The 229,987-nt window shown below is 47.4% G+C and carries 217 protein-coding genes, 1 tRNA gene, 1 other RNA gene and 1 pseudogene (2 of these 220 only partly in view); 136 read left to right on the forward strand and 84 right to left on the reverse strand.

Going from position 1 to position 229,987, the window contains the following annotated elements; all coding sequences use genetic code 11:
* The 6 genes in view from ACN0RF_RS05970 to ACN0RF_RS05995 are tightly spaced (at most 60 nt apart) and all read right to left on the reverse strand, a layout consistent with a single transcriptional unit that may run on beyond the window.
* Positions 1 to 226, reverse strand: the 5' end (the start) of a protein-coding gene (locus ACN0RF_RS05970; protein ID WP_417438365.1) for a hypothetical protein. The gene continues 734 nt to the left of window position 1, outside the view; only the first 226 of its 960 coding nucleotides appear in the window; the start codon lies at positions 224 to 226; the stop codon falls past the left edge of the window.
* A 21-nt stretch (positions 227 to 247) separates the two neighbouring features.
* A complete protein-coding gene (locus ACN0RF_RS05975; RefSeq protein WP_011235447.1) occupies positions 248 to 538 on the reverse strand; it encodes a hypothetical protein in 291 nt (96 codons plus the stop codon).
* 37 nt (positions 539 to 575) lie between these two features.
* Complete coding sequence (ruvX, locus tag ACN0RF_RS05980; protein WP_417438366.1) at positions 576 to 1,010, reverse strand: Holliday junction resolvase RuvX; 435 nt, start codon at positions 1,008 to 1,010, stop codon at positions 576 to 578.
* Entirely contained in the window at positions 1,007 to 1,564 is a 558-nt protein-coding gene (locus ACN0RF_RS05985) for a YqgE/AlgH family protein (protein WP_011235445.1), read from the reverse strand. Before ACN0RF_RS05985 ends, ruvX begins: the two co-directional genes overlap by 4 nt.
* Positions 1,565 to 1,624: 60 nt before the next feature.
* Positions 1,625 to 2,569: a glutathione synthase gene (gene gshB, locus ACN0RF_RS05990; RefSeq protein WP_011235444.1), complete on the reverse strand. Its 945-nt coding sequence runs from the start codon at positions 2,567 to 2,569 to the stop codon at positions 1,625 to 1,627.
* A gap of 10 nt (positions 2,570 to 2,579) precedes the next feature.
* Positions 2,580 to 3,311, reverse strand: a complete 732-nt coding sequence (locus ACN0RF_RS05995; RefSeq protein WP_414018617.1) for a 16S rRNA (uracil(1498)-N(3))-methyltransferase — start codon at positions 3,309 to 3,311, stop codon at positions 2,580 to 2,582.
* Positions 3,312 to 3,426: 115 nt separating this feature from the next.
* Between ACN0RF_RS05995 and metK the strand changes: the two genes are divergently transcribed.
* From metK to tgt, 11 genes are all read left to right on the forward strand, one after another.
* Entirely contained in the window at positions 3,427 to 4,572 is a 1,146-nt protein-coding gene (metK, locus tag ACN0RF_RS06000; RefSeq protein ID WP_153849744.1) for a methionine adenosyltransferase, read from the forward strand.
* Between the two features lie 91 nt (positions 4,573 to 4,663).
* Positions 4,664 to 6,664 carry a transketolase gene (tkt, locus tag ACN0RF_RS06005; RefSeq protein ID WP_417438367.1) on the forward strand — a complete coding sequence of 667 codons (2,001 nt, stop codon included), beginning with the start codon at positions 4,664 to 4,666 and terminating at the stop codon, positions 6,662 to 6,664.
* Positions 6,665 to 7,690 (forward strand): erythrose-4-phosphate dehydrogenase, encoded by a 1,026-nt coding sequence (epd, locus tag ACN0RF_RS06010; protein WP_417438368.1) that lies wholly within the window; start codon positions 6,665 to 6,667, stop codon positions 7,688 to 7,690.
* Positions 7,691 to 7,708: 18 nt separating this feature from the next.
* Complete coding sequence (locus tag ACN0RF_RS06015) at positions 7,709 to 8,890, forward strand: phosphoglycerate kinase (protein ID WP_417438369.1); 1,182 nt, start codon at positions 7,709 to 7,711, stop codon at positions 8,888 to 8,890.
* Positions 8,891 to 8,920: 30 nt separating this feature from the next.
* On the forward strand, positions 8,921 to 9,985 hold the full coding sequence (fba, locus tag ACN0RF_RS06020; protein WP_034822116.1) for a class II fructose-bisphosphate aldolase: 1,065 nt from the start codon (positions 8,921 to 8,923) through the stop codon (positions 9,983 to 9,985).
* Between the two features lie 37 nt (positions 9,986 to 10,022).
* Positions 10,023 to 10,808 carry a DUF481 domain-containing protein gene (locus ACN0RF_RS06025; RefSeq protein ID WP_016341399.1) on the forward strand — a complete coding sequence of 262 codons (786 nt, stop codon included), beginning with the start codon at positions 10,023 to 10,025 and terminating at the stop codon, positions 10,806 to 10,808.
* A 118-nt stretch (positions 10,809 to 10,926) separates the two neighbouring features.
* Positions 10,927 to 12,849 (forward strand): methyl-accepting chemotaxis protein, encoded by a 1,923-nt coding sequence (locus ACN0RF_RS06030; protein ID WP_114981662.1) that lies wholly within the window; start codon positions 10,927 to 10,929, stop codon positions 12,847 to 12,849.
* A 91-nt stretch (positions 12,850 to 12,940) separates the two neighbouring features.
* Positions 12,941 to 13,621 (forward strand): TIGR00153 family protein, encoded by a 681-nt coding sequence (locus ACN0RF_RS06035; RefSeq protein ID WP_114981663.1) that lies wholly within the window; start codon positions 12,941 to 12,943, stop codon positions 13,619 to 13,621.
* A gap of 14 nt (positions 13,622 to 13,635) precedes the next feature.
* Positions 13,636 to 14,907, forward strand: a complete 1,272-nt coding sequence (locus tag ACN0RF_RS06040) for an inorganic phosphate transporter (protein WP_417438370.1) — start codon at positions 13,636 to 13,638, stop codon at positions 14,905 to 14,907.
* 94 nt (positions 14,908 to 15,001) lie between these two features.
* The gene (queA, locus tag ACN0RF_RS06045; protein ID WP_417438371.1) at positions 15,002 to 16,057 is read left to right on the forward strand and encodes a tRNA preQ1(34) S-adenosylmethionine ribosyltransferase-isomerase QueA; all 1,056 of its coding nucleotides are present in this window, start codon (positions 15,002 to 15,004) and stop codon (positions 16,055 to 16,057) included.
* Between the two features lie 31 nt (positions 16,058 to 16,088).
* Positions 16,089 to 17,204, forward strand: coding sequence for a tRNA guanosine(34) transglycosylase Tgt (gene tgt, locus ACN0RF_RS06050; protein ID WP_016341397.1), 1,116 nt, complete (start codon positions 16,089 to 16,091; stop codon positions 17,202 to 17,204).
* Here the strand turns inward: tgt and ACN0RF_RS06055 are convergent.
* The gene (locus tag ACN0RF_RS06055) at positions 17,180 to 18,508 is read right to left on the reverse strand and encodes a serine/threonine protein kinase (RefSeq protein WP_417438562.1); all 1,329 of its coding nucleotides are present in this window, start codon (positions 18,506 to 18,508) and stop codon (positions 17,180 to 17,182) included. The genes tgt and ACN0RF_RS06055 overlap by 25 nt on opposite strands.
* A gap of 210 nt (positions 18,509 to 18,718) precedes the next feature.
* Between ACN0RF_RS06055 and ACN0RF_RS06060 the strand changes: the two genes are divergently transcribed.
* From ACN0RF_RS06060 to ACN0RF_RS06090, 7 genes are all read left to right on the forward strand, one after another.
* Positions 18,719 to 19,477, forward strand: coding sequence for a glycosyltransferase (locus tag ACN0RF_RS06060; RefSeq protein WP_417438372.1), 759 nt, complete (start codon positions 18,719 to 18,721; stop codon positions 19,475 to 19,477).
* Between the two features lie 56 nt (positions 19,478 to 19,533).
* Positions 19,534 to 19,749 carry a 30S ribosomal protein S21 gene (rpsU, locus tag ACN0RF_RS06065; RefSeq protein ID WP_011235429.1) on the forward strand — a complete coding sequence of 72 codons (216 nt, stop codon included), beginning with the start codon at positions 19,534 to 19,536 and terminating at the stop codon, positions 19,747 to 19,749.
* 139 nt (positions 19,750 to 19,888) lie between these two features.
* The gene (gene dnaG, locus ACN0RF_RS06070) at positions 19,889 to 21,634 is read left to right on the forward strand and encodes a DNA primase (RefSeq protein ID WP_417438373.1); all 1,746 of its coding nucleotides are present in this window, start codon (positions 19,889 to 19,891) and stop codon (positions 21,632 to 21,634) included.
* Positions 21,635 to 21,736: 102 nt separating this feature from the next.
* Positions 21,737 to 23,566 carry an RNA polymerase sigma factor RpoD gene (gene rpoD / locus ACN0RF_RS06075; protein ID WP_417438374.1) on the forward strand — a complete coding sequence of 610 codons (1,830 nt, stop codon included), beginning with the start codon at positions 21,737 to 21,739 and terminating at the stop codon, positions 23,564 to 23,566.
* A 25-nt stretch (positions 23,567 to 23,591) separates the two neighbouring features.
* Positions 23,592 to 24,368 (forward strand): amidohydrolase family protein, encoded by a 777-nt coding sequence (locus ACN0RF_RS06080; protein WP_342487858.1) that lies wholly within the window; start codon positions 23,592 to 23,594, stop codon positions 24,366 to 24,368.
* Positions 24,369 to 24,386: 18 nt separating this feature from the next.
* A complete protein-coding gene (locus tag ACN0RF_RS06085; RefSeq protein WP_417438375.1) occupies positions 24,387 to 25,805 on the forward strand; it encodes a sensor histidine kinase in 1,419 nt (472 codons plus the stop codon).
* Between the two features lie 45 nt (positions 25,806 to 25,850).
* Positions 25,851 to 25,926: transfer RNA gene (locus ACN0RF_RS06090), tRNA-Ile, on the forward strand.
* 99 nt (positions 25,927 to 26,025) lie between these two features.
* On the opposite strand, the gene ACN0RF_RS06095 is transcribed toward ACN0RF_RS06090, so the two are convergent.
* Positions 26,026 to 26,967 carry an NYN domain-containing protein gene (locus tag ACN0RF_RS06095; protein ID WP_417438376.1) on the reverse strand — a complete coding sequence of 314 codons (942 nt, stop codon included), beginning with the start codon at positions 26,965 to 26,967 and terminating at the stop codon, positions 26,026 to 26,028.
* Positions 26,968 to 27,216: 249 nt separating this feature from the next.
* Positions 27,217 to 27,834 (reverse strand): DMT family transporter, encoded by a 618-nt coding sequence (locus ACN0RF_RS06100; RefSeq protein ID WP_417438377.1) that lies wholly within the window; start codon positions 27,832 to 27,834, stop codon positions 27,217 to 27,219.
* A gap of 21 nt (positions 27,835 to 27,855) precedes the next feature.
* Here ACN0RF_RS06100 and ACN0RF_RS06105 point away from each other — a divergent pair, with 21 nt between their 5' ends.
* The 9 genes from ACN0RF_RS06105 to corA all read left to right on the forward strand — a co-directional run bounded on the left by ACN0RF_RS06105 (position 27,856) and on the right by corA (position 37,682).
* Positions 27,856 to 28,293: a LysR substrate-binding domain-containing protein gene (locus tag ACN0RF_RS06105; protein WP_417438563.1), complete on the forward strand. Its 438-nt coding sequence runs from the start codon at positions 27,856 to 27,858 to the stop codon at positions 28,291 to 28,293.
* Positions 28,294 to 28,419: 126 nt separating this feature from the next.
* Positions 28,420 to 28,959 (forward strand): hypothetical protein, encoded by a 540-nt coding sequence (locus ACN0RF_RS06110; protein WP_417438378.1) that lies wholly within the window; start codon positions 28,420 to 28,422, stop codon positions 28,957 to 28,959.
* A gap of 20 nt (positions 28,960 to 28,979) precedes the next feature.
* Positions 28,980 to 30,263, forward strand: a complete 1,284-nt coding sequence (locus tag ACN0RF_RS06115; protein ID WP_417438379.1) for a hypothetical protein — start codon at positions 28,980 to 28,982, stop codon at positions 30,261 to 30,263.
* 21 nt (positions 30,264 to 30,284) lie between these two features.
* Positions 30,285 to 31,718, forward strand: a complete 1,434-nt coding sequence (locus ACN0RF_RS06120; RefSeq protein ID WP_417438380.1) for a tetratricopeptide repeat protein — start codon at positions 30,285 to 30,287, stop codon at positions 31,716 to 31,718.
* Between the two features lie 41 nt (positions 31,719 to 31,759).
* Entirely contained in the window at positions 31,760 to 33,742 is a 1,983-nt protein-coding gene (locus ACN0RF_RS06125) for an SUMF1/EgtB/PvdO family nonheme iron enzyme (RefSeq protein ID WP_417438381.1), read from the forward strand.
* 137 nt (positions 33,743 to 33,879) lie between these two features.
* A complete protein-coding gene (locus ACN0RF_RS06130; RefSeq protein ID WP_011235411.1) occupies positions 33,880 to 34,650 on the forward strand; it encodes a MotA/TolQ/ExbB proton channel family protein in 771 nt (256 codons plus the stop codon).
* A 13-nt stretch (positions 34,651 to 34,663) separates the two neighbouring features.
* Entirely contained in the window at positions 34,664 to 35,722 is a 1,059-nt protein-coding gene (locus ACN0RF_RS06135) for a VWA domain-containing protein (protein ID WP_417438382.1), read from the forward strand.
* Entirely contained in the window at positions 35,722 to 36,672 is a 951-nt protein-coding gene (locus tag ACN0RF_RS06140) for a VWA domain-containing protein (protein WP_417438383.1), read from the forward strand. The genes ACN0RF_RS06135 and ACN0RF_RS06140 overlap by 1 nt, the downstream gene beginning before the upstream one ends.
* 56 nt (positions 36,673 to 36,728) lie before the next feature.
* Positions 36,729 to 37,682: a magnesium/cobalt transporter CorA gene (gene corA, locus ACN0RF_RS06145; RefSeq protein WP_417438384.1), complete on the forward strand. Its 954-nt coding sequence runs from the start codon at positions 36,729 to 36,731 to the stop codon at positions 37,680 to 37,682.
* Between the two features lie 68 nt (positions 37,683 to 37,750).
* On the opposite strand, the gene ACN0RF_RS06150 is transcribed toward corA, so the two are convergent.
* The 3 genes from ACN0RF_RS06150 to ACN0RF_RS06160 form a co-directional block, all read right to left on the reverse strand.
* Complete coding sequence (locus ACN0RF_RS06150; protein WP_417438385.1) at positions 37,751 to 38,443, reverse strand: methyl-accepting chemotaxis protein; 693 nt, start codon at positions 38,441 to 38,443, stop codon at positions 37,751 to 37,753.
* Positions 38,444 to 38,596: 153 nt separating this feature from the next.
* Complete coding sequence (locus tag ACN0RF_RS06155) at positions 38,597 to 39,370, reverse strand: MCP four helix bundle domain-containing protein (RefSeq protein ID WP_417438386.1); 774 nt, start codon at positions 39,368 to 39,370, stop codon at positions 38,597 to 38,599.
* 351 nt (positions 39,371 to 39,721) lie between these two features.
* On the reverse strand, positions 39,722 to 41,896 hold the full coding sequence (locus ACN0RF_RS06160; protein WP_417438387.1) for an OsmC domain/YcaO domain-containing protein: 2,175 nt from the start codon (positions 41,894 to 41,896) through the stop codon (positions 39,722 to 39,724).
* Between the two features lie 200 nt (positions 41,897 to 42,096).
* On the opposite strand from ACN0RF_RS06160, the gene ACN0RF_RS06165 reads away from it, so the two are divergent.
* Positions 42,097 to 43,506: a YdgA family protein gene (locus ACN0RF_RS06165; protein WP_417438388.1), complete on the forward strand. Its 1,410-nt coding sequence runs from the start codon at positions 42,097 to 42,099 to the stop codon at positions 43,504 to 43,506.
* A 70-nt stretch (positions 43,507 to 43,576) separates the two neighbouring features.
* On the opposite strand, the gene kynU is transcribed toward ACN0RF_RS06165, so the two are convergent.
* A complete protein-coding gene (gene kynU, locus ACN0RF_RS06170; protein WP_417438389.1) occupies positions 43,577 to 44,824 on the reverse strand; it encodes a kynureninase in 1,248 nt (415 codons plus the stop codon).
* Complete coding sequence (locus ACN0RF_RS06175) at positions 44,821 to 45,660, reverse strand: alpha/beta hydrolase family protein (RefSeq protein ID WP_417438390.1); 840 nt, start codon at positions 45,658 to 45,660, stop codon at positions 44,821 to 44,823. The genes kynU and ACN0RF_RS06175 overlap by 4 nt, the downstream gene beginning before the upstream one ends.
* 189 nt (positions 45,661 to 45,849) lie before the next feature.
* Between ACN0RF_RS06175 and ACN0RF_RS06180 the strand changes: the two genes are divergently transcribed.
* Positions 45,850 to 48,207 carry a TonB-dependent receptor gene (locus tag ACN0RF_RS06180; protein WP_417438391.1) on the forward strand — a complete coding sequence of 786 codons (2,358 nt, stop codon included), beginning with the start codon at positions 45,850 to 45,852 and terminating at the stop codon, positions 48,205 to 48,207.
* Between the two features lie 66 nt (positions 48,208 to 48,273).
* On the opposite strand, the gene ACN0RF_RS06185 is transcribed toward ACN0RF_RS06180, so the two are convergent.
* The 3 genes from ACN0RF_RS06185 to ACN0RF_RS06195 all read right to left on the reverse strand — a co-directional run bounded on the left by ACN0RF_RS06185 (position 48,274) and on the right by ACN0RF_RS06195 (position 51,815).
* The gene (locus tag ACN0RF_RS06185; protein WP_417438392.1) at positions 48,274 to 49,968 is read right to left on the reverse strand and encodes an alkaline phosphatase D family protein; all 1,695 of its coding nucleotides are present in this window, start codon (positions 49,966 to 49,968) and stop codon (positions 48,274 to 48,276) included.
* A gap of 90 nt (positions 49,969 to 50,058) precedes the next feature.
* Positions 50,059 to 51,330 (reverse strand): mechanosensitive ion channel family protein, encoded by a 1,272-nt coding sequence (locus ACN0RF_RS06190; protein ID WP_417438393.1) that lies wholly within the window; start codon positions 51,328 to 51,330, stop codon positions 50,059 to 50,061.
* Complete coding sequence (locus ACN0RF_RS06195; RefSeq protein ID WP_417438394.1) at positions 51,327 to 51,815, reverse strand: DUF962 domain-containing protein; 489 nt, start codon at positions 51,813 to 51,815, stop codon at positions 51,327 to 51,329. Before ACN0RF_RS06195 ends, ACN0RF_RS06190 begins: the two co-directional genes overlap by 4 nt.
* 168 nt (positions 51,816 to 51,983) lie before the next feature.
* Here ACN0RF_RS06195 and ACN0RF_RS06200 point away from each other — a divergent pair, with 168 nt between their 5' ends.
* The 3 genes from ACN0RF_RS06200 (at position 51,984) to ACN0RF_RS06210 (ending at position 56,269) form a co-directional block, all read left to right on the forward strand.
* Positions 51,984 to 53,903, forward strand: a complete 1,920-nt coding sequence (locus tag ACN0RF_RS06200; protein ID WP_417438395.1) for a hypothetical protein — start codon at positions 51,984 to 51,986, stop codon at positions 53,901 to 53,903.
* 145 nt (positions 53,904 to 54,048) lie between these two features.
* Positions 54,049 to 55,602: a methyl-accepting chemotaxis protein gene (locus ACN0RF_RS06205; RefSeq protein WP_417438396.1), complete on the forward strand. Its 1,554-nt coding sequence runs from the start codon at positions 54,049 to 54,051 to the stop codon at positions 55,600 to 55,602.
* Positions 55,603 to 55,687: 85 nt separating this feature from the next.
* A complete protein-coding gene (locus tag ACN0RF_RS06210; protein WP_417438397.1) occupies positions 55,688 to 56,269 on the forward strand; it encodes a gamma-glutamylcyclotransferase in 582 nt (193 codons plus the stop codon).
* On the opposite strand, the gene ACN0RF_RS06215 is transcribed toward ACN0RF_RS06210, so the two are convergent.
* Together ACN0RF_RS06215 and ACN0RF_RS06220 are read right to left on the reverse strand one after the other, a co-directional pair.
* Positions 56,250 to 58,511 carry an EAL domain-containing protein gene (locus ACN0RF_RS06215; RefSeq protein ID WP_417438398.1) on the reverse strand — a complete coding sequence of 754 codons (2,262 nt, stop codon included), beginning with the start codon at positions 58,509 to 58,511 and terminating at the stop codon, positions 56,250 to 56,252. The genes ACN0RF_RS06210 and ACN0RF_RS06215 overlap by 20 nt on opposite strands.
* On the reverse strand, positions 58,511 to 60,136 hold the full coding sequence (locus ACN0RF_RS06220; protein ID WP_417438399.1) for an EAL domain-containing protein: 1,626 nt from the start codon (positions 60,134 to 60,136) through the stop codon (positions 58,511 to 58,513). Before ACN0RF_RS06220 ends, ACN0RF_RS06215 begins: the two co-directional genes overlap by 1 nt.
* Positions 60,137 to 60,316: 180 nt before the next feature.
* On the opposite strand from ACN0RF_RS06220, the gene ACN0RF_RS06225 reads away from it, so the two are divergent.
* The gene (locus ACN0RF_RS06225; RefSeq protein WP_034822212.1) at positions 60,317 to 61,351 is read left to right on the forward strand and encodes an AI-2E family transporter; all 1,035 of its coding nucleotides are present in this window, start codon (positions 60,317 to 60,319) and stop codon (positions 61,349 to 61,351) included.
* 21 nt (positions 61,352 to 61,372) lie between these two features.
* On the opposite strand, the gene cfa is transcribed toward ACN0RF_RS06225, so the two are convergent.
* From cfa to ACN0RF_RS06240, 3 genes are all read right to left on the reverse strand, one after another.
* The gene (cfa, locus tag ACN0RF_RS06230; RefSeq protein WP_034822214.1) at positions 61,373 to 62,488 is read right to left on the reverse strand and encodes a cyclopropane fatty acyl phospholipid synthase; all 1,116 of its coding nucleotides are present in this window, start codon (positions 62,486 to 62,488) and stop codon (positions 61,373 to 61,375) included.
* Positions 62,489 to 62,563: 75 nt separating this feature from the next.
* Positions 62,564 to 63,745 carry an ammonium transporter gene (locus tag ACN0RF_RS06235; RefSeq protein WP_417438400.1) on the reverse strand — a complete coding sequence of 394 codons (1,182 nt, stop codon included), beginning with the start codon at positions 63,743 to 63,745 and terminating at the stop codon, positions 62,564 to 62,566.
* 10 nt (positions 63,746 to 63,755) lie between these two features.
* Positions 63,756 to 64,094 (reverse strand): P-II family nitrogen regulator, encoded by a 339-nt coding sequence (locus tag ACN0RF_RS06240; protein WP_417438401.1) that lies wholly within the window; start codon positions 64,092 to 64,094, stop codon positions 63,756 to 63,758.
* A 221-nt stretch (positions 64,095 to 64,315) separates the two neighbouring features.
* Between ACN0RF_RS06240 and ACN0RF_RS06245 the strand changes: the two genes are divergently transcribed.
* Both ACN0RF_RS06245 and glpQ read left to right on the forward strand, forming a co-directional pair.
* Positions 64,316 to 65,368: a cysteine synthase A gene (locus ACN0RF_RS06245; protein ID WP_417438402.1), complete on the forward strand. Its 1,053-nt coding sequence runs from the start codon at positions 64,316 to 64,318 to the stop codon at positions 65,366 to 65,368.
* The gene (glpQ, locus tag ACN0RF_RS06250) at positions 65,361 to 66,380 is read left to right on the forward strand and encodes a glycerophosphodiester phosphodiesterase (protein WP_417438403.1); all 1,020 of its coding nucleotides are present in this window, start codon (positions 65,361 to 65,363) and stop codon (positions 66,378 to 66,380) included. The genes ACN0RF_RS06245 and glpQ overlap by 8 nt, the downstream gene beginning before the upstream one ends.
* Here the strand turns inward: glpQ and ACN0RF_RS06255 are convergent.
* Positions 66,355 to 66,822 (reverse strand): GNAT family N-acetyltransferase, encoded by a 468-nt coding sequence (locus tag ACN0RF_RS06255; RefSeq protein WP_417438404.1) that lies wholly within the window; start codon positions 66,820 to 66,822, stop codon positions 66,355 to 66,357. The genes glpQ and ACN0RF_RS06255 overlap by 26 nt on opposite strands.
* Positions 66,812 to 68,272 (reverse strand): RimK family protein, encoded by a 1,461-nt coding sequence (locus tag ACN0RF_RS06260; protein ID WP_417438405.1) that lies wholly within the window; start codon positions 68,270 to 68,272, stop codon positions 66,812 to 66,814. Before ACN0RF_RS06260 ends, ACN0RF_RS06255 begins: the two co-directional genes overlap by 11 nt.
* Positions 68,273 to 68,415: 143 nt before the next feature.
* On the opposite strand from ACN0RF_RS06260, the gene ACN0RF_RS06265 reads away from it, so the two are divergent.
* Together ACN0RF_RS06265 and ACN0RF_RS06270 are read left to right on the forward strand one after the other, a co-directional pair.
* On the forward strand, positions 68,416 to 68,922 hold the full coding sequence (locus ACN0RF_RS06265; RefSeq protein WP_417438406.1) for a DUF2062 domain-containing protein: 507 nt from the start codon (positions 68,416 to 68,418) through the stop codon (positions 68,920 to 68,922).
* A 2-nt stretch (positions 68,923 to 68,924) separates the two neighbouring features.
* A complete protein-coding gene (locus ACN0RF_RS06270) occupies positions 68,925 to 70,673 on the forward strand; it encodes a TIGR03545 family protein (protein ID WP_417438407.1) in 1,749 nt (582 codons plus the stop codon).
* Positions 70,674 to 70,682: 9 nt separating this feature from the next.
* On the opposite strand, the gene ACN0RF_RS06275 is transcribed toward ACN0RF_RS06270, so the two are convergent.
* Both ACN0RF_RS06275 and ACN0RF_RS06280 read right to left on the reverse strand, forming a co-directional pair.
* On the reverse strand, positions 70,683 to 71,975 hold the full coding sequence (locus tag ACN0RF_RS06275) for a GntP family permease (RefSeq protein ID WP_417438408.1): 1,293 nt from the start codon (positions 71,973 to 71,975) through the stop codon (positions 70,683 to 70,685).
* Positions 71,976 to 72,018: 43 nt separating this feature from the next.
* The gene (locus ACN0RF_RS06280; protein ID WP_417438409.1) at positions 72,019 to 72,633 is read right to left on the reverse strand and encodes a trimeric intracellular cation channel family protein; all 615 of its coding nucleotides are present in this window, start codon (positions 72,631 to 72,633) and stop codon (positions 72,019 to 72,021) included.
* 144 nt (positions 72,634 to 72,777) lie between these two features.
* On the opposite strand from ACN0RF_RS06280, the gene ACN0RF_RS06285 reads away from it, so the two are divergent.
* The 12 genes from ACN0RF_RS06285 to ACN0RF_RS06340 all read left to right on the forward strand — a co-directional run bounded on the left by ACN0RF_RS06285 (position 72,778) and on the right by ACN0RF_RS06340 (position 83,004).
* Complete coding sequence (locus ACN0RF_RS06285) at positions 72,778 to 74,289, forward strand: sigma 54-interacting transcriptional regulator (RefSeq protein WP_417438410.1); 1,512 nt, start codon at positions 72,778 to 72,780, stop codon at positions 74,287 to 74,289.
* A 138-nt stretch (positions 74,290 to 74,427) separates the two neighbouring features.
* Entirely contained in the window at positions 74,428 to 74,763 is a 336-nt protein-coding gene (yajC, locus tag ACN0RF_RS06290; RefSeq protein ID WP_034822229.1) for a preprotein translocase subunit YajC, read from the forward strand.
* Between the two features lie 28 nt (positions 74,764 to 74,791).
* On the forward strand, positions 74,792 to 76,636 hold the full coding sequence (secD, locus tag ACN0RF_RS06295) for a protein translocase subunit SecD (RefSeq protein ID WP_417438411.1): 1,845 nt from the start codon (positions 74,792 to 74,794) through the stop codon (positions 76,634 to 76,636).
* Positions 76,637 to 76,644: 8 nt separating this feature from the next.
* A complete protein-coding gene (secF, locus tag ACN0RF_RS06300) occupies positions 76,645 to 77,592 on the forward strand; it encodes a protein translocase subunit SecF (RefSeq protein ID WP_417438412.1) in 948 nt (315 codons plus the stop codon).
* A gap of 33 nt (positions 77,593 to 77,625) precedes the next feature.
* Positions 77,626 to 78,402 (forward strand): peroxide stress protein YaaA, encoded by a 777-nt coding sequence (yaaA, locus tag ACN0RF_RS06305; RefSeq protein WP_417438413.1) that lies wholly within the window; start codon positions 77,626 to 77,628, stop codon positions 78,400 to 78,402.
* An 11-nt stretch (positions 78,403 to 78,413) separates the two neighbouring features.
* Positions 78,414 to 79,298, forward strand: a complete 885-nt coding sequence (locus ACN0RF_RS06310; RefSeq protein ID WP_417438414.1) for a DUF3014 domain-containing protein — start codon at positions 78,414 to 78,416, stop codon at positions 79,296 to 79,298.
* 4 nt (positions 79,299 to 79,302) lie between these two features.
* Positions 79,303 to 79,905 (forward strand): lysophospholipid acyltransferase family protein, encoded by a 603-nt coding sequence (locus tag ACN0RF_RS06315; protein ID WP_417438415.1) that lies wholly within the window; start codon positions 79,303 to 79,305, stop codon positions 79,903 to 79,905.
* 2 nt (positions 79,906 to 79,907) lie between these two features.
* Complete coding sequence (locus ACN0RF_RS06320; RefSeq protein WP_417438416.1) at positions 79,908 to 80,549, forward strand: GNAT family N-acetyltransferase; 642 nt, start codon at positions 79,908 to 79,910, stop codon at positions 80,547 to 80,549.
* 55 nt (positions 80,550 to 80,604) lie between these two features.
* Positions 80,605 to 81,069: a 6,7-dimethyl-8-ribityllumazine synthase gene (ribE, locus tag ACN0RF_RS06325; RefSeq protein WP_011235370.1), complete on the forward strand. Its 465-nt coding sequence runs from the start codon at positions 80,605 to 80,607 to the stop codon at positions 81,067 to 81,069.
* Between the two features lie 10 nt (positions 81,070 to 81,079).
* Positions 81,080 to 81,499 (forward strand): transcription antitermination factor NusB, encoded by a 420-nt coding sequence (gene nusB, locus ACN0RF_RS06330; RefSeq protein WP_011235369.1) that lies wholly within the window; start codon positions 81,080 to 81,082, stop codon positions 81,497 to 81,499.
* Between the two features lie 3 nt (positions 81,500 to 81,502).
* The gene (thiL, locus tag ACN0RF_RS06335; protein WP_417438417.1) at positions 81,503 to 82,498 is read left to right on the forward strand and encodes a thiamine-phosphate kinase; all 996 of its coding nucleotides are present in this window, start codon (positions 81,503 to 81,505) and stop codon (positions 82,496 to 82,498) included.
* 23 nt (positions 82,499 to 82,521) lie between these two features.
* On the forward strand, positions 82,522 to 83,004 hold the full coding sequence (locus ACN0RF_RS06340; RefSeq protein WP_417438418.1) for a phosphatidylglycerophosphatase A: 483 nt from the start codon (positions 82,522 to 82,524) through the stop codon (positions 83,002 to 83,004).
* Positions 83,005 to 83,027: 23 nt separating this feature from the next.
* On the opposite strand, the gene dxs is transcribed toward ACN0RF_RS06340, so the two are convergent.
* From dxs to ACN0RF_RS06355, 3 genes are read right to left on the reverse strand one after another with little or no spacing between them, the layout of a single operon-like run.
* Positions 83,028 to 84,884: a 1-deoxy-D-xylulose-5-phosphate synthase gene (gene dxs / locus ACN0RF_RS06345; RefSeq protein ID WP_417438419.1), complete on the reverse strand. Its 1,857-nt coding sequence runs from the start codon at positions 84,882 to 84,884 to the stop codon at positions 83,028 to 83,030.
* Between the two features lie 4 nt (positions 84,885 to 84,888).
* Positions 84,889 to 85,776, reverse strand: a complete 888-nt coding sequence (locus tag ACN0RF_RS06350; RefSeq protein WP_110014129.1) for a polyprenyl synthetase family protein — start codon at positions 85,774 to 85,776, stop codon at positions 84,889 to 84,891.
* A complete protein-coding gene (locus ACN0RF_RS06355; protein WP_011235364.1) occupies positions 85,773 to 86,009 on the reverse strand; it encodes an exodeoxyribonuclease VII small subunit in 237 nt (78 codons plus the stop codon). Before ACN0RF_RS06355 ends, ACN0RF_RS06350 begins: the two co-directional genes overlap by 4 nt.
* A 202-nt stretch (positions 86,010 to 86,211) precedes the next feature.
* On the opposite strand from ACN0RF_RS06355, the gene pomA reads away from it, so the two are divergent.
* The 4 genes from pomA to ACN0RF_RS06375 all read left to right on the forward strand — a co-directional run bounded on the left by pomA (position 86,212) and on the right by ACN0RF_RS06375 (position 89,789).
* A complete protein-coding gene (gene pomA / locus ACN0RF_RS06360; RefSeq protein WP_417438420.1) occupies positions 86,212 to 86,979 on the forward strand; it encodes a flagellar motor protein PomA in 768 nt (255 codons plus the stop codon).
* A gap of 2 nt (positions 86,980 to 86,981) precedes the next feature.
* Positions 86,982 to 87,920, forward strand: a complete 939-nt coding sequence (locus ACN0RF_RS06365; protein WP_273025208.1) for a flagellar motor protein MotB — start codon at positions 86,982 to 86,984, stop codon at positions 87,918 to 87,920.
* Positions 87,921 to 87,986: 66 nt separating this feature from the next.
* The gene (gene thiI / locus ACN0RF_RS06370) at positions 87,987 to 89,438 is read left to right on the forward strand and encodes a tRNA uracil 4-sulfurtransferase ThiI (RefSeq protein ID WP_417438421.1); all 1,452 of its coding nucleotides are present in this window, start codon (positions 87,987 to 87,989) and stop codon (positions 89,436 to 89,438) included.
* 18 nt (positions 89,439 to 89,456) lie between these two features.
* Positions 89,457 to 89,789: a VanZ family protein gene (locus ACN0RF_RS06375; RefSeq protein WP_417438422.1), complete on the forward strand. Its 333-nt coding sequence runs from the start codon at positions 89,457 to 89,459 to the stop codon at positions 89,787 to 89,789.
* On the opposite strand, the gene srmB is transcribed toward ACN0RF_RS06375, so the two are convergent.
* The 8 genes from srmB to ACN0RF_RS06415 all read right to left on the reverse strand — a co-directional run bounded on the left by srmB (position 89,786) and on the right by ACN0RF_RS06415 (position 100,029).
* Positions 89,786 to 91,015 (reverse strand): ATP-dependent RNA helicase SrmB, encoded by a 1,230-nt coding sequence (gene srmB, locus ACN0RF_RS06380; protein WP_417438423.1) that lies wholly within the window; start codon positions 91,013 to 91,015, stop codon positions 89,786 to 89,788. The genes ACN0RF_RS06375 and srmB overlap by 4 nt on opposite strands.
* Before the next feature lie 34 nt (positions 91,016 to 91,049).
* Positions 91,050 to 91,898 (reverse strand): universal stress protein, encoded by an 849-nt coding sequence (locus ACN0RF_RS06385; protein ID WP_417438425.1) that lies wholly within the window; start codon positions 91,896 to 91,898, stop codon positions 91,050 to 91,052.
* Positions 91,899 to 91,915: 17 nt separating this feature from the next.
* On the reverse strand, positions 91,916 to 93,406 hold the full coding sequence (locus ACN0RF_RS06390; protein ID WP_417438426.1) for a SulP family inorganic anion transporter: 1,491 nt from the start codon (positions 93,404 to 93,406) through the stop codon (positions 91,916 to 91,918).
* A gap of 280 nt (positions 93,407 to 93,686) precedes the next feature.
* On the reverse strand, positions 93,687 to 94,898 hold the full coding sequence (gene arsJ, locus ACN0RF_RS06395; protein WP_417438427.1) for an organoarsenical effux MFS transporter ArsJ: 1,212 nt from the start codon (positions 94,896 to 94,898) through the stop codon (positions 93,687 to 93,689).
* Positions 94,898 to 95,893: an ArsJ-associated glyceraldehyde-3-phosphate dehydrogenase gene (locus ACN0RF_RS06400; RefSeq protein WP_417438428.1), complete on the reverse strand. Its 996-nt coding sequence runs from the start codon at positions 95,891 to 95,893 to the stop codon at positions 94,898 to 94,900. The genes arsJ and ACN0RF_RS06400 overlap by 1 nt, the downstream gene beginning before the upstream one ends.
* A 246-nt stretch (positions 95,894 to 96,139) precedes the next feature.
* Positions 96,140 to 97,168, reverse strand: coding sequence for an ACR3 family arsenite efflux transporter (gene arsB, locus ACN0RF_RS06405; RefSeq protein WP_417438429.1), 1,029 nt, complete (start codon positions 97,166 to 97,168; stop codon positions 96,140 to 96,142).
* Complete coding sequence (locus ACN0RF_RS06410; RefSeq protein ID WP_417438430.1) at positions 97,155 to 97,886, reverse strand: metalloregulator ArsR/SmtB family transcription factor; 732 nt, start codon at positions 97,884 to 97,886, stop codon at positions 97,155 to 97,157. Before ACN0RF_RS06410 ends, arsB begins: the two co-directional genes overlap by 14 nt.
* Before the next feature lie 478 nt (positions 97,887 to 98,364).
* Positions 98,365 to 100,029 carry a dipeptidyl-peptidase 3 family protein gene (locus ACN0RF_RS06415; protein WP_417438431.1) on the reverse strand — a complete coding sequence of 555 codons (1,665 nt, stop codon included), beginning with the start codon at positions 100,027 to 100,029 and terminating at the stop codon, positions 98,365 to 98,367.
* Positions 100,030 to 100,126: 97 nt separating this feature from the next.
* Here ACN0RF_RS06415 and ACN0RF_RS06420 point away from each other — a divergent pair, with 97 nt between their 5' ends.
* Positions 100,127 to 100,975, forward strand: a complete 849-nt coding sequence (locus ACN0RF_RS06420) for an HDOD domain-containing protein (RefSeq protein ID WP_417438432.1) — start codon at positions 100,127 to 100,129, stop codon at positions 100,973 to 100,975.
* Here the strand turns inward: ACN0RF_RS06420 and rdgC are convergent.
* Both rdgC and ACN0RF_RS06430 read right to left on the reverse strand, forming a co-directional pair.
* The gene (gene rdgC / locus ACN0RF_RS06425; RefSeq protein ID WP_034822272.1) at positions 100,972 to 101,862 is read right to left on the reverse strand and encodes a recombination-associated protein RdgC; all 891 of its coding nucleotides are present in this window, start codon (positions 101,860 to 101,862) and stop codon (positions 100,972 to 100,974) included. The genes ACN0RF_RS06420 and rdgC overlap by 4 nt on opposite strands.
* Before the next feature lie 73 nt (positions 101,863 to 101,935).
* Complete coding sequence (locus ACN0RF_RS06430; protein WP_417438433.1) at positions 101,936 to 103,669, reverse strand: ATP-binding protein; 1,734 nt, start codon at positions 103,667 to 103,669, stop codon at positions 101,936 to 101,938.
* Positions 103,670 to 103,845: 176 nt separating this feature from the next.
* On the opposite strand from ACN0RF_RS06430, the gene ACN0RF_RS06435 reads away from it, so the two are divergent.
* The 15 genes from ACN0RF_RS06435 to phoU all read left to right on the forward strand — a co-directional run bounded on the left by ACN0RF_RS06435 (position 103,846) and on the right by phoU (position 119,868).
* On the forward strand, positions 103,846 to 104,640 hold the full coding sequence (locus ACN0RF_RS06435; protein WP_417438434.1) for a DUF3450 domain-containing protein: 795 nt from the start codon (positions 103,846 to 103,848) through the stop codon (positions 104,638 to 104,640).
* 12 nt (positions 104,641 to 104,652) lie between these two features.
* On the forward strand, positions 104,653 to 106,032 hold the full coding sequence (locus tag ACN0RF_RS06440) for a MotA/TolQ/ExbB proton channel family protein (protein WP_011235346.1): 1,380 nt from the start codon (positions 104,653 to 104,655) through the stop codon (positions 106,030 to 106,032).
* 2 nt (positions 106,033 to 106,034) lie between these two features.
* Positions 106,035 to 106,565, forward strand: a complete 531-nt coding sequence (locus ACN0RF_RS06445) for a MotA/TolQ/ExbB proton channel family protein (RefSeq protein WP_126782485.1) — start codon at positions 106,035 to 106,037, stop codon at positions 106,563 to 106,565.
* Between the two features lie 21 nt (positions 106,566 to 106,586).
* On the forward strand, positions 106,587 to 106,994 hold the full coding sequence (locus ACN0RF_RS06450; protein WP_253618993.1) for an ExbD/TolR family protein: 408 nt from the start codon (positions 106,587 to 106,589) through the stop codon (positions 106,992 to 106,994).
* Positions 106,995 to 107,603, forward strand: coding sequence for an energy transducer TonB (locus ACN0RF_RS06455; RefSeq protein ID WP_417438435.1), 609 nt, complete (start codon positions 106,995 to 106,997; stop codon positions 107,601 to 107,603). It abuts the gene before it with no gap.
* Positions 107,604 to 107,614: 11 nt separating this feature from the next.
* Complete coding sequence (locus tag ACN0RF_RS06460) at positions 107,615 to 108,871, forward strand: tetratricopeptide repeat protein (protein ID WP_417438436.1); 1,257 nt, start codon at positions 107,615 to 107,617, stop codon at positions 108,869 to 108,871.
* A 133-nt stretch (positions 108,872 to 109,004) separates the two neighbouring features.
* Positions 109,005 to 109,979, forward strand: a complete 975-nt coding sequence (locus ACN0RF_RS06465; RefSeq protein WP_417438437.1) for a porin — start codon at positions 109,005 to 109,007, stop codon at positions 109,977 to 109,979.
* Between the two features lie 88 nt (positions 109,980 to 110,067).
* A complete protein-coding gene (locus ACN0RF_RS06470) occupies positions 110,068 to 110,985 on the forward strand; it encodes an AEC family transporter (RefSeq protein WP_011235340.1) in 918 nt (305 codons plus the stop codon).
* A 94-nt stretch (positions 110,986 to 111,079) separates the two neighbouring features.
* Entirely contained in the window at positions 111,080 to 111,766 is a 687-nt protein-coding gene (gene phoB, locus ACN0RF_RS06475; protein WP_011235339.1) for a phosphate regulon transcriptional regulator PhoB, read from the forward strand.
* A 17-nt stretch (positions 111,767 to 111,783) separates the two neighbouring features.
* Positions 111,784 to 113,079 (forward strand): phosphate regulon sensor histidine kinase PhoR, encoded by a 1,296-nt coding sequence (gene phoR, locus ACN0RF_RS06480; protein ID WP_011235338.1) that lies wholly within the window; start codon positions 111,784 to 111,786, stop codon positions 113,077 to 113,079.
* A gap of 97 nt (positions 113,080 to 113,176) precedes the next feature.
* A complete protein-coding gene (locus tag ACN0RF_RS06485) occupies positions 113,177 to 114,154 on the forward strand; it encodes a PstS family phosphate ABC transporter substrate-binding protein (protein ID WP_011235337.1) in 978 nt (325 codons plus the stop codon).
* Between the two features lie 162 nt (positions 114,155 to 114,316).
* Positions 114,317 to 116,581, forward strand: coding sequence for an ABC transporter permease subunit (locus ACN0RF_RS06490; protein ID WP_417438438.1), 2,265 nt, complete (start codon positions 114,317 to 114,319; stop codon positions 116,579 to 116,581).
* Positions 116,582 to 116,604: 23 nt separating this feature from the next.
* Entirely contained in the window at positions 116,605 to 118,260 is a 1,656-nt protein-coding gene (gene pstA / locus ACN0RF_RS06495; RefSeq protein ID WP_417438439.1) for a phosphate ABC transporter permease PstA, read from the forward strand.
* A 59-nt stretch (positions 118,261 to 118,319) separates the two neighbouring features.
* A complete protein-coding gene (gene pstB, locus ACN0RF_RS06500) occupies positions 118,320 to 119,138 on the forward strand; it encodes a phosphate ABC transporter ATP-binding protein PstB (protein WP_034822279.1) in 819 nt (272 codons plus the stop codon).
* Between the two features lie 10 nt (positions 119,139 to 119,148).
* Positions 119,149 to 119,868, forward strand: a complete 720-nt coding sequence (phoU, locus tag ACN0RF_RS06505) for a phosphate signaling complex protein PhoU (RefSeq protein WP_417438440.1) — start codon at positions 119,149 to 119,151, stop codon at positions 119,866 to 119,868.
* Here phoU and serA read toward each other — a convergent pair.
* The 3 genes from serA to ACN0RF_RS06520 all read right to left on the reverse strand — a co-directional run bounded on the left by serA (position 119,865) and on the right by ACN0RF_RS06520 (position 122,423).
* On the reverse strand, positions 119,865 to 121,091 hold the full coding sequence (gene serA, locus ACN0RF_RS06510) for a phosphoglycerate dehydrogenase (RefSeq protein ID WP_417438441.1): 1,227 nt from the start codon (positions 121,089 to 121,091) through the stop codon (positions 119,865 to 119,867). The two genes, phoU and serA, sit on opposite strands and share 4 nt — an antisense overlap.
* Positions 121,091 to 121,762, reverse strand: coding sequence for a ribose-5-phosphate isomerase RpiA (gene rpiA / locus ACN0RF_RS06515; RefSeq protein ID WP_417438442.1), 672 nt, complete (start codon positions 121,760 to 121,762; stop codon positions 121,091 to 121,093). The genes serA and rpiA overlap by 1 nt, the downstream gene beginning before the upstream one ends.
* A 73-nt stretch (positions 121,763 to 121,835) precedes the next feature.
* A complete protein-coding gene (locus ACN0RF_RS06520; protein WP_417438443.1) occupies positions 121,836 to 122,423 on the reverse strand; it encodes a 5-formyltetrahydrofolate cyclo-ligase in 588 nt (195 codons plus the stop codon).
* A gap of 50 nt (positions 122,424 to 122,473) precedes the next feature.
* Here ACN0RF_RS06520 and ACN0RF_RS06525 point away from each other — a divergent pair, with 50 nt between their 5' ends.
* Complete coding sequence (locus ACN0RF_RS06525) at positions 122,474 to 124,045, forward strand: amidohydrolase family protein (RefSeq protein ID WP_417438444.1); 1,572 nt, start codon at positions 122,474 to 122,476, stop codon at positions 124,043 to 124,045.
* A 3-nt stretch (positions 124,046 to 124,048) separates the two neighbouring features.
* Here ACN0RF_RS06525 and ssrS read toward each other — a convergent pair.
* Positions 124,049 to 124,233, reverse strand: a non-coding RNA gene (gene ssrS / locus ACN0RF_RS06530) — 6S RNA.
* Positions 124,234 to 124,268: 35 nt separating this feature from the next.
* Entirely contained in the window at positions 124,269 to 124,580 is a 312-nt protein-coding gene (gene zapA, locus ACN0RF_RS06535) for a cell division protein ZapA (protein WP_011235328.1), read from the reverse strand.
* A gap of 133 nt (positions 124,581 to 124,713) precedes the next feature.
* On the opposite strand from zapA, the gene ACN0RF_RS06540 reads away from it, so the two are divergent.
* Genes ACN0RF_RS06540 through ACN0RF_RS06555 form a run of 4 tightly spaced genes read left to right on the forward strand, consistent with a single transcriptional unit; the run spans position 124,714 to position 128,953 of the window.
* Positions 124,714 to 125,280: a UPF0149 family protein gene (locus ACN0RF_RS06540; RefSeq protein ID WP_011235327.1), complete on the forward strand. Its 567-nt coding sequence runs from the start codon at positions 124,714 to 124,716 to the stop codon at positions 125,278 to 125,280.
* Between the two features lie 24 nt (positions 125,281 to 125,304).
* Positions 125,305 to 126,627: a Xaa-Pro aminopeptidase gene (gene pepP / locus ACN0RF_RS06545; RefSeq protein ID WP_417438445.1), complete on the forward strand. Its 1,323-nt coding sequence runs from the start codon at positions 125,305 to 125,307 to the stop codon at positions 126,625 to 126,627.
* A complete protein-coding gene (gene ubiH / locus ACN0RF_RS06550; RefSeq protein WP_417438446.1) occupies positions 126,609 to 127,775 on the forward strand; it encodes a 2-octaprenyl-6-methoxyphenyl hydroxylase in 1,167 nt (388 codons plus the stop codon). Before pepP ends, ubiH begins: the two co-directional genes overlap by 19 nt.
* A complete protein-coding gene (locus tag ACN0RF_RS06555; RefSeq protein WP_417438447.1) occupies positions 127,772 to 128,953 on the forward strand; it encodes an FAD-dependent oxidoreductase in 1,182 nt (393 codons plus the stop codon). Before ubiH ends, ACN0RF_RS06555 begins: the two co-directional genes overlap by 4 nt.
* A 304-nt stretch (positions 128,954 to 129,257) precedes the next feature.
* Here the strand turns inward: ACN0RF_RS06555 and ACN0RF_RS06560 are convergent, their stop codons facing one another.
* Complete coding sequence (locus ACN0RF_RS06560; RefSeq protein ID WP_034822298.1) at positions 129,258 to 130,100, reverse strand: LysR family transcriptional regulator; 843 nt, start codon at positions 130,098 to 130,100, stop codon at positions 129,258 to 129,260.
* A 141-nt stretch (positions 130,101 to 130,241) separates the two neighbouring features.
* Between ACN0RF_RS06560 and gcvT the strand changes: the two genes are divergently transcribed.
* From gcvT to gcvP, 3 genes are all read left to right on the forward strand, one after another.
* On the forward strand, positions 130,242 to 131,321 hold the full coding sequence (gene gcvT / locus ACN0RF_RS06565; protein ID WP_417438448.1) for a glycine cleavage system aminomethyltransferase GcvT: 1,080 nt from the start codon (positions 130,242 to 130,244) through the stop codon (positions 131,319 to 131,321).
* 50 nt (positions 131,322 to 131,371) lie between these two features.
* On the forward strand, positions 131,372 to 131,761 hold the full coding sequence (gcvH, locus tag ACN0RF_RS06570; protein ID WP_011235321.1) for a glycine cleavage system protein GcvH: 390 nt from the start codon (positions 131,372 to 131,374) through the stop codon (positions 131,759 to 131,761).
* A gap of 125 nt (positions 131,762 to 131,886) precedes the next feature.
* Complete coding sequence (gene gcvP / locus ACN0RF_RS06575; protein WP_417438449.1) at positions 131,887 to 134,775, forward strand: aminomethyl-transferring glycine dehydrogenase; 2,889 nt, start codon at positions 131,887 to 131,889, stop codon at positions 134,773 to 134,775.
* A gap of 139 nt (positions 134,776 to 134,914) precedes the next feature.
* Here gcvP and drt2 read toward each other — a convergent pair whose 3' ends face one another.
* The 5 genes and pseudogenes from drt2 to ACN0RF_RS06600 form a co-directional block, all read right to left on the reverse strand.
* A complete protein-coding gene (gene drt2 / locus ACN0RF_RS06580) occupies positions 134,915 to 136,198 on the reverse strand; it encodes an antiviral reverse transcriptase Drt2 (RefSeq protein ID WP_417438450.1) in 1,284 nt (427 codons plus the stop codon).
* Between the two features lie 50 nt (positions 136,199 to 136,248).
* Positions 136,249 to 137,401, reverse strand: a pseudogene (locus ACN0RF_RS06585) (IS3 family transposase).
* Positions 137,367 to 137,744, reverse strand: a complete 378-nt coding sequence (locus ACN0RF_RS06590) for a hypothetical protein (protein WP_417438451.1) — start codon at positions 137,742 to 137,744, stop codon at positions 137,367 to 137,369. Before ACN0RF_RS06590 ends, ACN0RF_RS06585 begins: the two are co-directional and overlap by 35 nt.
* Before the next feature lie 504 nt (positions 137,745 to 138,248).
* Positions 138,249 to 140,168, reverse strand: coding sequence for an N-6 DNA methylase (locus ACN0RF_RS06595; protein WP_417438452.1), 1,920 nt, complete (start codon positions 140,166 to 140,168; stop codon positions 138,249 to 138,251).
* Positions 140,161 to 141,966: an AAA family ATPase gene (locus ACN0RF_RS06600; RefSeq protein WP_417438453.1), complete on the reverse strand. Its 1,806-nt coding sequence runs from the start codon at positions 141,964 to 141,966 to the stop codon at positions 140,161 to 140,163. The genes ACN0RF_RS06595 and ACN0RF_RS06600 overlap by 8 nt, the downstream gene beginning before the upstream one ends.
* A gap of 615 nt (positions 141,967 to 142,581) precedes the next feature.
* Here ACN0RF_RS06600 and ACN0RF_RS06605 point away from each other — a divergent pair.
* Together ACN0RF_RS06605 and ACN0RF_RS06610 are read left to right on the forward strand one after the other, a co-directional pair.
* Complete coding sequence (locus tag ACN0RF_RS06605; RefSeq protein WP_417438454.1) at positions 142,582 to 142,902, forward strand: helix-turn-helix domain-containing protein; 321 nt, start codon at positions 142,582 to 142,584, stop codon at positions 142,900 to 142,902.
* Positions 142,899 to 144,224, forward strand: coding sequence for a type II toxin-antitoxin system HipA family toxin (locus ACN0RF_RS06610; protein ID WP_417438455.1), 1,326 nt, complete (start codon positions 142,899 to 142,901; stop codon positions 144,222 to 144,224). The genes ACN0RF_RS06605 and ACN0RF_RS06610 overlap by 4 nt, the downstream gene beginning before the upstream one ends.
* A 7-nt stretch (positions 144,225 to 144,231) precedes the next feature.
* Here the strand turns inward: ACN0RF_RS06610 and ACN0RF_RS06615 are convergent, their stop codons facing one another.
* The 7 genes from ACN0RF_RS06615 to ACN0RF_RS06645 all read right to left on the reverse strand — a co-directional run bounded on the left by ACN0RF_RS06615 (position 144,232) and on the right by ACN0RF_RS06645 (position 147,680).
* The gene (locus ACN0RF_RS06615; protein ID WP_417438456.1) at positions 144,232 to 144,615 is read right to left on the reverse strand and encodes a TM2 domain-containing protein; all 384 of its coding nucleotides are present in this window, start codon (positions 144,613 to 144,615) and stop codon (positions 144,232 to 144,234) included.
* Positions 144,616 to 144,624: 9 nt separating this feature from the next.
* Positions 144,625 to 144,864 (reverse strand): membrane protein insertion efficiency factor YidD, encoded by a 240-nt coding sequence (gene yidD, locus ACN0RF_RS06620; protein ID WP_417438457.1) that lies wholly within the window; start codon positions 144,862 to 144,864, stop codon positions 144,625 to 144,627.
* An 8-nt stretch (positions 144,865 to 144,872) separates the two neighbouring features.
* Positions 144,873 to 145,088: a DUF4177 domain-containing protein gene (locus ACN0RF_RS06625; RefSeq protein WP_011235308.1), complete on the reverse strand. Its 216-nt coding sequence runs from the start codon at positions 145,086 to 145,088 to the stop codon at positions 144,873 to 144,875.
* A gap of 47 nt (positions 145,089 to 145,135) precedes the next feature.
* Positions 145,136 to 145,879 carry a GNAT family N-acetyltransferase gene (locus ACN0RF_RS06630; protein ID WP_417438458.1) on the reverse strand — a complete coding sequence of 248 codons (744 nt, stop codon included), beginning with the start codon at positions 145,877 to 145,879 and terminating at the stop codon, positions 145,136 to 145,138.
* Positions 145,876 to 146,328: a DMT family transporter gene (locus tag ACN0RF_RS06635; RefSeq protein ID WP_417438459.1), complete on the reverse strand. Its 453-nt coding sequence runs from the start codon at positions 146,326 to 146,328 to the stop codon at positions 145,876 to 145,878. Before ACN0RF_RS06635 ends, ACN0RF_RS06630 begins: the two co-directional genes overlap by 4 nt.
* Positions 146,325 to 146,951, reverse strand: a complete 627-nt coding sequence (locus tag ACN0RF_RS06640) for a nitroreductase family protein (RefSeq protein WP_417438460.1) — start codon at positions 146,949 to 146,951, stop codon at positions 146,325 to 146,327. The genes ACN0RF_RS06635 and ACN0RF_RS06640 overlap by 4 nt, the downstream gene beginning before the upstream one ends.
* Before the next feature lie 93 nt (positions 146,952 to 147,044).
* A complete protein-coding gene (locus tag ACN0RF_RS06645; protein ID WP_417438461.1) occupies positions 147,045 to 147,680 on the reverse strand; it encodes a Crp/Fnr family transcriptional regulator in 636 nt (211 codons plus the stop codon).
* Positions 147,681 to 147,874: 194 nt separating this feature from the next.
* Here ACN0RF_RS06645 and ACN0RF_RS06650 point away from each other — a divergent pair, with 194 nt between their 5' ends.
* Both ACN0RF_RS06650 and ACN0RF_RS06655 read left to right on the forward strand, forming a co-directional pair.
* Positions 147,875 to 148,159 carry a helix-turn-helix domain-containing protein gene (locus tag ACN0RF_RS06650; RefSeq protein WP_417438462.1) on the forward strand — a complete coding sequence of 95 codons (285 nt, stop codon included), beginning with the start codon at positions 147,875 to 147,877 and terminating at the stop codon, positions 148,157 to 148,159.
* A 5-nt stretch (positions 148,160 to 148,164) separates the two neighbouring features.
* Positions 148,165 to 149,433 (forward strand): type II toxin-antitoxin system HipA family toxin, encoded by a 1,269-nt coding sequence (locus tag ACN0RF_RS06655; protein WP_417438463.1) that lies wholly within the window; start codon positions 148,165 to 148,167, stop codon positions 149,431 to 149,433.
* A 12-nt stretch (positions 149,434 to 149,445) separates the two neighbouring features.
* Here the strand turns inward: ACN0RF_RS06655 and ACN0RF_RS06660 are convergent, their stop codons facing one another.
* Positions 149,446 to 149,793, reverse strand: coding sequence for a VOC family protein (locus ACN0RF_RS06660; RefSeq protein WP_253618913.1), 348 nt, complete (start codon positions 149,791 to 149,793; stop codon positions 149,446 to 149,448).
* 139 nt (positions 149,794 to 149,932) lie between these two features.
* Here ACN0RF_RS06660 and ACN0RF_RS06665 point away from each other — a divergent pair, with 139 nt between their 5' ends.
* The 8 genes from ACN0RF_RS06665 (at position 149,933) to map (ending at position 153,888) form a co-directional block, all read left to right on the forward strand.
* Positions 149,933 to 150,460: a DUF4269 domain-containing protein gene (locus ACN0RF_RS06665; protein ID WP_417438464.1), complete on the forward strand. Its 528-nt coding sequence runs from the start codon at positions 149,933 to 149,935 to the stop codon at positions 150,458 to 150,460.
* A 111-nt stretch (positions 150,461 to 150,571) separates the two neighbouring features.
* Complete coding sequence (locus ACN0RF_RS06670) at positions 150,572 to 150,943, forward strand: hypothetical protein (protein WP_417438465.1); 372 nt, start codon at positions 150,572 to 150,574, stop codon at positions 150,941 to 150,943.
* The gene (locus ACN0RF_RS06675) at positions 150,940 to 151,293 is read left to right on the forward strand and encodes a hypothetical protein (protein ID WP_417438466.1); all 354 of its coding nucleotides are present in this window, start codon (positions 150,940 to 150,942) and stop codon (positions 151,291 to 151,293) included. The genes ACN0RF_RS06670 and ACN0RF_RS06675 overlap by 4 nt, the downstream gene beginning before the upstream one ends.
* A gap of 215 nt (positions 151,294 to 151,508) precedes the next feature.
* Positions 151,509 to 151,847: a thioredoxin family protein gene (locus ACN0RF_RS06680; protein ID WP_417438467.1), complete on the forward strand. Its 339-nt coding sequence runs from the start codon at positions 151,509 to 151,511 to the stop codon at positions 151,845 to 151,847.
* An 84-nt stretch (positions 151,848 to 151,931) separates the two neighbouring features.
* Positions 151,932 to 152,477 (forward strand): GNAT family N-acetyltransferase, encoded by a 546-nt coding sequence (locus ACN0RF_RS06685; protein ID WP_417438468.1) that lies wholly within the window; start codon positions 151,932 to 151,934, stop codon positions 152,475 to 152,477.
* Positions 152,478 to 152,501: 24 nt separating this feature from the next.
* Positions 152,502 to 152,843 carry a gamma-glutamylcyclotransferase family protein gene (locus tag ACN0RF_RS06690; protein WP_417438469.1) on the forward strand — a complete coding sequence of 114 codons (342 nt, stop codon included), beginning with the start codon at positions 152,502 to 152,504 and terminating at the stop codon, positions 152,841 to 152,843.
* Between the two features lie 72 nt (positions 152,844 to 152,915).
* Positions 152,916 to 153,122, forward strand: coding sequence for a ParD-like family protein (locus tag ACN0RF_RS06695; protein WP_417438470.1), 207 nt, complete (start codon positions 152,916 to 152,918; stop codon positions 153,120 to 153,122).
* Complete coding sequence (map, locus tag ACN0RF_RS06700) at positions 153,115 to 153,888, forward strand: type I methionyl aminopeptidase (protein WP_417438471.1); 774 nt, start codon at positions 153,115 to 153,117, stop codon at positions 153,886 to 153,888. Before ACN0RF_RS06695 ends, map begins: the two co-directional genes overlap by 8 nt.
* A gap of 60 nt (positions 153,889 to 153,948) precedes the next feature.
* On the opposite strand, the gene ACN0RF_RS06705 is transcribed toward map, so the two are convergent.
* On the reverse strand, positions 153,949 to 155,865 hold the full coding sequence (locus tag ACN0RF_RS06705; protein WP_417438472.1) for a serine hydrolase domain-containing protein: 1,917 nt from the start codon (positions 155,863 to 155,865) through the stop codon (positions 153,949 to 153,951).
* 77 nt (positions 155,866 to 155,942) lie between these two features.
* Positions 155,943 to 157,514, reverse strand: a complete 1,572-nt coding sequence (locus ACN0RF_RS06710; RefSeq protein WP_417438473.1) for an amidohydrolase family protein — start codon at positions 157,512 to 157,514, stop codon at positions 155,943 to 155,945.
* A gap of 214 nt (positions 157,515 to 157,728) precedes the next feature.
* Here ACN0RF_RS06710 and ACN0RF_RS06715 point away from each other — a divergent pair, with 214 nt between their 5' ends.
* Positions 157,729 to 158,394 carry a GntR family transcriptional regulator gene (locus ACN0RF_RS06715; RefSeq protein WP_153849647.1) on the forward strand — a complete coding sequence of 222 codons (666 nt, stop codon included), beginning with the start codon at positions 157,729 to 157,731 and terminating at the stop codon, positions 158,392 to 158,394.
* Here the strand turns inward: ACN0RF_RS06715 and ACN0RF_RS06720 are convergent.
* The 3 genes from ACN0RF_RS06720 to ACN0RF_RS06730 are packed head-to-tail and all read right to left on the reverse strand — an operon-like array spanning position 158,383 to position 162,863.
* Complete coding sequence (locus ACN0RF_RS06720) at positions 158,383 to 159,522, reverse strand: hypothetical protein (RefSeq protein ID WP_417438474.1); 1,140 nt, start codon at positions 159,520 to 159,522, stop codon at positions 158,383 to 158,385. The genes ACN0RF_RS06715 and ACN0RF_RS06720 overlap by 12 nt on opposite strands.
* Positions 159,509 to 160,561, reverse strand: coding sequence for a DUF1611 domain-containing protein (locus ACN0RF_RS06725; protein ID WP_417438475.1), 1,053 nt, complete (start codon positions 160,559 to 160,561; stop codon positions 159,509 to 159,511). The genes ACN0RF_RS06720 and ACN0RF_RS06725 overlap by 14 nt, the downstream gene beginning before the upstream one ends.
* A 37-nt stretch (positions 160,562 to 160,598) precedes the next feature.
* On the reverse strand, positions 160,599 to 162,863 hold the full coding sequence (locus tag ACN0RF_RS06730; RefSeq protein ID WP_417438476.1) for a TonB-dependent receptor: 2,265 nt from the start codon (positions 162,861 to 162,863) through the stop codon (positions 160,599 to 160,601).
* A 192-nt stretch (positions 162,864 to 163,055) separates the two neighbouring features.
* Here ACN0RF_RS06730 and ACN0RF_RS06735 point away from each other — a divergent pair, with 192 nt between their 5' ends.
* Both ACN0RF_RS06735 and ACN0RF_RS06740 read left to right on the forward strand, forming a co-directional pair.
* Positions 163,056 to 164,162: a mandelate racemase/muconate lactonizing enzyme family protein gene (locus ACN0RF_RS06735; RefSeq protein WP_417438477.1), complete on the forward strand. Its 1,107-nt coding sequence runs from the start codon at positions 163,056 to 163,058 to the stop codon at positions 164,160 to 164,162.
* 9 nt (positions 164,163 to 164,171) lie between these two features.
* Positions 164,172 to 165,314: a DUF819 domain-containing protein gene (locus ACN0RF_RS06740; protein WP_417438478.1), complete on the forward strand. Its 1,143-nt coding sequence runs from the start codon at positions 164,172 to 164,174 to the stop codon at positions 165,312 to 165,314.
* Positions 165,315 to 165,360: 46 nt separating this feature from the next.
* Here ACN0RF_RS06740 and ACN0RF_RS06745 read toward each other — a convergent pair whose 3' ends face one another.
* The 12 genes from ACN0RF_RS06745 to ACN0RF_RS06800 all read right to left on the reverse strand — a co-directional run bounded on the left by ACN0RF_RS06745 (position 165,361) and on the right by ACN0RF_RS06800 (position 177,748).
* Positions 165,361 to 166,671, reverse strand: coding sequence for a methyl-accepting chemotaxis protein (locus ACN0RF_RS06745; protein WP_417438479.1), 1,311 nt, complete (start codon positions 166,669 to 166,671; stop codon positions 165,361 to 165,363).
* Positions 166,672 to 166,910: 239 nt separating this feature from the next.
* Positions 166,911 to 168,158, reverse strand: coding sequence for a sensor histidine kinase (locus ACN0RF_RS06750; protein ID WP_235598953.1), 1,248 nt, complete (start codon positions 168,156 to 168,158; stop codon positions 166,911 to 166,913).
* 49 nt (positions 168,159 to 168,207) lie between these two features.
* Positions 168,208 to 169,533, reverse strand: coding sequence for a sigma-54-dependent transcriptional regulator (locus ACN0RF_RS06755; RefSeq protein WP_417438480.1), 1,326 nt, complete (start codon positions 169,531 to 169,533; stop codon positions 168,208 to 168,210).
* A gap of 2 nt (positions 169,534 to 169,535) precedes the next feature.
* Entirely contained in the window at positions 169,536 to 170,729 is a 1,194-nt protein-coding gene (locus ACN0RF_RS06760; protein WP_034822342.1) for an ABC transporter permease, read from the reverse strand.
* Positions 170,730 to 170,734: 5 nt separating this feature from the next.
* Positions 170,735 to 172,033, reverse strand: a complete 1,299-nt coding sequence (locus ACN0RF_RS06765; RefSeq protein ID WP_034822344.1) for an ABC transporter permease — start codon at positions 172,031 to 172,033, stop codon at positions 170,735 to 170,737.
* 10 nt (positions 172,034 to 172,043) lie between these two features.
* A complete protein-coding gene (locus ACN0RF_RS06770) occupies positions 172,044 to 172,742 on the reverse strand; it encodes an ABC transporter ATP-binding protein (protein ID WP_011235286.1) in 699 nt (232 codons plus the stop codon).
* A gap of 40 nt (positions 172,743 to 172,782) precedes the next feature.
* The gene (locus tag ACN0RF_RS06775) at positions 172,783 to 174,051 is read right to left on the reverse strand and encodes an efflux RND transporter periplasmic adaptor subunit (RefSeq protein WP_034822346.1); all 1,269 of its coding nucleotides are present in this window, start codon (positions 174,049 to 174,051) and stop codon (positions 172,783 to 172,785) included.
* A gap of 312 nt (positions 174,052 to 174,363) precedes the next feature.
* The gene (locus ACN0RF_RS06780) at positions 174,364 to 174,660 is read right to left on the reverse strand and encodes a HigA family addiction module antitoxin (RefSeq protein WP_011235284.1); all 297 of its coding nucleotides are present in this window, start codon (positions 174,658 to 174,660) and stop codon (positions 174,364 to 174,366) included.
* Positions 174,660 to 174,938: a type II toxin-antitoxin system RelE/ParE family toxin gene (locus ACN0RF_RS06785; protein ID WP_417438481.1), complete on the reverse strand. Its 279-nt coding sequence runs from the start codon at positions 174,936 to 174,938 to the stop codon at positions 174,660 to 174,662. Before ACN0RF_RS06785 ends, ACN0RF_RS06780 begins: the two co-directional genes overlap by 1 nt.
* A gap of 82 nt (positions 174,939 to 175,020) precedes the next feature.
* Positions 175,021 to 175,896: a DNA ligase gene (locus ACN0RF_RS06790; RefSeq protein WP_417438482.1), complete on the reverse strand. Its 876-nt coding sequence runs from the start codon at positions 175,894 to 175,896 to the stop codon at positions 175,021 to 175,023.
* A gap of 128 nt (positions 175,897 to 176,024) precedes the next feature.
* On the reverse strand, positions 176,025 to 177,149 hold the full coding sequence (locus ACN0RF_RS06795; RefSeq protein WP_417438483.1) for a DUF6136 family protein: 1,125 nt from the start codon (positions 177,147 to 177,149) through the stop codon (positions 176,025 to 176,027).
* Positions 177,146 to 177,748 carry an ABC transporter ATP-binding protein gene (locus ACN0RF_RS06800; RefSeq protein WP_417438484.1) on the reverse strand — a complete coding sequence of 201 codons (603 nt, stop codon included), beginning with the start codon at positions 177,746 to 177,748 and terminating at the stop codon, positions 177,146 to 177,148. Before ACN0RF_RS06800 ends, ACN0RF_RS06795 begins: the two co-directional genes overlap by 4 nt.
* Positions 177,749 to 177,932: 184 nt before the next feature.
* On the opposite strand from ACN0RF_RS06800, the gene ACN0RF_RS06805 reads away from it, so the two are divergent.
* Genes ACN0RF_RS06805 through ACN0RF_RS06815 form a run of 3 tightly spaced genes read left to right on the forward strand, consistent with a single transcriptional unit; the run spans position 177,933 to position 179,870 of the window.
* Positions 177,933 to 178,331, forward strand: coding sequence for a thiol-disulfide oxidoreductase DCC family protein (locus tag ACN0RF_RS06805; RefSeq protein WP_417438485.1), 399 nt, complete (start codon positions 177,933 to 177,935; stop codon positions 178,329 to 178,331).
* Positions 178,332 to 178,372: 41 nt separating this feature from the next.
* The gene (locus ACN0RF_RS06810) at positions 178,373 to 179,353 is read left to right on the forward strand and encodes a catalase family peroxidase (RefSeq protein ID WP_417438486.1); all 981 of its coding nucleotides are present in this window, start codon (positions 178,373 to 178,375) and stop codon (positions 179,351 to 179,353) included.
* Entirely contained in the window at positions 179,346 to 179,870 is a 525-nt protein-coding gene (locus ACN0RF_RS06815) for a cytochrome b (RefSeq protein WP_417438487.1), read from the forward strand. The genes ACN0RF_RS06810 and ACN0RF_RS06815 overlap by 8 nt, the downstream gene beginning before the upstream one ends.
* Positions 179,871 to 179,881: 11 nt before the next feature.
* On the opposite strand, the gene ACN0RF_RS06820 is transcribed toward ACN0RF_RS06815, so the two are convergent.
* Complete coding sequence (locus ACN0RF_RS06820) at positions 179,882 to 180,133, reverse strand: TIGR03643 family protein (RefSeq protein ID WP_011235278.1); 252 nt, start codon at positions 180,131 to 180,133, stop codon at positions 179,882 to 179,884.
* 191 nt (positions 180,134 to 180,324) lie between these two features.
* Between ACN0RF_RS06820 and ACN0RF_RS06825 the strand changes: the two genes are divergently transcribed.
* The 5 genes from ACN0RF_RS06825 to ACN0RF_RS06845 all read left to right on the forward strand — a co-directional run bounded on the left by ACN0RF_RS06825 (position 180,325) and on the right by ACN0RF_RS06845 (position 183,319).
* Complete coding sequence (locus ACN0RF_RS06825; protein ID WP_034822360.1) at positions 180,325 to 180,624, forward strand: Rho termination factor N-terminal domain-containing protein; 300 nt, start codon at positions 180,325 to 180,327, stop codon at positions 180,622 to 180,624.
* 123 nt (positions 180,625 to 180,747) lie between these two features.
* The gene (gene rhuM, locus ACN0RF_RS06830) at positions 180,748 to 181,746 is read left to right on the forward strand and encodes a RhuM family protein (protein WP_417438488.1); all 999 of its coding nucleotides are present in this window, start codon (positions 180,748 to 180,750) and stop codon (positions 181,744 to 181,746) included.
* A 75-nt stretch (positions 181,747 to 181,821) separates the two neighbouring features.
* Entirely contained in the window at positions 181,822 to 182,520 is a 699-nt protein-coding gene (locus tag ACN0RF_RS06835; RefSeq protein WP_417438489.1) for a nuclease-related domain-containing protein, read from the forward strand.
* A gap of 7 nt (positions 182,521 to 182,527) precedes the next feature.
* Positions 182,528 to 182,980, forward strand: a complete 453-nt coding sequence (locus ACN0RF_RS06840; RefSeq protein WP_034822364.1) for a hypothetical protein — start codon at positions 182,528 to 182,530, stop codon at positions 182,978 to 182,980.
* A gap of 168 nt (positions 182,981 to 183,148) precedes the next feature.
* Positions 183,149 to 183,319, forward strand: a complete 171-nt coding sequence (locus ACN0RF_RS06845) for a DUF3545 family protein (RefSeq protein ID WP_011235272.1) — start codon at positions 183,149 to 183,151, stop codon at positions 183,317 to 183,319.
* 73 nt (positions 183,320 to 183,392) lie between these two features.
* Here ACN0RF_RS06845 and suhB read toward each other — a convergent pair whose 3' ends face one another.
* Positions 183,393 to 184,169 (reverse strand): inositol-1-monophosphatase, encoded by a 777-nt coding sequence (suhB, locus tag ACN0RF_RS06850; protein WP_011235271.1) that lies wholly within the window; start codon positions 184,167 to 184,169, stop codon positions 183,393 to 183,395.
* Positions 184,170 to 184,277: 108 nt separating this feature from the next.
* On the opposite strand from suhB, the gene trmJ reads away from it, so the two are divergent.
* The 3 genes from trmJ (at position 184,278) to ACN0RF_RS06865 (ending at position 186,734) form a co-directional block, all read left to right on the forward strand.
* Positions 184,278 to 185,000 carry a tRNA (cytosine(32)/uridine(32)-2'-O)-methyltransferase TrmJ gene (gene trmJ, locus ACN0RF_RS06855; protein WP_011235270.1) on the forward strand — a complete coding sequence of 241 codons (723 nt, stop codon included), beginning with the start codon at positions 184,278 to 184,280 and terminating at the stop codon, positions 184,998 to 185,000.
* Between the two features lie 66 nt (positions 185,001 to 185,066).
* Positions 185,067 to 185,546, forward strand: coding sequence for a Fe-S cluster assembly transcriptional regulator IscR (gene iscR, locus ACN0RF_RS06860; RefSeq protein WP_011235269.1), 480 nt, complete (start codon positions 185,067 to 185,069; stop codon positions 185,544 to 185,546).
* A gap of 30 nt (positions 185,547 to 185,576) precedes the next feature.
* Positions 185,577 to 186,734, forward strand: a complete 1,158-nt coding sequence (locus tag ACN0RF_RS06865) for an IscS subfamily cysteine desulfurase (protein ID WP_114982209.1) — start codon at positions 185,577 to 185,579, stop codon at positions 186,732 to 186,734.
* On the opposite strand, the gene msrA is transcribed toward ACN0RF_RS06865, so the two are convergent.
* Positions 186,731 to 187,276, reverse strand: coding sequence for a peptide-methionine (S)-S-oxide reductase MsrA (gene msrA / locus ACN0RF_RS06870; protein WP_287796575.1), 546 nt, complete (start codon positions 187,274 to 187,276; stop codon positions 186,731 to 186,733). The two genes, ACN0RF_RS06865 and msrA, sit on opposite strands and share 4 nt — an antisense overlap.
* Before the next feature lie 166 nt (positions 187,277 to 187,442).
* Here msrA and ndk point away from each other — a divergent pair, with 166 nt between their 5' ends.
* The 9 genes from ndk (at position 187,443) to der (ending at position 196,566) form a co-directional block, all read left to right on the forward strand.
* Positions 187,443 to 187,874 (forward strand): nucleoside-diphosphate kinase, encoded by a 432-nt coding sequence (gene ndk / locus ACN0RF_RS06875; protein WP_011235266.1) that lies wholly within the window; start codon positions 187,443 to 187,445, stop codon positions 187,872 to 187,874.
* A 139-nt stretch (positions 187,875 to 188,013) separates the two neighbouring features.
* A complete protein-coding gene (locus ACN0RF_RS06880; RefSeq protein ID WP_034822370.1) occupies positions 188,014 to 189,150 on the forward strand; it encodes a bifunctional tRNA (adenosine(37)-C2)-methyltransferase TrmG/ribosomal RNA large subunit methyltransferase RlmN in 1,137 nt (378 codons plus the stop codon).
* Positions 189,151 to 189,183: 33 nt separating this feature from the next.
* Entirely contained in the window at positions 189,184 to 189,639 is a 456-nt protein-coding gene (locus ACN0RF_RS06885; protein ID WP_034822372.1) for a tetratricopeptide repeat protein, read from the forward strand.
* Positions 189,640 to 189,659: 20 nt separating this feature from the next.
* Entirely contained in the window at positions 189,660 to 190,784 is a 1,125-nt protein-coding gene (locus ACN0RF_RS06890; RefSeq protein WP_417438490.1) for a RodZ domain-containing protein, read from the forward strand.
* Positions 190,785 to 190,800: 16 nt separating this feature from the next.
* Positions 190,801 to 191,919 carry a flavodoxin-dependent (E)-4-hydroxy-3-methylbut-2-enyl-diphosphate synthase gene (gene ispG, locus ACN0RF_RS06895; RefSeq protein WP_034822376.1) on the forward strand — a complete coding sequence of 373 codons (1,119 nt, stop codon included), beginning with the start codon at positions 190,801 to 190,803 and terminating at the stop codon, positions 191,917 to 191,919.
* 72 nt (positions 191,920 to 191,991) lie between these two features.
* Positions 191,992 to 193,269, forward strand: a complete 1,278-nt coding sequence (hisS, locus tag ACN0RF_RS06900; protein WP_417438491.1) for a histidine--tRNA ligase — start codon at positions 191,992 to 191,994, stop codon at positions 193,267 to 193,269.
* 4 nt (positions 193,270 to 193,273) lie between these two features.
* Entirely contained in the window at positions 193,274 to 193,882 is a 609-nt protein-coding gene (locus ACN0RF_RS06905) for a tetratricopeptide repeat protein (protein WP_034822380.1), read from the forward strand.
* Complete coding sequence (gene bamB, locus ACN0RF_RS06910; protein ID WP_417438492.1) at positions 193,882 to 195,123, forward strand: outer membrane protein assembly factor BamB; 1,242 nt, start codon at positions 193,882 to 193,884, stop codon at positions 195,121 to 195,123. The genes ACN0RF_RS06905 and bamB overlap by 1 nt, the downstream gene beginning before the upstream one ends.
* Positions 195,124 to 195,126: 3 nt before the next feature.
* Positions 195,127 to 196,566, forward strand: coding sequence for a ribosome biogenesis GTPase Der (gene der, locus ACN0RF_RS06915; RefSeq protein ID WP_034822384.1), 1,440 nt, complete (start codon positions 195,127 to 195,129; stop codon positions 196,564 to 196,566).
* A 47-nt stretch (positions 196,567 to 196,613) separates the two neighbouring features.
* Here der and hslO read toward each other — a convergent pair whose 3' ends face one another.
* Positions 196,614 to 197,438, reverse strand: a complete 825-nt coding sequence (hslO, locus tag ACN0RF_RS06920) for an Hsp33 family molecular chaperone HslO (RefSeq protein WP_034822386.1) — start codon at positions 197,436 to 197,438, stop codon at positions 196,614 to 196,616.
* Positions 197,439 to 197,468: 30 nt separating this feature from the next.
* On the reverse strand, positions 197,469 to 197,870 hold the full coding sequence (gene hslR / locus ACN0RF_RS06925; protein WP_011235256.1) for a ribosome-associated heat shock protein Hsp15: 402 nt from the start codon (positions 197,868 to 197,870) through the stop codon (positions 197,469 to 197,471).
* Positions 197,871 to 198,020: 150 nt separating this feature from the next.
* On the opposite strand from hslR, the gene gspC reads away from it, so the two are divergent.
* The 13 genes from gspC (at position 198,021) to ACN0RF_RS06990 (ending at position 210,152) form a co-directional block, all read left to right on the forward strand.
* Complete coding sequence (gene gspC / locus ACN0RF_RS06930) at positions 198,021 to 198,896, forward strand: type II secretion system protein GspC (protein WP_414018683.1); 876 nt, start codon at positions 198,021 to 198,023, stop codon at positions 198,894 to 198,896.
* Between the two features lies 1 nt (position 198,897).
* The gene (gene gspD, locus ACN0RF_RS06935; RefSeq protein WP_417438493.1) at positions 198,898 to 201,036 is read left to right on the forward strand and encodes a type II secretion system secretin GspD; all 2,139 of its coding nucleotides are present in this window, start codon (positions 198,898 to 198,900) and stop codon (positions 201,034 to 201,036) included.
* Positions 201,029 to 202,513 carry a type II secretion system ATPase GspE gene (gspE, locus tag ACN0RF_RS06940; RefSeq protein ID WP_417438494.1) on the forward strand — a complete coding sequence of 495 codons (1,485 nt, stop codon included), beginning with the start codon at positions 201,029 to 201,031 and terminating at the stop codon, positions 202,511 to 202,513. Before gspD ends, gspE begins: the two co-directional genes overlap by 8 nt.
* Positions 202,514 to 202,516: 3 nt before the next feature.
* The gene (gspF, locus tag ACN0RF_RS06945) at positions 202,517 to 203,743 is read left to right on the forward strand and encodes a type II secretion system inner membrane protein GspF (protein WP_034822394.1); all 1,227 of its coding nucleotides are present in this window, start codon (positions 202,517 to 202,519) and stop codon (positions 203,741 to 203,743) included.
* 2 nt (positions 203,744 to 203,745) lie between these two features.
* Positions 203,746 to 204,183, forward strand: coding sequence for a type II secretion system major pseudopilin GspG (gene gspG, locus ACN0RF_RS06950; protein WP_034822395.1), 438 nt, complete (start codon positions 203,746 to 203,748; stop codon positions 204,181 to 204,183).
* The gene (gene gspH / locus ACN0RF_RS06955; protein ID WP_417438495.1) at positions 204,158 to 204,724 is read left to right on the forward strand and encodes a type II secretion system minor pseudopilin GspH; all 567 of its coding nucleotides are present in this window, start codon (positions 204,158 to 204,160) and stop codon (positions 204,722 to 204,724) included. Before gspG ends, gspH begins: the two co-directional genes overlap by 26 nt.
* Before the next feature lie 2 nt (positions 204,725 to 204,726).
* Positions 204,727 to 205,119 carry a type II secretion system minor pseudopilin GspI gene (gene gspI, locus ACN0RF_RS06960; protein ID WP_417438496.1) on the forward strand — a complete coding sequence of 131 codons (393 nt, stop codon included), beginning with the start codon at positions 204,727 to 204,729 and terminating at the stop codon, positions 205,117 to 205,119.
* Positions 205,109 to 205,792: a type II secretion system minor pseudopilin GspJ gene (gene gspJ / locus ACN0RF_RS06965; protein ID WP_417438497.1), complete on the forward strand. Its 684-nt coding sequence runs from the start codon at positions 205,109 to 205,111 to the stop codon at positions 205,790 to 205,792. The genes gspI and gspJ overlap by 11 nt, the downstream gene beginning before the upstream one ends.
* Complete coding sequence (gene gspK, locus ACN0RF_RS06970) at positions 205,782 to 206,768, forward strand: type II secretion system minor pseudopilin GspK (protein WP_417438498.1); 987 nt, start codon at positions 205,782 to 205,784, stop codon at positions 206,766 to 206,768. Before gspJ ends, gspK begins: the two co-directional genes overlap by 11 nt.
* Before the next feature lie 3 nt (positions 206,769 to 206,771).
* Complete coding sequence (gene gspL / locus ACN0RF_RS06975; RefSeq protein ID WP_417438499.1) at positions 206,772 to 207,992, forward strand: type II secretion system protein GspL; 1,221 nt, start codon at positions 206,772 to 206,774, stop codon at positions 207,990 to 207,992.
* The gene (locus tag ACN0RF_RS06980; RefSeq protein WP_417438500.1) at positions 207,989 to 208,507 is read left to right on the forward strand and encodes a type II secretion system protein M; all 519 of its coding nucleotides are present in this window, start codon (positions 207,989 to 207,991) and stop codon (positions 208,505 to 208,507) included. Before gspL ends, ACN0RF_RS06980 begins: the two co-directional genes overlap by 4 nt.
* A complete protein-coding gene (locus ACN0RF_RS06985; RefSeq protein WP_011235244.1) occupies positions 208,504 to 209,250 on the forward strand; it encodes a type II secretion system protein N in 747 nt (248 codons plus the stop codon). The genes ACN0RF_RS06980 and ACN0RF_RS06985 overlap by 4 nt, the downstream gene beginning before the upstream one ends.
* 83 nt (positions 209,251 to 209,333) lie before the next feature.
* Positions 209,334 to 210,152 (forward strand): mechanosensitive ion channel domain-containing protein, encoded by an 819-nt coding sequence (locus ACN0RF_RS06990; protein WP_011235243.1) that lies wholly within the window; start codon positions 209,334 to 209,336, stop codon positions 210,150 to 210,152.
* 54 nt (positions 210,153 to 210,206) lie between these two features.
* Here the strand turns inward: ACN0RF_RS06990 and ACN0RF_RS06995 are convergent, their stop codons facing one another.
* Both ACN0RF_RS06995 and ACN0RF_RS07000 read right to left on the reverse strand, forming a co-directional pair.
* Entirely contained in the window at positions 210,207 to 211,475 is a 1,269-nt protein-coding gene (locus tag ACN0RF_RS06995) for an O-acetylhomoserine aminocarboxypropyltransferase/cysteine synthase family protein (RefSeq protein WP_011235242.1), read from the reverse strand.
* Positions 211,472 to 212,380, reverse strand: a complete 909-nt coding sequence (locus ACN0RF_RS07000) for an alpha/beta fold hydrolase (protein ID WP_417438501.1) — start codon at positions 212,378 to 212,380, stop codon at positions 211,472 to 211,474. Before ACN0RF_RS07000 ends, ACN0RF_RS06995 begins: the two co-directional genes overlap by 4 nt.
* 151 nt (positions 212,381 to 212,531) lie before the next feature.
* Here ACN0RF_RS07000 and xseA point away from each other — a divergent pair, with 151 nt between their 5' ends.
* The 4 genes from xseA to ACN0RF_RS07020 all read left to right on the forward strand — a co-directional run bounded on the left by xseA (position 212,532) and on the right by ACN0RF_RS07020 (position 218,923).
* Positions 212,532 to 213,842 carry an exodeoxyribonuclease VII large subunit gene (gene xseA, locus ACN0RF_RS07005; RefSeq protein ID WP_417438502.1) on the forward strand — a complete coding sequence of 437 codons (1,311 nt, stop codon included), beginning with the start codon at positions 212,532 to 212,534 and terminating at the stop codon, positions 213,840 to 213,842.
* A 75-nt stretch (positions 213,843 to 213,917) separates the two neighbouring features.
* A complete protein-coding gene (locus ACN0RF_RS07010; RefSeq protein WP_417438503.1) occupies positions 213,918 to 215,225 on the forward strand; it encodes an alkaline phosphatase in 1,308 nt (435 codons plus the stop codon).
* A 124-nt stretch (positions 215,226 to 215,349) separates the two neighbouring features.
* Positions 215,350 to 217,437, forward strand: a complete 2,088-nt coding sequence (ppk1, locus tag ACN0RF_RS07015) for a polyphosphate kinase 1 (protein ID WP_417438504.1) — start codon at positions 215,350 to 215,352, stop codon at positions 217,435 to 217,437.
* On the forward strand, positions 217,412 to 218,923 hold the full coding sequence (locus ACN0RF_RS07020) for an exopolyphosphatase (RefSeq protein ID WP_417438505.1): 1,512 nt from the start codon (positions 217,412 to 217,414) through the stop codon (positions 218,921 to 218,923). Before ppk1 ends, ACN0RF_RS07020 begins: the two co-directional genes overlap by 26 nt.
* A gap of 57 nt (positions 218,924 to 218,980) precedes the next feature.
* On the opposite strand, the gene ACN0RF_RS07025 is transcribed toward ACN0RF_RS07020, so the two are convergent.
* Positions 218,981 to 220,180 (reverse strand): DcaP family trimeric outer membrane transporter, encoded by a 1,200-nt coding sequence (locus tag ACN0RF_RS07025; RefSeq protein ID WP_417438506.1) that lies wholly within the window; start codon positions 220,178 to 220,180, stop codon positions 218,981 to 218,983.
* Between the two features lie 185 nt (positions 220,181 to 220,365).
* Between ACN0RF_RS07025 and acs the strand changes: the two genes are divergently transcribed.
* The 7 genes from acs to ACN0RF_RS07060 are packed head-to-tail and all read left to right on the forward strand — an operon-like array spanning position 220,366 to position 229,859.
* Positions 220,366 to 222,306: an acetate--CoA ligase gene (gene acs, locus ACN0RF_RS07030; protein WP_417438507.1), complete on the forward strand. Its 1,941-nt coding sequence runs from the start codon at positions 220,366 to 220,368 to the stop codon at positions 222,304 to 222,306.
* Positions 222,307 to 222,327: 21 nt separating this feature from the next.
* Positions 222,328 to 222,960, forward strand: coding sequence for a response regulator transcription factor (locus ACN0RF_RS07035; RefSeq protein WP_011235234.1), 633 nt, complete (start codon positions 222,328 to 222,330; stop codon positions 222,958 to 222,960).
* Entirely contained in the window at positions 222,957 to 226,430 is a 3,474-nt protein-coding gene (locus ACN0RF_RS07040; RefSeq protein WP_417438508.1) for a PAS-domain containing protein, read from the forward strand. The genes ACN0RF_RS07035 and ACN0RF_RS07040 overlap by 4 nt, the downstream gene beginning before the upstream one ends.
* Positions 226,427 to 227,428: a UDP-N-acetylmuramate dehydrogenase gene (gene murB / locus ACN0RF_RS07045; protein ID WP_417438509.1), complete on the forward strand. Its 1,002-nt coding sequence runs from the start codon at positions 226,427 to 226,429 to the stop codon at positions 227,426 to 227,428. The genes ACN0RF_RS07040 and murB overlap by 4 nt, the downstream gene beginning before the upstream one ends.
* Positions 227,425 to 228,420 (forward strand): bifunctional biotin--[acetyl-CoA-carboxylase] ligase/biotin operon repressor BirA, encoded by a 996-nt coding sequence (gene birA, locus ACN0RF_RS07050; RefSeq protein WP_011235231.1) that lies wholly within the window; start codon positions 227,425 to 227,427, stop codon positions 228,418 to 228,420. Before murB ends, birA begins: the two co-directional genes overlap by 4 nt.
* Complete coding sequence (locus tag ACN0RF_RS07055) at positions 228,407 to 229,195, forward strand: type III pantothenate kinase (protein ID WP_011235230.1); 789 nt, start codon at positions 228,407 to 228,409, stop codon at positions 229,193 to 229,195. The genes birA and ACN0RF_RS07055 overlap by 14 nt, the downstream gene beginning before the upstream one ends.
* A gap of 37 nt (positions 229,196 to 229,232) precedes the next feature.
* A complete protein-coding gene (locus tag ACN0RF_RS07060) occupies positions 229,233 to 229,859 on the forward strand; it encodes a tetratricopeptide repeat protein (RefSeq protein WP_417438510.1) in 627 nt (208 codons plus the stop codon).
* Between the two features lie 34 nt (positions 229,860 to 229,893).
* Here ACN0RF_RS07060 and nspC read toward each other — a convergent pair whose 3' ends face one another.
* A protein-coding gene (nspC, locus tag ACN0RF_RS07065) for a carboxynorspermidine decarboxylase (RefSeq protein ID WP_417438511.1) crosses the window boundary here: on the reverse strand, positions 229,894 to 229,987 show its final stretch. Its footprint extends 1,040 nt past the window's final position; only the last 94 of its 1,134 coding nucleotides appear in the window; its start codon lies off the right edge, out of view; it ends in the stop codon at positions 229,894 to 229,896.

The raw sequence follows: 229,987 nt of genomic DNA on the forward strand, positions 1-229,987 counted from the left end.
GACTGCGTTCCCGGTTAAACCCGCGATAACGCTTCAGCGGCTGTAGGAACTCTTTTTTATCGACCTGGAAACTGAATGACTGTTGGCGATCATTGAAATCACGCCACTGGTAAGAAAAAGCGAGTTGATCGTTTTCGGTTTCGTTAAGCTGGAAGAAGTTTTGGCTGCACGCGGCAGAGGGGATGACAAAGAGTAACCAGACAACAGCACAGAGTTTATGTGTCATTCTGGCTACTCCCGTTAATTTCTAGAACTTCATTTCTGTAATAGGGCTGTCTTCAAATTTAAGGTCAACTTGATACTCGACGCCACCGGCACGAACAAAAAAGTAGGTTTTGTCTTTTTTAAAGACTTCCTGCAGAGTCACAATCCGGAAACCCGGGCGACGCTCAGCCGGCATGTCCGTTAATTCTACAGAGCCGCGCGAAACCAATATGTTTTGGTAACGAGGACCAGTAACTAAAAGTAGTTTTTTATTTTCATCTTTCAGTAAAATGGTGTTACCTGTTACTGAATAGGGTTCTTCATTACCAAACAAGGCCAGCTCCTATCGCTTTAACTTATTACTGACGACACTATAACGAATTATCGCTTTTTGGCAAATAACCGTTCATAAAATCTTCAACAATAATTAATGCAGCCTGACTATCAACCGCACCTTTTTTCAGTTTACGAAAGCCACCTTCAGCAAACAGGCTTTCTCGTGCCGAGGTCGAAGTCAGGCGTTCGTCCTGAAATGCTACCGGTAAACCGAAGCGCCCATGTAAGCGGTTACCAAACTTTTTGGCCTTTTGGGTTAGTGGCTGTTCGGTGCCATTCATATTTAAGGGCAAGCCCACTACCAACTGTTCGGGTTGCCATTCGGCAAACAGCTTTTCAATCAGTTGCCAGTCGGGAATGCCTTCTTTGGCCGTAATGGCTGCTAAAGGCGATGCAGTTGCTGTTATAGTCTGGCCCACCGCAACGCCAATACTTTTGGTGCCAAAATCAAAGCCTATTACTGTGCTCATGCGTGTCCTACATCCGGCCCCAGTTGCCACACGTCAAACCCCAGTTGCTCGGTGGCTTTTTGCCAACGCTCGGAGGGTGGTGTATTGAACAGCAATTCCGGGTCTGCCGGAATTGCCAGCCAGGAATTTTCCCCTAGCTCCTCTTCCAGTTGTCCGGCTTCCCAGCCTGCGTAACCTAACGTCAGAAGAAACTGTGGTGGCGCAGCAGATGATCCAAGAGCTTCCAGAATATCGCGCGAGGTGGTCACCATAATATCGTCACTCATCTTCTGACTGGCGCGCCAATTGTCCTGCGGAGGGTGGATCACAAAGCCACGCTCACGGCCTACAGGCCCGCCCTGATAAACGCTGCCCTGCAAGTGCTGGTTATTTTCCGGGTAAACAATTTCCAGTTTATCCAGCAGCGAGGTTACGCTTAAATCGGCAGGCTGATTAATAACTAAGCCCATAGCGCCTTCTTCATTGTGCTCGCAGATGTAGGTCACGGTCCGTTTAAACATTGGATCGTTCAGCATAGGTGTTGCTATCAATAAATGGTTCTGCAAACTGTTCATCGATTCACCGACTCCTTAACGATAATCTCTACTTACAACATGGGGGCGCATAGTTGAATTTCAATTCAACTTTTCTTCTATTGCCTTAAAGACCAATTCAGCAATATTGATGTCGTAGGCGTTTTCAATTTCGCGCATGCAAGTCGGGCTGGTCACATTAATTTCTGTAATGCGGTCGCCAATAACGTCCAGTCCAACAATAATGAGCCCACGCTTTTTCAGTTCTGGTGCCACTTTACGAGCCAGAGCCCAGTCACTGTCCGATAAAGGCTGGGCGCGGCCGCTGCCACCAGCGGCAAGGTTTCCGCGAGTTTCTCCGGCACTGGGAATACGCGCTAAAGAATAAGGCACAGGCTCACCATCAATAATTAAAATACGTTTGTCGCCGTCTTTAATTTCTGGCAAGTACTTTTGCACCATGGCGTAGCGCTGACCTTTTTCGGTCAGAGTTTCAATAATAACGCCTAAGTTACTACCATCGGCGCCCACTTTAAAAATTGAAGCGCCGCCCATACCGTCCAGCGGCTTTAAAATCACTTCACCGTGTTTTTTATGGAAAGCTTTAATGACATCCGCTCTGGAACTCACTAGCGTGTCGGCAATAGAGTCTGCGAACCACGAAGTAAAAAGCTTTTCGTTACAGTCGCGCAGGCTTTGCGGTTTATTCACCACCAGGCTACCGCGCTGTTCGGCCAGTTCCAGAATTTGTGTGGCGTATAAAAACTCGCTGTCAAAAGGCGGATCTTTACGCATCATAATGACGTCAAAATCCTCCAGCGGGCGGTATTCATTGTCGCTTAAGCTGTAAAAGTCTGTCTTTTGATCTTGAACACGAACTTCCCGCGCAAAGGCCATTGGCTGGCCGTTATCAATGACTAAGTCGCCCATTTCCAGATAAAAACACTGATAACCACGCGCCTGAGCTTCCAGCAATAAACGAAAACTGGTGTCTTTTTCGGTTTTAACGGTGGCGATAGGGTCCATCACCATAGCTAACTTCTTCATGTAAACTCCTTTAGCTTAAGTCGCCAAACTGATACTGCACGGCGGTTAGCGCTGAAAGCGCGGCGGTTTCTGTTCTTAATATTCTTGGTCCTAAACGCATGGGTTTAAACCCCAGCTGTCCGGCGGCACTGACTTCAGTATCAGTGAACCCGCCCTCAGGACCAATCAATAATTGTATTCCCTTCTCGGCCTGCTGAAATGACGACAACGGCTGGGTGGCGGTTGGGTCTAAGGTCAGGCGCAACCCTTCAAAGCTGCTTGCAATAAAATCAGTGAGTTGCTGTGCTGGCTTCACTTGTGGAACCACGCTACGGCCACATTGCTCGCAGGCAGAATGGACAATTTTCTGCCATTGCAGTTGTTTCTTTTCCAGCCTGTCGCCACTTAATTTCACACCACAGCGCTCACTGAACAGCGGGGTAATTTCGGTTACTCCCAGCTCTACCGACTTTTGCAGTACAAAGTCCATGCGGTCGCCGCGTGAAACAACTTGCGCCAAATGAATATTGACCGGTGACTCAGATGCGTTAGCCTGACTGCTGGTTGCAACAAACTGCGCTGACTTTTTTTGAACTGAGGTAATTTTCGCCTCGTAGTTCTGGCCGTCACCGTTAAATAAAACAATGTTATCACCTACGTTCAAACGCAATACTTTGATCAGGTGCTGGAAAGCATCCGGACTCAATTCGATTTCATTTTGTAAGCTTATAGAGGCGGGGTGATAAATCCGCGGTACTCGCATGTCGTCAGCCTTATTCGGACTTTTAGACGTCCAGAAGTAGAAAAAAACAGAGTGATCGGTTACATTATGCAACCAGTATTAAACGATTTCATTAAAATTAAGGAATAGTGGGCATATGTCACGTCACCTGTTTACCTCAGAGTCAGTGTCCGAAGGGCATCCGGACAAAATTGCCGACCAGATATCCGATGCAGTTTTAGATGCAATTTTAGCAAAAGATCCTAAAGCCCGGGTTGCTTGTGAAACCTACGTGAAAACCGGCATGGTACTGGTTGGTGGTGAAATTTCGACAAAGGCCTGGGTTGATGTTGAAGACTTGGCGCGTCAAACCGTAAAAGATATTGGTTACCGACACTCTGATATGGGTTTTGATGGTGCTTCGTGTGCTGTCTTAAATGCCATTGGTAAACAAAGTGGTGATATCAATCAGGGCGTTGACCGTGCTAACCCGGAAGAGCAGGGTGCCGGTGATCAGGGCTTAATGTTTGGTTATGCTTCAAATGAAACCTCCGTTTTAATGCCGGCTCCTATTACTTACGCCCACCGCGTTATGCAGCGTCAGTCGGAAGTCCGCAATAACGGTACACTGGACTGGTTGCGTCCGGACGCGAAAAGTCAGCTGACCTTCGTTTATGAAAACGGTAAGCCTGTTGCTATTGATACGGTCGTGTTCTCTACTCAGCACAGAGAAGACATTACGCAGGAAACGCTGCGCGAAGCGGTGATGGAAGAAATTATCAAGCCTGTATTGCCGGAACAGTGGGTTTCAAAAGACACGCAGTTTCACATTAACCCAACCGGTCGTTTCGTGGTCGGCGGGCCTATGGGTGACTGCGGGCTCACCGGACGTAAGATTATTGTTGATACCTATGGCGGTATGGCGCGTCATGGCGGTGGTGCCTTCTCGGGTAAAGACCCGTCAAAAGTTGACCGCAGTGCCGCTTATGCAGCGCGTTATGTTGCTAAGAACCTGGTCGCTGCTGGTCTGGCTGAACGTTGCGAGCTGCAAATTTCTTACGCCATTGGTGTGGCAGAGCCAACTTCAATTAGCATCGATACCTTCGGTACGTCTAAGCACTCAGAAGAGCAATTAATTGCGCTGGTGCGTCGTCATTTTGACTTGCGCCCATACGGATTAATCAAAATGCTTGACCTGGAACGCCCAATCTATAAACAGACAGCGGCATACGGGCATTTTGGCCGGGATAACCTGCCGTGGGAACAAACTGACAAAGCTGCCGATTTACAGGCTGATATTTAAACAAAATATTGCCTATAAATTTGCTTGTACCCCCTGAAATGTGGAGAATACGCGCATCGCAAGTTGCTCTTCATCTTCCAGGGGGTTTTTCATGTCAGAACGTCAATATCTCGCCAATGCCATCCGTGCGCTTAGTATGGATGCGGTTCAGAAAGCCAAGTCAGGCCACCCCGGAGCGCCCATGGGTATGGCGGATATCGCAGAAGTTCTCTGGCGTGACTATTTAAAACATAACCCTCACAACCCAGGCTGGGCCGACCGCGACCGCTTTGTGTTATCGAACGGACACGGGTCAATGCTAATTTACTCCCTATTGCACCTGTCTGGTTATGATCTGAGTATTGAAGACATTAAACAATTCCGTCAGTTAGACTCAAAAACCCCGGGTCACCCTGAATACGGCTATACCCCTGGTATTGAAACCACTACCGGACCGCTGGGACAAGGACTTGCAAATGCCGTAGGTATGGCGCTGGCTGAGAAAGTACTGGCTGCGCAATTTAACCGCGACAATCATGAAATTGTTGATCACCACACCTACACTTTCCTGGGTGACGGCTGCTTAATGGAAGGCATCTCTCACGAAGCTTGTTCACTGGCAGGCACCTTAGGTTTGGGCAAACTCATCGCTTTTTACGATGACAACGGCATTTCCATTGACGGCGAAGTGGAAGGCTGGTTTACCGACGATACCGCAAAACGTTTTGAGTCTTACGGCTGGCATGTAATTAATAAAGTTGACGGGCACGATTCAGCTGCGATAACCCGTGCGATTGATGAAGCACGTGCGAATGAAGATAAACCGACTCTGATTATCTGCAAAACGGTAATTGGCTATGGAGCACCGAACAAGCAAGGTTCTGAAAGCTGCCACGGCGCGCCGCTGGGTGACGACGAGATTGTTGCTGCGCGTAAACAACTGAACTGGCCGCATCAAGCCTTTGAAGTACCGGCTGACGTATACCAAAAATGGTCGGCGGTAGATAAAGGCGCAGCAGTTGAGTCCTCCTGGAATAAGCGTTGGGTGGCGTACGAGCAGGAATATCCGCAACTGGCAAAAGAACTGAAGCGTCGCTTAAACGGCGAGCTGCCGGAAGGGTTTGAGAATACGGTGCACAACTACGCGAAGCAGTTACAGAGCAGCCCAGAAGCGGTAGCAACTCGTAAAGCCTCACTGAACGTACTGAATGAGTTTGGTCCTAAATTACCTGAGCTGTTAGGTGGCTCTGCCGACCTGGCCGGCTCTAACTTAACCTTATGGAACAACGCAAAAGGCATTACTGCCGATGACGCGAGTGGTAACTATGTGTTCTACGGAGTCCGCGAGTTTGGCATGTCTGCCATAATGAATGGCGTTACTTTACATGGTGGCTTTAAAGCTTACGGTGCTACCTTCCTGATGTTTATGGAATACGCGCGCAACGCTGTGCGTATGTCTGCGCTTATGAAGCAGCCCAGCATTTTTGTTTACACCCACGACTCTATAGGTTTAGGTGAAGATGGACCGACGCACCAGCCGGTCGAGCAACTGGCTAACTTACGTCAAACCCCGAATTTACAGTGCTGGCGTCCGTGTGACCAGGTTGAAACAGCCGTAGCCTGGGGAGCCGCAGTACAAAGCAATAAAACTCCGTCGGCTTTAGTGTTCAGCCGTCAGGGTATGCAGCAGCAAGAGCGCAATGACGACCAGTTAACGAGCATTGCTCGTGGTGGTTATGTGCTGAAAGATTGTGACGGCGAACCGGACGTTATTTTAATTGCGACAGGTTCTGAAGTTGATTTAGCCGTTAATGCCTTTGAGCAATTGACTGATGAGGGGCACAAGGTACGCGTTGTTTCTATGCCGTCGACCAATGTGTTTGATATTCAGGATGCTGAATACAAAGAGTCGGTGTTGCCATCCAGCGTTACTCGCCGCGTTGCCGTTGAAGCCGGTATTGCTGACTTCTGGTACAAATACGTGGGGCTTAACGGTGAAGTCGTTGGCATGACAACCTTTGGTGAATCTGCTCCGGCCGGCGACTTGTATAAACACTTTGGCATTACCACAGAAAACACAGTGGCTGCCGCTAAACGTTTGTTGGGAGCTTAAATGAGCGAACCGGCTCGTATTGCGATTAATGGTTTCGGCCGCATTGGCCGGAGCTTTTTGCGCGCGTTATACGAAAACGGCTATCGCGACAGCGTGCAGGTAGTGCTTATTAACGAGCCTGCGGCGTCGGAAGCGATAGCGCATTTGCTCAAATACGACTCAAGCCATGGTCGTTTTAGTAAAAAGGTAGTGCAGTCGGGCGACGCGATGATTGTAGCCGGTGACCCCATTGCCTTAACTCATCAGACCGAGATTGAAGCCATTGACTGGCGCGCCCATGAGGTCGATTTTGTTGTTGATTGTACCGGTGTATTTGGCAGTCAGGCCGACGGTCAGCTTTATCTTCAGCAAGGTGTAAAACGTGTGTTGTTTTCTCATCCCGGCAAGCCGGACGTCGATTTCACCGCAATTTATGGCGTGAATGAAAAGGAGCTCACCGTTGACCATAAAGTGGTATCGAACGGCTCCTGCACAACAAACTGCATTGTGCCGGTCATTAAAGTACTGGACGATGCGTTTGGGATAGACTCTGGTGCTATTACCACCATTCACTCGGCTATGCACGACCAGCAGGTTATTGATGCATACCATCCGGATTTAAGACGAACCCGCGCCGCCGGACGTTCTATTATTCCGGTGGATACCCGTTTGGCGCGCGGTATCGAACGCATACTGCCGCACTTAGAAGGGCGGTTCGAGGCCATAGCCGTGCGCGTGCCCACGACCAATGTTACCGCTATGGATTTGAGCGTTACGCTGAACAGCGACGCTACTATTGAGCAAATTAATCAGGTTTTACGTGAGCAGAGCGAGCAGCAGCTGGCGGGTATACTGGATTACACCGAAGAGCCTTTAGTCTCAATAGATTTTAACCATGATCCACATTCATCCATTGTTGATGGCACGCAAACCCGCGTTAGTCACAAGCGGCTGGTTAAGCTGCTGTGCTGGTGCGACAACGAGTGGGGTTTTGCGAACCGGTTGCTGGACACAGCAAAAACGATGGCTGAACAAACAGAACATTAAGCTTAGAGAGGATATCGCATGTCTGTCATTGCTATGACTGATTTGGATTTAAGTAACAAACGCGTGCTGATTCGGGAAGATTTAAACGTTCCGGTTAAAAACGGAAAAGTGACATCCGATGCGCGTTTAAAAGCCGCACTGCCCAGCATTCAGCAAGCGTTGAAAGCTGGCGCTAAAGTCATGGTAATGTCTCATCTGGGGCGCCCAACTGAAGGCGAGTACGACGAGCAGTTCTCTATGCAGCCTGTTGTCGATTACCTAAAAGAGGCAATGGACTGCCCTGTCCGCCTGTGTAAAGAGTACCTGGATGGTATTGAACTAAAGGCCGGAGAACTGGTAGTTTTTGAGAATGTCCGCTTTAATGTTGGCGAAAAGAAGAATAATGAAGAGCTGGCTAAAAAATTAGCCAGCTTATGTGATGTCTATGTGATGGATGCTTTTGGCACCGCGCATCGCGCTCAGGCATCTACTCATGGTGTTGCTAAATACGCACCAGTTGCCTGCGCAGGGCCTTTGCTGGCCGGAGAATTAGAAGCTTTAGGCAAGGCGCTGGAAAATCCGAAGCGCCCGCTAGTGGCCATTGTCGGTGGCTCTAAAGTTTCAACGAAACTCACGGTATTAGAGTCCTTGTCCGGTGTTGTTGATCAGTTAATTGTGGGCGGCGGTATTGCGAATACCTTTGTTGCGGCAGCAGGCCATAATGTGGGTAAGTCGCTTTACGAAGTGGACTTAACCGACGAAGCGAACCGTTTAATGGCGCAGGCAAAAGGCAAAGGCGGCGACATTCCATTACCTGTCGACGTGGTAACAGGTAAAGAATTCAGCGCAGAAGCCAAGGCAGAAACCAAAGCCGTTAATGCTGTTGCTGATGACGATATGATTTTTGATATTGGCCCTGACACCGCAGAGCATTTAGCGTCTATGCTGAAAAATGCAGGCACCATAGTCTGGAACGGGCCGGTTGGTGTTTTTGAATTTGAGCAGTTTGGGCATGGTACAAAAACCATAGCCGAAGCTATTGCACAAAGCGATGCGTTTTCAATTGCCGGAGGTGGCGACACTTTAGCAGCAATTGATCAATACGCTATCGCTGATAAGATTAGTTATATCTCGACAGGTGGCGGGGCGTTCCTGGAATTCCTCGAAGGTAAAACATTACCAGCCGTTGCTATTTTACAAGAACGGGCTAAAGACGCCTGAACACAAGTTTTTTAATTAAGGAGTATTTTTATGGCCCTGGTGTCATTACGACAGTTACTAGACCATGCCGCAGAACACGATTACGGCGTACCGGCGTTTAACGTCAACAACTTAGAGCAAATGCGCGCAATTATGCAAGCCGCCGATGCCACTGACAGCCCGGTTATTGTGCAGGCCTCAGCTGGTGCTCGTAAGTACGCCGGTGCACCTTTCCTGCGCCACTTAATTCAGGCTGCGGTTGAAGAATGGCCACACATTCCGGTGGTTGTTCACCAGGATCACGGTACTTCTCCGGCGGTATGCCAGCGCTCCATTCAGCTGGGCTTTAGTTCGGTAATGATGGACGGCTCACTACTGGACGACGGCAAAACGCCGGCAGAGTACGATTACAACGTAAAAGTAACCAGACAGACCGTAGAAATGGCGCACGCTTGTGGTGTTTCTGTTGAAGGCGAATTGGGGTGTCTGGGCTCACTGGAAACCGGTGAAGCTGGTGAAGAAGACGGTGTTGGTGCTGAAGGTAAGTTGTCGCACGAACAACTGCTGACCGACCCTGAAGAAGCGGCGGAATTTGTTAAAGCCACCAACGTTGACGCGCTGGCAATTGCCTGCGGTACGTCACACGGTGCTTACAAGTTTACTCGTCCGCCAACAGGCGATATTTTAGCCATTGACCGCATTAAAGAGATTCATCGTCGCATTCCGGGTACACACTTAGTTATGCATGGCTCATCATCTGTACCGCAGGAATGGCTAAAAATTATTAACGAATTTGGCGGCGAAATTCCGGAAACTTATGGTGTGCCAGTTGAGCAAATTCAGGAAGGTATTAAACACGGCGTGCGCAAAGTGAACATTGATACCGATTTACGCCTGGCTTCAACCGGTGCTATTCGTCGTCATTTGGCGGAGAACCCGTCAAACTTTGATCCGCGCAAATTCTTTACCGCGGCAACCAAAGCGATGGAAGATATTTGTCGCGCGCGCTACGAAGCCTTTGGCTGCGCGGGTATGGCGAGTAAAATAAAGCCAATTAATTTAGAAACAATGTTCCAACGTTACGAAAACGGCGAATTAGACGCCATAGTTAAGTAATTAAGAACTTTATAAAAGATACAGATACGAGGTTAGTGTGCGACTTTCTTTATTATTCGCTAGTTTGTTTTTACCGGTTGCAGCAAGTGCGCAAACGTTTATGTTTGACGATGCTGACGACATTGATACTGAAACCGTAGAAGAGTGGGAAGCCAGTGCCGAATTCGGCCTGCTTTACACCTCAGGTAACACTGAAACAGAAAGTCTTAAAGGCAAGTTTACCGCATCGCGGGACGTGCAGAACTGGCGCCATAAAGGCGTATTCGATTATTACACCTCTGAGCAGAAAGATCAGGATACAGGTGAAATGAACGAAACTGCAGACCGGATATTTATTTCGGCGCAGAGCAACTATAAGTTTGATCCTGACAGTCGCGATTCATTGTTTGTCTTCGGTTCATACGAAGAAGATGAATTCAGTGGCTTTGCTTATCAAGCTACTGTCGCAACGGGTTATGGTGCTCGTTATCGTTACGACGAAGACATTTACGCTGATTACGAAATTGGTCCGGGTTATTCACGCACCAAACCTGTGCAGGTTGAAGGTGAACCACCGGTTGAATCCGATGGCTCAATGATTCTGCGTTTAGCCGGTAGCTTAAACTGGAAAATCAGTGAAAACTCGCGTTTCAGTGCTTTACTGTCGTCTGAAGTTGGTGAAGACAACACGAAGAGCAAAGCCGAACTGTCAGTGTCAGCGAACATTAACAGCGCGTTGGCTATGAAAGTGTCTCTGGGTGCGAATCACAACTCTCATGTTGCTGATGAGAGTATTGAGAAGCTCGATACAGAAACGGCCGTTACACTGGTTTATTCTTTCTAAGAAAACAGCGTTCTATACCTCGAGAAACCTCAGAGCCGCGGCAATTGTCGCGGCTTTTTTCATTAAGCTGTCATAAAAACGTCTTAAGCTGTCCGGGTGATACCAACTGGGCTTATTTATGCGCGTTTCAACCTTTAGTCGTGTTTCGTCGTTTTCTTTGCTGGGCTTATCGTTAGTGTTTTTGTCAGTGCTTATTTGGGCTAATAGTCAATTACAGCACTTTGAACAACAGCAGAATATTTATTCATCGATAAAAGAGAAACTCATGGTTGAAGTGGTAACCGAGCTCAGTGGTTATCTGCAATCGGGGAATGCGCTTTTATTGAATCAAGCCGAGGCCTCGGTCAATGAAGTGAACGCTCAGCTCGATACGCTGAACTTAACCTCCACTTCGGTTATGCAGGAACAGCTGGATAATATCCGTAGCAGAATTTCTGATGACTATCGCGCCATAGGTAAACTCTCCGGCCAGGAGGCTGCTTTGCTGGTTAATGCCGAGCGGTCTTTATTTAACGAATTATCTCGTTTGTTTGACTACGTGCAAAAAGGCAGCAGCAATAACCCTGCAGCTGCCGAAAGTTACCAAAGTATCGGTAGCGACTTAGTATTATTAATTGCCGACCTGGTACATACGCGGGAACGGCTATCGAGCGGTGAAGCTGATGAGCAGGCTCTGAACCAGGTTCTCAATGCGATGCAAAAAGAAATTGGTCGGTTGCAACAGCTACCCGAGCTGGGGATAAAAGAACAGCTTCCCGATCAGTCAATGATGCTTGTACCGAGAGAAGCCAAAGAGCTGGGTCCGAAAATCATTTCAGAAATGAACAGCTTAATTCAGCGTTACCCCAAAGAGTTGTCCTCAACGTTACAGCTTATAGAGTCGCGCCGTGAAGCCTTTGCTTCAATTTCTGATGACATTGCCAACATTCAGTCGCTGGCGGTAAAGGTAGAGCAGAGTCTCTTGAAAGACCAGCAAGCCAGCCTGATGCAGATGAAGCTGAGTCTTGTAGCCTTGGTGGCTGTGCTATTGGTGTTTGCAATACTGAACTTTGTGTTACTTAAACGCATGGTTCTGACTCCTCTGCGAAGCTTACGCGACGCCATGGAAACTTTACTGGTTAAGCAGGAGCTCAATTATTTACCCAACGCCGATCGCGATACCGAGATGGCAGAGATAGCCCGATTCTTTAACGGCATTCTCGAACAGACTCAGCGTAGCGACGAGGAAAAGTCTCAGCAAATGACGGTGGTCAATGAAGCGTTGAAGCGGGTAATACAAGAGTTGCAGCAGATTGTGCAATCCTCTGCCGATACGCAGTCATCCGCTTCGGTCACTATTCACGGTATTACTGAACTGAGCGAGTTGACCGAAGAATTAAACCAGTGCACCAATACCCTGGAAAAGAATGCGCTCGATACCCAGGACTCAATGAAGCAGAGCCGCCAGCATATTCTGAAATTGAGAGACGCCTCAGAGCAAAATGAAAAAGCCATAGAAACGGCCAAGCGCTCGGCAGAAGAGCTGGACCATTCGGTAAAAGAGGTAAAAGACGCGCTGTCTATTATTTCGGGTATTGCCGACCAAACTAATTTATTAGCACTGAATGCGGCTATTGAAGCGGCCAGAGCGGGCGAGCAAGGGCGCGGTTTTGCAGTGGTGGCTGACGAAGTCCGGCAGCTGGCGCAGAAAACACAGTCCTCTCTTGGTGGCATTAACGACTCTCTGAACCAACTGACGGACGCCTCGCTTTCCATTGAAAAAGGCTATCAGGACATTGCCGGGGCAAGTCATTCGCAGCAGCAATTCGTTGAACGTTTGGTGGAAACTGCAAATGAGGTGTCTGCGCAGGCACAGGCTTCAACCGAAGAAGCTAAAACCTCATTCCGGTTGGCGGAACAGCAGACAGACAAAGTTAACGGATTCTCAGTACAGTTACAGCAATTAGTTAACGAAATGAACAACGCGCACCAGTTGTTAAGGCAAGTGGAGGCTGAAGTCGATACTCAGAGAACTGAAATAGAACGGGCGTTCAGCGCATGATGAATTAATGAAATCTTACGGTTCCCTTTACCTTTAGATTTCGCTAACATTCGCGGCAGCTAACATCGGCTGAAAAAAATCGGATAATGTTATGTCAGTGAACTCATTTCTTGGGGTATTTGCAAAGTCCCCTATCAAACCGATGATTGAGCACATGGACGAAGTGCACCGCTGCGCCTATGCGCTTAAAGATTTCTTTAAGGCGGTTTATTCGAAGGATTGGAAGAGCGCAGAAGTGGCTCGTGCAACCATCGTAAAACACGAATCAACCGCGGATGATATGAAACGTAAAATCCGTCTGAACCTCCCAAGTGGCTTATTTATGCCTGTAGAGCGTGCCGACTTGCTCGAGCTTGTTTCTCAGCAGGACAAAATTGCCAATAAAGCCAAAGACATCTCCGGTCTGGTTACGGGGCGTGAATTGGTTATTCCTGAGCCTCTGGTCAAAGATTTTGACGCTTACTTAAGCCGCTGTCTGGACGCGACAGATAAAGCCCGCGAAACCATCGGCGAGTTTGATGACTTGCTGGAAACCGGTTTTAAAGGACGCGAACGAGACCTTGTCGACAACTTCATTATAGAGCTTGATGCCATTGAAGCGGATACCGATCAGCTTCAAATTAAACTACGTCAGGATCTACGCAAAATCGAACTCGATATGAACCCTGTGGATGCGATGTTCTTATACCGTATTCTCGACTGGGTTGGCGACTTAGCCGACCTGGCCGAGCGAGTCGGTGCGCGTTTTGAACTAATGCTAGCACGCGTCTAAGCGGAGTCTGATTTATGGATATTATTTCTAGCTATAGCCTCCTGCTTATCGGGATGGCTGCGGTTTTTGGTTTCTTTATGGCCTGGGGTATTGGCGCAAATGATGTTGCCAATGCTATGGGTACCTCCGTTGGATCCAAGGCGCTGACCATAAAGCAGGCGATTGTTATCGCAATGGTTTTTGAGTTTGCGGGGGCTTACCTGGCGGGTGGTGAGGTTACCTCAACCATTCGGAAGGGGATTATTGACTCGGCTTACTTTGTCAATCAGCCAGAACTGCTTGTGTTCGGTATGATTTCAGCGTTATTAGCTGCCGGGTTCTGGCTCTTAATTGCCTCTTATCTTGGCTGGCCGGTATCAACCACTCACTCCATTATTGGTGCCATTGTTGGTTTCTCTGCTGTCGGCGTTAGCATGGAGTCGGTACAGTGGGCAAAAGTCGGGGGGGTGGTTGGAAGCTGGGTCGTCACTCCGGCCATATCCGGGTTCATTGCTTACCTCATATTTATGAGTGCACAGAAGCTCATTTTTGACCGCTCTAATCCGTTAGCAATGGCCAAGCGTTATGTTCCTTACTATATGGGGTTAGCGGGCTTTGTGTTGTCGCTGGTCACCATCAAAAAAGGTCTTAAGCACGTAGGGCTGAATCTTGGCAGCATTGAAGGTTTCCTGTGGGCATTAGGTATTGCGGTACTGGTGTTTGCTATCGGAAAGTTTGCCATTGGACGTCTTAAATTTAACCCCTCAGACGACAAAGACATGCACTACACCAACGTAGAGAAAGTCTTTGCAGTACTGATGGTGGTCACTGCCTGTGCGATGGCTTTCGCGCATGGCTCAAATGACGTGGCTAACGCTATTGGTCCTCTTGCTGCAGTGGTGAGTGTGGTAACCAGCGGTGGTGATATCGGCAGTACCGCAAAACTCGCCTGGTGGGTATTGCCTCTGGGCGCAGTGGGCATTGTTGCTGGTTTGGCTATGTTGGGTAAGCGTGTCATCGCAACCATAGGTAACGGTATTACTCATTTAACGCCAAGCCGCGGCTTTGCTGCTGAACTTGCCGCCGCTTCCACCGTCGTTCTTGCATCGGGTACCGGGTTACCAATTTCTACTACCCAGACTCTGGTAGGTGCGGTGTTAGGTGTCGGTATGGCGCGAGGCATTGCCGCTCTTAACCTCGGTGTTGTGCGTAACATCGTTATATCCTGGGTAGTTACACTGCCTGCAGGTGCTATTATGTCGATTGCTTTCTTCTACATTTTAAAAGCAATTTTCGGCGTAGCATAAACTTGCGATAAACAGGCAGCCTGCAACAGTGACAGGCTGCCTACTTTCCAGTAAAATCCGCGCTTCACTTGAGTCTCGCAATTGCAGCACGGATATGTCAGATACCAATCATTCTTCTCTAAAAGTCAGTGACTTTTCATTTGAGCTACCCGATGAGCTTATTGCCCGCTATCCGCAGGAGCAACGCAGTGCCAGTAGGCTGCTCTCGGTAAACGCCAGTGAAAATAGCATTGAGCATAAACACTTTAAAAATATTGTGGATGAGATAAACGTCGGTGACTTGTTGGTGTTTAATGACACCCGGGTTATTCCTGCTCGTTTGCTGGGCGAAAAAGTGTCCGGTGGTAAAGTCGAAGTGCTGGTCGAGCGACTTTTGGATGATCATCGAGTATTGGCTCATGTCCGGGCTAACCGCGCGCCCAAAGCTGGCGCTGAATTGCTGCTGGAAGGCCATGTAAAAATTACCATGCTGGCGCGTCACGATGCACTTTTTGAACTGAAGTTCGAACACGATGAAACCGTACTGGAGTTGCTGGAACAGTACGGGCATATGCCATTGCCGCCGTACATTGACCGCCCGGATGAAAGCTCGGATAAAGAGCGTTACCAAACCGTTTATAACCGCGAGCCAGGTGCGGTTGCTGCACCTACCGCTGGCTTGCACTTTGACGATGAAATACTGCAGCAGTTGCGGGACAAAGGCGTTAATTTTGCTTATGTTACTCTGCATGTCGGCGCTGGTACTTTCCAGCCCGTGCGAGTGGAAGACATTAACGACCATGTTATGCATAGTGAGTATGCGAAAGTCAGTGCTGAAACCTGCAATGCTATTCAGCAAACCAAGGCCTCGGGTGGTCGGGTAATTGCCGTTGGCACAACCTCTGTTCGGTCGCTGGAGTCGGCGGCTCAGGCATCAACTAACGAGACTATTGAACCGTTTTTTGATGACACCGATATTTTTATTTATCCGGGTTACGAATTTAAAGTCGTTGATAGCATGATCACTAACTTTCACCTGCCCGAGTCCACGCTCATTATGTTGGTTTCGGCATTTGCCGGTCGTGATTTAATTATGAAAGCTTATAATGAAGCCATTAAAGAGCGCTATCGCTTCTTTAGCTACGGCGACGCCATGCTGTTACAGCGCTAAACTTAATACACTGAAGTGAATACTTATGACAATGAAATTTGAATTAGATAAAACCAGTGGTCGCGCACGTCGTGGGCGCATGGTATTTGAACGTGGAACCGTAGAAACGCCAGCGTTTATGCCGGTAGGTACTCTGGGTACCGTAAAAGGTATGACGCCAGAAGAGGTAAAAGACACCGGCGCACAAATCTGCCTGGGTAATACCTTTCACCTAATGCTGCGTCCGGGTACGCAAATTATCCAGCAGCACGGCGACTTGCATGACTTTATGAACTGGGACAAGCCTATTCTGACGGACTCTGGTGGCTTTCAGGTATTCAGTCTGGGTGAGCTTCGCAAAATTACCGAAGAGGGTGTGACTTTCCGCTCGCCCATTAACGGCGAGAAAATACTGCTGACCCCGGAAAAGTCTATGCAAGTTCAGCGCGAGCTGGGTTCAGACATTGTCATGATATTTGACGAATGCACGCCGTTTCCTGCTACGCAGGCAGAGGCCCGCAGTTCAATGGAGCTTTCGCTGCGCTGGGCTGAACGCTCTAAACAAGAGCACGGTGAGAGCAAGGCTGCGTTGTTCGGTATTATTCAGGGTGGCATGTACGAAGAGCTGCGCGACATTTCTCTGAAAGGTCTGACCGATATCGGGTTCGACGGTTACGCTATTGGTGGCTTGTCGGTTGGCGAACCGAAAGAAGATATGATGCGCATTTTAGAGCACACTGCGCCGCAAATGCCCGAGCAAAAACCTCGCTATTTAATGGGTGTGGGCAAGCCGGAAGACTTAGTTGAAGCCGTGCGCCGCGGTATTGATATGTTCGACTGCGTGATGCCAACCCGTAATGCGCGTAATGGTCACTTATTTATTAGCACCGGTGTGGTAAAAATCCGTAATGCAGTACATCGTACAGATACCTCACCGCTGGATGAAAACTGCGACTGTTACACCTGCAAAAATTATTCGCGGGCGTATTTGCATCATTTGGATCGCACTAATGAAATGCTGGGTTCACGCCTGAACACCATTCACAACCTGCGCTTTTATCAAAAAGTAATGAGTGACATGCGTGACGCACTGGATGCCGGTACTTTTGACGACTATGTCAAAGAGTTTTATCGCCTAAGAGATCAATCCGTCCCGGCGCTGGACTGAGGATTATCGATTTCATCATGTAGTTGCTGGTAGCGATCGACACCAGGCTGGTGCTTGATCGCTGCCTCTGCTGAGCTCAGCACAGAAGCTTTCCAGCGTTCAACTAAATGTGGCTGTTCGTCATTAAGTTCAGCAAGACCTAAGTACATTTCTGCCCTCAAATAATGGGCTGCCGCTTTTTCTTCATAGATATCCGGGTTACCCAGTTCATTAATGGCATTAAGCAGCATAGTCGTGCGCTGTGAGCGGGTAAAAATATCATCTGAACTTAGCACAAAGTGAGCGCGTTCAGAGTGGTACTTCAATAGCTCCGGGCTGCTCGTTACAGCGTCGTCAAAGTGGGTAAGTGCTAACTCAGCCTGTTCAGCTGCCTGTTGAAACTGACCGCCGTTGGCAAGGTGTTGAGAATAGTGAGCAAAGACAAGCGCATGCGCGTATTGGTTCTGTTCAACTGAGTAGCCGTCCAGCAAATGCCGGTTCGTCTGTTCCCGCAAAAAAATGAACAAGACAAAAATAACAACCAAAATGGCAGCACCACCAGCTCCCAGCCAGAAGAAGCGTTTTCTTAACTGATGATGGCGGAGCCAGTCATCCAGCTCCTGCTGAAACTCGCGACAGTGCTGAAACCCTTCGTTTGGTTCGGCTGAAAGTGCTTTTCTTACTATGCGACTAAGTTCAGCAGGAAGCCGGTTGCGGTGCGTTATTGGGTGCTGAAAAAACTGCTCCGGTTTCATGTTGGTCAGTAACGACAAAAGCAACGCGCCCAGTTGATATATATCGCGCTTAATTGTCGCAGGTGAACTGGGTGCTGCAATGCTCAAATCAACCAGAACCGCGGAATTATCAGACTCGTCTTCAGCATTGTTTGCTGAGCGGATCATAATGTTCTGGGCAGTAATGTCGTTGTGTGCGTAACCGGCCTCATGCATACGACAAACCCCGTCAGTAAGAGACTTAACCACTTTGGCGGCGTCATGAACCGACAGGCAGCTGCGCTGTTTGCTTAAAGGTTTGCCTTCAATGTACTCAAGCACCATAAACAATGAAGAGGAAGAAACTTCCGGCTCGCCAACGTCAAACACGCGGCAAAGGGCCGGGTGGTCAACGCTGGATAACAAACGCGCTTCATTTACCAGCCTGTGGCGGCTGACAATAGAGGGCGAACGGGCAAACTTAATTGCAACCGTGCGTTTTAAACGCTGGTCGTAGGCTTTATAGACCAGGCCACTACCACCTTGTCCCAGTAATTTTATTGACTGGTAACGCGCTGGTATTGGATAGGGAAAATTGTTGTCCGGATGCACTTCAGCCAAACTCGTATCCTTACTGCTTAAGCTCAAATCCAGTCTAACGATGACAAACATCAAACAACAGGTTTTGAGGAAGAGCTTACAGTGTATGCATTAAACGACGTCAATTGACATCAAATAAAAATAATTAGTCTGTGGCTTAAAAAACGTTAGATATAAGCTATGATGAGTTTCATAAAAATAATAAAGCAGGGGTTAACACTGATGCGAGAGAACAGCGATGTTTTGGCAAACAGTGGATTCAGGCAATCCGTCGAAGTCCAGATTAAAGATAACGAGAGCTATAAACGCTTAAATATGACGCTGGTGGGTCAGCAGTATCCCGATTATCTTATTCTGGAACTTTCCAGGCAGTATTGCTGGCAAGATATCTTACCAATGCTGTCTGCGGAAAAGAATCTTGCAATAAAAACGGTCTCTCCAAAAGGCGAGCAGGTAACCGGCTTGGTCGACATTCTTCACATTGCCCAATACCCGCAGAAACTCCTGTTTGTCAGTTACCCCAGAAATGCCAGTGTGGAAATTCTGCGGTCGTCGCCAAGGGTTGGCGTAAATTGTGACGCAAGGCTGCAGCTGCAGCTAAAAGATAAGCTGGGTGAGCCTCTTACCGGAAAAATTGTGGATATTTCCAATAAAGGTATCGCATTTAATTACTTTGGCACCTCGCCGGTTAATATCGAGGACAGCAGAGGCTTAGAAGCTGAAGTCAGAGTAAAAACAGACGACGAAACCATTTTGCTTCAGCAACTGATAACCCGAAGTATTCGGTCGGTCGGCCCGCAGTTATGGCAACTTGGCTTGTCGTACAAAGAAAAACCAAATAATTTACAAGATTTAGTCAGTAAGCTTTTCCTGCACTCTACGCCAGTCCGCGAACTGCTTAGCGATAATGACCCTGGATGGGATGCTTCGGATAACACTTTACAAGGCGAATCTGAGTCGGTACAATTCAGCACCAATTGAACCCGTAGTGGTTAATTTTTAACCGAAACAGATAATTTACCCGAGGTGATTTTTTAATGCCAGTCGTTAAAGTGAAAGAAAACGAGCCGTTTGACGTAGCTTTGCGTCGCTTTAAGCGCTCTTGTGAAAAAGCAGGTGTTCTCTCTGAAGTTCGTCGTCGCGAGCACTATGAAAAGCCGACTTCAGAGCGTAAGCGCAAGAAAGCTGCTGCGGTAAAGCGTCACGCGAAAAAACTGTCTCGTGATAACGCTCGTCGTACTCGTCTTTACTAAGACCGTACCTACGACAATTTGAGTGTTCACTTTTCCGTAAAGTGCTGAAAGCCGTGACTATACCGTCGCGGCTTTCGTGTTTCTGCTACTTTTTGTTTTCGCAACTTTCTTGTTTTCGCAACTTCGGTATTGAAACAATATGGCAGGCCTGATCCCCAAGAGCTTTATCCATGATTTGCTCGAACGAGCAGACATTGTTGAAATAGTTGATAGCCGCGTACCGCTGAAAAAGGCCGGTAGAAACCATCAGGCCTGTTGCCCGTTCCATAATGAGAAAACACCGTCGTTTACTGTTAGCCAGGACAAGCAGTTTTACCATTGCTTTGGCTGTGGGGTACACGGTAACGCCATTGATTTTCTAATGGAATTTGACGGTTTAAACTTCCCCGATGCGGTGGAAGAACTGGCCGGCATTATGGGCGTTGAGGTTCCGCGGGAACAACCGGAGAACCCTCAGTTAGCACAAAAGAAACAGCAACAAATGCAGGACGACTCCGGGCTTATGAGTAAAACAGCTCGTTTTTTCCAGCATCAGTTAAAGCACCATGAAAACTCAACGCGGGTTATAGACTACTTAAAAGGTCGGGGCTTAAGCGGCGAAACGGTAAAACGTTTTCAAATTGGTTATGCGCCCGACGCCTGGGACAGTCTGCTAAGTACCTTTGGCAGTTCAGCCCAGCAACGCCAGCAGTTACTGGAATTAAAACTTATTAACCGTAACGAGAAAGGCCGGCATTACGACTTTTTTCGTGATCGGGTCATGTTTCCTATCCATGACCGGCGTGGCCGGGTGGTGGGCTTTGGTGGTCGTATTATTGATGGCGACGGACCCAAGTACTTAAACTCTCCGGAAACCCGCCTGTTCCATAAAGGCAGTGAGTTATACGGTTACTGGCATATGCAACAGGCCGTAAGGAAACCAGAACAGGTTTGTATTGTCGAAGGCTATATGGACGTGGTGGCTTTGTCCGAAGCAGGTATTCACTATGCCGTTGCGTCTTTGGGTACGGCTACTACAAGTGAACAATTACAGCGTTTATTCCGTACTAGTGGAAGAATTGTTTGTTGTTACGACGGTGACCGCGCAGGCCGTGACGCCGCCTGGCGTGCATTAGAAAATGCCTTGCCACTGTTGCGCGATGGCCTGGATATGGCGTTTCTGTTCTTGCCCGAAGGCGAAGACCCAGATTCAGTTGTGCGTGAGCACGGTGCCGAAGCCTTTGAACGTGAATTAAAAAAGGCGACACCATTCACTGAATATTTCTTTGAGCATTTACAGGCCGACATTGACGTTAGTAGCGACGTCGGACGCTCTCAATTACTGAATATTGCGAAACCCTTAATTGAGAAAGTGGCGAGTGAATATTATCGCGACACCTTAATGCAGCGGTTAGCGGAAAAGCTTCGCCGCGAAACGTCGCAACTGGAACGTCAGTTTGAAAAGCCGCAACGTCAGTCGCGACCAAAAGAAAGCGTAAAAATGACACCGTTACGCAAAGCCATTGCTTTGCTACTGCAATACCCGCAACTGGCGCAATCGGTTCCGGTTCGTGAAGAATTACGAGAACTGCAGGTTAGCGGCATTGATTTACTAATAGCTTTGCACAAGCAGTGCGCAGAGCGCCAAATGACCACAGCGCAGGTGTTAGAAGGCTGGCGCGATACCGAGTATTACCAGCCTTTGCAGAAACTCGCGTTATGGCAACATCAGCTTGACGAAGACAACGTTGAGCAAGAATTTAACGATATATTTATTTATCTAATTGACCAATATTTTGAGCAGCGCGCGAACGCACTTTTAAAGAAAGAGCAGGAAGGCGCATTAACGCGAGTTGAGCGTCAGGAATATCAGACGCTGATTCAGTATTTGAGTAAGGCAAGGTAGTACATCTGAGTACGCCTTACGCTAGCTTCAAAATCAGTATTCTGATATACTATTTGGTCATTTTGGATACTCTACATTCACAGTCACAGGTGGAACGTCTGTATGCAGCAGAATCGGCAATCGCAACTTAAGGTCCTTATTGCGAAAGGCAAAGAACAAGGGTTTTTGACATTTGCTGAGGTCAATGACCATTTACCTCAGGAAATTGTTGATTCCGATCAGGTTGAAGACATTATTCGCATGATCAACGACATGGGTATTCGCGTGTTTGAAAGCGCACCCGATGCCGATGATCTGATGATGGCAGAAAGTGCTGCAGATGAAGACGCTGCCGAAGAAGCCGCGCAAGCATTAGCCTCTGTCGATGGCGAAATTGGTCGCACAACTGACCCGGTGCGCATGTACATGCGTGAAATGGGTACCGTTGAGCTACTGACTCGTGAAGGCGAAATTGACATTGCCAAGCGTATTGAAGAAGGCATTAACCAGGTGCAGTGCTCTGTTGCAGAGTACCCTGAAGCCATTAACTTCTTGCTTGAGCAGTGGGACTCCTACGAAGCCGAAGAGCTGCGCTTAACCGACATTATTTCCGGATTCATCGACCCAGACGAAGTAGACGAAGCGCCTGTAGCCGCTACTAACGTTGGTTCTGAACTTCCAACCGAAGAGCTGGAAAAAGATGACGACGATGATGACGAAGACGAGGAAGAAGCGGATACCGGTATTGATCCGGAATTTGCACGCAGCAAGTTTAATGCACTGCGCGAACAATACGAAGCTACACGTCAGGCTATTGCTAAGCATGGCCGTGATGGTGCCGATGCTCGTATTGAAATTGACAAGTTAAGCGACTTATTCAAACAGTTCCGTTTGGTTCCTAAGCAATTTGACCGTCTGGTTAAAGACATGCGTGCCATGATGCAGCGTGTTCGTGTGCAGGAACGTATTATTATGAAGATAAGCGTTGAACAGGGCGAAATGCCTAAACGCAACTTCATGAAAGCTTTTGCTACCCATGAAAACAACATGGCCTGGGTTGATAAAGAAATTGACTCTGGTGCAAGCTACTCCGACGCATTGAAAGAAGTGCGCGGCGAAATTGAACGCTGCGTAAACAAGCTGGTTGATGTCGAACGCGAAACTGGCTTAACCATTGGTAAAGTTAAAGAAATTAACCGTCGCATGTCTATTGGCGAAGCCAAAGCACGCCGTGCGAAAAAAGAAATGGTTGAAGCTAACCTGCGTCTGGTTATCTCTATTGCAAAAAAATACACCAACCGTGGTTTACAGTTCCTGGACTTAATTCAGGAAGGTAACATTGGTTTGATGAAAGCCGTGGACAAATTTGAATACCGCCGTGGTTATAAGTTCTCAACTTATGCAACCTGGTGGATCCGTCAGGCAATTACCCGTTCAATTGCGGATCAGGCACGTACTATTCGTATCCCGGTTCACATGATTGAAACCATCAATAAGCTGAACCGTATTTCTCGCCAAATGTTGCAGGAAATGGGTCGCGAGCCACTGCCGGAAGAACTGGCAGAGCGCATGATGATGCCGGAAGACAAAATTCGCAAAGTACTGAAAATAGCGAAAGAGCCTATTTCAATGGAAACCCCAATTGGTGACGATGAAGATTCGCATCTGGGTGACTTTATTGAAGACAACACGCTGGACTTGCCTATTGACTCAGCAACGTCAGAGAGCCTGCGTAACTCGGTTCGTGACGTGCTTGGCGGCTTAACAGCTCGTGAAGCAAAAGTATTGCGTATGCGCTTTGGTATTGATATGAATACCGACCATACTCTAGAAGAAGTGGGCAAGCAGTTTGACGTAACACGTGAACGAATTCGTCAAATTGAAGCCAAAGCATTAAGAAAGCTTCGCCATCCAAGCCGTTCAGAGCAGCTTAAATCGTTCTTGGATGAGTAAGATATTCTCTGACAAAGGAGGCAGCATGGGTAACAACCGTGACAATTGGCCGAAACGTATTATTGACTCGCATTTGCACATTTATGATGACGAGTTTCCGCTAATTGAAAACCAAGGTCATATCCCTGAGCCTTTTTACATTGATGACTACCGTAACCTGGTACGTGGCATGCCTATTGAAGGTGGAGTCATTGTGTCAGGTTCGTTCCAGGGGTTTGAACAGCGCTACCTGAAAGCCGCGTTGGAAAACCTGGGCAACAACTTTGTGGGTGTTACCCAGTTGCCGGGAACCGTTAGCGATGAAAAAATTCAGCAGTTGAAAGAGCACGGCATTCGCGGTGTGCGCGTTAACTTAAAACGTGGTGTACATCGTGACATTGAAGGTATTGTCGATTTCGGTAAACGCATTTGGGATTTGGCCGGTTGGCACCTGGAAATCTATGTTGACAGCCGCGAGCTGGACGACATGGTTCCTACTCTGCTTAAATTGCCGAAACTCAGTGTCGACCATTTAGGTATGGCGAAGTCTGGCTTGTCTCAGGTTCGTCGCTTAGCCGAAGGTGGCGTAAAAATTAAAGCCAGTGGTTTTGGTCGTACTGAAGTGAATATTGCAGAGGCCATTAAAACCCTGAATGAAACGAACCCAGACGCGTTGATGTTTGGCACCGATTTACCGGGTACACGCAGTAACCGTTCGTTCGAGCCTTCAGACATTACCAATATTGTGAATGCTCTGGATAGCGAAGAGGCAGTTGATAAAGTCTTTTATCAAAATGCCCGCAGTTTTTACAATCTACCTTAAACAAAGAGAGTGAGGTAAGTGCAGTCTCTCTCATCTCACACCAAACATAACCGCTGGTTAGCTATTGCCATAATTGCAGTAGCTGTCGGCGGTTTGTTAGTTGCGTTCTGGTTTTCTGCAGGCGAAACCCTGCAGCGTAATCAAAATGCCATGAGCGGCTCTTGCCAGAATGTGCAGTTAGCGGTAAATAGCCTTTTCCCTGCTTCTGAATCGCCGCAGCAACAAGTAGCCAACCCAGACTTAATGCATCAGGCTCTTAGCGATGCTATAGCCGATACTCAGGGCGTTAAAGGCGGTTTCTGGCACACAGCACAAGGCTTTATGGGCTTTGCATTCCCTACCAGCGGCAGTAGCGCCTCGGAAATTGGCATTAGTAATGAAGATGTTCCTATTGTTCGTTCTGCGGTACAGCGCTCGCTAGAGCAGCAGCGCGAAGTGGTTTCGGTACAGTCGAATGACCGTATAGCGACTGTGGTTGCCGCCTGTCCAGAAACAAACCATTACAACCTGGGCATTTGGCTGAAAAAGGAAGTGCAGCTGGTACCGCCCGAATTCTCTATTATTGTCAGCGTACTCTTTGTTTTGCTGGCTATTATTGGTGGCGTACTGGTGCTGTGTGAGTCGGTGTTTAACCGCAACTGGCACTCTGAACGTGACCGCATTGTGGCGCAGGCCGAAGACAGCTCTCAGGCCGTTACCGTTACCACCGAAATACCGGAAATACAGCCATTGTTGCTGCTGCTGTATCAGGCGCGTCAGAAAATTCAGACCAAAGAACGTGAGCTTAGCCAGCAGATGAACAAAGTGATTATGGCTAACCAGAAAACTCTGGTAGGGCGCATAGCCCGCTCAATGACAGCACTGGCATTAGCTGATCTGGAAGACATGCAGCGCAAACTCTCAAAAATGAGTGAAGACGACATTAAGAGCAAGGTTTCACAGCTAACCGAACTGTTTAACTCATTTGAGAACGTCACCGCAGAAATAGGCAGTGGCAAAGCCGTTTCACTGGACGTAGAAGACTTTCTGCATAATCTGGCCGATTACCACGAAGGCCACGGTAACGAAAAAGATATTACGTTAACTGCTATAGCGGAGAAAGGACTTAAGCTAGAGGCTGACCCGTTACTTATACGCTTTGCTATGGACTATTTAATACGCCATATAATGAGCTTTGTTCCGGTAAATTCCGAAATCATGTTGCAGGCAACCACCGAAGAAAACTTTATAAAAATTGCCGTTAGCGACGAAAGCACGGGTATAGAAGAGAAAAACAAGCATTTGCTCTTCCACGCCGACGAGCTGGCACCAACACAGTATGGCATAGGGCTTAAGGTAGTGCGGGATACGCTGCACAGCCAAGGTGGCGACATCAGTTATGAAAAAGTTGATAAAACTTCACGATTTAACGTGCTGATACCCATGACAAAAGCCTAAAAAGTTCGTATAATTTGCGCCGCTTCACAGCTTCCAATCAAAAATGGCCCCTTAGCTCAGTGGTTAGAGCACCCGACTCATAATCGGTTGGTCCCCAGTTCAAATCTGGGAGGGGCCACCACTTTTAAAGGCTTGCAGTGTTAGTTATTACTAATAAAAATTAGTTGGTGGGTCGATGGTTTAACTACAAGATTAATGTCGATTTAACTAACACTGTCAATTAGAGTCGTGAGCGTTTATAGGCCGCATAGGCTTGAACGTGCTGTAGAATGATTTTTAGCGAATCTTTATTGTCTAGCTGGTCGCAGGGTAAGCCGTTAATATTCTCAAGACCTTCCGATGGATAAAGTGGTTTTTCAAGCCACTTCCAAGCTTTAGCAGGACTTGCTTCTAGGGTTTTATCACTTAAAATTGATATAATTTTTTCAATTTCTTCGGGGTACTTGAACCAGCTAAAAGGCCTTATTGCCGATTTTCTTGCGCCTCGAACGCGGCAAGGCATCTGAGACTGAGCAAGCTCACATTCATCTATAAAATGAATAGTCCAATCGGATAGGGTGCTTAAGCTATTATTGGGTTTACGGTAGTCTTCGTACCGTTTTATAGGAATAACAACACCTATTTGTATTTGACGATGACGGTTTAGTTTGTTGTATTCTCGAATTTTCTTTAGAGCAGGTACAAAGTCTGTGTCGTTCGTTACAAAAACGACTTGTTCTAGCTCTGGTTCCATCATCGCGTCGTAAACAGCTTCAAGCGCAAGGTGAACATCACTTTGTTTTTCTTCCATTTTCCAGATTTTAATGCGTTCAGAAGCGCGTGGCTCTAATTCCCTACCGTCGTTACCGTACTCTACTTTAGGGAATTTTGTTTTATCAATTGAGTAGCTACCTTTGAAGGTTTCCAGACGGTCACCCAAGTGGAGCTTGAGAGCTAAGTGATAAGCACGTTGATCATTAAGAGAATTGGAGTCAGCAGCTGCTCGTTGACTAATTTCAGCTGTGAAAAATTTAACTGCAAGCGGGTCTAACTTCGAATTCGGAGCGCCTGAGCGAGTGAGAAGTTTTTCAGATAACGAGACTGGGTTAAGCCATTTATAGGGAGTCCCCTTTAAACAGCCAAAATACAAATTGTAGCCATCGATATAAACTCTTGTTCTCAAACTTTCCATCCCTGAAATGAAAAAACCGACGCAAAGGTCGGTTTTTTCGCCCAACTCCAGGGGTCTGTATGTCGCCACGCGTGGAAGATGGGTAAGTTGTTGTATAAAGTTATACTATTAGTTGACAATCTGCAAGGTGTTTTACGTAAAATCTTTCTAGCGATCTTCGAATTTAAAAAAATCTGTGAATTGTAGTGGTCAACTAAATGTGGTTACTTAATTAGAAGCACTGTCATGCTAAAACGCATCTCACCCCATCCGCGCAAAACGCTGCTGTCGCCAGTGGGTGATTCGCGGCAGCAGCAATCCGGAGATGACAATAGCCATACCCAGTAGCTGTAAACTGGCCACGTTCTGGCCAAAAGTTACAGCCGTGAGTGCAGCAAAAATGGGCACGAAGTTGAAAAACAAAGAGGCGTTTGCGGCACCAAGCTGTTTAACGCCGGAAATCCACAGTAAATAACCACCCACGGTGCCAAAAACACCAATGAAGAGTAAGTCGGCTAAGACAATTTGGCTTATTGCCAGGCTTTCCTGGACAGGGTGGGCTTCTGCGCTAAACGCCGCTACTACAGAAATAACGCCAAGGCCGGCTAGCATGCCAATAAAGGTGTAGGGGATCATAGGCATCCAGCGGCTAATGCCTTGCGTTAAGTAGGTATACAGGCTCCAGCACAGCATACCTAAGAAGATGATCTGGTCACCGTGGTTGAATTCGAAACTGAGTAAGCGTTTCAGTTCGCCGTTGGTGAGCACAAGCAATACACCCGACAAGCACACCACCAGGCTGAATACGGCTCCGCGGGTCAGCAGCTTACGTTGTAATAAAGAGCCAATTAGCGATGTGGTTAACGGGCTTAGTGCCATAATCACAGCGCAACTCATTGGATTGGCCGACAGTTAACCAATATTCGTTTTGCTATTTGCGGTCCGGCAAATTTGGACGTATCCCATATAAAGGCTCCCGCCGACTTAGCCGGGTTACCCACGGTGCTGTGTTCGCCTATGCTGACCTGGAGTCTGCAGCATATTCACTCGGGTGAAAAGCAGGCTTATACGGCTACCGACAACATACGCTTAAAAGTGGATGACATGAGTTTACTGACTGAAGTAATAGCCGGTGGCATAGGTGTTGGTTTTATTCCCGACTACCACGCGCAACCTCTGCTCGAGTCGGGCAAAATTCAACACATTTTACCGGACTGGAGCAACCAGGCTCGCGGGTGTGAAATGCTCTACCGCGACAGAGACAATATACCTTACCGGGTAAGGCTGTTGATTGACTTCATGTTACAGCGCTTCCAGGGTAATGATGGTGTGTTGTAAATAGCAGCAACCAAACGGCTTCCCCACAAAAATTTTACATTTACAGTTTATTTACATTAAGGAATATAATAACCTTAACTTGTTAAGGATAAGTAATACCCCTCAAGTCATTTTATAGGCCCTACCGTGGATAAAATCAGTTCATCACTCATTAACTTCTTTGCATACGTGCCCGTGTGTTTTCTGGCGGTGTTGTGTTTGAGCAGTGGTGTGGCTGAAGCGCAGGAGAAAAGCTATTCCGATTGCGCCTACATAGAGTTTGACGACGTAGACCCAAGCACTCTCACTCTGCAAGAACGCATTGCGCTTGAAGAGGCTGCGCTGTTTGCCTCATTAGACGACTCGGCAGAATGTATGGAAGAGGCGACCGCGTCGGCTTCCGGCAGCCTTGCTGATGCTGCCAGCGGTAGCGGTTCTGGTGCCGCGGGCGGAGCTTCGGGGTCGGCTGGTAGCTCGGGTGATAGCGAATCAAACTCGAGTGAGCAGCAACAACAATCTACATCTACGGCATCGGAAACTTCGGTGGAGACAAAAGATCATCAGCGTGGCAACAGCGGTGGTGGCAGTTCGGCCGTGTGCGACGCAGTGAAAGAAGGCATGGCTTCTACAACAACAGAAGCTGAGAAAGAGCATTTTAAAGGCTTAATGGCCGAATATGGATGTTAATAATTAACGGAAGAAGAACAATGAATACACTAGCTCAACTAAAAAAACTAAAACGATTTTCAGTCGTTATGACGCTTTCTGCAATGTTTACATTAGCCGGCTGCCAGTCAACCCAAACTAATGTTACCAGCGTTGGCCCAAGCATGAATGGTCCGTCAGACTCTAAAGCCCTGGGTAAAGAGGAGCGTAGCTACAGTTACAACTCTGATATTTATCTTAATGTGGCTATTCCGGTGTTTGACCCGGGCTTGCCGAAAGACAGTTCCGGCAATATTGATGATGAAGCCGTAGTTGAAGAGGACATTTGGCCACAGGTACGCCGTTTAGAGGCCAACCGTTTTGCGGTGAATACCCGCGAAGCGCTCTCTGATACTAAAGCCTTTGGTGCAGTTAATGTCACCCCCGATGCTAACGTCAGTGCCGATGTATACGTACTGGGAAAAATTAATTATTCAGACACTGAAACCGTTGAAATTGGTGTTCGTGTTATGGACGCCAGTAACCAAATTTGGGGTGAAGAAGAGTTTGAGTATCAGGTAGGCGCAGGTTTTTATCGTGACGCGCTCAGAAAGGGTGAGAACCCTTACGGGCCAATTTTTAAAAGCATTGCGGGTTATGTTTATGACTTGCTAATGAAGCAATCGGAAGAAGAGAAGAAAACCATTCAGGCAGTTTCAGATATGCGTTATGCCTCTATGTACAGCCCTGAAGCCTTTGGTGGGTACCTTGGGGAGTCCAGTAGTATCTTCTCGAGTCGTTCAACTATTACCCTGAACGGAGCTCCGGCTGAATCAGACCCTATGTACCAGCGGGTTAATGTAATTAAAGCCAAAGATCAGCAGTTTATCGACTCGCTACAAGACAGCTACGACACCTTTTACGCAACAACCCACGATGCGTACCGCGCTTATCAGGAAGAAACCTTACCGGTTGCTATTGATATCCGCCGTAAGAAAGCAGAGAGAACCCGCGCGCAGGTTGGTGCCGGTATTTTAGCCACCGCGGCTATTTTGTTGGGCAAAAACTCGGGCTCTACCGCTGGTCAGGTGGCCAGTGCTGCAGCAGGTTTAGGAGCGGTTTACAGCTTAAGTGAAGCGATAAAAACCAACCGGGAATTAGGCACTCAACGCGCATTACTTGATGAAATGGGACAAAACCTGGACATAAAAGTAACGCCGCAGGTGGTTGAGCTTAATGACCAGAACATTGAACTAACAGGTACTGCGGGTGAGCAATACGCTCAACTGCGCGAAAAGCTGAAAGAGATTTATGATCTTGAATCAACGCCGTCAACTCAGCTTTAACTCACCCAGGGAAAGGTAACGATGTCGTCTGTTGATCAGCAAATAGCGGAAAATCGCGCTAAAAAGAAGAAAATGATAGTAACCGGCGTAATTGCCTCCGTGTTTGCCTGTTTGCTGATTGGCGTTGTCGTTACTTTGCTCGCTTATTTTCCGGTTGGGGGTGACACGCCAATAGCCGAGGAAAAGCAAGAGAAAAGCGAGCTGCAGACGAGTTCTGCTAATCAGGCAATAGACAGGAAAGCGCTGCAAGCGGCTTTAAATGAGACCAATCAGCGTGTTTCTGATCTTGTTGCTACCCCGCATTTATCGAAGTGGCAGCCCGCCAAAGTTGAAGGTTTTCAGGCCGAGATAGATCAGGCTTTTAATGATTATGGCGCCAGTAATTACAGCCCGGCGCAAACCACTATCGAGCAGCTTAGTACTGATATTACAGACTACCAAAGCGCGTTTGAAAAGGCTTATAAGCAGGCTTATGAGAACGCAACAAAAGCCTTTGCAGCCGACGACATTGATGAAGCCACTCAGCTTAACGCTCAGGCGTTAAACGTAAAAGGCGACTATAGCGATGCGCTGGCGTTGCAGAAACGTATAGACACTTATCATGAAGTAGCTGACTTGTATGAACAGGCCAGAGTGGGCGGTGTAGAAGGCAACATAGAGAAGCAGCGTGCTGCTTATCAACAAATTTTGAAGCTTGATCCGCAGCAGCAGGATGCAAAGGCAGCCTTAGCTAAAGTGAATGAGCAAATTAAACAACAACGTTTTGCCCGGGCCTTGGCAACAGCGGTCGATGCCATTGATAACAAGGACTTTGAGCGCGCGCAGGAGGCATTAGCCAAAGCTTCGGCTATAGACAACAATCGGCCGGAACTGGCAACCCTGCAGGCGCAAATTGACGCCGAGTTAAAAAGTCAGGGCGTGAAGTCGTTAGAAAAGCGCATTCAGGTATTTGCGGGTGCCGACGAATGGCAGACCGTATTGATGCTGGCAGAAAAGGGTCTGGAGGATTATCCGGATAGCCAGATTGTGCAGCAGGCTAAGCAAAGCGCGGGCGAGATATTAGCCGCCAGCAGTGCGCTGGATGTGTATATTGAAAGACCAGGTCGCCTTGCTGACAACAACATTCGCCAAAATGCCGTGAATGCGGTGTCCAAATACAGTGGGCTTACGCAATTGAGCGCCAAGCTGGGTGAAAAAATAAACCAGGTTGAGCAGCTTATTGAAAAGGAAAATCAGCCCATAGATGTGACGATTCGTTCTGACAACCGCACTTATATAAAAGTACTGGGTGTTGGTGTTGTGGGTGAGGTAAGAGAAAAAACCATCCAGTTAAAGCCGGGTAAATATCAAATAGAAGGCCGCCGCGAAGGCTACCGCTCAACCATTGTCGATGTTGTGGTAGAAAAGTCGGGCACGCCAATTGTTATTAACGTTCAGTGTAACGAACGCGTTTAGCATAATTTAGCGTAGAATAATTAAAAAACAGGAGAGACTTCGTGGCGACACTTGACGAAGCCATTGAGAAAGGACGACGTAAACGACGGCTAATGGCTATTGGCTTCTCGGTCAGTATTCTTGCACTGCTGATTATTTACTTTGGCTGGTTGTTCCTAACCAAAGGCTACAGTTTTACCGTAAAACCAGCAGAAGCAGCGCAAACTCAGCGCTTTGCGGTTAATTCCGGTATTGGTTTTTTCATCGACAATAAATATTACGCGGTAGGCTCTGGTGGCCTTGTGGCAGTGTCTGCTGACAAGTACCAAAGCAAAGAAGTGCAGGTAAACGACAACAACCCCTCTACCATTGAAGTTGAGCTGGAGCCTAAACCGGCAAAAGTGACGATAACTACAGAGCCGGGCGCAAATGATATTGTCTGGTCAGTTAATGGTGAGCAGCGAGAAACCGCTTCTACCTTTGAGGGGGAATTTGCTCCCGGAACTTATACGGTGTCGGCCTCGCATCCGGCTTACGAGCCTGCTTCAGTGGCAATTGAGGCGTTAATAGACGGTAAGGTTGAAGAGCAAATTCGACTAACTCCTATTAGTGGCACTATCTCTATTAACTCCAGCCCGGCTGGCGCGTCGGTTACCCTTGACGGTAAAGAGGTTGGGTCAACGCCGGTAACCGTTGCTAAAGTGGGTGGCGACTACCCTGTGGTAGTGAATTACCCGGGGTATGAGCCGGTTACGGACATGGTGTCTTTAACCGTGCGCAACAAAGAGCCGAAACGTAATTACCGTCTTCAACCGGTGCAGGCGACTGTTAATGTTTCGGTGAACCCGAAGGGCGGTGCGTTGCTGGTTAACGGCGCGCCGGCAAAGAATCCAGTTAGCGTTGATGCCAATAAAGAACATGTTATTCGTTACCAAAAGGCCGGCTACATTAAGCAAAGCCGGACAATTAAGCTGGGGCCAGCTGAAAACCAGCAACTGACCTTTAACTTAGACCCGGAGGTGGGTGACGTAGCTTTTACCGCCAACGAACCCAGCGATGTTTACATTAACGGACAAAAACAGGGCGTTACGCCGCTTCGCACTAAGCTACAGGCTTTACCGTCTGAAGTTGAGTTCCGTAAAACCGGTTACCGTACGGTTAAGCAAGAGTTTCAGCCAAGCAGCGAGCGGTTAGTGAACGTAAAAGCCGAGATGCTGCGAGAATTTGATGCCAGAAGAAAAGAAGGCAAGCCGTTGTTTGTCAGTACTTTGGGCATTGAAATGAACCGTCTGTCGCCGAAAAAATTCACTATGGGCTCGCCGGTTAATGAACCAGGCCGCGGGCGTAATGAGCACCAGGTGAAAGTGGATTTCTCACGTGATGTATGGATATCGCGCCATGAAATTACCGAGGCGCAGTTCGCCGCGTTTAAAGGCTCGGGTAGCAAAACTAAAATGCCGGTTACCAATGTGTCCTGGGACGAAGCGGCGTTATTTACCAACTGGCTGAGTGAACAGGAAGGCCTGCAGCCTTTTTATAAAGTTCGTAACAGTAAGGTGGTGGGAACCGATGCGAGCTCGCGTGGTTACCGCTTGCCGACCGAAGCCGAGTGGGAATACATAGCCAAAATTAATCGCAGGGCCGACTCCACTATTTACGTATGGGGCAGTCAAGATCACCTGCGTGACAAGCAGGGCAACTTTGCCGATGAGTCCGCAAAAGGTCAGCAAACTTTCATTTTACGCGGCTACAATGACGGTTTTGCCGGTAAAGCACCGGTAGGCAGTTTTAAAGCAGAGCGTGGCGGTTTTTTTGATTTAGACGGCAACGTCAAAGAGTGGGTACACGACAGTTACACTTTAAATCCGCCCGATCTTGACCGGGTTTACACCGATTACCTGGGAGCGGCTCGCGGTAATGGGAATGTGGTAAAAGGTGCGTCTTATAAAACCGGACGCATGAAGAATATTCGTGCCAGCGTTCGCGACGGTGAAAGCGCTTCGGCAGAGGATATCGGCTTTAGAATAGCCCGGTATCATGAGTGATGAGGAGAAACATCATGAAAAAACGCGTGATTTTGGGCGTCATACTGTTGGCTTTAGCCGGCAGCGCGACGGCTTACTTTGTGTCTTTGGATGCACCACAAGACTTCCCCACTAACATTTAACGCCCGGAATGCATAATGTCTAAAAATAATACGCTTTCAATGAGCCCTAACTTTTTTGTCAGTGGTGGTGTGCTACTGGCCATTTTTACCCTGATACATTTGCTGTATGCAGGACTTATTCGCCCGGCGGCCGAAGTGGCAATGGCAGAGAAAGGGACAGAAGCTTTAACTGCATTTTCGGTTATCTTCAAAGATGTTGAACAGCAGGTGTGTATTTCGCTCATGTTGTTCTGTCTGTTCCTTATGTTGTATAAGCTGTGGCGGTTAATTGACGAGGAAGAAATTTACTCGCGCGACTTACTGGAAAGCTACGACAAGTCCGAAGCGCTGGATGTTGATGCGGCATTAAATGATTTAGAAAGCTCGGCTTATAAAGAAACCCCCGCATACAGCACCTGGATTAACTGTATTCGTCGTTTTAAGAACACCAAAAACGTTCAGCACGCAGCTGACACCATCGAGTCGTCGGTAGACAATATTGCCATTCAGTTAGAAAGCGGCAACAACATGATCCGCTACATTATCTGGGCTATTCCGTCTATTGGCTTCGTGGGTACGGTGCGCGGTATTGGCTCGGCGCTGGCGCAGGCCGACAAGGCACTGGATGGTGACATTGCCGGTATGACTGCATCGCTGGGTGTGGCTTTTAACTCAACGCTGGTGGCGCTGTTTATTTCTTTGATTCTGATGTTGTTTATGCACTTGCTGAACAGCCGTCAGGACAAGATGGTTATCCGCACGCAAGAGTCCTGCGAGAAGCACTTGCTGTCTCATTTACACAGTTAATTGAGCGACTCAGATGCGACGACCACGCCAGGCTGGCGACGGCTTTAACTTATCTTTTCTGGATGTCATGGCATGCGGGCTGGGCGCCGTTATCCTTATTTTTATCCTGATAGATTTTAAAGCTTTTACGCCCGACCCTTCAGAAGAAAAAGAAAAGCTTGAGCAGGAGCTGGCGGCGTCAATGGACGAGCAGCAGCGTCTGAAAAAGTCCATAGACGAAATTAATGACAAAATTGCGCTGGAGTCGGCTAAGCAGGAAGACTCTGAACAAGCGAAAAACGACACCACCCAGGATCAAACCAAAGCTTTGCAGGACTTGTCGACTCAGTTGGCTGTTGTCGCCGACCTGGAAAACCAGTTAGCGGCCTTGTCCAAAGAAGTTGAGAAGTCAGCCAATGTTGAGCTTTCGGGTACGGGTGAGCAAAACTTTATTACCGGCATGAAAGTGGAAGGCGAGCAAATAGGCATTCTGATTGATAAAAGTGCCTCTATGATGGGTGATAACTTAATTGACGTTCTGAGCAAATTGGCTTTGAGCGACGGCGACAAAGTGTCTACTGCTAAATGGATAAGGACGCGCCGGGTTGCTCAGTGGTTGCTGGCAAGGCTTCCGCAAACCTCAAAAGTGAGTGTGGTGACCTTTTCCGATACGGCAAAACGCCTAGGGCAGAGAGATGTCAGTACCGCCTCTGTTAGCGGCTCTATGAATTCTATTGTGAAGGACTTAGGCGCGGTTGTGCCAGAGGGCGGCACTAACCTTCAGCTGGGCATTAGTACGTTATTTGATACGAACCCGAATATTACTGACGTATACATAGTAACGGATGGCCTGCCAACATTGGGAGACGGCCTGCCGCTTTCCTGTCGTAATTTTATTTCGACGAAAAAGTCTATCTCCTCAGACTGCCGTCAGGCGCTGATGGTAAAGACGGTTGATCTTGCGCCTAAAGGTGTTCGCTACAATATTATATTGCTGCCGATAGAGGGTGACCCCTACGCTTCTCCGCTTTACTGGAACTGGTCGCGGGTTAGCGGCGGTACTTTCTTATCACCCGCTCCGGAGTGGCCATAATGAGAAAAATTCAGCGTGCGCCAATAGAGGTGTTTAACCTGGCTTTTCTGGACATTATTTCCTGTGCCTTTGGTGCGGTGATTATGCTGGTGTTGTTAGCGAAAAACGGTACCGAAGACACTGAGCGTGGGCCAGCTAACCTTAGTACCTTAGTTGCAGAAGTATTGCTGGCGCAGCAGTCGGTGGAGGAGCTTCAGGGCGCTTTATCAGACAAACAAGATGAACTGTCTGCCGCCGAGCAAAAGACCGCATCAGTCACTGAGCAGGAGAAGAATTTAGAAAGCTCTATTCCGCGGGCACAGAAAACCCTGCAACAGTTGCAGGATAAAGCCTCGTCGTTAAGGGCTGAAATACGCCAAGCCACGGCAATGCTAAACACGCCGAACAGCACTGACACACCGGATGATGACGTAGGCGGTATCCCAACCGACGCTGAGTACGTGGTGTTTGTTATTGATAATTCCGGCTCCATGTCGGGAGGCCGGGGCTGGAGCCGGGTCATTAGCGTCGTTAACGACATTATAGAAAGTCACCCGAAAATGAAGGGCTTTCAGATTATGGCCGCCGACGGTGACTTTATGTTCAGCAGTAAAGCGGGTGACTGGTTACCGGACAGCAAACGGTTCAGACAAATGGCCATGCAACAAATGCCAAACTTTACCGGCGGCAAAAGTGCGCCTGAGCTGGGTATTCTGAAAGCCATTAACCTTTATAAAAAAACCAAAGGCACAACCAGCTTATACGTTTTTGGTGACGACTACCGCGCCAGTGACTTAGACGCCATAGTTCGGCAAATAACCAGTCAGAATCAGGGATCCGATGGCAAGCCGGTAATGCGTATTCATGGAATAGGCTTTAGCCGCGCGCAAGGCAACGCGGAAACCTTTGCTGCCTTTATGCAGGCTGTTGCTAAACGTAACCGCGGCGCCTTTGTCGGGCTGAACTTTTAAGGTATAGGTGTTGTGGTATTATCTGCCTATCTATTTCATGGTTTTAAGGCAGTGCTATGATCCGTTTATATAATATTCAAAATGGTCGCATTAAAGAAGCGGAAGTTGATGGACAACAAATTGAGTCTTATTTGGGGGACGTTGATTGGCTTGATATACAAGAACCTGATGAGTTTGAACGCAGTTGGTTGAATCAACTTTTGGAAACAGATCTGCCTGAGTCCACAGACGTGGAAGAAATTGAAGCATCAGCGCGTTGTTTTGTGGACAAAGCAGGTATTCATGTTCACTCGCTATTTTTAGTGCAGCAAGAAGGGCGTTACCGAACTGTTTCGGTGGCTTTCATTTTACAGTCAGACCGGCTGGTCACAATTAGGGAAAACGACTTAGCAGATTTTCGTTTATTGCGTATGCGCGCAAGGCGTGGGCAAGTTGAAGTTGAGAGTGCACCGGATTTACTGGTGACATTACTTGAGCAGAAAGTGGAAAATCATGCGGACACCATTGAAGATATCCACCGACAGCTTGAAGATGTCAGCCGTATTGTGCTAGAGCAGGAAGATGCGGAGTTGAATGAGGCAATTGACCGGCTGGCGCGTTTAGAGGACAGCAATGGGAAAATCCGTTTATGTTTAATGGATACGCAGAGAAACTTGTCATTTTTGTTGCGGTATTTACGCAACAATCAGAGTCAGGCGGATAACTTGCGTGAGATTATGCGCGACGTTGAAACTCTGATGAGTCATACCGCGTTTTTGTTTGATAAAATTAACTTTCTGATGGACTCTACTCAGGGGTTTATCAATATTCAGCAAAACCAAATTATTAAGATATTTTCGATTGCCGCCGTTGTATTCTTACCGCCCACATTGGTGGCCAGTATTTATGGTATGAACTTTGAGTACATGCCAGAACTGGATTGGATGTTAGGCTACCCTTGGGCACTTGGGCTAATGGTTGCTTCAGGCATAGCTCCTTATTGGTACTTCAAACGCAAAGGCTGGTTGTAACCGGCCTTTGCGGCTTTAAATTATTACGTTGTATATGAGTAGTCGCCAATCTTTGATGCTGGCATCATTTACACCCTAAAGCGCTGAGTTAAACCGTTAAGGTTTTCAGCCAGCCGCGCCAATTCAACGCTGGCGGCGGAGGTTTCGTTGGCACCGGACGCGTTGTCGCTGGCTATGTCGCTAATATTGACCAGGTTGCGATCAACTTCTTTAGCTACACTCGCCTGCTCTTCAGCTGAGCTGGCTATAGTCACATTCTGATCACTGATGCGGGAAACAGCATCAGTAATTTCCTGCAATGCCTCACCAGCTTCGTTAGCAATATCCACCGACTGTTTGGCCTGCTCATGGCTTTGTTGCATAGCTGAAACCGTCGTGTTGGTCTCGCTTTGTACCGACTGGATCATGGTTTCAATTTCTTTTGTAGCTTGCTGAGTACGGTGTGCCAGAGCTCTTACCTCGTCGGCAACCACGGCAAATCCACGACCCGATTCACCGGCACGTGCCGCCTCAATAGCGGCGTTCAATGCCAGCAAGTTAGTCTGGTCAGCAATGGCGCGAATAACATCTAAAACAGAGCCAATATTCTTTACCTGTCCGGCCAGATTATTTACACCCGTCATAGTGCTGGCCAGCTTGGTTAGTAACGCGTTAACCGTTGCAATGGTTTGTTCAACTTGCCCACGACCCGCAATAGCACGTTCGCTCGCTTTCTCAGAATCGCCGGAGGTAGCTACCGCATTGCGCGCTACATCTTCCACTGCTGCCGTTAACTCGGTTACGGCCGAAACAGCTTGCTCAAGTTCTTCGGTCTGGCGATGAATACCGCGCGTGGACTGCTCGGTAACGGTGCTCAGTTCCTCTGAAGTTGAAGCCAGTTGGTTCGAAGAGTCCTGAATTTCAGTTATGGTCTTCTAAAAAGCTTTCACTGTCGTATTAAAGTGGCGCGACAGGGTACCAATTTCATTGTCGCTTAAATCTTTCAGTTCTATAGTTAGATCGCCCTGCGAAAGCTGACTCATTGCGTCTTGTAATACTGCAATTTGCCGACTCATAGTGCGGGTAATGTAGACGCCAATAACAACAAGCAAAATGATAATAGCTATTGTGATCGCGCTTAGTGTCGTTAGTGAATCGGAGTATACGGTATCGCCGTAGTCACTCGCTTCGTTTGCCTTCTCCGATATTAGCGCGGCCATTTCCAGTAGAACATTCGAATATTCGCTATAGGCCTTAAGGGAGTCACCAATGAGTAACGCCCGGGCCTCCTCATTACGGTTTTGGCGGGATAACTCTATTATCCGTTCATTAATACTCAGGTAATCTTCGTATTTGCGCAGGAACTCATCCGATAAACGTTTTAGATTTTCACTTTCGATTAGAGCGCGGGAGCGTTCAATGTTCTCGCGGGTTTCTTGCATTAAGACGTCCAGTTTCTTCTCAACCTCTCTTTGGTCTGCACTATTTGTGCTGAGAATATGCATAGCTTCCTGAGCGCGAATATCGGCGGTCAGCGTATTAATATGTTCAACGGTGGCGACTGAGGGCAGCCACTGCTGAGAGATTACTGTTGATTGGTCATTGATGTAAGACATTCGGGTAAACGCGAAATACGCAATGACTAATAAACCTAAGCCAACAAAGGCATAGCTCAGGGAAATTAAAAGGCTCAGTTTCAAATTCTTCATACAGGTTCCTAATAAGGAAAAGGCTAAGGTTATTCTTTTCTAAATACAGATTGAAATCCCGCTTAATGTAATCAAATGTAACTAAATGTAAATTCATTTAAGGGTTCGTTTTTTAGGACGATTGTTATATTAAAGGCAAATTCAAATTTCAATGCTTTAAGGAGAGAAGGCTGTTATTCCTTAATGGACGGAACTTCCGAATTGGCGATTAGTTTGTCTAATAAGTAACTGACAGCTTAAGATGCATTTTATGAGGTGAAACGAACGAAAAAATCGAACGGTTTAGCAAGGGCTGGAAAGTTGAGTTCTGCCCTTGCTAAATGAATGTCGTTTTGGCTAACAAGTAGGCGCTTAGTTTGCTCTTGCCGCGTGCAGCTTTTTGTAGCTTTCTATTAAGCGTAAGTGCCTGTCCAGGCCTTCCAACTGCATATTGGTTGGCTCCAGTCCGTAAAAGCGGGTAGTACCGTTAACAGAGCCTATCACCGCTTCAATCGTCCCTTCGCCGTACATGCGGCCTAAGTTGTAGCGATAGTCTTCAAGTTCCAGTTCTTCGTCTAGCGTAATCTCCAGCACGGCCTCAATGGCACGGTAGAACAGTGTGCGTTCAACGGTGTTGTCGTTGAATTGCAGGAACATTTCTACATATTCGAAGGCATCGTCATGGCGTTGCAGCGCAAGATAAATTAAGAGCTTTAACTCAAGAATGGTGAGCTGACCCCAAACCGTGTTTTCATCAAACTCAATGCCAATCAGCGTGATAATGTCCATGTAGTTATCAAGCTGGCTGTCTTCTAAGCGATCAACGAGATCTTCTAACTGCTCATCACTCAATCGGTGTAAATTCAGAATGTCTTCGCGGTATTGCAGAGCAATATTGGTGTTGTCCCAAATAAGGTCTTCCACGGGGTAAACTTCCGAATAGCCCGGCACCAGAATACGGCATACCGGCGCGCCTAAATCTTCATGCACGGCTACGTAAGCTTCTTTGTCCATGTCCTGCAAAATACCAAACAGCGTATCGGCTTCTTCCTGGTTAGAGCCGCTGAAGTCCCATTCAACGAATTCAATGTCGGACTTGGCACTAAAGAAACGCCAGGACACTACGCCTGATGAGTCAATAAAGTGCTCAACAAAGTTATTTGGTTCGGTTACAGCCATAGAGTTGAAAGTAGGGGCTGGCAAGTCGTTCAAACCTTCAAAGCTACGCCCTTGTAATAGCTCGGTTAAGCTGCGCTCCAGCGCCACTTCAAAGCTTGGGTGCGCACCAAAAGAAGCAAAAACACCACCGGTGCGTGGGTTCATTAAAGTAACACAAGCTACCGGGAACTGACCGCCAAGCGAAGCATCTTTAACTAACACTGGGTAGCCTTGCTCTTCTAAGGCTTTTATTCCTTCCAGAATATTCGGGTACCTGATAAGCACCTCTTGCGGCACATCGGGCAGAGCAATTTCTTCTTCAATAATGTGCTTTTTAACGGCGCGCTCAAAAATTTCCGATAAGCACTGAACCTGAGCTTCGGGCAACGTATTACCCGCACTCATGCCGTTACTTAAATACAGGTTTTCAATTAAGTTTGACGGAAAATAAACTGTTTCGCCGTCGGAATGACGCGTGAACGGCAATGAAACGATCCCTCTGTCAGCCCGGCCTGAGTTGGTATCAATTAAGTGTGAACCGCGCAATTCACCTTCAGGGTCATAAAGCTCACGGCAGTATTCGTCCAGAATTTCCGTGGGAAGCTCGTCGTTTGTGCCGGGCTTAAACCACTTTTCGTTGGGGTAGTGCACAAACTCAGCGTTTGCTATTTCTTCACCAAAGTACTGGTCGTTATAGAAGAAATTACAGCTTAAGCGTTCAATAAACTCACCCAGCGCGGAGCATAATGCGCTTTCTTTGGTGGCGCCTTTGCCATTGGTAAAGCACATAGGAGAAGCGGCATCGCGAATGTGCAGCGACCAGACATGCGGGACGATATTACGCCAGGATGAAATTTCGATTTTCATACCCAGATTCGCCAGTATCGCTGTCATGTTGGCTATGGTTTGCTCCAGCGGTAAGTCTTTACCTTCAATATAGGTTCGGCTGTCGCTGTCAGGGCGTATGGTCAGTAACGCCTGAGCGTCTTGAGTGATGCTTTCAACCGCTTCGACGTCAAACTCTAAATCGTTTTCGATAACGCGCTTAACGGCGCAACGCTCGGCTGCACGAATAATGGCTTTGCGGTCTTTCTCCGAAATATCAGCCGGTAACTCAACCTGAATTTTAAACAGCTGCTTATAGCGGTCTTCGGGGTCGACAACGTTGTTTTGTGAAATACGGATATTTTCGGTTGGAATATCGCGTGTGTCGCAATAAAGGCGAATAAAGTGTGCCGCACACATAACGGAAGACGCCAGAAAGTAGTCAAAAGGACCGGGGGCGGAGCCATCGCCTTTGTACCGAATAGGCTGATCCGAAATAACCGTGAAGTCATCGAATTTCGCCTCAAGGCGCATATTGTCGAGAAAGTTTACATTGATTTCCATTTAAGGGGCACCGCGGTTGATAAGTTGACTGCTGTCAGCGAGCAATAGGCGGCATTATCCCATTTTTTTACTTATTGATCATTATCCGCGTGGGTTGCATTAACGCTCCTTTACACTCAAAATTTTGCCGTCGATAAAAAGTTTCTGTATCATTTACAACATTATAATTACAATCCAGCCCTATAAATGAAAGGTATAATATGAATAAGAAAGGACTCCTAGGCGGCGTCGGTATCGTCATTGTTGCTGCCGCTCTAATCGGCCCGAAGTTCGTTGGTCCTCAAGTTGAGGACGCATTAAAACAACATATTGAAGTTATTAATCAGTTGCCCACTTATAACGCCCGTATGGTGTCATTTGATAGTGGCTGGTTCGGTTCAACTGCAACGGTATCGCTGGGAGTAGATTTCGGTTCTATCTACCCGGAAACGTCAACACCTGAAGACCTGTCCTTTGAAGTGGTTATTGATGTTCAGCATGGCCCGGTTCTGACTCAATTTTCTCCTGGTCTGGGTATGGCTTCGTTTGAAGCTCATGCCAAGGACGATGGGTTACGTGAGTATATTGAATGGGAAGAGAACACGCCTTTTTATCACCTGACTGGTTCGGCTGGTTTTTTTGGTGGTGTTAGTTATGACGATGAAATTGTCGCGTTCAGTTCTAAACCGAATGATGAGCAAACGTCACTGACCTTTACTGGCTATGAAGGTGAAGGTTCCATTTCTTCGGATGAGTTCAGTTACGAAGGAAAACTGGAAGGCGCAGAAGGTCTTATTGAGGGCCAGGCTATCAGCATTGGTGAGTTTGAAATAAGCACTGAAGCTAAAGGCAACATGCTGGAAATTGTGAAGGGCGAGCTTTATGAAGGCGAAATGTCTATGAAGCTTGATAAAGTCATTGTAGGCCAGCCGGATGATGTCGCCCTGTTTGAATTGAAAGATCTTGGAATTGAATTCGTTAGTTATTTCAGCGACGACAAAGAAAGCATGAATATTGATATGAACTATTCTGTAGAGTCGCTGAAAGCCGAAGACTTTGACCTTGACGATCTGAAGTTAAAGATGGCTTTTAATAACATCGATTCTGAGTTCTTGCTTGCTTATAACCAAATGATGCAAAAGATTTATGACCAGAACCCCGACGAAATAGAAGTTGCGACGCAAAAGCTGGTAAAGGAAAACCTACCTAAGTTACTGCAGGCAGAGCCTGAGTTCGTTATTAGTGAATTTAGCGGGAAAATGGAGCCGGGCGAATTTAAAGGTGACCTAAGCGCTAAATTGGCGGGTGTAAACCAAATGCCGGACAATATGGAAGACACGCAATTCTGGCTTTCCAGCCTGATTGTTGACTCATCCATTGCTATTGATAAGCCGTTGTTGAAATGGGTCGCTGAACAGCAGATGTTGTCAACAATGCGCATGCAAATGCCTGGTGCCGATGAAGCTGAACTGCAGAAAATGGCTGAACAACAAGCGCCAATGATGATTGATATGTACATACAACAAGGCTTGCTGAAGGAAGAAGATGACGAGTACCGCAGCGAATTCCAGATGGAAAACGGTGAAGGCGTACTAAATGGTCAGAAAATTCCAGTAGCAAAAATGATGTAATTTTTGCTTGGTGATAAAAAGATAGTAATGAAAAGCCTCAGCGAATGTATTCGACTGAGGCTTTTTTGTTTCAGGTTACGGTATTACGGCTTTGCCAGCGCGGGTCGAGATATTCTTTAGCTTCAATAACTTGCTTTAACTGCTCAATAGCCTGCCAGATATCCTCAAAGCTGTTGTAAAGAGGGGTAAACCCAAAGCGGATGTAATTTGGGGCACGAAAGTCAGCTATTACACCTCTTTGAATCAGCGCCTGACATAAGCCATAGGCGTGCTCATAACGATACGACAACTGACTGCCTCGCTGTTCCCGTTGCTGTGGAGAAATAAGCTTTAGGCTGCTATCCAGTGCAGCGCCTTCTAACAATTGGTGAAAAACCTCTGTCAGCTGTAAGGATTTTTCTCTTAACTTTTCCATGTCCACATTTTCGAAAGCTTCCAGTGCCGAGTCGACTGCTGCCATAGCGAGAATGGAAGGGGTGCCGGTCAGCATCTGCTGAATGCCGGCAGCGGGCTCGTAGTCTGGTGTGAAATCAAACGGACGGGCATGTCCGAACCAGCCACTTAAAGGCTGACTCATATTTTGATGATGGCGTTTTGCGGCATAAATAAAGGCTGGCGCACCGGGACCGCCATTTAAATATTTATAAGTGCAGCCAACCGCAAAGTCTGCTTCCCAGTCGTCCAGGTATACAGGCATTGCCCCTGCGCTGTGGGCTAAATCCAGAATAACCAGTGCCCCCTGGCAGTGTGCGCTGGTAATAAGTTGTTTAGCGTTAAGTCGTTTTCCGGTTCTGAAGTTCACTTCGGTTGCCAGAACTACTGCGGTTTTATTGTCAATCTGTTGCTCCAGCTCGCTCTCATCAACCAGTTTTAGCTGACAACGGTGCTCACCCACAAACTGCGAAATTCCCTGCACCATGTATAAGTCAGTCGGGAAGTTGTCTTTGGTTGATAACACAATGTTACGGTCGGAATCCTGACGTTGAGCAATGGCCAATGCCGCTGCCAGCGCTTTAAACAAATTAACCGATATTGAGTCACAGCAAATGGTTTGTTCCGGCTGTGCGCCAATAAGGCGGGCAATTTTCTCGCCGACGCTTTGCGGCAGGTTAATCCAGTTATGTTCGTTCCAACTGCTGATAAGATCCTGCGACCACTGCTGCTGGATAACCTGCTGTAAACGGTCTGCCGTTGCTTTGGTCATTGCGCCCAGCGAGTTGCCATCCAGATAAACCCTATTAACCGGCAGCTTAAATTGTTCACGGTGCCGGGCAAAGGGGTCAATGCTGTCGAGTTCTTGTACGTCAGTAAAGTTCATGGTTTTAGCTCTTTGTTCAGTCGCTGAATAATGGCTTCCCACGCAGTTGAGTTTGGGTGTATTAAGTCAAAATGACCTGCGCCTTCAAGTTGTTCTGTCTTTACGTCGAGATCCGCAGTTTGGCTCATAGGTACAATTTGGTCATCGGTACCCTGCATAAGCCAGGTATTAGCGTGCAGCCTTTGTGCTTTGGGGCTGGCAGCACGGTAATCGTCTTGGCTGGTGTAAGCTGTTTTCATTAAGTTGCTGGCGGCACGGTTGCAACTGCCTTGCGCCTGAGTGTAACTAACCATATCAGTAATAGCGGCCAGACCAATAACAGCGTTTATATTTTCAGTCGAGGGCGTTTCCCGGGTGGTAGCCAGAAGTGCCAGGTGGCCGCCGGCAGAGTGCCCCATAACAGCCACCGGCTGGCCATTGAGCTTTTGCTGTATAAAGTGAATTGCGGTTTTCACGTCATTCAGACTTGCTGGCCATTCTCCGCCTTGCTCTCCCAGACGCCGGTATTCAACAGACCAGATGTTAAAGCCTGCTTTTCTCAATGCACTGCTTGCCGGATTGGTGTGAGTAATATCGTATTCTTTTAACCAGCAACCACCGTGAATAAAAATGACATTAGCGGCCGCGTCGGACTGTTTTGGCGCACTCCAATACTGAATAAACTGAGAGGAATGAGACCCGTAATTGTGGGTGTTATCCGGGCTATCAGAAGGCAGTTCGAGCACTGACTGGAAAGACACTTGTTGCAACGAGTTGTCACCGGCAGAGGCATCAGAAAAAGCCAGGCTGAAAATAACGAGCCCGCACGCAGACAGTTTTGAAGGAAGCTTTAGCAAGTAATACCACCCGTCTTAATGTTTTTAAATATAAAGGATTGGAGACCATACAAGTATTTAGTGGGCGGCTCAACAAAATTGACAGATTAGCAACAAATGCGTCATTTATTCGTCATCGTATCGTCAACTGACCTCAGTACATTAGCCCGGCGTTAACCATTCACTTTTCACATTAAGGTTTTAAGGGTTATGACTACTCATAAGAAAACATTGGCACTACCGTTTCCAACAAATAAAGTATTAAACTCTGTTATTGCAGCACTTTGTGCGTTAAGTGCACCAGCTGCTTTTGCGCAAGAGGACACATCAGGTGAACTTGAGCGAATTGAAGTTACCGCACAAAAGCGTGTGCAGTCTATTAACGATGTGCCTGCCAGTATCAGTGCGTTTGAAGGCAGCCGTCTGGACGAGCTGGGCTTAAATGAACTGGATATGATTTCAGACCTGACGCCGGGGTTGGTGATTCAGGAGCAAAGCCCGAACAACCCTGGCTTTGTTATTCGCGGTATTACCTCAGACAGCGGATCTGCTCAGGCATCTCCCAGGGTGTCAGTTTATTATAACGGAGTGGATGTATCACGCTCACGTGGCTCCTACTTTGAATTGTTCGATATAGAACGTGTAGAAGTGGTTAAAGGCCCGCAGGCAACATTATTCGGTACGGCGGCATCGGTTGGCGCTATCAGTGTTATAACCCGTAAGCCTGAAGCGGGTTTCTCTGCCGAAATTAGCGCTGGTGCGGGAAATGAATCTCAGAAACGGCTGGGTGGTTTCATTAACGGCGGCAGTGACTTAGTGAGTGGACGCCTGGCGTTCAGTTACCGTGAACGTGACGGATTTATTGAGAACATTGCGTCGGGTCAGGACGACATGAACGGCATTGACAGACAAGCCTTACGTGGTTCGCTTCGTTTTCAGCCCAGCGATACGGTAACTGCTGACTTAATTTACAGTTACGAGAAAAACGAAGATACCGGAACCTCATTTAAAAATGGTATTTTCGCACCAACCGGCGGCGACACCAGCCCCTACAGTTTTGTTGAAATGACCGGCAGTCCTTACTCGGCCTCGGTACTAGGTCGCGAAAAACTGGGTCTGGACAGAACCGTCGATGACATGAATTTAACCGTAGACTGGACCATTAGTCCGCGCTTAAGCTTTACCTCGGTGAGTGGCTACCGCAGCTTCGACTCACTGGAGGTGTTTGACGCAGACGGCACTCAGGCCTGGTTCCTGGAGTTTGGTGAAGATGCAGAAGGCGACCAGTTCAGTCAGGAGTTCCGCTTTAACTACGCCGGCGATAATGTCTTAACTCTATGGGGCATTAATTACTTCACAGAAGACGGCAGCCAGCGTGTACCCTTTAGCACCGAAGAATCTATTTTCCTGAACTGCGCCGGGGCTTTACCCAGTGGTTTGCCCTGTATTAATGCCGATGGTTCAGTCAACCAACTGACACCGGTATTAACCGGGGGAGCCTTAGAGGAAATTCCATACGCCGGCGAGTTTACCAACTTTGGCGATAATGAGTCCTGGTCTGCCTTTGTTGACTTCACTTACCAGTTAAACGATAAAACCGAAGTTGCTGCGGGTATTCGTTACGTTTCAGAAGATCGGGAAAGTGGCTTTGCTGCGACCATGCCGAACAGCCAGTTGTTACCTCTGTTAGGTCTGCCAACACAAACCTTGTTGCCGACTGTTTCAACGGATGGAGAAGTGTTCACTGCTAGTAACAGTTCAGACGCATGGTTGCCTCGCTTTAATATTATTTACAAGCTGAATGACGATAACAACTGGTTTGCAACGGTTTCAAAAGGTCGTCGTTCGGAAGTTGTTGATGTGAGCTCGACTCTTGATGCCGACGGTGAAGCCATAGGGGATTTTGGGTTAATTCCGGCGGAAGTTATCTGGAACTACGAAACCGGCCTTAAAGGAAACTTAACGGAAAACCGTGTACGTTATTCTGCGTCAGTATTTTATCAGGACTATTCAGACTTTCAGGTAACGCTGCAGGACGATTCGGGTAACTTTTACACCGCAAACGCTGGCTCTGCGACGAACTTTGGTGTCGAAACTGAAATTAATGCGAATTTAGGCGCAGGCATTGAGCTATTTGGTCACCTCGCCTATCTGGATGCCAAAATTGATGACGACAGCACCAACGGAAGTTTAGCTGGCAATCGTTTCCGTCTTCAGCCTGAATGGACTTCAAGCCTTGGAGTGATATACGAAGCAGCGCTTTCCAGTCAATACGCATTGCGTGGCTCTGTAGTCGGTACCTATCGGTCAGAAGTATTCTTTGAACCAGAAAATGCACCGGTAGCTGGCCTGGATATCAGTCAGGATTCGGTCTCTTTAGTGAATGCGTCGCTGGGTCTTTATAATGACTCTGCCAACTGGAGTCTGGCACTGAAAGCAACCAACTTACTCGACAAAGAATACCTGGTTGATGCCGGGAATACGGGCGGAAGCTTTGGTAACCCAACCTTTATCTCAGGTCCACCGCGTTTGTTTTATTTAGAGTTTACCAAGAAGTTTGGTATGTAAAACTGCGCTAAAACGAGAAAAGGGAACCTGTGTCATGGTTCCCTTTTTCACTTTATGAGCTAGAAACTAACTTCCCGTGTAGCGCGCTCTGTGCTTATTCACTACCCGATAGTCTTTGCTACGAATCGTATCTACGAACACCCATTCCGCTTCTACCGCGTCCTCGGATGCAAAGAGGTTCATATAACCGCGCTGATGCAGGTTGGTATATTTTAAGTCTTCTATAAGGGTAGGCAATGCTTTGGCCAACTGCTCTGCGGTTTTTGTGTCCAGGCTTAAATAAGCTTCCATTCCCGGAGATGATACCGAAGGCGTGGCAAACTCCACCCCAATATGAGCTCCATCTGAACTACGCAGTTCGCTGTGCCACGCGTTGTGAGTGTCACCGGCAATAACCACCAATTGTTTATTGGCTTTTTGCGCGGCTCGGTAGAGCATTTCCCGTTCAATGGGGTAACCGTCCCATGCGTCAAGGTTATAGGGAGTAACCTGAGTGACCATGGCCTGTTGCTGTGCTGTTAGTTCTTCGCCGTTCTGCAGGCGCTTTTTAAGCTCCGCTATTTGTAACAACAGTGGTGTGACTTTACTGCGGTCATCGGCCGCAAATGCAGCGGCGGGGAAGTTCATTTTCCCCATAAGCAATTGTTGCCCCAGAACTTGCCAGCGCGCTGAGCTGTTATTCAGTTTATCAACCAGCCACTGTAACTGCTTCTTGCCCATGATACTGCGGTCGGCAGACATGTCTTGCTGGAATTTTTCGGTGTTGAACTGGCCGCTTTCTGCGTCGCGGTAGTCATCATAATTCAGTTGTTTGTCACGCCCGATAATGCGGGTATCCAGCATGATCAAATCGACTAAGTCACCGAATTTAAAGTCCCGGTAAATAGTGAGGTTGGCTTCGCCCTGTGGTGGACGAATAGGCAGCCATTCATAGTAAGCCTGAACCGCGGCTGCGCGTCTTTCAATAAAGCTGCCTTCATCTTCCTGGTGGTTCTCGGCGCCGTTTTTCCAGGTGTCATTACTAATTTCATGGTCGTCCCAAACGGCAATAAAAGGGGCGTGTGCGTGCAGCGCCTGTAACCCTTCGTCGGTGCGGTAAAGCGCGTAGCGGCGACGATAATCAGTCAGGGTAAAAAGTTCGGTACTATTGTTTTCGGGTAAGCCGCGGCCAATTTCTTGCGAACCTTCGGTGGCGTAACCGCCAGCTCCATATTCGTAAATGTAGTCACCTAAATGAATGACCGCATCAATAGAGTCGTCCTTTGCCGCTTCGGTGTATGGATTAAAGTAACCGGCGGGGTAATTAGAGCAGGAAAAAACCGCAAATTTCAGTGGTCTTAAGCCAGATTCAGGAAGCGTTTGTGTTTTACCGGAGGGGCTTTTGCTGTTCTTACCTAAAAAACGGTAGTAGTAACGCTGGTTTGGCGATAATTGGGTAACGTCGACTTTGACTGTGTAGTCTCTGCTGGCGCTTGTTGTGGCCGTTCCGGAGCGAATGATACTTGAAAAGTTTTCATCGGCGGCCAGTTCCCAGCCCAGCGTTACTTGTTTTTCTGTGCTATTTTCCGGCACGGCGCGAGTCCACAACAAAATGGCGTTTGAAGTTGGATCGCCACTGGCTACGCCATGGTCAAACTTGACGGAACTGCGCTCACTGGCTTTGCCAATACTTGCACAGCCCTGTAATGCGGTTGATACGGTGACTGCTGCGCCCGTTGCTGCAAATAGCTTTAAAAAGTCACGTCGATTAAATTGCTTCACTGTTTTACTCCATGCATTTTCCCAGAGTAAAAGAAATTACTCCGCAAACATGAAGACTTAATGACAGTAAAGTGTTAGTTCAGTCTTAACTTATTCATCATCACTTTTGGGTTTAAGCTCAAGCGTTTGTACCGCTGAGCGAACGTCCTGCCCTGAAGTTTCCTGAAAAACTTGTAAGTCAAATTGTGGCAGTATGGCAAACAAGTGATCAAAAATGTCGGACTGAATACCTTCGTAAATTTCCCACGCGGTATCGTTACTAAAGCAGTAGACTTCAACGGGCAAACCCTGAGGCCCCGGGTTTAACTGACGAACCATTAAGGTCATTCCTTCGTGTATGTCGGGTCTCTGCTTAAGGTATTGTTTTACATAAGCGCGGAAGGTGCCAATATTGGTTACCTGACGTCCGTTTATAGGGTCGAAACCTTTTTTCTCCAACCCGGCGTTCCACTCCGTTATGTCTTTTTCTTTTTGTTCCAGATAATCGGTAAGTAGCGAGAAACGTTTTAGTTTTTTCTTTTGCTCAGCGGACAAAAAGTGAATACTGTTCTGGTCAATATATAACGCTCGTTTTATACGACGTCCACCGCTTTCCTGCATGCCCCGCCAGTTTTTAAACGACTCGGAAATAAGACGTTTGGTAGGGATGTTGGTAATGGTTTTATCCCAGTTTTGTACTCTCACCGTATGTAATGCCACATCAATGACATCGCCGTCAGCGTTTAACTGGGGCATTTCAATCCAGTCGCCAACACGAAGCATGTCATTAGACGAGAGCTGAATACTGGCGACCAGTGACAGAATGGTGTCCTGAAATACCAGCATGGCAACCGCACCCATGGCACCAATTCCTGATAGCAGAATAACCGGAGAGCGGTCCAGCAATGAGGCAATAATGAGAATAGTCGCCACCACATAGACCACTATTTTCGCAATTTGCAGATAACCTTTTATGGGTTTTGTGTGTGCGTCAGGCTGCCGACTGTATATTTCGTTAACGCTGGTCATGGCTGCGCTGAACGAACGCGCCAGAGTCAGTATAAGGTAAGCAATACTGATGTTACGTATGATGGTGGTGGCGGTTTCCGGTAGCTCGGGCACCAAATAAATACCGCCGGACAACACTAACGCAGGAACGACCTGAGCCAGGCGGCTGACAATAACGCGAATGCCTATGCCCGGATCACTGCCTAACTGGGTTTGGGACAGCAGACGAGAAATACCGCGCAGTAAAACGTGTTTGGTCACAAGCTGAGAAAACCAAACCGCTACAACAAGGAAAAAGCAGGCTCCAATTGTGTAGGCCCAGGGTTGGGTTGCCGCCCAGTCATGAAACCACTGCGGGTAATCCAGTTCCATCATAATTTTTGTTCCACCGCTGCTTTTAAGTCCTTTCTAAAGCCCAACATAAATACGACTTCTGCTACGACGAATAAGGGACCAATGGCTAACCCCATAATATCATCTACAAAAGCCGGTTTGCGCCCTTCAAAATAATGACCGACAAACTGAAATACCCAACCGACAACAAACAGACCAATGCTCCAGCTCAGCCATAAACTGGTTGGTAATGCGGCTATGTCGCGTCCTAACGACAGCGACAGCCATAGCAAAATGGTCATGAGCAAACCGAGTTTGATATCCAGGCGGATATAAAAAATAACCGCCGCCAGAACAACTAAGTTGGCGGGGGTAATCAAAAAGTAGTCCAAGGGTAGCGCAGGCCGTGATAATAAACTAATGATGCCGACAACAATCAGTGGAATACCGACAAGATGAGTCATGACATTCTTACGGTTCCGATGATAAGCCGCATACTGTGCCAGGTGATCAACGATGGTTTTCATAGTCTGTGCCGCTTGATAGCAAAATAGAGGCTTAGATTGCTACGCACATGGCTTGATGTCAATGGAGCTCAATGCTTTCAGGCTTTTATTTTTCTATTGCTCAGCAGTTAACTTACCGCTAACCTAAAGCCTTTATTTTTTATAGGCATATAGAGTAGGGGAAGTTCGGTGGCGTTTGATTACGGTTCGATTGATCTTGGATTAAAAAATCCGTTTAAAACAGAGGGCTTGGTAACCAGTATTCGTGGGGTTGTGCAATCGCTGTTTGGTGTGTATTTGCTGGTAGCAGGAGCTGGTTCTGTAAAGCAAGATCCTATTATGGGGTGGGTGCTGGCTATTTTCGGTATTTCGCTTCTGGCGGTCGGTATAAAAGTACTGAGCGGCGGCATTATGGCTATGCTGCGCTACTTTGTTGGTCGTAATCACCCTACGTCACTGGCTCCTAACTTTAGTAAGTCTGAGCGCAGTACCGCGCAGGAAGAGTCGCGTTATGTTGCTTATAACGATCAGGCTCTGGAAGAAATGCTTATGGGCCGTAAAAACAGCACCTTTATAGAGCCCAAAGGCTTACTGGCGCGAATAGCTCACACGGTATTTCCCAAATTACTCTTTATGCCTTACCCCGTTCGTAATATGGCGCAACGCCTGTTAGGCGCCTGGGTACGTACTCTTACGGCGATGGTTGCGTTTGGCTTTGCTGCTTTTGTGTCCCTGGCTGGTTTTGCCGGAGACGCAGGCGTACTGGCTTTCCCGGTCTACACTGTTTTATTGACGCTTTATATCATGCATGTGTGGAAGGCTGCCGGTAAGGCGATATCCCGTGGGGCGGAGCAGACTATTGACTCTATGGGCAGTGGCGATTTGGTCAAGATTATTGCTTTCGCTTTGTTATTGCCTGTTGTGGTAGGGCTGGTGGTTAGCTGGTGGATGGCTTCAACAGACGTAACGGCGGCAACAGTTGAGCAATATTATGCGGCGTTGCCGGACTTTCATGCGGGTTGGTACTTATTTGGTATTTTTGTTGGCGCTTTAGTTTGCACGGCTGTCACTGTGGTGTTGCTGAAAAGACGTTTAGCCCATGCGAATCCGGTTTCTGAAGTCTCTGAATTAAGGGAAAACTGGCAGGAGTCGGTGCACCCTAAAGAGATTTTTATTAATCTGGACAACCTGGTCATGGCGAACCGTCGTTATCGCGAAGTGCCAAACCGGGTGTATCGTGAACTGGATCCTAACTTGCAGGAACACGTTGACGGCAAAGGTGCCTTTAGTGGCGAGATGATTCAGGAAATTCAGCCTCAGGTAAAACCTATGGGACTGGGCGGGTTATTTGATAAGTCGCGTTTGGTCAGTTTGCTGCTAGGTAATAGTCTGTTCATTATTGGCGTGCTGTTCACCTTTTTCTTAGCCTATGCCGCGGTCGATTTGGTGAGGGTTCTCGACAGCATGAACTATCGGCTGGGGGAAGATACTCCTTATAGCGATTTAATGACGCTGGCAGGCGTGTTTATGACTGCCGTTCACTTCTGCCTTATCGGTTATGTGTTGCGTGCTTTTGCGAGCCTGTCGGCGAATATCGCGCACTTGTTTTATGCGGAGATTCAGTTTGAATCCATGCTTATTTACTTTAAGTGCGAAGGAACCTTTACTGAGTCTAAAATCTCAACAGGTACCGGTATTCACGACAGTACTCGCTCAGAGAATACGCTGGTTCGCAGTAGTATTACTCCCTGGGTTATCGTGTCACGTATTGTATCGACGACTTTTGCCGCTACCGGAATGAAAAACCTGGAGCATCCGCGACACATTCTTGAAATGCACAAATCGGATGATGAAATGGCGTCTATTCGCAAGGATGTTATCGACTTCCTGAAAGACCGCGAGTCTATCGCTTCTATTACCAGCAATCGCGATTTGGGCAATGCCTCACAGATACATCAGTTAAATGAGCAGACCCGGGCCATTCCAACGGACCAGGACAGACTGCAGCAATCACAGTCAAAGACTTCTGATGAAGAGGCCGCTGGTTACCTTCGTCAGCAGGAAGAGCTGGGCTCAGACAACGAGACTGAGAGCGACAAAGATCGTTAATTTCCGCTCTTAAATCCGCAGGCGGGTGCTTTGCCCGTCTGCACCTGCTACCAAGGTCGTAGTGCAGCGTCATAAAGTTTCAAGGAAACTGTTCGATAATTATACATGGTACGTTGCGTTTTTTACGCCTTATGGAAGCAGATAAATGTCCACAGTTGATGTGAAACCTCCTTTGTTGGTAACGGCTTTGGCAATAGTTGCCGGTATTCTTGTCCTATCGTTTGTGCCTTGGCTGTGGCTGCAGTTATTTCTGCAAAGCTTATTATTTATTGTCTTAAGCTGGTTTCATGCCCGTTATTTTCGTGCCGCCAGAGTAGCGGATGATGAAGAGTTCGCCGAGGGGGACGGCACGGATCAGTTGGCCGAAAATTCCGGTAAGAATGCAATAGCAACGGCAGAGCTTAGTTTTGCGATAAGTCGTTTTAAAACTGTTTTGGCGGATATTGTCGAGCGCCTGAAAGAGAGTGTGGATAACTCTTCACGCGTTAGCGAACGGGCGAAGGGCATAGAAAGCTTTTCATCGGAAGTGGCTGTTGCGGCAGAGCAAACCAAGCAGATAAGCCACGAAGGCCGCGAGAAAATACAGCAACTCACCCAGAAAATAGCTTTGGTAGTAGCGGACAGCCGCGAAAGTGCTGAAGCAGTCAGAGGTCTGCAGGCTAAAGCCGATGATATTCGTAAAGTGACCCAGGTTATTGACAGTATTGCTGAACAAACCAACTTGCTGGCGCTGAATGCGTCGATAGAGTCGGCGCGTGCCGGTGAACATGGTCGCGGCTTTGCGGTGGTGGCCGATGAAGTCAGAACGCTGGCCGGACGAACTTCGGATGCAACCGTAGAAGTGAGTAATTTGGTTGAAGCGATTCATAATGAAACCACAGTTGCGGTCAATAATATTGAGCAACTGTCAAAGCACATTGAGCAGCAGTCCGAAACAACCGAGGGCATTGTTGAGCAGTTGGCCAGTATTGTAGAGCAAGCTGAGACGGTGGAGCAGCAACTGCAGAAAATTACCGGGTTAATGGGTGAGAACGCAGACGACCTTTCCCGCAACGGCGAGCTTCTGCATTCTGTAAACTCAGACTTATCGGAACAATACCAACAACTGGATGACGTGAGCGGCCAGGCAGAGCAACTGGAGTTGCAGTCGGAGCAATTATTCGCGCATCTGGTTGAAAATGATGCCGACGCTGAACATAGAGTGATTTACCAGGCCGCAACCGACGCAGCTGAACAAATTGGGCAACGTTTAGAAAAGGCTATTGAGCAAGGCGAGCTGACGTCCGCTCAACTGTTTTCCCGAGACTACCAGGCGGTTCCCGGAACCGAACCGGTGAAATACAAGACACCTTACACGGAGCTTTTCGAGAGTATATTACCTGCTATTCAGGAACCAACTCTGAAGCGGCATGAACACATTATTTACGCTATTGCCACTGACCCGAAAGGCTATGTCGCGCGGCACAACGATGCTTTTAATAAGCCGTTAACGGGTGACCCGAAAAAAGATTTGGTCGGCAACCGTTCGCGTCGGCTATTTAATGATAAAACCGGCGCACGTTGCGGAGCCCACACGCAAACGTTATTGTTACAGACCTACAAACGCGATACCGGCGAGGTTATGCACGACCTATCGGTACCCGTGTACGTAAATGGAAAACATTGGGGCGGCTTCCGTATTGGTTATAAGCCGCTGTAGCCTGACATTCATGTCAGGTGAGATATAGTTCCTGACGTAAACGTCAGGCTACAAAGCACCAAGCGAGAATAGGCAACTGAGCAGTATGTCACACGATACCATTGCAATGAATAAAGAGCGGCAGGATTTAAGCGGTCTGGAGGCTGTCTGGTTATTTGGTTATGGTTCACTGATTTATAAAGTCGACTTTCCGTATCTGGAACGGGCACCTGCTTCAATACAAGGTTGGTCACGACGTTTCTGGCAAGGGTCGCACGACCATCGAGGCACACCGGAAGCTCCGGGCAGAGTACTGACTTTAATAGAGACTCCGGGCGAAGAGTGCACTGGAATGGCCTACAAAGTCTCACCCGATGTATTTGAGCATTTAGATCATCGTGAGAAAAACGGCTACTTAAGGTTTACTACGCCTATGAGTTTTCGTGATGGCAGCCAACAAGAAGGCCTGGTCTATATTGCAACAGAAGACAACGAAGCGTTTCTTGGCGAGGCTACGGCCTCGCAAATCGCCTGCCATATAGCACGCTCATCCGGCCCCAGCGGGCCCAATACCGAATACCTGGTCAAGTTACAGTTGGCGCTACAACAACTGGACGTCAATGACCCGCATATTACTCAGGTTTATGAGGCCTTAATGGCAGACAAGGCTAGCCTCCGTCCTGAGTAAATACGGTGTCGGCGGTTTGCGGTAACTGATAGAGCTCACCCTGCCAGTAATGGCAGCCAAACTCGGCCAGTGTATCTAACTGAGTTTGCTTTTCTACGCCTACCGCCTGTACTTCCAGCCCCAGTTCCGAGGTCATTCGAATAACCGCTCGTACCAAGTCGCGCGAGCGCTCGTTAGTATCAAGGTCGCGAATAAATTCTTTTTCTATTTTAATTTTACTCACCGGCATATTTTTCAAATGCAGCATACTGGCAATACCTTTGCCGAATCGGTCAATCACCAGAGTTATACCAAGCTTATGTAACTTCTCAATAATTTCCAGAGTGTGCGGCAGCGGTTCTTGTAGGCTGCTTTCACTTAAATCAAATTCAAGCTTTTCCGCTAGCTCCGGCTCGTGTTTAATTAACTGGCTGACTGTCTGATAAAGCTTCTGTGAAATTTGCTCGGTTGCCAGATTAATACCGATTTTCCCCGGAACCGTGTGCTGCTCCTGCCACAGGTCAACTTGCTCGATAACCTGCTCAACCACCCATACTCCCAAGGTGTCCAACATACCATTGGCATCAAACTGCGGCAGGAACTGGTCGGGCTTTAATGAACCAAGGTCGGGGTGTTCCCAACGTAGCAATGCTTCAACGCCTACTACCTGTTTTTTCATGTTGAGTACGGGTTGATAAACTAATTGCATTTGCTTGGTTTGCAATACGCTGCGGACATCTTCATCTAACTGGATTTCATCGTAAGAGCGGGTTTCCAGCTCTTGTTTAAAGTAAGTGGTGTTCTCGTTATGCTCGTCTTTTGCTGAGTTCATGGCCAGACTGGCTTGATCAAGAAGCCTTTTGGCATCGTGACCATCCAGAGGATAAACACTCGCACCAATGCTGGCGCTTAATTGAATTTGTTGCCCACTAGTATCCAACACGAAAGGGCGTTCATAAGCTTGTCGAATCTGTAAAATAATTCTTTGTATGTCGATATATTCGACCACCTGATTTAAAACGATAGCAAACTCATCGCCCCCAAGGTTATATAACTTAGTACCAAAGGGGGTGACGTCTTTTAATCGTTGAGTGAGTCGTTGCAGTATTTTATCCCCAACGTGATGACCGTACTTATCGTTTACTTTGTGAAAATGGTTAATATTCATGACTAAAACGGCGGCTAAGCGATCACTGGCTAATTCATCCAGTAATTTGGAGAGATCCAATGCCAGAGAATTCGAGTTGGGTAAACCGGTTAAGTCATCGGAAAAAGCGAGTTTCTCTAGCTGCCGCTGTTGCTGCTTCATTCGAGTTATATCACTTAACGTGGCAATATAGGCAGCTTGCTCTGAAAAGCCGGAAACAGCTTCACGAATCGTCAGAATCGCAGAATAACGCTTTTTCTCTGCATTACGTCCAACGATAAGGATACTCTGATTAGTGGGGAAGTGACTTTTGAGATCGTCAATATTGGCTGTTGTAAGCAGTTCTTCTAGTTTTGAACCAAGGCATATTGACTCTTTTAGTCCCGATATCTCTGTGAATGGAGCGTCCACATTAATTACTCTGTGATGTTGGTCGAGCAATGCAATACCCGACAAGACACCGTGTTCTGGTACAGCCGTTGAACTTAAGCGGGAGTTATCAGTATAGTCAGCAGAGATATTCGTCCATGAGCCTTGAAAGCAAAGAGGGCGTTTACCGGTGCGAAGTAACTCGTCTCGAACCCATACATAATAGCCTTGTTTATGACGGAAACGATACTCAAGAACAAACTGTTCTTCCTCAAGACCTCTTAAAGCGGTTGTTTTAGTCATTTGAAGGTCATTCGGGTGAATGTTTCTTAACCACCAACCAGGGACTTTTATCTCATCTGCTGAATAGCCCATAATGCGTTTGCAGTTGGGGCTCACCCAGTCGACGCGAGAGTCCGATTCATATGCACGAATCTCATAATGAACGGTAGGGCTATTACCTAGGTATTTATACAGCAGTTCACGCGACTTCTTTAATCTTAAAACCCAAATGCGAGTATAAAGAATTAGAGAGACGATTGATAAAGCAACAATTCCCCAAGGCCTAGATTGAGCTAAGTTATACTCAACATCGGGTTCTAAAATAATATGGGAAGTGAGGGCATCTATACCAAAATACCAAATAAGAATGGCTAAGGTATAACAAAACACCAGAATCATTTCTGGACGATAAAAGAAAAGCTGATACCATTTTTTCCGTGTGTTTATTTCTAATTTGTCTTTCATTACCTTATCCGTGCCCATGGTATTTCTGATTTTTTCAATGACTTACTCAGAATGGAGCCTTGTAATTCTTCACATCCTATTTGTTTTAATAAAAGGAGTTTTGCTCGATCGTTAATTCCTGTGGCTATGGTTGTTAAGCCGCGCGCCCGCGCCATTTTGACCATTGAAGCCAGCTCCCTTTTTTGATCACTATGAGATGTTGCTTTTTGAACCAGCTCTTCAGATAACTTTACAGCATCGACCGGGAGTACGAAAAGTGATTGTATTGTTGAGCGGCCTTCTCCAAAGTTAGCTGCGATGACATTGCAGCCAACGCTGCGTAACCTTTCCAGATAACGTTTGGCTTTATCGGAAAGTGACATTAGAGCACGCTCACTGACTTCAATATTAATGTTCTGAGCCGGAAACTTTGTCTCTTGAAGTTCGTGTGCCAATATATTGAGTACGACAGGGTCAACGACATCATTAATAGTGATATTAATAGAGATTCGTACAGTTACTTTTTGTTTTTGCCAAATTTTCAAATCTTTAAAGGTTCGTTGAATCATCCAGGATGTGAATTGTTGGGTTAAAGATGCCTCTTCTATCATTGGTTTGAATTCGTTTAAGCTCATGTCTCCCCGTTTGGGGTGTACCCATTTGGCTGAAACCTCCAGTACGGAAAAGTAACCGGAGCTTGTGTTCAGTCTAGGTTGATAATATAGCTGGACACTGTTGTTTTTCATTGCTTCACTAAACTGACGAGAAAACGTGACCTCCTCAATTTGATCGATAGCACCATTTTGCTCCAGAAATGAGAATTGCTGCTTTTTCTGTAAGGCGTTAAAAGCGTGCGACTGGGCTTCATCGAATATTTTTTGATGGTCTTCTTTAAGTTGTTCCTTTTTTACCCGAAGCACACCGGCAGCGCTGTCCATTTGATAAGAAACACCGTCAACTACTATGGGTTTCTCCAAAAAGCTTTCTATTTTTTGTTGCAGCTCTTTGGTGTTTTGTTCTGAGTCAGCGCTTACACCAACTAATTCATCTTTTGATGTTTGTCCAACATGGACTTTATCTCCAAGCAGCTTTTTCAGCTGTATGGCCATTTGCTTTACAAGTTCGTTGGCTTTTTCGGTTCCTACTTGTTGCTGAATTTTTTCCATATTCTGCAAGCGGAAGTTAAAAATATCGATAATGTCATCTGGGGCTCCTTCCTTACTATGACCTATCGTTTTCAACTGTTCTAGTAATGCATAAATGTTAGGCAGGTCTGTGCCCTGATATTTTAATTTCGCACTTTTTTCGGCGCCGTTAAGCTCTTTTACCACTCTTGCGATAATCCCAGCTATTGTCGCTATGAGAGTGTAAGCCAGTAAGCGGAGAATCCAGCCTGCAGCAATTTCGTGGTTACTAATTAGCGAGTCTGAATCTGAAAACGAAAATGGACTTAGTAATACGCCACACATAAGACCCGCCAGAGCGCCTATGCGAGGACCCAGTAATAGACCAGATAACATTAAGGGAAAGTAGAGCAAATGTTCGTAAAGGTTTGGTAGACCGCCTGTGATTTCTATGACCCGGATAATAGCCGCTATAAGAATGGCGAGCACAAAGCCGATAAATACCTGTTTTTCGGCATTCATTTTTGTAAAGCTAATTAAACTTTCTTTGCACCAGTTGGCAAAGCTGTATGGGTCGTCTGATTTAGGCATTTATTCTTATCAGTTGTGATAAATTAGGCAGTTAGCTATCTTGAGATTGTTATCAATCGTAGCTTCTGTCAAGTCTTTAAGTCGAGAATCATTAATATCAAGGAACGAGTTATGCGGGAATCTTTAGAGCGGCGGGCATTTTTACTAACAATGGTGTTAGTCAGTATCGCCTTTGCCTGGGTACTTATACCGTTTTGGGGCGCCATTTTTTGGGCTTGTGTGGTGGCTGTTATTTTTTATCCGCTACAACAAAAACTGAAAAAGAAATTTGGAGACAAACCCAATCGGGCAGCTCTTGTAACTTTGCTAATTGCCTTGGTTATAGTGGTGATTCCGGGACTGGGGATTTCATATTCCTTCGTGCAGGAAGGTGTCAGCTTTTATCAGCGTCTGGACGAAGGCAAAATTAACCCAGGTAAGCTCTTTGATGATGTTCAAAAAGCCTTTCCGATTATTAGTGACTTGCTTTCTCAGTTTGATATTAAAGCCAGCGACGTGCGGGAAAAAATATCTTCGGGCGCAGCCAGCGGCAGTAAATTCTTAGCTGAAGAGGCTTTAGCCTTTGGTCAGAATACTTTTTCTTTTCTTATCAGTCTGGGGTTGATGATTTATCTAACCTTTTTTCTGCTAAGAGACGGGCAGTCTTTAATTAACCTGATGGTAAAAGCCTTGCCTCTGGGCGATGAGCGCGAGCGCCTGCTTTTTAGTAAGTTTGCCGGTGTGACCCGGGCGACAGTGAAAGGAAACATTGTTGTTGCTATAGTTCAGGGGGCACTGGGGGGCATAATTTTCGCCTTGCTGGGTATTCCGGGTGCCCTGCTATGGGGTGTGGTTATGGCCTTCTTGTCGTTAATTCCGGCGGTTGGTGCCAGTTTGGTATGGTTACCGGTATCTATTTATTTGTACGCGACAGGCAGCTGGATAGCCGCCACCATACTCGTTGCCTACGGCGCAATAGTGATTGGCCTGGCCGACAACGTACTGCGCCCAATTCTGGTCGGGCGTGATACTAAGTTACCGGATTATCTGGTGCTGTTTTCTACTTTAGGTGGTATGTCGTTGTTTGGTATTACCGGCTTTGTTTTAGGGCCGCTGATTGCAGCCCTGTTTTTGGTCTTCTGGAATATCTTTATGACAGAATTTTAGCAGCCGGGTTAATACGGCCTCTTAAAGTTGAGGCCGTAAATATCCTCCAACCCTGCCCTTAGGAGATAACACCCATTGCCACAATTGAATGTCGCGGGCACGGAACGCACCTGCGCAGGACAGTAAATAGTATTTCCACATACGGTAAAATTCGTCATCAAACTGTGACTTAATAGACGGCCAGGCTTTATCGAAGTTTTCAAACCAGGCCATTAAGGTTTTATCGTAATCGGCACCAAAGTTGTGCAGGTCTTCGCAGACAAATTTTTCTTCCAGTGCCGTTCCTATTTGTGAAATAGACGGAATTTCGCCATTCGGGAAAATGTACTTGCTGATCCATGGGTCGGCTGCGGTGTCACTGACATTTTTACCAATAGTGTGCAGCAGGAACAGGCCGTCTTCTTTGGTGCAGCGCAGAGCGACATCCATATAGTCGTCGTAGTTTTTCTGACCGACATGCTCAAACATGCCTAAGCTGATAACGCGGTCAAACTGTTCGTCCAGCTCGCGATAGTCCTGTAGCCGGAACTCTACCGGAAGCCCTTCGCAGCGCTCCTTGCCAAGGGCTACCTGCTCTTTAGAGATAGTGACTCCAACACATTCGACACCGTAGTTTTCAGCGGCATACTGCATGAAGCTGCCCCAGCCACAACCAATATCAAGAACGCGCATGCCAGGCTTCAGTCCCAGTTTTTTACAGCACAGTTCAAGTTTATGTCGTTGTGCTTCATCAACGTTTTTGGCTTTTTCCCAGTAACCACAGGTGTAAACCATACGCTCATCAAGCATGGACTGATAAAGGTCATTGCCCATGTCGTAATGATGCTGACCAACCTCCCAGGCTTTGGATTTACTTTGTAAGTTGAATACTCGGCTTTTTAAGGAATGAAAAATAAGGCGGGCGGGGTTAACTTCATCCTGAATGCCAGAGCGCAGTAGCTGGAAGAAAAACTGGTCAAGCGATTCGGCGTCCCACAAACGAGCCATATAGGATTCACCCAAGCCAAGATTACCGCGCGAAAGTGCCTGATCAAATACGGTTTCATCGTGAACCTGCATATCCCAGGCTCTGTCACCGTTAATGCGGATATCTGCTTTCGCTAAAAGCTCTTCAACATACTCTCGTGATGTCGACATATTTGTTCGCCCATTCCGGAAAATGATGGTTAAAAACGTTATCAAGAATGGGCGAAACTGGCAATAAAGAGCCTTTTACCCGTCTTTTTTCGAGGTAAATTCAGGGTAGGCTTCAACCCCGCAATCGACTTGATCTAAGCCGATATACTCCTGCTCTTTAGTGACACGAATACCCAGTATTAGTTTCAGTATAGCCCAGACAATAAGACTACTGAAAAACACCCAGCAGAAAATGGTACCGACACCGGCTAACTGAATGAGAAAGCTGGCACCGTCATCGCTGATTGGAACCACAAGAGTACCGAAAATACCGACCACACCGTGCACCGAAATAGCACCGACCGGATCGTCAATGTGGAGTTTATCCAGCCCAATAATGGACAGCACGACAATAAGCCCCGCAATAAATCCAATAACGCCGGCAAGCCAGGGCTCCGGAGTGACCGGTTGTGCGGTAATAGCAACCAGACCGGCTAAGGCGCCGTTCAAAATCATGGTTAAATCGGCTTTTTTCCACAGCAGCTTCGTAAACAGCAGCGTGGCGATAGTACCAGCTGCGGCCGAGGTGTTCGTGTTGACCATGGCGCGGGCTATGGCATTGGCGTCGTCAACGGTGCTTAGCGCTAACTGTGAACCGCCGTTAAAACCAAACCAGCCAAACCAGAGAATAAAGGTACCCAGCGCGGCCAGTGGCATATTAGAGCCGGGCAACGCGTTGATACTGCCATCACTCAGGTATTTACCGGAGCGCGGGCCCAGTAAAAGAACCGCGGCAAGTGCCGCTGATGCACCGGTTAAATGCACAATGCTGGAGCCGGCAAAGTCGACAAAGCCCCATTCAGTCAGCATTCCACCACCCCAGGTCCATAAGCCCTGTACCGGATAAATGACTGCACTAAGCACGACGCAAAATACGAGAAAGCTCATGAGTTTCATACGTTCGGCAACGGCACCAGAGACTATCGACATAGCAGTGGCAACGAACACCATCTGGAAGAAAAAATTGGCGTCGGCAGCGTAAGCCGAAGTCGATGGGTCTGGGTACATCACTGAGTAACCGATAACCAGATAGGTAATACAGGCAATAGCGTAGAGCGCGATGTTTTTGGTCAGAATTTCGGTGGTGTTTTTGCTTCTGACCAGACCTGCTTCCAGCATGGAAAATCCGGCGGCCATCCACATAACCAGCGCCCCGGATATAAGTAAGTAAAAGGTGTCTACCGCGAAAGTGAGTTGTTGTAAGTTTTGTGCTTCCATGATGGGCTCCTTAAAGGGCGTCTTGGTCGGTTTCGCCAGTGCGTATGCGAACGCATTGCTCCAGCGGCATAACGAATATTTTTCCGTCGCCGATATTGCCGGTATGAGCCGCGGCAATGACTACTTCCAGAGCTCGTTCGACGGTTTCGTCGGGAACCGCCAGTTCAATTTTCATTTTGGGCAGGAAGTCGACTTGATATTCGGCGCCCCGGTACAGTTCGGTATGCCCCTTTTGACGTCCTACTCCCCGGACTTCTGTCACTGTCAGGCCTTTGCAGCCAATTTCAAACAGCGCTTGCTTCACATCCTCCAGCTTGAAGGGCTTGATTAACGCAATGAGCATTTTCATGGTGCTTTCCTTATTAAAATATTGTTAAGCAACCCTTTTACTTCATGAAGCGTGCCAGAATTTAAATAGCTGATATTTATGGATAAATAATAATTTCGTGATTTTTTTGCACAAAAAACGTGCGCTTCTTCTGTGCAATGCACCAAAAGTGCTATTGAACCAAAAGGGTACAGGGGAGATACTATTTACCTACAGTAGCGAATGATTAAAGGTGCAGTGGCATGAGAGTTGGCGCGCGGCAGAGCGATCTTATCGGGCAGACGGATTTACTTCGTATACCGTCGCTGTCTGATTTAACCGGATGCGATATCTTTATTAAATGTGAGTTCCAGAACCCGGGCGGCTCCATTAAGGATCGCGCGGCTAAGCAACTTATTGATGACGCTATGGAACGCGGTGAATTAAAGCCGGGTATGACGGTGGTTGAAGGTACCGCAGGTAATACCGGTATTGGCCTGGCCGTGGTAGCAAAGTCTTACGGCTTGCGTATGTTAGCGGTCATGCCTAATGACCAGACACCGGAAAAAGAGCGCATGATCCGCTTGCATGGTGGTGAGCTGATGGCGGTTGATCCGGTTCCCTTTAAAAATGAAAACCACTTTTACCATACAGCTCGCCGTTTAGCGGAAGAACGCGATGACTGCTGGTGGGCTAACCAGTTTGAAAACACCAGTAACGCCCGCGCGCACTACCTTCACACTGGCCCCGAAATATGGGAGCAAACCGAAGGGAAAATAGATGTTTTAGTGTCTGTGGCCGGAACCGGTGGCACCATTGGCGGTAACTCGCGTTTCTTAAAAGAGCAGAATCCGGATCTGGATGTTTGGGTGGTTGACCCGGATGGTTCCGGTATCTATGAGTTTTTACGCAGTGGCGAGTATGTGTCGAATGGTGGTTCAATGACTGAGGGCATCGGCATTATGCGGCTAGTCGATAATTTCCGCCAGGCACGTATCGATCACGCGGTTAATTTGCCCGATCAAGATTTAGTCACTTTGTCACGTTATATCCGGGATGAAGATGGTATTGTTCTTGGGAGTAGCTCGGCGCTGAACGTTGCTGGCGCATTGGCTGCGGCTTTACGAAAAGGTCCGGGGCACCGCATTGTGACCTTCTCCTGTGACTTGGGTGAGCGTTCGGTGAGTAAGCTGTACAACCCGGAATATTTGCGCGGACGCGGGTTAAATCCCGACCCGGAACCGATTGACGTATTAATGAAGCGTTATCGCGAGCTTGGCGATAAGGTATTAGAGGTTAACTGGAACAATGACTAAACGTATTTTTGGATGTTTGTTTTTACTGGTAGCAGCAACCGCAGTTCAGGCGCAGGACGAGACGCCGGATGCACCGTTCCATGACCTTAAAGTTCCGCAGTTTCTGGATATTGCGCATCGTGGCGCATCCGGCTATTTACCCGAGCACACTCAGGCCAGCACCGTTATGGCTCATGGTCTGGGAGCAGACTATATAGAGCAGGACGTGCAACTGAGCCGCGATGGCGTTCCGGTGGTTCTGCACGATGAAATTCTGGACCATGTAACCAATGTCTCCGAAGTTTTTCCGGAAAAGCACCGACCCGATGGCAAATACTATGTAGTGGATTTTTCGCTGGAAGAGCTTAAACAGTTAACTATGGTCGCCCGGCATAAAGATTATGAGCTGGTTTACCCTAAGCGGTTTTCTCACCCTGACGTTCAGTTTCCGATACAAACACTGGATGAGGAAATTAAACTGATTCAGGAGCTGAACCGCGTTCGGGATATGTCGACAGGCATTTATGTCGAGATAAAATCTCCGCGCTGGTATCAGCAGCAAGGGTACGACGCGACGGCGGCAGTGATGTCCGTCCTGGCTCACAACGGCTACCACGACAAACGGCCAACACCTATTTATCTGCAGTCGTTTGACCCGGAAGTGTTACGTCGCTTAAAGCGCGAATTTAACTGGGACTTTCCGTTAATTCAGCTGGTGGGTGACAATGAGTGGGGAGAGACTGATATTGATTACAGTGCGATGCGCACCGGTGCCGGGCTGGAGTCAGTAAAAAGCTACGCTGAAGGTGTTGGCTTGTGGATAAATCACGTATTAACCGGAGTATCGGAAAGCGGTGAGCCTGAATGGGACAGTGTTTTAAAGTCAGCGGAAGAGAAAGGTCTGGATGTTCATGTTTATACCTTGCGGGCTGACGACCTACCAAAAGGCGTGGAGTCTCATGCGCAATTACGCCAGTGGTTAAAACATGCTGGCGTAGAAGGTGTATTTACTGACTTTCCGGATAAAAAGTAAAACGCATTTTAAAACCGTCGCTGCCGTCATCGTAGTATTCCGGCAGAATATCGATGGTTTCGAAACCACAGCTTTGATACCAGTGAATAGCGGCCTTGTTGTCGCTTTTCACTTCCAGCGACATAGCATTAGCACCACCGCTCTTCGCCTCGCTCAGTATCTTGTTCATTAGCAAATTACCAACGCCTAACCCTCGAAAACTCTGTGCTACGGCTATGGAGTATAAGCGCCATACTTTGCTGTTACGCCGGGTAAAGGCAATGGCGTACCCGGCTAAATCTTTACCTGAACGAGCTACCCAGCAGTAATTGTGGCTGGACTCAATTATCCGCTTAAAACTGCGACGGCTAATACAGCTGTAATTAAAAGTCGCACGTTCTAAAGAGACTAATTGTTCAAGGTCATTCTTGTCTGCCCGCTCAATGCAAAACTTAGTACTCATCCAGGCGTCGTCCAAAATCAGCCATAATTAGCCGGTACAGTTCATAACCTAAGTGTTTGTCTTCCACACCAGACTCAATTGACGGATTGTCATTAATTTCAATAACCACCGGGCCTTGTGGTGTTTGTTTAATATCCACACCGTACAGGCCGTCGCCAATTAAGCGAGTTGCCTGTAATGCCAGACGCACCACATCTTTAGGAGCCTGATGCACGCCTAAAGTGGCAAAAGAACCGCTTTTACCACGCGAAGAAGACTCGCTGTGGTTATAAATTTGCCAATGGTTACGCGCCATAAAGTACTGACACGCATAAATTGGGCGGTTGTTGAGCACGCCAATTCGCCAGTCGTAGTCGGTTCTCATGTACTCTTGTGCCAGCAGTATAGTGGATTGATTAAAAAGCTCCGTTGCCACTTTTTTAAACTGGGTTAAATCTTCTGCTTTTTCCACGCCAATAGAAAATGAACCGTCAGGAATTTTCAGCACAACCGGGTAACCCAGGCGCTCGCCTATTGCTTCGTAGTCAATTTCTGACTGACTTAACAAGAGTTCTGTTTTTGGTGTCGCCACCTTATGTTTATCCAGTAACTCTTTTAAGAACACTTTATTGGCGCATTTAACAATGGAGTCAGGGTGGTCAAGGACCACCATACCATTGGCTTCGGCTTTTTTCGCAAAGTGATAGGTGTAGTGATTAATACGGGTAGTTTCCCGTATGAACAGCGCATCAAACTCCAGCAAACGATTGAAGTCGTTTGCTGTAATAAGCTCAGCTTCAATATCGGCTTCTTTGGCGGCCTTTATAAACAGTGACAATGCTTTTTTGTCACTGGTCGGAATGGCCTCGTCCGGGTTATACAAAATGGCTAAATCAAAACGGTATTCTTTGCGGGTACGCGCTTTGCGCCACACACGTTTACTGAAATGATCCAGGGAGCTACCAAAAAAGCTTTGTTGTTCGTCCGTTAACTGATTCAGTGCACCGGATGTCAGCTTGTTAATATGCCAGCGACCGTTAAATTCCAGCTCAACTTTTAGAATAGGGCACGGATAGCGCTCAAATATTTGGCGTGCAAAAGAAGCGAGCTCAGGCTGTTCGCACAAACCAAAGCAAATCAGTAGCGAGAGCGACGTTTCGTCACGATTCTGCAAATATTTAGTGAGTGATCGGTCGGCGGTATTAATCAGTAACTGATAATGAGAAAAGTTAGTCAGGTCATTAATAGTCGCAACTGACGGCATAACTCTTTGTCCGCGAGCCTCTGCCAGCAGACTAACGTAGTAGCCCGTTGACAGGTAAGATAAGTCGTTACACAAATTTAAGACATGATAACGACTCTGCAAGTGTGCCGATTGTAAGTATTCACTTGCGGTGAGTAAGCTTTGACTTGGGTAATAAGGCTGCCAGTCGGCGGCGTTATCTATGATAAGGTGAACGTCTTGCTGCATGTCGTAAAGTACTCGGAAGCCGTTAAAAATTATGTAAGTTATTTGCTTATTATTTGCGTAATAAATGCAACTGACACTATATTAGAAAGACGACGGATAACAAGCAGATTTGCTGTTTTATCTTTTTCAAAGGAGTCAGGTGAATGCTGACAATTCTGGCAAAGCTGTTAAAAGCTTTGAATTCTGAAACCAGTGCCTGGGCACTGGCGTTAGCTGTAGTATTAGGAATGTTCATGGGGATAACTCCGCTATGGCGAATTCATAACTTAATTATTTTGTTGGCGGCATTAATATTCCGCGTAAACCTCAGTCTATTCATTGTGTCTTTTGGTATTTTCTCGGGTATTGCTTACCTGCTGGATCCCTGGTTTCACAGTGTCGGTTTGAGCTTATTAGAAGCGTCAGGCTGGCAGGGCATTTATGAAGCACTGTATGCAACTGCCTTAGGACGCCTGTCCATGTTTAATCACACCATAACTATGGGCAGCTTTGTTATCGCGTTGATTGCCGCGCCGATTGTAGCTGCGTTGAGTTACTGGATTATTGCCAATTACCGTAAAAGAATTCAGGCTCAAATAATGAAAATGCGGGTGGTGCAGGTTATTCGTGGTAGCCGTTTCTGGCAAATTTATACGGACTTGAGGGGGTGAGTATGAAGCGTAGTATCATTCGCTGGCCGGGATTGGCCGTTTTCGCCGGGTTCGTATTGTTGTTGGTCGCTATTTCCTGGTTATTTCTGGACGCAATTATAAAAGTCACATTAGAGCATACTCTGGGAAGACTGAACGGCGCTGAGGTTAATATTGAGCGAGTTGAGCATAGCTGGGTACCTTTATCTCTGACTTTAGCCGGTATTCAGGTCACCGACCCTAATGCACCGAAGAATAACCGGGTACAGGTTGGAGAGGCCTCGGCAGACATCAGCCCTACAGAAATTGTGCTTGGCCGAACTTTAATTGAACAGCTGACTATGACCGGAGTTCGTGTTAATCAGCCACGGGAAAGTGAGGGTGATGTTTATGTCATGCCGGATCAGGAAGACGTGCAGAATTGGGCCAGTCAGTCCTGGGACAAACTGACCACGTCTTTACCTTCTGTGGACGATATTGTCAGCCAGGTTGATTTGCGTACAGAAACGGTGATTGATGAAGCAAAAGCGGCCTATGAGCAGCAAGAGCAGGAGGTTAAAGCGGCTAGAGAAGCTTTGCCGAGTAAAAACAAGCTAAAAGAATACGAAGAGAAAATTAAGCAGATAACCGAAGGCAAAGTAAAAGGCCTGAGTGATATTGCGGCGAGAAAAGAAGCTTTAGATGAATTAAAAGACTCGATTCGCACAGACAAAGAGGCTGTCAGCAACTTTCGTGATGAAGTGAAGCAGGCGAAAGAGGTGGTGCAACAGCAAATAGCAGATCTTAAGAACGCGCCAGGTAACGATATTGACCGAATTAAGTCGTTTTTCAGTCTGGACGGAAGCGGTTTAGAGAACGTGACCGGCTTATTATTAGGGGAAAAAGCGCGGGAGTGGAGTAAGTACGTACTTCTGGCCTATGAACAGCTGGGGCCTATGCTGGCGCGTTCGGACAACTCTGCAACGGTAGAGCCTGTTCGCGGCGAGGGGCAGAGAATTTCCTTTGCTGATGACAACGCGCCGCCGGAGTTTTTAATTAAAAAGGCGCGCACCGAATTTATGGTCGGCGGTACGGTTATTGATGTCGACTGGCAAAATATTACCCATCAGCATAATTTACTGGGGCAACCGACGACGTATCAGGCTCGTGCCGATAACAGCGACTTGTGGAATGCGTTTAACCTAAATGGTGAACTGTCGCTGACTGACCTGGGCATTGATGCGAAACAGCAATGGCAATTAAAAGGCGCAAAACTGAACAACCTGGGGCTTAGTAACAGCAGCGAACTCAGTGCCAATATTTTATCGTCCATGATGGACAGTGACGGAACCGTGCTAGTTCGTGAGAATAAACTGGACGGCAAAGCCATGGTACGCATGCTGAACCTTGATTTAGAAGCCGAAGGCAGCAGCAAGCTGACCTCTGCGGTTGCAGGCGCATTAAAGCAACTAGAGCGGCTAGATATTACCACCAGCATTGGCGGTGATATTCAACGGCCATCGCTGAGTTTCGAATCCGATTTAGATGATCAGCTAGGCGATGCGTTGGCTCAATCCGCGATGGGCGAGGCCGACGAAAAACTGGCTGAAATAAAAGCGGATTTGACCGCTAAAGTGTCTGAGCAATTAGGTGGTCAGCAAGGCCTGCTGGAAAGCCTTACTCAATGGGACAATGAGTCTGGTGAACAGAGCAAACAACTGGAAGAGCTGTTAAAAGCTAAGGTTGGAGACAGTCTTAAAGATAAACTCAAGAGCCGCCTGGGCGGCTCTTGAGTCTCATTGTTATAGCATGAACAGTCCAATGGCCACGGCCAGCCCCATTAATGGCACCACAACGGTTACTGCGGCAACCGCCCAATAAGCCGCGCTGTGTTTCTCGTTACAAATGGCACGAATGGTTGTGACCACGTAACCGTTGTGAGGTAAAGAGTCGAGCGCACCTGAAGATATCGAAACAATACGGTGCAGTTGTTCCGGGTTCACGCCAGCCGCCATATAGTGCGGGCCGACTTCAGGTAAGGCGATAGCTTGTCCGCCCGAAGCAGAACCGGTTAAACCGGCAATAACACTGACGGCAACCGCGGCGCCCACTAACTCATTACCCGGTAAGCTGGTCATGGCAGTAACGGCGGCATCGAAGGCTGGAGTTATTTTGGCGATACTGCCAAAGCCGACTACCGCCGCAGTATTCCCAATAGCCACTAAAGCCCCTGTAGTGGCTTCATGAATGGCGGTTTGTGGTTTATGAAAGTGCTTAAAGTTTATGACTGCAATAGCAATTACACCGCCCAGCAAAGCAACGATAAGGGCATTTTGTTGCAAGGTATCGTGAAAGGTAAAAGAGAGTCCCAGAACAACTAACAGTGGAATTAAGCCACTAATGGGTGAGGGCAGCTTGCGCTCCAGCAATATCGGGTCGCCTTCACGTGCTTCAAACTTCTCACCATTAGCTATGGCGCGGTTAATTATTTTTCTTAACCACCAGTAGCCAAAGGTTGCCATTAATACGGCGACCACCAGACTGACTTCCCAGGCAGCATAAGGCGAAGTGCCTAGGTATTTAACTGGAATCCAGTTTTGAATTTCCGGTGACCCTGCTGAGGTCATAGTAAAAGTGACAGACCCAAACGCCAATGCGGCCGGAATAAAACGACGAGGTAAGTTGGCATCTTTAAATAAACTGAGCGCCATTGGATAAACTGAAAAAGCGACAACAAATACGCTGACACCGCCGTAGGTTAGAATTGCGCAGGCTAATACCACTGCAAGGACAGCTTGCTTACGACCTAACTTATTGATTATCCAACGCGCGACACTGTCGGCAGCACCCGTGTCTTCCATGAACTTACCAAATAGAGAACCGAGTAAGAACATGAAGAACCAGGCTGCGACAAAGCTGGCAAAGCCATCCATATAGGCACTGACGAAGTTAACATCGCCGGTCAGTAGCGGGACTCCGCTACACAATGCGACTATGACAGCGCACAGAGGGGCGCTGATAAACAAGTTCACCCCTTTTAAAGTGAGTACGATAAGCAACACAAGGCCGCCAATCAGACCAATCATACTTAACATGAGTTACCCCGCGAATTGAAGAAATAAAACATGCTCAACATAACTAATGGTCCTGATGATCCCGGAACACTGTCAGTGACCAGTTAAATTTTATTGCGCCAAGTCGAATGAGCAAAGTTGAGGTCATGCCCGCAGCTAGTGCTATTAAAGGTTGATAGGGTACAAGCACGACATAAACGGTAGCGCCTATAATACAGGTGGTTGCGTACAGTTCGCTTTTCAAAACCATGGGAATATCGCGCGCCAGAACATCACGCAGCATGCCACCAAAACAGGCCGATATGGTGCCCATGATGATAGCGATAAAAGGAGGGAAACCGGCTGATAGTGTTTTCTCCGCGCCCATAGTCGCAAAAAAGGACAGACCAATAGCGTCCGCAACCATTAGTGTGTTCATGGGAATATAGGCTTTAAATCGCAGCCATATAATGGTGAGCAAAGCGGAAATAATTATGGTGTATAGATAAACTGGGTCATGTGTCCAGAAAACCGGTAAACCAAGAATCAGATCGCGCGTTGTACCGCCGCCAATCGCTGTCGCTGAGGCTAAAACGAGTACGCCAAAACCATCCATCTTTTTGCGAAACGCTAATAACGTGCCAGCCACCGCAAAAACCGCGACACCGGCGTGATCTGTCCAGTAAAATATTAATTCCATGAGTCATCAAAAAGTAGCAATGGTATAACTTAGTTTGTCATTAACCTTTATTGATTCCCAGCACAAATTGATTGGCTATTTAGACTTCATAATTTTATGATGGCCTCAATTTAAAAGCTGCTGTTGGGCTAAGGATCAGCGAGAATGAGTGCAACCGAGTACACGACAAAACATGTAGTTGATGATCTCGTTAGTAGCTACCAACGAGTTCCGATGTTAGTGATCGCAGCGCATCCTGATCGGTCCCGGATTGGTGAACGCGCAGCGTTAATGGATTTGTACAGTCAGGGAAGTGATTACCTAAGCAGAGTTAAGCCGGAATTCGCCAAAAATGGTAATGCTGGCAGAGCGTTGCTTGATGAATTTATCAGCCGCTCGCCAATCATTTTTCAGCGCGAGTCAGGTGGTCGTATTAAGCTAAAGGCGCATAGCACAAAAACAACGGTCACCATTGCCGGACGTGGTGTTCAGGACGAATATATTCTGAAAGAGAGTGATCTGGACAACGGTGTGGTTATTGGCTTAAACCACCGCATTGTTTTACTTTTAAAGTTACTGCCACTGCAAGATTCCTCGGTAGATGATAACGATGTGTTATTTGGTATTAGCTCTGATATTCGAGCTATTCGGGACCGCGTTTCCCAATTGGCCGGGATGGACTTGCCGGTTATGATTAGAGGCGCTGCCGGAGTGGGAAAGCAACAGGCGGCCTATGCAATTCATCAGGCCAGCGAACGTCGGGAGCAGCCCTTTATTAGTGTAAACCTGGCTGCCATACACGATGCGGTTGCAGAAGCTGAATTGTTTGGTAGCTATCGTGGCGGTAGCCGGCAACCCGGCTATTTCGAACAGGCCGGTGGCGGTACTATTGTGCTGGAGGATATCGAGGATGCGTCGCCGGGCTTACATCGTTTGCTTTATACCGTTCTGCAAAGCAAATCTGTTGTACCTGTTGGTACAGAGGAAACTCTGCCAATTAATTGCCGTATTGTTCTGACCAGTCATCAGGAATCCAGCAGCTTCGAAGAAAACTCAACTCTGTCCATGCTCATTGAAAAGCTTTCTGCTTATCAGTTGTTTATTCCGCCTTTAACTGAGCGTCGTGAAGATATCGGTTTGTTATTCGATTACTTTGTACGTGAGCAGTGGCGCAAGCTTTACGCTGACCGTTCTCATGACGTGAAAATTCCTGGTGAATTGATGAGTCAACTACTGACCTTCCATTGGCCGGGGAATGTACGGCAGCTACGAAATGTAGCACGTCAGGTCGTTATTGACAGCCGCGAGCAAGAGCAACTGCACCTCGACCCACAACTTTTATCTATGCTAAAGCCGAGTAACTCCGGGCACTGGGAAGATGAAACCAGCGTTCATCGCAAACCCAACAGTATTAGCAGAGACGAGCTACTGGAAACATTGCGCAGTTGCCGGTTTGAGCTGCAGGCAACGGCGAAAACTTTAGGTATCTCCCGAGCCTCTGTGTATCAGCTTATTCAACGCTTTGAAGGGGTTCGTACAGCGCAGGATTTGTCGGAAGAAGAGATTAAAAAGAGTTATGAGCAGAACCGCTCTGATACCGAAAAAATGATGTGGGATTTGCAGGTGTCTCAAATAGGTTTACGCCGCCGGCTAAAAAGTTTGGGATATGATATTTGATAATACTGAGCGGCGTTAAACTTTCTGATAGTATAGCGACCTTAGAAAAACTGAATTGCATTCTGGAGTAACTGTCCCCATATCGTGAGATGGTTATCCGAAATTTAATAATAAATTTAAATTAACTGAGGGAATTTTATGGACTTTTTTATTAGCTCAGCATACGCGCAAGACGCTGGCGGCCAAAGCAGTGGTGGTATGGAACTGATTTTCATGCTGGTCATGTTTGCTTTGATTTTCTATTTCATGATTTACCGTCCGCAGGCGAAACGTGTCAAGCAGCATAAAGAACTGATGGGTGCTTTGAGCAAAGGCGACGAAGTGCTGACTCAAGGTGGTTTGGTCGGCAAAATCACTAAAGTAAGCGAAGACAAAGACTTTCTCGTTATTGCTTTGACTGACGAGCTTGAAGTAACCATTCAGAAAGGTTCTGTGACTTCCGTTCTTCCGAAAGGAACAATGAAGTCTCTCTAATCTCTGACATTAGAAACAGGGGCACGACGTGTTAAATAAATACCCGTTGTGGAAAAACCTGCTGGTTATTTTGGTCGTATTGGTGGCAGCGCTTTATGCGCTGCCAAACATTTACGGCGAAGATCCAGCAGTTCAAATTTCCGCAAACCGAAATGCGACCATCGATACCAGCACCATGGATCGCGTAAAGAGCAGTCTGGAAAACGTTGGCATACAAGCTAAAAGTATAGCTTTAGAAGAAGAGCAGCTTTTAGTTCGACTGAATTCCGATGATGAGCAGTTAAAAGCCCGGGAAAGTATCCTGGAGAGTTTAGGTGATAACTACATAGTCGCTCTGAACCTTGCTCCCGCAACTCCTGAGTGGTTGAAGAGTGTTGGTGCTCAGCCAATGAAACTGGGGCTGGATTTACGTGGCGGTGTACACTTCTTGATGGAAATCGACATGGACGAAGCCGTTCGTAAAATTGTCGATGGTATGAAGGACACGATTCGTGCCGAACTGCGTGAAGAACGTATTCGTTACAGCGCTGTTCGTGTTAATGACACGACGGTTGAAATTGAGCTTCGTAATGAAGAAGCTTATGCAGAAGCTGCCAACTATCTGGATGGTCGTTATCAGGGTTACACCTTATTAGAAGATGACGAAAACCAACTGCTGCAATTGCAAATGAGCGAGCAGAAGCTTGCCGAAACTCAAGATTACGCAGTATCTCAAAATATCACCATTATGCGTAACCGGGTTAACGAGTTAGGTGTTGCCGAGCCGGTTATTCAGCGGCAGGGTTCAAACCGCATTGTGGTGGAATTGCCGGGCGTACAGGACACGGCTCGCGCGAAAGAGATTTTAGGAGCTACAGCAACGCTGGAGTTCCGTATGGTTGATTCCGAGAACGACGTGCGTGACGCACAGAACGGTCGTGTACCTTTTGGCAGCGAGTTAATGCCAATGCGCGACGGCCCGGCTCAATTGCTGAAAGAAGACGTTATTCTGACAGGTGACCATATTGTTAATGCTGGGGTTGGTTATGATGAGTACAACCGCCCGCAGGTTAATATTACTCTGGATGGCGCTGGCGGTAACAAGATGTCTTTATCGACTAAAGACAATGTTGGTCAGCCTATGGCTACCGTCTTTATTGAATATAAAGCCACAGACGAGCGCGACGAAGAAGGTAACTTACAGTTCACTAAGAACGCGGAAGTTATTAACGTTGCAACAATTCAGTCTCGCTTAGGCAGCAATTTCCGTATTACCGGGGTAGGTGCAAACGAAGCTCAGAATTTAGCGTTGTTATTACGCGCCGGTGCACTTATCGCGCCGATTCAAATTGTCGAAGAGCGTACTGTAGGTCCAAGCTTAGGTCAGCAGAACATTGATTCTGGTACTCAGGCAATTTTCTGGGGCTTTGTGTTAGTTCTGGCCTTTATGATGCTTTACTACAAAAAGTTTGGCTTAGTTGCAAACTGCGCCCTGGCAGCAAACCTGGTTCTTATTATCGGTGTTATGTCGATGATTCCGGGAGCCACACTGACCTTGCCGGGTATGGCAGGTATTGTACTGACGGTTGGTATGGCAGTAGATGCCAACGTACTTATTTTTGAGCGCATACGTGAAGAAATAAAAGCGAAACGAAGCCCTCAACAGGCAATTCATCACGGTTACGACAGCGCCTTGTCGACCATTGCCGACGCGAACGTAACAACGCTGATTGCAGCGCTTATCTTGTTCGCTATTGGTAATGGCCCTATTAAAGGCTTTGCTATCACTCTTGCTATTGGAATTATAACGTCCATGTTTACCGCAATAGTTGGAACCCGTGCCATTGTTAACTCAGTTTGGGGCGGCAAAAAGCTGTCTAAACTGTCTATTTAGGGGGAGCCATGCAAGAGATTATTAATACTGATGACCGACTTCCCTTCATGCGCTTCCGCGGAATTATGGGCCTTATCAGTGCATTACTGGTGGTGGCATCAATAGTTTCGTTGTCAGTCAATAAGCTCAACTTCGGGTTGGACTTTACTGGCGGAACCTTGCTCGAAGTTGGGTTTGAAAGCGCAGCCGATTTAAGTCGTGTTCGTAGCGCATTGGATGAAAGTGATTTCGGCGACGCCGTGGTACAAAACTACGGCTCGCAGGAAGAAATACTGATTCGCCTTGAGCCTCGTGAAGGGGTTAAAGCTGAGCAACTGGGTACCACAATACTTGAATCTTTACGTACCGAGTTTGACCAAACCGTTGAAATGCGTCGAATCGAGTTTGTCGGTCCGAATGTTGGTGACGAATTCATCGAGCAAGGCGGGCTGGCTATGCTAACCGCTCTTATTTGTATTTTGCTCTATATTGCAATGCGTTTTGAGTGGCGCTTAGCCGTGGGCGCAGTGTCTGCGTTAGCGCACGACGTCATTTTAACCTTAGGACTATTCTCTGTATTACAGCTAGAGTTCGACTTAACGGTTCTGGCGGCTCTGCTGGCGGTTATTGGTTACTCAATTAACGATACGGTGGTGGTTTGTGACCGTATTCGGGAAACCTTCCGTAAGTTTGCTAAGTTAACGCCAGTTCAAGCCGTTAATCGGGCACTAACCGACACATTAAGTCGGACATTAGTGACCTCGTTGACAACGATACTGGTGTTATTGACCTTGTTCTTCCTGGGTGGGCCATTAATTCATGGTTTTGCTACGGCGTTATTATTTGGTGTGGTTATTGGTACCTATTCATCCATTTATATTGCCAGTACCGTCGCACTGAAATTTGGTGTTAGCCGTGAAGACTTAATGCCGCCGGAAGTGGAAAAAGAAGGTGCGGACCAAGATCCGCTGAACTAGCCTTACGGTATAATTTGAATGGAGTGCATAGACATGTTGGTCGTTGTTTCACCTGCTAAAAACCTGGATTACGAAAGTGACTTGCCGGAACTTAATGTTACTCAGCCACGGTTGCTGGATAACGCCGAAGAACTGGTTGAGGTTTGTCGGCAATTAAGTCCGCAACAACTGGGGTCGTTAATGAAAATTAGCGATAAGTTGGCGGGCTTGAATGCTGCTCGATTTGAGCAGTGGCAACGGCCTTTTAATGAAGACAATGCGCGCCCGGCTATGTATGCATTTAATGGTGATGTCTATACTGGCTTAGATGCTGCCAGTCTGAATTCAGAGGCCATTGATACGGCACAAAAGCATTTGCGGATTTTGTCTGGTCTTTATGGTGTTTTACGTCCCTTAGATTTGATGCAGCCGTACCGACTGGAAATGGGTAGCAAGCTGGATAATCCTAAAGGCAAAAACCTTTATGAATACTGGGGCGATACCATTACCCAGATGCTAAATGATGATTTGGCTGAGCTGGGAAGTTCAACTTTAGTGAACTTAGCTTCTAATGAGTATTTCTCGGCGGTTAAGCCAAAAGCATTAAATGCGGATATTATTACACCCGTTTTTAAAGATGAAAAAAATGGTCAATATAAAATCATCAGTTTTTATGCCAAGAAGGCACGGGGACTAATGGCGCGATTTATCCTGAACCAAAAGCCAAAATCCGTGTCTGATCTAAAAGAATTTGATGCAAACGGCTATAGTTTCAACGAGGCTATGTCCAGCGATAAACAATTGGTTTTTTGTCGTGCTGAGCAAAAATAAAGGAGCGCACAATGAGTGACGACCAGGTTGAAACATCAACGGCAACAGAAGAAGCAAGTCGCAAAACGACTTGGATTGTTGTTACGCTTATTGTGCTGGCGGTTATCGCTGCCATAGTATGGTGGTGGCTGCCGGCTTCTGAAGACAAGAAGCAACAAACAGAAACGGTAGAGGTTGATCAACAACAGTCAACGGAAGTTCAGGTTGAGGGTTATGAACAAGAGTCTGAAGAACCTGAGCCTGAAATTGAGCCAGAACCGATTCCAACCGAACCAGAATCTGAACCGGAACAAGAACCGGCTGAACCTGAGCCCGAACCTATTGCTTTACCGGAGCTAGATAACAGCACACCGACGGTGCTTCAGAATCTTGATTCAACCGACGTTAACATTCGTCCATTAAAAAGCTCTCAGATTATTCGTGACGCAGTTGTGCTGATGGACAATATCAGCAACGGCAGCATTGTTCGCGAGCGGACTATTGTTCAGCGTCCCGACGGTCGCTTTAGTGTGTTGGAGGTTGATGGTGAACTCTATATTGACGAAAGTAGCTATCGCCGATATGACGCTTTAGTCGACTGGTTTGTGAGTCTGGAGCCTGATGCACTGGCTGAAAACTATGAATTATTTAAGCCATTAGTACAGGAAGCTTACGCTGAAATTGGCTATCCGGAATCGGATTTTGATGACACCTTATTGGAAGCCATTAATGTCATGCTTGAAACGCCTGTGCCGGAAGGTCTGGTTCAGGTAGAAGATGACAGCGTTATGTATACTTTCGCTAACGACTCTTATGAATCTTTACCTGCAGCGCAAAAACAATTGCTACGTATGGGGCCTGAAAATATTCAGCGAGTGAAAGAAAAGTTACGCGAAATAAGACAGGTACTACAGTAATTTTATGACCGATAAACAAGTAATTCCGGAATTTGTCAGAGGCGAATTTCCTGTTACCCATAATCGTCTTTTACGTTGGGTGGGCCGTTTGGGCTTACGTGTATTAGGTGGCTGGAAAATTAATGGTGAAATGCCAAACGTAAGAAAAGCGATTCTTCCAGTTGCGCCACATACATCTAACTGGGACTTCCCGGTTGGAGCCTGCGTTATGTTGGCTATGGGTTTAAAGCTGAATTATTTAGCTAAGAGCAGCCTGTTTCGCTTCCCGCTGAAAGGTTTGTTAACCAAGCTGGGCGGACTTCCTATAGACAGAAGTAGCGCGAATGGCGTTGTTGGCAATATGGTAAGAGAGTTTCGCGAAAAAAATGAGCTGATTTTAGTGATAACTCCCGAAGGCACTAGAAAGCGCGTAAAAGAGTGGAAAAAAGGCTTTTTACACATGGCACAGCAAGCTCGTGTTCCTGTTGTTCCCGTTGCTTTTGATTATGCGCGTAAAGCCATTGATATAGGTCCGGCGTTAATGATTGGCGATGAACTGGAAAAAGAGCTCGCCCGGGTTAAATCTTATTTTGAGCACGCTCAGGGTAAGCATGGAGAAGCGTGTTGAGAATGCTTCTTCGCAGTTTTCTGTTCCTGTTAATACTGCCGCTAGTTAATGCGGCAGCAGCGGCAGACTTCTGGCAAAAAGAATGGACTGTTCCTGAATATGCCGAGGGTAACAGCTTAATTATTCGACCCATTGAAAGCTCCGATACTGACCGTTTCTTCCACAGTTATATGACGTCGCAGAAGTGGCTTTATGAGCGTCTGGGCTGGTCCTGGCCGTCAGGAAAAAGCACCCCTCAGCAAAATGAAACTATGGTGAATTACCATCTGAAGCAGGCGAAAGCTCAAACAGCCTTTACGTATTTGGTGATTGATAAGGCAGATAAGTCCATTATTGGCGCTATGTATATGGTACCTGTGGCTGCTAGTAGACAAGAAAAAAATGGCATTCCACGTAACGCGTATAATGCCGAAGTCAGTTGGTGGCTTTTAGAATCGGCCGTTGACGATAATTTGCATAATGATTTTTTTGTGCTTTTACAAGACTGGCTGGAAGCAAGTTGGCCCTGGCGACAAGTGTTGTTTCCGGTATCAGAAAATAACGAAACAGCTTTGCAGCTACTGGAAAGTAGCAGTGCCCGCTCGCTGGGTCGTGATTTAGATGCCCAGGAAAGATATTTCTCCTACTCAATTTCACGCAAATAGCCCCACATTGTGCTATGATCGCGCGCAATTAACGAACGGTTAATAAGGAAAACTCATGCAGGTAATTGAAGGTGGAATAAACGCGGCTGGTAAAAAGTTTGCCATTATCGTTTCTCGCTTTAACCATTTTATGGTTGAAAGCTTATTAGACGGCGCTGTGCAGACATTAAAGCATTATGGTGAAGTGGCGGACGACGACATAACCGTGGTGCGAGTTCCCGGCGCTTATGAAATGCCGGTAACAGCGAAACGTCTGGCCAGTTCTGGTAAATACGACGCAATTATTGCGGTCGGCGCGGTTATTCGCGGTGGTACACCACACTTCGAGTTTGTTGCTGGTGAATGTAATAGCGGTTTAGGCCGGGTTGCGACCGAGTTTGATTTACCTGTCGCATTTGGTGTTATTACCACAGATACGCTGGAACAAGCCATTGAGCGCAGTGGCTCTAAAGCCGGAAATAAAGGCTCGGAAGCCGCATTAAGCGCGCTTGAAATGGTCAATGTACTGAAACAACTCTGAGATACTTCAAATGAAACCCGCAGCAAGAAGAAAGGCCCGCAAGTTGGCCGTGCAAGCAATTTACTCATGGCAGCTATCGCAAAACAGCTTTAGCGATATTGAGGCGCAATTTTTAACGGAAAATGACACCAGCAAAGTGGACGTTGACTACTTTTTAGAGTTAGTGCGTGGTGTTGGCGGGCATTACCGGACACTGGATGAAGCGCTGGAACCGTTTTTAGACCGACCTATTAAAGAACTTGACCCTATTGAATTGGCCGTTTTAAGGCTGGCCGCTTACGAGTTGCGTGAGCGCGTTGATGTACCGTATAAAGTAGCTATTAACGAAGCTATAGAACTGGCTAAATCTTTCGGTGCCGACGAAAGTCATCGCTTTGTCAATGGCGTACTCGATAAAGCAGTAGACACTTTCCGCCCAACCAGGCAGTAACTTATGCCCCGCGATGAATTTTCGCTCATTAATGAATACTTCACTCATCGCTCCGCAAAACGGGGCGATGTTGCTATGGGTATTGGGGATGACGGGGCTGTTGTCCGGCCAATGCCTGAGCATGATCTGGTCATTGTTACTGATACACTGGTAGAAGGTGTGCATTTTGACACGACCACGCCACCACGAGCTATTGGTCATAAAAGTGTTGCCGTGAATTTAAGCGACTTAGCGGCTATGGGCGCTCAGCCATGTTGGATTAATCTGGCTTTGACGCTTCCGCGTATGGATGAAGACTGGCTACAGGAATTTAGTGGTGGTCTGGATGAAATTTGCAGTTATTACGATTGTCAGTTAATTGGCGGTGACACAACCAAAGGTCCGCTGACAATAACCATTACGGCTCACGGACAACTACCCTCGGGTAGCGCGATACCGCGTTCCGGTGCCAAGGCGGGCGACTGGATTTATGTCAGCGGCTCTTTAGGCGACGCGGGTTTAGGCTTGCAGGTTACACAAAATAAAGTCAGTACAACCGGTCGTCACTTGCAGCAGGTAATAGAACGCCTGCATTATCCCACTCCCAGAGTTGCTTTGGGCCAGAGTCTGCGAGGCGTCGCAAGTTCCTGCATTGATGTTTCTGATGGTCTGCTGGCCGATTTAAGACATTTAATGACAGAAGCCGGCACTCAGGCGCAACTGCAGCTGGAAAAGCTGCCACTGTCACTGGCGTTAACCGAAACTCTTAAGGTGGATGACGCACTGGCTTTAGCTTTGACTGCCGGAGACGACTACGAGCTTTGCTTTACCTTGCCTGAGGAACATCGGGGCCGTATGGAAACCTTAACCACGCACCTTAAGACCCGACCGGTATGTATTGGTCGCGTAGCGAATGGTGAGCCCGGTGACATTCAGCTGCGCTATAATGGTGAAGACTGGTTGCTGGCTGAGGGTTATAGCAGCTTTAATCACTTTCCGCAGAACGAAGCTACTAAATAAGACGCTTAAGGAGCCGCAAGCCCATGTCTCATGCGAAACTATCATGGTTTAACCCCGTACACTGGCTTGCGTTGGGTTTTGGCTCAGGTCTCGCCCCTAAAGCTCCTGGTACCTTTGGAACACTTATTGGTATTCCGGTTGTTTTTCTATTAGCTCAACTTAACTGGTGGGAATACCTGCTGGCTCTGGTGGTAATGACGCTGGCCGGTATTTGGATATGTCAGTATACGGCTAAGGCCATGGGTGAGCACGATCACCCTTCAATTGTCTGGGATGAGATAGTTGGCTATGCCGTAGCTATGTTCGCACTGCCTGTAGAGCCTTTTTGGTTGCTGGCGGCCTTTGTGTTGTTTCGCATTTTTGACATCTGGAAACCCGGGCCAATTGGCTGGGCAGATAAAAAACTAAGTGGCGGCAACGGTATTATGATGGATGACGTGCTGGCAGGTATTTTCTCGGCGGTATTACTGCATTTAGGCTGGTGGTTGTCAGGTCTGCTGGGCTAAAGCAAACCTGACCTTGTCATACTTCAGCTTTTCTTAACAAAGTCATTCACCTGCCGCTCAATACCTGCGGCATCCAGACCCAGTTCGGCACGAACTTCACCTTGCGAACCATGTTTAATAAACTCGTCCGGTAAGCCTATTGTTAACACTTGCGGGCTTGCTTTGTGTTGGGCTACGTATTCGCTCACGGCACTGCCTGCGCCACCTGCTATGACGTTTTCTTCTACGGTTACGAGCACTGAATGGGTTGCCATTAACTGGTCCAGACAAACGGTGTCCAGAGGTTTTACGAAACGCATATCGACAACGGTTGCATTAAATTTGGCTGCCGCCGCTTCTACTTCAGGCAGCAGGGTACCAAAATTAAGGAAAGCAATATTCTGCCCTTCAGTAAGGGTTTGAGCTTTCCCTATATCAATAACTTTACCCTGACGCAGCTCCAGACCAACGCCGGCTCCACGGGGGTAACGAACCGCAGCCGGGCCTTTGTACTCGTACCCCGTGGTTAGCATGTCCAGACATTCTTGCTCATTGCTGGGAGCCATTACCACCATATTCGGTATGCAACGAAGGTAACTTAAGTCAAATGCGCCCTGGTGAGTGGGGCCATCGGCACCGACAATACCGGCACGGTCAATGGCAAAGAGCACATCAAGGTTTTGCAAAGCAACATCGTGAATAAGCTGATCATAACCGCGTTGTAAAAAGGTGGAGTAAATGGCGACAACCGGTTTCAGTCCTGAAATAGCCAGGCCCGCTGCGTAAGTTACACTGTGCTGCTCAGCAATAGCTACATCAAAGTACTGTTGTGGAAATTGCTGTGAAAACTTCACCATACCAGAGCCTTCACGCATGGCCGGTGTTATTGCCATGAGTGACTTGTCATTACTAGCGGTATCGCACAGCCACTGCCCAAAAACCTCAGAATAGCTGGGAATGCCCGGTGCTTTTTCAGGCAGGCTGGACTCTGTGGGATCAAATTTAGGCACACCATGGTAACCAATAGGATCTTTTTCTGCAGGTCGGTAACCTTTACCTTTTTGCGTGACAATGTGCAGCAATTGTGGGCCACCTAAACCGCGCATGTTCGATAACGTATCAACCAGCGTATCGACATCATGGCCGTCTATCGGGCCTATATAATTGAACCCCAGCTCTTCGAAAATGGTGCCCGGTGCCATCATGCCCTTCATGTGCTCTTCGGCACGGCTGGCAAAATGGCGAATATGAGGCAGCGGGCTGAGTAGTTTTTTGCTGCCTTCGCGCAGCGAGGTATAAAAGCGACCAGACAATAAGCGGGCGAAATGATGGTTCAGAGCACCAACGTTTTCTGAAATCGACATGTCATTGTCGTTTAGCACAACCAGCATGTCCGGTTTTATATCACCCGCATGATTCATGGCTTCAAAGGCCATACCGGCGGTCATTGCACCGTCACCGATAATAGAGACGACTTTCTGCCGCAGGCTTTGTCTTTGTGCTGCTACCGCCATGCCTAACGCTGCTGATATAGAGGTACTTGAATGCCCGACTGAAAGCACATCGTATTCACTTTCTTCACGCCAGGGGAAAGGGTGAAGCCCGTCTTTTTGACGAATAGAGTGCAACCGTTGTTTACGGCCTGTCAGAATTTTGTGCGGGTAAGCCTGATGGCCAACGTCCCATACCAGCTTGTCCTCTGGTGTGTGATACACATAATGCAGGGCAACTGTCAGCTCTACGGTGCCTAAACCTGACGCCAGGTGGCCGCTGCTTTGGCTTACTGAGGTCAACAAAAACTGTCTGATTTCTGCGCACAGTTCCGGTAATTGCGTCCGTGGTAAACGGCGCAGGTCAGCGGGGGAATTAATTTTATCAAGTAACGGATATTGTTGAGTCATTCAGTTAGTGGTCCCGCTTTAACAGCAAGTCGGAAAATTGTTCAAGTCTGTCTGTATTGTAAGGGATATCGCTTAACGACTGTAGTGCTTTATGGTGTAAGTTTTGCAGGCGTTGCTGAGCACCTTCAATACCGAGCAAACGCACGTAAGTTGATTTTTCAGATGCGGTATCTGATCCCTGAGGTTTGCCCAGAGCTTCAGTATTACCTGTTACGTCGAGGATATCATCCTGTACTTGAAATGCCAGCCCCAGATAATGAGCGAACTGCTCAAACTTTTCCCGCCATTGTTGTGCATTGTCGTTACCGCACAATACCCCCATAGTGGCGGCGGCGGTTATCAACGCGCCGGTTTTACTTAAATGCATTTGTTCTAGTGCGTCTTCAGTGACGATTTTAGCTGTCGCCTGTAAGTCTATTGCCTGACCAGCACACATTCCGCGGGCACCGCTGGCTTTAGCCAGTACCTGAACCAATTGCAACTGCCGTTCACTGGGCAACCGCTCCATACGGTTTTCGGTTAAGACTTCGAAAGCCAGTGTCTGTAGCGCATCTCCGGCTAAAATCGCTGTCGCCTCGTCGTAAGCAATGTGGCAAGTTGGCTGACCACGGCGTAAATCGTCATCATCCATTGCTGGCAAGTCGTCATGAATTAAAGAATAAGCATGTATCAACTCAACAGCGGCAGCGGCTTGCAGAGCGTCATTCTTATTGGCGCCACAAATGTTGGCAACGGTCATCAGCAGATAGGGGCGAATACGTTTTCCGCCCATTAACACTCCGTGCTGCATGGCCTGGCTCAGCCGCGGGTTCAGGGTTAACTGCGCCAGCGTTTGCTGTAGGAAGGTATCGACTTGTTCTCGTGTTGCTGCTGTTAACGAGTTAATCGTCACATCAGTTCTCCATTGCTTTCATCATTTCCAGATTGCTGCTCAGCCAACAAAGTTGTTACTTTTTGTTCAGCTTGTTGCAGTTGTTGCTGGCTGGAGCGTGACAAGGCAATGGCTTGCTCAAATTTTTTCAGCGATTGCTCAAGCGGTAAATCGCCTTGCTCCAGCTCATTAACCAGTTGTTCTAACTGCTCAAGAGCCTGTTCAAAGGATTGCTGTTTCTGTTCGTCTGCCATAGCTGAGTCTGCCTTAATATCTTTGATGAGCCGCATTGCTAATAGAATGAAAGCTAATTATCCGATAAAGAATCCGGAATGTCAGCCGATGATCTCATTATTCCTGTGTAAGATGAACAGATGTCGCTTGTAAGCGCGGCGCGATTGTTTAAGAATGAGCACAGCAGCATAAATGAAAACTCAAATCGGGGAGGAAGGCTGAGTGGATATAGCAACGCTCGTAGGAATTATCGGTGCCGTTGGCTTTGTCATTGTTGCTATGGTTCTGGGTGGGGATATTGGTCTGTTTCTGGATACTCGCTCATTCTTTATCGTATTCGGCGGTTCATTATTTATAACCTTAGCGAACTTTTCTCTGGGCCAGTTTCTGGGCACGGGGAAAGTGGTCGTTAAGGCGTTTTTCTTTAAAATTGAACACCCGCAAGAGCTTATCGACACGGCTGTGGAAATGGCTGACTCGGCGCGTAAAGGTGGCTTTCTGGCGCTTGAAGAAGCGGAAATTCCGAATAAGTTTTTTCGTAAAGGCGTAGACATGCTGGTTGATGGCCACGATGCCGAAGTTGTCCGCCAAACCTTGTCAAAAGACATAAAGATGAGTTTTGCCCGCCACGAAGAGGGTGCCCGGGTATTTAAAATACTGAGCGATGTCGCCCCGGCTATGGGTATGATTGGTACCCTGATTGGTCTGGTTGCGATGCTGTCTAATATGGATGACCCGAAAGCGATAGGACCAGCTATGGCCGTTGCTTTGTTAACAACCCTTTATGGTGCCTTTTTAGCCAACGTTATTGCTATTCCTATTGCGAATAAGTTGTTGTTACGAGCCGAACAGGAAAAGCTGAACCGTCAACTGATACTGGACGCCATTTTAGGTATTCAGGACGGTCAGAACCCTCGTGTCATTGAAGGCATTTTACGTAATTACTTAGCTGAATCTAAGCGTATTGGTAACGAGGATGAGGACGAGTAGTTATGGCCTCAGAGAAAGTCAGAGACGAAGAAGAAGAGGACTGCAACTGTCCGCCCCCGGGATTGCCGATGTGGATGGCAACCTTTGCCGATCTCATGACCTTGCTCATGTGCTTCTTCGTGCTGTTATTGGCTTTCTCCGAAATGGACGTGCTGAAGTTTAAGCAAATAGCCGGTTCAATGAAGTACGCTTTAGGTGTGCAAAATAAAATTGAAGTCAAAGACATTCCTAAAGGTACCAGTGTTATCGCTCAGGAGTTCCGTCCCGGGCGGCCAGAGCCAACGCCCATTGAAACTATCCAGCAGCAGACCGTAGAAATGACGCAGCAGATGCTGGAATTTCAGGAAGGTGAGTCCGACTTTGCCGGTGGTCAGCAAACCGAGCGGGGCGGTCAGGAGTCCGACAGCGCAGACGACCAAAAAGAAGCAGAAGCAGAAAACACTGAGGCTATGACGCAGGTATCTAAGGAGCTTATGCGTCGTATCGAGCGGCAGCTTGAGAATGAGATTAAAGCCGGCACTATTGAGCTTGAGCAGCACGGTCAGCAAATTATTATTCGCATACGTGAACAAGGCTCATTTCCTGAAGGTTCGGCATTTTTACAGCCGCAGTTCCGGCCTATTATTCAGCAGGTTGCCGGGGCACTGAAAGATATTCCGGGTGAGGTCACTATTTCTGGCCACAGTGATAATGAAAAACTGGTATCGGAAATCTACTCATCGGACTGGGATCTTTCCAGTAAGCGAGCGGTTGCGGTTGCAGAAGAGATGCTGAAAGTGGATGACTTTAGCGAAGATCGTCTGGTGGTTATGGGCTACTCGGATACTAAGCCATTGGTGCCGAATAACTCGGAAGAAAACCGCAAGCGAAACCGTCGTGTTGAAATATCGATAATGCAAGGTAAAGCGGCAGAATCTGACCCGGTTGATGTTATCGACTGAGCGCTGGTTTCTGCCGGGCAGGACACGTATAATTGCCCACTTTCCTAAAGACTTGACGATTTTGCTATGAAGTTTGTTGTTCGCCTGCACGCTGAAATTACCATTAAAAGCCGTTCTGTTCGTAAGCGTTACGGTAAAGTACTGACCAATAACCTGCGTAAAATACTGGCTCCGGTTGACGACTCGGTATACGTTAAATGGCTGTGGGATCGCATCGAAGTGTCCGCTGATGGTGACGACTCAAAGGTACGTAGTGAAATCAAAGAAATTTTGCAAAACACCCCTGGTATTTCCTGGTTTGCCGAAGTTATAGAACAGCCCCTAACCGATTTTGATGCGGTTGCCGAGCTGGTTGGTGAGCATTGGTTAAAGCGCTTGCCGGGTAAAAGCTTTGCTATGCGGGTTAAGCGCAAAGGTAATCACGAGTTCAGCTCACAACAGCTAGAACGTTACGTCGGCGGCTATTTGCTGGAACGTGTTCCTGATACTTCTGTAAACCTCTCTAACCCGGACCTGGACATTGCGCTGCAAATTACCAACCAGATTGTGCACCTGGTGGGGGAACGAATTAATGGCTTAGGTGGTTTTCCTATTCCTACTCAGGAAACCGTACTGTCATTGTTAAGTGGTGGTTTCGATTCCGGCGTTGCAACCTATGATTTTATCCGGCGCGGTGCGCGAACTCACTTTTGCTTTTTTAATTTAGGTGGTGACGCCCATGAAGTGGCAGTGCGTCAAATAGCTTATTATTTGTGGAAGCGCTACAGCTCCTCGCACCCCATTAAGTTTATCAGTGTTGATTTTGCCCCTATTGTTGATGACATTCTGACAAACGTGGATAACGGTCAGATGGGCGTGGTGTTAAAACGGCAAATGCTGCGGGCTGCGGATAAAGTTGCTCGTTATGTAAAAGCGCAGGCGTTGGTCACCGGTGAAGCTATGGGGCAGGTATCCAGCCAGACTCTGTCTAACCTGAGGGTAATTGATCAGGCTACATCGGCATTGGTTTTACGTCCGCTAATAACCAAAGACAAGCAGGAAATTGTGGATGAGGCAAAGCGCATCGGCACCGAGCCATTGGCTAAATCCATTCCTGAATATTGTGGCGTTATTTCTAATAAGCCGACAGTGAAAGCCATTCCGGCGGTTATCGAAGCCGAAGAAGCGAAGCTTAACAAAGATTTACTGGATCAGGTGGTACGGGCGTCAAACGTACTGAGCATGCAGGATATAGCGACGCAAACGGACGCAGAGCTGGCGCTGCCGGATACCACAACGGAACTCAGTAGCGACACAACCATCATAGATATTCGAAACGATGAAGAAATTGAAGCAGCACCCTTGTCAGTAGAAGTTGAGGTTATTGAAATTCCATTTTTCAAATTAGCCTCTCAGTTTGCTGAACTGGATCAAAGCCGGGAATACTTGCTGTACTGTGACCAAGGCATTATGAGCCGGATGCAGGCTTTGTTATTGCACGAAAATGGCTATAACAACGTATCGGTTTATAAGCCCTAATTTAGAGAGAAGTAGACTATGCTGGCAAGAGCCCTATTTTTTGTTGTGTTATCAACAGCCACCTTTCTCTTTTTGTGGCAGTTTCCAAGTACCGGAGCTCAGAGCATTCCGCACCTGGATAAGCTGGTTCATTTTGGCATCTTCTTTGTTCTGGCCCTGACCTTTCACAGAGCGTTTGCCTTGTCAGCTAAACTGTCGTTACTAATTCTGGTTTGTTATGGCTTATTAATAGAAATAGCCCAGTCTTATGCGCCCGGGCGTAGCGCTGATGTTTACGATTGGTTGGCCGATGCCAGTGGGGTTGTTGCTTACTTTATTTTGCACCACTTACTAAGCAAGAAGCCGCGTTAACGCGACTTCTTCTTTTTATCCGTTTTCTTCTTCACTTTTTTCTTTGAGCGGGACTTTTCTGTCGACGGAAACTTATATTGAGGCTTTAATCCTTCAATTGTTCGTCTGTCGAGTTTGGCGTCCAGGTAACGCTCGACACGCCCCAGTAATAAAGCATCGTGCGCTTCTACCAGTGATATAGCCGTTCCTTTTTGTCCGCCGCGGGCTGTGCGTCCAATACGGTGCAGATAAACATCGGCCTGCTTAGGTAAGTCGTAGTTAACCACTACGGTAATGTCGTCTACATCCAGCCCTCGCGCTGCAATATCAGTAGCTACTAAGGTAATGTCCTGAGTTTGCTTAAGCTCGTTCATAATGCGCTGACGATCGCTTTGTGGCATATCGCCCCGTAGCGTCACAATTTTACGGCCGGTACCAAACTGGCTGCGCAGAAAGTTAGCAATAAGCTCCACGCGTTCACGTGTTCTGACAAAGACAAACTGTCGTCCAGGATGGGTCTGAAGCACATTCATTAGCAGTTTGCGTTTATGTTCATCGGTATCGGCTAAATGAACCCATTGAAGAATTTTACCGCGCTCACGTTTGGGAGGCTGCACATCAATGTACTCGGGTTCGGTTAATAACTCGCGGGAAAACTTGATAACGCCAGAGCTGTTTAATGTTGCCGAAAGTAACAACGACTGCTGGCGATGACGTGCCTGCAGAGCCATTTCTTTGACCGTTGCTGCAAACCCCATATCCAGCATACGGTCGGCTTCATCAATAATGAGCCACTCAATGCCTTCCAGGTTGTATTGCTCGGCTTCGAGCAAATCCATGAGTCGGCCGGGTGTTGCTACCAGTATGTCGTGAGTCTTTTCTAATACCGACAGTTGCGAACCATAGTTGATGCCGCCGGTGACAACCACAGAGGTTAATCCGGTTTTGCTTTCAAACTGTTTAGCCTGTTCATGAATTTGTTCAGCCAGTTCGCGCGTTGGTGCCAACACCAGTATACGAGCTGGTCCCGGTTGCTGACGCGGGAAATCCAGCAAATGCTGCAGTGCCGGCAGCAGGAAAGCCAAAGTTTTACCTGTTCCTGTTGGTGCGCTAATCAGTAAGTCGCGACCATCAAGGGCGGCAGGAATACTTTGCTGTTGTACTTTTGCTGGTTTGTTCAGTTCGGCATCGCGAAGAACCGCTATTAAGCGGTCATCGAGGTCAAACTCTTCCCAGTCTGGCGTCATGTTATTTTCCTTGAAATCGTCTTGTTTGCTGCAATTAACGTAGCAGCAATAAAGCGGAGTTAGTTGTCTGTAGCAGGCTGGTTGTGGTGCTGCCTACTAAAAACTGACGAATACGCGAGTGACCATAAGCCCCCATGACCAGAAGATCAATATTGTGTTCTGCCTGGTACGCATGAAGTGCAGGCTCAACTTCGCCCGAGCGTATTTCAAACCGCGAGTCATGTCCCAGCTCTCGCAAGTGGTTAGATGCCGCTTCGATGGATGCACGACTGTCGTTTGTATCAGCGCCGACCATAACCAAATGTAACGGAAGGCCTCTGAAAATCGGACTTTCTGCAAGCATGCGAATGCCTTTACGGGAGGAGTCACTGCCGTCGAATGCTAACATCACATTTTTTGGCTCGGTAAATTCCTCAGGTGCGACCAGAATCGGTCTGTGCATGGTTCTTACAACGGTTTCGAGTTGGCTTCCGACACGGTTGGTACGGGTCGTTTCTTCGCCATGAAGACCCATAACAAGCAGTCTCATGGAATCCTCTATTTCTAACAAGGATTCCGCCAGATCGCCGTGTCGCTGGCGTAAATTAACCTGTTCAATACCACTTTGAGCGGCGCGCAATTTTGCGCTTTCCAACATGTGATGGCCTTGCTCTAAGGCCAATTTGCTGCGTTGCTGGTCAAGTTCTGCTAGTTGTTCAAGCAAAGCTTCCCGGCTGCCTAAGCCTATGTTCCCGGTCATATTAGTTTCGGTCGGGTAACGTGCTTCGTCCAGAACATGAAAAAGCGTCAATGGCGTTTGTAAACGTAAGGCCGCCCAACTGGCGTAATCACAAACAGATTGAGTTGACGCAGAACCGTCAATACAAGCAACAACATGTTTCATTATTGAATCCTTTTCCATTAGTGGCCGCCCATCAGTTTATCAACAGCGTCGGGCTTATCATGTACGCCAAAGCGGTCAACGATAGTCGCGCTGGCTTCGTTAAGCCCTATGACGTCTACTTCCGCACCTTCACGGCGGAACTTCACCACAGCACGGTCAAGTGCATCAACGGCGGTGATATCCCAGAAATGGGCCTGACTGAGGTCGATTACAACCTGCTCAACCCCTTCTTTGAAATCAAATGCGCCAAGAAACTTTTCAGATGAGCTGAAAAATACCTGACCAATGACCCGATAAGTGCGTTTTATGCCGTCAGAGTCAATCTCTGACTTAATGTACAGGTAGTGTCCAATTTTGTTAGCAAAGAACATGGCAGCCAACAGCACACCAACCAATACACCATAAGCCAGGTTATGGGTTGCAACAACGACTGCAACTGTCGTAACCATGACAATATTGGTGGACAGCGGATGTTTCTTTAAGTTCTTAATGGAACTCCAGCTAAAGGTACCTATAGAGACCATGATCATTACGGCAACCAACGCCGCCATGGGGATTTGTACCAGCAGTTTATCCAGCACCAGAACCATAATCAGCAGAAAGATACCGGCAACTAATGTAGACAACCGTGTACGACCGCCCGATTTCACGTTAATAATGGATTGGCCAATCATAGCACAACCGGCCATACCACCGAGCAAACCTGACCCTATATTAGCAATGCCCTGACCTTTACATTCGCGGTTTTTGTCGCTGGGGGTATCGGTTAAGTCGTCAACGATAGTCGCTGTCATTAATGACTCCAGAATGCCCACAACCGCAAGTGCCGCCGAGTAAGGGAAGATAATAGCTAAGGTTTCGAAGTTTAACGGAACGTCAGGCCATAGGAAAATAGGCAAGGTGTCCGGCAATTTACCCATATCACCAACGGTGCGAATGTCCATTTCTAAGAAAACCGCAACAACGGTCAAAGTGACAATGCAGATGAGCGGCGACGGCAGTATTCTTCCAATGAAAGGTATGTAAGGGAAGCCGTAAATAATGGCTAGGCCAGCAGCTGTCATTGCGTAGACATGCCAGGTGACGTTTGTCAGCTCCGGCAGCTGCGCCATAAAAATTAAAATAGCCAGAGCGTTCACAAAACCGGTGACCACCGAGCGCGACACAAAGCGCATGAATTCACCCAGCTTGAGATAACCGGCAATAATTTGTAGTACACCGGTTAACAGGGTTGCTGCCAGAAGATATTCAAGCCCATGCTCTTTGACCAGCGTCACCATCAGCAATGCCATGGCGCCGGTTGCGGCAGATATCATCCCCGGACGACCGCCGGTGAAGGCAATAACAACGGCAATACAGAAAGAGGCATACAGGCCCACTTTCGGGTCAACGCCAGCGATAATAGAGAATGCGATAGCTTCAGGAATAAGCGCTAATGCGACCACAATACCTGACAACAAATCACCACGTATATTAGAAAACCAGTTCTGCTGGATAGACTTCAACATAGATAGATAACACCAAATTTTAAACGTAAATATAAAGTGGCCGGAATGGCCAGAAAAGCAGTGAACAGCCTACTGCGCACCTGTGATAGGAAAGTGACGGCTAGGGTGGCGTAATACGCGTCAGCACGTAGGTGGCTCCTTATGGTTTGAGGCTGGTCAAAAAAAGAGCGCGAATTTTAGCATAAAATGTGCCAACTACAAGTGATTTCCACATCGGTGTAGCCTGACATTCATGTCAGGTACGATATCTGACCTGACATGAATGTCAGACTACGACTTATCAGACGCGATGCTGTTCCCGCTCGGGCAAAAAGCTAATTGCAGCCGTGGATAATAGCAATAACAGTGTTGATATCATTAGGCAGGCAACCAGCCCCCATTGCTGATACACCCAACCGGATAAAACGGTACCCAATAGACGTCCGGCTGCGTTGGCCATGTAGTAAAAGCCTACGTCCAAAGACACACCGTCGGCGCGTGAGTAAGAGACAATAAGGTAACTATGTAGCGACGAATTAATGGCAAACAGAATGCCGAACAGTCCTAAGCCAATAATAATGCTCTGGGTAACGGGTAAGTCTTGCCAAAGTGCCAGAGCAAGTCCTAGAGGGCTAATAGTCAGTAGCGCATTCCATATCACGGCCTGAGTTTTCGGTACATCATTGCCCGTTTTGGTGAATTTAGGGGCAACGCTTTGTACAAAACCATAGCCAATAACCCACAAGGCTAAAAAGCTGCCGACCTGCCAGTGGTTCCAGTCCAGCTGGCTGGCTAAGAATACCGGTAAGGCCACCACAAACCAGACATCGCGGGCACCAAAGAGTAAGAAACGAGCCCCCGATAAAATATTGATAGGCCGGCTTTTCGATAAAATGTCCTTAAATTTGGGTTTGAACTTTGCCTTGCCCGACTCTTTTTTCAGGAAAATTAAACTGGCTACCCAGACCAGGCTGAGCATAACAGCCATGGCCAGCACTGCACCCTGGAAGCCAATTAACGTAAGCAACAAGCCACCGAGGAAAAATCCAACGCCTTTTAAGGTGTTTTTTGAGCCAGTGAGTATGGCGACCCACTTATACAGCTGACCCTGTTTGTCGTCCGGCACCAGCAGTTTAATGGTGCTTTTGGCGCTCATTTTATTGAGATCTTTGGCAATACCAGACAGCGCCTGAGCCGCCATCACCCAGACTACGGTTAGCATTGAAGCGGGTACCAGCAGCATGGCGAGTGCCACAATTTGTATGCCAAGCCCAATGTTCATGGTGCGATTGAGCCCCCAACGAGCCCCCAGCCAGCCACCAAATAAGTTAGTGACTATGCCGAAAAACTCGTAGAACAGGAACAACATAGCCACTTCCAACGCACTGTAACCCAACTGGTGGAAATGCAGCACCACCAGCATGCGCAGCGCGCCGTCAGTCAGGGTAAAAGCCCAGTAGTTACCCGTAACAATCAGGTATTGGCGTATCGCCGGTGACAGCTGACTCAGCATTAGCCAACCTTTTCGACCAGTTCAACCGCACGGTTTGCATAACCCCACTCGTTATCGTACCAGGCATAAATTTTCACGTGTGTGCCGTTAATAACCTTGGTCGATAGTGCATCCACAATGCTGGAGCGAGGGTCGGTTTTGTAATCTATCGACACTAACGGACGATCTTCATAGCCAAGAATGCCTTTGAGTTCGCCTTCGGCTGCCTCTTTCATCCAGCCATTAATTTCTTCCACACTGGTGGGTTTTTTCACCTCGAACACGCAGTCGGTTAATGACGCGTTTGCTAAAGGTACACGTACTGCGTGGCCGTCAATTTTGTCCTTCAGCTCCGGGAAGATTTCCACAATGGCGGTTGCTGAACCGGTGGATGTAGGAATTAAGCTCATGCCGCAGGCACGGGCACGACGTAAGTCTTTGTGCGGCGCGTCCAGAATGGTCTGTGTATTGGTCAAATCATGAATGGTGGTAATAGACGCGTGCTTAATACCAATTTTGTCCTGCAGTACTTTGACCACAGGTGCCAGACAGTTGGTGGTGCAGGACGCGGCGGTGAGTATTTGATGTTTTTCAGGATCGTAAAGGTGATCATTAACGCCCAAAACAATGTTCAGAGCACCGGACTCTTTGACCGGAGCTGATACCACCACACGCTTAACGCCCTGTGCCAGGTAGTCGTTGAGCACTTTCACTGTTTTCATCTTGCCGGAGGCTTCCAGAACCACATCACAACTACTCCAGTCGTTGTCAGCAATGGTTTTGTGTTGAGTGAAAGCTATGCGTTCATCACCAATTTGAATGGTATTGTCCTGACCTTCGGCTTCATAACCCCAACGACCATGCACCGAGTCAAAGTTCAGCAAGTGTGCAAAAGTAGCCGCATCAGCGCCGGGATCATTCACCTGAACAATCTCCAGGTCAGGGTTTTCCCATGCCACGCGAAGCGCCAAACGGCCAATACGACCCAAACCGTTAATTCCAACCTTAATCGTCATAAAAGACTCCTTTTGTGTATCTATTACCTGCCTGCTTTTGGGCTCGGGGGGAGTTTGCTGTCGTGTTTCGCTTGAGCATTGCGCCCCCTATGGCGGAGACGCTACAAGCTCATCCATGAGGGCTTGACGAAGGCCATCCTTGGCCTTCGACACTCCACCATAGGGGGCGCAACACTCATAACGCTTACAAGACAACAAACTCCCCCTCCCATATCTAAAGGGTTTTTGCGCTTATCACTCCACGCCTTAACTTGATGCAAACCAGTGTTTGGTTTTATTCGCGAACCAGACTAATGAGAGCATCACCGGTACTTCTACCAGCACGCCAACAACCGTGGCTAGCGCTGCGCCGGACTGCAAACCAAATAGTGAAATAGCTACGGCTACTGCTAACTCGAAAAAGTTTGAGGTACCAATTAAGCAGGCCGGAGCCGCTATGCGGTGAGGCAGCTTAATGAGTAACGCAATAATAAAGGTAATAGCAAAAATGCCGTACGTCTGTACCAATAATGGCGTAGCAATCATTGCGATATCCAGCGGACGGCTGAGCAAAACTTCGGCTTGAAAACCAAATAACAGCACTACAGTCAGAAGCAGGCCCACAATTGACCAGGGTTTCATGTTCTGATCAAAGTTCGCGAGTGCTCTATTACTGTCTGAATTTGAGCGGGTGATGTACTGACGCGTTATAAATCCGGCAATCAACGGGGCAATAACGTAAAGACCAACGCTTAATAGCAGGGTTTGCCAGGGCACAATGATATCGGTAACACCGAGTAACAAGGCCGCAATGGGCGCAAACGCGAAAATCATAATAATATCGTTAACCGACACCTGTACCAGCGTGTAGTTGGCATCGCCTTTGGTCAGCTGGCTCCAGATAAAAACCATGGCAGTACAGGGCGCAACGCCTAATAAAATGACTCCGGCCAGGTATTCATTTGCGGTTTCGGGCTCAATAAAGTCGGCAAATATACCTTTGAAGAATAACCAGCCTACCAGCGCCATGGTAAAAGGTTTCACCAGCCAGTTAATGACAACCGTCAGAATTAAACCTTTGGGCTCTTTCGCTATTTGCGTGATAGCAGCAAAGTTAACCTGCACCATGACGGGGTAAATCATCAGCCAGATAAGTACTGCAATAATTAAATTAACCTGAGCAAACTCAAAAGCTGAAAGCCATTCGAAAGCGCTTGGAAAGAAGCTCCCCAGGGCGGTTCCGGCAATAATAGCTAAGGCTACCCAGGCAGAGAGAAAACGTTCAAACACACCCATTATCGATGTCCTTTATCAGTTGGGGGTTATAGTCGGCGGTGGTGATAATAATTTTACGCATCCAGTCAGGTAGTGCCGGATTCAGCTGGTAGTAAACCCAGCGCTGGTCTTTGCGGTCAATCAGCAACCCATATTCGCGTAGCTGTGCCAGGTGGCGCGAAACCTTAGGCTGAGACATGGCAGTAGCATCAACAAACTCGCACACGCAAAGTTCTTTGTGTTTTGCTAACAGGCTTATCATGGCTAAGCGTAGCGGGTCTGCCATAATCTTGAAGAAGTCTTCCGGTGCATTAAATAAATGCGGCTTGCCCTTATCTTTGCGCAAAATGAGCAAAAACATTTTTATACGCTCACTCAGTTCCTGAGCAGTTTTTTTAAAGGCATTGGGCTTTTTACTGTTTACCGGGTCGGGAAAGTCCCAGGCTATAAAGTGATTTTCTTTGTATTGTAGCTGGCATTCAGAGCGGGCGCGGTCACACAAACTGATAACGTAATCAAATTCGTCAATGCTTAAATCTGAGATGGTCTTTGAACTTAATCCTTCGGTACTAACCCCAAGGGCTTGCAGCGCTTCAATAGCTTTAGGTTCAGGCTGAGTGGGCTCAGTGCCGGCACTGTAAACTTCCAGCTCATCATTACCAAACTGTCGCAAAATGGCTTCGGCCATTAACGAGCGAGCCGAGTTAGCGGTACAGAGAAACAGAACTTTCGTGGTCATGGGTATCACCATATATTCGATATTCCATATATATGTTAGATCGAATATGTAGAAGGTGCAACAGTGATAAGGGGCCGGTTGTCACTTGTTTCGCTTGAGCATTAAACCTCCTGTGGCGGAGACTAAGTAGCCTGACGTTTTACGTCAGGTGAGGTGTTCAACTATCTCACCTGATGCAATAGCATCAGGCTACTACACAGGAGGTTCAACACTCATAACGCTTACAAGTGAGCAACCGGCTCTATCTGCCACTGGTGTTGGGTGGGATGTTGAGCCACGAGTGCGCCCGATGGCTACTGGAGCTACTGTGGAGGTGTGCAGCGCCATGGATGGCGCTGCACAAGCCCTACAGGGATGTATTCACGGGCGTCCTTGTAGCCTGACGTTCTACGTCAGGTGAGATGAGGACTATTTACGCATTTGTGGTAGCTCCAACATCCCACCTGACATAAATGTCAGGCTACGCATGAGGGGCCAGTTAAAGCCCCAGTACCTCTTTGCCCTGGTCAAAGGTGACGTCAACCGGTATGCTGGCGTCGGTTAGTTTGTCCAGGTCGGCTTTTAGTTGTGGGCTGACAACGCCTAGCGTTGCGACTAGTTCAGCTACGCCGTTGTAGTCACCGTCGCCTTGTAGTGTCAGAATTTTTTCCGACAGGCTGTTCATGGCGCCACGCATTTTTTCCATATTAATGGCGTACTGGCCGCTGGCGTTACGCTCAAAGGCACCTGCGTCGGCAAAGTAGTTAAAGCGGATCATGTTGGCTTTGCCGTGTGCGCTTGAGGCACCAAAACGAACGGAGCGGAAAATACTGGCCATAAAAGTGGTGTAGTAGTCTTTCAGTTCGCCTTCGGCTAAAACGCCTTGCTCGAATAACTGAGTCACCATGTACAGACCCAGAATATCGGCTTTACCTTCTTCTAAAGCAGAAGCGTGTTCTTTTAACGCTGAGCGCACGGTACCTTTGTCATTCAGAGTATTTTTAATGCCTAAGCCGTGCGCCACTTCGTGAAACATGGTGTTAGCAAAAAAGGCGTTAAAGGTAATGTCTTCACGTTGCTCTGGAACAATGAGTTGCTCGGCAATTGGCATCAGAATTTTATCGAACTTAGCCTGCATAGCGTTCTTAAGCTGCAGGCGACGTGTGCCTTTTTCTAACTGAACTTCTTCGTCGTTAGGCAGGTTAATGGCAATGGTTTTGCTACCGGCATTTGAATGACCGGCGTAGTACACAACATCGTATGCGTTTAGCTGAGCGTTAGCGCCGGGTTTTTCTGCTTTGTATGCCGACTCAACCGGTAAGCCTTCCTGTAGTTGAGGCAGGTATTGAGCATATTTTTCCAGACGCTGGCTCCAGGCTTTATCTTTTATTAACACATAAGACTCAAACGCGGTTTTGTAACCAAATAAATGGTCTTCGTAATTCTCAATAGGACCGATAACCACATCAATATCGTTACCTGTCATGTCCATCCAGGCCATATCGGAAGGCTGGTATTCATTACTTAAAAAGGCATCGGCGCGCAAACGCAGGTACTCTGAGAAATCTTCGTTTTCTGCTAACTCGGCGGCTTCACGGAGTAAATCGGCAGCTTTAGTTAAAGACTCTTTATAAGCTTCTGAGTAAGCTACTGTTTTCAATTCGCCTTCATCGTCGCGACGCAACAAGGTATATAAGCTGTCTTTGTCCGCAAGCTCGGCGTTTTCAAATTCCGTTTTGGTCATGTCGGCAGGGTAAAAGTTAGCGCCTGCAGGCTTGTCTTCAAAACCGGTTAAGAAGGGCTGGTTATTGTTTAGCCTATCCCACGGACCGTAGTTAATAACAGTAAACTCCCGGGCTTTTTCTTCAACCTGGTTTAAAAGTTGTTGTTTATCACCCGGAAACGCTTGCTGCCAAAACAGGTTGTCCATAATTTTTGACGCGTCTATGAGTAAGCCAACCATTTTTTTCTGCTCGTCTGATAAGTGCGACAGGTCTGTTTTTAGTTGGTAGGGCGTGTAGATATCAAGTCTTTGTTCTGTCCCCTCGACTAACTCGTAGTGACCTTTTTGTTCGCTATCAGGGCTTTGTATTGTGGTTTGAGGCTCGCTGCAACCCATTAAAACCAGCGCAAGTGGTGCTAAGCTAAAAAGTGTTTTTTTCATAATAGGAGGTTTCTAAAAATTGAGTTGTTGTAAAGTTCTGTTAATCTACTTCCAAGCTTTTTCAGAAGCAAGAAAACCATAATAATAAGGAAATAAAATGTCATCGCAAAATGCACTATACATGCTAATTGACGAGCGACTCAGACGTGATGAACTAAAACTTCCCGGCTTACCCGAAACGGCAGAGCAAGTGCGTAATGCAACCATGGATCCAGACTGCAACCTGCACGACCTCAGTCATATTATCCAGCAAGATATCGCGTTGACAGCGCGGCTTATTCGCCTGGCCAACAGTGCCTACCTTGGCGGTAGAAATAAAGCTGAAAGTTTAATGCAGGCGTTAACTCGTATTGGTATGCGGCGCATTCGGACACTGGCATTAGCGATGGCGATGGAGCAGGTATTCAAGCCGGGTAACGACATAGTGCAAATGTTCTCTCAGCAGTTTATTGTCGAAAGCAGAGAAATTGCCGCGGCAGCCGTTGTTATAACCGAGGACTTACAACGCAGAGGCATTGGTCATCGGCTGCATCAGGACGTTGCGCTATTAGCCGGTATGGTGTCGCGTATTGGCATTGCTCCAATTTTGCATATGGCGAATGAGTTTGAAGACAGCTTCGCCAACCCTTCTTTTATTAAAGAGTGTATTAACCAGTTCAGCTCGACTTTAGGCAGTAATATTCTCAGTTATTGGCAGTTTACGCCAAATCTGGTGCAGGTTCCGCTGCACTATTACAACGGCAGAATGAGCTTAAGCGATGCAATTACCGTGAACTATTGTGACATTGTGCATTTGGCTGCTTTGTTAACCGGAAATGTGAAGCCTGGCAAGGACAGTGTGACTCTGGTTGAATATCAAATGCTGGGGGTGATTAAGACCGATGATTTTTGGCAGCAGGACTCTGTGCAGAAATCCTACCGCCAAATGCTGGACTTGCTGTCTTAACCAAAAGCTTTCTTTAAATCGTCAAACAGAAGCCCGACTTCGGCGCTAACCAGAGCAAAGTCGGCGTCGATTTTTTCTTCCGGGCTAGGGTCAACTAAATCGTCTTTGGCGTCGAGCAAACGGTCTGTTGGTTTGACTCGTTTTAACGCCATATCCGATTCAATAATAAATTCTAAATTTTCCTGCCATACCAGACCTAAACGAGTGACTTGCTTGCCACCAGCCAGGTGTGCCTGAATGTCTTCACGGGTTAAGTCTTCCTGCTTGCAGCGAATAATGCCGCCGTCCGCTTGTGGTGAACGCAATTCTGCTTCGTCGCCAAACTCGAATGGATTCGGTAATTCAGCACTCTGTAACCAGGCCGTAAGGTAAGTTTCAACTGCGTCACTTGGGCTTACCGGGCGCACAGGTAACGAGCCGACAGAACCACGCAACAAACCTAAAAAGTCTTCGGCTTTATTGGCTGCTGACTCATCAATAGCAATAATTTGGCGGTCGAGGTCGATGTAACCCCAGCTTTGGCGAAAACGGCTGAACGCCTGTGGCAAAAGCTGGTGAATTAAGTCTTCTTTTAAGTTTTGTTTTTCTTTGCGCGGCACCGAGCGGCCTTCGGCTTCACTGATCTGGCGTACTTTTTCGTCCAGCTGGGCGTTAACAACCGTGCTGGGAAGTACTTTTTCTTCCCGTTTGGCACACAGCAACCAGCAATTACCCAGGCTGTGAGTCAGTACTTCATTGTCTGCGCCAAAAGGCGAAGACCAGCCAAATGAGCTTTGGTCCGAACGCGAACAGGGGTGAAAGCTGTGCTCAGCTAATTGCTCAGAGAAATCATCTGGCAGGGAAAAGGTTTCGCTGAATTGATAAAAACGAAGATTTTTAAACCACATAGGTAAGCTGTTCCTGTCGCAACAAATAAAACAAAAATAAGGGCAGGGATTGTAGCCCGTTAGGGCAGAGCTGTCAGTTTAAAACCTGTACAGAAAATGAAAAGAAATAGTTTAAACCTTTACCGGGTTCACTTTCCGCGCTGATTTCACCAGACAGAGTCTGAGTGACCAGGTTCCTGACAATATGTGTACCCAGGCCGCTGCCACCCTGGTCTCTTTTGGTGGTAAAGAAGGGGTCGAATAACCGCTTAAGCTGAGCTTCGGATAAACCATTACCATTGTCAGAGTAGTGCACCTTAAGGGTTTCACCATCGAGCCGGATGGAAATGGTCATAAGGCCTTCGTCAATGCCGTCAAAGGCATGCCGTAGCGAGTTAAGAATCAGGTTCGTAAAAATTTGCGATAACGCACCCGCCGGGCAGCGTATGAAAATGTCGTCGGCACACTCAAGACGCACCTGGTGGTTGGTCTTTTTAAGGTGAGGCTGCAAGGACTGAACTAAGTCTTCGATATAACTTTTCAGGTTAATATCGCGGATCGCATCCGACGCCTGGTCGACAGCCACTTGTTTAAAGCTACTAATAAGATCAGACGCGCGGTGCAGGTTGCTGTCCAGTAAGTTAAGGCTTTCGCGACCTTCCTCTATAAATTTCTTCAACTGCGTTTGCGTCAGCTCTTTATTAAGCAGCGACTGATCCAGAGTGTCGAGTTTTTCGCGTAAGTAAGAGGACGCTGTAACGCTAATGCCTATGGGCGTATTCACGTCGTGCGTAATACCGGCAACCAGCCCACCCAGCGACGCCATTTTTTCTGATTCAATAAGTTGCTGCTGAGTTTCACGCAAGTTATTCAGCGAAGACTCCAGCCGCTGGTTAGACTGACGTAATGTATTTTCAATGGCGCGGCGCTGACCAACTTCGCGCTCCAGTTTCTCCTGACGCATTTCCAGCTCGTTCTTACGTTGCTCAAGGTCAAGCATAACCTGACTTAAACTGGAGGTTTTGCGCGCTACTTCCTGCTCAAGTATGGCATTTTGCTCGTCCAACTGACGGTTAGCCGCTTTGAGCTTCTTCTGGGTACGGTCCAAATCGGACTGATATTCCTCAATATTATCCAGCAGTTGGTTATAGGCCTGCTCTACCAGCACCAGTTCATTGTTGTGCTGATCCGCTAAGCGAATTCTGGAGCGTTCTAAGTTATCCAGCCGGAAACCTTTAATTTGCTGAGTTAAGTCACTGAGTGGCCTATTCAGCATGCGGTTAAAGGCAATAGTGAAAAGCACAATAAGGAAGATACTTTTAATAATGGCGTTACCGATAATAAAGCCAAGGCTCACTTTAATACGGTCAATGGCAATGTCGCGGGTCGAGAACAGACTGACATCACCCACTTTGGTAGAATGACCGGAAAATTCAAATATAAGTGAATCGTAGTAGCCGAAAATGCCGTTACGTTCAGGCAGCAACGCACCTTCGCTATTATCGTCGGGCAAGTCGCTCATTTCTGTGGTTTCGCCCAGCTGCACCAAAATATTACCGGCATCGTCGCGGATAAGAACACCGGCAATAGCGGGAATACTAATAAGGCCGTCGGCAATGGTATCAATCTGGTTGCTGTTGAACTCCCAAAGCGAACGCGTCAAAGAGCCATTAAATGTGCTTTGCTGGTTCTGCAGCTCGGCAATCAGTACTCGTTTAGTATCAAAATATTCAGCCCCAATTTGTATCGCGGTCACAATTAACGTCAACAAAAAGTAGACGGAAAGCACGCGAGTTAATAAGGAGGATGAAATACTTTTGATTGCCATAGACTGAGGTCAACGAGTTGTACAGATAGGGATAAACTAATTCATTGACTGAAATAACGCAATAAAGCAATCCGGCCAATTAAAAGCACTGACACAAAAATGACATATTACAGTCATTAAGCTGTCACGAAAAGTGACTAAAGTCGCCACAAATTAATTCACAAAGGTCATAACTTATGAAGTTAATTACTTCTGCTGGCGCTTTAGCTGTTGCAGCCTTAGTCGCGGCTCCGGCTTATTCGCAACAGGACACACTGGAACCTGTGGTTGAGCAGGCATCCTCTATTAATGAATCTGCCCGTCAGTCGCAACTGACTATAGACCAGATTTCCGATGATATGCAGGAACGACTGCAACAGTATAAACGCATCATGAAAGAAATTGATGGATTAAAAGTTTATACCGCGCAAGTCGAGCAGCAAATCGATAGCCAGGAAAGTGAAAAAAGCGACATTAATAACTCTATTGATCAGGTCAGTTATGTCGAGCGCCAAATTACCCCGCTAATGTTGCGGATGATTGACTCGCTTGAGTCTTTTGTTGAGTTAGACGTTCCGTTTTTGCAGACCGAGCGAAGTGAACGCTTACAGCAGCTAAATGACCTGATGGAAAGAGCCAACGTTGATGTCTCTGAGAAGTTCCGTCGGGTTATGGAAGCTTATCAAATAGAAGCTGACTACGGTCGCAACATTGAGGCCTATACCGCCGAACATGAAATAGATGGCCAGCAACAAGACGTCACCTTCCTGCGTGTTGGCCGTGTTGCTTTGATTTACAAAACCCGCGACGGTCAGCATTTGGGATTATGGAACCAGCAAACGCGTAGCTGGGAAGAGCTTGATAGTAAGCACTTACCTGAAATTGACGAAGCCATTCGTATTGCCAGACAACAGCTGGCGCCAGATTTACTGATGATGCCGCTGTTCGCGAATAAATCGACCAGTTCTTCTAACAACGGCAGCGGCCAATAAGGAATGATAGCCATGAGATTAAGTAAGCAGATTGCAAAATGGTTCTCAGTAACGCTACTGGCCATCACTTCTTCCGCAGCTTTGGCGGCACCGGTTCCGCAGGAACCCATTAATTTAGATGAGCTTCTGCAGCAGTTGCAGCAGGGCAAGTTCTCGCAGTCAGAGAACAACAAAGAACGTGAACAGCGCTTTCGTGAAAGAGAGCAAGAACAAAAAGCGATGCTGGAAGACGCCATTGCCGAGCGCAATCGTCTGGAGCAGCGCGCGGAGCAACTGGAAACTCAGTTCGAGCAGAATGAAGTTGATTTGGGTAACTTGAGCGATACTTTAACGCAGCGCATGGGTTCACTGAAAGAACTGTTCGGTGTGTTGCAACAGGTGGCTAACGACGCCTCAAGTAACTTTGATAACTCGGTTATTTCTGCTCAGTATCCCGGGCGTGCCGAGAATTTATCGGAACTGGCTGAACGCATGGGTTCCTCGTCTAAGCTGGCCTCTATTGAAGACATAGAAAGCGTCTGGTTTGCCTTGCAACAGGAAATGACGGAATCCGGTAAAGTTGCTGAATTTACCACTCAGGTTACCGCGGCAAACGGCGACAAGTCAGAAAAAGAAGTGGTTCGTGTCGGTGCATTCAACCTGGTTGCAGACGGTAAATATCTGGAACGAGTGGGTGAAACCGGTTCGGTTGCCGAACTGGTACGTCAGCCAGCAGGCCGCTACCTGAGTACCGCAGAAGAGATTCAGCAAACCGACAGCGGCATTGTGACTTTTGGTCTTGACCCCACTGGTGGTTCAATTCTGAGTCTGTTAGTTCAGGCGCCAAGCCTGAGTGAGCGTATTGATCAGGGCGGAACCGTTGGTTACATCATTTTAGCACTGGGTGCTATTGGCCTGCTGTTTGCACTGGAACGCTTTGTTTCGCTGATGCTGCTGGGCAATAAAGTGAAGCGTCAGCTGAAAAAAGATAAGCCGAGCGATGATAACCCGCTGGGCCGAGTGATGTTGCTGAAAGACAAGTATCCGCAGGCTGACACTGAAACCCTGGAATTGAAGCTTAGCGAAGGTATTTTACGCGAAGTGCCTAAAATTACCCGCAACCTGACGTTTATTAAGATTATTTCAGTAGTCGCACCGCTTATGGGTCTGCTGGGAACCGTAACCGGTATGATCAATACCTTCCAGGCTATTACCTTATTTGGTACGGGCGACCCGAAACTAATGGCTGGCGGTATTTCGCAGGCATTGGTAACAACGGTGCTGGGTCTGGTGGTTGCGATTCCTATGACGTTACTGTTCGCGACTTTGCATACGCGTAGCAAAAACCTGATTCATATACTGCAGGAACAAGCATCCGGCATTATCGCGGAGCGGTCTGAGCGAGGAGAGTAACCGTGTTATTCCTCATTGAATTCAGTAATGCAATTAGAGATTTCATCGAGGCCGGCGGACAAGTTCTGCTGGTCATCGGAATCCTCATTTTTACTATGTGGCTGATGATTCTTGAACGCATTTTTTATTATCTCAACGGGCACCGTAAAAATGTGAAAGAAACGCGGCAACGTTGGCAGCAGCGTGAAGACAAGTCGTCCTGGAATGCCGAGCAAATTCGGCAGGCAATGATTTCCCGCGTGAGTCTGGCATTAGGTGGAAACCTACCGGTGATAAAAGCGTTAGTTGCACTGTGCCCACTGCTGGGTCTGATGGGTACCGTAACCGGCATGATCGAAGTGTTTGATGTGATGGCTGTGACCGGAACTGGCAGTGCCCGCTCCATGGCGTCGGGTGTTTCTAAAGCTACCATTCCGACTATGGCGGGTATGGTTGGTGCCTTGTCGGGAGTGTTTGCCGCAACCTGGCTACAACGCACCACACGTCGTGAACGCATGAAGCTGGAAGATAAAATTTTATTGGAACGTCACTAAGGTGATGTCGAGGACAGGATTATGAAGCAGCATTTTGCCAATTTAATTGAAGAAGAAGAAAGTGCTATCGATATGACACCGATGCTGGACGTGGTGTTCATTATGTTGATTTTCTTCATTGTCACGGCTTCTTTCGTGAAAGAAGCGGGTATTGATGTGAACCGCCCTGATGCGGCCACCGCAGTGCAGAAAGACCGCGCCAATATCTTAATCGCAATAAGCGAAAACAACGAAATTTGGATTGATAAACGCCAGGTGGATGTACGGGCAGTGCAGGCTAACATAGAGCGTTTGTACGCGGAAAACCCGCAGGGGTCTGTGGTGATTCAGGCGGATCAGGAATCAAACACCCGGGTGTTAATTAAGGTAATGGATGCAGCCCGCTCGGCGGGGGTTTACGACGTTTCTGTAGCAACGGATGAAGAGTAAATGATGAGATTCCTGGCAGCATTACTGGTTGCAGCTTTTGTCACTATTGGTTTGTTTTACCTGATGCAGTCCTTGATCAGTGGTGGCGAAGGTGCAATGAGCGAACCGCCGCGAGGCAGCGTGCTGGACTTTGTGCGCACGCCTGAGCCTGAAGAAGTGCAGGAAAAGGAGCGCAAACCGGAACGCCCTCCGGAACCCGAGCAGCCACCGGAAGACTTACCTCAGCCGCAGATGAACAATGATATTGCGGAAACTGATGGTGGGGCGGGTTATGACTTCTCAGCCAATATGGACAGCGGTGCGGACATTGGCAGTGGTATGTCGTTGCAAGCAAGCGACGGCGAGTATCTGCCTATAGTGAAAGTTCAGGCTGCGTATCCGCGCCGGGCTTTACAGCGTGGTATAGAAGGTTACGTGGTGGTGGAGTTTACCGTAACAAAACAGGGTTCGGTACGTGACCCGGTTGTGGTTGAAGCCGAGCCGGAAGGAATTTTCGATCAGGCCGCAATGGATGCCGTACTGAAGTTTAAATACAAACCTCGGGTTATTGATGGTGAGGCGGTAGCAGTGGATGGTGTCCGCAATCGCATGACCTTTGAAATGAACTGATTGGGTGACTTATGAAATTTAAATTCATTGCTTTTGCGGCTTGCAGTTTCTGGCTGGCTTTTGCCCACCCGGTGCTGGCACAACAGACTGAACGGGTTCCGGCGTTACGGGAAAAAGTTTACGGACAATTGGCCCGCGCTCAGGAGCAGGCGGATAACGGTAACCTCGCCGAAGGTATTTCGATACTGGGCGAAGTGGCCGAAAAAGCCGATAGCATGAACAGCTACGAGCGCGCCATGATGTGGAACTTCTACGGTTTCATGTATTACGAGCAGGGCAATACCAAAGAGGCTATTAACTACTTTGAAAAGGTTGTAAAAGAGTCGCCTATTCCTGAATCTTTGGAAAAAAGCACGCTGTACAGCCTGGCTCAACTTGCCTTAAGTGATGGCCAGTTCCAGCGCGCAATTAGCTTTTTAGATCAATGGGAAGGCCTTGCGGAAGAAGGTGAGATGGGTAAAGCCTGGGTGTTAAAAGCACAGGCTTATTACCAGGCTGATAAATACCAGGAAGCTTTGTCTCTAATTGATAAAGCCATTGCAGCTGTCGATGCAGAAAACAAAATACCAGATGAAAACTGGTTGATTTTAAAACGTGCATTGCACTACGAGCTGGAGCAGCCAGAGCAGGTTGCCAAAGTCATGGAGCGTTTAGTGACCAGTTACAGCAAGCCGGAGTATTGGGTACAACTGGCTGGTGTTTACGCGCAGTTGGAACAGGACGAGAAACAGCTGGCGGTACTGGAAGCCGCGCATCAACAGGGGTATATCGAAACAGGCAGTGAGTGGAGGCAGTTAGCTCAGGCTTATTACTTTAATGAATTGCCGTACAAAGCGGCAGAAACCATGCAGGAAGCCATGTCTAAAGGCAAAGTTGATGCCTCTGTCGATAACCTGAAATTTGTGGGTCAGTCCTATACTCAGGCTAAAGAGAATGAAAAAGCCATTCGTGCTTATAAGAAAGCCTCGGAAAAAGTTGAGCACGGGAACTTTGCGGCGCAAATAGCTCAACTGTATTTAACTTTGGATAACAATGAAGCCGCTGTGGAATATGCAGAGCAGGCCTTTAGTAAAGGTGATCTGGATAACGAAGGGAATCTGTATTTGGCTGAAGGCATGGCCTTACTGAATTTAAAGCGTTACGACCAGGCTATTGAGTCTTTTGAGCAGGCTGCAGAAATTGAAGGGGCGGAACGCTCGGCAAAACAATGGCTTAAGTACGCGAAAAGCCAGCATGAGCAGCAACAGCAAATGGCAAACTTACAATAAACGAGTATTTATAACCTTATCCCAACAACACTGTCATTTGATTGACTAAAAAACGAAAAAAAACTGTAATAAATTTCCCATTCATTATAATGTGCGCGAAATTTATACAGTTTTATTGTTTTGGGTGAGGATAATGATGAATAAGTACTCGGTTCCGTTATTGATTGCTGCCACCGCAGCCAGCTTTTCGGCTTTCGCTAATAATGATGACAGTTTAACGGTTTATGGCCGGGCAAATGTTTCGTTTCAAAGTAATGACTATGGTTTTGGTTCTGAAACCGAAGTGGTGAGTAACTCCTCGCGTTTTGGTTTTAAAGGTGCCAGCGAACTGGAGTCCGATTTAGAAGTTTTTTATCAAATTGAGTTTGGTGTTGATTTAGCTGACTCAGATGATGACGAAGACGCAGTGACTAACCGTGAACAGGTTGTCGGCTTGCGCGGTAACTTTGGTAAAGTAATGATAGGCCGTTACGATACCTTTCTGAAGGACTCTCAGGGTTCAGTCGATGAGTTTAAAGATTTTGAAGCTGACTTAAAAAGTTTGTTCAAGGGTGAGAATCGCCCGGACAATACTTTGACTTATTATTCTCCTTCTTATCAGGGGTTTAGCTTTGGTGTTACTTACATAGCGTCAGAAGATGACAATGTTGATGACGGCTTTTCGTTCGGTCTGTTGTACGGTGACAGTAAGCTGAAGAAAACCAATTATTATGCTGCGTTAGCTTTTGATCGTGATGTGAATGGTTATGACGTAACCCAATTAACCGGCGCTACTAAGTTTGGCAAAACCCGAGTCGGTGTGGTTTTGCAGCAATTTGAAACTATTAATGGCTCAAATGATTCTGACGGTTACTTAATCAGCGCTGCTCATCCTTATGCAAACTGGGTTTTTAAAGCACAGTATCAGGCAATAGATGATGACACCGATAACGACGCTTCATTATCTGTCGGTGCCGATTACTTCTTCAGTGGCGATACTCGTGTTTATGCCTGGTACACGGGTCGTGAGTGCGACATCAGCTTGTACTCAACCAAGGGTTGCGGCGCAACGCCAGGTATTGAGCAGGACTTTGTTGCAGTCGGCATTCGCCACGACTTTTCCTGGTAAGCGTTTCCTCTGCAGAAAAACACAAAAGTAGCCTGACACTCTTTGTCAGGCTACACTATAGCGGTCACTCTCAACCTATCTGTACGCTATGATCAACCTCGCCGTATTGGGGCTCTATTTACTTATTGGTTTTATCCTCAAGCGTACCGGCAAGTGCCCGGAAAACAGCGCGCAAGTTCTTAATCTCTATGTTATTTACGCTGCCTTACCTGGCGTTATTTTCAGTAAAGTTCCGGCTCTGGAGTTTTCCACTGATCTGCTAATTCCGGTTGTTATTCCCTGGGTTCTCTTAGCCTTTAGTGCTGTTTTCATATGGTTGTTAGGGCGAGCTTTTAAATGGCCCCGGGAAGTGGTTGGCGCGTTACTTATCTGTGTGCCACTGGGCAATACTTCGTTCTTTGGCTTTCCGATGATAGAAGCCTTTTATGGCAGTGACGCTATTGTCTATGGCCTGTTATACGATCAGTTCGGTTCCTTTTTTGGTCTGGCAATTTACTCGACCATTGTTATCGCCCTGTATCGCGAGCAGGACAATAAACCCACAGTGGCCAGTGTTACCCGTCAAATTGTGACATTCCCGCCTTTTATCGCGCTCATTATTGCGTTGTTAACGAAATCTCTGGTTTATCCGGAAGTTTTTCAGCGGCTTATTGACTCGTTGGCGGTGACTTTAGTGCCGGTTATTATGATAGCCGTGGGTTTTCAGTTGAAATTTCGCCTGCCTAAGGGCAGTAAAACACCATTAACGATAGGTTTATTGACGAAACTGGTTCTAATGCCCCTGATTACCGTTGGCTTATTGTATGGTTTCGGTTTTGACAGCACCCTGGTTCAGGTGACTATTTTTGAAAGTGCTATGCCGCCTATGATCACAGCAGGAGCAGTGGCTATTATGGCTGGGCTGGCGCCGCGTTTGTCGGCGGCTATGGTCGGTTACGGTATCTTGTTTGCCTTTGTTTCCTTGCCCATTGTTTACCAATTATTGCAGTTGCTCTCTGCGCATTGATATAAGAAATTTGACAGAGATGTGTTTAGATTCATAAAAGTGTCATATTCTTTAGTAATAATTGAACCATCAGTTCATATTAGGGAAACAATGCATGTCACGTAGAATTCTAATTGTTGAAGATGAAGCGCCTATTCGTGAGATGTTGAGCTTTGTTATGGAACAACACGGTTATCAAGCTGTGGAAGCCAACGACTTTGACGCTGCTGTCGATAAAATTGCCGAACCCTATCCGGATATGGTGTTACTGGACTGGATGCTTCCGGGCGGCTCAGGTCTGCAGCTGGCTAAAAAAATTAAAGGCGATGATTTTACCCGTAATATTCCTATCATCATGCTCACCGCAAGAGGCGAAGAAGAAGATAAAGTTAAAGGCCTGGAAGTGGGCGCTGATGACTATATTACCAAACCTTTTTCCCCAAAAGAGCTTATGGCCCGCATGCGCGCCGTTTTTCGCCGCGTTGCGCCAACCGTGCTCGACGAACCGCTGGAAGTTGAAGGCTTAAAACTTGATCCGGTATCGCACCGTATTTCGGTCGATGACAAAGGCATTGATATGGGCCCGACAGAGTTCAAACTACTGCACTTTTTTATGACACACCCGGAGCGGGTATACAGTCGTGAACAGCTGCTGGACCACGTTTGGGGCACCAACGTGTATGTGGAAGACCGAACTGTTGATGTTCATATTCGCCGTTTGCGTAAAGCCCTGACCGAACATGGTTATGACCGTTTGATTCAAACGGTTCGGGGAGTTGGCTATCGTTTTTCAAGTCGCTAAGCGCAGGCTGATTTAGTATGGACAGGAACTACTCCAACTGGCAGTCACTGACCAGTCTTGCCTTATTCCTGCTGCCGTTTTTATTTATTGGCTGGCTGTTTGACCTGTTCTGGCCGGTAACGGCTCTGGCCCTATTAGGACTGGTTTGCTGGCACTATTACTACCAGCAAAAGCTTATTAAGTGGTTATGGCAAAGCCGTACCTTAATGCCGCCTTCCGCGCCGGGCAGTTGGTCGTATATTTACGACGGTATTTATCGCTCGCAGCGGCGCAGCCAAAAACGTCGTAAGGCTTTAGCGCGCTTATTACGCCGTTTTCGTGAAGCGGCTGAAGCTTTGCCTGACGCTGCTATTGTGTTCCGTGCTGACGGCGCGTTGTTGTGGAGTAACAAGCTGGCGCAGTTCTATTTTGGTTTGCGTTGGCCGGACGATGCCGGACAGCGGTTATCGAACCTGATTCGGCATCCTGAATTCTATGCCTACCTGAACGCCGGTAATTTTGACGAAGAACTGACGATTCCTTCACCCATTCGCGAAAGCCTGGACATTGAAATTCGCATTATGCCTTACAGCGAAGACCAGTTTCTTCTGGTTGCCCGTGACGTCACTCAGGTAAAACGCCTTGAGAACTTACGTCGTGAGTTTGTGGCTAACGTGTCTCATGAACTGAAAACGCCGCTGACAGTATTACAGGGTTATCTGGAAATGATGGATGAGCCGCAGCAGACGCCACCGGCTATGCTGAAAAAAGCGGTCGAGAACATGAATGCGCAAAGCACTCGTATGGCTAATCTGGTAGATCAGTTACTCACCCTGTCGCGCATGGAAACGCCAAGTAATGATGTCTTTGATCACGAAGTGGATATGCCAGCTTTGCTGGAACAGTTAGAGTCTGAAGCGAAGCGTTTAAATGAAGTGAAACAACATAAAATTGAGTTTGACGTTGCGCCCGTGCGAATTTACGGCAAGGAAAACCTGCTGCGCAGTGCGATGCAGAATTTAATAACAAATGCTATTAATTACACACCCGACGGCGGTGAAATAAAAGTCACCTGGAAAACCGTAGCCGGTGGTGTTGAGTTCAGTGTTAAAGATAACGGTAAAGGTATTGCTGCAGAACACTTGCCGCGCCTTACCGAACGTTTCTACCGGGTTGAGGATGATCGCAACAGTGCCAGTGGTGGCACCGGGTTGGGGCTGTCGATAGTGAAGCACGCAATAGAACATCACAACTCGCAACTAGACATTAATAGCTCGCTGGAAAAGGGCAGCCGTTTCTCATTTCGTATACCGAGCGGGCTATTAGTCAGTTAGTCATAAAATTTTCATATTGTCATAAAGTTGTCACATAACCGTCTTAAACTGACCACAATTCGAAAACAGTTCAATAACCCTTAGAGGTGAATACACTATGTTTCAATCAACTTTGAACAAAACATTAACCGGTTTGGTTGTTGCAGGTTCGCTGGCGTTTAGTTCGTTAGCTGCGGCAACTGACGATTTACCAGAATACGAAAAAGTCAGCGGTTTATCAGGCAATTTATCTTCAGTTGGTTCTGATACCTTAGCTAATATGGTGACCTTCTGGAGTGAAGAGTTTAAGCGCAACTATCCAAGTGTGAACATTCAGGTGCAGGCGGCAGGTTCTTCAACCGCGCCTCCGGCTTTAACCGAAGGTACCTCAAACTTTGGTCCTATGAGTCGCGCAATGAAATCAAAAGAAATTGAATCTTTTGAAAAGCGTCACGGTTACAAGCCGACTCCGGTTCGCGTTGCCATTGATGCATTGGCGGTATTCGTACACAAAGATAATCCAATTGAAGGTCTGACAATTCCTGAAGTTGATGCAATATTTTCATCAACTCGTAAATGTGGCCTGAACGAGCAAGTGAACCGCTGGGGCGACCTGGATATGGATGGTGAATGGAGCAACCGCGACTTACAGCTTTATGGCCGTAACTCGGTATCCGGCACTTACGGTTACTTTAAAGAAGTGGCGTTATGTGATGGCGACTTCCGTTCGAACGTGAATGAGCAGCCAGGTTCAGCGTCTGTTGTGCAGTCAGTCTCTACCTCAATTAATGCGATTGGTTATTCCGGTATTGGTTATGTAACGTCAGGCGTTAAAGCGGTACCTATCGCCAAAGCCGAAGGCCAGGAATTTATTGGCGCGACAGCTGAGAATGCGTTGGCAGGTCAGTATCCATTAGCGCGCTTCCTGTACATTTACGTGAACAAGCACCCGACTAAACCTTTGGGCAAAGCGGAAGGTGAATTCCTGCGCATGATTTTGTCAAAAACAGGTCAGGATATCGTCAATAAAGACGGTTATATCGGCTTACCAAAAGCGGTAGTTGAAGCTGAACTGAAGAAGCTTGGTTTAGATTAATTTAACCTTCTAAAGGAATAGCCGGTAGCTTGCTGCCGGCTTTTTTTATAACTATTACGGCATTATTAAGAAATTATGACAGCGGTGTAACAATACTGTCATATTATTCAACTAAACTGTCTGCAGACTTTTAGTAACGCGTATTCAAACTTGAGGTTTCTGATGGCATCACTGTCAGCTCAACAACTAGCCGCTAATCGGGGCCGATTATTTAAAGATCGTGCCGCACGCTATGGTGTCACCTTAGGTGGTATTATGGTTCTGGTAGCGCTGTTGCTTATCTTTTTCTACCTACTTTATGTTGTCCAGCCAATTTTTCGTTCAGTTGATTTAACTGAGCAACAAAGCTTCTCTTTGCCAAACAGTGCCGGTGTTAATGCTGTGGGTATGGAAGAGCAGGCCGAAATTGGTTATCGCCTGATGGACTCCGGCGAGTTTCAGTTTTTTGCTTTACGGGATAAAGCGGCTGCTGAGCGCAAAGCCGGTGACATTATTAGCTGGGAGCAGGTTGCCGATAGCGACAAAATTACCAGTTTTGCCAGTAGCCTTCCGGTAAACAAGCAATATGCCTACGGCTTAAATGACGGTTCTGCGGTTGTTCTGCAACCTAAATTCGGGGTCACTTTTGCGGAAAACCCAGAAACCGGTCTAACCGAACGCACCATTACCCCACGCATTGAAACCCTGAATGATGGCGAGCCACTGGTTGTCGACGAAAATGGTCAGGCATTAGAGAAACTGGCTTACGACACCGACGGCGAAGCAATGCTGTTTGCGGCTGTTCAGGGCGGCAATAACTTATTGATTACTAAGTACGCCGCTGAAGAAAATTTCATGACCGGCGAGGTAACCTTAAAGCCCGTTTTTCATCGCGTCAGCCTTAACGGCAATATTGATGATTTAATTGTTACCCCGGATTTACGTCAGGTTATGGCTCGTCGTGGTAACCGGGTGCATGTTTTTGATGTGGACTTAGCCGGGAATGTAAAAGAGCGCGAACTGATCATTATTGATTCTCGCGAGCAAGGCAATGCAACGGGTATGTATTTGTTGGCCGGCGCCAGCTCGGTGCTTTTAACTCACGACTCCGGGCTTATTTCTCAGTGGTTCCAGGTATCGACCGACGAGGGGCGTGAGTACCAATACATTCGTTCCTTTGATGCAGGCTCTCCGGTTGAAAACATTGAAGTTGAATACTATCGCCGGACCTTTTACACGGTTTCTGAAAACGGCGATTTGGGTATTTTCCACACCACCTCTGAAGCCGATTTATACCGGGGCAAACCATTAGAAGACAAGCTACAGAATGTCATGGTAGATCCGCGGGCAAATTATCTGATTATGCAAAGCGGCGATCGCTTCAGTGTCTTCGATGTTGATAATGAGCATCCTGAGGTAACCTGGAGCGCTATGTGGCAGGAAGTCTGGTACGAAGGTTACCCAGAGCCTGACTACACCTGGCAGTCGACCTCCGGCTCCGATGACTTTGAATCTAAATTCAGTTTGGTGCCTATTTCTTTCGGTACCATAAAAGCTGCCGCCTACGCGATGCTGTTCGCGGTACCCATTGGTTTAGCGGCTGCGGTTTATACCGCCTATTTCATGTCGCCTTCGGTGCGTAAATACGTAAAACCGACGGTAGAAATTATGGAAGCTCTGCCTACCGTTATCCTTGGTTTCTTAGCGGGTCTTTGGCTTGCACCTGTCATAGAGAGGTACCTGCCAGGGCTGATAGCGGTGCTGTTGCTGGTGCCGGCAACCATCATACTAACGGCATTTTTATGGTCAAAGCTACCAACGAATATTCGTAATACGGTAACCGACGGTCGCGCTGCATTGCTGCTTATTCCCGTGGTTCTGCTGGTTGGCTGGTTCTCGTTTGGTCTGAGTCCGTGGGTTGAGGAAGTCCTGTTTGACGGTAATGTGCGTGGCTACTTAACCAATGAACTGGGCATAACCTTTGATCAGCGTAACTCATTGGTTGTTGGTATCGCGATGGGCTTTGCGGTTATTCCAACCATCTTTTCTATTGCCGAAGATGCGGTATTCAGTGTGCCTAAGCATTTATCTAATGGCTCTCTGGCATTGGGCGCTACTCCATGGCAGACATTAACCAAAGTGGTTCTGCTAACCGCCAGCCCGGGAATTTTCTCGGCGGTTATGATGGGTCTGGGACGCGCTGTGGGTGAAACCATGATTGTTCTGATGGCTACCGGTAATACGCCAATTATGGACTGGAACATCTTCGAAGGTATGCGCACCTTATCTGCCAACATTGCGGTCGAGATGCCGGAATCTGAGGTTGGTAGCTCGCACTACCGAATCTTGTTCCTGGCAGCTTTTGTGCTGTTCATATTTACCTTCTTCTTTAACACCATTGCTGAATTTGTCCGTCAACGCTTGCGTGACAAATACAGCTCGATGTAATTCCGGAACAGAGGTTTATAGCAATGAATACATGGTTTAAATCCGGAAAGCCCTGGATCTGGTTAACCGCCGGTTCAGTTAGTATCAGTCTGATAGCCGTTATCGGGCTGGTGCTTATGATTGGCTGGCGCGGGCTGTCTTTTTTCTGGCCTTCAGCTATTCACGAAATGTCTATTGAACAGGCTGACGGTTCAACGCGTACGTTAATTGGCGAAATTTATGAAAGCGAGTCGGTGCCAATTTCACGAGTCAGTGATTCGGGCACTATCATGAACGAGTACGAGGGCGAAGAAGTGACTCGTTACCTAATGAAAATTGGTAACCGCGAGTACGTGCCTCTGGACTTTGCCTGGGTGTTAGGGCCGGCTATTCGCGCTGACGAAACACCAGCTGACCTGGCCGTTATTGAGCGAACCAAAGACGGAAACTTTTATGGTTACCCGGTTGCGCTTGAGCAGGAAGGTGAGCGAGTCGCTGCGCATGGCGACTTCCGCGAAGAACTATTTAAACGAGTGGAGCGGGCGGTAGAGCTTAATGAACAGGCTATGGCGTTGCAGGAAGGGGCTATTGGTGCTGTTAACTATGAGTTGAATCAACTTAACCTTGAGCGCCGTAGTCTGGAGCTAGAAGGTAATGTGACTCAGGAAGCTCTGGACGATATCGAACGTCGTCGCGAAGAACTGCATAACGAGTATCTTGAATATGAAAAAGAGCTGTTTGCACTGCGCGATAAAGCGGGTCGCGATTCACTGATTATGCGCGACATGCGCGGTGAGGAAATAAAAGTACCTATGTATCAGGTGCTGGATGTGAACTTCCCTAACGACATGGGCTTTTTCTCAAAAATAGGGCATTTCTTCCAGCAAATTGGTAAGTTTGTATCTGAACCTCCGCGTGAAGCCAATACCGAGGGCGGTGTATTCCCGGCAATTTTCGGTACCGTTTTTATGGTGCTGTTAATGTCGATTATTGTGACGCCCTTTGGTGTTATTGCGGCTGTTTACTTGCACGAGTACGCGGGTAAAAACGCCGTGACCAAGCTGATTCGTATAGCGGTTATCAACCTCGCGGGTGTGCCATCTATTGTTTATGGTGTGTTTGGTTTAGGTTTCTTTGTTTACATGGTGGGCGGTAGCCTCGACCAGGTATTCTATCCGGAAGCCTTACCCAGCCCGACATTTGGTACACCAGGCGTGCTTTGGTCTGCGGTAACCCTGGCTATTCTGACGCTACCGGTGGTGATTGTATCGACTGAAGAAGGTTTGTCCCGTATTCCACCGTCGTTGCGCGAAGGCAGTTTGTCTTTGGGCGCTACTAAGTGGGAAACCATTTGGCGCATTGTTCTGCCTATGGCGTCACCGGCTATTATGACCGGTTTGATTCTGGCCGTTGCCCGTGCCGCAGGTGAAGTTGCACCATTGATGCTGGTGGGTGTGGTTAAGTCGGCGCCTATGTTGCCGCTGGACGGAAACTTCCCGTACTTCCATCTGGACAGAAAATTTATGCATCTGGGCTTTCATATTTACGACGTAGGCTTCCAGAGCCCGAACGTCGAGGCTGCCCGGCCGCTGGTTTACGCTACGTCTTTCTTGCTGATAACCGTTATTGTCGGTTTGAACTTAACAGCCATTGGCGTACGTAACCACTTACGTGAAAAATACCGCTCACTTGAGCACTAACGTTGAACACGACAGTTGAACACGAAAGTTTTGATGAATTAGCGAAAAGGTCTGAACTTATGATTTCGGTAAATCCGAGTACAAGCAACTTAGAAAAGCTGGACTTACACAACTTGCCAGCAGAACAGACTGCTTTAGATATTAAAAACCTGGATCTTTACTACGGTGAAGATCAGGCGTTGTATGACATTTCTATGCGCATTCCGAATAACCGCGTAACCGCGTTTATCGGGCCATCGGGTTGTGGTAAGTCAACGCTTCTGCGCTGCATTAACCGCATGAACGACTTGGTTGAAATTTGTCGTATTGAAGGTCAGATTGATATGCACGGCCACAATATTTACGACAAGAACGTTGATGTAGCAGCGCTGCGTCGTCGTGTTGGTATGGTGTTTCAGCGCCCGAACCCGTTTCCTAAGTCTATTTATGAGAATGTGGTTTATGGTCTACGCTTACAGGGTGTAAAAGACAAACGGGTGCTGGACGAAGCGGTAGAAACGTCACTGCGTGGCGCAGCCTTATGGGACGAAGTAAAAGACCGCCTAAACGCCAGTGCGTTCAGTTTGTCAGGTGGTCAGCAGCAACGTCTGGTTATTGCGCGTTCTATTGCCATTGAGCCGGAAATTCTGTTGCTGGACGAACCAACGTCAGCTTTGGATCCTATTTCGACTTTGACCATTGAAGAATTGATCACCGATTTGAAAGACAAATATACCGTGGTAATTGTTACGCATAACATGCAGCAGGCCGCGCGCGTTTCAGACCAGACAGCGTTTTTGTATATGGGTAAACTGATTGAGTACGCCGATACTGATACTCTGTTTACGACCCCGTCTGAGAAGCAAACAGAAGATTATATTACCGGTCGTTACGGTTAAGGAGAGTGTCATGGATAAGATGAATATGAACAAGCACATTTCCGGCAAGTTCAACGAGGAACTTGAGGCTGTGCGTAACCGTGTATTGAGCATGGGTGGCCTGGTTGAGAAGCAATTACAGGATTCACTTTTAGCAATTCAAAAAGGCGACGCCGAGCTGGCCGAAAAAGTGCTGAGCAGTGACCACAAAGTCAACAAGCTGGAAGTGCAGATTGACGAAGAGTGTGTGCATATTATTGCTAAGCGTCAGCCCGCTGCCAGTGACCTGCGTCTGGTTATTGCTATTATCAAAACCATTGCTGATTTAGAGCGTATTGGTGATGAGGCCGAGCGCATTGCTAAGGTCGCAAAAGAAAGCTTTAACAACGACCAGCAACAGCTGTTGGTGAGTCTGGAAAACCTTGGGCAGCAAGTATTAAGCATGTTGCATAAAGTTCTGGATGCTTTCGCGCGCATGGATCTTGAATCGGCTTACGACGTGCATCAGCAGGACGAACAGGCTGATCGTCAATATGAAGCGCTGACACGCCAGCTTATGACGTACATGATGGAAGACTCTCGTTCTATTCCAAAAATCATGAATGTTCTATGGTCTGCACGTTCTTTAGAGCGCATTGGTGACCGTTGTCAGAACATTGCCGAGTATATTATCTTCTTTGTGAAAGGCAAAGACGTGCGCCATGTCTCGCCAGAGAGCATGGAACGCACGGTTATGGGTAGAAAAGACTAGAATAAACGCCGGGCACGAATAGTGCCCGGAATGTCTTTCAGTTGCTGCAGTACATCGGCACCGTTATCGCTGTCGATATCCATCACCACGTAGCCAACGTTCTCATCCGTTTGTAAGTACTGACCTACCACGTTAATTTCGTTGTCACTAATAATGCGGTTAATGGCGTTTAGCATACCCGGCTGGTTTTTATGAATATGCAGCAAACGTTGTGCCGTTGCGTGGGTTGGTAAGCTCACTTCAGGGAAATTCACTGCAGACAGGGTAGAGCCGTTATCCGAATAACGCACGAGCTTTCCGGCCACTTCAACGCCAATATTTTCCTGAGCTTCTAAAGTTGAACCGCCAATATGTGGTGTTAACAGACAGTTCTTCAAGCCACGCAGAGGCGACATAAACTCGTCGTTATTACCTTTAGGTTCAACCGGAAACACATCAATTGCCGCCCCCGCCAGGTGCCTTGACGACAGGGCTTCAGCCAGGGCGTCAATGTCCACTACCGTTCCGCGCGACGCGTTAATGAGCAGGCTGCCCGGCTTCATACGTTCAATTTGACGACGGCCTATCATCCATTGCGTTTGTTCGGTTTCCGGTACGTGCAGGGTGACAATATCGGCTTGCGTGAGTAAGTCATCCAAAGTGGGAACCGACTGGGCGTTACCCATAGGCAGTTTGTCTTCAACGTCGTAGTAGCGAATGTGCATGCCCAATTGTTCGGCTAAAACACTCAACTGACTACCAATATGACCATAGCCGACAATGCCCAGTATTTTCCCGCGTGCCTCAAAAGACTGTTTAGCTGATTTTAGCCAGCCACCTTCGTGGGCCACGGCATTTTTTTCAGGAATGCCGCGTAACAACATAATAATTTCGGCTAAAACCAGCTCAGCAACACTGCGGGTATTTGAAAATGGTGCGTTGAAAACAATAACACCGTGCTTTTTCGCTGCTTCTAAATCAACCTGGTTGGTGCCAATACAGAAACAACCCACGGCAATGAGCTTTTCGGCAGCGGCAAATACACGGTCGTTCAGTTGGCTGCGCGAGCGTATACCCAGAATATGGGCGTCTTTAATTTTTTCGCATAGCTCGTCTTCGCTCAGCGAAGTCTGCAGTATTTCCAGATTATGGTAGCCATGATGCCGAAACAGCTGAATGGCGCTTTCATGAACGCCTTCCAGCAGTAAAACTTTGATTTTGTCTTTTGCCAGGGATATCTGCATTAGTCACTTACCTTCAGGGTTTGGACTCCGTCTTCACGAGCAATTAAAGCGATATTAGCGCCGCGCTGGGCAAACAGCCCGTTAGTGACCACGCCGACAATATTATTCAGCTCAGCTTCAAGCTTCATTGGCTCCATAATATCGAAGTTATGCACATCGAGGATCCAGTTGCCGTTGTCGGTAGTAAAACCCTGACGCCACACCGGGTCGCCGCCCAGTTTCACAATTTCACGGGCAACGTAAGAGCGCGCCATAGGAATAACTTCAACCGGTACCGGGAATTGACCCAGGCGACCAACCATTTTGCTTTCATCTGCAACGCAAACAAACTTTTTCGCCACGGCGGCAATAATTTTCTCGCGGGTTAATGCGCCACCGCCGCCTTTAATCATTTGACCGTGCTCAGTAATTTCGTCAGCACCGTCTACGTATATGGGTACCTCTACAACCGAGTTAAGCTCAAACACTTCAATGCCGTGCGACTTTAAGCGCTCGGTTGAGGCTTCAGAGCTAGATACCGCGCCTTCTATGTCATGCTTTCGTTCGGCTAGTGCATCGATAAAAAAGTTTACCGTAGAGCCCGTGCCGACTCCGACCACAGTGCCGTCTTCAATGTATTGCATAGCAGCTTCTGCTGCCGCTTTTTTGAGTGCATCAGCGTTGCCTGACATGAGCGTTTTTCTCCGTTGGTTTTTTATGCGTCAGTATAAGGAATTTGTTGGTTTTTATCGACGTTTCTTTGCTTCAGAAACGCCAGTGTTTCGCCGGTGTTATCACTTCCGGTAATGGAATATCCCAGCTTTCGACGGGAATGCGCTCAACCTGTTGTTCGTTATAGCTTAACCCTATGGGTGATAAGTTGGGTTGATAACCGTTATGCCATTGAGCCAGGGTTCGGTCGTAATAACCGCCACCCATGCCTATACGGTTTCCCTGATTATCAAAACCCACCAATGGCATTAGCAGTATTTGAATGTCCGATAGCGGCACCACGTTTTGTACGTTTAATTCAGGTTCCTGAATACCGTACTTGTTGAGCGCCATTGGGGTATCAGGAGTATAGCGTAAAAACAGCAAATGACCTTTAGCAAAGGGGTGAAGCACCGGTAAAACGGTGTTAAACCCCTGTTGCCACAGTGTTTCAATAACGGGAAAGGTCGGCAGTTCACCGTCAAAACTTTTATATACGGCTACTGTGGTTTGCTCAGGATGCAAGTGGCTTAAACGCTGCTGCAGCCTATTGGCAACCTCGCGCGCCGCCGTTTGTTGCTGCTCGGCGGGTAAATTGCGGCGAATCTGCTGTAACTTGCGTCTAAGGTTCTGTCGGGTCATGCTAGAGTCTGCTTTTAGAAAAACGCTGAAGAATGGTCTGAGGATAACCGATGAAAACAATAAAAACGATAGCTTTAGCCATGGTCGCCATGGCCTTTACGGTTGCAGCCTATGCTGTACAAGCGCCACCTAAAGCCCCGGAACGTGACCGTGGCGAAGGCCCATACGAACGCCTTATTTTACGTGGCGGAACCTTGGTTAACGGCGAAGGCGCGCCGCCCTTTGGGCCGGTAGACATCGTTATTGAGAATGACCGCATTGTCGATATTGTCAGCGTGGGCAACCCCGGCGTGCCAATTAAGCCGGAAGGGCGGCCTAAAGCGGGCGCTAACGACAAAGAACTGGATGTCAGCGGCAAATACATTCTGCCCGGCTTTGTCGATATGCACGCGCACATTGGCGGTTCAGCAAAAGGCATTCCGGCGGAATACGTGCTGAAGCTATGGTTAGGACATGGTATTACTACCATTCGTGAGCCGGGCAGCTTTAACGGTCTGGACTGGGTTCAGTGGCATGAAAAACGCGCTGCGGACAACCGCATTACGTCGCCGCGAATTATTCCCTACGTTGGCTTTGGTCAGGGCTGGGATAAGCCCATTTATAATGGCGAACAGGCACGCGAGTGGGTTCGTTATATTAAAGGCGAGGGAGCAAAAGGTATTAAGTTCTTTGGTGCCTCGCGTAAAGTAATGGAAGCGGCGCTGGACGAAGCCAATAAGCAAGGTTTAGGCACTATGATGCATCACGCGCAATTGAACGTTATGTCAATGAACGCCTTAGATTCAGCGCGCTCGGGCTTAACCTCAATGGAGCATTGGTATGGCTTGCCGGAAGCTTTGTTTGAAGAGCAGCGCGTGCAGGACTACCCGGCAGATTATAACTACAACAACGAACAAAACCGTTTTGAAGAAGCCGGGCGTTTGTGGAAGCAGGCGGCAGAGCCGGGCTCTGAAAAATGGAATGCGGTACGTGACGAACTGATTGAACTGGACTTCACCATCAACCCCACCTTAACCATTTACGAAGCCTCGCGTGACTTAATGCGTGAGCGTCAGGCTATTTGGCACGACGAATATACTCTGCCAAGGTTATGGGACTTTTTTGAACCCAGCCGCTATGCACATGGTTCGTACTGGTTTGACTGGACCACCGACAACGAAATTGCCTGGAAAAAGAACTACCAGAAATGGATGACGTTTTTGAAGGACTTTCATGAAAGCGGTGGCCGTATTACCACCGGCTCGGATTCAGGCTACATCTACAAAATTTACGGCTTTGGTTACATTCGCGAGCTGGAGTTACTGCGCGAAGCGGGTCTAAACGCGTTGGAGGTTATTCATGCTGCCAGCCTGGCTGGTGCCGAAGCACTGAATATGGAAGACGACATTGGTTCAGTGGCCATTGGTAAAAAAGCCGATATGGTCATTGTGAATGAAAACCCGATGGATAACTTTAAAGTGCTGTATGGCACCGGGCACTTCAAACTCGATGATAATAACCAGCCAATGCGTACGGAAGGCATTCAGTACACCATTAAAGACGGTATTATTTTCGATGCTCAGCAACTGTTGCAGGACGTTAAAGCCATTGTTGCTGAGGAAAAGGCGGATCGCGAAAAATAAGGGTGGCTTCCCAAGGTGCCGCTGCTGGCTGTAGCCCTTGAACCCATTGGTTCAAGGCGGGGAGCAAATGGTATCTGCCGTAGGCTTCCCGGTTCAAGCCGGGCTTGCTCATGGCAGGCCAGTGATCCCCTTTTAATACAAGCATCGGCTCAGGGACATAAGCCTGCTGGCAAACACCCCAGGAAACCGCAAAAGGGTTTACATTGTTGCTTTAGCTTAACCGTTAACGATTACGTTGTGAGCGTTGCTCACTCATAGCCTGTTCAATGGTTGCCTGAAGCAACTGAATTTTCTCTTCCAGCTTAGCAGTTTTTGCAGACTGTTCATTTTGATCCTGAATCCATTCATGACACAAATTCAGGGCTGTCATTACTGCTATCTGTTCCACATTGGTCAGTTGGGTCCGTTCCTTGGTTTCTTCAAGCCTTTCATTAAGCGCATCCGCCGCTTGCTGTAACGCACTCTCCTGCCCAATGGGACAAGCGACCTTGTAATTACGTTCCAGCAATTTTATATCCATGGTTTTTGCGGTCATTCAAAGACTCCTTGCAACTGACTCAACAGCGTTGATAACGGCATTATGGCATGAGCTACCGGTGTTTGTCAGCTAGCGATTACGTAAAGCCAGTGTTAGGATTAGGGCAAGATTAACCAAAGGCAGAATGTGAATGTCGACACGTTTTAATTATGACCGTTTAGTTGAGCTTTACGCACAATACGATATGACGCCAAGTGCGTCGGAAGTGCAGGGCATGTTAACCGGGCTAATAGCCACCGGTAGCGACGCCAAAAGCAATGAATTAATGATATTAATGTCAGACCTGGCATACGACGGCCAGGGCTTGCCCGTCGAGCTGGAGAACTTGCTGCAACAGCAGGCCGAAGAAATTGAGCACTCGCTGGGCGACGAAGATTTAGGCTACCGCTTGTTGTTACCTGAAGACACAACGCCGTTGTCTGACCGCTTAAGCGCGCTGGCTGGCTGGGTCAATGCCTTTTTAGTGGGCTATGGTGTGAACCAGGAAAATATGACCAACTTAAGTGGTGACTTAAAAGAAGCCATTGAAGACATGGTCGAGCTGGCAAAAATAGAATTTACCGACGACGGTGATGAGGAAGAAGAACGAGCCTACACCGAAATTGTCGAGTATCTGCGTATTTCAGCCATGATGTGCTACACCGAGTTAGGCCGAAAAGAACAGCCGGCGAACCAGCCGCCTAAAACTTTACATTAATTACTGACGGAGTTGAGGTCGTTGATGAAAGACGTTATTCCGCAGAACGAATTTAACCAGCGCCGGCAGCAGTTATTGGAATTGTTGCCGACTAATTCACTGGCACTGGTTGCCGCCAGCAGTGAAGTTACCCGTAGCAACGATACCGAGTTTCCGTTCCGGCAAAACAGCGACTTTTTCTACTTAACCGGTTTTAATGAACCGGACGCTGTGTTGCTGCTGATCAACGACAGCAACCCACGCAGTGTTTTATTCTGTCAGGACAAAGACCCAAAGCACGAAGTCTGGCATGGTTTGCGTCTGGGTTATGAAAATGCAGTTGAAGCCTTAGCTGTCGACAGCGCAGAAGACCTCGATACCTTGCCCGAGCGCTTACCCGAATTGTTGCAGGGCATTGAATCGATTTTTTACCCTATGGATGAAGATTCAATATTGGCGGAGTTCGTCAGCGAGGCTCGTGACGAAGTGAGTGTTAAAGCCAGACGAAGCGGTAAGCTGGCGCCTCAAAGCTTGTCTGATTTACGGCCTGACCTGGACGCCATGCGTTTAATTAAGTCAGCCGCCGAAATAGCGGTAATGAAAGAAGCCGCACGTATTAGCACGCAGGCGTTTCGCCGCATTATGCGCTTTGTTGAAGACGGTAAGCACGAGTATCAGGTAGCGGCAGAGTTGCATCACGAGTTTGCTATGAACGGCGCTTTGCATCCGGCGTATGGCATTATTAGCGGCGGCGGTGCAAATGCCTGCATTTTGCATTACACCGACAACCGAGACGTTTTGCGCGACGGCGATTTACTGCTGGTGGATGCCGGTGCGGAATATCAGGGCTATGCCGCCGATATTACCCGCACCTTCCCCGTAAATGGCAAGTTTAATGAACCGCAGAGCATACTTTACAATTTAGTGCTGAAAGCTCAGCAAGCCGCTTTTGCTGAAATAAAGCCCGGCAGCAATCTGGTTAAGGCAAGCGAAGCCGCAGCGCGGGTCATTAGCGACGGTCTGACAGAGCTTGGTATTTTAACCGGTGACGCGGAAGAGAACTTCAAAGAACAGCGCTGGAAAACCTATTTTATTCACGGATTAGGCCACTGGCTGGGTCTGGACGTTCACGATGTGGGGCGTTATCGCGACAGCGAAGGCGAGCCGATTTCCTTTAAACCGGGCATGGTGCTGACGGTAGAACCGGGCGTTTATATTCCGGAAGACGCCGAGGTGGATGAACAATGGCGCGGCATTGGCATTCGTATTGAAGATGATCTGGTGGTAACAGAAGATGGCTTTGACAACATGACCGCGGGCGTACCGAAAACCATTGAAGAGATTGAAGAATGGATGAAAAGCCAGTAACTCAGGCTGATGTGGTTATAGCCGGAGGCAGCTTAGTGGGTGCCTTAACCGGTTTAATGCTGGCACAGCAGCGGCCGGACTGGCGTATTGTGGTGTGTGAACCACGTGCAGAAGGGCCTCCCGCCGACAAACGCATTATTGCGCTGGCAGCGGCATCCGCAAAGCGGTTACAAAGCCTTGGCGCGCTCGATGGCATTGACAGTACCCCAATAAAGCACATTCATATTTCTGATCGTGGTTTTGCCGGCGCAGCCGAATTACACGCGGAACATGAAAGAGTCGAGGCGTTGGGGCGAGTGGTTTCCGCTTCAGAGTTGGTGAATAACCTATACCTGAGTTGCCAGAAACAAAAGAATTTAAACTGGCTGTCCGGTGTGCGGCTGGAGTCGCTGAAACAGCAGCAGGATCACGTTGAACTCACTCTGGATAACGCGCAGAAATTACAGGCTAAATTGCTGATTGGCGCCGACGGCCAGAACTCGCTGGTGCGCGAACAGCTAGAATTAAAATCTGATACCTACGACTACGGTCAGTTTGGCTGCATTGCCACCTTAGATATGAAACAGCCCTTAAATGGCTGGGCCTTTGAGCGTTTCACCGAAGCTGGGCCCATTGCTTTGTTGCCCATGCAGAATTCGCAGGCCTCATTGGTGTGGAGCTTTACTGAAAAACAACGTGAAGCCGCCGAACAATGGTCAGATACCGAGTTTTTACACCGTTGTCAGCAGGCCTTTGGCTACCGTGCAGGCTTATTTACCGGGGTATCGAAGCGGGTTTTTTATCCGCTTATTTTACGCCGGGCTAAACGCTCAACCCATCACCGCAGTGTTATTATTGGTAACGCCTCGCATGCCTTACACCCAATTGCCGGGCAGGGGTTTAATCTGGGTTTGCGGGATACCGAAGTGTTGTGTGAGGTACTGGCCACAACCGATGACCCCGGTCATTTCCGCGTTTTACAAGGCTACGAGCAGAACCGCGAACGCGACTATCAGGCCATTATTAAGCTGACCGACGGCCTTGTGCGTGGTTTCTCCAACCATTATTTACCCACCGTTGTGGGTCGCAATAGTGCGCTGATGTTACTGCAGCATTGTTCGCCGCTGAAATCCGCCTTTGCACGCTTAACCATGGGGATGCAACCATGACCATGAAACGCAAAAAGTTAGATGTTGTGATTGTTGGTGGCGGCATGATTGGCCTGAGTCTGGCGATACGTCTGGCTCAGCAGAACCGCCGAGTGATGGTGCTGGAAAGACATTCGCAGCCTGAACTTTCTGACGAGCTGGCTTTACGGGTGAGCGCCTTGAATGATCGCAGTCGCAGCGTATTAAAAGACTGTGGTGCCTGGCCTTTAGTGCATGAACACCGAAGCGGCCCCTACCAGAGCATGCAAGTGTGGGACAAAGACAGCCCGGCGCACATTGAGTTTTCAGCAAAGGAAATTAACGCCGAAGATCTAGGCGCTATTGTTGAAAACAACGTTGTGGAGCATTTTCTGTGGCAATGTGCCGAGCAGGCCGGTGTTGAGATTTTACAGACGCAGGAATGGACAATGGTTCACGCCGGCGATGAGTCTCATCCTGCGGAAATAGAGGTTGGTGAGTGGTTACTGTCAGCTGATCTTATAATTGGTGCCGACGGTGGCCGCTCGAAAGTGCGGCAGTATGCTGAATTACCAATTTCCTTCTGGGACTACGGGCAGCAAGGCATTGTGGCGAACATTCGCACCGAAAAACCGCATAATGGCGTGGCTCGTCAGGTGTTTTTACCCACAGGGCCACTGGCGCTTCTGCCAACACCTGACTCTCATACCGTTTCTATTGTCTGGTCTGCTGATGAAGATCTCGCTAGAAACTTGCTTAATGAGCCCGCTGAGCGCTTTGCAAAACAGGTTGAAACAGAGTCGGGGCGTGTATTAGGCGGCTGCGAGTGTGTTTCTGATATAAAAGCCTTCCCGCTTAGAATGCAGTATGCCCGCCAATGGTATCAGCATCGTATTGTCTTGGCTGGTGACGCGGCACACACCATTCATCCGCTGGCCGGGCAGGGCGCGAACTTAGGTTTTGGTGACGTGAAAGCCTTAACCGAGCAAATTGAGGGTGTGGATTTATCCTCGCTGGCGCAATTGCACCGCTCTTTGAGTGCGTATCAGCGCGAGCGCAAAGCCGACGCTCAGCTAATGATAGCCGCAATGGAAGCGTTCAAACGCGGCTTCGGCACAGCAAACCCAGTTGTTAAAGGCTTACGCGCACTGGCCTTCGCACTGCCAAACAAACTCACCTTTTTGAAACGCAAGCTAGCTGAAGTGGCGCTGGGGAGCTAGGTGGCGGTGGTTGCTACGTACTGGTCCGGGAAACGCCCGTGAATACATCCTTGTAGGGCTTGGGCAGCGCCATCCATGGCGCTGCACATTCCCTGACCAGTACGTACCAACCATAGGCGCCACCTATCCCCGGGCTCAGCTCTCGTAGCCTGACGTTCACGTCAGGTGAGATATCGAACCCATCACCATCACTATCTACCACCACCATCACTTGATGATTTAAGCACCTCACCTGATGCAATAGCATCAGGCTACCCGACATCCGACCGGGCATGTAGCCTGACGTTCACGTCAGGTGAGATGTTCAAATCCTCGCTTTCAGATAATCCGCCAGTTGCGAAGCTGCACTTGAAGCGCCGCCGGCCAGGCGCATAATGACGTTTACAGAGCCCGGTGCTGGTAATTTCTTTCCATTAGCAAGCGCGTCAATTACTGAAACACTATCCGGTACCGTGCTGCGGGCCAGTACGGTTATTCCCAAACTGCTGTGCAGTGCGGCGGTAAGCCCTGAGAAGTCGGTGTTGGTGTAGGTAATTCTGTAGGGTTGGTGTATCCGTTGCAGACTCTGTTCGGCACGGCGGCGGTAAATGCACCCTTCCGGAGCCACAACCAAAGGCAAGCTGGCTTGCTCAACTAATGCGGGGGAGCCCACCCAAACCAACTCTTCGCGCTGAATCAGAACATCGCTTTTATTGGTCTGCTCACGCAGTGCCAGAATAATATCGAATTGCTGCCCTAGTCCGGACAGTAAGTCTTTACTCAACGCTGAAGTCACCTGCAGCGTAACCTGTGGGTAAACCTGAGCAAACTGACCCAATACTTTGGGCAACAGGCTGGACGCGAATTCACTGGTAATACCCAGCCGCACTTTACCGCTAACCTGCTGCGGCTCGAACTGCGCCCAGGCCTGGTCATTCAACGCCAACATTCGCTGGGCGTAATCAAACAGCACGTCACCGTCGGCGGTAAGAGCAAAGCCGCTGCCCTGGCGGGTTAGCAGTTCAACGCCCAGTTGTTGTTCCAGTTTTTTAAGCTGCAAACTGATAGCAGGCTGAGAACGACCCATGCGTTCGCCGGCAAGTGTCATACTGCCCAGCTCTATAACCGCACTAAAACTGCGTAAGGCTTCTAAGGATAAATGTTTCATTGGTTCGCTTTATAAAGTCATTACTGGGTATTTGAAAAATTAATACCATTATAAGCATTATTGATTTTAAGTTTAAACGAATCACGCCTATAATTTGCGCCCATACACACGCACATAAAGTGAACAGAAAAGGAACACGGTATGGGTAGCAGAACGCCACTGTACGAAGCACACGTAAAAGCGGGTGCAAAGATGGTTGATTTTCACGGCTGGGACATGCCGCTGAACTACGGCTCACAAATTGAAGAGCACCATGCTGTACGCCGTGACTGCGGTGTTTTTGATGTGTCGCACATGACCATTGTTGACGTAGAAGGCCCAAAGGCTCAGGCGTTTTTGCGTTACCTGCTGGCTAACGACGTTGCCAAGCTAAAAACCGAAGGCAAAGCACAATACACCAGTATGTTGAATGAAAACGGCGGTGTTATTGACGACCTTATTGTGTACTTCTTCTCAGAAACTGCCTACCGCATGGTCGTTAACTCAGCAACCCGCGACCGCGACCTGGCATGGATTGAAAAAGTCGCTGCCGATTTTGATGTCACCACCAAAGAGCGTGACGACATGGGTATGCTGGCTTTGCAGGGCCCTAAAGCCGCTGACAAAATCCAGGGTGTATTAACCGCAGAGCAGTACGCAGAAATTGACGGCATGAAGCCTTTTGTCGGGAAAGACGTTGGTGATTACTTTATTGCGACCACAGGTTACACCGGCGAAAAGGGCTACGAAATTGTGGTTCCGGCCGAGCAGCTTGAAGTCCTGTGGAATGACTTGCTAAAAGCCGATGTGGCTCCATGTGGACTGGGTGCTCGTGATACACTGCGCTTAGAAGCTGGCATGAACCTGTATGGTCAGGACATGGATGAGAACATCACGCCGCTGGAAGCCAATATGGGCTGGAGCGTAGCGTTTGAACCGGCTGATCGCGACTTTATTGGTCGTAAAGCATTAGAGCAGAAAAAAGCTGAAGGTCACGACAAGTTAGTCGGCCTTGTGATGGAAGAGAAAGGTGTACTGCGTCACGGTCAAAAAGTAACCGTTGAGGGTGGCGAAGGTATCATCACTTCTGGTACATTCTCGCCTACACTTGGTTTCTCAGTTGCAATGGCTCGCGTTCCATCAAGTGTTGGTGATACAGCGGAAGTGGAAATGCGTAAAAAACAAATGCCGGTGAAGGTAGTTAAGCCAGGTTTCGTCAGAAACGGTCAATCTGTTTTATAATCGAACAAGATTCAATACATTCCGGGTACGCCGGTTAGAAGGAAAGTAAAATGAGCAATATTCCAGCAGATTTGAAATACGCATCAACTCACGAGTGGGTTCGTGACGAGGGCGACGGTACCTTTACTGTAGGTATCTCTGAGCACGCGCAGGAACTTCTTGGCGATATGGTGTTTGTTGAGTTACCTGACGTAGGTGACAAAGTGGCAACAGGCGACGACATTGCTGTAGCTGAATCTGTAAAAGCAGCGTCAGACATCTACGCACCAATGACCGGTGAAGTGGTTGCGATTAACGAAGACCTGGAAGATGCCCCTGAAACCGTTAACAACGACCCTTACGGTGACGGCTGGTTATTCCGTATAAAAGCAGATGACAGCAGCGAGCTGGACAACTTGCTGGACGCCAACACTTACGAGGCTTCAATCGACGAAGACTGAGGCCATTGGCGCATAGCACCAATGACACAGAGCGTCCTGAGCCCCGGAATTTAGCCGGGGTTCATTGTTTTTTGTATCCGATAAGTTTTCGATAAATTTCCGATAAATGTACGAGGCTGAGTTAAATGAGCAGTACTACCCTGACGCAATTAGAGCACCACGATGAATTCATTAGCCGCCATATTGGCCCAAGTGCTGATGAGCAAAAAGCCATGCTGGCTGAGCTGGGTGTAGATTCTTTAGAAGCATTAACCAAAGACACTGTGCCTGGTGCGATTCTGCGTGAACCGTTCCTGCAGACAGGGGAGCCGCAAACTGAACGCGAAGCTCTGGCTCGTCTTAAAAACATCGCGAAAAAGAACCAAATTTGTACCTCGTACATTGGTATGGGCTACTACGACACCGTAGTGCCTAACGTTATTTTGCGTAACGTGCTGGAAAACCCGGGTTGGTACACAGCGTACACGCCGTATCAGCCGGAAATTGCTCAGGGTCGTTTAGAAGCACTGCTTAACTTCCAGCAAATGACCATGGACTTAACTGGTTTAGATTTAGCCAGCGCCTCATTGCTGGACGAAGCCACTGCCGCCGCCGAAGCAATGGCTATGGCGAAGCGTGTTTCTAAAAACAAAAAATCCAACGCGTTTTTCATTGCCGACAACGTTTACACGCAAACCATCGACGTAGTGAAAACCCGTGCCGAATACTTTGGTTTCGACATTATTGTCGGACCGGCTCGTGAAGCTTCTGATCACGACGTGTTTGGTGCGTTGTTGCAGTACCCGGACAAGCAAGGCCAGCTGCACAACATTGAACAGTTAATTGGCGAGTTGCAGGAGAAAAAGGCCATTGTTGCCGTTGCTTCTGACTTAATGAGCCTGTTAATGGTGAAGTCACCGGGCGAAATGGGTGCCGACATGGTGTTCGGTAACGCTCAGCGTTTTGGTGTGCCAATGGGCTATGGTGGTCCTCACGCCGCGTTCTTTGCTACCCGTGACAAGTTTAAGCGCTCTTTACCGGGTCGTATTATCGGGGTTTCTAAAGACTCTCGTGGACGCCCTGCATTGCGTATGGCTATGCAGACTCGTGAGCAGCACATACGCCGCGAAAAAGCGAACTCGAACATTTGTACTGCGCAGGTTCTGCTGGCGAACATGGCGTCGTTTTACGCTGTGTATCATGGCCCTGAAGGCTTACGTCGTATTGCCAACCGCATTCACCGTTTAACCGACATTGTCGCCTTAGGTATGCAGGACAAAGGCGTGAAGCTGCTGAACAGCCACTGGTTTGACACCTTAACCTTTGAAATGAAAGAAAACGCCGCTGACGTATTAGCGCGCAGCAAAGCGCTGGGTCTTAACCTACGCGTTGACGGCGAAGGCGTATTTGGTATCAGCCTGGACGAAGCCAAAACGCGTGACGATGTTGAAAACTTATTTGCCGCGCTGTTTGGCGACAACCACGGTTTAGACATCGACGTACTGGACAGCCGTGTTGCCGGTGGTGATGTTGAATCTATTCCAGCTGATTTAGTGCGTACTTCTCAGTATTTACAGCACCCGGTATTTAACGAGTACCACTCAGAAACCGAAATGCTGCGTTACATTAAAAAGTTGGAAAACAAAGATTTAGCCCTTAACCACTCAATGATTTCTCTGGGCTCGTGCACCATGAAGCTGAACGCCACCGCCGAGATGATTCCGGTCACCTGGCCTGAGTTTGGTCAGTTGCATCCGTTCTGCCCGGCAGAGCAGGCGCAAGGCTATTACGAGTTAGTTTCTACTTTGTCTGAGTGGTTAATTGACGTAACCGGTTACGACGCTATGTCTATGCAGCCAAACTCGGGTGCGCAGGGCGAGTACGCTGGTCTGCTGGCTATTCAGAAGTACCATGAAAGCCGCGGCGACGGACACCGCGACATTTGCCTTATTCCAAGCTCTGCTCACGGCACCAACCCAGCTTCAGCTCAGATGATGAACATGAAAGTGGTGGTAGTTGACTGTGACAAGCACGGCAACGTGGATATGGACGACTTAAAAGCCAAAGCCGAAGAAGCTGGCGAGAATCTGTCGTGCATTATGGTGACTTATCCGTCTACCCACGGTGTTTACGAAGAAGGCATTAAAGACATTTGTGACCTGGTTCACAACTACGGTGGTCAGGTTTACATGGACGGCGCCAACATGAACGCACAGGTGGGTGTAACCTCACCGGGTTACATTGGCTCTGACGTATCGCACCTGAACTTGCACAAAACCTTCTGTATTCCGCACGGTGGCGGTGGCCCTGGCATGGGTCCTATTGGTGTGAAGCAGCATTTGGCTGAATTCCTGCCAAACCACTCTATTGTGAATATTGACGGCCCTAAAGCAGGCAACGGCGCAGTTTCTGCTGCACAGTTTGGTAGTGCCAGCATTCTGACCATTTCCTGGATGTACATTGCCATGATGGGCGGACGCGGCCTACGTGAAGCATCAGAAACCGCTATTTTGAACGCCAACTACTTAGCTGAGAAGCTGAGTAAGCACTTCAAAATTCTGTATCGTGGCCGCAACAACCGTGTCGCACACGAGTGCATTATCGACTTGCGTCCAATGAAAGACGCTGCCGGCATTGCCGAAATTGACGTAGCTAAGCGCCTGCAAGACTACGGCTTCCACTCGCCAACCATGAGCTTCCCGGTAGCGGGTACTATTATGGTTGAGCCGACCGAGTCTGAGTCTAAAGCTGAGCTGGACCGCTTTATTGAAGCCTTGGTTAGCATTAAAGCCGAAGCCGAGAAAGTAGCCGCCGGTGAATGGCCAAAAGACAACAACCCGCTGGTAAATGCACCGCATACACTGGCCGATATTACCGATGCAGAATGGGACCGCCCATACGATAGAAAAACGGCAACCTACCCGGTTGAAGCCGTTGGTTACGACAAGTTCTGGCCAACCGTAAACCGCATTGACGACGTATTTGGCGACCGTAACCTGATGTGCTCATGCCCGAGCATTGAAGAGTATCGGTAGCCTGACGTTCATGTGCAGCGTAATTAAGTCTGCGAGTGAAAATAATCAAGTCTGCGACAACAATTAAGTCTGCGACTGAGGCATCTATTAGAAGAAATTAAAAACCCGCTGTTTAGCGGGTTTTTGTAACCGACAGTAATTATTTGGTCATTTCTTTTTGTAGTCTCGACCACATTGGTTTCAGTTGTTTTTTTATAGCACTAGAATTCATTTTCTTTGCGGCTCGATATCCATAGGTTAAGAAGTTGCGCTTACCGAGGTGAGAATAACGCTCGTATAATTTCTTTTTACGTAACTGTTCAGATGGAGGAGAGCCATTTTTTAACAGTTCTGAATTTGTTCTTCTCACAGTTTTTCGAGCAGAACGAACCCCAGCTCTCATTCGGTTTGAGAACTTCGCAAGCGCGGCTGAGCGTATAAGCTTTCTCTCTCCATCGAATGTAAAGCCTAAATATTGCAGGGATTTCTTTCCCTTACACCTTAACTGTCCACCGTAGCGATAAAAGTCTCTTACTTCCGTTTTAGCCGTATTGATTTCAAGTTTTAATTTCTTTATTTCATCTAGGGCGAATCTCTCAACATCCTCTCGTAAAATTGACTTCGTGATGAAAAGCATATCATCGCAATATCTAAAATAGTGCCCGCCTTGACTTTCCAGTGCGGTTTTCATTTTCGAGTCGAAATCCAGCATATAGATATTTGACAGTAGTGCGCTCACAGGTGAGCCTTGGGGGATGCCAAAGTCGTTTTGATTTCGATGTATAAGCCCACCGTTTCTAACTTTTTCTCTGAATTCTTCTGCGGTGCAAGCTCTGTGGCGATTGTGTTTGGGATTGTTGATCGATATACCCAGTTCTCTGAAAAGTATTGTTCGGTCAACATAGGCATATTTAGTGAGTGATTTGTAGACTGCAAAGTGATCGTCTGGGAGTGCTTTTAATCCCAATAAATTAGACCACACTCTCTTCAAAACCTGATGATCCAAATTGTCAAAAAATCCTGTTATATCTAGCCCTACGGCACTACATCGTCCCTTCTTCTTTATGATTTCGAATACGTCGTTAGCAAAATCAATATTGTTTTTACCTAAACTTCTGAAAGCGAGTACGTTTTCATGAAGTCCTCTACGTTGTACTTCTTCTTCGTAGCGTTTTCCGAGTAACCATGAGTAATAGGCATAAATATGCGAATCTAAGTGCGCAGCATATTTAATTTCTCTTGTTTTCCATTTTGGCTCAATCTCGCCAGCAGCGTTCAGTTTTACCTTGAAGGATCTAATGCTGTAATGGATCAGTGGATAAAATGAATGCGTAGATACGCGTTTAGGGCTGTTGACTAGCTTTTGAGCTTTTTTGAAAGATACCGGAGAGTCAAAGTGGAGATAGCCGCGCCTTTTGAACCAAGCATGCTTTTTAAGATGCATACACCCTCCAGCTTAAAGGGTGCAAAACCTGAAGAAGTGTAGGATGGGTTCTACCCCGTTATCACGGACGATTTAAAATAGCACTAAATTGCTGATCTTGTTTTGCCAGTCTACGACGCATTCTTGGATTATGAAACCGCTCAATATAATCAAAGATATCTGAACGAGCTTCATCCCTTGTTCGATAACGGCGGTAATTCACTCTTTCACGCTTCAGTACCCCAAAAAATCCTTCACAGGCGGCGTTGTCGCTGCAGTGACCAACTGCGCTCATGCTGCTGATCAGGTTATTAAATTTGAGAGCACGCTGATAATCACCGCTGGTAAATTGAGCGCCGCGATCCGAATGTAAAATCACCGGTTTACTCCCCGTTCGCTGCCAGACGGCCATTTCCACTGCGCGAACAACCATGTAACGATCCTGCCGATGATGCATGGACCAGCCCACTATCAGTTTGCTGTACAAATCGAGCACAACGCACAGAAACAGTTTACCTTCGGTCGTTTTGACTTCGGTAATATCGGTGACCCATTTACTTTCGGGCTCTGCTGCTGTGAAGTCACGTGCCAGATGATTTTTAAGACCAGCGGGTCTGGCGGCCTGTCGCTTTCGGCCTCGTCCTTTCTTACGAGGCCAACCCTGAACGCCATTGACGGCCATTAAGCGGGCCACACGATTCAGACTCAGCCGTTCACCTTCAATAGACAGATCTTCATGCATACGTGGTGCGCCAATGACACCACCACTGTCCTCGTGGATCTCCTTAATACGCGTCAGGATCCGCTGATTTTCCATGTCCCGGGCACTGGGGGGGCGTGCTGCCCAGGCGTAATATCCGCTGGGTGACACTTTCAGGCATCGACACATTAAGCGTATCGGAAACTTATCGCGGCAACGCTCTATCGCCTGATATCTCAGGACGACTCTTTTGCGAAGAACGTTGCCGCTTCTCGCAAAAAATCCCGTTCCTTTTTAAGCCGGGCATTCTCGCGTTTAAGCCGCGCCATCTCTTCATCGCGGGGATTACCTGAGCCTTTAAAGGCTTCTTTAGAGGATGGCTCGGCTTCACGCCGCCATCGGCTGAGCAAATTGGGGTTAATACCGATTTCTATAGCCACCTGGCGACAACTTACACCGGGCTGTTTTGTCAACGCTACGGCTTCACGTTTAAACTCTGGGCTGTACTTTTTTCGTTTGGTCATGAACACTCCTTATGGGCATATTATGCCTCTTTATGGATGTGTCCGTAAAATCTGGGTAGAACCCGAGCCGAACACCAGAAGTGGCGGTTAGCTTTTCGTAAAACGCTTTACCTAAGTCTTCATTTTCTATGCTCAGCGTGACTTCATCTAAGCACAATTTCGCTTCAGCATCTGTAAGGGCTGGGTTGATGCGCTTGATACTTTGGTCAAATATCGTGGTAAAGATGTTTGTGGCGTCGTCCCATGTAACATCGGGGTCTTTCAGGGATATGTACTTGTAGCCAAGCTGCATGAGATGCAGGATGGTGGGGATCTTGACGCGGGAATCTTCATTAAACTTCATAGTTTACAATATCCTTATAGTACGCAGACCAGATCAATAGAAGTAACCAGACCACCTTATAAATACCTTGATTACAATAACATAAAATCTGGATAGAACCTGGGAAAACGACGATGGTCCAGAGATCGCATGAGAGTTCATTTTCATGGCGTTTCGTAAGCGAGCTGCTGGCTTGTGAGTGCTAAGTCTATTCAGTCGTCGGCTGTTAAATTACGAATCAAGCCACGTACAACTTCACGGCCTTTCTCCGTCTCTAGCAACTCTAAAATACTTAGTGTGCACTCATTCGAGTAGTTTTTCGAAAGTCTGAAAAATGCTTGCTCGTTGCTCTAGTCGCTCGCTTTTAGCAATTCATTTGGCAGAGAAGAGTCAATCGAAATATTAGTGTGTGTTAACTTGATTAAGTGGGCTTACGATTTAAATAAGATGGTTAACTTTGGTAACTTGGTTATTTTTATGAAAAGGTGAGTTTTACCTCACCTTTCTCCTTTTCATTCACAGTTGTTACGAATCGTGTACTAAGGTTGAGTTTTTCAAGGCTTCTTCATTCAGGTCGCTAATTGTTGTGAGTTGCTCACGTAGAAGATACTGAATTTCCTTGGATTTTTTTTCAATATTGTCGAAGTGCTCACACAATTTAACCTGGTCTTCATAGCTTGGAAGTGCGACCTGTAGATCTTTGATTTTGTCGAATGAAATAAAGGGTTGTGCAGCCCCCCTAGCGTACCTGTTTAAGTTCATAGATTTTAGAAGATATCCCAAATATTTAGTATACACGGTGGATTCATCTAAGATTTCCAAGCTTGAGGAATTGTTTGTAAGCCAAAAGTCCTCTTCGACAAAATGAATATTACCGCAGTTAGCCCCTACTCTGCCGAAGACTAGTGTGCCTGCATGTCTGTTTGTTTCATCAAAATATCCAATGGGCCCATTAGCTCCGTATACGGGATAAGGCCCAGATTTTTCTACTTGTTTACCGAGGGCTTTACCCGATCTGGGCTTAACCACTTCTTTTAGTGACAACTTCATAACGGCGTTGGCGTGTTGGACTTTTGGGATACTGTCTAAATAACTATATAATATCGAAGAAATCTCTCTGGCTGTTGTTCTCGCTTTCTCTAAATTTGCATCTATGGAGTTTGACAGATCTGAGTCTTTACTGCTGCGCAAGATGTGCGAAAAGTCGAAATCTTTACGCTCAAGAATCGCGCTTCGGCTGATATATAATGACTGAGCGGTTTCTTTTTTCAGTTCGAAATCTTCAATAAATTCTTCCAGTACGTCGAATGAAACGCGATTTTTTTTTGAGAATCGAATTTCAGGGCTTAGTTCATAATACCAAATATCGTCTCGTCGAGTCGTCTTGTCGAAGAAAATGACGCTTACTTTTACATTTGCATAAGGGGCCAAGACACTACTAGGTAAACTTAATATTGTGTGAAGATTGAATTCGCAAAAAAGCTGTTTCCTTAACTTGACAGACTCTTTAGATGAATTAAAAAGAATGCCATCAGGTATTATTAACGCTGCCCTTCCTCCTCTCGCTAACTTATCCATTGAATGTTTCAAAAACATAGATTCTAGAGTGGAAGGATATCCAAGTTTTTTATATTCAAAGTTCTGTGTGTCACTTGGCTTTCCAATTGGAACACTTGAAACAATAACGTCATAGGTCTCATCTTCGGTCTCTAACAGTGAGTCTTTGAGATAAAGGTTGGATAGATCACCTTTATTTAAAGCTATATTGACTACGCCAAGCAACAAAGCAAATGGTGAGTTGTCGTTTCCTACTAAGCGATTAAACTTAGTATTTTTTTGACTAAGGTCTTTGGATTGCCGTTTGACTGCCTCAATTAATACTGTTCCAGTTCCCAAAGCAGGGTCATAAACAGATTCATTTGATTTTGGACCAATGACTTTGACTATTGCGTTAATCAAAGCTTTCGGAGATAGATAGGCGCCAGAAGATACCGAGTCTTCAGCCATTTTTTGTATCAGAAAATCATATTCCTCAGCCACCGTCTCGTCGTAGATATCGATATTGCCTATTAATTCGATGCTTGCATTGAAAATCTTTTTTGACCTTATTTTCAAAGGAATTGACTGATATATGCTTCTTATTGCTTCTGATGAGATTAAGACGCTTCGATGATTTTCTGACTCAAAACTATCAATTAGGTCTTTTAAAGTTGTGAACTCGGTTTGGAGAGCTTCTTGTCGTTCTCTATAACTTGAGAAAAAATCATAGAAGATATTAGTGTCGAAACTTCTATCGTAGCGCCCTGATATTAAAACTCTCTCGTAAATGTATTTAGTTAACAGAAGAAGAGATAACTGCTCCATCGCTTCCATTGAATTATTTATACCATAATCTTTCCTTATATAGCCAAATACCTTTGTCAGTAAATTTTTATTGCTATTCATTATTATCTCCTACCATGTACTCATAAAGGTGGGCTATATCTTGGCTAATTTCATCTCTAGGAATCTTATCAATATAAGCTCTTGCTTTTGCTGGACAAAAGCCAGTATCTTTCTTGTCTATATACTTTTCGACTAATTTTTTTACAATTGCAGAAGGAAGGCTTGCTAGCTGTGAGTTAAAATTTCCGTTAGTATCAGTGTCTCCCGATTTACCTACGATCAGCTGTGACTGGGGGCCAAGATTAAAACTTTGATTAAGAATGTCTATGTTTTCGTCCATAGCCGTGGCTGATATAAGATAGTGCTTGATTTCTCTCCTTCGCCAAGAAAGCATATGTGATTTAAGCTTACCTCCGTTAAAGTTTCTTTTCCCATTTTTACCTTGAAGTAGCAAAAGACACTCTTCTGTTCCTACACTAGCTATCGGAAGTTCATCTCTGTCGCATACCAAGAATACATTCTTGGTATTGTGGGCGTGCCCCTCAATGTAGCTAGCAAAACTATTTAGGTATCCCAGTTTGCTATATCCAAAAACTTCATCTTTTGAGTGATAACTGGATTCTTTTTTTACTGCAATGAACGTATTCAGTCGATTCTTAATCTCATACTCTTGTTCTTCATTTGTCGCTATTTTCTTGAGTACTAAGAGTTTGAATATTTCCCAGTCATTTTCGTCGTCAATCAATACTATGTTTGGAAATAGCGACAAGGCTTGGAATTTTGTATTATTTATTTTCGATAAATCTCTTAAGCGAGAAGCTATGTAATGGAGCTTTGCTTCAGACTTGATTTCGCCGCGTTCAACTACACGAAGCCTCTCAATACCTGATTTTGTAATAGAGTCAAGCAAGTGAGTTGTGGTGATAACTCTACCAGTAATACTTTCGAAAACGTTCCATAATCGATCTATGTTTCGGTAGTGGAGGTGTGAGTCAGCTTCATCAAACAGAAAAAGCGTGTTTTCGGAATCGAAAAGATCGAGTAGTGAAAAAAGGAATAAGATTTGATATTCACCATCACTCAAATCTTCGAGGTTCAATCTTCCTTCAGCAGATGAAAAGGTTAAGTCAAAACTGTTTGTAACAACAAAGTAATCATTATCAGCGGCTTGTGTGAAAAACATAACCATTGAATCAAAGGATGCTTGTTCATCAGTTTCAAATGATATTACTGATAATTTTTCTTGAGTTAACTCAATCTGTCGTTGTTCTATAGGCAACTCAAAATTGTAATCCTCGTCTCTAAAAAGTAGAGTGTTCAGAAAGTTGTACAGAGTGCGATGATAGGGGCGATTCGTAAAGACATCTAGTTCACCATTGTTTTCATCTTCAACTGCTTGTTGGACAAGTTTGGTATACGCTTTATCTACCTTTACATCAAACGATAGTTTGGTGCTTTCATCTTCATCCAAACCACCTTCAATTACGTAATTGTTTTGTCGAAGAAAAGTTCTAACGAGTCCCTCATTTTTAGTACAGGTTGCAAGAAATATGAGTAGTTTTGACCATGATTTATCGTAGTAAAAGCAGTCTAAATTAAGGGCATTTCTTCTTGACCTTTCTTCTGTTAAATAACCACTAAAATCACGTGAATAACTTTCATTTTGCCCGGACGAAAAGCAAACTATCTTGAGTTCTTCATACCTAGCTTTGCTTAGTTTAGCATCGAAAATTGACTTGAGTATTGTTGATTTTCCAGAACCGTTTGCGCCAATAAAAGTTGCAATTTTATCAAGTTCTAATGTTTGAACTCGCCGGTATAGCGGATTGCTCGGGAGAGAAAGAGTAAGCTGTGGCATTTATTCATATGTCCGTATATTTATTCGTTTTGTACGTAAGTACATTTTGGGCTCATTATTCATTCAAAATCAACTCCACCATTCCATCTAGCTTTAGGTTTTACTGTTTTTCAACCAAGCATCTGATGTGCTGACTCAAGCCGAAGTTGAGGACTGAAAATACGCTTTGGTCTCGTAGTCATCTTGTCACCTAATTGTCTCTTGGTGCATGATATCACCTCTAACTAGGTGGCCAAATTTAGTTTTCCACTACAAGGAGAGCCCCGAGTATTCGTTATAGAGTAATAGTGCTTGCTGTTTCGAAGAAAAAGCGGAGCATCATTTAAATGATGCTGCCACATTAGTCGTAAACAGCAAACACATACCTGAACACTATTGAGTATAAGTGACCAAGGCCGAATGACTATATCTGGCACCTAGCAGACTATCGGTTGATATCCAAATAAAATGTTATCAACCGATGTTTTAAGTTTATTTTACAGCCCTTAAAAAGGCCTTTATTATTAATTATTAGCTTCAAAGTCCATATAGACGCTTTTATATAAAATAATTACGTCCCTTAAATAGTCTGCTACAATCTAAATATCAGTTTAAAGTCTACTTAAGGTTCGTTATATGGATTCTGATCGTGTTTCAGCAATCATTGGTCAGCGAGTCAGGCAGTATCGGTTGAATCAGGATTTAACTCAGGAGGACTTAGCTACCTTAGCTAATGTCTCACTGAATGCGGTTAAATCTGCCGAGGGGGGTAAAAGCACCTTACCGACCTATGTCGCTATTCTTCAGGCTTTGGGTCATATCGACAATTTACTGGCCGCGTTCCCTGACGAGGGTGTTTCTCCTGTGCAACTACTCAAAAGTAGCACCAAACAGAAGAAACGGGCGAGCGGTAAAACGCGTGTGAAACCTGCTGACAATGAGGAGCTGGACTGGTGATTAATACCATTGAAGTTCGCTACAAAGGCGAGCCTGTCGGTGCCTTAAGCTATAACAAGGGCGACACGGCTGCGCGGTTCGAATACTTATCTGAATTTGTCGAAAAAAACATTCCGCTGGCGCCTTTAACCATGCCTGCCGAGAAGGGGCGAATTTACTCCTTTCCAGGGTTAAATTGGGATACGTTCAGAGGCCTGCCGGGCATGCTGGCGGACTCTCTGCCTGACGACTTCGGTAATGCGGTGCTGAACCAATGGGTCGCGCAACAGCCCGATCGCACCGAACCTCTGAGCCCGCTTGAGCGGCTTCAGTATACCGGCGAGCGGGGCATGGGCGCTCTTGAATATCACCCCGCGCGTAAGAATCAAACCAACGCCAAAAACAAAGACATAGAGCTCGAGAGCTTAATGAGGTTAGCGCAGGAAGTGCTCGATGCACGAAAGGGCTTTCGTCAGCGCACGCACTTTGATGACGCGGCAGACAAAGAAATGATGCAGGCCTTATTAGCGGTTGGCACCAGCGCCGGTGGCGCAAGGCCAAAAGCTGTTCTGGCATTTAATAAAGACTTTAGCCAGGTTCGTTCCGGGCAGGGGCTCGTGCCCGAAGGCTTTGAGCATTATCTGCTGAAGTTTGACGGAGTAAAGGAGCGCGACCCGTCTCAGCAAACCTTTGGTGACCCGCTCGGTTACGGTGCCATGGAGTATGTGTATTACTTAATGGCCACGCAAGCCGGCATTCATATGATGCCATGCCACCTGCTGGATGAAGGCAACCGCCGCCATTTTGTAACCAAGCGCTTTGACAGAATAGGCAATGAGAAAAAGCATATTCAAACGCTTACGGCTATTAAGCACGTGAACTATCACGACATTGGCGCGTTTTCTTATGAAGAGCTGTTTCAGGTGGCCCGCCAGCTGCGGTTGCCACGGGCGGATGCTATAGACTTGTTCCGCCGTATGGTATTTAACCACGTAGCAACCAACCACGATGATCACTCTAAGAACTTTGGTTTTATGCTGGAAGACAAGCAATGGCGGTTGAGCCCGGCTTACGATGTTGCCTTTAGCTACAAACCCGGGAACCCATGGGTAGAGCAGCACTGGATGTCCTTAAATGGCAAGCGCAGCGGCCATACCCGAGCCGATTTTTATGCGCTGGCAGATGTTCAGCTACCAAAGGTAGAGCGCAAAGAAATTGATGCCATTATTGATGATGTGATAAACGCGGTGTCTCAGTGGCGGGAGTTAGCCACTGAACATGAGGTGCCCAAAGCGCTTGCCGACTCAATAGAGGGTCATCTCAGGCTGAAAGACTTTGCCTGAGCGGCGTTTAGGCGTTATCTGACTTCACTGTATGAATGAGCTCGCGCATAACGTTATTGTTGTATGCATGGACAATTTGTTGTGACTTAAACAATTGCGGCAGCTCTACAATGACAATGCCTAGCAGAACGATAATTCCGACGATAGGCAAGAAAGGTAAGAAAACCAAGCCAACCAGCATGACACAAAGGTTGATAACACCACGCTGCGTGTTGCCTAAATAGAAATGATGTAAACCGGCCATAATGAACCAGTTCAGTACCGCATAGGTATCGGGGTCTTTAATTTTCTGGCCTTCAAGGCGGTAATATTCTTTTCGCTGTTCAGGCGTTAGCTCGCGTATTTGCTTGCGCAGAGCTTCTTCTTCATCACGTAATTGTTCAGAAGACATAAATTTACCTCATTTAAGAACCTTTTCAGGAACCGGATCGTGCTTTTTGTGAACGCAGTCAGGGTCGTTACAACGCTTCATGCGCGCTACACCAAGCTTTATACCGCGCCAGCTACCGTATTGGCTAATAGCCTGATAAGTATACTGCGAACAAGACGGCTCAAAATTGCATTCGGTATTAAAGAAGTGGCGCGAACCGCCACGACGCTGATACCAGCGAATTGAAGCTAAAATGAGCCGCTTTACCATGGCGGGCTTTATCGACCCAGAGTGACAATGGCCGCTTCACGTGTCCAGAACAGCCAAAAGCGTTTTTGTTCCAGTACCTGAAACACCATTTGCCAACCGTCGGCAGCTTCCTGGTTCAAAGTAGATTCAATTTTCTTTAACGGCAGACCACTAGAGCCTAACAGTAAAGTACCACAGCCACCTTCCGCTATATGAATGACTTTGTATTCCGTAAACTTAGACATGCTTTCTTCCTTGTTTTATTTGAGATTTACGTAATTTACGTAAAAAGTTATATAGCGTCAATTTTTATGAAATTATGAATGGCACCTAACGAGCGGTAACCCAGGGATTGATAAAGAGGCTCTCCCATAGCCGATGCCTGCAGTTGAAGGGTATTGATGCCAGCGCCTAGTGCGTATTGCTCAAGTAACAGCATGGCGTCTCTGGCCAACCCTTTGCCTCGATAGCTGTCCAGTACACCCACCTGATGAATACCCATTTGTTGTTCCTGGATGAAGGTCATGGCGGTACCGGCTACTTGCCCCTGATATTTTATAAAGTACAAGCAGGCGCCGCCAAGTAACAGGTTTCGAACAGACGACGACTCAACCTCATAACCAAAACATGCGCCGGTGGTATTCGCCCATTGTTGAGCATGGTTATGTTCTATTGGCTCTAACGTTAGCTTGGGGGCGGGGTCTGAAAGTGCCGATGCACTCAGAGTTTTTACCATCATTTGCTGACTAAAACTGGGTGTTAACTCCGACGGTAGCAGGAGTAACCCAGTTCCGGCTTTTGGTAACAGCATTTCGGGCATGGATAAGATATGAGAGTCAGAGGCTTTTGCACTTAGCTCTGCCACCAACTGCTCTTTTTCCGCTTCTGAGTAATTGCCCGGTTCGCACCATATTCTGCGCGGCCATTGCTCTAGCTTGTAAAGTGTAGCGCCAGGGTTGGTGGTAAATTCCTGATAAGGCTGCATGCGCCAAAGCTGATGTAAGTTATAAAGGTTTTGCTGTTGTTCGGTTGTCATTGCCGTGCCCCCATATTAATTAAAAATACCCCGGCGATAAGAAAACAAGCGCCAATTAAGCGGTAGCTGTTAAGTGCAATTGCGGTATTCCCTAAAAAGCCAAAGTGATTGATGATCATGGCGCCAATGAGCTGGCCTGCGAGGGCGTAAGCCATGACTTGTCCCACGCCCAATTTCGGTATTAGAAAGTACATGGTGCCGACACCAAAGCAGGTAAAAATGGCGGCAACTAACCAGAAGTACCAGGGCAGGCTAAAAAACGTAATGTTGGTGCGCTCGCTAAAGCCCCACAGAGCCAAAGCAGAGAACAGCGCGCTAATGGTAAAGGCTATGGTCAGCGACAAGAACGTATTGTGCGCCAGTTGCCCCATCATAGCGTTAATACTGGCCTGAATGGATATTGACATGCCCGCCGCAATAGCCAATACCACAAGTATTGTCTGGGTCATAAAACAACCTTAAATTTCGATAGTGGCTGACGGACTTTTTTCTGAAACTGGGTGGTATCTGCCTCGCTGCGATAGCCCACAGGGCAAGCGAATACGGTGCTAAGGCCTAGCTCTTTCAGCGAGAGAGTATTGTCATAGGCGTCATGCTCAATGCCTTCCATTGGGCAGCTGTCTACTTCGAGTTCAGCCGCGGCCAGCAAAAATGTACCCAGACCAATATAGGCCTGACGCGCTGCCCATTCTTTGCGCTTTGCGGCTGACATGGCCTGCAGCTTTTGCGTTAAATAGTTGCGGGTATTCTCCGCTTCTTCGTTGGTGAGCTGGCGCTGCTGGCTTAATTCCGAAATATAAGGGTCAACAATGTCTGCAACCGCCCCTGTTTTTGCCGCAAATATGACCAGCGCTGAGCTGTCCGCGACTTTCTGCTGCCCAAAAGAGTGATTAACCAACTGCTCACGCAGGCCTTTGTCGCGAACAACCAGTGTGCAGTAAGGTTGCAGGCCGTAAGACGAGGCCGTTAAGCGGGTGGCGTTTAAGAGTTTATCGAGAACGGCGTCAGTGATGTCGGCGCCAGAGAAGTCAGCGGTGGCGTAACGCCATTGTTGTAATTTTTCCAAGTACATTTAGAGCTCCTGTTAGCTTCTATTGCTGCAAGTGAGCTCTATTATTCAGAGACCCGGGAAGGGCCGCATTAACATAGTTTAATAAGTGGAAAATTACTTGGGGTTTTGTAACTGCTTGCGTAATCGTGACAGTTGCACCGGTGTTATACCAAGGTGAGAGGCAATGTGGTATTGAGGCACCCGGCTAACAAGATGCGGAAGTTGTTCTACAAAAGTTTGGTAACGCTGGCCAGCTGTTGTTTGACCAAAGGCGTTGTCGCGTTCGTCTTTTTCCAGCAGCCAGTTTTTTTCTAAATAGAGGATGTGATAAAGCATTAAATCAGGGCTTTGCTCCAGCAACTGCCGATAACCACGAAAGTTAATTTGCAGTACGGCTGAGTTTTCTAAGCACTCAACGCTTAATGCCGAAGGCGTGGCCGTTAACAACGAGGTCATGCAGGCTGGGAACTCACCTTCACTAAAGAAACGCTTATTGTACTCCTGACCGTTTTCATCCAAATGAAACACCCGGGTTAAGCCTTTGTGGATAAAGCTAAAGCTGTCGGGATGTTCACCCACAGAATAAATTAAATCACCACGAGCGTATTCGTGATAACTCAGCAGGTTCTGAAACTTCTGCCAACAGCTTTCCGTAATGACATGATAGCTGTCCATGCGGGCACGCAGATGGTTGAGGGCATCCTTTGGTATCTTTGGTGTTATGTCGGCTAGGCTACTCTGAATCGTCATAAGCTATAGTCGTCTGACTTGTCGGTTTTTGGCTTATCGAGTTTAACCTTAACGACCCCATAAATCATAGAAGTCGAGTCCTGGCCAGTTCGATCTTTTTACAATAGTAAAATAACAACCTAAAAGTGGTTTTTATATTGATTTACAATTCAAATGTTGTATATTGACTTAAAGTACAATTTATAAGTTGTTTTATGAAAACGATAGAAGACATTGCAGAACGATTGATTGCAGAGCGAAAAAAGCAGAACTTATCTCAAAAAGATATGCGAATGCTTATTGGTATGTCGCAGCAACAATACCAACGAGTTGAGTCTGGTCAGGATCTTAAAGTTTCGACTTTACTGCGTATCCTGGCTGGCTTAGGGCTTGAATTATCGATTACTGATCCGGATCAGGCAGAGATCAGCCAAATAGTTGAACCGTCCCGCCCGGCTGGTGATTTTTGGTCAAATAAGAATAAGCATTTAGAGGACTAAAAATTATGGCTGACTCTAAAAGAATCGAAAATGTTGAAGGACTACGAATCTCGGTTAACGACCAGGAAGTTGGGGTATTGACGCATTATTCTGGCGGCAAGAATATTTTCGTATTTTCGCCTAATTACATTGCGCTTCCTGAATCTGAGCGCCAGACCACAACCCTGACACAATTAGCCAATAAACAGTTTTTGCAGCAGCCATTAATTAGCACACAGCGATTAACACCTCTTTTGTCGAACTTATTGCCGGAAGGTGCGTTAAGAGAATGGATGGCTCGTTCACTAAAAGTTCATGCAGAGAACGAATTTCCTTTATTGGCTCATATGGGAGGAAACTTACCCGGAGCATTGCGTGCCGAGGCAATAAAAGCCGGTCAGGTGGCCGATTGGGCACTGGATCACCGTCAGCAAGTTGAAGCTGTACAAATTGATGTCGCACAGAGTCAGAATAAGTTCTCTCTGGCTGGCGTACAAATGAAGTTTTCGTCAGTAAGAGGGCAAGACGGGCGCTTTAATATTGGCGAAGATGCTAATAGTGATAGTTGGATAATCAAAACCCCGTCAACGATACACAAGCACGTACCCTATAACGAATATACCGCTATGTTACTGGCGCAAGCGGCAGGCGTTGATACCCCGGAAGTAAAACTGGTTGAACTCTCGCAGTTGGATAATTTACCTGATATCCAATTACCGAATGAAACTCATGCTTATGCAATAAAGCGATTTGATCGAGATGACGGTCGCCGCATACATACCGAAGATTTTGCGCAAGTTTTTCAGGTGTACTCTCATGATAAATATAGAAAGTTTAATTACGAGCAAATTGCTAACTCTCTGTATCAGTATGGCTCGCAGGGGTTAAAAGATGCTCAGGAAATGGCACGGCGGTTGTTAGTTAACATTTTATTGGCCAATGGCGACGCACACCTGAAAAACTGGTCTCTAATTTACTCAGGCGGCGTAAGGCCGCGTTTGTCGCCAGCCTATGACATTGTATCGACGTTACCCTATGTCGATAATGAGCAAGAGTTTGCGCTGAATATGGCAAAGAACAAAAACTGGTATCAGGTAGATATGGCCTCTTTTGAAGCATGGGCAACCCGCATAGGCGTTCCCTGGCAGGCAATAAAAGTCCATCTGGAAGAGGCGATAGAACTAGCGAGATTGCGTTGGCCGAATATGTTGTCAGAGTTGCCTATGGCTGAGGCTCATAAAAAGATAGTGAGAACTCATTGGCAGAATCTACAACAAGATTTTCGTATTCAATAAGTTCATCAACTGTTATTCCGACCATACCGCATATTCATTCCCGCTAGGGCAGGTAAATTGAAAACGCCGACCACCCGGAAAATCAAATATAGGTTTGAGGATTTTACCGCCTGCATCCTCGACGCTTTTCAGGCTTTGCTCAAGGTCTTTGCTGTATAAAACCACCAGCGCACTGCCGCTCGACGTTTGAGCAACTAAGTCTGATTGGTAAAAGCCGCCGTCAATTCCGGCATTTTGAATAGCTGCGTATTCCGGACCATAGTCTACAAACTCCCAGCCAAAAGCTTGTTGGAAAAAGCGCTTGGTTGCTTCAAGGCTCCGCGCCGGAAGTTCAATGTAATTAATTTTAGTTGAGTTCATGGTGTGCCTCGCATAGGGCTTTTTGAGAAACGATTTTACCTTTAGTTCTAGTTTAACCTAACGCTTAATTTTATCAGTATTATTGCTCATTTATTGTTGTATCGGCACAATATAGATAGATGCTATATGAATCCCAAAAATGGCCAAAATGAATAGCAAGATCCTCCGCGCCAACAAAGCGATAGAAGAATCAGGAATTCTGATAAAACTCAACGCATATTCGCCGGAAGTTGTTAGTACGATATTTGTTTCTCTGGATACGAAGGAAAGCGACATCGATATCGTTTGTACGTACCAGGAGCAGGAAGCGTTTATCGAGGCATTTGAGTCGGCATATTCCGGCTATGAAGCATACAGCATGCGCCCACGCAAAGATCACGCTTTAGGTCAGTTTCACTGTAACCAATTTTTAATTGAAGTCTATGCGTCAGAAACGCCAGTGGAGTTGCAGGCTGCATATCGCCACTATCAGGTGATGAAACGCCTTGTAAAAATCGGTGGCAATGAGTTCATCGACAGAATACGGCAGCTTAAAGAGAGCGGTCTCAAAACCGAGCCTGCCATTTGTCGGGTTATGGGAATTTCTGGAGACCCCTACGCTGCAGTTCTTGAACTGGAGAAGTGGTCCGAAAAGGAGCTTAAAGCGCATGTTGCAAATTACATATAAAATTCGCAGGCAAATCAAATTCGTTTCTGCCACAAAAAGTGTGGCCTCCACCGGACTCATTAACGCTCGCAGTGTAGCGGGGCGTTGTAGATCGGGAAATAGAGCTTCGCTATGAATGAGGGTCTATCTTTTTTCCAGTGGATTGACGGCTGGCTTGCTGAGAAGTGGCCCGACAATGTATGTTTTAATCTTTATGAGGGTCAAGAACCTTACAGGTTTCACGTTCAGATGATTGGTTCTGAAAGCTTCGATGAAGAGGGCGAGTGGGTTTGCGAAGATACGAAATCCACAGATGAAAGTGTATTTTATTTTTCAAGTGTGGAAGCCGGAAAAACGTGGCAAGAAGGTTTAAAGTACATTCGCTCGGAACTTGAGAAATACTTATCTGTGGGTTTTTCATCACAGCAGTTAATGAATAAAAACACAGTTGCTATAGGTTTCGTCGATGGTGATCTTGAGTATGTCCATAGGAAGGTTCAATGAATATCCGAATGACTCCAGGTTTTGAAGAAGATACGGTTAGAAGTGTACTCGAAACTGATCCTCCATTTGAGGTTTCATTTACTCATATTCCTTACCCAGAAATGAGTGTTGGGGATTGCACCCGTGAGTTAAAACTTTCTCCTGGAGGTGACTGCTATATAAAGCAAGGGATGCATGGCTCAAACGGAGCATGGAAGCTAGAGAAAAAGGAGGTTGCTATAAATTGGCTTATAGATGCGGCAATTAATAATTTCAAAGTTTTGGGTTCTCATTCAAGGTGCTCATACATTGTTAAAGAGACAGACAAGCGGTCAATTCAACCGAACGCTGACGCGTTAACTTTTCCATAGAAATTGAGAATGTCTATAGACATTGAAAAACAAAAGAAAGATTTGATGAGTTCCTAGAGGAGGCGAATACCTGCGCCTCAGGACTTCTCGAAAAAGCTTAGCTTGCAGAACCCTCATGAAATCCTGATTAATCCAGTTGCTTTTGCGCTCACACGTGCCCGCGCATGCAGCTCTTTATTTGGCATTCTTGTAAATTTTAGTAAGGAGTAAGTTGGATGAAAACCGATGATATTGGCTCTAACTCCGATTACGCAGAAGAAGCATTTACCTTTGAACAAACTGGTGAATTGTCCGGTGACGTTCTCCTTGAGTTTGGCGCGCCCTGGTGTGGACACTGTCAGGCTGCAAGTTCCGCGATAAAGGAAGCAGTGACTGAACGCTCAGGAATGCGCCATATTAAAATATACGACGGCAAGGGCAAACCTCTGGGGCGCGCGTTCAAGGTAAAGCTTTGGCCGACTCTGATACTCTTGCACAATGGCAATGAAGTGGCTCGTTTAGTGAGGCCATTAAGTTCTGACGAGGTTCGTGAATTCATTTCTAAGGTCGATTAGAGTCTGTTAACAAGTGAGGGCACCGGTGAGCCGCTGCGCTTAACGCGTTGCGGAATCCCATGCGTTATAAGGTATTACCTAGTCATGATTAAAACGGAAAGACTGACACTTCGGCAATGGGATGACGATGACTTCCTGCCCTTTTCGCAGATGTGCAGTGATAAGGACGTGATGGAGTTTTTTCCGAAGCTTTTAACGAAGGAAGAAAGTTACAGTGGGGGAAGACGAATTAAGTCTCTCATTGCTGAACGAGGTTGGGGCTTCTGGGCTGTAGAGCTCCCCGGTGAGAGTAAATTTATTGGATTTGTCGGGTTGCATACCCCCAAAGAGAATATGCCGTTCTCACCATGTGTTGAAGTTGGCTGGCGCCTGGCGAAACCATATTGGGGAAAGGGTTACGCAACCGAGGCTGCTAAAGCGTCACTGCACTATGCTTTTACTCACTTGGGTTTAGAAGAGGTGGTCTCTTTTACGACGGCGCACAACATGCGTTCTCAAGCCGTAATGAAAAAAATTGGAATGTCCTATGCCTGTAATTTTAAGCACCCAGACTTAGAACCTTCTCACCCGCTTTGCGATCATGTTTTGTTTAAGATAAACAGAGAGCAGTGGGAGCAATATTCCTTATAATGCAACCCAAATATTGGAGCAACAATGCCACTATTGTTTTCGTATGGAACACTTCAGCAAAAAGAAGTACAGATTGCTAATTTTGGTCGAGAACTGACAGGCAGCAAAGATGTTCTGCAGTGCTACGTTGTCGGCGAAATTACAATTACTAATGAGCGCGTGCTTCGTGAAAGCGGTAAATCAATTCATCCGATTTTACGTTTTACTGGTTCCCGGCAAGACGAAATCGAGGGTACAGTATTTGAGGTTACGGATGAAGAGTTAGCGCAAGCGGATGACTACGAAGTGGTTGACTACGTTCGCATAGCTGCGAAGTTAAAGTCGGGCAAGGAAACGTGGATCTATGCAGCCGCTGAGAAGGCATAATAAACGCTAATATTGCAAGACTCCCATTTTGAATATATGATTTATATACATATCATATATTCTGAGGGTGCTATGGGAATTGTCAAAATTGATGACGAACTGCATGGGGAAATTCGCAAGGCGAGTTCAGTTATGGTTCGCTCTATTAATGCTCAGGCCGAGTATTGGATAAAAATGGGCATGCTTGCCGAGGCGAACCCCAACATGTCTTTTTCGGATATTATGCGCGACCAAATGAAGTTGGCCGACGTCGACATAAGGAAGGCTGTCGGTGGCTAGTGTAACTCTGAAAAGTACTGACGAATTAAATGTTATGCGGGAGTCAGGCCGTCTTCTTGCAATGGTTTTTGACTACCTGGATGGCTTTATTGAAATCGGTATCTCAACTATGGAGATCAACGATCTGGCGGAGAGGTACATCACCGATCAGTTGGACGCTCGTCCAGCGAGTAAAGGTCAGTATGGCTACCAATATGTTCTGAATAGCTCGGTAAACCAGGTTGTGTGCCATGGCGTGCCTTCGACCACCCAAAAGCTAAAATCAGGGGACATCATTAACGTCGATATTACCCTGGAAAAGGATGGATTCATTGCCGACTCCAGTAAAATGTATATGGTTGGCAATGTCAGTCCACTTGCCAAACGCTTGGTTGATAAAACCTATGAGGCAATGTGGCAAGGAATACGGAGTGTAAAGCCTGGAGCGACACTGGGGGATATCGGTCATGCTATTCAAAACTATGCTCAGAAGCATGGCTATTCTGTTGTTCGCGAGTATTGCGGTCACGGTATAGGCCGGGAAATGCATGAAGAGCCACAAGTTTTGCATTATGGGCAGCCCGGGAAGGGGTTAGTCCTGAAAGAAGGAATGGTGTTTACCATAGAGCCGATGATTAATCAGGGTAAAGCCAAGATTAAAGTTAAGAAAGATGGATGGACGGTTGTTACCAGCGACAAGAAATTATCTGCTCAATGGGAACATACAGTGGCCGTTACTTCAGATGGCTACGAAGTGCTGACGCTCAGAGCAGAAGAGCGAGTTTGACACAGAGTTAATGCAAAAAAGCCCTCCGGTGGAGGGCTGTGTAAATCACACTAAGAGCTTTTAGTAGTAGTTCCAGCCCAGGATGTTCCAGTAATAGTAGTACACGGCCATATAAACTCCGGCTACTATGACGACGCCGTAGTAAATGTGGCTTAGCGTAGAGGTCTCACCTGCTTTAATACGCTTAACGTAGGTGTAAATACTAAATAGCGTCAGCAGTACGGCGATAATAGGCAGTACCAGAGCCGCTTTTAGTATGAACGGAATGCCGCTATACAGAGCGTCCTGATAGCCCAGCACTATGCCAACCAACAAGATAACAGCGACTAAATGAGACAGACTCATCCATAGTGCGCTATACACCAGCGAGCGGTTTGCCGAAGGCAGGGTTTTGTAGTGTTTACGCTTGTAAAACCAGCTAATCACAACCTGTAAGAACAGCAACAGAATAAAGGTTGGTAATAGCAGCTTGAATAACCCGGTTTCAAAGGTTGGGGTACGTTCCATGCCCATAAAAGGGAAGCTTTCGAAGTACATGGTGTCAATGCCGTCGCCGCTGCGGGACACAAAGGTTATCTGTTCGTCACCGTCAACCTGACGGAACAAGTTATCGTCCACTTCAACAAACTGGCGCGGATGATAAAGACCCGTGACCATCAGGGTATTCTCTTCAGTTGGAACAACATCAATGGTGCCACCCATAATGCCCAGCGCTTTCTCGATAGAGCTGACGTTACGACGCCAGAACGTATAAGATCCGGCATACTGGTCAGCGCGTTCGGCGAAATCATCCGGCGGCGTGAGTTGTTCATGTGGTTGCGGGAAGTAATGGTCATAAATTTGTTTTACAAAATTATTGCGTGCAGCATTGCTCACCGTCGACATATAAGAGACAAAGATACCGATATTCTGGTCTTTATCTATGGCTAAGTCGGTGTGGAATTGCATAGTATCGCCGCCATGGCCAATAACGCGATGACCGTTATAGTCGCTGATGTAAAAGCCGTGGGCCATGCCGCCAGATAAGCGCTCATCTGCGGTAAATAAGAGCGAATGCATTTGCTCTGCGGTTTCTTGTTCAAGAATCCGGTTGCCGTTGAACTCACCGTTATTCAGGTGAGCGATCATGAATTTGGCCATAGCATCGGCACTTGCGGAAGCACCACCAGCTGGACCAAATGCGTTGATCATTTCAAAGGGTTGCTCAGCAAACTTACCCATCTCACGGGTGTAGCCTTTCACCATGTGCTCGTCCATGCTGTCGGACAAAGGCTCATTGAAGCTCGCGTATTTCATGTTCAGTGGTGCAAAAATATTTTCTTCAACGTACTGGTTAAATGGTATGCCGGATACGTTCTGTACTATCAGGCCAGCCAGCGCTGTTGCGTAGTTGGAGTACGATGATACTTCACCCGGTGGGTTGACGCGGGTTGGGATGTACATTTCCATTGCGTCGGCTAATTCAGGGCCTTTGTCCGGGAAATAGTGAATTAAATAGCCTAAACCACCATCTTCGAAACCCGCGGTGTGTGACAGAATATGGCGCAGGGTAATAGGTTGCTCGTAGGTAGCCGGAATTTCGAAATCCAGATACTGGTTAACGTCGGCATCCAAATCGAGCTGACCTTTTTCATGCAACTGCATGACGGCGGTCCAGGTAAATAATTTAGAGGTAGAACCAATGCGAAACAGTGAGGTTTCTGCATTTACCGGTTCTTGCTCTTCAATATCCGCCAAACCGTAGCCTTTGGAGAAGATAAGTTTGCCATCTTTCACCACGGATACGGTGACAGCCGGAACGTCCTCCAGAATCATTTGGGCTTCAATTGTACCGTCTATATAGGTATCGATGTTCTCTAACTGCTCTTGCGCGCTTGCCTGAGCACTTGTCAGCATACTGAATAACAAGGTAATCAGTAACAAGCTGCATAGTGCGAAAAACTGCGCACCGCTGCTTATTTTTTGATGAACCTGCATAACTTTCTCCTTGGTTGTTCTGTCTTTATTATTTTAATTTTTCTTATTTTTGGGTGTTACTTATCCGTTATTATTTATCAGTTATTACGTACTGCTTTGCCTGGTAAAACATTGGTGTTTAACACACCGTCGTGAATAAGAAATTGGCCGTTTACCAACAGGTACTTCATGCCACGCGATAATTGAGCTGGCTTGGCGTAAGTGGCGGCATCTGCCAGTTCTGTGAGTGAAAACACAGCTAAATCCGCATCGCTGCCGACTTGAATCCGGCCCTTGTGCTTCATGGAGGGCACGTAGTCTTCCAGTAACTGCGCGGGCAGAAGACTGACTTTTGCGATAGCATCGCTTAGTGGTAGCTGTTCTCGCTGCACGGCGTATTGGCTAATGAAACGCGTGAATGTGCCGGCACTGCGAGGGTGTGACCAGGCTGAATTTGGCAGTGGCCAAGTGAGTTCATCAACCGGCTCGCCATCATTCAGCCAGTCACCGCCATCAGAGGCGATGACACCGCCTGGCATGAGTAGTGCGTGATCGATAAAAGCCCGCTCAGCAGGGTTTTCGGTTTCAAGAAAGTGAATAATAATATCGGTGCCTGGTGCTTCTTCCTGTAACTGAGCAAACTCAGCTTCGGAAAGGCGCTTGCCGTCAACGGCAAAATTCTCTGCGCTGATATTGCCAATACGTTCGCGCCAACCTTCTCCACGGAACATTTCCGCACCAATGGAGGTGGCACCAGCACCGTAAGGGTAGGCTTCAGTGGAAAGCTGCACCCCAGCCTCCTGTGCCGTGCTGATCATGTCTGCTATGAGTTGAATATCTTTCAGGCTAATAGAGTTTAAATGGACAATGTGTGCGTGGACACCGGTACTGGCGGCCACGCTAATAATTTCCTGAATGGCTTCAAATGAACTTTCCGGTTCGGCCATTGATAAGTAACGTGCATGGGTAAACGTTGGTGCTCCGCGCTCTGCAGCAAGCTTACTCACTCGATAGTATTCTTTGTGTCCAGAGCCCGGTGCATAGCCAGTCAGAAATCCCACTCCCAGTCCTCCGGCATCTAACCCTTCGCTAACCTGGCGTTCAATTTCACTGAGCTGCTCACGGGTGGCAATTGAATTTTGCCAACCCTTACGGTTCATCATTTCTGAAAACCAGCTAGCCTCACTAGAGGGTTCAACATTCAGTAGGGTAGCAATGCGGGTGCTGAGCCAGTTGACCGAAGCGCCATAGTTAATGGGGCGGCCTTCTTTCGCGCGTATTTGGTAGAATTCGTCCACAGGAAAAGTGCCGGACTCCAGCTCAAGTGCGGTAGTGACACCATCAAAGGCCTGTACCCGACCGGATAGAATGGTTTGCCCGTGGGCATGCATATCAATAAAGCCTGGGCTTATCACTAACCCCTTGGCATTTACCTTCTGTTCGCCAGTGATAGATTCGGCCGTAACTATGGCAATTTTGCTGTCGTTAATGCCTATGTTGCGAATATCGTCCAATCCAGTTTCGGGATCGATGACGCGACCACCTAGTAACACGATATCGTATTCTTCAACTGAAGTGGTTTGAGCTAAAGCTCTCGGAATTCCGAAGCTCAAACTTAAACTTATAATAAACAGTACGTTCAACAAGGAGCGTTTATTGTATTGCCACATTTGTGTGCTTCCTTTATTGCTCTTGTCGATTAATTAACCACATTCATTTCTTTTTGTACAGCTTTATATTTAATTATGGCTGATTTATTTGTTAATCTATTCCGTCAAAATGAAATACTTGCCGTACAGGATTAAATTTAACGACATGCTGTTATACTAGCGGGTAAGTTTTTAATATTAATCTATCTGGTGTTAGCAGAGAGAAGAGGCCGTCATGAAACAAGAAGCTGCGGATCCGTATGGCATGATTATGGATGCCATCGTTACTCAGGCATTGCCGCCCAGCCAAAAAGTGTCAGAAAATATTCTGAGTGAAACTTTTGGTATTAGCCGCGCAATGGCGAGAAACATGATGGAACGTCTGGCTGCGCAACATTTTTTGGTCACGCTATCCCCTCGGATCACTCAAGTAGCACCGCTGACATTGCTCGAAATAAGGCAAAACTTTATGCTGCGACGCATGCTGTTGCCGGAAATTATTGCTGGCGCGTCTAAAGTTGATTTCGATAAAATAACGGCGTTGAATAAAAAAATTTCCAGTCTGCTTCCTTTCAAAGATGACGCGACAGCGCTTGAGCTACTGAAAGTAAACAAAGAGCTTAACCTCACGTTATGCGAGCCTATTGGCTATCCGCTGATGATTGACTGGGTAGGCCAGTTAGAAGACACCGCCATGCGTATTTATTGGCTGTACATAAAGACCAAGCAGGCGTTTCCTTATTCGAGTGACCAACAAAGCACCATTATTGAAGTGATGCGCACCGATGACCGCAAACGCATTCACTCCTGTATTAACGACATGATAGTGCAAACTGAAGAACGAGTGCTGGACGCCGTGTTCCAGAACAAGCAGTTTTACACTCAGGATCTAATTGTTTAGTGGGTTGGCTGTCGGTTGTTCTTGCCTGCGCCTGCTCAGGAGTATTCTGGCCAGGCCAACGGTTAGCAAGGGTAGAATGACTACCGCAATGTAGGCGTAAGAGAGTAAACCATAGCCGCTGGCAATTAGACTGATAATGCCAATTTCGTTGGCTAAAAACGTGGCGATGAATAGAAAGCTCAGTGCTATAACTGATCGTAGCCACTGTGGAAAAGTTTTGTCGTTACTGTGAAAGGTTCCGGCAATGCGTTCGTTAACGGCATGAATGACACCGGTACCCGTTTCAATAAAAGTGCCAAATAACATCACCTGAAACAGCACTAACAGCCAAACCAGATTAAGTGCGGATAACACCTGAATGACAGGGACGGGCGCAGTCAATACGCCCGGATAGTTTGCCAGTAAGGTTAAAAACACAAAAATTCCCGGCACTATGGCGACGACACCAGCCAATAAACCGGCACCGACCGCGTGTTGAGTTTTAGCAAAGCGCGGCACAATAAATAGCACGGCAGCGAGTGCGTTCAGGTTATAGGCTGCGTAACGCACACCATCGACAGCCCAGGCTCCCGATATTGTTGCTGCATTAAAATGACCCATGATTTCGTCATGAAAATTGGTGAATGTACTGGCGAATAGTGCTATGTAAGTAAAAAATAATAGCGCCGACCAACCGACAAAAACACGTTCTATAAGCTTGCTACCGAAAAAGGTGAGTATGCCGACAAACAACATCAGTGTGAGTACGCCAATTACCGCAGGAACGTCCAGTAGCTGGCTGATAATTTCGCCGGCGGCTGAACCGAGTACGGCAAGTACCAATAAGGCTATTAATAAATAAATAACTTCAAATAACCACCAGAAGCGACCAAGCAAAGCCTGAAAGAAGGTTCTGTAGTTGTAGCTTTTGGTAATGCGGGCAAACTCGAAGGCGACGGCTAAAACAGCGCCCCATACCAGACAGGATATCAGCATACCAAAGAAGCCGCCGAGCACGCCGTGAACTAAGAAAAACTCAGTTATTTCGCGTCCTGTACCATAACCGCCACCAACAATAACCGACTGGAATACCAAGCCCGGTACCAGGTAAATACTAAACCCACGAACCCAACGATTATAATTCGGCATGTGCCTGCCTGGTTCTCTGCGGATAAAATTGCATCATCAGCTCTTTAATCAGAGTGTCGCACCCGGTGATTAACGGGTCAACACAGGGTAAGCCTAATTCTTGTTCGAGTGCCTGCAAGTATTCCTCTCGCATATCCTGGTTCAGCGACGAGGTATTGACGCTGACACCAATACAACGGACATTTGGGTTAACAATTCGGGCGCATTGCAAATGCAGATCGATACAGGCTTGCAGCGTCGGTAATTGATAGTCAGGGCAGGTACTAATGGTTTCGCGGGCGACATCGTGACAAACAATGATGGCATCGGGCTGTGAGCCATGTAGTAAGCCGAGACTGACTGCAGAAAATGACGGATTAAAGAGCGAGCCTTGTCCTTCAATAATATCCCAATGGTCGGCGTTATTATCTGGCGAGATGAGCTCTGCTGCGCCGCTGACAAAGTCGCTGACTACGCTGTCCACCGGCAGACCTTCGCCTGCTATCATAATACCGGTCTGGCCGGTGGCTCTGAACGTTGCATCTATTCCCGCCGTGTTCAGTCCTAAACTGAGTTCCAGCGCGGTATATTTTTTCCCAACGGCACAATCGGTTCCGACCGTCAGTAGCCGCATTCCCCGGCGCTTTTTCCCCGTGGCGATAGGAAACTCTCCGGTAACCTGGCGTACATTGATAATTCTTCCGCTACTTTTTTTCTGAGCTTCTGCTAACTCGGGAATATTACTCAGGTTTGTATGTAGTCCGTTGATAATGTCCAAACCCGCCTCCAATGCCTGCACGAAAGTAGGCAACCAGCTTGGTTTGATGCTACCGCCTACCGTTGCAACACCAATGACCAGGCTCTTTGCACCTTTAGCAATAGCCTCGGTGAGCGTTAACTCTGTTAGGCCAAGATCGACCGCACATGAGGCTAGTCTAAGTTGTCCCAAAATGTCATCACCGCACCATTTGGCAAGACCCGCACCTGTCTTTACCAATGTTTTGTCTTCTATGTCGCCCAGGAAAATGACATAGGGCAAATTAATCTTCATAGTACTCATACGCTACCTGCCTTACTTCTTGAAAGTTAACGATTGATTAAAACGAATACGAGACCGATACACCGATGGTGCGGGGCTCCAGAGGAATACCCGTGATATCTACAACGTCGCTTCCGGGAACGGCATTAGCGTTAAAGAAGGTATAAGCCTTTTTATCGAGCAGATTGTTGACGTACAAGGTGAATAGCCAGTTGTTCTTTTCAACGCCGGTGGTCAGGTTGATGGTGGTGAAGTCATCACTGGGTAAATTAACCGAGGGGTTTTCCGGATCACCATTAACAAAGGCTGAGTTCATGCTGTCTTTATAGTTTGCGCTAGCGCTTATCCAGCCATTCATGTTGTAGGGTAGTTGGTAGTCGTAAAAAACGCTGGAATTAAAGGTCCACTTGGGTGTATTTGGCACCGTGGCACCTTTTAAGCCAAACAGCTCGGGTTCATCTTCATTCAACGTACTTTCATTGTAAGCAGCCGCTGCTTTGAAGGCTAAGTTCGGCGTAATTTGATAATCGAAACTGCCTTCCCAACCCTGTACCGTAATGCCGTTACGGGCGTTGCCGTCGGTGCCAATACCAAAAAAGGTGACAATGGTCTGGAAGTTTTTCCAGTCGATGTAATAAAGCGCTGATTCATAGTTAAACTTATTGTCGGCTAACGCACCTTTCACACCAACTTCATAGCTCCATAAATCATCCTGTTCGACAACCGGTTGTGAGAGTATTTCACCAGTAAAAGGGTTTCTGACACTTAAGTTCGACGAAGCTGGCCGATAGCCACTTGCGATGCGTGTATAAAAGGAAGTGTCATCAGTTGGTCTGTATCGCGCAGTTAGCAGGTAAGTTTCAACCGTTTCCTTGGCCGTTTCCAGTTCTTCAACAACACTGCCGCCGCCAAGTAGCGGACCTTCCTGAACAAAAATAAGCGACTGCTCAGTTTTAGATACCCGCAAGCCCGCCGTAATATCAAAATTAGGGGCAAGGTAATAGGTATAGTTACCAAAGGCTGCGAGCTCTTCGTAGTCACTTGGAAACTCGGCGTTGAGTGCCAGAATATCTTGTGGCATGCCGGTTAACCGTTGTGAGTTTTTAGTCGATTCATCTGAATAAAAGAGTCCGACCAACCATTCATAATTGCCTTCGGTGGTCGAAGTTAGCCGAAGTTCATGCACTGACTTATCGGATCCAACATCACGTGTGAGAGGGGCTGAATCGACGCTACCAGCGGGTAACCCTTCTAGTTGTTCAATAATTGGCCCATAAAGTGATACCACATCTTCTGCTGCGGTACCTTCATACTCGGCTTTGCTGCTGGTGAAATCCAGCACGGCTCCTTCCATCTCGTAACTGGCGCTAACTGAGTATAAGGTTTGGGTTAGCTCATCTGAGCCATAGGCGGAGTCAGATAAAAACTCACCATAGGCTTCGTCTTTGTCGATAGAAGCAATGCGCACCGCTGAGCTTAAGTTAAAGGATGACTCCTGTTTCATTGCTTTCAGGCGAATATCAAACTTATCGGTTGGGGTGTAATAAAGGTCGGCAGAGTAACCTTTGTTTTCTGAGTCGTTAGCATTTTCACGAACCAGTGAACCCGTTGCCGGACTCACCTGATCAACGTAGCCTCCGTTGTCCTGAGAAAAGCCTGCTAAGGTAAGGCCTAGTTTGCCTTCAATTAGTGGGAAGCTATAAAAACCGCGATACAGCTGGTTTAGATCGCCTCCTTTGGTTTGGGAATAATCTACGGTGAACTTACCGCGTGAGTCGTACACTTCAGGTTCGTTAGTAATATAACGCACCGCTCCGGCAATAGCGGTTGCACCGAAAAGTGTACCTTGCGGGCCTTTAACGAGTTCAACCCGGGCCACGTCGCCCAGTAAGCCATCGAAGAATAAGCGGCCGCCAGCGGCAAAGCCGGTGCTACTGGTCAGCGGTACGTCATCTAAGTATATGGCGGTCACTGGCGAGTCATTCTGCTGACTGACACCGCGGGCACTAATGGAACCTCGACCTGCCTGACCCGTTGCACTACTGAAACTGAATCCCGGCGCTTCTTCAACTACATCGGATATGGATGTTAAGCCTCGTTGAATAAAGGAGTCCGGGTCGACGGCATAAACTGCTGCGGGGGTATCTTGAATAGTCTGGACACGTCGGGAGGAGGTAACTTCAATGATTTCCAGATTATCTTCTTCAACCGATTGCTTCTCATTTTCTTCTGCTTGCTGAGCCAAAGCACTGACTGAAACGACCGACATACCATAAATTAAAATTCGAATACTACGGGTTAAGTAATTGATTTTGTTGTTCATAGGATACCTACTTTCACCTGTTGTTTATTATGTTCTGGTTACTTTTTGGTGACTTTTTCGTTAATTATTCGTGATCATTACTGCCTTAGTGGTTAAACAATAATCAACAAAAAACACCTTGTACAGCTTTATTTTAAAATTTAACAGCCTTATAGTGCATCAAGAATGTTTTGATTCACTTAAGGAAAAACTATGAAGATCAGCGCGATTAAACTGGCACTATTGAATGTCGAGATGCATCACGCGATTAAAACACCCATAGGTGTGATTGCTGCGGCCCGCAATGTGGTGGTGAAAATTGAAACCGATAGCGGCCTTTATGGATGGGGTGAAACCAGTCCAATGTCAGCGATAACCAGCGATACACAGGAAAGTAGTTACGCGTTGGGGCAAGATCTGGGCCGCCTTTTGGTGGGTAAAGACCCGTTAGGCATAGAAGACAATTTAGCAGTGCTAAGGCGCTACAGTGGCCGGGCGAGCAGTATGATCTGCGCGTTTGATATGGCGATGTATGACTTAGCCGCGAAGCAGGCGGGTATGCCTCTATATCAATTTTTAGGTGGGCAAAGGCGGCCGCTGGAAACAGACCATACCATCGGTCACCAGGATTCGGTGCAAGAAACGGTAGCCATGGCAAAGCAGCTGGTAGGCGAAGGGTTCTCGACTATAAAACTGAAAACCGGCCGAGCTGACTTAATTGATGTGGAGCACGTTGCTGCGGTGCGTGAGGCAGTGGGTGAGACTATTAAGTTGCGCATTGATTGTAACCAAGGCTGGGACTACCCCATGACAATGGCAAACCTGCATCACTTAGAAAAACTGGACATAGAGTATCTTGAACAGCCATTGCCTGCGTGGGATGTGGACGGGTTCGCGCAGTTGCGTGCGAATACACGAATGCCCATTTGCGCTGATGAAAGCGTGTTTAGCCACATTGATGCGTTGCGCTTGATTAAAGCTGATGCGGTGGATTTTCTGAATATTAAGCTGGTGAAATCTGGAGGAGTTAATACCGCACTGAAAATTAACAGTATTGCCGAAGCGGCTGGTGTGCGTTGCATGATTGGGTGTTTTGGTGAGAGCCGCTTAGGGCTTTCAGCAGCGGCTCATGTGGCCTGCGCCCGGCCAAATATTCAATTTATAGATTTGGACTCTGCGCTGCACTTTTGTGCTGACCCGGTTAAAGGCGGACTTGAGTACGTTCCCAACGAGGGCGGTAAAATCATATTACCTGACGGAGTAGGTCATGGTGCTGAGTTTATTGAGTCGGAACTCGACCGCGCAATAACGATAAACTAGGGGTCGCACATGATTGATCCAGAAAATACTATGGCGCTATTGGCTTGCTTGCTACTGCTTGTTTTTATTGGCTACCAGAGCGAGAAAACCAAGCTGGGCAGCACGCTCTCGGCACCCTTAATTATACTGCTGTTGAGTTTTGTGGTAGGGAATTTAGGTATTCTGCCTAATCAGGCACCGTTATACAGCACTATTCAAGCGGTGTTGGTTCCATTAGCTATTCCCATGCTGTTATTTAGCGCCGATCTGCGTCTGGCATTTCGCGAAAGCCGTTTTATGCTTTTTGCCTTTTTATTAGCGGTTGCCTTTACTCTAATTGGTGCGGTGGTTGGTGCTTTTGCGGTTGATATGGGAGCGGCAGAAAGTCAGTTAGTAGGCGTATTCTCCGCCAGTTATATTGGTGGCAGCGCTAATTTTGTGGCAACCGCGGCGGCGGTAAATTTCGCAGATTCATCGCTTTATACTGCAGCACTCACTGCTGATGCGCTTGGGGCTATGGTTTTCCTTACCTTACTGATGGCATTACCTGCGATAAACTTTGTCGCTGCTCGCTTTAAAAGTAGGGAGCGTGCCCGAACTGTTGACGTAAGTAGAGTCGGCGAGCAGGGAGATAATGACAGTCAGCCAGAAAAGATTTCAGAAGTCGGGGTCATTTTTTCTTTACTACTGAGCGCAGTGATTTGCACCATAGGTCTGTTTGTCGCTTCGCTATTCCCATTTTCTGGTATGTTCATTATTGCGATAACGCTGTTGTCACTGATAGTTGCTAACTTTATGCCCGCTATAGTCACCAGAAAAATTCAGTTTGATTACCATTTGGGAACCATTTTTATGTACGTGTTTTTCGCTACCATAGGGTTTGGCGCCGACTTAGGCGCAATGGTAGACGTAGCACTTCCCATGGTGGCTTTTCTGGTAATTCTTGTTCTGGTACATATTATCTTGCTGGTTTGGCTTGGTGCCCGGTTCAAGTTTAGCCTGGCGGAAATGATGATAGCCTCAAGTGCTTGTATTCTCGGCCCGGCCGCTGCTGCGGCACTGGCTGCCAGTAAAGGTTGGCGTCACCTTGTCACCCCAGGAATGCTGGTTGGTGTGTTGGGTTATGCCATCGCCACCTTCATTGGTATAACGATTACTGCGATACTGTCTTGAGTAAACAGGGGAGTAGCTTAAGAAGCGTTCAGGCACCTCATTGCTACTATAAATCATTGGCGAAGCGTTCAACTGCGTTGACCACCTGTTTGGCGCCTTCCCGAATCTCTATAATGACGGCACCCGACTGGTTGGCTAATTCCAGGCCTTGTTCTGCCTCCTCTCGGGTACTGGACATTTGACGCATCACCTCATCAGAGAGAGTCTGGTTTTTCTCGACGACGCTTACAATCTCTTCTGTGGCTTTACTGGTGCGGGCAGCCAGATTCCGAACCTCATCGGCAACCACAGCAAACCCGCGGCCTTGTTCACCGGCTCTGGCGGCCTCTATAGCGGCGTTTAGTGCCAGCAAATTTGTCTGCTCAGCGATGCCACCGATGGTTTGCACTATGGAGTTGATCTGCAGGGACTGTTTACCCAGTGCTTCAATGCTCTCGCTCGTCCCTTGCATTTGTCTGGCTATCTGCTGCATGGTTTCGACCGTCTTCTGAACCACCGCGGAGCCTTTTTGAGCGCTTACATCAGTTTGTTGTGAAACGTCGTAGGCGACGCTTGCACCTTCTCTTACCTGAGCTTCCCGTTCCACCTGGTCGGTGACCACGCTGGCAAATTTCACAACCTTAGATAAGTTGTCCTCGGCGTCATACACCGGATTATAAGTGGCTTCAAGCCATACTTCTTGGCCACGGCTGTCGACGCGCTTGAAGCGGCCTGCTACATACTCTCCGTTGTTTAGCTTTTCCCAGAATGCGGCGTATTCAGACGACTCGCTCTCTTCTGGTGTACAGAATATACGGTGGTGTTTGCCTGCAATTTGTTCGAGCCGATAGCCCATGGCCTCCTGAAACTGCTTGTTTGCAGTAATTACGGTGCCATCAAGATTAAACTGAATAACCGCAGTGGAACGGATCAGCGCATCAATGAATGCTTCACTTTCTTTTTTGCCTTCAACTGTTTTGGTTACATCGCGGCCATATCCCTGTACATGGGATAGTTTGCCGTCCGCGTTCTGTATCGGAAGCCAACTGATACGAAGCCAGGCGAGGGAGTCATCAGCACGCAAGTAGCGGTAGTCATCGCTTATCGGTGCTAGCTTTGCAACGGCCTGATTAAAGTCTCGAAAACAAGCTAGCTTCGGAACGTAAGCTGGCACAATCTCTGACATGGGTCGTCCTAACAGCTGTTCGCGTTGGTAACCTAGAACATCAGCAAAGCTTTGGTTTACGGCAGATATGCATAAATCGGAGTTCAGTGTGATGGACAGCATCCCCCGATCCATCTGGCTAGCCAGTTGGCGGAGCATCGCTAACTCCTTACGCTGATCTTCGAGTTCATTTTTGAGGCGGCGATTAAACATCTGGATATTCCAGTTAACAATAATTCATTTATATCGGCAGGTCTAACCAGCTCTTGAGCATAGGGGGGAAAAAAGCGGGATGGGTCACCTGTTCCCTATAAAAATAAGTATGCTGACAACGATGACAACCAGTACGAGTTTTACAGCACTCTTTATAAAGTAAACGCAGAGGCAGAAAACCGGTTTAGCGATATCGTTGAAATCACTCATTTGAACGATGTGTGCAATAGTCACCGATGTCATGATGGGAGTTTAAGCAAAAGCTTTACCTCAAGCCCTCTCGGTTGATTACGTAAATTAATGCTACCGCCGTGGGCTTCAACAATATCGCGACACAGTGTTAAGCCAATACCTGAGCCTCTGACTTTAGTGCTGTAAAAGGGGATAAGCGCATGTTCAAGTTGCTGTTCGCTCATACCGCCGCCGCCATCTTGTAAAGTAATTTCCAGTTGCTGGCTGTGTTCGATGATTTGAAGGCGGATATGCTCTGGCTGTGAACCGCTTTCATGGGCATTTTTTAGCAAGTTCAACAGTACCTGATGCAGCTGGCCGGGGTCTGCTTGCCAGAGGCGTTTCGGCAAATCGCCAACCAGTTCAAAATCGTATAAGTTCTGCAATTGATTGATTAATCGGGGCCAGTTAACCGTAGTCATTTGTGGTGGTGGCAGTTTGGCAAAGTGGATATAGGCCTGCACAAACTGGTTGATATCGGCGGCGCGAGCACTGATGGTTTCAAACAGGCCTGCCAGTTCCGTCTGCTGTAATTGCTGGGCTCGCTGCTGACCTGAGTAGGCTAATGATGATAAAGGTGCCAACGAATTATTCAACTCGTGACCTATTACCCGTAGTAACTTCTTCCAGGCCGTCAACTCTTCTCGTTGTATCTCGCGAGTTAGGGGTTTAAGTAGATATAACCAGTGCTGGTTTTGATTGAGATTAAATTGATTAACCGATAGATGCCACACACTGTGGTCTGGTAAACGCAGTAAACCTTGTAGCTTTCTCTCTATTGCATCAGCCAGAACTGAAACCTTTGCTGCGGCGTCAGTCAGTTTGCTGCCATTAATTGCGTTGCCTGCGCTCAATAGCTGGCGTGCCGCAGGATTGCTCATAACGACGGTGTCACTGGCATCTGTTAATAGTAAAGCCAGCGGACTATTTTGTAATACCGTATCCAGTAACAATTCTCGCTGGTACAAACTCGCGCGTTCAGCCCGTAACTGGGACGACATGTTTTGTAAGCTCTCGGCAAGGCTACTAAGCTCGCGTATTTTTAATTGATTGGCGCTGGTATTAAAGCTGCCGTCCTGTAGGTTCTGAGCGTGCAGGTTGAGAGCTTGTATTTCTGTCATTAAAGGCCGTAGCATCCATCGCAGCAATCCTGCGAATAACAACCCTGCGACACAAATGGCACCGCTGATGAGCGGCGCATAGCCCCAATAAGCAAACTGAACGACTAACGCCAGTAAGGTTAGTAATATGCACACCAGAATGAGTCGATGACTCGTACCTAATCTAAATTGAGAAGATCTTAATTTAAGGCGTTTCAATACCGTAAAACTCCATGCGTCGATACAGTGCCTGACGGCTTATACCAAGTTGTTTAGCTGCGCGTGAAATGACGCCACCAGCTTGCAGTAAGGCCTGGTCGATAGCGCTTCGGTCAATATCATCCAATGCGCGTTTACCGGCACTTAATGTATCGGGAAGCCCTAAGTCGGCGCTGTTAATAGTGCTGTTGGTACTTAGCAGAAGCGCCCGTTGGCAGGCATTCTGCAGTTCCCGCACGTTGCCCGGCCAGTGGTAGCTTAACAAGAGTTGCTCTGCATCGTGGGAGAGGTTTTTTTCGCCGCCGAGAAAGTAACGTGCCAGTGGCAGAATGTCGTCCGGGCGTTCGGCTAATGCGGGGAGGGCAAGTTGCACCACATTAACCCGATAGTATAAGTCCTGACGAAACTCGCCCTGCGCAATAGCGGTAGTTAAATCGGTATTGGTAGCACTAATTAGGCGGACATCAACGCGGCGAGTGACGCTGGAGCCCAGGCGTTCATATTCACCCGTTTGCAGTACCCGCAGTAGCTTGGCCTGGCCGGATAATGACAAATTACCAATCTCGTCCAGGAATAGACTGCCACCATCGGCGGCTTCAAAACGTCCAATACGAGTTTTGTTCGCACCACTATAGGCACCGGCCTCAGCACCAAAGAGTTCAGCTTCCATTAAGTCGGCAGGCAGAGCCCCCATGTTGACCTTAACAAACGGCTTGTCTTTACGTGGCGAGTTAGCGTGCAGCACGTTGGCAATGCCTTCTTTACCGGCTCCATTGGGGCCGGTTATAAGCACTGCTGCATTAGCCGGAGCGAGCTGCAATGTCATTTGCACTAATTGCTGCATCTTATTGCTGGCGAAGACTAGCCCACAGAGATCTTTGCCGGCAAAAGCCGCCTGTCGCTCTTCGTCTCTACGCGCTTGTTGCTCGCTTAGCTGCTTTAACTTGAGCGCATTGGCCACAGTGAGCAATAAACGCTGATCGTCCCAGGGTTTGGCAATGTAGTCGGTGGCTCCAGCTTTCACCAGCTCGACTACCATATCCAACTGAGTCCAGGCCGTCATCAACACAATAGGCAAGCCAGGATATTGCTGGCGCAATTGGTAGAACAAGGCTTTTCCCTGATCCCCCTGCATTTCACCCACGGAAAAATTCATGTCCTGCAGAATCAAATCGATAGATTGCTCACCTAACACCTGCCACGCCTGTTCAGTCGTTGTTGCGCAGCGCACTTGGTAGCCCTGCAGAGAAAACAGCGTCTGCAGAGCCTGGCAAATGGATGAACTGTCATCAATAACCAATATATTAAGCATTGTTATAAAGCTTTGGTAGCAGTGGCGGGAGACACCCGGGTAGCAATGGTTGCAGGATACCATATGGCCAGGGTGACAGAGAATAACAAAATAGCGCCGGTCAACAACGGCAGCCACCAGTTGAGTGATGGCAAGCTGATAACCTGTGATAAACCATGGTTGAGAAGCAGCGCGCAACCGATGCCAAGCAGTGTACCGATTAAGGTACATAACCAACCTTCACTTAATAGCTCAATAAAAATCAGCCGCTTACTGGCACCCAAAGCGCGCTTGATGCCAATTTCCTGCTGGCGTTTTAATACCTGAAAGTGGGTACTGCTGTAGCTCGAAATCATGGTGACGACTAGCATTAAAGCACTGAGAATAGTGAGCAGAGTAGCCAGGCCATATTCATTGCGATAGAGCTGTTGCTGCTGCTCGGCAAAGCTCCGAATATGGAAAATTTCGATGTTGGGTTCGACCTGCTGTAATACGCTGGTTAATTGTTGGCGAACAGCTGAGGTTTGACCGGGCGATGTTCTTAGCAACAATGTGTACCCCCAGTCTACGCTGAAGGGACGGGTGACCTGAATGCTGTTATACATTACGTTCTCACCATTACGTTGACCATAAAAATCACTTATTACCGCACTTACCGAACCGCGGTTAAGCTGGCGGCCCACAGCTGACTGCTCTGGAAACAGATGTTCAGCGAGACTTTGAGTGAGGACCACGCTGGGGAAACTCTCTTTAGTAAAAAGGCTGGACTGCTGTGGAAGTCTACCCTGCAACACATCGACGCCCAGAACCTTAAAATAGTCGGCTGAGACGAAGTAGATTGGCACACTTGAGGTGTTGCTTCGCTCTTCGTCATCGACATTATAGACGTTGCCATTATTTCCTCCCTGGAGCAGCATGCCCTGATTGCTATAGGCTGCTGCGACAACACCGGGAATATTCCGCAGTGCATTGAGCTGACGTTCCAGCAGATCTTCTAATAGCGGGTACGCCCGAAGTTGCGGTGTGGTAGGTTTTATTTGTACCAACAGGGTCTCTTCCAAATCGAGGCCGGTTGGCTGATTCAGTTGTTGATGCGTTTGCTGTGCCAGCAGCACACTGTTGAGTAAGAGTGCCAGAGTAATAGCCAGCTGTAACAGCAATAAAATGGTAACCACTTTACGGGTCAGCAATACTTTGAAAAGTAGTGGTAATGACATGGTGTTTATTCCTTTAACTGCTGATTCAATGAACCAAACGAGGCACGAATTGACGGGTACAGAGTGACTAGGTAACTACATAAAAACGCAGTCAACATTAGCCCTGCCATTAAGGTCAGATTCCAGTCAGAGAACAGGCTATTGCGGGGTAGTAGCGTATTCATTAATGAAACGCCTGCGTAGCCAATAATTAATGCGCCGGTAATGGAAAGGAATGTCATCAAAAGCACATCAGCAAGCATTTGCAACTGTAACTGGCTACGGCTGGCCCCCAACGCCCGGCGCAGGCTAAATTCATATTGATTACTCAAATAACGGTTGAGCGCTAAATGACTGGCATTAAACAAACATACTACCAGGAACAGCAAAGTGACCAGGGCAAAGGCTTTGATATCGCCGGGGTCGTCCCCAAAGTAGTCGACAATATTACGCATGGGTACAAGCTGATTATTGATCGGAGCCGGGTGGCGACCCGCTGCTTTTTCGTCTTCGGCCAGGCTTTGCATAAACTGTTTGTAAGCTTGCTGTTGTTCTTCAGTATCCAGTTGCACCCAGTATTGCAACTGGTGCAAGGCACCTGTTCGACCTTCCGTGGCTAATTGACGATAGTCTGTATCGTCAAAGGTTTGTGAGTTGGTTTTAGACAGATAATTTAGGTCGTAACCCGTTTCCAGAGGGAGAAAAATGTCTTCGCCAGCACTTAAATGATTACGTCCATTCGCATCATATAGGCGCGGTAACATCTGCCAGTCATCCAGAACCCCGATGACACTGACATTGCGGTCATCCAGCAGTATTGATTCGCCCACCACGTCGGTACGACCGAGTAGTTTTAATGCCATGGCGCGGGTAAGCAAAACTTCATTGTGGGCTTCATCGTCGGCCCACATCGAACCGTGTAATAGCGGCACCTCAAACATTTTGAAGAAGTCACGTTGGGTAATACGTATAGAAACTGGGGTTGGTGGCTGGTCAACGCTTAACCGGGCGTAACCATCGCTGCTATACATAGCCGCCTGAGCGGAAGGTATATCACTTGCTGACAGTTTCTGGACATTACTGTAACTAAGCACTCGGGGAGGGCGACAGTTATTGCAGTCGTTTGGTGTTATCAATGTCATGGGAAAAAACAGCTTGTCGCTTTTGTGCGGCAATGGGTCAGAGTTCAACTGGTAGTAGAAAGTGGCATTAGCGAAAAATACGCCCAGGCCGACACTCAGAATAAAAACGGTTAAGGCGTAAGGTAGTGGTGCTCGCTTAATGCTGAGTAGACTCACTTTAAGGTAATAAATAAACTGTTCCATAATCTTTCCTTTAAGCGCTGTGAGCTGCCAGTGGCTCGTACAGCGTGCTGTCATGCAGTTGGCCATCGACAATTTGAATATTGCGGGCAGCACGGCGAGCCTGATCCGGATCGTGGGTAACCATTAAAATGGTACAGCCTTGCTGATTAATTTTTTCTAACAGTTCCATAACCTGACGAGCCATTAACGAGTCGAGGTTACCGGTGGGCTCATCGGCAAGCAGAATGCGGGGTTGACCGGCAATTGCACGGGCAATGGCGACACGCTGCTGCTGACCACCGGACAACTGAGCAGGCAGATAGTCACGTCGTGCGTGGAGGCCGACGAGCTCTAATGCTTGTTCGATACGCTGTTTGCGTTCCGCTGCTTTTAAGCCGCGATAACGTAAAGGCAGCTCGATGTTGTCGTAGATACTGAAGTCTTTAATTAAGTTAAAACTTTGAAAGATAAAACCAATTTTTTCGTTGCGTAACTGTGACAGCGCTGAGTCCGACAAGCCTTTTACGGATTGCCCATCAAGTAAGTAGTCACCGCTATCAAAGCCCTCAAGGGTGCCTAGAATATTCAACAGCGTTGACTTGCCTGAGCCGGAAGGGCCGGTGAGAGCGACAAATTCGCCCTCGTTGACCTGCAAATTCACCTCGCGCAACGCATGGGTTTCAATGAGTTCAGTGCGGAAGATCTTGCTTAAATTTGTTAGCGTTATCATTGGTTGTTCCTTGTGTTAAGTCATAAAATTTGTCGTGTTATTAATTTAGATTGACCCTGTCCTGGCCTTTAAACTCACTCAGGTTTGAAATCACCCATTGCTCGCCTTCGGTGCCACCCTCAAGTATTTCTACCCACTGCACCGACAGTGCTCCGAGTTGTACCGGTTTACGCACGGCCTGATCATCGATAACCTGGTAGGCTTCTCGACCACCTCCTGAGCTGACAAAATCACCGCGGGCAATCATCAGTACATCTTCCTTATGTTCCAGAACCACGCGGGCGGTCACGCGCTGGCTTTGGCGTAACTGGCTGCTGTCCGACTCGCTAAAGCGCACCCGGGCGGTCACCTGATTATCGCGTACTTCCGGCGCTATGTAGCTGATGGCTCCGCGTAACTGTTGTCTGCCTAATTGCACTTCCACTTGTTGTCCGGGTAGCAAATCGCGGGCGTAGCTTTCGGGAACCGCGAGTTCCGCTTCATACTGGCTTAAATCGATGACGGTCAACAGCGCCTGCCCAGGCAATACGTGACTTTGTTGCTCGACCAGCCAGTTACCCAGCTGACCCGTGACCGGGGCGGTAATATTGAGAGCCTTCACTTTGCGTTGAAGCTCCTTAACTATCAGCTGCTGGCGGTGAATTGACTGGGTACGGGAATTCTGTTCAAAGCTCAGCTTATCGCGAGCCAGTTCGACTTTGCGTTTAGCATGGTCGAACTCAAGCTCGGAGGTTGCCACGTTGTCTTCAGCGATGTTGAAATCCAGTTGTCGGATAACACCGAATTCAATGGCTTGTTGGGCTCGTTGCAGTTCACGCCGCGCAGCTAGTAAATTAACCTGAGCCGTATTCATTACTTGCTCAGTATCTAATTGCTGTTCGCGTGCGGCTAATTCAGCACGCTCGGCTTCGCTTTGCATTCCGGCGAGCACGGCTTCTTGCTGCTGTAAATCATTCTGTAGCGCCGGGCTGGTGATAGTCGCGAGTAAATCGCCCTGTTTTACAGCTTCACCGGGCTGTTTAAACAGCTGCACCTGACCGATTTCTTGGCTGTACAGCGTAGGAGCGTTGGCAGCCACAATTTTACCTTGCACTGAAATGTCGCGTACTAAATCGCCACGTTGTACGGTGGCGAATTGCATCTGGTTACGCGGTAAAGTCAAACTGGCGCTTTGTCCAAACGACTGAAAAACAGCCACTGCCAACACAAGCAGAAGACTGACAGCAGCTACCCTAGGGAGAAATCGGCGTAGCGTGCTTTTCGCTGGACGCTGAATAATATGGTCTTGTTGGCTGGTTCCTTCAATCATGCTTTGTAATCCTGACGATGCAATAAGTGTAAGTCTTACCTCCTCTTTGCATTTTTGGTGCCAGAATTTAACCTTTTGATTTTAAAGGATTTAGTTATTTTTTGAGTTTTTAATCAAGTGTCCGCGGACAGTCACACTGTCCGTTATGATCTCGCGGACAATGGTCTGCTGTTTTGTATTCTTAATCAGCTTGGCTTTTTGCCATGCAAACGCGCTTTAACTTGATCTTTTGTATTGCGCTCATCGAATGTAGGTATTTGAGCGTTTACGCGAGTCAACGCTGGATATAGCAGCGAGCCTGTTAGGCATTTATCATGCGATCGTAAGATCAAGCTTCTGAACCTTATCTAAACTTAAGTTTTTTCCAGCATGCCATAAATCGTATGCATCCTGCATCGCTAGCCAACTCTCCGGGCTTCTGCCCAAAGCTTTCGATAAACGCAACGCCATTTCAGGGCTTATACCACTTTGGCATTTCAAAACTCTGTTTAAAGTGGATGGAGAAACATTTAACTTTGTAGCTAAATACCGGCAACTCAAGCCAAAAGGCTGCATATAAGTTGCTAGAATAAATTCGCCTGGGTGGGCTGGGTTAAACATAATAGACATCAGTGATAATCCTCGTAATTAAGTAGATATACATGACCATCACGAAACTCGAAGGTTAAACGCCAGTTGCCACTAACCGCTATCGACCAAATATTTTTTCGACTACCTTTTAACGGGTGCAGTTTGTATCCCGGAATGTCGAGATCTGAAACTTTCATAGCGGTATTTAATGCCACCAACTGCATGCGTAATCTCGCAGTATGGCTCGCTTGAATTCCGCGAGTACTTCCACTTTCGAAGTAAAGCCTCAGTCCTTTGTGCTTGAAAGTTTTGATCATGAGCTCTTAGTGTAGCGTGTTGCGCAACGTTGTCAATTTGTGGTTTCTTTGTATTTTTTGCATACGCACCGTGTCTAAAAGCTTATTCACCCTCCACACCCTCCCGAATTCGTAAAAAGCTGGCAAAGCGCGGCACGCCATTATTGGTATAACCGTGGTACTTGTAGGTAATGATACTGCCGACAGGCGGAGGGTTGGCACGTTCGGCGTCGGAGAACCCTGTGCCAACAGAAAACTCAATGCCTTGTTGATTGCGCACGCGCAGCGCACCGAGCATGTCGGTATATTTACCTTTGCCGGGTAAATGCGCGATGACCTCGGCCTCATCGTCGAAATAGGGTTTTAATTTTAATAAAGCGTCACTTCTGCCGGACTGATGAAGCGCTGTTGCCAAATGCAACATCAGGCCTTCTGCGCCATCTTCAACCATAGCTTGCAAGTGTTTGCTTAACTCATGATTGGAATGAAACCGTTGCTGCTTAACCGGCTTAATATGCTCAGCATTTATTTGCGCAATTAAGTTTGAATAATTTTTGTATCTCTCCTCGAAAGGCAGTTGTGCGTCAGGCATATCAAACACCATATATTTCACTTGCCGCCAGCGGTTATCTTTTGGTGTTTGGGTTCGTACAATAGAACTTAATTCCTCAAAATTCTGGCGTTTTGTCCACAGCTCACCGTCAAGCCAAACGGCGGGTAGCGGTGCAGTAAACCATTCCGGAGCTGATATCAGGTTGCCTTGTCGGGTCAGTAGTTGCGATCCTGTCCAAATGGCCCGGATACCATCGTATTTTTCACTTACTAAGTAGTTGCTAATGGGGATGGTATTGTCCTGTTCATACACTTTTGCGAGCTGGGTTTGCGTTGAGTTCTGCCATGCGGCTGCAGGCAAGGTACAAAAGGCAGCGATAAAAAATGCCACTAAATAAACAAGATGAATTCTAGAGAGTTTTGGCATCCTTGCCTCTTATTTTGGAGCGAGTTGCAGCGCGTCTGCGCCAGGTGTCATAAAGAGACTAGCACTGCTTACTAAGGTTGGCTGCATGCCAATGTCGCATTATGAGCTAAGCAAAATGGCTATTGTTTTTACAATGCAGCCGAAGACAGAAAAACCAGAAGTGCTGCCACGCATGGGAACAACAGAAACCACTGCGGGCGCAGTAATATGCCAAGCGCTGTGCTGATATAAAACAACAGCCATAATGCCCATTGTTGCTCTGTAAAAATACCCGATAGCAGGATAAGCAACACGCCTGCCAGCGCTTTAACAAACGCATAAATAATGCTTTTACTCAGCTGAATTGACTGCTTCTCCGGCAAGCTGCCTAAATACAATTGATAGTGTTTTCTAAGTGCCTGGGTTCCAAACAAGCTACTTGCCAACAACAGGGCGCTGACAAAACTAACTAAATTAAGAAAGTAAGGCTGCACTTCGAGTGTCATTTGAGAGGTGCTAAGGCGAGTGATCGCTATGAGCAGTAGCAAAGTCACCAGTCTTAACTTCTCTCCGTTGGGGGATGCAATGTCGGCTTGTAAAAGCAGCCGAAACAGTCCTTTCGGCCATTCCCCGAGTGTTATTGTGAAGCTTGGTATAAAACGCTCAATCAGAACTGCGGCGCTCCACAGTAGCAGCCATTCGGGTTTGGTTAATTCCCAGGGCAATGCAAAAGCGATGAAAGGAAAAAGCAGCAAGCTAAACCAGGGAAGTCTGTTGTTAACAGCAACAAAACCGTAATAAGCTGCGAAGAGCACGACACCCGTTAAAGGAATGAGCTCATACCAAAGCTGTCCGTCGCCGGACAGGAGTCTGCCGCTTTGCTGGAACAGCACAATAAGCAGTAAAGCCAGCGGCCCGAGTATAAAAAAGTTTGCTCCATACAGTATTAGCCCCAGGTTACTGAAGGATTTGACGAGCGGTTTGGTCGGCAATGATTTTATATAAAGCTGGTAGTGGGTGGCGCAAATACCGTCCCGCTGAAAACTCATCCAGCTATACAGCAACAATAAATAGCCCCATAGAGTGTTCAGATAAACCGATGCGCTGGTTTCCGGGCTGGCCATAATGCCTATCGACAAAAGAGGAAGCATAATAAGCACCGGCAGGGCGAGAGGGAACAAGGCCACCAGTCCCATGCTAATTTGTCTCAGGCTGTCCAACCACTGCTTCAGAGACTCATGGTAAATTCTGATTCGAAATAACCAGTAACTCACACCGCACCATCAATGATGTTTTCCAGAGCGATGTGCTGCACGTCGGTATTGTCTGAAAATACGGTTTCGTGGCTGGCGACAATAATCTGACCCGGATAACTGTTCAAAACTTTTTCCAGTACCGAGCGGGTTTGATCATCAAGCCCGTTACCGGGTTCATCCAGTAGTAGCAGGTCGGGTTGGTGCATTATGGCGGTAATTAAACTCAGCTTTTTATAGTTACCCAGCGAGAGGTTTGACACTTTGGTCGCCAGATACGGCTCCAGCCCGAACTCGCTGGTCCAGTTGTTATCAGGGTAGTTAAATTGCAGCGCGTGAAATTTGAGTAACTCCTTCACCGTCATAAATGCTGGTAAGGCAACTTTGCTGGCACTTATGCCTATGCTCTTTTTACTGCTTGCGAGAAGAACATTTTGCCTCTGATAGGTAATTTTCCCTTCTCGCGGGGAGATAAGCCCTGCCGCTAATAAAAGCAGAGTGGTTTTGCCAATGCCATTGGGGCCGGTAATGCAAACGCGGGGCGCATCAACAGTTAAGGATAAATTACGGAAAATACACCGATGCCCGTTAAACTGACTGACCTTGTCGAAAACTAACAACTGCTGAGATTCCTTAGCTGATGAATGCTTTATTTTTTTGTTATAGAGACTTAACTTTATACCATTGATGACCTCTTGGGAAAATAAGCCTTAGGCATTTGCAAACCGGTTTTCGCATTACATTATGAGTCAAATACGCAAAAACAGCGTATAAGAAGGTGTAATTCGCAAAACGGTGGTTCTAATGTCAGAACAAAGTTCGAAACTTGTTATCTTCTTCGACGGTGGATGTCCGCTCTGCGTAAAAGAAATGCGCCATTTAAGGAAGCTGGATGAACAAAGAAAGATCCAGTTTGAGAACATTAACGAGCCGGATTTTAACCAGCGCTATCCTGCAGTAGACGTTGTTAAGGCTAACCAGTATTTACACGGGCAGGCTCGCTCTGGTGAAATGATTTATGGTCTGGATGTAACCTATGCGGCCTGGTCGCAGGTGGGTAAAGGCTGGATGATCGCGCCTTTACGCTGGCCTGTCATTCGTTGGTTTGCCGATAAAGCGTACTTATTTTTCGCGCGTTACCGTAACCGCATTTCTAAATTACTAACAGGGAAAGAGCGCTGCTCGCAGTGCTCTATTGACTGATATACTCTCACCAAAGAGATGATGACAAGAGTACTTTCGACATGAAGAAACAATATCTGGTGTTATTGCTGGCGCCAATGATAAGCGTGGCAGCCGATGATCCTCCGAAAGTTAGTGCGCAAGAGTTTGTGAATTTACAGCAGGGAGAAACCGCCCATGAAGGCTTTCGGCGTGCTCACGCAAAAGGTATTTGCCTCAGTGGTGAGTTTCGTTCAAACGGGCAGTTAGCCGGCTATTCAAAAGCGGCACTATTTGAAACGGGCTCCATGCCGTTTATCGGGCGTTTTTCTGTTGCAGGGAATAATCCAACAGCGCCTGACTTAAAAGCACCGGTGCGAAGTTTGGCTCTGAGCTTTGCCATGAGTTCGACCGAGCAATGGCGTATTGCAATGAATACACCGCCCGTTATGGCGGTTAAAGATCCGCATACGTTTTACCAGCAAATTCAGGCGATTCAGGCAGGCCCCAAAGCAATACAGACTTTTTTTGCCGAACACCCTGAGAGCAGTGACTTTTTAAGCTGGAAAGCGCAATACCAACCCAGCGGAAGTTTTGCTGCCGAGACTTATAACAGTATTAACGCGTTTTACTTGATTAACTCTGAAGGCGATGAGCAAGCCGTACGCTGGACTATGCAGCCGACGGTTTCAGTTTCTTCTGACAACTTAGAGGGTGTGGACGCTCTGCATCAAGAAATTACCAACCGGGTAGCGAAAGAAAATATAGTTTTTGACTGGGTTTTTACTTTGGCAAATGAGAAAGATGACGAGAACAATCCAGCAAAAGCATGGCCGGACAGCCGTGAGCAGATTACAGCGGGACAAATTATTATTACCGGGGTAACGCCGCAGTTACAGGGCGAATGCCACGGTATAAATTACGACCCTCTGGTGCTGCCAACCGGTATTGAGGCAACCCGTGACCCCATACTACGGGCTCGTTCCGCAGCTTATGCCGAGTCTTATCGGCGCAGAGCAAAAGAAGCGTTAATGGGCGAGCTGGAGGAACAGGGTAATGAATAACACACAACAGTTTTCCTTGTCGATGCGCTTGTTCCACTGGGCTATGGCGGCTTTGGTTATTTCGATGCTGGCGGCTGGCCTATTGATGGTTCGTTCTTTAGAGCCTTGGCAGTTAAGCATTCTAACCGTGCACAAAGCTTTTGGTGTTGTGGCTGCCGTACTGGTTATTGCCCGTTTAGTGAATCGTTTGTTCCATCAAATTCCGCCACTACCCGGAGACTTATCAAGCGTGCAGAAATTTGTCGCTAAGGCTTCTCACTGGCTGCTTTATTTGCTGTTGTTCGCCATGCCAATTTCAGGGTACTTAATGCAGTACTTTGCCGGGCGGCCAATTGAGGTATTTGGCTGGTTCCGCTTACCGGCCGCGCTTACTGTCGATATTGAGAACTATGCTGTATTCCGGGAGCTGCACGGCTGGCTGGCAATAGCACTTATGGCACTGGTTGCTTTGCACGTTGCTGCAGCCTTGCATCATCACTTTATCCGCAAGGACAAGGTTCTGAAAAGTATGCTTTAGTGCGTTATTGCCTAACGCTGTTTATATTGTGTTGGACAGTAGCCGCGCGACACTTCCGCGGGGCGCAGTTTACGATGTTTAGTATTGCGCCCCGACACACGTTCCCGCCACAAGCGGAAGCTGCCCGGCTTAAGTTGCGAACGCATAAACTTAATAACCTGCTTTTCCTGCAGGCCAAATTGCTCTTCAATAGCTTCAAATGGCGTGCGGTCTTCCCACGCCATTTCTATAACGCGAGATACTTCAGATTCAGTCAGGTTCATAAACAGGGTACTTAATGTCTTTCACTCAATTACGTTCGCCTTTGTGAATCAGATCTTCACGACTACACCGACTCTGTTCTACAAACCGTAAAGATGCTCCGCGTATCTTTATTTTAAGATGTGCTGTACTACACTTAATAATGAATAAGTTGAGAAAACGCACTGACATTTTAACGATTAAGGAGGCTGCTATGCCAGACGTTTGGCGCGACAAAGACGAGCGTATGTATCAGCATATTAAGCAGTCTCAGCTGGATGACGGAAAAAGTGAAGATGAAGCAGAGGAAATTGCCAGTCGCACTGTGAATAAGCAGCGACGCGAAGAGGGGCTTACCGATAACACCACTACTCAGGGGACAGGTAACCCCAATACGCGGCTGGAAGAGCGCACCAAAGATGAGTTATACAATAGGGCGCAACAGCTTGATATTGATAACCGCAGCCAAATGACAAAAGACGAGCTGATTGAGGCTATAAGGCAAAAGCAGTAAGGGATTAAAGCTGACGAATGACTGCTTTGGTGGTTTAATGAAAGCATTGTGGCCGAATGAAGAAATGCTAACTATGCAAGAGTGCTTGGTGAAGACACAAAGCTCAAGGATGAGGAATAAAGCGTGAATGACAAGCAAATTCAAATATTTGAGAGCCAGGATGGGCAGGCACAACTGGAAGTGGCTTTGGATAAGGAAACTGTCTGGCTCTCTCAAGAGCAGATGGCGGAGTTGTTTGGGCGTGAACGCTCCGTTGTTGCAAAGCATATTCGGAATATATTCAAAGACGATGAACTCGACAGAAATTCAGTATGTGCAAATTTTGCACATACTGCTTCTGATGGAAAAACTTACCAAGTAGGTTATTTTAATTTAGATGTCATTATTTCTGTCGGTTACCGGGTAAAATCTCAACGAGGTGTGCAGTTCCGCCAATGGGCAACGAGAGTTCTGAAAGAGCACCTCGTTGAAGGCTACACTCTAAACCAACGCCGGCTCCAAGAGCGCAGCATTGAATTTGAGCAAGCCCTGAATCTACTCAGTCGTACACTGAGCAACCAAGGGTTAGTTTCTGAAGCTGGTGAGGCTGTTGCAGAGGTTATAAGTGAGTACGCTCGTTCCTGGTCGCTATTGCAAGGTTATGACGAGCAAGTTTTAGCTGAGATAGGTACCAGACAAAATGGTATGCAGGCTCTGGATCCGGATAACGCAACCGATGCCATTCAACAGCTTAGAAAAACACTTATAGCTAAAGGCGAAGCCACTGAGTTATTCGGACAGGTTCGTGGCAACGGGCTTTCTTCGGCATTGGCTACAATAGAGCAGGGTTTTGCGGGTGAGTTGTTTTATCCTAACGTAGCAAGCCGTTCTGCCCATCTGTTGTACTTTGTTATCAAGAATCACCCTTTAGCCGACGGCAATAAACGCTCGGGTTCTTTCCTATTTTTGTGGTATCTGCGATTAAATCAGCATTTATTAGCTAAGCCTGTTGAGCGGTTGATTAACGACAACACTCTCGTGGCTCTGGCACTACTGGTAGCTGAGAGCTTACCAAATCAAAAAGAGCTGATGATTCGTTTGATAGAACACTTTATTCTGCTGAAGGAGCCAGCCGATAACTAAGGATTAAAGCTGACGAATGACTGTTTTGATGGTTTAATATCCCCCTCATTTGCAAGGAAAAGCAGTCAAATTGTCATGGCCGACACGCAGTACATAACCAAGAATCGTCTCTCGCAAGAAGTGAATAAATCCCGCGTATGGGTCGCTATTATTGGAGCGCCTATTGCGGGTTTTTTAATGTACAAATTACCAAATCTCTGGTGGATTGTCGGATTAATTTACCTCTTCAGTATTATTGGGGCGGCATCCACTAAACGTTCAGGCGCCAGAGGCGAATTGAAAACACTGAAGCTGCTAAAGAAGCTCCCCGATAGCTATGTGCTGTTTAATCAGGTCGACGTACCCAACCCACGAGCAAAACGAGGCTTTACTGAGCTGGATTTGATTGTTGTGGGCCTTAACGGTGTGTTTGTAGTAGAAGTGAAAAATAACAACTCTAAAGTAACGGGAGATGAGCAATCTTCTAATTGGGTAGCCCATAAAGTAGGTCGCAAAGGTGGCCGGTATACAGCCAAAGTTCGAAATCCAATAAAGCAGTTAAAAAAGCAAGTACATGTATTAGCAGAGCACTTGAAGAAAAACCGCGCATCTACCTGGATAGACGGAGTTGTGTTTTTTTCACACCGCAGCGCACGGGTTAAGCTGTCTTCACCTCCAAGCGTGCCCGTGATTGAACGTAAAGGACTGGTCGAGTATATTTTGAACTATCAGCCCAAGCGGGCACCTTCGAATATTGATACCGTCGTGCAGCAGTTAGTAACGCTTAAAAAGTGACAGATAAATGAATAAATACCATAGCTTCAAAGAGAAACTTAATGAGCACATGCTAAAAATTCCTAAATGGATAAGATTGGCTTTGATCTTTCTTCCCTATTTTCTCTTGTTTTATTTTGAGTTGGGATTTTGGGGACAATTGTATGGGGCTATGCTTGTGTTGTTGGCTTTTTATATTACCCCTGACGCTTTTGGGAATCGGTCGCACAACCGAAGCGAAGTAAAAAATATGATGGCGTTGCTGGGTGTACAGGGTGAGCAATTGCGTGTAGGACTTGAGCAGGTGCCGGCTAAAAAGTTAAAGCGAGTGGCTGTTGGTGAATATGATAAAAACTCAGCTATTTTGAGTTTTCCTTTTAACTACCAAATTAGCCATCATTATGTGTTTCCGATTCAGCAATTTGACTCCGTTCAGAACTTCTTTAAGACGAATTACCCCCAAGTTGAGTTGATCACCTAATTCTTCACACCTTCGCCATCATTTGTTAACAAAAGCGTAACAAAGTTCTTTTAATGTGGCCTGGTGTGTGGTACTTATGAGTTGTGGTTTTTTTGTTAACAAACAGATTAACTGCAGCGCTAATACCATAATTAAAAAAGTTGTATCAAAAAAGCAGAGGGTCATAACATGGATCATTCAGAAGAACTGCAAAAGGTTAATGACAAGTCTGGTAAGGGTCGCGCGGCAAAACGTAAATGGCGTGAAATAGAGCAGCTAAAAGAGAAGTACCGGTTGCGGGAAGAACTCTCTGATATGGATTACTCGCTTGAACTCGATTTAGAAGAAATCGAACTATAAAAAAGAACGCCGTCTGGGTGACCTCAGACGGCGTTTTGCTTTTGGGCTTACTGCTCTTGTTTTTAGAAAGAGCTTAGCGAATTTGTGCCAGCATTTGTTTTAATGCTTTTGGCGCACCTGCTGCTATGTTGCCTGACTGAATGTAGTTGTGGCCACCCTGAAAGTCACTGACTATGCCACCGGCTTCGCGAACCAATAATTCGCCAGCCAACATATCCCATGGCTTAAGACCCATTTCCCAGAAGGCGTCGTGGCGTGCTGCTGCAACGTAAGCTAAGTCCAGTGCTGCTGCGCCTGCACGGCGAACGTCGGCACAGTGCTCAAACAACTTGCTGAACATTTCCAGGTATTCCGGTAAACGGTTTTTCATTTTGAACGGGAAACCCGTTGCTAAAATAGCGCCTTTTAATTCCACTTTAGGTGAAATGCGTAAACGACGACCATTTAGCTGCGCACCGGCGCCGCGGGTAGCGGTGAATAATTCTTCGCGCATAGGATCGTAAACAACGGCCTGTTGAACAGAACCTTTGTGAAGTAACGCTATAGAGATACAAAAATGGGGGATACCGCGCATGTAATTGGTCGTGCCGTCTAGCGGATCAATAACCCACTGGAAGTCGTTTTCTTTTCCAGCCTGAGTACCGCTTTCTTCTGCGATGATGCCGTGATCAGGGTAAGACTTTTTGATGGTGTTGATAATAGCCTGCTCTGCAGCTTTATCCATATCAGTAACCCAGTCGTTCAAACCTTTTGATTCGGCTTCAACAGGACTGCCCTGGTCGAAATTTTTAACTAAAATTTTGCCGGCCGCACGCGCTGCGCGCACCGCAATATTTAACATCGGATGCATACCAATTACCTGTGCTGTAAAAGAACAATTTTCGGTCGCGGATCATACCAGTGTTACGGTATCATGCCAAACTTTTCCATAAGCCGAGAAAAACTCAAGGGAAACGCCATGCTTGATAACATTCGTATTGTTCTGGTGAATACGTCTCATACCGGAAACATTGGCTCTGTCGCCCGTGCCATGAAGACTATGGGGTTGTCTAAACTAACCTTAGTCGACCCTGTGCAGGAGCCTGATAGTCACGCATCGGCGTTAGCTGCGGGCGCAACCGATATTCTGGCGTCGGCGACTATTGTGGACACTCTCCAGGAGGCCATTGCCGACTGTGGTTTGGTTATTGCCACCAGCGCTCGTAACAGAACATTGGATTGGCCGCTGTTAGGCCCGAGGGAATGTGCGGCAAAAGTATTGGAGGAGACCAGTCAGCATCAGGTTGCTCTGGTATTTGGCCGTGAAAACAGTGGATTAACCAACGAAGAGCTACAGCAAAGTCAGTTTCATTTACACATACCAACTAACCCCGATTACAGTTCACTAAACCTGGCTATGGCGGTGCAGACGGTGAGTTATGAGCTACGCATGCAGTGGCTGGAATCGAAACAACGCGCCCCGGAAAACTTACCGGAATACCCGCGTGCTGAAGATTTAGAACGGTTTTATGAGCATCTTGAAAAGACTCTGGGTCAGACTGGGTTCATTGTTCCTCAGCACCCCGGACAAGTTATGACAAAACTGCGTCGTTTATTTAACCGAGCCCGCCCGGAAGAAAATGAAATTAATATTTTACGTGGCATCTTAGCCTCTGTGGACAAATCAACGGGTAATACTTGACTAAAATAGTCGGGAATGTAGAATCTCAATACATTAACGATGAATTAAACAGCAGAGGAAACCACCATGCGCCTGACGTCAAAAGGTCGATACGCAGTAACAGCTATGCTGGACGTTGCGCTTTTTACGGCAAATGGTCCCGTGCCGTTAGCAGATATTTCTGAGCGTCAGGGAATATCTCTGTCGTATTTAGAGCAGTTGTTTTCGCGCTTACGTAAGCACGGGTTGGTGGACAGTGTGCGAGGTCCGGGTGGTGGTTATCGTCTGGGTTGTGCCGCAAATGATATTTCTGTTGGTGCCGTCATTCATGCGGTGGACGAGTCAATTGATGCAACGCGTTGTCAGGGTAAAGCTAACTGTCAGGGCGGCGAACGTTGTCTGACCCACTCTTTGTGGGAAGGGTTAAGCGACAGAATATCCGACTTTCTGGACGGTATTACGCTGGCTGAGTTGATGAAGAAAGAGGACGTGGGTGACGTTCTGAATAGGCAGAATGCGTTGCATAACCACAGTGAAGAAGAGATTAAGTTAAACTCTCACCTATAATATTGCCTTTAAGTTGTCAGGAGCAAGCAAGTGTCTAAGTTACCTCTTTATTTTGATTATGCTGCAACCACGCCGGTCGATCCTGTTGTAGCAGAAAAAATGATGGGGTGTTTAACGCAGGATGGCTTGTTTGGTAACCCCGCATCGCGTTCGCATAAGTACGGCTGGCAGGCAGAAGAAGCTGTCGATATTGCCCGCAATCAGGTTGCTGATCTTATTAACGCTGACGCGCGCGAAATTGTTTTTACCTCAGGTGCGACTGAGTCAGATAACCTCGCCATAAAAGGCGCAGCTCAGTATTACTCAGATAAAGGCAAACACGTTATTACACTTAAAACCGAGCACAAAGCGGTTTTAGATACCTGCGGACAGCTGGAAAAAGAAGGCTTTGAAGTGACGTATCTGGATGTCGGAACTGACGGCTTGCTGGATATGGATTTGTTCCGCTCAGCCTTGCGCGAAGATACGGTGTTAGTGAGCGCAATGCTGGTTAATAACGAAATAGGTGTGCTTCAGGATATAACCGCTATAGGTCACTTGTGCCGTGAAAATGGCACAATATTTCATGTTGACGCCGCTCAGGCGTCCGGCAAAGTGCCAATGGATATGTCGGAATTACCGGTCGATTTACTATCTCTTTCTGCTCATAAAATGTATGGCCCTAAAGGTATTGGGGCGTTGTATGTACGCCGCACTCCGCGAGTTCGTCTGCTTGCGCAAATGCATGGCGGGGGTCATGAGCGTGGCATGCGCTCAGGCACGTTACCAACTCACCAAATTGTCGGTATGGGTGTAGCGGCGGAACTGGCTCTTAACGAGCTGGAACTGGAGCCCGCACGAATTGAAAACTTGCGTCAGCGACTATGGAAAGGGGTTAGCCAGTTAGAAGGTGTAACTTTGAATGGCTCTGACCAGCAACGGGTTCCGCATATTACTAACATCAGTTTTGCCGGAGTTGATGGTGAACTGTTGCTAATGGCGTTAAAAGATCTTGCGCTCTCATCGGGCTCGGCCTGTACGTCGGCCAGTGTTGAACCCTCGTATGTGTTAAGAGCATTAGGCGTTGAACATGAGCTGGCAATGAGTTCATTGCGCTTTAGTATTGGGCGTTACACGTCCGAAGCAGATATCGATAGTGCGGTAGAGCTTATCCACCGCACTATCGGAACCTTAAGAGGCGCTGCTTAGTCCTTTAGCAGGCCAGCAAAGGTTTTACGGAACTTAGCCAGCTTCGGTGAAATTACCGCCTGACAATACGGGTTTTCCGGGTTTCTGGCGTAGTAGTTTTCGTGGTAATCCTCTGCCGGGTAAAAAGTCCCTAACTCAGTCACTTCCGTTACGATAGGAGCTGCAAATGCTGCATCGGCTTCAAGTTCCGCAATAATACTTTCCGCTTCACGTTTTTGCGCGTCGTTATGATAAAAAATTGATGTGCGATATTGAGTACCCACATCGTTACCCTGACGATTCACCTGAGTTGGATCGTGCAAAGTGAAAAAGATTTCTAAGATTTGACGGTAAGAGATTTGCTCCGGGTCGTACTGGAGTTGTGCAACTTCGGCATGTCCTGTTTCGCCACTGCAAACCTGCTCGTAAGTTGGATCGACAGTATGCCCGCCAGTGTAGCCCGATTTAACCGACTGAATGCCTTTTACCTGAAGGAAGGCTGATTCAACACACCAGAAGCAACCTCCGCCCAGGGTGGCTTGTTCATATTCATTGTTCGCCATGTCAGAACTCCTTATCGTCAAATAGACGTCTATATGGCTATATAAGTTCTCTCATCCTAGCTGAGAATGAATGAAAAAACAATCACTGGGTATTCGATTTCTGCGCCGATCTCACGTATAATCCGCGCGACTGATTTATCCCTTAATTTTATTGGAGTTTATAACCATGGCTTTAGAGCGCACTCTATCAATTATCAAGCCTGATGCAGTTGCAAAAAACTTAATCGGCGCTATCTACAACCGTTTTGAATCTGCTGGTCTTCGCATTGTTGGTGCTAAAATGATGCACTTAAGCAAAGAACAGGCTGAAGGTTTCTACGCAGAACACAAAGAACGTCCTTTCTTTGGTGCTTTGGTTGAATTCATGACTTCAGGCCCTATCGTTGTTCAGGTTCTTGAAGGTGAAGACGCTGTACGTAAAAACCGCGACATCATGGGTGCTACGAATCCTGCAGAAGCACTGGCAGGAACTATTCGTGCCGACTATGCTGAAACTATAGACGAAAATGCGGTACATGGTTCAGATGCAACTGAATCTGCTGCACGTGAAATCTCTTACTTCTTCAGCGACGAAGAAGTTTGCCAGCGTACTCGCTAAGACTGTATTTGAATGTAGCCTGATGCTATTGCATCAGGTGAGATCTAAGATGTAGGCAGCCTGACGTTTACGTCAGGATCTCACCTGATATGAATGTCAGGCTACAATACGTCGAAGCACATCAAAAAATCGGAGCTTTATGACCAACGCAATAGATAAAAAAGTGAACTTACTCGACCTGAATCGTGAGGGAATTAAAGAGTTCTTTCGTGAGATGGGTGAGAAACCATTTCGTGCTGAACAAGTAATGAAGTGGCTGTATCACTTTTGTGTCGATGACTTTGATGAGATGACGAATCTTAATAAAGCATTGCGTGAAAAGCTCAAGCAAGTCGCTGAAATACGCGCGCCTGAAGTTCGCGAACAACAGCAGTCATCGGACGGTACGATTAAGTTCGCTATGACCTTGTTTGACGGTCAGGACGTGGAGACAGTCTGGATACCCGAAGGGGATCGCGCTACGTTGTGCGTGTCATCTCAGGTTGGTTGTGCCTTAGAGTGTACGTTCTGCTCAACCGGGGCCCAGGGCTTTAACCGTAACCTCAGTGTGGCGGAAATCATCGGCCAGGTATGGCGGGTGAACCAGCTGTTAGGGGCTTATGGAAAAACCGGAATTAAACCCGTAACGAACGTTGTCATGATGGGCATGGGTGAACCCTTGCTTAATTTAAACAATGTTGTTCCGGCAATGGAGTTAATGTTAGATGACCTGGGTTTCGGTTTATCTAAACGCCGCGTTACTTTAAGTACTTCAGGTGTTGTTCCTGCGTTGGAAAAATTGCGTGAACGCATTGATGTAATGCTGGCTATTTCGCTGCATGCACCAGACGATGAACTCCGTAACGAAATTGTACCTATTAATAAAAAGTACAATATAGAAGAATTTCTGACATCAAGCCGTCGTTATGTTGAGCAGTCAAAAGCTCAGCGTAAAGTAACGGTAGAGTATGTCATGCTGGACCATGTGAACGACTCAACCGATCAGGCACATGCGCTGGCGAAAACCTTAAAAGATACCCCGAGTAAAATTAATCTTATTCCATTTAACCCTTTCCCGGGCTCGGACTACGGGCGCTCTAGCAATTCGCGAATTGACCGTTTTGCCAAAGTGCTTATGGAGTACGGTTTGACGGTAATGGTACGGAAAACTCGTGGGGATGATATCGATGCAGCTTGCGGACAATTAGTGGGCGATGTCATCGATCGTACAAAACGTATACTGAAACGTCAGCAGAAACAGCGTGGTGGAGAGGCAATAGCTGTAAAGACCACGTAAATTTACAGAGTCGCAGGCACAAGGAGTGTGATAATGCGAGCCGCTTTATTATTGATAGCCGTAGCGCTATATGGTTGTACCGCTAACCCTGAACAGTCGGTATCTGTGGGTAATGATGTACGGTTGCAGCTTGGACTTGCTTATTTGGCGCAAGGGAAATTGAAGCTTGCGTATCCGCATTTGCAAACCGCATTGACGAACAATCCCCGGTCTCTGGATGCCAATCTTGCCTTAGGGCAATGGTATTTAGCGACAAATGACGTTGATTCAGCTTTGTCACTTTACCAACAGACATTATCATGGCAACCTATGAGCGGTGCATTGTACAATAACTATGCGGTTGCGCTGTGTGTGGCTGGTGACTGGAAAAAAGCACTCAGGTATTTTGATAAAGTGACATTAGATCCAGCGTATCCACATCATGCCAGAGCAGAGGCCAATAGGGCCGAATGTCTGGCTCGGGTAAGTCACGACGCAGCTCAACCATAACAGGGAAACCCCTTACAATCATGACTGCTGAAAACGAATCAACACAAGATAACAAAAAGCCAGAATCGGAAGCGGCACAAGAACCCAAGCAAAAGCCGAGCAAAGGTCCTGGTGAAATTCTGAGAGAAGCCCGTGAAGCTAAAGGTTTAGAGCAACGCGAGGTTGCAGACCAGTTGCGTTTGCGAAAGCAGATTATTGAATTGCTGGAAGCCGATGATTATTCAACTTTTTCGACGGCAACCTTTATTAAAGGCTATTTACGCTCCTATGCCAAATTACTTGATTTAGACGATACCGAGCTGTTTGAGGCTTATAAAGCCAGAGGCTATAAAGAAGTTGAAAGCAGCCAGATGCAGAGCTTCTCAAGACGTAAAAAGCACGAGGAAAGTGACAACCGCTTAATGTTAATTACTTATGTAGTTATCATTATTGTCGTTGCCTTGGTTATTTGGTGGTGGCAAGAGCCGGATCTTGGTTTTAGTGAAGGCGAAACTGGCACACAGGAAAGTTCAGAAATTTCTCCGGTAAATACTGATGATGAAGCTGATAACGTCGGTGATATTGAAATTTCAAACCAGCCGAAGGAGCCACAAATTGAGCCGAATGAAGATGAAGCCGTATTAGAGTCGGAAGTTGAAACCGATGATACGAATGTTGCGGTCGAGTCTGTACAAGAACCCGTTAGTGAAAACGGCGCGAATGATAACGAGAACAACGACGAGAATACCAGCGAGAATATCAGCCAGAATAACGACGAATCGCAAGCCGATAATTCTGAGTCTGCGGCTAATGATACCCAAGAGTTACCAACTGAAACTGCTGAGCCGACAGATAACGAAGTTGAAACTCCGACTGAGTCCGCGCCTGTTGAGCCGTCGTCGCAATCAGAAACTGTTTCAGCCAGTCTGGTGTTAGAGTTTAATGAAGAATGCTGGGTTAAAATTGATGATGCTTCCGGTGAAACTCAGGCGGTTGGTGTAAAAGCTGCAGGCTACCGTATGCCAGTTCCTGGCGAAGCGCCTTTTTCAGTAACACTGTGTAAACCTGAAGCTGTTAATGTCAGCTTTAACGGTGAAGCCTTCAGCATGGACCAGTTCCGGACTGGTCGTGTCGCGCGCTTCACCGTACCGTCAGAAGAGCAGTAGAGGTCAATTTAAGGTTATGATGCACGAAAATCCAATTAAACGCCGTCCTTCACGCCGATTGTATGTAGGCAATGTGCCTATTGGTGATGGCGCACCGATTGCTGTGCAGTCCATGACAAATACCGAAACAACCGATGTTGATGCGACCGTTGCGCAAATAGAAGCGCTGGCTCAGGCTGGTGCTGATATTGTTCGTGTGTCTGTACCAACAATGGAAGCTGCCGAAGCTTTTAAGCAAATAAAGCTACGCAGTCCTGTCCCCTTGGTTACTGACATTCACTTTGATTACCGCATTGCGCTTAAAGTTGCCGAATATGGTGCTGACTGTTTACGTATCAACCCGGGCAATATAGGCCACGAAGACAGAATAAAAGCTGTAGTAGATGCAGCACGTGAGCGTAACATTCCAATTCGTATTGGGGTTAATGGCGGTTCGTTAGAAAAAGATCTACAAGAAAAATATGGGGAACCCACAGCCGAGGCGTTAGTCGAGTCTGCAATGCGGCATGTCAATATTCTCTACAAGCTGGACTTCTACGACTTTAAAGTCAGTGTTAAAGCGTCAGACGTTTTTCTAGCGGTTGAATCCTATCGTTTATTGGCGAAAGAAATTGATCAACCACTGCACTTAGGTATTACCGAAGCTGGCGGTAAGCGTAGCGGTGCGGTTAAGTCCTCAGTTGGTTTAGGCATGTTGCTGGCAGAGGGTATTGGTGACACGCTGCGAGTTTCGCTCGCTGCCGACCCTGTTGAAGAAATTAAAGTTGGCTTTGATATATTAAAGTCGCTGCGTATTCGTGCGCGGGGCATTAATTTTATTGCCTGCCCAAGTTGTTCCAGACAAGAGTTCGATGTTATCAACACCGTTAATGCCTTAGAGGAACGTCTGGAAGATATTACTATTCCCATGGATGTTTCAATTATAGGCTGTGTGGTTAATGGTCCGGGCGAGGCTCTGGTATCGCATGTAGGTCTTGCTGGCGCAAAAAACAAAAGTGGCCTGTACATTGGCGGAGCACGTCAAAAACTCCGGCTGGATAACCAAAATTTAGTGGATGAGCTGGAAGCTCAAATTCGCGAACAGGTTAAGTTCATAGAAGCTAATAAAATTGACGTAAAAGAAATTAACGGTTGATTTTACCCGCATCGACAAAGTCCCTATAATACCCGCTTATTTTCTGTATCGATAACCAGACGAGAAGGTTCCGTGGCGAATACAATCCAAGCAATTCGTGGCATGAATGATTTGTTGCCAGAGCAGAGTCCGGCCTGGCAGCAGGTTGAAGCAGTAATACGACGTGTTGCTGCAAGCTACGGATATAGCGAAATCCGTATGCCAGTGCTGGAAAGCACACAACTGTTTAAACGCTCTATTGGTGAAGTTACCGATATTGTCGAAAAAGAAATGTATACCTTTGATGACCGCAATGGCGAAAGTGTGACCTTGCGCCCTGAAGGGACAGCGAGCTGCGTGCGTGCGGGTAATCAGCACGGTTTGTTGTACAACCAAATTCAGCGTTTGTGGTACATGGGGCCTATGTTCCGTTACGAACGTCCGCAAAAAGGTCGTTATCGTCAGTTTCATCAGTTTGGTATTGAAACCTTTGGTTTAGAAAGCGCCGATGCCGACGCGGAAGTCATTCTGCTTTCGGCTAGATTATGGCGCGAGTTTGGTATTGCTGATCAGGTCGAGCTGCAACTGAACTCTCTGGGGTCTAATGAAGCTCGGGCGAATTATCGCGATGCGTTAAAAGCTTATTTGTCTGACTATGCAAGCGAGCTGGATGAAGACAGTAAACGCCGGCTTGAAAGCAATCCGTTGCGTATTCTGGACAGTAAAGACGAAAATACTCAGAAGATTCTGGAAGGTGCGCCAAGCCTGTCTGAATACTGGGACGCAGAATCGAAAGAGCATTTTGAACAACTAACCGCTCGTCTGGAAGCGGCCGGTATTTCATACACTTTAAACGAACGCCTGGTTCGTGGTCTGGATTATTACAACCGTACCGTGTTTGAATGGGTTACCACGGCTCTGGGCGCTCAGGGAACGGTTTGTGCCGGTGGTCGTTATGATGGACTGGTTGAACAATTAGGCGGTAAGGCTACGCCTGCAGTCGGTTTTGCAATGGGTATGGAACGCCTGGTGCTGTTGCTACAGGAACAAGGCAAGCTGACCCCAAGACGAGTAGTCGATGCTTACTTGATGCCGTTAGGCGAAGAAGCGGAACTAAATGCCCCGCGAATTGCCGAACAGCTGAGAAATGAGTTGCCGGAACTGCGTCTGGTAAGCCACTGTGGCGGTGGTTCTATGAAAAAACAAATGAAAAAAGCGGATAAGTCGGGTGCTCAAGTGGCACTCATTATCGGTGCAGATGAAATCGCACAGCAGCAGGTAACGGTAAAACCATTACGCACTGCTGAAGAACAACAAACTCTGGGCTGGCAGGCACTTATTGAGTATCTGCAGCCAATGACGAGAGGGTAGTCAGGTGGATGAAGAACAGCAAGTAGAACGTTTAAAAGAGTTCTGGAAAGAGCACGGTAAAGGTATTGTTGCCGGTGTAGTCATTGGCTTTGGTTTGTTTTACGGCTGGCGTTACTATGACCAGCATACGCTGGAAACGCAGCAGCGTGCTTCGTCAAACTATCAGCAGTTAACGGCCGAGCTCTCTGAAGGTAGCGAAAACGCGATGCTGGAAGCGCAAGAGTTTGTTAGTGAAAACCCTGACAATGTTTATGCACAGTTGGTGGCTTTGCAGTTGGCTCAACATGCGGTCGAACGAGCTGACTTAGCAACAGCTGTTACTGCGTTACAGTCGGTAGTCGACAGCGCCGAAGATGAAAACATGTCAGCTTTAGCCAGTATCCGGTTAGCCCGGGTATTAATTGCTCAGGAACAGCTTGATACCGCTTTAAGTTTAGTTAAGAAACCTCTGCCAGAAGCTTATGCGGGCTTTGCTGCAGAGCTTGAAGGCGACATTCTGGCCGAGCAGGGGAATACCGAAGAAGCTCGTGCCGCATACGAACGCGCATTGCAGGCGGGTGAGTCATTGACTCCGGCACTGCAAATGAAACTCAACAGCCTGGTTAAGTCATAATGCAATTGATTAAACGCTTTACCAAAGGCAGTTTGTTATTGACTGCTGCAGTTCTTGTTAGTGGTTGCTCTATTTTTGGTGACGATGATGAAGAGCCCAAGTTCGCGGTACTTCAGCCAATTTCTGAGCAACTACAACCAAAAGTTATATGGGATGCTTCTGTCGGAAGCGGTATTGGTGAGCACTTTTCCCGACTGAACCCTGTGGTTGAGTATGGCAAGGTCTTTGCTGCTGACCGCAATGGCCTGGTCAGTGCTTTTGACAAAACCTCAGGTGAACGCCTGTGGCGAATCGACCTGCGTCAGCGCATTACATTTGATGAAGCAACCGATGAAGGTTGGTTCAGTGGTTTATTTGCAAGCCCGTTCCCAGCGCGCATATCGGGCGGCTTAGTTGCTCGCTATGACCGTATCTTTTTGGGTACTGAAAATGGTGACGTCGTTGCTCTGGATGCTGAAACTGGTGATGTCGTCTGGCATACCGAAGTGAACAACGAAGTCATGTCAGATCCTGCTGTCGGTGAGGGACGTGTGGTTGTGCATACCGGTGGCGGAAAAGTCATTAGCCTGGACGCTGAAACCGGTGAAGAGCAATGGGAATACGAATATCAGACCCCCATGCTGACGGTGCGTGGGGCATCGGCTCCGGCAATTATCAGTGGCGGTATTGTAGTTGGCGACAGCAACGGTTCCGGTATGGTGCTAATTGCTGACAGCGGACAACAAGCCTGGAGTCAGCCTATCGGTAAGCCCAGCGGAAGTACCGAGCTGGAGCGTTTAGCCGACGTTGACGCAAAACCGGCTACTCAGGGAACAACGTTATACATGGTCGCTTTTAACGGCGAACTCGTAGCGCTTGAACTCATGAGCGGTGAAGTGCGCTGGAAGCGTGACTACAAAGCCTTTGAAAATATGCTGGTGACGAGCGGTCGGATTTTCTTAACCGATGTGAAAAGTCACGTTTACTCACTTGACCAGAGCGGTGGTATTGAGCGCTGGAGTAACACCCAGCTGTTTGGTCGTAAGCTGAGCGCACCTGCATGGCATCGCGGTAACGTTGTTGTTGGTGACTTTGAAGGCTACTTGCATTGGCTGGACAGTGAAAGCGGCAACATTGTTGGCCGTTACGAAGTTGGCGGCGATGGAGTCTATGTTGCTCCTGTCGTTGATAATAACATTATGTATGTACAAACTCGGGACGGTGATATCATCGCGCTCGATACTCAATCAGGAAATGAATAAGAGATGTTACCTGTTGTCGCGCTGGTCGGGCGCCCAAATGTGGGGAAATCCACGCTTTTTAATCGTTTAACGCGGACTCGCGACGCACTGGTAGCGGACTTTCCCGGGTTAACCCGGGATCGTAAATACGGTCAGGCAAATTACGACGGTTATCAATTTATTGTTATTGATACCGGTGGTATTCACGGTGATGAAGAAGGCATTGACGAAGAAATGGCAAAGCAGTCACTGCTTGCTGTTGACGAAGCCGATGTTGTGCTTTTCATGGTGGACGCGCGTGACGGTGTTACCGTTGGTGACCAAGCCATTGCGGATCATTTGCGTAAGCAGAATAAGAAAGTTTACCTGGTCTGTAACAAAATTGACGGTATTGATGCTCATTCGGCCATGGCCGACTTCTATTCGTTATCTTTAGGCGAACTATACGGTATTGCAGCGGCTCACGGTCGTGGTGTTGAGCAGTTACTTGAAATTTGCTTTAAACCAATAGCGGAAGAATACCCCGATGTTATCGTGCCCAAGGACGTTGAGTCTGAAGAGCTGGAGCACGATGAAATTGATTACGACAAACTGCCATTAAAACTGGCTATTGTCGGTCGCCCGAACGTCGGTAAATCAACTTTAATCAATCGTATACTGGGTGAAGAGCGGGTTGTTGTTTATGACATGCCGGGCACCACCCGTGACTCCGTGTATATTCCGATGCAACGGAACGAGCGCGAATACGTTCTGATTGATACCGCCGGAGTCCGTCGTCGTGGACGTATTGGTGAGGCTATCGAGAAGTTTTCGGTAGTTAAAACTCTGCAGGCAATTGAAGACGCAAACGTTGTTCTTATTGTGGTTGATGCACGCGAAACCATCAGTGATCAGGACCTTAACTTAATTGGCTTTGCTTTAAATGCCGGCCGCTCAATTGTTATTGCTGTGAACAAGTGGGATGGTTTGCAAAACGACCACAAAGAAGAGATAAAGCGTGAGCTGGATAGACGCTTAGGTTTCGTCGACTTTGCCCGTTTGCATTTTATCTCCGCGCTGCATGGTACGGGTGTTGGTCATTTATTTGAGTCGGTTGAAGAGGCTTATGCCAGCGCAACCCAGCGAATTAGTACCTCTAAGCTGACTAAAATTATGGAAATGGCGCAGGAAGAACATCAGCCACCACTGGTTAGTGGCCGCCGAGTGAAACTTAAATATGCGCACGCAGGTGGCTATAATCCACCACGTATTATTATTCATGGCAACCAGGTAAAGGATTTACCGGGGGCTTATCAGCGCTATTTAATTAACTACTTCCGGAAGTCTCTGGGTGTTATGGGTACGCCAATAAAAGTAGAGTTCCGTGAACCGGTTAACCCGTATGAAGGCAAAAAAAACCAGCTGACTTTGTCACAGCAGCGAAAGCGCAGACGTTTGATGAAGTTCCTGAAGAAGAAAAAGTAGCTTTAAACGAGAAAAGCCTGCTTATTATGCAGGCTTTTTTGTATCTGTTAATTGAAGTCTGAAGGGGTAAAGCGGTACTCGGTCAGGCAGTAATCACAGGTCATCATAATTTCGCCTTCCTCGGCTAAAATTTCCTGAATTTCTTCCGGGCTTACTGAGGCCAGTGCCTCCAGCGTGCGCTCACGTGAACAGCCGCAAACAAAAGTGACTTCCTGTGACGGATACAGATGCACTTGCTCTTCATGATAAAGACGATGCAATAGCTCTTCAGCCGGTAGTGTGAAAATTTCTTTGGCAGTAATGGTGTTCGTTAAAGTGGCCAGATGTTCGAACCCGGTTAAGTCCATGCCGGTTGCAGGCAGGCGCTGTAACAGCATTCCGGCTGCATGTTCGCCGTCGGCGTGCAGCCAGACCCGGGTGTGTAGCTGTTCTGACTGTTCAAAATAGTCTTCCAGCATGGCTGCAATTGAATCGGCGCTGGCACTGACAACGCCCTGATAACGCTCACCGGTATCGGGAGTCAGGGTTATAATGAGTTGGCCTTTGCCTATCATTGATTGCAAATCTGCGCTGTCAATTTCGGCTCTTAACCGGGCTATACCCCGAAGTTCCTGATTATGGTTGCCATTAACTGCTATAAAGTTAAGTGGTCCATCGCCCTGAAGTTGCACTGCAATATGACCTTCAAATTTTAAAGTGGCAGTTAATAATGATACTGCAGCCATCATTTGCCCAAGCAACTCCTGAACTGGCGCAGGATAGTCATGGCCACGGAGCAAAGTTTGGTAGCTGCTGGTCAATTGAACGAGCTCACCCCGCACATCGTGCTCTTCAAAGGTGTAGCGTGACAATTGATCAGTTGGGTATTCCATGGGCACTCCTGTTTATCGACAACAAGCGGTTTACTCACCGCTGTCTTTCATTCTGATAAGTTGACGGCGCTGCTTTTTGTCTGGCCGTCCATCCGGGTGCGGATTATACAACGCATTAAGCTTTCTTGCTTCCGCATTTTTTTCGCGCTTTTCTATGCTCTCAGGGGTTTCCCTATAGAGTAATTGTGCCTCGCTGGCACCGCGGCGTTGTTCACTTAATTCCATGACTTCAACTTCTTTTGTATCGAAGCCCTGACGCAAAGTGATAATAGCGCCAAGCTGAACAACCTTAGAAGGCTTGCTACGCTGCCCATCATAATGTACTTTGCCTGACTGAATCATTTGTCGGGCAAGTGCTCTGGTTTTGTAGAATCTTGCAGCCCACAGCCATTTATCCAGACGAATGGGACTTTCTTTTCGAGTTTTTGTCATAAAACCGCAACGAATTCGTTATAAACTTTGTGTTAACCGATTGTTGACTCATGTCGCCTGCGCTAGAATGCATGAATCGCCTTTTGTCAGTGTAACAAGAATAAGAATAAAGTGACTGCCCGACTCCAACAAATATTTAAAGATACTCAAATGTGGCGCCGCTTAATGCAAGCGCTAACGGCTTTCGCATGGTTTTTGGTTGCGGTATTGTTGGCTCGGTTTACCTGGTCACTGATTAACCCTGCAGAGCCCGACGACAGTGCGGTTTTACCTAAAGTGACGGTTGATTCTACTGCAACCAGTACCATGAATTTAGAGACCTTAACTGAGCTTAATCTTTTTGGAACAGCAGAGCGGCGGAGTCGTTCTGAAAACGTTCAAAACGCGCCCCAAACATCGTTAAACGTCCGTTTGATAGGCGTTTCTGCCAGCTCTAACCCGGAACGTTCTGCGGCTATTATTCAGCAAGGCAGCAAGCAACAAACCTACATTATTGGTGAGAGTCTTGGCAGTTCTTCGGTCACTGTAGAAGAGATTCATGCCGACCGCGTGATTCTTGATAATAACGGCCGGTTAGAAACACTGAAAATGGAAGATATTGGTGAGGACAGACCCGCGCTGTCGCTAATTGTAGGTGACTCAGATAATGATGGTGCGCTGGTCCCTGTCGATAGTGATGACAGCAACCGGGTTGATGATGAGGCAACGGTTGAGCAGCAGTTGGCACAGGTTGCTGATAATCCATCGTCGTTACTCGATTATGTGAATATTTCGCCAGTACAAACCAATGGCGAACTAAAAGGATACAAACTGAATTCAGGCAAGAATCCGGAGTTATTCCGGGATGCTGGATTCCAGAACGGTGACTTGGCAGTGGCCATCAACGGCTATGATCTGACCGATATGGAGCAGGCCATGCTTGCTAGTCAGGAACTGTCGGAACAAGAACAGGTCAGCATAGAAATTGAGCGCGACGGTGAAAGGATGGAACTGTCGTTTAAGCTACCGGTAAAACAGGATAATTGATATGACAGTGGCAAAGAGTGGCTTAAAAGCATGGTTGGGAGCTCTCGGTTTGGCATTCGCACTGATGAGTTCGCCATTAAGCAGCGAAGAATATGCCGCCAGTTTTAAAAATACTGATATTAACGAGTTTATTCAGGTTGTAGGCCGAAACTTAGGTAAAACCATCATTATTGACCCTAACGTTCGGGGAAAAATTGATGTGCGCAGCTACGATGTGATGAATGAAGAGCAGTACTATCAGTTTTTCCTGAATGTGCTTGAGGTTTACGGGTTTGCCATTGTTGAAATGGAATCGGGCGTGCTTAAAGTAATACGTGATAAAGACGCAAAAACATCGTCACTACCTGTGCTGGACAGAGATACCAGAGGCTCAGGCGATACTATGGTGACCCGGGTTGTACCGGTAGAAAACGTATCGGTACGCGAGCTTGCACCGTTATTGCGCCAGTTAAACGACCAAAGTGGCGGCGGTATGGTGGTCAGCTATGACCCGTCTAATGTGATTATGATGACGGGTCGTTCAGAAACCGTGCAACGTTTGGTAGAAATTATTGAGCGGGTCGATCAGGCCGGTGATCAGGACGTTGACATGATCAGCCTTGAATATGCATCTGCGAGCGAAATTGTTCGTATTGCTCAGTCTCTATATGAAAAAAATAATGAAGGTGTGCCGGCGCTTCTTATTCCTAAAATTGTTGCCGATGATCGCAGTAACAGCGTTATTGTCAGTGGCGAACCTCGTGCCCGTTCCCGCGTCGTCAAGCTTATCAAACAGCTGGATCAGGATTTGAAAACCGAGGGTAATACCCGGGTTTTCTATCTGAAATATGCAAAAGCACCTGAAGTTGTCGACGTGTTGAAAGATGTTAGCCGTTCTATACAGGCTGAAGTTGAGCAGCAATCAAGCACTGGAAACAATAATCAACGCCGCCGTAGCGGAGGTGATGAAACGGTCAGTATCAGCCCGCATGAACCGACTAACTCGGTGGTGATTACCGCTCAAAAAGATATGCTGGCATCGCTGGAAAAAGTGATTCGGGACTTAGACATCCGTCGTGCTCAGGTTCAGGTTGAAGCGATTATTGTCGAGATTATGGAAGGCGATAACGTTGACTTTGGCGTGCAGTGGATCAGCGAAGACGGCGGTATGGTGCAATATAATAACGGTAACCAGGTACCCATTGGGAGTTTAGCCGCCGGTGCTTATCAGGCACGTGAAAGAGAAGGTACAACGACGACTCGGGTAACCGATGGCGGGGTCGAGGTGACGACAACAGAGCCGGATGAACCTGGAGATGTTTCATTGCTGGCAAACTTACTGGGCTCTGTAAACGGTATGATGTTCGGTACCATACAGGATGACTGGGCGGCGGTAGTACAGGCGGTTACACAAGATACTCGCTCAAATATTCTGGCAACACCTAGCATTGTTACCGTAGATAACGAAGAAGCGAGCTTTTTGGTCGGTCAGGAAGTTCCTACGATTAGTGGCTCTACTACGGGTGATAACAACGACAACCCGTTCCAGACGGTTGATCGCACCGAGATAGGTATCAAGTTAAAGGTAACGCCTCAAATTAACGAGGGGGACGCCGTACAAATGACGATAGAGCAGGAAGTGTCCAGTTTAAGTGGCGCCACTGCGGTTGACGTTATTATTAACAAGCGTGAACTGAAAACCACGGTCATGGCTGATGATGGCGAGACCATTGTGCTTGGCGGCTTGATTGACGAAGACGTACAAGAATCGGTCTCTAAAGTCCCGTTATTAGGCGATATACCAATTTTAGGAAAACTGTTCAGCTCTACGTCAACTTCTAAGCAAAAGCGTAACCTGATGGTCTTTATCCGTCCGACCATAGTCCGCGACGGGAAACGCATGCGTGAATTAAGCTCGGCAAAATACAACTATATGCGGGCGCTGCAGTTAGATGAGCGGTCGCGTGGAATTTCACTCATGCCCTCTGAAGAGTCACCGCTGCTTAATGACTGGGACAGCAAGCTGACGTTACCGCCGGGCTTTGACGAATATCTGAAAAAACAAGGTAGCGAGAAGAGCGACGAGAAGAGCGACGAGAAGAGTAGCGAAGAAAACGATAAAGAAATCGACGAACAGAATGAAGAGCCGCAAAATGACTGAAGCCAGTGCCATTGCAACAGCTCGCCTCCCGTTCAGCTTTGCTAAACGCTTTGGCGTGGTGGTAGAGCAGGGTGAGCCGTTAATTTTGCATTGCCGTGCAGGTATCTCGGCTGCTGCGTTAAAAGAAGTGAGGCGCGCGCTGGGGCAGCCGGTCACTCTTCAGGAGCACGCTGCAAGTGACTTTGAAAGCTTGTTAACCCGTGCGTATCAACGAGACTCATCAGAAGCTCAGCAGTTGATGGAAGATATTGGCAACGAGTCCGATTTATTTTCTCTGGCTGATGAGTTGCCGCAGACCGAAGATCTGCTGGAAAGCGAAGATGACGCGCCTATTATTAAGCTAATTAACGCCATGCTGAGCGAGGCGATAAAAGAAGGCGCTTCGGATATTCACATTGAGACCTTTGAGAAAGCTTTGCTAATACGCTTTCGCATTGACGGCGTTTTGCGTGAAGTTTTACGACCAAACCGTAAGTTGTCATCGCTGCTGGTGTCGCGCATAAAAGTTATGGCGCAGCTGGATATTGCTGAAAAGCGCGTTCCGCAGGATGGTCGTATTTCCCTGCTTATTGCCGGGCGAGCAGTGGATGTGCGGGTTTCTACCATGCCGTCTAATCATGGCGAGCGGGTTGTATTGCGTTTATTAGATAAGAACAATGCGCGGCTCAATCTGACTGAGCTGGGAATGACTGATGCTAACCGGAAAATTTTCCAGGAGCTGATTTACAAGCCTCACGGCATTATTTTGGTAACCGGCCCGACGGGTTCAGGTAAAAGTACAACTTTGTATGCCGGGCTTAGCGAAATCAACTCTAATGACCGTAATATTCTGACCGTCGAAGACCCGATAGAATATGCTATTGATGGCATTGGACAAACCCAGGTTAACCCTCGGGTGGATATGACTTTCGCCCGCGGTTTACGCGCTATATTGCGTCAGGATCCCGACGTGGTAATGGTTGGTGAGATACGTGACGTAGAAACCGCGCAAATTGCTGTGCAGGCTTCACTCACTGGTCACCTGGTCTTGTCTACATTGCACACTAACACTGCCGCCGGCGCAATTACTCGTCTGGAAGACATGGGTGTAGAGCCCTTCCTGTTGTCATCGAGCTTATTGGCGGTGTTATCGCAGCGTCTGGTGCGGACACTCTGTAGCGAATGCAAACAGCCTCACCAGCCGGATGACGAAGAAAAGAATATGCTCGGCCTTGATGCTGCAGATACCAGTGTGATTTATCGTGCAGGGAGTTGTGAACGATGCAATTATACCGGTTATCGTGGACGTACCGGTATTCACGAACTGCTGCTGGTAGATGACCATGTACGTGAGTTAGTCCATAACGGTCACGGTGAACAGTCTATTGAAAAGTATATTCGGCAGTCGACGCCCGGTATTCGCCAGGACGGCTTAGCAAAAGTACTGAAAGGCAAAACAACGCTGGAAGAAGTGCTGCGGGTTACCCGCGAGGAGTAGAGGGTGGCAGCATTTGAATATCAAGCCGTTGAGGCTAATGGCAGAAAGAAAAAAGGTGTACTGGAAGCCGATACTGAGCGACAGGTACGTCAGTTATTGCGTGAAAAAGGCTTAATGCCTTTAAGCATTGAGCCGGCAGCTGATCAAGACAGAAAGAAAACGTTACAGCCCCGGTTTGGGCTTCCGCAGCGTAAAGTTAAAGCACAGGATTTAGCGCTAATTACCCGTCAGTTATCTACCTTAGTAGGCTCGGCACTGCCTATTGAACAGGCATTATTAGCCGTTGCTGACCAGACCGAAAAGCCACGTCTGAAGAAATTACTGATGTCGGTACGCAGTAAAGTGGTTGAAGGTTACGGCCTTGCTGAAGCTATGTCAGAGTTTCCCGGTGTTTTTGATTCTTTATATACCGCTATGGTGGCTGCCGGCGAAAAGTCCGGCCATTTAGATACGGTATTGGATGAGCTGGCAAACTATACTGAGCAACGTCAGCACATGAAAAGTCAGTTGACGCAGGCGCTTATTTATCCGCTTATGCTGACTTTGGTTGCCATTGGCATTGTGGTTTTTCTGTTGGTTTCCATTGTGCCGCAAATAGTGGACAACTTTTCAACCATGGGTCAGGATTTGCCGCCAACCACTCTGGCTATGATAGCCATTAGTGAATTTCTGCAAAACTGGGGGCTGTGGTTACTTATTGGCATTGCTTTGCTGCTGGTCGCTTTTAACCAGTGGTTAAGAAATGAAAAAAACCGCCTGAAATATCATCGCAGACTGTTAAAACTTCCCATGCTGGGTAAGGTCATAAGAGGGGTAAGTACTGCCCGTTTTGCCCGGACTTTAAGTATACTGACTTCCTCAGCAGTACCCTTGCTCGACGGGTTGCGCATTACCTCGTCGGTCATTGGTAATTTAGCCATACGTCAGGCGGTAGATGAAGCAGCCGGACGCGTTCGTGAAGGGGCGTCAATGCGCGGTGCGTTGCAGGAAACGGGATTGTTCCCACCAATGATGCTGCACATGATAGCGGCAGGTGAGAAGTCCGGTGAACTGGAACAAATGTTAAAACGCTCTGCCGATAATCAGGACAAAGAATTTGAAAACCTGGTGTCGGTTAGTTTAAAAGTATTTGAGCCGGTGCTGATAGTGACGATGGCAGGTATCGTATTCTTTATTGTGCTGTCTATCATTCAACCCATTTTACAATTAAATAATAGTGTAGGGCTTTAGCTATGAGACGTAATCAACAAGGTTTTTCATTGGTCGAAGTAATGGTGGTTATTGCCATTATCGGTATTTTGGCCACTATGGTGTTACCCAATGTATTAGGTAATCAGGAAAAAGCTAACCAGCAAAAAGTGATAGCCGATATTGTCGCTTTAGAAAACGCACTGGCTCAGTATCACTTAGATAACGGTATGTTTCCGACGACCGAGCAGGGGCTTGAAGCTTTAGTCAATGAACCGAACATGGATCCGCAGCCACGCAGCTATCGCAGCGGCGGCTATATTCGCCGCTTACCGCAGGACCCTTACGGTAATGACTATTTACTCCTGAACCCGGGTCAGTACGATGATGTTGATATTTTTTCTCCAGGCCCGGATGGTCAGCCCGGAACGGATGATGATTTTGGCAGCTGGATGATTGGCAACAACGATCGTGACCAATAAGCGTTGCCAATTTGGTTTTACTCTCATTGAAGTGATGCTGGTGATGGCCATTCTTGGTCTCATCGCCAGCGCCGTTATGTTTACACTGCCCGGTGGTGAACGGGGGCAGGACTCTCCTCAAAATGCAGCTGCGAGTTTACGTCAGCAGCTAAACTATGCCCGCGAATACGCCATGGTCCGACAGCAACCACTGGGATTAAAATTCCACGAAGATGGCTACCGTTTTTTGTTCTGGAAAGATGAACAATGGCGCGAAGAAAATGCCCGCGGGTTACGGGCACAGGACACCGAGTGGCCACTGCGTTGGCAGTTTACCAGCCGGGGGCTGAAGGTGCTTGAACAAGATGAGTCATTGGACGATGGCTTGTTTGCTGAAGAGAGCGACGAAGACAGCACGATTCCCGATATTCTGATTCTGCCCAGCGGTGAGATGACACTCTTTGAAGTGCATATTGAGCATTTAAACGACCCCGATGCCGAGCGTTGGCTTATTGCCGAAAACAGCTGGCAGGTTAGTATTTCTGCCGAGGCTCCGGAGTAACTATGCGGTGGGTGCGCGGCTTTACCTTAATTGAAGTGATGGTAGCCTTGTCGGTGTTCAGTCTGGCGGCACTGGCCGCGTTGCAGGCGGCAAGCGGGCACCTAACCAGGTTAAGCGCTTTACAGGACAAAACCTTTGCTCAGTACGTAGCGTCTAATCGTTTGGCAGAATTGTCGCTTGAGAAAGAGTGGCCGCTTAAAGATAAACGGAGCGGCCAACAGGAACAGGCAGGTGTTACCTGGTATTGGCAGCAACAGGTGGTAGAAACGGTAACGCCAAATGTTGTTGCAGTCACTGTGAAAGTGATGAAAAACGAGGACGGCCGTGAACACTTTCGGTTAACTCGTTATATGCGTAAACCAGATTCAGCGGGGGGAGCCGACAATGCGCGTTAACCCCGCAAACAAAGGTTTTACCTTAGTAGAAGTGCTGGTGACCATGGTGATATTTGCCATTATCGGTATTGCCAGTTTTCAGGTTCTGAACCAGATGGTAAACACCGAAGAGCAATCTCAAAAACAGCGTGAACAGCTGGAGCGTTTGCAGTTCAGCCAGTTGCTGATGCAGCAGGATATTCGCCAAATGGTCGCTAAACCAACGCGACCTTCCGGTGTTGAAGTGACTCATCAGTATTTGAGCAATGACCCTGGCTACTTTGATTCTGACGGCGGCGTACTGGCTTTTGTCAGAAGCGGCTTTGACAACCCTGGCAACATGATGCCCCGCAGCGAGTTACAGCCGGTAGTTTACCGATTATGGGATGGAAATTTGCAGCGGGTAACCGAGACTTTCGTTAACGATCGCTCCTCAGAACCATCCGTTCAGACCTTATTAGAAGGCGTTGACGAACTGTCTTTTCGATTCTACCGCAGTGATGGTGTGAGTAACGCGAATCAGGGGTTAGAACAAGGCTGGAGCGACAACTGGGAAAGTTCAGGTGATTTGCCTCAAGCCGTTGAAGTGACCATTCGTAGCAAAAACTTTGGCACCATCAGACGCGTGTTTTTGATAGCCGCAGTGGGACAGCAGGTGGAAAGTAACGGCGGAGGGCTGCAACGTGCCAATTAGCCCGCGTAAGTCATCACAAGCCGGAGCTGCGCTTATAACGGTTTTGCTGGTTATTGCTATTGTGTCGGTTATTGCAGTGAATTTAGGCGGAAAACTGCAGTTGCAAATAACCCGTATGGGCAACTTGCAGCAGGCTGAACAAAGCTACTGGATGTGGTTAAGTGCAGAGGATGTTTTAAAAGAAGTGCTGCAAACTGAACTGGAAGAAAACGACGGGGTTGCGCACAAAGAGCAAAACTGGGCTCAGCGTAGTGGACCTTTTCCGGTAGAGGGAGGGCAGATTGCGGCAAAAGTCAGGGATTTATACAGCTGCTTTAACCTTAATAGCCTGGTTACGGATGAGGAAGATCCCGGAACTCTGGAAAAGCGCAAACGACAATACAAAGCGCTGCTGGAAGCACTGGAAATTGATAACTATCAGGCCGAAATTTTAACCGACAGTCTGGTAGACTGGCTGGATGAAGACAGTCAGTTGTCGGGCAGTAACGGTGCTGAAGACCCTGATTACGAGAGTTTACCTAAGCCTTATTTGGCCGCAAACAGCCAACTACTTGAGATGAGTGAGCTGAGAATGGTGCGGGGATACAGTGCTAAAATAATTACCGCTCTTAACTCTGTTGCTTGCGTTATTCCGAATGAGACAGACTTAAAAATTAATATTAATACTCTGGAACAGGATCAGGCTGCGGTTTTAACCGGAGTTACCGAAGGTAAGTTAGCACTTGCTGACGCTATGGCATTGCTGAATAACCGACCGCCTCAGGGCTACGAATCTGATGAAGAACTCGCTGAGTTGGCAGAACTCTCGGGAGTGCGGTCGGAATTAGAAGGTGAGTTGCCGGAACTGACCGTGAGTAGTGAGTATTTTCAGTTGATTGCGATGATTCAGTGGGGCGAAGTAGAAATGAGAGCGCGCTCGGTATTACATTTAAACGAAGGTCGAGTACAAACCTTGTACCGGGCGATGGGAGATTAGTATATGCATGAAACACTGATTCTGCGGTTACCGGCTTATGGTACCGACGAACCCATACCCTGGTTGGTCTGGCATAAAGGGCAGCAAGAGTTAATAGCCAGTGGAGAGCTGAGTTCGGTAGCAGAGCTTGTTCAGTTAAAAGACAAAGCCAACCGTTGCGAAGTCATTGTGGCCTTGCCCGGACAAGATGTTTCGATGACAAGAGTGACTTTACCCGCAGGCACAAAAAGGCACCTACAGCGCATTATTCCTTATGCTCTGGAAGAGGAGCTGGCAAGTGATATTGAGCAGCTGCATTTTGCCTGGCCGGATGCCAAAGGCACAGAGCTGCCAGTTGCTGTAGTCGCCAAAGACCGAATGAATTATTGGCTGCAGGTATTAACCGAAGCCGGCATTGATTCTGCTTTCTGGGTACCCGACTGCTTCTTGTTGCCGCATCAGAACGATACCTGGCAGGCCATTGAGCTTGCCGACAGTGTTATTGTCAGAACTGGTGAGTGGCAGGGCTTTACCATAGAAAAAGAGCAGTTTGCTCAGTTAGCACCAGCTTTTGCTGCTGAACAGAACAGTCCAACAGAAATTATTCACTATGGCGCGCTAAACTGGCCGCAATCGCCAGCACCTTTAATCCCTGCTGATATTGAAGTGCCTTTTACTATCGCGGTGCAAAGTATCGCGACAGGAAATCGTATTAACTTAAGGCAGGGGGCTTATCGCTCACAACGGGCAAAACGTTCAGTTGATTTACCCTGGAAGGGGCTGGCTACTGCTGCGAGTGTACTCTTTGTTTTGGCCGTGTTGTTAAACGGCGTACGCTATTGGCAACTGGAGTCTCAGCGGGGCGCTTTAAAAGCTCAGGCTGAGCAACTTTATCGTGATGCCTTTCCGGGTCAGACTCGTATTGTGAATTTAAAAGTACAGTTGCAACGACAATTGGAAAGCCTTGGACTAGGCAGTGCGGATGAAGCTTCAGTGCTTGCGGTTTTGCAGCAACTGGCTCCGGCGTTTAAGTCGCAGCCTGAACTGCAGCTTGAGTTACTGCGCTTTCAGAACAACGAGTTGCGCTTACAGGCAACTGCCAGTAGCTTTTCTCAATTTGAGGCTTTCCAACAGGCGGCGAAAGCCGAAGGGCTAACTGTTGAAGCGGGTTCAATGAGTAACCGTGGTGAACAAGTTTCGGGTTCTTTAACCGTGCAGCTTGATGGTCAGGGAGCGCAGTCATGAACAGAATTACTCGTCAGTTAATGCCTTATCTGGATTTAGGCAAGCAGCGCTGGAGCCAGTTTAACCAGCGCGAGCAGAGCTTGTTAGCTGTTTTGGCAGGAGTACTGTTTATTGCTTTTCTGTACTTTGTCATTTGGCAGCCCAGCTCCCAGGCAGTAGCCAATGCAGAGCGTCAGCTTGCAGCTCAACAGCAGCAATACCAATGGGTTCAGCAGGCAATAGCGCGCTATAAAAAACTGGAAGAGAGCAGCTCTGAACAACAAAGTGCATCAGGCTCTGTCAGTCAACGTATCAACCGTGCTGCAGCTGCGCAGGATATTCAAATCGCGCGTTTGCAGCCTCAGGGGCAGGAGTATCTGTTAAGTGTTGATGAGGTGGCTTTTTCTGATTTATTAAGCTTTTTAGCCGAACTGGAGCAACGCCAGGGGTTATCACTAAAAGCTGTTGATATTGCGAAATTAAATACGCCCGGACAGGTGCGTTTACGTAAACTATTAGTAAGTGAGGCTTCATGAACTTAAAACGCTGGATACCCTGGTTAGTGGTCGTGTATCTGGTTGCCATGCTGGTGATGTTACCGGCAAGGGTTATTTACTGGTTTCCTTTACCGGATAACATCAGGCTCTCTCAGGTCAGCGGAAGCTTATGGAATGGCGTTGCCGGGCAGGTCGCAGTTGACGATATCGTACTGAATAATCTTAGCTGGAACTGGCAGGTGTCTTCTGTATTTCTGGGAGAGTTGGTCATGGATGTTAACTTGCCTGCCAAAAGTAACCCGTTTGCGCTGAATGGACGCTTACTGGCAGGGTCCACCAAAGTTGGAGCCAAAAATATAACAGCCAGTGGTGATGTTAATGCTCTGCTGCAGTTGGCAAACACCCGCTTGCCTTTAAAAACCGGAGGTAACTGGCGTTTGTCCTTAGACAGTTTTGTCGTTACTGCGCCCGGCCCGGTACGTTGGTGCGACGAGTTGAAAGGTCAGGCCCGGGGCGAGCAGATTCGGGTGTTGGTTAATAATCAATGGCAGTCGCTGGGAGATTTTCCGGTAGAACTTAGCTGTAACGACGATAACTCGGTGGGCTTAGCCATGAATGGTAATAACAGTTTAGGGTTAGACTTTCAGGGCAGCATTAACAGCCAGAGTTTCAATGCTGAAGGCACAGTGAAGCCGAATCTGGAAACACCTGAAGGGCTGGCTAAAATGATGGAATACATGGGAACGCCGGATTCGCGCGGACGTTACTCATTTCGCTTGTGATCCCACTTGCGGGCATAAACGTTTATGATTACTGTAATAATAAGTCACTAATTAAAGTCTCTGCGGAATAAGGAATAATTTGTATGGATAACATCGTCCAGTGGATTAATGATAATCAGGACATGCTGATAGGTTTCTCGATTAAATTTGTCATCGCTATTGCGATACTAATTGTCGGTAAAATCGTCGCTAACACCGTGACAGGTGTAATGACCAAAGGCATGAAAAAGCGTCAGGTCGACGGTGCTGTTATCAGCTTTGTCGGTGCAATTTTAAAAACGGTGATATTCATTGCCGCTATCATGATGGCACTGTCGCATGTGGGCGTTGAAACTACTTCCTTCATTGCCATACTAGGTGCCGCAGGTCTGGCAATTGGTCTGGCGTTGCAGGGCTCCCTGTCTAATATCGCATCGGGCGTTCTGCTTATTATGTTCCGTCCAATTCGTGCGGGTGAATATGTTGATGCTGGTGGTGTTTCAGGAACCGTTGAGCAAATTAATATCTTTCAGACCATTATGAAAACCCCTGACCGTAAGGTGGTTTTTGTGCCTAACTCTGAAATTATCGGTGGCCCTATTGTTAACTATAACCGAGAAGAATTGCGCCGTATCGACCTGGTTATTGGTGTAAGTTACAGTGCGAATCTACAGCAGACGAAGAAAGCACTGATGGATGTGATTACCAGCGATGAGCGGGTATTAAAAGATCCTGAACCTGTTGTTACGGTGACCAACCTTGGCGATTCGTCGGTCGACTTTAATGTTCGCCCGTGGACGAAAAATGAGGACTACTGGCCGACCCGCTGGGATTTACTAGAGCGAATTAAAGACCGTCTGGATGAGGAGGGCATTGGTATTCCCTTTCCCCAAATGGACGTTCACCTGAAAAAAGACGACTAACGTATTGTTGTTCTGACAAAAGGCCACTTCAACAGTGGCCTTTTTTGTGGGTGCTCAAGCGAGTGCCTGAGAGATATCGGCAATAATATCTTCCGCATTTTCAATGCCAACACATAAACGAATAGCTTCTGGTTTTACGCCAACCGCGGCCTGTTCGCCAGCAGACAACTGCCGGTGAGTTGTGGAGGCCGGGTGGCAGGCCAGTGACTTTGCGTCACCAATGTTGACCAGGCGTTTAAACAGTTTCAGCTTATCGTAAAACTCAACGCCAGCATCGTAGCCGCCTTTAACGCCAAAAGTTAACAGCGACGCAGGAACCCCATTTTTAATATACTTTTTCGCTCGCTCGTAGTTAGTGTGCTCTGGCAGCGCTGCAAAGTTTACCCAGTCTACGCTTGGGTGCGACTGTAAGTATTCAGCCACTTTCAGCGCGTTTTCGCAGTGGCGCTCAATACGCAAAGGTAAAGTCTCCAAACCCTGCAGTAACAGGAAGGCGTTAAAGGGTGACAAGCAAGCACCGGTATTACGCAAAGCGACAGTACGAACGCGGGCTATGAAAGCCGCCGGACCAAAAGCGTCGGTATAGACTACGCCGTGATAAGCTGGCTCCGGTGAGCTAAACTGAGGAAAGCGTTGTTTTTGTTTAACCCAGTCAAACCCTCCGCTATCGACTATTAATCCGCCAACTGAATTGCCATGACCCCCAATGTATTTGGTTAGTGAATGCACCACAATGTCAGCGCCAAAATCAATGGGTTTGCAAAGTATCGGTGTAGCAACCGTGTTGTCCACGACCAGTGGAACTCCATGCTGGTGAGCGACCTCAGCATAGCCTTCTAAATCGGCGATGTTTCCCGCCGGGTTGCCAATACTTTCACAGAATACGGCTTTAGTTTTACCGTCTATAAGTTTGCCTATGTCTTCCGCTTTATCCGATTCGGCAAAACGGACTTCAATGCCAAATGAAGGCAGCATGTGCTGGAAGAGTGTGTAGGTTCCGCCGTAGAGTTGTGGTGTCGTCACTATGTTATCGCCCTGACGGGCAAGGGTAATTAATGCGTATTCAATAGCTGCCATGCCCGAGGCTACGGCAAGTGCGGCCACACCATGCTCGAGTTCTGCGACACGCTTCTCCAGAACATCGTTGGTGGGGTTCATTATGCGCGTGTAAATATTTCCCTCAACCGCCAAATCAAACAGGTCAGCGCCGTGCTGTGCGTTATCAAACTCGTAAGAAACGGTTTGGTAAATGGGAGTGGCTACTGACTTAGTTGTTGGGTCAGTTTCATAGCCATGGTGGATGGCTAACGTTTCGTCTTTCATACGGACTCCAGTTCAGATTCAGTTAAAAAATGCGTTAAAGCCGATTGGTATTGTTCAACATTCTTGATAAAACCATCGTGGCCGAACGGCGTTTCAATAGTGACCCTGCCAAATGAGTTGGGAAGCAAGTTTTCCAGTTCATTAACCAGACTCGGTGGCGCAATGGCGTCGTTGTTAAAGTCGACTAGCTGTACTTTTGCCTGCACGCGGGTTGGGTCAATTGAGTAGTGGTTGAGTATCGGCGTAAGGTGCGTAAATAAGCTGCGGCAGCCATTGCCGTTTTGCTTCAACAGTTTTTCGCCCTGATACAGTAAGTATTCAAAGGCATCGTCCGCATGGTTAAAACGTTGTTCGAATTCTTCGGCGGTGCGATAACTCAGCATGGCCAGCGCCCGCGCCAGAATAATGCCTGACTGTTTATCATCGCAGCGTTGAATGAGCGCCTGCTGAAAATAACGCAGTAACGCTGAATGCACTGACGGTTTATGGGCCGCACCAATAGCACTTAAACGAGGCAGTTCAGTTGGATGGTCAGCGGCATACTGAAGTCCCAGAACGCCGCCGAAAGACCCCCCGACCCAGGCTTGTAGGTTGTCGGTTTCCTGTTTCAGCGCGTGCCGAATGGCTTCACTGTGTTGCTGCACCGTTAAAGGCACCGACGGACACTCGGAGCCTCCTATTCCTCCGGGGTAGTCGAAGCTGATGACTTGCACATCATTCAACTCTGCAAAGAGCGGATGCAGTGACTGCCACCAGCCACTCTCATCAGCCTTCCAGATTAGGCCGCTGGCACTAATCCCGCCCTGAACAACAACGACCGGCTTATCAGGATCGCCATAGCGATAACCTTTAAGACGTGCGAACGGCGTGTCTGCGTAAAAACTGCGGGCAACTGGCTGAACCATAGTTAACCTCAATATTCTGAGTGAGGTTTTGACTGTAATAAATAGATATCAGGACGTCAAGACATTTAGACGTCTAAAATGGCTGGGTTTATTTCGCTGTCAGCGGAATATGGTATGATTTATTTTTAATTTCGAAACAAGAGTGACGCCCATGGTGTATTCGGTCAGCCAGTTAAATATTGAGATCCGCCAGTTGTTAGAGCAGGGCTTTGGTCAAATAAGCCTGGTTGGAGAAATCTCAAATTTTGCCGCACCGGGTTCAGGGCACTGGTATTTCACTTTAAAAGACGAGCGGGCTCAGGTTCGCTGCGCTATGTTTCGCAATGCGAATCAGCGCGCAAAGGTTCGGCCGCAAAATGGCATGCAGGTACTGGTAAGAGCCAAAGTCACGGTTTATGAACCGCGGGGCGACTACCAACTGATTATTGAGCAGGTTGAAGACGCTGGTCAGGGGCTTTTACAGCAGCGTTATGAGCAGCTAAAAGGGAAATTGTCAGCCGAAGGGTTATTTGCGGCAGAACGTAAGCGCTTACTACCCGACCATATTCGCAAAGTCGGCGTGCTGACCTCACCCACCGGCGCTGCTATCAAAGACATTCTGGCGGTGATGAAACGCCGCGATCCCGGCGTCGAAGTGATTATTTATCCGAGCGCAGTACAGGGAGAAGCGGCCGTTCCGCAATTGCAGGCTATGCTAAAAACGGCATTTGAGCGTAATGAAGTGGATGTACTTTTAGTCAGCCGTGGCGGTGGCTCTCTGGAAGACTTATGGTGTTTTAACGATGAGACTTTTGCGCGTCTTTTGGCAACCGCGCCCATGCCAACGATTAGCGCTGTAGGTCATGAAATTGATTTCACTATTGCCGATTTTGTTGCCGATGTTCGCGCTCCTACACCTTCCGCAGCCGCTGAGTTAGTTACCAGAGATCAACAACAACAACAGCAAAAAGCGCAGGCACTGCAACAGCGCTTAGGTCTGGCGCAGCAAAGATTGTTGCAGCGTTTACAGCAACGTTGGCAATTTTTACAAACCCGGCTGCAACAGCAGCATCCGCAACGACAATTGCAACAACAGTCGCAATTAGCCGATGAACTGCAAGCCCGAGCTAACAGGGCTTTGCAGAACCGGCTGGCGCGGCAGAAGCAGCAAGTGTCATATTTACACGGGCGCCTGCAGGCAATGCATCCGCAAAAAGAGTTACAGCGTTTGCAGCAAAAACTTCAGACGCAGCAGCAACGATTACCGCAGGTTATGCAACGAGTTTTAAAAGACAAGAGAACTCAGCAGCAACAGTTGATGCAGGCTCTGAACCTTGTCAGTCCTTTGAATACTCTGGAAAGGGGCTACGCTATTGTCCGTACAGAAAAGGGCGAAGTTGTTCGTAGCGAGAAGCAAGTGACTGTGGGGGAATCAATAGAAGTTCGTCTGGCTGACGGTAATATTACCGCTAAACGGCAATGATTCTGCGGCTATTGTCATATTCCTGACATTCGCGCTTTGGTATACTGGTTAGGTTATTCACAAAGGAGTCGTGGTATGAAACTCAAAGCACTGGCAGCCGGTATTGGACTGGCGTTGGCATCTACAATGGTGCAGGCAGAAGAACAGAAACCCAATATTATTTATATTATTGGTGACGGTATGGGATTTGAATATATTAGCGCGTACCGTTATGCCATGTCTGATTTAGACAGCAAAACGATTGCTGAAACTGAGTTTGATGCCATGCTGAAAGGCGCCGCAACAACCTATCCTGATGATAATACCTGGGTTACTGACTCAGCTGCGGGTGCAACCGCTCTGGCTACAGGCGTTAAAAGTTACAATGGCGCTATTGCGGTCGATTCAGATAAATATCCGCTGCAGAGTATCATGGAACTGGCTCGTGAAAATGGCTGGTCAACGGGTTCGGTATCCACATCACAAGTTAATCATGCAACACCGGCATCGTTTTTCACTCATCACCCGTCGCGCTACGAATATAATCAAATAGCCGACAAAATTGCTACTCAGGTGGTTGAAGGTAAGCCGTCTTTTGATGTGATGCTAGGTGGCGGACAAAGCTATTTTAACCGTGACGACAAAAACTGGCTGGATGTATTGCCAGAGCATGGCATGCAGGTAGTAACCGATATGCAAAAGCTGAGCTCTGTTGACACTACGCCTGTGATGGGGCTTTTTGCGGCAAAAGGTCTGCCGTTTGCTATTGATGGCGATGTTGATGCGTTGGCCAATATGACACGTACCGCTTTGCGCTTATTGGATAAAAAGCAGCAGCCGTTTGCTTTAATGATTGAAGGCAGCGAAATTGACTGGTGTGGTCATGCTAACGACATTGCTTGTGCCGTACACGAAATGGACGGGCTAAACCGCGCCTTGAAGGTGGTGAGTGAATACCGCGAAAACAACCCCAATACCTTAATTGTTATGACGGCTGATCACTCAACTGGCGGTCTGACACTAGGGCGTGACGGCGAGTATGCCTGGCATTCTGACCGTGTTATGAAAATTAAAAGCTCTATTGCGTCCATGAGTAAGGAAATGCTGACCATGGATACGGATAGCTGGGCGGAGTATGTAGCTGACAAAGTTAACTTTGAGCTGACTCAGGAGTATCTTGATGAGCTTGCTATTGCCGCGGAAGCAGAGGGTGAAGAGCAACAAGAGGCCTTGCATCAGGCGCTGGTCTATATAACGGGCGATATTACCGGCACTGGCTGGACAACCAGCGGACACACCGGCGTTGATGTTCCTGTCTTCGCCGACGGCCCGTATAGCGAGAACTTCGGTGGCTATATGGACAATACTGATATTGGCAAACAGCTAATAAAAGTTGTTAAATAACTCCTCTTTGTAAGTCCCCTCCGACAGTCGCGTTTTATAACGCGACTGTCACATTACTGTCATAAAAATACAGTCCGAGTACGCTAGGCTAGTGGCATGATGTATCTGTTGCCATGTCTACGCTATGAAATTTTTTAATAAAGAACTAAGCTGGCTTTCCTTTAACGAACGAGTGTTGCAAGAAGCTGCTGACAGCACGGTTCCGGCAATTGAACGAATTCGCTTTCTCGGAATTTTTTCCAGTAATATGGATGAGTTTTTTCAGGTGCGCGTGGCCGACGTAAAGCGCCGTATTTTCTTTAGCCAGGGGACAGAAGAGCGTGAACAATATGAGCAGTTGATGGCACAGTTGCAAAAAAAAGTTGTGTTGCTGCAAAAACGCTTTGATGAAGTACTGGAAGAAGTCTTAGAAACCTTAAGAAAAAATGGTATTTCACTACTAAGCATTGACCAGCTGAACGAGGAAGAAAAGCAAAGGCTGAAGCGTTTTTTCACGGAAAAAGTACAGCGTTTTATTGTGCCTATATGGGTTAATGGTAAAGGGAACCTTTCTAATATTATCCGCGAAGATGAAACCTATCTTTGTGTTGAAATTATTAACGCTGACGGCAAACAGTATGCGCTGCTGGAAGTGCCATCTGATCAAATGGATCGCTTTATTAAGTTGCCTGCTAAGGGGCGCAGTAAAAAGCACAAGCTTTTGTTTTTAGATGACATTCTGCAACTGAATTTAGAAGTACTGTTTAAGGGAATTATTCCGTTTAAGCAACTGCGGGCTTTTTCATTTAAGACCACCAGAGACGCCGAATACCGTCCTTCAGATGATATTGAACAAAGCTTGCTTGAACGTATGGAAGAAGGCTTAAAGCAAAGAGTAAAGGCTGATCCTGTGCGTTTGGTCTATGATCGCGCAATGCCTGAAGATATGCTCTCTTTTTTGAGTGAAAAGCTGCAGTTAACCCAGTTTGATTCCTTTGTAGCTGGTGGGCGCTATCGCAACACACGGGATTTCGCTAAGTTTCCGCACTTAGGTAAAAAGTCACTGACACACAAAGCTTTGCCTGCATTGTTTCATCCAAAGTTTTCGCATTTTGATAATGTGTTTGATGCCATTCAGAAAAGCGATATTGCCTTGTATTACCCGTATCATAGGTTTTCGCATTTTACGGAGTTTGTCCGGCAGGCCGCTCACGATCCTAAAGTTACCCGAATCTCAATGTGTATTTATCGTGTGGCGCCTAACTCACGGGTGGTTCGCTCATTGATGGATGCGGTACAAAACGGTAAGCATGTGACTGTTATGGTTGAGCTTCAGGCTAGGTTCGATGAAGAAGCAAATATTGAATGGGCTAAAGAATTAACCGACTCAGGTGTTCGTGTCAGTTTTGGCATTCACGGGCTTAAAGTGCACTCAAAGCTAGTGCTGGTTCATCGTAGTGAGGGTAGCCTCGACCGACGGTACGCGGTAATTGGAACCGGTAATTTTCATGAGGGAACGGCACAAATTTATACTGACTTTAGTTTATTTACCTGTCAGCCAGATATTTGTACCGATGTTGAATCGGTATTTCATTACCTTGAGCAACCTTACCGGGCACATAAGTTTCGTCATTTAATGGTGGCACCGGTCAATATGCGCCAGAGAATAAATGATCTTATCGAGTTCGAGATAGACCAGGCCAAAGCCGGTAAACCTGCCGAATTGTTTTTTAAAGTGAATAACTTAGAAGACGAAAGTTTAATTGTTCAACTTTATAGAGCGTCACGTGCCGGGGTTAAAATTCGGGGCATAGTGCGAGGCATGTGTTCTTTGCGCCCGGGAATTGAAAACCTCAGCGAGAATATTGAAATTCGCAGTATTGTTGACCGCTATCTGGAGCATGCGCGGGTGTACGTTTTTGAGCATGCCGGTAAGAAAGAAGTCTTTATTGCTTCAGCCGACTTAATGACCCGTAACTTAGACCATCGTGTGGAAGTTGCCGCGCCCATCTATGATGATGAGGTGAAAACTGATATTTTGAAAATAATAAACTTGCAGTGGCAGGATAAAGCGAAGTCCCGCTTTATTGATGCGGAGCAACAAAATAAATACTGTTTTGAGTCGGATAGATTGGCTCCTAAAGGCCGCTCGCTGGTGCCTTCACAAGTCGCTATTCATCGATATCTTAAGCGACGTAAGAGAGATTATGAAAGCCAACAAAAAGACCTCTAATAATGACCCAAAGCAGTTTGCTGCTTTGGATATTGGCTCCAATAGCTTTCATTTAATTATTGCGCGCTTAGTTGAAGGTCAACTGCAGCCTATTTTCAAATTTAAACAACCGGTGCAGCTGGGAGAAGGTCTTTCTAATCGCCATCTGAGTGATGCTGCGGTTTACCGGGGAGTTGAAGCGCTCCGGCAATGCGCTGTCCGGCTGGAAGGTTTCCATCGCGATACCGTCAAAGTTGTGGCTACACACACATTACGTAAGGCTAAGAATCGTAAGCGCTTTTTGGCAGAAGCGGCCAAAGTATTACCCTTTCCTATCGAAGTGATTTCAGGTCGGGAAGAAGCCCGGTTAATTTTTCGGGGCGTGGCAGAAACCAGTTCCGAATCTGCCGGTTCTCAGTTGGTTATTGATATTGGCGGAGGCAGCACTGAGTTTGCTATTGGAATGAATCGCCAGCCGAAGTTTTTAAGTTCACGAAGTATTGGCAGCCTGGCTTTCTCGAAAGAGTTTTTCTCATCAGGGAAAATTACCTCTAAACGTTTTGATAAGGCGGTTGTATCCGCTCGTCAGCATGTTGAACCCATAGCGAATTATTTGGCTGAGCACCCGGTAGAAAGCGTTTTCGGTACGTCGGGAACCATCAAGGCTATTTATCAATGGATTGTGAAGCGCGATGGCGAGCAACCTTTGGGCATAACCTATTCCCAGCTTCAGGGATGCCGGGCTGATCTTATTACTGCTGAGTCAGTAAAAAAACTGAATAAAGAATGGGTCTCGCCAGAGCGCAGGGAGTCCATTGCCGGTGGTGTTGCGGTGCTATTGGGGATTTTCGAAGAGCTGGGAATTGAGCGTCTGGTTCCTCACGACTCGGCGCTAAGAGAAGGTGTTTTGTATGAACTGGCGGGCGAAGTCTTGCTGCATCAGGACGTACGGGAACGCACTATTAACAGTTTGGCGCAACGCTATTCGGTTGATTCGGCTCAAGCCCAGCGGGTGTTATCTACGGTGCAAAAGATTTGGGGTGGTGTAGCTGAAAACTGGGGACTCACCGGACAAGACTTGGAAGTGTTATTAGAAGGTGCTGCTAAGTTACATGAGGTTGGACTAAGCATTAGTGCCAGTGGTGTACAAAAGCACTCCGGCTATATTTTAGCTCACGCTTATATGCCCGGGTTTAATGCCGAAGAGCAACGGTTTTTATCGACTATTGTTCGATACTTTCGTAAAAAAATACAAACCGCTGAATTCCCGGATCTGATTCTGTTTAGTCAAAATCAGCTCATTAAAATGCTGATAATTATGCGTCTGGGCGTTATTTTAAACAGCGACAGGCAAAACTCGAGTTCATTGGACGAGGCGATTATTGAAGACGGAGTGTTAAAATTGCAACTGAAAGGTTCAGCGAAAGAGGATTCAGTACTTACCATGCAACTTGAGTACGAAGCCAACGTTATGCAGAAATTGGGTTATGAGTTGGTGGTTTGTTGAAAACAGCAAGCGCACAAAGTAAAAGCGTTCTTTGTGCGCCCGTATTTCTTTTATTAATTAAAACTTATACATAGCCATTAATTGCAGGCGGTTTAAGTCACCGTCAACATTGGCTTCAGTTTCACGGTTCGCTTGTGAAATTTCAGCACCAAAAGTCAGGTTAGACGCTGGTGAATACATCAGGTTAAACGCAAGACGCTGAGTGTATTCAGTGTAAGCCCCTGGGTTGACCGACTCGAGCAACTCTCCATCAGCATCTGCCCAGCCACGCGAGTAAACAACGTTAGAACGTAATTTCTCAGTCCAGAAGTGACGGTAAGCAAACGAAACACCCGTTGAATCAATGGCTTCAAGTTCACCATTGCTGTCAATGTAGGCGCCGTTCCAGGTATTCAGACCTAAGTAGCGGCCTAAGCCAGAACCTGTGGTGATTGACGCACGAATGTCGTCCATGCCGAAGGTGTATTTAGCGCCAAGGCTGACACCATAACCAAAAGTTGTTTCGTCATCGCCGGTTTGTGGAACATCGTAAGCCAGTTGACGTAAAAGTGCCGACGCCTGCCAGGTTAAGTTGTCTGTTTTACCGGTGTATTTAAAGGTTACATCAGGAACAAAGCCATCGCTGGAGACAATACGTCCGCCCGGAGCCGCAGCGCCGCCTGCTCTGGTTTCTGTAACCGTTGTTTCAGGGTTTTCGATAGAGGCACTAAAACCGCCTGAGGTGTATCGAATCTGTGCCTGACGAACGAAGATGATACCGTCGGTGATGCCTATGAAATCGACAGATTCAGCCAGAACGTTCAGGTCCTGAAAGTTTGACCAGGTTTGACCAAAAGTCCACTTTCCGTACTTCAGAAAGGCCTGACGCAGACGCGGGTTGTATGAGTTTGAAATACGCTCGTCACCATCAGGAGTTAACTGAAAGTCCATTTCAATATGGCCCGTCAGTGTTTCGCCATTATCTAATTCGGTTTTGCTGGTCAGGAAGAAACGCGACTGGCGAGCGTGAAAGTCTGTAGTCAGGTCGTCGCCTTCACCACCAACTGGCGTGATGCTTGGGATGTACTGTTGACGTCCAATGTTCGCGCTTGCGGGTGCTTGCCCATCGGCGTAATCAGATACCAACATATCCAGTTTTACGTAACCGCCGAAATCGATATCTGTCTGGTCAGCCTGAGCGCCTAAGCTCATAACACCCAGAACAGCAGCGCTTGCCGCTGTTAAGGTGAATTTTTTTGCGGTACTTGCTTTAGCCATGGTGTTCTCCCCTGTAAGCCAAATAGTCATTTTTTGATTGTGCATTTTTTAGTCATGCCAAGTATAAACGCTGTTAATTCTCGTTAACTGGTCAATTTTTATCAATCTAGACTATGGTCTAATAGTGTTTGAGCCCTTTAAAACGTACAACAGATACCATCTTGCGAATTAAGGAGGAAGAGGTAATGTCGCAACTCTATTCAGTTCCTGAACACATTAAAGCAAAAGCCAAAATCGATAATGACGGTTACAAAAAACTTTACCAACAGTCTATTGACGATCCTGAAGGGTTTTGGAGTGAACACGGGCAGCGTATTACCTGGTTCACGCCCTACAACAAAGTAAAAAATACCAGTTTCGAATCAGGAAAAGTCAGCGTTAAGTGGTACGAAGACGGCACTTTAAACGCTTGTTATAACTGTGTCGACCGCCACCTTGCGAATAAAGCAGATAAAACTGCGATTATCTGGGAAGGCGACGACCCTAGTGTAGACAAACACATCACTTATCGCGAGCTACATAAAGAGGTATCCCGTTTTGCTAATGGCCTGAAAAAACTAGGTATTAGTAAAGGTGACCGTGTGGCTATTTATATGCCGATGGTACCGGAAGCGGCTTACGCCATGTTGGCTTGCGCACGCATTGGCGCGGTTCATTCGGTGATTTTTGGCGGCTTTTCACCTAATGCCATTGCTGATCGTATTAACGACTGTCAGGCAAAAGCCATTATTACGGCTGACGAAGGTCGGCGAGGTGGCAGTACCATTGGTTTGAAATCTAATGTTGATAAAGCCATTGCTGACGACGCCTGTCCAACGCTCGAACACAGCATTGTGTGCCGTGTAACAGAGGGCGATGTTGACTGGACTGAGGGCCGTGATGTTTGGTGGCACGAGCTGGTTGGCAACGTCAGCGACGAGTGTCAGGCAGAAGTGATGAACGCCGAAGATCCGCTATTCATTCTTTATACCTCGGGCTCAACCGGTAAGCCTAAAGGGGTTGTGCATACCACCGGCGGTTATATGGTGTACGCATCCATGACCCACGAGTATGTCTTTGACTATCAGGAAGACGAAGTTTATTGGTGTGCAGCGGACGTTGGCTGGATCACTGGTCACTCGTACATTGTTTACGGACCGTTAGCGAACGGTGCGACGACCCTGATGTTCGAAGGTGTTCCGACTTATCCTGGTGTTGGTCGTATTGGCGAAATTATCGATAAACACAAAGTGAATATTCTTTATACGGCACCAACTGCTATCCGTGCGTTAATGGCAAAAGGCGACGAGGCGGCTAAAACCTCAACCCGCGAAAGCTTGCGTATTCTGGGCAGCGTGGGCGAGCCGATTAACCCGGAAGCCTGGGAGTGGTATCACCGCGCGATTGGTAACGGTAAGTGTCCAATTATGGATACCTGGTGGCAGACTGAGAACGGCGGTATTTTGATTACTCCGCTGCCGGGGGCTACTGATTTGAAACCAGGGTCTGCGACTCGTCCTTTCTTTGGTATTCAGCCAGCGCTGGTTGATAGCGAAGGTAATATTCAGGAAGGTGAAGCCGAAGGTGGCCTGGTAATTAAAGACTCCTGGCCTGGTCAAATGCGCACATTATGGGGTGACCATGAGCGCTTTGAGCAAACCTACTTCTCTACCTTTAAAGGCATGTACTTTAGTGGTGACGGCGCGCGCCGCGATGCCGATGGTTATTACTGGATAACGGGGCGTATGGATGACGTACTGAACGTATCAGGTCACCGTTTGGGTACCGCTGAAATTGAAAGTGCTCTGGTTTCGCATAAAGCGGTAGCGGAAGCCGCCGTAGTGGGGTATCCGCACGACTTAAAAGGTCAGGGTATCTACGTTTATGTCACTCCGGTTGAAGGGGTTGAAGTTACTGACGAGTTGACTAAAGAGGTTCGTAACTGGGTTCGCTCCGAGCTTAGCCCAATTGCAACTCCAGACTTAATTCACTGGACTACAGGCTTACCAAAAACCCGTTCCGGTAAAATTATGCGTCGTATTCTGCGTAAAATTGCCGCTAATGAGTACGAAAACCTCGGTGACACCTCTACGCTTGCCGATCCAAGTGTGGTAGATTCTTTGATAGAGAATCGAACGAATAAATAATGTCACTTAATCTGGAATCTCATGGCGAAATTTTTAATCGCAGATGACCACCCATTGTTTCGCGAGGCGCTGCAGGGCGCTCTCGCGAATCACTTTTCTGAGCTGACCTTACGCGAAGCTGAAGACTTAGACTCAACTCTGACTGCGCTGAATAACGACGACGATGTCGATTTACTGCTGCTGGACTTACACATGCCCGGTAGTGGGGATTTGTATGGCCTTATTCGTGTCAGAGAAGACTATCCGCTGCTTCCCGTTGCCATCATTTCCGGTAGTGAGGATTCCTCCATTGTGGCTAAGTGTATTGGCTTTGGGGCGTTGGGCTTTATTCCTAAGTCATTACCCTCGGCGGAAATAGCCGAAGCAATAGACACCATCCTGCAGGGCGACACCTGGGTTCCGAAAGAAAACAGAGAACGTCTGGATGTGATTTCGGACGAAGATCAGCAGCTTGCGCAAAAGGTTTCCGAGCTCACCCCACAGCAATACCGGGTTTTGCACTTTCTTCACGAAGGTTTGCTGAACAAACAAATTGCCTACCAACTGGGCATTACTGAAGCCACGGTCAAAGCGCACATTACAGCAATTTTCCGCAAACTGGGTGTGTACAGTCGTACCCAGGCAGTTTTGGTGGCTGAACGTCTGCAATTATGACCTGGTTACTGATATTTGCCTCGCTGGCTTATGTGATTTTTCTCTTCGCAGTTGCCACCTGGGGCGACCGGTTAGGCTCGTGGGCGAATAAAATAAGTCACAAGCCAGTTGTCTATTCTATGTCGCTGGCCATCTATTGTACGTCCTGGACGTATTATGGTGCTGTGGGCAATGCAGCGGTTGACGGTTGGGCGTTCTTTCCTATTTTGCTCGGGCCAATTCTGCTGTTCTTGTTCGGTATCCGCATTCTGGAAAAGCTGGTTTCGGTTAGTAAACAGCAAAACATTACTTCAATAGCTGACTTTATTTCTTCCCGCTTTGGTAAACGCAGGCGGCTTGCCGTGGCGGTTACTGCCATTGCTGCCGTTGCCATTATTCCTTACATTGCGCTGCAGTTAAAAGCTGTGGGTATTAGCTTTGCGGTTCTGACTGAAAGCACCGGGGTGATGGCAGAGTTTTCGATAAAAGAGCTGGGTGCTGCTGCACTAATGGCAATTTTTGCTATGTTGTTTGGTACCCGCCACGTTGAAGTCACTGAATATCGCAGTGGCATGATACTGGCTATTGCTGTTGAGTCGATGATAAAACTGGTCGCATTGCTGGCGGCTGGTGTTTTTGCCTGGTTCTTGATTCAGGGTGACGCGCAGTCGGACTTATTCAGTTCATTTAGTGACGTGACGAAACCGCAGTGGTCATTTGCAGCCTTTGGTGAGTTTGAATTCATTGTACAAACCCTGATGGCGGCCGGGGCTATTCTTTGTTTACCCAGACAGTTTCATGTGGCGGTGGTGGACAATGTTGATGTTCGCCATTTACGCACGGCCCGCTGGGGCTTCCCTCTGTACCTGGCACTGACCGCTGCCGCCATTGTCCCCATTGCTATTGCAGGGACTTTCTATTTATCAGCAACCACCGACGGTTCAACTTTTGCGTTGCAACTGCCGTTACTAAAAGATCAGCTCTGGCTATCACTGGTTATTTTTATTGGTGGTATATCGGCAGCGACAGCTATGGTGATCATCGCGTCTGTTACTTTAAGTACCATGATAACCAACGACGTTATCATGCCTATTTTGCTGCAGCGGGAGTCGCGCTTACCACTAAAACATAGACGCCGGGAATATGACCGGGCGTTACTATTAATCCGGCGTGTGGCTATTGCCGTTACTATGGTGCTGTCGTTCCTGTGCTATTACTTCTGGGCAGCCCGGACTAACTTAGTCAGTATTGGCTTGTTAGCTTTCTCGCTGGTGTTGCAGTTGTTGCCGGCATTGCTTGCCGCACTTTACTGGCGTAAAGGACATGCACGGGGTGTTTACGCCGGTTTGGCTGCAGGTTCCGTCGGCTGGGTTTTAGCTGTATTAGTACCCCTTTATACCGACTTACAGCTAACCGATGTGGAAATCATAACCCGGGGTACTGTAGTCTCGTTAGCCTTAAACAGCTTCGGCTTTATTCTGTTTTCCTTACTGGCAAAGCCGCGTCTGGTCGACCGTATTCAGGCAACGGCTTTCGTTAAACCCAGAGCCGCTTTACCCGATTTGCATTTCAACAAAAACGACAGCGCCACCAATGCCGATATGTTGTTGCTGTTAAGGACCTTTTTAGGTGCAGAACGGGCTCAGCAGTTAATGCAATATTATCAGCGTCCGGAAAACACCGAACTTCCGCTGGAAGCTGTGGCAGAAAAGCCTTTTATCAGCTTTGTAGAAAGAGCAATAGCCGGGGTGCTGGGTTCAGCCACAGCGCGCTCTCTGGTTGACGCAGCACTGCGCGATAAGCAGCTTAACCTGGAAGAGGTTGTTCATTTCTTTGATGATACAACGCAAGCTTTGCAAACCCAGCAATCCATTCTGTTTAGCTCACTGGAGAATTTGGCTCAGGGCATTAGTGTTGTCGATGCGGAGCTGAGACTGGTGGCCTGGAATAAACGCTATATGGATTTATTCCAGTACCCTGAGGGAATGGTGAAACCCGGACAGCCCATAGCGACCCTTATTCGCTATAACGCAGAGCGCGGAGAATGTGGCCCCGGTGACGTTGACGGGTTGGTGAATAAGCGTTTGCGCTATATGCAGCTGGGATCGGCACACCGTTTTATTCGCCGGCGCGCCGATGGGCGGGTTATAGAAATGGTAGGTAACCCTTTGCCGACCGGAGGCTTCGTTACCAGCTTTACCGACATTACTTCGCACGTTGAAACCCAGCAGGCACTGGAAGATGCCAATATTGATCTGGAACAGCGGGTTGACGTTCGGACCCAGGAAATACGAGAGATAAACCAGGAGCTGACAGCGGAAATAGACAGGCGCCGACAAGTTGAGGACGAGCTGAAAAAAGCCAAGGCTGAAGCGGAAGCGGCTAATGCTTCTAAAACACGTTTTCTGGCGTTGGCCAGTCATGATATTTTGCAGCCTCTTAATGCGGCGCGGTTGTACCTTTCGGCTATTCAGGAGAAAGAACTTTCGGAGCGGAATTTGTCTCTGGTTGGCAAGCTGGACACCGCGCTTGGTTCAACAGAACATTTACTCTCGACTTTATTGTCGATAGCGAAAATGGATCAGGGGGCATTGAAGCCTCAGTTCCGGCATGTGCAACTTAGCTCATTACTGGAGCCTTTGGTTGAAGAATATGCGGTGCTGGCAGAGCAACGAAAGCTGGATTTTCGTGCGTTCTATAAAGACCGGCCGGTGTATACCGACCCAACGTATTTGCGCCGAATTGTGCAGAACTTTTTGTCTAATGCCATAAAATACACCCAAAGGGGCAGCGTGCTGTTGGGCGTGCGCAAACGCGGAGATGAGCTTCAGATAGCCGTGTGGGATACCGGGCCGGGCATTGCAGCGCAGCAGCAAAATAAGGTATTTGATGCATTTTATCGAGTGCAGAACCAAACCGTAGACGGTGTCGGCCTTGGATTAAGTGTCGCGCAACGTATGGGTGAGCAGTTAAACTGTGACGTACAGGTTGAGTCGGTTGAAGGTAAAGGCTCGTGTTTTTCGGTACGAGTGCCGTTAGGCAATGCTGCTCAGGTTGTCAGCCGACCGAAAAAACAACTGGAAGATGCTTTATCTGATCCTTTACAGCTTATTGTGGTCGATGACGACAATGAAAATTTAAGTGCGTTGAGTGCGCTGCTGAATAAGTGGGGGTGCGAAGCCCTGACATTTAATCGTTATAGCAAAGCTTTAGCCTATGCTAAGGCTCACAGCCAGAACAAAGCGCCGCACGGACTGTTATTAGATTACCAGTTAGGTGACGGTGACGGCTTGCAGTTGGCGCAGGAACTACGTGATATTTGGCAGCAACAGATACCGGCTGCTTTGGTGACAGCGATGCGTGACGATGCCGTGAAGCAGGCGGCCCGCAAAAGCGGGCTGCAGTTTTTACCTAAACCCGCTAAACCTGCCGCATTGAAAGCATTTTTAAAATACATTAGTACCCGAAAGGCGGGAGGAGCCAGAAGTTGATAGAGCTTGCCGAGCGACATACATTTAAACTCCCGGCACAATGCCGTGCGTTAATTGAACTGAAAAGCAGCGACGACGTTGAGCAGTTAGCATTTGAAGAACCTTATTATTTGCTTGGTGAGGGCAGTAACACCTTATTTGTTGATGACTTTTATGGAACCGTCATTTGCAATCGGCTACTGGGTGTCTGTATTGAAGAACAGGAAAGCTCGTATTTAATTACTGCCGCAGCAGGCGAGAACTGGCATAACTTTGTTGCTGACTTACGCGCAAGAAGTATCGACGGGTTGGAGAATTTAGCTCTAATTCCGGGTTCAGTTGGTGCTGCTCCGGTACAGAATGTCGGGGCATATGGTGTCGAGGTGGCAACCTGTATTGAGCAGGTAACCGCCTGGGATATTAAAGAAAAGTGCTGGGTTTCTATGAATAGAGAAGCCTGCCAGTTCGCGTATCGCGACAGTGTATTCAAGCAACACCCTGGGCGTTGGTTGATAACTTCGGTGGTGTTTCGCTTGCCCAAGGACTGGCAACCGGTTACTCATTATGCTCCGTTGAACCAGCTTCAGGGGCATGTGAGTGCCCAGAAAATTTTCGATACGGTTGTGGAAGTGCGTCAGAAAAAACTGCCAGACCCAAAAGTTATACCCAATGCCGGCAGCTTTTTTAAAAACCCGGTTATTAACAAAGCGCAGCTTGATGGGCTGTTGCAGAAATGGCCGGACATGGTCTATTTCCCGGTAGCCGATAACCATGTGAAAGTGGCGGCTGGGTGGCTTATTGAGCATTTAGGTCTGAAGTCTGCGTTTGTCGGCGATGCTGCTGTTAACCCGCATCAGGCATTGGTACTGATTAATAAAGCACAGGCCACGGGCAGTGATATTACGCAACTGGCACTGAAAATTATGAAACAAGTGGCGGATGCCAGTGGCATTATGCTGGAACCTGAAGTTCGTCTGGTGGGCCAACATGGCCTTGTGCAGTTGGCGGTAGAGAAATGAAGCAGGCGGAACGTCTTGATCAGTTAATTACTTTACTGGCTAATGGTGAGTTTCATTCCGGGCAGGCTATTGGTGAGTCTCTGGCTATATCTCGGGCAGCGGTAAACCAGCACATTCATAAACTAGAAGAGCTTGGGTTGGAGCTGTTTTCGGTTACCGGGCGAGGCTATAAGCTTGCCTGGCCGATTGAGCTTTTGCAGGCCAGGGTTATTGAAAATGAAAGCCCGGAAAAGTGGCGGCAGTCGCCGGAGTTTGAAGTGAAGTCGGTGGTTGATTCCAGCAATGACCGGGTTAAAGAACTGGCCAAAGAAGGGCCTTTAGAAGCGGGTTTTTCTATTTTCGCCGAAGCTCAGACCGCCGGACGTGGGCGTCGTGGAAAAAAATGGATTTCGCCCTTTGGCAATAACCTTTACTTTAGTGTGTATTGGCCTTTGGATGAAGGTATTCATGGCGCCATGGGGTTAAGCCTTGCGGCTGGGGTCGCCTTAGCGGAATGTTTTACCGACCTGGGTATTGAAGGCGTTAGCGTAAAATGGCCTAACGATGTTTATATTCGCGGGAAGAAAGTGACCGGAATACTGGTCGATCTTGAAACCTCGCCGGAAGGCGCTGCGCACAGCATTATTGGCATTGGCATTAATTTAACCATGCCAGAGCATGTTGGTGCGAGCATTGATCAGGCCTGGACGGATCTGAACTCCGAATTGCCGCAGCCAATGTCGCGTAATCATATTGCGGCGCAGGTACGTGCCTCTGTACTGTCGGCTTTACAGCAATACGAGCAACACGGGCTGGCTGCGTTTCAGCAAAGCTGGCGCCGCTACGACTGCTTTTTGGACAAGCCGGTGAAGCTCATTATGGGGCAGAGAGTTTGTTTAGGAACCTGTCGTGGAATCGACGAAAATGGTGCGTTACTGGTAGAAGATGAGCAGGGCGTACGTCGTTATTTTGGTGGTGAAGTTTCATTGAGGGCGCAAGATGCTACTAATTGATGCGGGCAATACTCGCAGCAAATTTGCATGGTGGGATGCTGACACCGACAAAATTGAGATTCTGGGTGCGATTCCTCATCAAAGCTGGCTAAACGATTTAAGTCAGCCGCTAAAAGATTTGTTACTTGAGGTTGTAAGCTCTCGCCAGCTAGAACGAGAGCAACAGGCCATTGGTTGCAGTGTGGCCGCTGTTCAGGTGATGGATACGTTAAATAGCTCGCTGGCGGAACTGGGTATAAAAGTTTTCTGGCAAAAAACCAGAGCACAGCAAGCAGGGGTTACTAATGGTTACACTAAAGAACCAGAGCGCCTCGGCTCGGACCGCTGGATGGCGTTACTCGGTTGTCATGAGCAAGTGAAACAGAACGCACTGATTGTTGATGCGGGTACTGCACTAACCATTGACTGGTTAATGGCTGATGGCCGTCATCTTGGCGGCTGGATTGTTCCCGGACGACAGTTAATGCTAAATGCCCTGGGTCAGGGAACGGCCAATTTAAAGGGCATTACGGTAAACGATATTGAGCGTGATGGTTTAGCTGCGGGGCTGGATACTTTTGATGGTATTACCCAAGGGGCTGAAGCGGCTTTAACCGGTGCTATTGCACAAGCGATTCAGTTGTCTGGCCGGTATTTTTCCGACCAGCCTTTTGATGTGGTAGTCACCGGTGGTGATGGTGAACATTTGATGCGAACCTTGTCGGTTGAATTTTGTCGTTATGACGATTTGTTGTTTAAGGGTTTGCGACTCTGTGCCGATAACCTAAACAGTTAAGCTTTTAGGCATATTCAGAGAGACCACAGGCAACTTTATGAAGATAGTCATTCCAATGCTGATTGCTGTAGCCGGATTGACCGCTATGCACAAGGCGCAGGCGCAGGACGTTGAAGCGGTACAGCTATATTCAGACGCGGAACTGGTTGAGATGTTTGCAACTAATGCGCATCTGAAACAAGTACGCGATACCGATCGCTGCCAGTTAGCGCAGGATATTGAAGCTCAGGCAGAGCTCGAGCGCCGACCGACTTATCAGTTTCTTTATGGCGACATGATGGCCTGGGGCGTGTGTTATGACCGTGACCCTGAACTTGGCCTGCTGTATATGGAGAAAGCAGCTCAGCATGGCTTACTGGAGGCTCTGGAACAGTTAGGGCGCTATTACCACGAAGGGGTTCTGGTGCAGAAAGACATTGAACGAGCCATTCTGTATCTTCGTGAAGCCGCATCGTTAGGGAATTTGCCTGCGCAACGCCGCTTTGCCGATATTCTGCTCGCCGGTGAAGGCAGCCCTTATGATTATGAAAAAGCTTATCATTGGCTGCATAATTCAATTACAGCGGATAAGCGGACTTATGCGGATATTGAACAAAAACTTGCGAAGCTGGCTGAGAGAATGCCACCTTCGGTAGTTGAAAAAGCAAAAAGGCCACTGGATTAGTAGCCTTTTTCTTTAGATTTAGCTTAACGAAAAGTTAGGATAACCGGTTGCGGAAATCTTCGTAACTAAATTGTCGTACACAATCAAACTGACCATTTTCCCGCAAAATACCAATAGCTGGATGTTGA

Source organism: Idiomarina sp., from assembly GCF_048260185.1.
Classification (GTDB): Bacteria; Pseudomonadota; Gammaproteobacteria; order Enterobacterales; family Alteromonadaceae; genus Idiomarina.

Excerpts from the sequence above, each read along its gene's own strand:
- ruvX (WP_417438366.1), bottom strand. The coding sequence starts at position 1,010 with ATGAGCACAGTAATAGGCTTTGATTTTGGCACCAAAAGTATTGGCGTT.
- ACN0RF_RS05985 (WP_011235445.1), bottom strand. The coding sequence starts at position 1,564 with ATGAACAGTTTGCAGAACCATTTATTGATAGCAACACCTATGCTGAAC.
- gshB (WP_011235444.1), bottom strand. The coding sequence starts at position 2,569 with ATGAAGAAGTTAGCTATGGTGATGGACCCTATCGCCACCGTTAAAACC.
- ACN0RF_RS05995 (WP_414018617.1), bottom strand. The coding sequence starts at position 3,311 with ATGCGAGTACCGCGGATTTATCACCCCGCCTCTATAAGCTTACAAAAT.
- metK (WP_153849744.1), top strand. The coding sequence starts at position 3,427 with ATGTCACGTCACCTGTTTACCTCAGAGTCAGTGTCCGAAGGGCATCCG.
- tkt (WP_417438367.1), top strand. The coding sequence starts at position 4,664 with ATGTCAGAACGTCAATATCTCGCCAATGCCATCCGTGCGCTTAGTATG.
- epd (WP_417438368.1), top strand. The coding sequence starts at position 6,665 with ATGAGCGAACCGGCTCGTATTGCGATTAATGGTTTCGGCCGCATTGGC.
- ACN0RF_RS06015 (WP_417438369.1), top strand. The coding sequence starts at position 7,709 with ATGTCTGTCATTGCTATGACTGATTTGGATTTAAGTAACAAACGCGTG.
- fba (WP_034822116.1), top strand. The coding sequence starts at position 8,921 with ATGGCCCTGGTGTCATTACGACAGTTACTAGACCATGCCGCAGAACAC.
- ACN0RF_RS06030 (WP_114981662.1), top strand. The coding sequence starts at position 10,927 with ATGCGCGTTTCAACCTTTAGTCGTGTTTCGTCGTTTTCTTTGCTGGGC.
- ACN0RF_RS06035 (WP_114981663.1), top strand. The coding sequence starts at position 12,941 with ATGTCAGTGAACTCATTTCTTGGGGTATTTGCAAAGTCCCCTATCAAA.
- ACN0RF_RS06040 (WP_417438370.1), top strand. The coding sequence starts at position 13,636 with ATGGATATTATTTCTAGCTATAGCCTCCTGCTTATCGGGATGGCTGCG.
- queA (WP_417438371.1), top strand. The coding sequence starts at position 15,002 with ATGTCAGATACCAATCATTCTTCTCTAAAAGTCAGTGACTTTTCATTT.
- tgt (WP_016341397.1), top strand. The coding sequence starts at position 16,089 with ATGAAATTTGAATTAGATAAAACCAGTGGTCGCGCACGTCGTGGGCGC.
- ACN0RF_RS06060 (WP_417438372.1), top strand. The coding sequence starts at position 18,719 with ATGCGAGAGAACAGCGATGTTTTGGCAAACAGTGGATTCAGGCAATCC.
- rpsU (WP_011235429.1), top strand. The coding sequence starts at position 19,534 with ATGCCAGTCGTTAAAGTGAAAGAAAACGAGCCGTTTGACGTAGCTTTG.
- dnaG (WP_417438373.1), top strand. The coding sequence starts at position 19,889 with ATGGCAGGCCTGATCCCCAAGAGCTTTATCCATGATTTGCTCGAACGA.
- rpoD (WP_417438374.1), top strand. The coding sequence starts at position 21,737 with ATGCAGCAGAATCGGCAATCGCAACTTAAGGTCCTTATTGCGAAAGGC.
- ACN0RF_RS06080 (WP_342487858.1), top strand. The coding sequence starts at position 23,592 with ATGGGTAACAACCGTGACAATTGGCCGAAACGTATTATTGACTCGCAT.
- ACN0RF_RS06100 (WP_417438377.1), bottom strand. The coding sequence starts at position 27,834 with ATGGCACTAAGCCCGTTAACCACATCGCTAATTGGCTCTTTATTACAA.
- ACN0RF_RS06115 (WP_417438379.1), top strand. The coding sequence starts at position 28,980 with ATGAATACACTAGCTCAACTAAAAAAACTAAAACGATTTTCAGTCGTT.
- ACN0RF_RS06120 (WP_417438380.1), top strand. The coding sequence starts at position 30,285 with ATGTCGTCTGTTGATCAGCAAATAGCGGAAAATCGCGCTAAAAAGAAG.
- ACN0RF_RS06130 (WP_011235411.1), top strand. The coding sequence starts at position 33,880 with ATGTCTAAAAATAATACGCTTTCAATGAGCCCTAACTTTTTTGTCAGT.
- ACN0RF_RS06135 (WP_417438382.1), top strand. The coding sequence starts at position 34,664 with ATGCGACGACCACGCCAGGCTGGCGACGGCTTTAACTTATCTTTTCTG.
- ACN0RF_RS06140 (WP_417438383.1), top strand. The coding sequence starts at position 35,722 with ATGAGAAAAATTCAGCGTGCGCCAATAGAGGTGTTTAACCTGGCTTTT.
- corA (WP_417438384.1), top strand. The coding sequence starts at position 36,729 with ATGATCCGTTTATATAATATTCAAAATGGTCGCATTAAAGAAGCGGAA.
- ACN0RF_RS06155 (WP_417438386.1), bottom strand. The coding sequence starts at position 39,370 with ATGAAGAATTTGAAACTGAGCCTTTTAATTTCCCTGAGCTATGCCTTT.
- ACN0RF_RS06160 (WP_417438387.1), bottom strand. The coding sequence starts at position 41,896 with ATGGAAATCAATGTAAACTTTCTCGACAATATGCGCCTTGAGGCGAAA.
- ACN0RF_RS06165 (WP_417438388.1), top strand. The coding sequence starts at position 42,097 with ATGAATAAGAAAGGACTCCTAGGCGGCGTCGGTATCGTCATTGTTGCT.
- kynU (WP_417438389.1), bottom strand. The coding sequence starts at position 44,824 with ATGAACTTTACTGACGTACAAGAACTCGACAGCATTGACCCCTTTGCC.
- ACN0RF_RS06180 (WP_417438391.1), top strand. The coding sequence starts at position 45,850 with ATGACTACTCATAAGAAAACATTGGCACTACCGTTTCCAACAAATAAA.
- ACN0RF_RS06190 (WP_417438393.1), bottom strand. The coding sequence starts at position 51,330 with ATGATGGAACTGGATTACCCGCAGTGGTTTCATGACTGGGCGGCAACC.
- ACN0RF_RS06195 (WP_417438394.1), bottom strand. The coding sequence starts at position 51,815 with ATGAAAACCATCGTTGATCACCTGGCACAGTATGCGGCTTATCATCGG.
- ACN0RF_RS06205 (WP_417438396.1), top strand. The coding sequence starts at position 54,049 with ATGTCCACAGTTGATGTGAAACCTCCTTTGTTGGTAACGGCTTTGGCA.
- ACN0RF_RS06210 (WP_417438397.1), top strand. The coding sequence starts at position 55,688 with ATGTCACACGATACCATTGCAATGAATAAAGAGCGGCAGGATTTAAGC.
- ACN0RF_RS06215 (WP_417438398.1), bottom strand. The coding sequence starts at position 58,511 with ATGAAAGACAAATTAGAAATAAACACACGGAAAAAATGGTATCAGCTT.
- ACN0RF_RS06220 (WP_417438399.1), bottom strand. The coding sequence starts at position 60,136 with ATGAATGCCGAAAAACAGGTATTTATCGGCTTTGTGCTCGCCATTCTT.
- ACN0RF_RS06225 (WP_034822212.1), top strand. The coding sequence starts at position 60,317 with ATGCGGGAATCTTTAGAGCGGCGGGCATTTTTACTAACAATGGTGTTA.
- cfa (WP_034822214.1), bottom strand. The coding sequence starts at position 62,488 with ATGTCGACATCACGAGAGTATGTTGAAGAGCTTTTAGCGAAAGCAGAT.
- ACN0RF_RS06235 (WP_417438400.1), bottom strand. The coding sequence starts at position 63,745 with ATGGAAGCACAAAACTTACAACAACTCACTTTCGCGGTAGACACCTTT.
- ACN0RF_RS06240 (WP_417438401.1), bottom strand. The coding sequence starts at position 64,094 with ATGAAAATGCTCATTGCGTTAATCAAGCCCTTCAAGCTGGAGGATGTG.
- ACN0RF_RS06245 (WP_417438402.1), top strand. The coding sequence starts at position 64,316 with ATGAGAGTTGGCGCGCGGCAGAGCGATCTTATCGGGCAGACGGATTTA.
- glpQ (WP_417438403.1), top strand. The coding sequence starts at position 65,361 with ATGACTAAACGTATTTTTGGATGTTTGTTTTTACTGGTAGCAGCAACC.
- ACN0RF_RS06255 (WP_417438404.1), bottom strand. The coding sequence starts at position 66,822 with ATGAGTACTAAGTTTTGCATTGAGCGGGCAGACAAGAATGACCTTGAA.
- ACN0RF_RS06260 (WP_417438405.1), bottom strand. The coding sequence starts at position 68,272 with ATGCAGCAAGACGTTCACCTTATCATAGATAACGCCGCCGACTGGCAG.
- ACN0RF_RS06265 (WP_417438406.1), top strand. The coding sequence starts at position 68,416 with ATGCTGACAATTCTGGCAAAGCTGTTAAAAGCTTTGAATTCTGAAACC.
- ACN0RF_RS06270 (WP_417438407.1), top strand. The coding sequence starts at position 68,925 with ATGAAGCGTAGTATCATTCGCTGGCCGGGATTGGCCGTTTTCGCCGGG.
- ACN0RF_RS06275 (WP_417438408.1), bottom strand. The coding sequence starts at position 71,975 with ATGTTAAGTATGATTGGTCTGATTGGCGGCCTTGTGTTGCTTATCGTA.
- ACN0RF_RS06280 (WP_417438409.1), bottom strand. The coding sequence starts at position 72,633 with ATGGAATTAATATTTTACTGGACAGATCACGCCGGTGTCGCGGTTTTT.
- ACN0RF_RS06285 (WP_417438410.1), top strand. The coding sequence starts at position 72,778 with ATGAGTGCAACCGAGTACACGACAAAACATGTAGTTGATGATCTCGTT.
- yajC (WP_034822229.1), top strand. The coding sequence starts at position 74,428 with ATGGACTTTTTTATTAGCTCAGCATACGCGCAAGACGCTGGCGGCCAA.
- secF (WP_417438412.1), top strand. The coding sequence starts at position 76,645 with ATGCAAGAGATTATTAATACTGATGACCGACTTCCCTTCATGCGCTTC.
- yaaA (WP_417438413.1), top strand. The coding sequence starts at position 77,626 with ATGTTGGTCGTTGTTTCACCTGCTAAAAACCTGGATTACGAAAGTGAC.
- ACN0RF_RS06310 (WP_417438414.1), top strand. The coding sequence starts at position 78,414 with ATGAGTGACGACCAGGTTGAAACATCAACGGCAACAGAAGAAGCAAGT.
- ACN0RF_RS06315 (WP_417438415.1), top strand. The coding sequence starts at position 79,303 with ATGACCGATAAACAAGTAATTCCGGAATTTGTCAGAGGCGAATTTCCT.
- ACN0RF_RS06320 (WP_417438416.1), top strand. The coding sequence starts at position 79,908 with ATGCTTCTTCGCAGTTTTCTGTTCCTGTTAATACTGCCGCTAGTTAAT.
- ribE (WP_011235370.1), top strand. The coding sequence starts at position 80,605 with ATGCAGGTAATTGAAGGTGGAATAAACGCGGCTGGTAAAAAGTTTGCC.
- nusB (WP_011235369.1), top strand. The coding sequence starts at position 81,080 with ATGAAACCCGCAGCAAGAAGAAAGGCCCGCAAGTTGGCCGTGCAAGCA.
- thiL (WP_417438417.1), top strand. The coding sequence starts at position 81,503 with ATGCCCCGCGATGAATTTTCGCTCATTAATGAATACTTCACTCATCGC.
- ACN0RF_RS06340 (WP_417438418.1), top strand. The coding sequence starts at position 82,522 with ATGTCTCATGCGAAACTATCATGGTTTAACCCCGTACACTGGCTTGCG.
- dxs (WP_417438419.1), bottom strand. The coding sequence starts at position 84,884 with ATGACTCAACAATATCCGTTACTTGATAAAATTAATTCCCCCGCTGAC.
- ACN0RF_RS06355 (WP_011235364.1), bottom strand. The coding sequence starts at position 86,009 with ATGGCAGACGAACAGAAACAGCAATCCTTTGAACAGGCTCTTGAGCAG.
- ACN0RF_RS06365 (WP_273025208.1), top strand. The coding sequence starts at position 86,982 with ATGGCCTCAGAGAAAGTCAGAGACGAAGAAGAAGAGGACTGCAACTGT.
- thiI (WP_417438421.1), top strand. The coding sequence starts at position 87,987 with ATGAAGTTTGTTGTTCGCCTGCACGCTGAAATTACCATTAAAAGCCGT.
- ACN0RF_RS06375 (WP_417438422.1), top strand. The coding sequence starts at position 89,457 with ATGCTGGCAAGAGCCCTATTTTTTGTTGTGTTATCAACAGCCACCTTT.
- srmB (WP_417438423.1), bottom strand. The coding sequence starts at position 91,015 with ATGACGCCAGACTGGGAAGAGTTTGACCTCGATGACCGCTTAATAGCG.
- ACN0RF_RS06385 (WP_417438425.1), bottom strand. The coding sequence starts at position 91,898 with ATGAAACATGTTGTTGCTTGTATTGACGGTTCTGCGTCAACTCAATCT.
- ACN0RF_RS06390 (WP_417438426.1), bottom strand. The coding sequence starts at position 93,406 with ATGTTGAAGTCTATCCAGCAGAACTGGTTTTCTAATATACGTGGTGAT.
- arsJ (WP_417438427.1), bottom strand. The coding sequence starts at position 94,898 with ATGCTGAGTCAGCTGTCACCGGCGATACGCCAATACCTGATTGTTACG.
- ACN0RF_RS06400 (WP_417438428.1), bottom strand. The coding sequence starts at position 95,893 with ATGACGATTAAGGTTGGAATTAACGGTTTGGGTCGTATTGGCCGTTTG.
- arsB (WP_417438429.1), bottom strand. The coding sequence starts at position 97,168 with ATGGGTGTGTTTGAACGTTTTCTCTCTGCCTGGGTAGCCTTAGCTATT.
- ACN0RF_RS06410 (WP_417438430.1), bottom strand. The coding sequence starts at position 97,886 with ATGACCACGAAAGTTCTGTTTCTCTGTACCGCTAACTCGGCTCGCTCG.
- ACN0RF_RS06415 (WP_417438431.1), bottom strand. The coding sequence starts at position 100,029 with ATGAAAAAAACACTTTTTAGCTTAGCACCACTTGCGCTGGTTTTAATG.
- ACN0RF_RS06420 (WP_417438432.1), top strand. The coding sequence starts at position 100,127 with ATGTCATCGCAAAATGCACTATACATGCTAATTGACGAGCGACTCAGA.
- rdgC (WP_034822272.1), bottom strand. The coding sequence starts at position 101,862 with ATGTGGTTTAAAAATCTTCGTTTTTATCAATTCAGCGAAACCTTTTCC.
- ACN0RF_RS06430 (WP_417438433.1), bottom strand. The coding sequence starts at position 103,669 with ATGGCAATCAAAAGTATTTCATCCTCCTTATTAACTCGCGTGCTTTCC.
- ACN0RF_RS06435 (WP_417438434.1), top strand. The coding sequence starts at position 103,846 with ATGAAGTTAATTACTTCTGCTGGCGCTTTAGCTGTTGCAGCCTTAGTC.
- ACN0RF_RS06440 (WP_011235346.1), top strand. The coding sequence starts at position 104,653 with ATGAGATTAAGTAAGCAGATTGCAAAATGGTTCTCAGTAACGCTACTG.
- ACN0RF_RS06450 (WP_253618993.1), top strand. The coding sequence starts at position 106,587 with ATGAAGCAGCATTTTGCCAATTTAATTGAAGAAGAAGAAAGTGCTATC.
- ACN0RF_RS06455 (WP_417438435.1), top strand. The coding sequence starts at position 106,995 with ATGATGAGATTCCTGGCAGCATTACTGGTTGCAGCTTTTGTCACTATT.
- ACN0RF_RS06460 (WP_417438436.1), top strand. The coding sequence starts at position 107,615 with ATGAAATTTAAATTCATTGCTTTTGCGGCTTGCAGTTTCTGGCTGGCT.
- ACN0RF_RS06465 (WP_417438437.1), top strand. The coding sequence starts at position 109,005 with ATGATGAATAAGTACTCGGTTCCGTTATTGATTGCTGCCACCGCAGCC.
- ACN0RF_RS06470 (WP_011235340.1), top strand. The coding sequence starts at position 110,068 with ATGATCAACCTCGCCGTATTGGGGCTCTATTTACTTATTGGTTTTATC.
- phoB (WP_011235339.1), top strand. The coding sequence starts at position 111,080 with ATGTCACGTAGAATTCTAATTGTTGAAGATGAAGCGCCTATTCGTGAG.
- phoR (WP_011235338.1), top strand. The coding sequence starts at position 111,784 with ATGGACAGGAACTACTCCAACTGGCAGTCACTGACCAGTCTTGCCTTA.
- ACN0RF_RS06485 (WP_011235337.1), top strand. The coding sequence starts at position 113,177 with ATGTTTCAATCAACTTTGAACAAAACATTAACCGGTTTGGTTGTTGCA.
- ACN0RF_RS06490 (WP_417438438.1), top strand. The coding sequence starts at position 114,317 with ATGGCATCACTGTCAGCTCAACAACTAGCCGCTAATCGGGGCCGATTA.
- pstA (WP_417438439.1), top strand. The coding sequence starts at position 116,605 with ATGAATACATGGTTTAAATCCGGAAAGCCCTGGATCTGGTTAACCGCC.
- pstB (WP_034822279.1), top strand. The coding sequence starts at position 118,320 with ATGATTTCGGTAAATCCGAGTACAAGCAACTTAGAAAAGCTGGACTTA.
- phoU (WP_417438440.1), top strand. The coding sequence starts at position 119,149 with ATGGATAAGATGAATATGAACAAGCACATTTCCGGCAAGTTCAACGAG.
- serA (WP_417438441.1), bottom strand. The coding sequence starts at position 121,091 with ATGCAGATATCCCTGGCAAAAGACAAAATCAAAGTTTTACTGCTGGAA.
- rpiA (WP_417438442.1), bottom strand. The coding sequence starts at position 121,762 with ATGTCAGGCAACGCTGATGCACTCAAAAAAGCGGCAGCAGAAGCTGCT.
- ACN0RF_RS06520 (WP_417438443.1), bottom strand. The coding sequence starts at position 122,423 with ATGACCCGACAGAACCTTAGACGCAAGTTACAGCAGATTCGCCGCAAT.
- ACN0RF_RS06525 (WP_417438444.1), top strand. The coding sequence starts at position 122,474 with ATGAAAACAATAAAAACGATAGCTTTAGCCATGGTCGCCATGGCCTTT.
- zapA (WP_011235328.1), bottom strand. The coding sequence starts at position 124,580 with ATGACCGCAAAAACCATGGATATAAAATTGCTGGAACGTAATTACAAG.
- ACN0RF_RS06540 (WP_011235327.1), top strand. The coding sequence starts at position 124,714 with ATGTCGACACGTTTTAATTATGACCGTTTAGTTGAGCTTTACGCACAA.
- pepP (WP_417438445.1), top strand. The coding sequence starts at position 125,305 with ATGAAAGACGTTATTCCGCAGAACGAATTTAACCAGCGCCGGCAGCAG.
- ubiH (WP_417438446.1), top strand. The coding sequence starts at position 126,609 with ATGGATGAAAAGCCAGTAACTCAGGCTGATGTGGTTATAGCCGGAGGC.
- ACN0RF_RS06555 (WP_417438447.1), top strand. The coding sequence starts at position 127,772 with ATGACCATGAAACGCAAAAAGTTAGATGTTGTGATTGTTGGTGGCGGC.
- ACN0RF_RS06560 (WP_034822298.1), bottom strand. The coding sequence starts at position 130,100 with ATGAAACATTTATCCTTAGAAGCCTTACGCAGTTTTAGTGCGGTTATA.
- gcvT (WP_417438448.1), top strand. The coding sequence starts at position 130,242 with ATGGGTAGCAGAACGCCACTGTACGAAGCACACGTAAAAGCGGGTGCA.
- gcvH (WP_011235321.1), top strand. The coding sequence starts at position 131,372 with ATGAGCAATATTCCAGCAGATTTGAAATACGCATCAACTCACGAGTGG.
- gcvP (WP_417438449.1), top strand. The coding sequence starts at position 131,887 with ATGAGCAGTACTACCCTGACGCAATTAGAGCACCACGATGAATTCATT.
- drt2 (WP_417438450.1), bottom strand. The coding sequence starts at position 136,198 with ATGCATCTTAAAAAGCATGCTTGGTTCAAAAGGCGCGGCTATCTCCAC.
- ACN0RF_RS06590 (WP_417438451.1), bottom strand. The coding sequence starts at position 137,744 with ATGAAGTTTAATGAAGATTCCCGCGTCAAGATCCCCACCATCCTGCAT.
- ACN0RF_RS06595 (WP_417438452.1), bottom strand. The coding sequence starts at position 140,168 with ATGAATAGCAATAAAAATTTACTGACAAAGGTATTTGGCTATATAAGG.
- ACN0RF_RS06600 (WP_417438453.1), bottom strand. The coding sequence starts at position 141,966 with ATGCCACAGCTTACTCTTTCTCTCCCGAGCAATCCGCTATACCGGCGA.
- ACN0RF_RS06605 (WP_417438454.1), top strand. The coding sequence starts at position 142,582 with ATGGATTCTGATCGTGTTTCAGCAATCATTGGTCAGCGAGTCAGGCAG.
- ACN0RF_RS06615 (WP_417438456.1), bottom strand. The coding sequence starts at position 144,615 with ATGTCTTCTGAACAATTACGTGATGAAGAAGAAGCTCTGCGCAAGCAA.
- yidD (WP_417438457.1), bottom strand. The coding sequence starts at position 144,864 with ATGGTAAAGCGGCTCATTTTAGCTTCAATTCGCTGGTATCAGCGTCGT.
- ACN0RF_RS06625 (WP_011235308.1), bottom strand. The coding sequence starts at position 145,088 with ATGTCTAAGTTTACGGAATACAAAGTCATTCATATAGCGGAAGGTGGC.
- ACN0RF_RS06630 (WP_417438458.1), bottom strand. The coding sequence starts at position 145,879 with ATGACAACCGAACAACAGCAAAACCTTTATAACTTACATCAGCTTTGG.
- ACN0RF_RS06635 (WP_417438459.1), bottom strand. The coding sequence starts at position 146,328 with ATGACCCAGACAATACTTGTGGTATTGGCTATTGCGGCGGGCATGTCA.
- ACN0RF_RS06640 (WP_417438460.1), bottom strand. The coding sequence starts at position 146,951 with ATGTACTTGGAAAAATTACAACAATGGCGTTACGCCACCGCTGACTTC.
- ACN0RF_RS06645 (WP_417438461.1), bottom strand. The coding sequence starts at position 147,680 with ATGACGATTCAGAGTAGCCTAGCCGACATAACACCAAAGATACCAAAG.
- ACN0RF_RS06650 (WP_417438462.1), top strand. The coding sequence starts at position 147,875 with ATGAAAACGATAGAAGACATTGCAGAACGATTGATTGCAGAGCGAAAA.
- ACN0RF_RS06655 (WP_417438463.1), top strand. The coding sequence starts at position 148,165 with ATGGCTGACTCTAAAAGAATCGAAAATGTTGAAGGACTACGAATCTCG.
- ACN0RF_RS06660 (WP_253618913.1), bottom strand. The coding sequence starts at position 149,793 with ATGAACTCAACTAAAATTAATTACATTGAACTTCCGGCGCGGAGCCTT.
- ACN0RF_RS06665 (WP_417438464.1), top strand. The coding sequence starts at position 149,933 with ATGGCCAAAATGAATAGCAAGATCCTCCGCGCCAACAAAGCGATAGAA.
- ACN0RF_RS06670 (WP_417438465.1), top strand. The coding sequence starts at position 150,572 with ATGAATGAGGGTCTATCTTTTTTCCAGTGGATTGACGGCTGGCTTGCT.
- ACN0RF_RS06675 (WP_417438466.1), top strand. The coding sequence starts at position 150,940 with ATGAATATCCGAATGACTCCAGGTTTTGAAGAAGATACGGTTAGAAGT.
- ACN0RF_RS06680 (WP_417438467.1), top strand. The coding sequence starts at position 151,509 with ATGAAAACCGATGATATTGGCTCTAACTCCGATTACGCAGAAGAAGCA.
- ACN0RF_RS06685 (WP_417438468.1), top strand. The coding sequence starts at position 151,932 with ATGATTAAAACGGAAAGACTGACACTTCGGCAATGGGATGACGATGAC.
- ACN0RF_RS06690 (WP_417438469.1), top strand. The coding sequence starts at position 152,502 with ATGCCACTATTGTTTTCGTATGGAACACTTCAGCAAAAAGAAGTACAG.
- ACN0RF_RS06695 (WP_417438470.1), top strand. The coding sequence starts at position 152,916 with ATGGGAATTGTCAAAATTGATGACGAACTGCATGGGGAAATTCGCAAG.
- ACN0RF_RS06705 (WP_417438472.1), bottom strand. The coding sequence starts at position 155,865 with ATGCAGGTTCATCAAAAAATAAGCAGCGGTGCGCAGTTTTTCGCACTA.
- ACN0RF_RS06710 (WP_417438473.1), bottom strand. The coding sequence starts at position 157,514 with ATGTGGCAATACAATAAACGCTCCTTGTTGAACGTACTGTTTATTATA.
- ACN0RF_RS06715 (WP_153849647.1), top strand. The coding sequence starts at position 157,729 with ATGAAACAAGAAGCTGCGGATCCGTATGGCATGATTATGGATGCCATC.
- ACN0RF_RS06720 (WP_417438474.1), bottom strand. The coding sequence starts at position 159,522 with ATGCCGAATTATAATCGTTGGGTTCGTGGGTTTAGTATTTACCTGGTA.
- ACN0RF_RS06725 (WP_417438475.1), bottom strand. The coding sequence starts at position 160,561 with ATGAGTACTATGAAGATTAATTTGCCCTATGTCATTTTCCTGGGCGAC.
- ACN0RF_RS06730 (WP_417438476.1), bottom strand. The coding sequence starts at position 162,863 with ATGAACAACAAAATCAATTACTTAACCCGTAGTATTCGAATTTTAATT.
- ACN0RF_RS06735 (WP_417438477.1), top strand. The coding sequence starts at position 163,056 with ATGAAGATCAGCGCGATTAAACTGGCACTATTGAATGTCGAGATGCAT.
- ACN0RF_RS06740 (WP_417438478.1), top strand. The coding sequence starts at position 164,172 with ATGATTGATCCAGAAAATACTATGGCGCTATTGGCTTGCTTGCTACTG.
- ACN0RF_RS06745 (WP_417438479.1), bottom strand. The coding sequence starts at position 166,671 with ATGTTTAATCGCCGCCTCAAAAATGAACTCGAAGATCAGCGTAAGGAG.
- ACN0RF_RS06755 (WP_417438480.1), bottom strand. The coding sequence starts at position 169,533 with ATGCTTAATATATTGGTTATTGATGACAGTTCATCCATTTGCCAGGCT.
- ACN0RF_RS06760 (WP_034822342.1), bottom strand. The coding sequence starts at position 170,729 with ATGTCATTACCACTACTTTTCAAAGTATTGCTGACCCGTAAAGTGGTT.
- ACN0RF_RS06765 (WP_034822344.1), bottom strand. The coding sequence starts at position 172,033 with ATGGAACAGTTTATTTATTACCTTAAAGTGAGTCTACTCAGCATTAAG.
- ACN0RF_RS06770 (WP_011235286.1), bottom strand. The coding sequence starts at position 172,742 with ATGATAACGCTAACAAATTTAAGCAAGATCTTCCGCACTGAACTCATT.
- ACN0RF_RS06775 (WP_034822346.1), bottom strand. The coding sequence starts at position 174,051 with ATGATTGAAGGAACCAGCCAACAAGACCATATTATTCAGCGTCCAGCG.
- ACN0RF_RS06780 (WP_011235284.1), bottom strand. The coding sequence starts at position 174,660 with ATGTCTATTATGTTTAACCCAGCCCACCCAGGCGAATTTATTCTAGCA.
- ACN0RF_RS06785 (WP_417438481.1), bottom strand. The coding sequence starts at position 174,938 with ATGATCAAAACTTTCAAGCACAAAGGACTGAGGCTTTACTTCGAAAGT.
- ACN0RF_RS06790 (WP_417438482.1), bottom strand. The coding sequence starts at position 175,896 with ATGCCAAAACTCTCTAGAATTCATCTTGTTTATTTAGTGGCATTTTTT.
- ACN0RF_RS06805 (WP_417438485.1), top strand. The coding sequence starts at position 177,933 with ATGTCAGAACAAAGTTCGAAACTTGTTATCTTCTTCGACGGTGGATGT.
- ACN0RF_RS06810 (WP_417438486.1), top strand. The coding sequence starts at position 178,373 with ATGAAGAAACAATATCTGGTGTTATTGCTGGCGCCAATGATAAGCGTG.
- ACN0RF_RS06815 (WP_417438487.1), top strand. The coding sequence starts at position 179,346 with ATGAATAACACACAACAGTTTTCCTTGTCGATGCGCTTGTTCCACTGG.
- ACN0RF_RS06820 (WP_011235278.1), bottom strand. The coding sequence starts at position 180,133 with ATGAACCTGACTGAATCTGAAGTATCTCGCGTTATAGAAATGGCGTGG.
- ACN0RF_RS06825 (WP_034822360.1), top strand. The coding sequence starts at position 180,325 with ATGCCAGACGTTTGGCGCGACAAAGACGAGCGTATGTATCAGCATATT.
- ACN0RF_RS06835 (WP_417438489.1), top strand. The coding sequence starts at position 181,822 with ATGGCCGACACGCAGTACATAACCAAGAATCGTCTCTCGCAAGAAGTG.
- ACN0RF_RS06840 (WP_034822364.1), top strand. The coding sequence starts at position 182,528 with ATGAATAAATACCATAGCTTCAAAGAGAAACTTAATGAGCACATGCTA.
- ACN0RF_RS06845 (WP_011235272.1), top strand. The coding sequence starts at position 183,149 with ATGGATCATTCAGAAGAACTGCAAAAGGTTAATGACAAGTCTGGTAAG.
- suhB (WP_011235271.1), bottom strand. The coding sequence starts at position 184,169 with ATGCATCCGATGTTAAATATTGCGGTGCGCGCAGCGCGTGCGGCCGGC.
- trmJ (WP_011235270.1), top strand. The coding sequence starts at position 184,278 with ATGCTTGATAACATTCGTATTGTTCTGGTGAATACGTCTCATACCGGA.
- iscR (WP_011235269.1), top strand. The coding sequence starts at position 185,067 with ATGCGCCTGACGTCAAAAGGTCGATACGCAGTAACAGCTATGCTGGAC.
- msrA (WP_287796575.1), bottom strand. The coding sequence starts at position 187,276 with ATGGCGAACAATGAATATGAACAAGCCACCCTGGGCGGAGGTTGCTTC.
- ndk (WP_011235266.1), top strand. The coding sequence starts at position 187,443 with ATGGCTTTAGAGCGCACTCTATCAATTATCAAGCCTGATGCAGTTGCA.
- ACN0RF_RS06880 (WP_034822370.1), top strand. The coding sequence starts at position 188,014 with ATGACCAACGCAATAGATAAAAAAGTGAACTTACTCGACCTGAATCGT.
- ACN0RF_RS06885 (WP_034822372.1), top strand. The coding sequence starts at position 189,184 with ATGCGAGCCGCTTTATTATTGATAGCCGTAGCGCTATATGGTTGTACC.
- ACN0RF_RS06890 (WP_417438490.1), top strand. The coding sequence starts at position 189,660 with ATGACTGCTGAAAACGAATCAACACAAGATAACAAAAAGCCAGAATCG.
- ispG (WP_034822376.1), top strand. The coding sequence starts at position 190,801 with ATGATGCACGAAAATCCAATTAAACGCCGTCCTTCACGCCGATTGTAT.
- bamB (WP_417438492.1), top strand. The coding sequence starts at position 193,882 with ATGCAATTGATTAAACGCTTTACCAAAGGCAGTTTGTTATTGACTGCT.
- der (WP_034822384.1), top strand. The coding sequence starts at position 195,127 with ATGTTACCTGTTGTCGCGCTGGTCGGGCGCCCAAATGTGGGGAAATCC.
- hslO (WP_034822386.1), bottom strand. The coding sequence starts at position 197,438 with ATGGAATACCCAACTGATCAATTGTCACGCTACACCTTTGAAGAGCAC.
- hslR (WP_011235256.1), bottom strand. The coding sequence starts at position 197,870 with ATGACAAAAACTCGAAAAGAAAGTCCCATTCGTCTGGATAAATGGCTG.
- gspC (WP_414018683.1), top strand. The coding sequence starts at position 198,021 with ATGTGGCGCCGCTTAATGCAAGCGCTAACGGCTTTCGCATGGTTTTTG.
- gspD (WP_417438493.1), top strand. The coding sequence starts at position 198,898 with ATGACAGTGGCAAAGAGTGGCTTAAAAGCATGGTTGGGAGCTCTCGGT.
- gspE (WP_417438494.1), top strand. The coding sequence starts at position 201,029 with ATGACTGAAGCCAGTGCCATTGCAACAGCTCGCCTCCCGTTCAGCTTT.
- gspG (WP_034822395.1), top strand. The coding sequence starts at position 203,746 with ATGAGACGTAATCAACAAGGTTTTTCATTGGTCGAAGTAATGGTGGTT.
- gspI (WP_417438496.1), top strand. The coding sequence starts at position 204,727 with ATGCGGTGGGTGCGCGGCTTTACCTTAATTGAAGTGATGGTAGCCTTG.
- gspJ (WP_417438497.1), top strand. The coding sequence starts at position 205,109 with ATGCGCGTTAACCCCGCAAACAAAGGTTTTACCTTAGTAGAAGTGCTG.
- gspL (WP_417438499.1), top strand. The coding sequence starts at position 206,772 with ATGCATGAAACACTGATTCTGCGGTTACCGGCTTATGGTACCGACGAA.
- ACN0RF_RS06980 (WP_417438500.1), top strand. The coding sequence starts at position 207,989 with ATGAACAGAATTACTCGTCAGTTAATGCCTTATCTGGATTTAGGCAAG.
- ACN0RF_RS06985 (WP_011235244.1), top strand. The coding sequence starts at position 208,504 with ATGAACTTAAAACGCTGGATACCCTGGTTAGTGGTCGTGTATCTGGTT.
- ACN0RF_RS06990 (WP_011235243.1), top strand. The coding sequence starts at position 209,334 with ATGGATAACATCGTCCAGTGGATTAATGATAATCAGGACATGCTGATA.
- ACN0RF_RS06995 (WP_011235242.1), bottom strand. The coding sequence starts at position 211,475 with ATGAAAGACGAAACGTTAGCCATCCACCATGGCTATGAAACTGACCCA.
- ACN0RF_RS07000 (WP_417438501.1), bottom strand. The coding sequence starts at position 212,380 with ATGGTTCAGCCAGTTGCCCGCAGTTTTTACGCAGACACGCCGTTCGCA.
- xseA (WP_417438502.1), top strand. The coding sequence starts at position 212,532 with ATGGTGTATTCGGTCAGCCAGTTAAATATTGAGATCCGCCAGTTGTTA.
- ACN0RF_RS07010 (WP_417438503.1), top strand. The coding sequence starts at position 213,918 with ATGAAACTCAAAGCACTGGCAGCCGGTATTGGACTGGCGTTGGCATCT.
- ppk1 (WP_417438504.1), top strand. The coding sequence starts at position 215,350 with ATGAAATTTTTTAATAAAGAACTAAGCTGGCTTTCCTTTAACGAACGA.
- ACN0RF_RS07020 (WP_417438505.1), top strand. The coding sequence starts at position 217,412 with ATGAAAGCCAACAAAAAGACCTCTAATAATGACCCAAAGCAGTTTGCT.
- ACN0RF_RS07025 (WP_417438506.1), bottom strand. The coding sequence starts at position 220,180 with ATGGCTAAAGCAAGTACCGCAAAAAAATTCACCTTAACAGCGGCAAGC.
- acs (WP_417438507.1), top strand. The coding sequence starts at position 220,366 with ATGTCGCAACTCTATTCAGTTCCTGAACACATTAAAGCAAAAGCCAAA.
- ACN0RF_RS07035 (WP_011235234.1), top strand. The coding sequence starts at position 222,328 with ATGGCGAAATTTTTAATCGCAGATGACCACCCATTGTTTCGCGAGGCG.
- ACN0RF_RS07040 (WP_417438508.1), top strand. The coding sequence starts at position 222,957 with ATGACCTGGTTACTGATATTTGCCTCGCTGGCTTATGTGATTTTTCTC.
- birA (WP_011235231.1), top strand. The coding sequence starts at position 227,425 with ATGAAGCAGGCGGAACGTCTTGATCAGTTAATTACTTTACTGGCTAAT.
- ACN0RF_RS07055 (WP_011235230.1), top strand. The coding sequence starts at position 228,407 with ATGCTACTAATTGATGCGGGCAATACTCGCAGCAAATTTGCATGGTGG.
- ACN0RF_RS07060 (WP_417438510.1), top strand. The coding sequence starts at position 229,233 with ATGAAGATAGTCATTCCAATGCTGATTGCTGTAGCCGGATTGACCGCT.